At 55.6% G+C, this 212,574-nt stretch carries 181 protein-coding genes, 2 tRNA genes, 1 rRNA gene and 2 pseudogenes; 104 read left to right on the top strand and 82 right to left on the bottom strand.

The features are described 5' to 3' along the window. Positions 1 to 90 precede the first annotated feature (90 nt). The 7 genes from rrf to yjfF all read left to right on the top strand — a co-directional run bounded on the left by rrf (position 91) and on the right by yjfF (position 5,328). Positions 91 to 206 (top strand): 5S ribosomal RNA (rrf, locus tag OCH02_RS19125). Between the two features lie 95 nt (positions 207 to 301). Next, positions 302 to 378: transfer RNA gene (locus tag OCH02_RS19120), tRNA-Asp, on the top strand. 53 nt (positions 379 to 431) lie between these two features. Beyond that, positions 432 to 507, top strand: a tRNA-Trp gene (locus OCH02_RS19115). A 318-nt stretch (positions 508 to 825) separates the two neighbouring features. Further along, on the top strand, positions 826 to 1,782 hold the full coding sequence (gene ytfQ, locus OCH02_RS19110) for a galactofuranose ABC transporter, galactofuranose-binding protein YtfQ (RefSeq protein ID WP_012147442.1): 957 nt from the start codon (positions 826 to 828) through the stop codon (positions 1,780 to 1,782). Positions 1,783 to 1,805: 23 nt separating this feature from the next. Further along, complete coding sequence (ytfR, locus tag OCH02_RS19105; protein WP_261432543.1) at positions 1,806 to 3,320, top strand: galactofuranose ABC transporter, ATP-binding protein YtfR; 1,515 nt, start codon at positions 1,806 to 1,808, stop codon at positions 3,318 to 3,320. 17 nt (positions 3,321 to 3,337) lie between these two features. Continuing rightward, positions 3,338 to 4,339, top strand: a complete 1,002-nt coding sequence (gene ytfT, locus OCH02_RS19100; protein ID WP_261432542.1) for a galactofuranose ABC transporter, ATP-binding protein YtfT — start codon at positions 3,338 to 3,340, stop codon at positions 4,337 to 4,339. Beyond that, a complete protein-coding gene (gene yjfF / locus OCH02_RS19095; RefSeq protein WP_012147439.1) occupies positions 4,336 to 5,328 on the top strand; it encodes a galactofuranose ABC transporter, permease protein YjfF in 993 nt (330 codons plus the stop codon). Before ytfT ends, yjfF begins: the two co-directional genes overlap by 4 nt. 4 nt (positions 5,329 to 5,332) lie before the next feature. Here yjfF and hdfR read toward each other — a convergent pair whose 3' ends face one another. Then, a complete protein-coding gene (hdfR, locus tag OCH02_RS19090; RefSeq protein ID WP_026142584.1) occupies positions 5,333 to 6,160 on the bottom strand; it encodes an HTH-type transcriptional regulator HdfR in 828 nt (275 codons plus the stop codon). Between the two features lie 119 nt (positions 6,161 to 6,279). On the opposite strand from hdfR, the gene OCH02_RS19085 reads away from it, so the two are divergent. Beyond that, complete coding sequence (locus OCH02_RS19085) at positions 6,280 to 6,618, top strand: DUF413 domain-containing protein (protein WP_085119975.1); 339 nt, start codon at positions 6,280 to 6,282, stop codon at positions 6,616 to 6,618. Positions 6,619 to 6,645: 27 nt separating this feature from the next. Here OCH02_RS19085 and OCH02_RS19080 read toward each other — a convergent pair whose 3' ends face one another. Then, complete coding sequence (locus OCH02_RS19080) at positions 6,646 to 8,169, bottom strand: YifB family Mg chelatase-like AAA ATPase (RefSeq protein WP_261432549.1); 1,524 nt, start codon at positions 8,167 to 8,169, stop codon at positions 6,646 to 6,648. A 341-nt stretch (positions 8,170 to 8,510) separates the two neighbouring features. Between OCH02_RS19080 and OCH02_RS19075 the strand changes: the two genes are divergently transcribed. The 8 genes from OCH02_RS19075 (at position 8,511) to OCH02_RS19040 (ending at position 17,222) form a co-directional block, all read left to right on the top strand. Further along, on the top strand, positions 8,511 to 9,743 hold the full coding sequence (locus tag OCH02_RS19075; RefSeq protein WP_261432541.1) for an MFS transporter: 1,233 nt from the start codon (positions 8,511 to 8,513) through the stop codon (positions 9,741 to 9,743). Positions 9,744 to 9,876: 133 nt separating this feature from the next. Next, on the top strand, positions 9,877 to 9,975 hold the full coding sequence (ilvL, locus tag OCH02_RS19070; RefSeq protein ID WP_015962288.1) for an ilv operon leader peptide: 99 nt from the start codon (positions 9,877 to 9,879) through the stop codon (positions 9,973 to 9,975). A gap of 142 nt (positions 9,976 to 10,117) precedes the next feature. After that, positions 10,118 to 11,764 (top strand): acetolactate synthase 2 catalytic subunit, encoded by a 1,647-nt coding sequence (ilvG, locus tag OCH02_RS19065; RefSeq protein ID WP_261432540.1) that lies wholly within the window; start codon positions 10,118 to 10,120, stop codon positions 11,762 to 11,764. Then, entirely contained in the window at positions 11,761 to 12,018 is a 258-nt protein-coding gene (gene ilvM / locus OCH02_RS19060; RefSeq protein ID WP_135318471.1) for an acetolactate synthase 2 small subunit, read from the top strand. Before ilvG ends, ilvM begins: the two co-directional genes overlap by 4 nt. Before the next feature lie 22 nt (positions 12,019 to 12,040). Then, positions 12,041 to 12,967, top strand: coding sequence for a branched-chain amino acid transaminase (locus OCH02_RS19055; protein ID WP_261432539.1), 927 nt, complete (start codon positions 12,041 to 12,043; stop codon positions 12,965 to 12,967). Positions 12,968 to 13,098: 131 nt separating this feature from the next. Continuing rightward, positions 13,099 to 14,949 carry a dihydroxy-acid dehydratase gene (gene ilvD / locus OCH02_RS19050; protein WP_012147431.1) on the top strand — a complete coding sequence of 617 codons (1,851 nt, stop codon included), beginning with the start codon at positions 13,099 to 13,101 and terminating at the stop codon, positions 14,947 to 14,949. A 5-nt stretch (positions 14,950 to 14,954) separates the two neighbouring features. Continuing rightward, positions 14,955 to 16,499 (top strand): threonine ammonia-lyase, biosynthetic, encoded by a 1,545-nt coding sequence (gene ilvA / locus OCH02_RS19045; RefSeq protein WP_017894394.1) that lies wholly within the window; start codon positions 14,955 to 14,957, stop codon positions 16,497 to 16,499. A 21-nt stretch (positions 16,500 to 16,520) separates the two neighbouring features. Then, entirely contained in the window at positions 16,521 to 17,222 is a 702-nt protein-coding gene (locus OCH02_RS19040) for a DUF2461 domain-containing protein (protein WP_261432538.1), read from the top strand. Positions 17,223 to 17,389: 167 nt separating this feature from the next. Here OCH02_RS19040 and ilvY read toward each other — a convergent pair whose 3' ends face one another. After that, positions 17,390 to 18,271 (bottom strand): HTH-type transcriptional activator IlvY, encoded by an 882-nt coding sequence (gene ilvY / locus OCH02_RS19035; RefSeq protein ID WP_261432537.1) that lies wholly within the window; start codon positions 18,269 to 18,271, stop codon positions 17,390 to 17,392. A gap of 237 nt (positions 18,272 to 18,508) precedes the next feature. Between ilvY and ilvC the strand changes: the two genes are divergently transcribed. Further along, the gene (gene ilvC, locus OCH02_RS19030; RefSeq protein ID WP_017894390.1) at positions 18,509 to 19,984 is read left to right on the top strand and encodes a ketol-acid reductoisomerase; all 1,476 of its coding nucleotides are present in this window, start codon (positions 18,509 to 18,511) and stop codon (positions 19,982 to 19,984) included. Between the two features lie 197 nt (positions 19,985 to 20,181). Here the strand turns inward: ilvC and OCH02_RS19025 are convergent, their stop codons facing one another. After that, the gene (locus OCH02_RS19025; protein ID WP_261432536.1) at positions 20,182 to 21,114 is read right to left on the bottom strand and encodes a sugar kinase; all 933 of its coding nucleotides are present in this window, start codon (positions 21,112 to 21,114) and stop codon (positions 20,182 to 20,184) included. 165 nt (positions 21,115 to 21,279) lie between these two features. Further along, entirely contained in the window at positions 21,280 to 21,483 is a 204-nt protein-coding gene (locus OCH02_RS19020) for a 2-hydroxymuconate tautomerase family protein (RefSeq protein WP_012147423.1), read from the bottom strand. A 269-nt stretch (positions 21,484 to 21,752) separates the two neighbouring features. Here OCH02_RS19020 and pdeH point away from each other — a divergent pair, with 269 nt between their 5' ends. Both pdeH and OCH02_RS19010 read left to right on the top strand, forming a co-directional pair. Continuing rightward, the gene (gene pdeH / locus OCH02_RS19015; protein WP_261432535.1) at positions 21,753 to 22,538 is read left to right on the top strand and encodes a cyclic-guanylate-specific phosphodiesterase; all 786 of its coding nucleotides are present in this window, start codon (positions 21,753 to 21,755) and stop codon (positions 22,536 to 22,538) included. A 103-nt stretch (positions 22,539 to 22,641) separates the two neighbouring features. Next, positions 22,642 to 24,678, top strand: a complete 2,037-nt coding sequence (locus tag OCH02_RS19010; protein WP_261432534.1) for an AsmA family protein — start codon at positions 22,642 to 22,644, stop codon at positions 24,676 to 24,678. Between the two features lie 33 nt (positions 24,679 to 24,711). Here OCH02_RS19010 and OCH02_RS19005 read toward each other — a convergent pair whose 3' ends face one another. From OCH02_RS19005 to yhjD, 3 genes are all read right to left on the bottom strand, one after another. Further along, the gene (locus tag OCH02_RS19005; RefSeq protein WP_410001267.1) at positions 24,712 to 25,509 is read right to left on the bottom strand and encodes a CDP-diacylglycerol diphosphatase; all 798 of its coding nucleotides are present in this window, start codon (positions 25,507 to 25,509) and stop codon (positions 24,712 to 24,714) included. A gap of 75 nt (positions 25,510 to 25,584) precedes the next feature. Further along, positions 25,585 to 26,907 carry an MFS transporter gene (locus tag OCH02_RS19000; RefSeq protein ID WP_135318459.1) on the bottom strand — a complete coding sequence of 441 codons (1,323 nt, stop codon included), beginning with the start codon at positions 26,905 to 26,907 and terminating at the stop codon, positions 25,585 to 25,587. A 328-nt stretch (positions 26,908 to 27,235) separates the two neighbouring features. Continuing rightward, positions 27,236 to 28,255: an inner membrane protein YhjD gene (gene yhjD / locus OCH02_RS18995; protein WP_174355048.1), complete on the bottom strand. Its 1,020-nt coding sequence runs from the start codon at positions 28,253 to 28,255 to the stop codon at positions 27,236 to 27,238. Positions 28,256 to 28,720: 465 nt separating this feature from the next. On the opposite strand from yhjD, the gene OCH02_RS18990 reads away from it, so the two are divergent. Beyond that, complete coding sequence (locus OCH02_RS18990; RefSeq protein WP_261432532.1) at positions 28,721 to 29,587, top strand: crotonase/enoyl-CoA hydratase family protein; 867 nt, start codon at positions 28,721 to 28,723, stop codon at positions 29,585 to 29,587. 16 nt (positions 29,588 to 29,603) lie between these two features. On the opposite strand, the gene pdeR is transcribed toward OCH02_RS18990, so the two are convergent. Further along, on the bottom strand, positions 29,604 to 31,598 hold the full coding sequence (gene pdeR, locus OCH02_RS18985; RefSeq protein WP_261432531.1) for a cyclic di-GMP phosphodiesterase: 1,995 nt from the start codon (positions 31,596 to 31,598) through the stop codon (positions 29,604 to 29,606). A gap of 560 nt (positions 31,599 to 32,158) precedes the next feature. Here pdeR and spy point away from each other — a divergent pair. Next, entirely contained in the window at positions 32,159 to 32,659 is a 501-nt protein-coding gene (gene spy, locus OCH02_RS18980; RefSeq protein WP_261432530.1) for an ATP-independent periplasmic protein-refolding chaperone Spy, read from the top strand. A 126-nt stretch (positions 32,660 to 32,785) separates the two neighbouring features. Here spy and OCH02_RS18975 read toward each other — a convergent pair whose 3' ends face one another. Continuing rightward, the gene (locus tag OCH02_RS18975; RefSeq protein WP_261432529.1) at positions 32,786 to 33,619 is read right to left on the bottom strand and encodes a phosphoenolpyruvate hydrolase family protein; all 834 of its coding nucleotides are present in this window, start codon (positions 33,617 to 33,619) and stop codon (positions 32,786 to 32,788) included. Between the two features lie 12 nt (positions 33,620 to 33,631). Beyond that, a complete protein-coding gene (locus OCH02_RS18970) occupies positions 33,632 to 34,849 on the bottom strand; it encodes a Tm-1-like ATP-binding domain-containing protein (RefSeq protein WP_261432528.1) in 1,218 nt (405 codons plus the stop codon). A gap of 326 nt (positions 34,850 to 35,175) precedes the next feature. On the opposite strand from OCH02_RS18970, the gene OCH02_RS18965 reads away from it, so the two are divergent. The 4 genes from OCH02_RS18965 to OCH02_RS18950 all read left to right on the top strand — a co-directional run bounded on the left by OCH02_RS18965 (position 35,176) and on the right by OCH02_RS18950 (position 43,806). Further along, positions 35,176 to 35,811, top strand: a complete 636-nt coding sequence (locus tag OCH02_RS18965) for a TetR/AcrR family transcriptional regulator (protein ID WP_261432527.1) — start codon at positions 35,176 to 35,178, stop codon at positions 35,809 to 35,811. Positions 35,812 to 36,218: 407 nt separating this feature from the next. Then, positions 36,219 to 39,320 carry an autotransporter outer membrane beta-barrel domain-containing protein gene (locus tag OCH02_RS18960; protein WP_261432526.1) on the top strand — a complete coding sequence of 1,034 codons (3,102 nt, stop codon included), beginning with the start codon at positions 36,219 to 36,221 and terminating at the stop codon, positions 39,318 to 39,320. A gap of 68 nt (positions 39,321 to 39,388) precedes the next feature. Then, entirely contained in the window at positions 39,389 to 42,490 is a 3,102-nt protein-coding gene (locus OCH02_RS18955; protein WP_261432525.1) for an autotransporter outer membrane beta-barrel domain-containing protein, read from the top strand. Positions 42,491 to 42,954: 464 nt separating this feature from the next. After that, positions 42,955 to 43,806: a helix-turn-helix domain-containing protein gene (locus OCH02_RS18950; RefSeq protein ID WP_261432524.1), complete on the top strand. Its 852-nt coding sequence runs from the start codon at positions 42,955 to 42,957 to the stop codon at positions 43,804 to 43,806. Here the strand turns inward: OCH02_RS18950 and OCH02_RS18945 are convergent. The 4 genes from OCH02_RS18945 to OCH02_RS18930 form a co-directional block, all read right to left on the bottom strand. Further along, positions 43,796 to 45,580, bottom strand: a complete 1,785-nt coding sequence (locus OCH02_RS18945; protein WP_261432522.1) for a hybrid sensor histidine kinase/response regulator — start codon at positions 45,578 to 45,580, stop codon at positions 43,796 to 43,798. The genes OCH02_RS18950 and OCH02_RS18945 overlap by 11 nt on opposite strands. Next, complete coding sequence (locus OCH02_RS18940) at positions 45,577 to 46,071, bottom strand: molybdopterin-dependent oxidoreductase (protein ID WP_261432521.1); 495 nt, start codon at positions 46,069 to 46,071, stop codon at positions 45,577 to 45,579. Before OCH02_RS18940 ends, OCH02_RS18945 begins: the two co-directional genes overlap by 4 nt. Before the next feature lie 158 nt (positions 46,072 to 46,229). Then, positions 46,230 to 47,582, bottom strand: coding sequence for a glutathione-disulfide reductase (gorA, locus tag OCH02_RS18935; RefSeq protein ID WP_261432520.1), 1,353 nt, complete (start codon positions 47,580 to 47,582; stop codon positions 46,230 to 46,232). A 254-nt stretch (positions 47,583 to 47,836) separates the two neighbouring features. Beyond that, positions 47,837 to 48,679 carry a 23S rRNA (adenine(2030)-N(6))-methyltransferase RlmJ gene (locus tag OCH02_RS18930; RefSeq protein ID WP_261432519.1) on the bottom strand — a complete coding sequence of 281 codons (843 nt, stop codon included), beginning with the start codon at positions 48,677 to 48,679 and terminating at the stop codon, positions 47,837 to 47,839. A 260-nt stretch (positions 48,680 to 48,939) separates the two neighbouring features. Between OCH02_RS18930 and OCH02_RS18925 the strand changes: the two genes are divergently transcribed. Continuing rightward, positions 48,940 to 49,344, top strand: a complete 405-nt coding sequence (locus OCH02_RS18925) for an ASCH domain-containing protein (RefSeq protein WP_261432518.1) — start codon at positions 48,940 to 48,942, stop codon at positions 49,342 to 49,344. Here OCH02_RS18925 and OCH02_RS18920 read toward each other — a convergent pair whose 3' ends face one another. Then, positions 49,345 to 50,256, bottom strand: a complete 912-nt coding sequence (locus tag OCH02_RS18920; protein WP_261432548.1) for a LysR family transcriptional regulator — start codon at positions 50,254 to 50,256, stop codon at positions 49,345 to 49,347. 108 nt (positions 50,257 to 50,364) lie between these two features. On the opposite strand from OCH02_RS18920, the gene OCH02_RS18915 reads away from it, so the two are divergent. The 3 genes from OCH02_RS18915 to OCH02_RS18905 all read left to right on the top strand — a co-directional run bounded on the left by OCH02_RS18915 (position 50,365) and on the right by OCH02_RS18905 (position 52,716). Further along, positions 50,365 to 51,801, top strand: coding sequence for an amidase (locus OCH02_RS18915; RefSeq protein ID WP_261432517.1), 1,437 nt, complete (start codon positions 50,365 to 50,367; stop codon positions 51,799 to 51,801). A 91-nt stretch (positions 51,802 to 51,892) separates the two neighbouring features. Next, positions 51,893 to 52,372, top strand: coding sequence for an HIT family protein (locus OCH02_RS18910; RefSeq protein ID WP_261432516.1), 480 nt, complete (start codon positions 51,893 to 51,895; stop codon positions 52,370 to 52,372). Then, on the top strand, positions 52,366 to 52,716 hold the full coding sequence (locus OCH02_RS18905; protein ID WP_261432515.1) for a TonB family protein: 351 nt from the start codon (positions 52,366 to 52,368) through the stop codon (positions 52,714 to 52,716). The genes OCH02_RS18910 and OCH02_RS18905 overlap by 7 nt, the downstream gene beginning before the upstream one ends. Before the next feature lie 183 nt (positions 52,717 to 52,899). Here OCH02_RS18905 and OCH02_RS18900 read toward each other — a convergent pair whose 3' ends face one another. Then, complete coding sequence (locus OCH02_RS18900) at positions 52,900 to 53,328, bottom strand: hypothetical protein (protein WP_261432514.1); 429 nt, start codon at positions 53,326 to 53,328, stop codon at positions 52,900 to 52,902. Beyond that, positions 53,325 to 53,690, bottom strand: a complete 366-nt coding sequence (locus OCH02_RS18895) for a DUF2778 domain-containing protein (RefSeq protein WP_261432513.1) — start codon at positions 53,688 to 53,690, stop codon at positions 53,325 to 53,327. Before OCH02_RS18895 ends, OCH02_RS18900 begins: the two co-directional genes overlap by 4 nt. Positions 53,691 to 54,066: 376 nt before the next feature. Between OCH02_RS18895 and prlC the strand changes: the two genes are divergently transcribed. From prlC to OCH02_RS18880, 3 genes are all read left to right on the top strand, one after another. Further along, entirely contained in the window at positions 54,067 to 56,109 is a 2,043-nt protein-coding gene (gene prlC, locus OCH02_RS18890) for an oligopeptidase A (protein WP_261432512.1), read from the top strand. A gap of 8 nt (positions 56,110 to 56,117) precedes the next feature. Further along, positions 56,118 to 56,876 carry a 16S rRNA (guanine(1516)-N(2))-methyltransferase RsmJ gene (rsmJ, locus tag OCH02_RS18885; protein WP_261432510.1) on the top strand — a complete coding sequence of 253 codons (759 nt, stop codon included), beginning with the start codon at positions 56,118 to 56,120 and terminating at the stop codon, positions 56,874 to 56,876. Between the two features lie 316 nt (positions 56,877 to 57,192). Next, entirely contained in the window at positions 57,193 to 59,091 is a 1,899-nt protein-coding gene (locus OCH02_RS18880) for a bifunctional metallophosphatase/5'-nucleotidase (protein WP_261432509.1), read from the top strand. Between the two features lie 54 nt (positions 59,092 to 59,145). Here OCH02_RS18880 and OCH02_RS18875 read toward each other — a convergent pair whose 3' ends face one another. From OCH02_RS18875 to uspA, 8 genes are all read right to left on the bottom strand, one after another. After that, positions 59,146 to 59,745: an SIS domain-containing protein gene (locus OCH02_RS18875; RefSeq protein WP_261432508.1), complete on the bottom strand. Its 600-nt coding sequence runs from the start codon at positions 59,743 to 59,745 to the stop codon at positions 59,146 to 59,148. Then, the gene (locus tag OCH02_RS18870; RefSeq protein WP_012147371.1) at positions 59,745 to 61,382 is read right to left on the bottom strand and encodes an FGGY-family carbohydrate kinase; all 1,638 of its coding nucleotides are present in this window, start codon (positions 61,380 to 61,382) and stop codon (positions 59,745 to 59,747) included. Before OCH02_RS18870 ends, OCH02_RS18875 begins: the two co-directional genes overlap by 1 nt. A gap of 10 nt (positions 61,383 to 61,392) precedes the next feature. After that, a complete protein-coding gene (locus OCH02_RS18865) occupies positions 61,393 to 62,346 on the bottom strand; it encodes an ABC transporter permease (protein WP_261432506.1) in 954 nt (317 codons plus the stop codon). 1 nt (position 62,347) lies between these two features. Next, a complete protein-coding gene (locus OCH02_RS18860) occupies positions 62,348 to 63,337 on the bottom strand; it encodes an ABC transporter permease (protein ID WP_261432505.1) in 990 nt (329 codons plus the stop codon). Then, entirely contained in the window at positions 63,330 to 64,829 is a 1,500-nt protein-coding gene (locus OCH02_RS18855; RefSeq protein WP_261432503.1) for a sugar ABC transporter ATP-binding protein, read from the bottom strand. Before OCH02_RS18855 ends, OCH02_RS18860 begins: the two co-directional genes overlap by 8 nt. Positions 64,830 to 65,072: 243 nt before the next feature. Beyond that, positions 65,073 to 66,059, bottom strand: a complete 987-nt coding sequence (locus tag OCH02_RS18850) for an autoinducer 2 ABC transporter substrate-binding protein (protein ID WP_261112551.1) — start codon at positions 66,057 to 66,059, stop codon at positions 65,073 to 65,075. A 339-nt stretch (positions 66,060 to 66,398) separates the two neighbouring features. Then, positions 66,399 to 67,733 carry an NADP-specific glutamate dehydrogenase gene (gdhA, locus tag OCH02_RS18845; RefSeq protein ID WP_261432502.1) on the bottom strand — a complete coding sequence of 445 codons (1,335 nt, stop codon included), beginning with the start codon at positions 67,731 to 67,733 and terminating at the stop codon, positions 66,399 to 66,401. 196 nt (positions 67,734 to 67,929) lie between these two features. Further along, the gene (gene uspA, locus OCH02_RS18840; protein WP_012147365.1) at positions 67,930 to 68,376 is read right to left on the bottom strand and encodes a universal stress protein UspA; all 447 of its coding nucleotides are present in this window, start codon (positions 68,374 to 68,376) and stop codon (positions 67,930 to 67,932) included. Between the two features lie 611 nt (positions 68,377 to 68,987). On the opposite strand from uspA, the gene uspB reads away from it, so the two are divergent. Continuing rightward, a complete protein-coding gene (gene uspB, locus OCH02_RS18835) occupies positions 68,988 to 69,323 on the top strand; it encodes a universal stress protein UspB (RefSeq protein WP_026142575.1) in 336 nt (111 codons plus the stop codon). Positions 69,324 to 69,397: 74 nt separating this feature from the next. Here the strand turns inward: uspB and pitA are convergent, their stop codons facing one another. Next, complete coding sequence (pitA, locus tag OCH02_RS18830; RefSeq protein ID WP_261432501.1) at positions 69,398 to 70,900, bottom strand: inorganic phosphate transporter PitA; 1,503 nt, start codon at positions 70,898 to 70,900, stop codon at positions 69,398 to 69,400. Between the two features lie 299 nt (positions 70,901 to 71,199). Between pitA and OCH02_RS18825 the strand changes: the two are divergent. From OCH02_RS18825 to OCH02_RS18815, 3 genes and pseudogenes are all read left to right on the top strand, one after another. Next, positions 71,200 to 72,396, top strand: a pseudogene (locus OCH02_RS18825) (NAD(P)/FAD-dependent oxidoreductase). 518 nt (positions 72,397 to 72,914) lie between these two features. Next, positions 72,915 to 73,262 (top strand): hypothetical protein, encoded by a 348-nt coding sequence (locus OCH02_RS18820; RefSeq protein ID WP_261432500.1) that lies wholly within the window; start codon positions 72,915 to 72,917, stop codon positions 73,260 to 73,262. Between the two features lie 326 nt (positions 73,263 to 73,588). Next, a complete protein-coding gene (locus OCH02_RS18815) occupies positions 73,589 to 73,798 on the top strand; it encodes a hypothetical protein (RefSeq protein ID WP_261432499.1) in 210 nt (69 codons plus the stop codon). A 90-nt stretch (positions 73,799 to 73,888) separates the two neighbouring features. On the opposite strand, the gene OCH02_RS18810 is transcribed toward OCH02_RS18815, so the two are convergent. Next, positions 73,889 to 74,311: an Lrp/AsnC family transcriptional regulator gene (locus OCH02_RS18810; RefSeq protein WP_153858414.1), complete on the bottom strand. Its 423-nt coding sequence runs from the start codon at positions 74,309 to 74,311 to the stop codon at positions 73,889 to 73,891. Positions 74,312 to 74,454: 143 nt separating this feature from the next. Here OCH02_RS18810 and ctlX point away from each other — a divergent pair, with 143 nt between their 5' ends. Continuing rightward, entirely contained in the window at positions 74,455 to 75,381 is a 927-nt protein-coding gene (gene ctlX / locus OCH02_RS18805) for a citrulline utilization hydrolase CtlX (RefSeq protein WP_261432497.1), read from the top strand. Here the strand turns inward: ctlX and OCH02_RS18800 are convergent. From OCH02_RS18800 to OCH02_RS18760, 9 genes are all read right to left on the bottom strand, one after another. After that, the gene (locus OCH02_RS18800) at positions 75,373 to 75,984 is read right to left on the bottom strand and encodes a response regulator transcription factor (protein WP_261432496.1); all 612 of its coding nucleotides are present in this window, start codon (positions 75,982 to 75,984) and stop codon (positions 75,373 to 75,375) included. The two genes, ctlX and OCH02_RS18800, sit on opposite strands and share 9 nt — an antisense overlap. 2 nt (positions 75,985 to 75,986) lie before the next feature. Next, positions 75,987 to 77,621 carry a PglL family O-oligosaccharyltransferase gene (locus OCH02_RS18795; RefSeq protein WP_261432495.1) on the bottom strand — a complete coding sequence of 545 codons (1,635 nt, stop codon included), beginning with the start codon at positions 77,619 to 77,621 and terminating at the stop codon, positions 75,987 to 75,989. Positions 77,622 to 77,645: 24 nt separating this feature from the next. After that, positions 77,646 to 78,173 (bottom strand): fimbrial protein, encoded by a 528-nt coding sequence (locus OCH02_RS18790; protein ID WP_261432493.1) that lies wholly within the window; start codon positions 78,171 to 78,173, stop codon positions 77,646 to 77,648. Between the two features lie 11 nt (positions 78,174 to 78,184). Continuing rightward, a complete protein-coding gene (locus OCH02_RS18785; protein WP_261432492.1) occupies positions 78,185 to 79,129 on the bottom strand; it encodes a fimbrial protein in 945 nt (314 codons plus the stop codon). Beyond that, a complete protein-coding gene (locus OCH02_RS18780) occupies positions 79,107 to 79,721 on the bottom strand; it encodes a fimbrial protein (protein ID WP_261432490.1) in 615 nt (204 codons plus the stop codon). Before OCH02_RS18780 ends, OCH02_RS18785 begins: the two co-directional genes overlap by 23 nt. Positions 79,722 to 79,732: 11 nt before the next feature. Further along, positions 79,733 to 80,458: a molecular chaperone gene (locus OCH02_RS18775; RefSeq protein WP_261432547.1), complete on the bottom strand. Its 726-nt coding sequence runs from the start codon at positions 80,456 to 80,458 to the stop codon at positions 79,733 to 79,735. Between the two features lie 49 nt (positions 80,459 to 80,507). Beyond that, complete coding sequence (locus OCH02_RS18770) at positions 80,508 to 83,009, bottom strand: fimbria/pilus outer membrane usher protein (RefSeq protein ID WP_261432489.1); 2,502 nt, start codon at positions 83,007 to 83,009, stop codon at positions 80,508 to 80,510. A 98-nt stretch (positions 83,010 to 83,107) separates the two neighbouring features. Then, complete coding sequence (locus tag OCH02_RS18765; protein WP_261432487.1) at positions 83,108 to 83,659, bottom strand: fimbrial protein; 552 nt, start codon at positions 83,657 to 83,659, stop codon at positions 83,108 to 83,110. Between the two features lie 87 nt (positions 83,660 to 83,746). After that, positions 83,747 to 84,277: a fimbrial protein gene (locus OCH02_RS18760; RefSeq protein ID WP_261432486.1), complete on the bottom strand. Its 531-nt coding sequence runs from the start codon at positions 84,275 to 84,277 to the stop codon at positions 83,747 to 83,749. Between the two features lie 1,167 nt (positions 84,278 to 85,444). On the opposite strand from OCH02_RS18760, the gene OCH02_RS18755 reads away from it, so the two are divergent. From OCH02_RS18755 to fetB, 3 genes are all read left to right on the top strand, one after another. Next, on the top strand, positions 85,445 to 85,726 hold the full coding sequence (locus OCH02_RS18755) for a FaeA/PapI family transcriptional regulator (RefSeq protein ID WP_261432484.1): 282 nt from the start codon (positions 85,445 to 85,447) through the stop codon (positions 85,724 to 85,726). A gap of 176 nt (positions 85,727 to 85,902) precedes the next feature. After that, entirely contained in the window at positions 85,903 to 86,580 is a 678-nt protein-coding gene (fetA, locus tag OCH02_RS18750; RefSeq protein WP_261432483.1) for an iron efflux ABC transporter ATP-binding subunit FetA, read from the top strand. Next, positions 86,567 to 87,340, top strand: coding sequence for an iron efflux ABC transporter permease subunit FetB (gene fetB / locus OCH02_RS18745; protein ID WP_153858400.1), 774 nt, complete (start codon positions 86,567 to 86,569; stop codon positions 87,338 to 87,340). The genes fetA and fetB overlap by 14 nt, the downstream gene beginning before the upstream one ends. An 84-nt stretch (positions 87,341 to 87,424) precedes the next feature. Here fetB and OCH02_RS18740 read toward each other — a convergent pair whose 3' ends face one another. Next, complete coding sequence (locus OCH02_RS18740) at positions 87,425 to 88,261, bottom strand: TIM barrel protein (protein ID WP_261432482.1); 837 nt, start codon at positions 88,259 to 88,261, stop codon at positions 87,425 to 87,427. Positions 88,262 to 88,307: 46 nt separating this feature from the next. Next, positions 88,308 to 89,735 (bottom strand): sugar porter family MFS transporter, encoded by a 1,428-nt coding sequence (locus OCH02_RS18735; protein WP_261432481.1) that lies wholly within the window; start codon positions 89,733 to 89,735, stop codon positions 88,308 to 88,310. Positions 89,736 to 90,299: 564 nt separating this feature from the next. On the opposite strand from OCH02_RS18735, the gene OCH02_RS18730 reads away from it, so the two are divergent. Together OCH02_RS18730 and iolB are read left to right on the top strand one after the other, a co-directional pair. Further along, positions 90,300 to 91,805, top strand: a complete 1,506-nt coding sequence (locus OCH02_RS18730) for a CoA-acylating methylmalonate-semialdehyde dehydrogenase (RefSeq protein WP_112364234.1) — start codon at positions 90,300 to 90,302, stop codon at positions 91,803 to 91,805. Between the two features lie 179 nt (positions 91,806 to 91,984). Then, positions 91,985 to 92,806: a 5-deoxy-glucuronate isomerase gene (gene iolB, locus OCH02_RS18725; protein ID WP_261432480.1), complete on the top strand. Its 822-nt coding sequence runs from the start codon at positions 91,985 to 91,987 to the stop codon at positions 92,804 to 92,806. A 117-nt stretch (positions 92,807 to 92,923) separates the two neighbouring features. Here iolB and OCH02_RS18720 read toward each other — a convergent pair whose 3' ends face one another. Together OCH02_RS18720 and iolC are read right to left on the bottom strand one after the other, a co-directional pair. Next, positions 92,924 to 93,760: a MurR/RpiR family transcriptional regulator gene (locus tag OCH02_RS18720; RefSeq protein ID WP_261432479.1), complete on the bottom strand. Its 837-nt coding sequence runs from the start codon at positions 93,758 to 93,760 to the stop codon at positions 92,924 to 92,926. A gap of 197 nt (positions 93,761 to 93,957) precedes the next feature. Then, positions 93,958 to 95,886: a bifunctional 5-dehydro-2-deoxygluconokinase/5-dehydro-2-deoxyphosphogluconate aldolase gene (iolC, locus tag OCH02_RS18715; RefSeq protein WP_261432478.1), complete on the bottom strand. Its 1,929-nt coding sequence runs from the start codon at positions 95,884 to 95,886 to the stop codon at positions 93,958 to 93,960. A 535-nt stretch (positions 95,887 to 96,421) separates the two neighbouring features. Here iolC and iolD point away from each other — a divergent pair. The 4 genes from iolD to iolE all read left to right on the top strand — a co-directional run bounded on the left by iolD (position 96,422) and on the right by iolE (position 101,320). Beyond that, complete coding sequence (iolD, locus tag OCH02_RS18710) at positions 96,422 to 98,362, top strand: 3D-(3,5/4)-trihydroxycyclohexane-1,2-dione acylhydrolase (decyclizing) (RefSeq protein WP_261432477.1); 1,941 nt, start codon at positions 96,422 to 96,424, stop codon at positions 98,360 to 98,362. Positions 98,363 to 98,426: 64 nt separating this feature from the next. After that, a complete protein-coding gene (locus OCH02_RS18705; protein ID WP_115183591.1) occupies positions 98,427 to 99,440 on the top strand; it encodes a Gfo/Idh/MocA family protein in 1,014 nt (337 codons plus the stop codon). Positions 99,441 to 99,479: 39 nt separating this feature from the next. Then, positions 99,480 to 100,364, top strand: a complete 885-nt coding sequence (locus OCH02_RS18700) for a sugar phosphate isomerase/epimerase family protein (RefSeq protein ID WP_012147332.1) — start codon at positions 99,480 to 99,482, stop codon at positions 100,362 to 100,364. A gap of 59 nt (positions 100,365 to 100,423) precedes the next feature. Next, positions 100,424 to 101,320 (top strand): myo-inosose-2 dehydratase, encoded by an 897-nt coding sequence (gene iolE / locus OCH02_RS18695; protein ID WP_261432476.1) that lies wholly within the window; start codon positions 100,424 to 100,426, stop codon positions 101,318 to 101,320. A 60-nt stretch (positions 101,321 to 101,380) separates the two neighbouring features. On the opposite strand, the gene OCH02_RS18690 is transcribed toward iolE, so the two are convergent. Both OCH02_RS18690 and OCH02_RS18685 read right to left on the bottom strand, forming a co-directional pair. After that, positions 101,381 to 102,559, bottom strand: a complete 1,179-nt coding sequence (locus OCH02_RS18690; RefSeq protein ID WP_261432475.1) for a P1 family peptidase — start codon at positions 102,557 to 102,559, stop codon at positions 101,381 to 101,383. Further along, positions 102,556 to 103,074: a GNAT family N-acetyltransferase gene (locus OCH02_RS18685; protein WP_261432474.1), complete on the bottom strand. Its 519-nt coding sequence runs from the start codon at positions 103,072 to 103,074 to the stop codon at positions 102,556 to 102,558. The genes OCH02_RS18690 and OCH02_RS18685 overlap by 4 nt, the downstream gene beginning before the upstream one ends. A gap of 387 nt (positions 103,075 to 103,461) precedes the next feature. Here OCH02_RS18685 and OCH02_RS18680 point away from each other — a divergent pair, with 387 nt between their 5' ends. The 4 genes from OCH02_RS18680 (at position 103,462) to gntK (ending at position 107,702) form a co-directional block, all read left to right on the top strand. Further along, positions 103,462 to 104,157, top strand: coding sequence for a pirin family protein (locus OCH02_RS18680; RefSeq protein WP_261432473.1), 696 nt, complete (start codon positions 103,462 to 103,464; stop codon positions 104,155 to 104,157). Positions 104,158 to 104,414: 257 nt separating this feature from the next. Then, the gene (gene gntR, locus OCH02_RS18675; RefSeq protein ID WP_261432472.1) at positions 104,415 to 105,410 is read left to right on the top strand and encodes a gluconate operon transcriptional repressor GntR; all 996 of its coding nucleotides are present in this window, start codon (positions 104,415 to 104,417) and stop codon (positions 105,408 to 105,410) included. Between the two features lie 343 nt (positions 105,411 to 105,753). Beyond that, a complete protein-coding gene (gntT, locus tag OCH02_RS18670) occupies positions 105,754 to 107,070 on the top strand; it encodes a gluconate transporter (RefSeq protein WP_261432471.1) in 1,317 nt (438 codons plus the stop codon). 104 nt (positions 107,071 to 107,174) lie between these two features. Beyond that, positions 107,175 to 107,702, top strand: a complete 528-nt coding sequence (gene gntK / locus OCH02_RS18665; RefSeq protein WP_012147325.1) for a gluconokinase — start codon at positions 107,175 to 107,177, stop codon at positions 107,700 to 107,702. A 48-nt stretch (positions 107,703 to 107,750) separates the two neighbouring features. Here the strand turns inward: gntK and OCH02_RS18660 are convergent, their stop codons facing one another. Beyond that, a complete protein-coding gene (locus OCH02_RS18660) occupies positions 107,751 to 108,344 on the bottom strand; it encodes a YhgN family NAAT transporter (RefSeq protein WP_153858385.1) in 594 nt (197 codons plus the stop codon). Positions 108,345 to 108,583: 239 nt separating this feature from the next. Here OCH02_RS18660 and asd point away from each other — a divergent pair, with 239 nt between their 5' ends. The 6 genes from asd to glgP all read left to right on the top strand — a co-directional run bounded on the left by asd (position 108,584) and on the right by glgP (position 120,009). Then, positions 108,584 to 109,687 carry an aspartate-semialdehyde dehydrogenase gene (gene asd, locus OCH02_RS18655; protein WP_261432469.1) on the top strand — a complete coding sequence of 368 codons (1,104 nt, stop codon included), beginning with the start codon at positions 108,584 to 108,586 and terminating at the stop codon, positions 109,685 to 109,687. Positions 109,688 to 110,184: 497 nt separating this feature from the next. Then, positions 110,185 to 112,371 carry a 1,4-alpha-glucan branching enzyme gene (glgB, locus tag OCH02_RS18650; RefSeq protein ID WP_261432468.1) on the top strand — a complete coding sequence of 729 codons (2,187 nt, stop codon included), beginning with the start codon at positions 110,185 to 110,187 and terminating at the stop codon, positions 112,369 to 112,371. After that, positions 112,368 to 114,353, top strand: a complete 1,986-nt coding sequence (gene glgX, locus OCH02_RS18645; protein WP_261432466.1) for a glycogen debranching protein GlgX — start codon at positions 112,368 to 112,370, stop codon at positions 114,351 to 114,353. The genes glgB and glgX overlap by 4 nt, the downstream gene beginning before the upstream one ends. Positions 114,354 to 114,365: 12 nt before the next feature. Next, positions 114,366 to 115,643, top strand: coding sequence for a glucose-1-phosphate adenylyltransferase (glgC, locus tag OCH02_RS18640; RefSeq protein ID WP_135318386.1), 1,278 nt, complete (start codon positions 114,366 to 114,368; stop codon positions 115,641 to 115,643). A gap of 140 nt (positions 115,644 to 115,783) precedes the next feature. Next, the gene (gene glgA / locus OCH02_RS18635; protein WP_261432465.1) at positions 115,784 to 117,217 is read left to right on the top strand and encodes a glycogen synthase GlgA; all 1,434 of its coding nucleotides are present in this window, start codon (positions 115,784 to 115,786) and stop codon (positions 117,215 to 117,217) included. A gap of 344 nt (positions 117,218 to 117,561) precedes the next feature. Next, complete coding sequence (gene glgP, locus OCH02_RS18630) at positions 117,562 to 120,009, top strand: glycogen phosphorylase (RefSeq protein WP_261112619.1); 2,448 nt, start codon at positions 117,562 to 117,564, stop codon at positions 120,007 to 120,009. A 43-nt stretch (positions 120,010 to 120,052) separates the two neighbouring features. Here glgP and glpD read toward each other — a convergent pair whose 3' ends face one another. From glpD to malT, 5 genes are all read right to left on the bottom strand, one after another. Next, entirely contained in the window at positions 120,053 to 121,561 is a 1,509-nt protein-coding gene (gene glpD, locus OCH02_RS18625; RefSeq protein ID WP_261432464.1) for a glycerol-3-phosphate dehydrogenase, read from the bottom strand. Between the two features lie 267 nt (positions 121,562 to 121,828). Then, complete coding sequence (locus OCH02_RS18620) at positions 121,829 to 122,587, bottom strand: DeoR/GlpR family transcriptional regulator (RefSeq protein WP_020837378.1); 759 nt, start codon at positions 122,585 to 122,587, stop codon at positions 121,829 to 121,831. A gap of 36 nt (positions 122,588 to 122,623) precedes the next feature. Then, positions 122,624 to 123,460, bottom strand: a complete 837-nt coding sequence (gene glpG / locus OCH02_RS18615) for a rhomboid family intramembrane serine protease GlpG (protein WP_261432463.1) — start codon at positions 123,458 to 123,460, stop codon at positions 122,624 to 122,626. A 166-nt stretch (positions 123,461 to 123,626) separates the two neighbouring features. Continuing rightward, entirely contained in the window at positions 123,627 to 123,953 is a 327-nt protein-coding gene (gene glpE, locus OCH02_RS18610) for a thiosulfate sulfurtransferase GlpE (protein WP_261432462.1), read from the bottom strand. Between the two features lie 83 nt (positions 123,954 to 124,036). Beyond that, on the bottom strand, positions 124,037 to 126,751 hold the full coding sequence (gene malT / locus OCH02_RS18605; RefSeq protein WP_261432461.1) for an HTH-type transcriptional regulator MalT: 2,715 nt from the start codon (positions 126,749 to 126,751) through the stop codon (positions 124,037 to 124,039). A 545-nt stretch (positions 126,752 to 127,296) separates the two neighbouring features. Between malT and malP the strand changes: the two genes are divergently transcribed. Then, entirely contained in the window at positions 127,297 to 129,702 is a 2,406-nt protein-coding gene (gene malP / locus OCH02_RS18600) for a maltodextrin phosphorylase (protein WP_261432460.1), read from the top strand. A gap of 9 nt (positions 129,703 to 129,711) precedes the next feature. After that, entirely contained in the window at positions 129,712 to 131,802 is a 2,091-nt protein-coding gene (malQ, locus tag OCH02_RS18595) for a 4-alpha-glucanotransferase (protein WP_261432459.1), read from the top strand. Positions 131,803 to 131,991: 189 nt separating this feature from the next. Here malQ and nfuA read toward each other — a convergent pair whose 3' ends face one another. Next, complete coding sequence (gene nfuA, locus OCH02_RS18590; protein WP_261432458.1) at positions 131,992 to 132,567, bottom strand: Fe-S biogenesis protein NfuA; 576 nt, start codon at positions 132,565 to 132,567, stop codon at positions 131,992 to 131,994. A 67-nt stretch (positions 132,568 to 132,634) separates the two neighbouring features. Then, on the bottom strand, positions 132,635 to 133,318 hold the full coding sequence (gntX, locus tag OCH02_RS18585) for a DNA utilization protein GntX (protein ID WP_261432457.1): 684 nt from the start codon (positions 133,316 to 133,318) through the stop codon (positions 132,635 to 132,637). 42 nt (positions 133,319 to 133,360) lie between these two features. On the opposite strand from gntX, the gene bioH reads away from it, so the two are divergent. Beyond that, positions 133,361 to 134,155, top strand: coding sequence for a pimeloyl-ACP methyl ester esterase BioH (bioH, locus tag OCH02_RS18580; protein WP_261432456.1), 795 nt, complete (start codon positions 133,361 to 133,363; stop codon positions 134,153 to 134,155). Positions 134,156 to 134,401: 246 nt separating this feature from the next. Next, positions 134,402 to 134,686, top strand: a complete 285-nt coding sequence (locus OCH02_RS18575) for a YdgH/BhsA/McbA-like domain containing protein (protein WP_261432455.1) — start codon at positions 134,402 to 134,404, stop codon at positions 134,684 to 134,686. A gap of 47 nt (positions 134,687 to 134,733) precedes the next feature. Here OCH02_RS18575 and OCH02_RS18570 read toward each other — a convergent pair whose 3' ends face one another. The 5 genes from OCH02_RS18570 to greB all read right to left on the bottom strand — a co-directional run bounded on the left by OCH02_RS18570 (position 134,734) and on the right by greB (position 141,190). After that, a complete protein-coding gene (locus OCH02_RS18570; protein WP_261432454.1) occupies positions 134,734 to 134,973 on the bottom strand; it encodes a FeoC-like transcriptional regulator in 240 nt (79 codons plus the stop codon). Further along, a complete protein-coding gene (gene feoB, locus OCH02_RS18565) occupies positions 134,973 to 137,288 on the bottom strand; it encodes a Fe(2+) transporter permease subunit FeoB (protein ID WP_261432453.1) in 2,316 nt (771 codons plus the stop codon). Before feoB ends, OCH02_RS18570 begins: the two co-directional genes overlap by 1 nt. Before the next feature lie 71 nt (positions 137,289 to 137,359). Beyond that, the gene (gene feoA, locus OCH02_RS18560) at positions 137,360 to 137,584 is read right to left on the bottom strand and encodes a ferrous iron transporter A (protein ID WP_261432452.1); all 225 of its coding nucleotides are present in this window, start codon (positions 137,582 to 137,584) and stop codon (positions 137,360 to 137,362) included. Between the two features lie 641 nt (positions 137,585 to 138,225). Next, positions 138,226 to 140,559, bottom strand: coding sequence for a Tex family protein (locus OCH02_RS18555; RefSeq protein ID WP_261432451.1), 2,334 nt, complete (start codon positions 140,557 to 140,559; stop codon positions 138,226 to 138,228). A gap of 157 nt (positions 140,560 to 140,716) precedes the next feature. Continuing rightward, complete coding sequence (greB, locus tag OCH02_RS18550; RefSeq protein ID WP_135318372.1) at positions 140,717 to 141,190, bottom strand: transcription elongation factor GreB; 474 nt, start codon at positions 141,188 to 141,190, stop codon at positions 140,717 to 140,719. 523 nt (positions 141,191 to 141,713) lie between these two features. On the opposite strand from greB, the gene ompR reads away from it, so the two are divergent. Beyond that, positions 141,714 to 142,433 carry a two-component system response regulator OmpR gene (gene ompR, locus OCH02_RS18545; protein WP_004709363.1) on the top strand — a complete coding sequence of 240 codons (720 nt, stop codon included), beginning with the start codon at positions 141,714 to 141,716 and terminating at the stop codon, positions 142,431 to 142,433. After that, entirely contained in the window at positions 142,430 to 143,809 is a 1,380-nt protein-coding gene (gene envZ / locus OCH02_RS18540) for a two-component system sensor histidine kinase EnvZ (RefSeq protein WP_012147296.1), read from the top strand. Before ompR ends, envZ begins: the two co-directional genes overlap by 4 nt. Before the next feature lie 16 nt (positions 143,810 to 143,825). On the opposite strand, the gene OCH02_RS18535 is transcribed toward envZ, so the two are convergent. From OCH02_RS18535 to OCH02_RS18505, 7 genes are all read right to left on the bottom strand, one after another. After that, complete coding sequence (locus tag OCH02_RS18535) at positions 143,826 to 144,305, bottom strand: type II toxin-antitoxin system VapC family toxin (protein WP_261432450.1); 480 nt, start codon at positions 144,303 to 144,305, stop codon at positions 143,826 to 143,828. Next, complete coding sequence (locus OCH02_RS18530) at positions 144,302 to 144,565, bottom strand: FitA-like ribbon-helix-helix domain-containing protein (RefSeq protein ID WP_261432449.1); 264 nt, start codon at positions 144,563 to 144,565, stop codon at positions 144,302 to 144,304. The genes OCH02_RS18535 and OCH02_RS18530 overlap by 4 nt, the downstream gene beginning before the upstream one ends. Positions 144,566 to 144,690: 125 nt before the next feature. Then, the gene (pckA, locus tag OCH02_RS18525) at positions 144,691 to 146,310 is read right to left on the bottom strand and encodes a phosphoenolpyruvate carboxykinase (ATP) (RefSeq protein ID WP_012147293.1); all 1,620 of its coding nucleotides are present in this window, start codon (positions 146,308 to 146,310) and stop codon (positions 144,691 to 144,693) included. Between the two features lie 196 nt (positions 146,311 to 146,506). Next, entirely contained in the window at positions 146,507 to 147,385 is an 879-nt protein-coding gene (gene hslO, locus OCH02_RS18520) for an Hsp33 family molecular chaperone HslO (protein WP_261432448.1), read from the bottom strand. 25 nt (positions 147,386 to 147,410) lie between these two features. Then, positions 147,411 to 147,818: a ribosome-associated heat shock protein Hsp15 gene (gene hslR, locus OCH02_RS18515; protein WP_261432446.1), complete on the bottom strand. Its 408-nt coding sequence runs from the start codon at positions 147,816 to 147,818 to the stop codon at positions 147,411 to 147,413. Continuing rightward, positions 147,818 to 148,495, bottom strand: a complete 678-nt coding sequence (gene yrfG / locus OCH02_RS18510) for a GMP/IMP nucleotidase (protein ID WP_012147290.1) — start codon at positions 148,493 to 148,495, stop codon at positions 147,818 to 147,820. The genes hslR and yrfG overlap by 1 nt, the downstream gene beginning before the upstream one ends. A gap of 96 nt (positions 148,496 to 148,591) precedes the next feature. Beyond that, positions 148,592 to 150,724, bottom strand: a complete 2,133-nt coding sequence (locus tag OCH02_RS18505) for an intracellular growth attenuator family protein (RefSeq protein ID WP_261432445.1) — start codon at positions 150,722 to 150,724, stop codon at positions 148,592 to 148,594. Positions 150,725 to 151,189: 465 nt separating this feature from the next. Between OCH02_RS18505 and nudE the strand changes: the two genes are divergently transcribed. Further along, positions 151,190 to 151,744, top strand: a complete 555-nt coding sequence (gene nudE / locus OCH02_RS18500; RefSeq protein WP_012147288.1) for an ADP compounds hydrolase NudE — start codon at positions 151,190 to 151,192, stop codon at positions 151,742 to 151,744. 51 nt (positions 151,745 to 151,795) lie between these two features. Here the strand turns inward: nudE and mrcA are convergent, their stop codons facing one another. After that, positions 151,796 to 154,354 carry a peptidoglycan glycosyltransferase/peptidoglycan DD-transpeptidase MrcA gene (gene mrcA, locus OCH02_RS18495; protein WP_261432444.1) on the bottom strand — a complete coding sequence of 853 codons (2,559 nt, stop codon included), beginning with the start codon at positions 154,352 to 154,354 and terminating at the stop codon, positions 151,796 to 151,798. A gap of 122 nt (positions 154,355 to 154,476) precedes the next feature. On the opposite strand from mrcA, the gene pilM reads away from it, so the two are divergent. The 12 genes from pilM to trpS all read left to right on the top strand — a co-directional run bounded on the left by pilM (position 154,477) and on the right by trpS (position 164,964). Then, on the top strand, positions 154,477 to 155,319 hold the full coding sequence (pilM, locus tag OCH02_RS18490) for a type IV pilus biogenesis protein PilM (RefSeq protein WP_261432443.1): 843 nt from the start codon (positions 154,477 to 154,479) through the stop codon (positions 155,317 to 155,319). Then, complete coding sequence (locus tag OCH02_RS18485; RefSeq protein WP_261432442.1) at positions 155,319 to 155,855, top strand: PilN domain-containing protein; 537 nt, start codon at positions 155,319 to 155,321, stop codon at positions 155,853 to 155,855. Before pilM ends, OCH02_RS18485 begins: the two co-directional genes overlap by 1 nt. Then, positions 155,848 to 156,360, top strand: a complete 513-nt coding sequence (locus OCH02_RS18480) for a hypothetical protein (RefSeq protein WP_261432441.1) — start codon at positions 155,848 to 155,850, stop codon at positions 156,358 to 156,360. The genes OCH02_RS18485 and OCH02_RS18480 overlap by 8 nt, the downstream gene beginning before the upstream one ends. Next, complete coding sequence (locus tag OCH02_RS18475; RefSeq protein ID WP_261432440.1) at positions 156,357 to 156,719, top strand: hypothetical protein; 363 nt, start codon at positions 156,357 to 156,359, stop codon at positions 156,717 to 156,719. The genes OCH02_RS18480 and OCH02_RS18475 overlap by 4 nt, the downstream gene beginning before the upstream one ends. After that, on the top strand, positions 156,716 to 157,957 hold the full coding sequence (gene hofQ / locus OCH02_RS18470; protein WP_261432439.1) for a DNA uptake porin HofQ: 1,242 nt from the start codon (positions 156,716 to 156,718) through the stop codon (positions 157,955 to 157,957). Before OCH02_RS18475 ends, hofQ begins: the two co-directional genes overlap by 4 nt. 350 nt (positions 157,958 to 158,307) lie before the next feature. Continuing rightward, positions 158,308 to 158,829 (top strand): shikimate kinase AroK, encoded by a 522-nt coding sequence (gene aroK, locus OCH02_RS18465; protein WP_004391482.1) that lies wholly within the window; start codon positions 158,308 to 158,310, stop codon positions 158,827 to 158,829. Positions 158,830 to 158,920: 91 nt separating this feature from the next. Next, the gene (aroB, locus tag OCH02_RS18460) at positions 158,921 to 160,021 is read left to right on the top strand and encodes a 3-dehydroquinate synthase (RefSeq protein WP_261432438.1); all 1,101 of its coding nucleotides are present in this window, start codon (positions 158,921 to 158,923) and stop codon (positions 160,019 to 160,021) included. A gap of 155 nt (positions 160,022 to 160,176) precedes the next feature. Next, a complete protein-coding gene (locus OCH02_RS18455) occupies positions 160,177 to 161,199 on the top strand; it encodes an SPOR domain-containing protein (protein WP_261432437.1) in 1,023 nt (340 codons plus the stop codon). Between the two features lie 255 nt (positions 161,200 to 161,454). Further along, positions 161,455 to 162,267, top strand: a complete 813-nt coding sequence (gene dam, locus OCH02_RS18450) for an adenine-specific DNA-methyltransferase (protein WP_261432436.1) — start codon at positions 161,455 to 161,457, stop codon at positions 162,265 to 162,267. Between the two features lie 321 nt (positions 162,268 to 162,588). Then, positions 162,589 to 163,266 carry a ribulose-phosphate 3-epimerase gene (gene rpe / locus OCH02_RS18445; RefSeq protein WP_135318349.1) on the top strand — a complete coding sequence of 226 codons (678 nt, stop codon included), beginning with the start codon at positions 162,589 to 162,591 and terminating at the stop codon, positions 163,264 to 163,266. Then, the gene (locus tag OCH02_RS18440) at positions 163,259 to 163,957 is read left to right on the top strand and encodes a phosphoglycolate phosphatase (protein ID WP_261432435.1); all 699 of its coding nucleotides are present in this window, start codon (positions 163,259 to 163,261) and stop codon (positions 163,955 to 163,957) included. The genes rpe and OCH02_RS18440 overlap by 8 nt, the downstream gene beginning before the upstream one ends. Before the next feature lie 2 nt (positions 163,958 to 163,959). After that, positions 163,960 to 164,964, top strand: coding sequence for a tryptophan--tRNA ligase (gene trpS / locus OCH02_RS18435; protein WP_261432434.1), 1,005 nt, complete (start codon positions 163,960 to 163,962; stop codon positions 164,962 to 164,964). A gap of 51 nt (positions 164,965 to 165,015) precedes the next feature. On the opposite strand, the gene cysG is transcribed toward trpS, so the two are convergent. The 4 genes from cysG to nirB are packed head-to-tail and all read right to left on the bottom strand — an operon-like array spanning position 165,016 to position 170,171. Then, positions 165,016 to 166,419 (bottom strand): siroheme synthase CysG, encoded by a 1,404-nt coding sequence (gene cysG, locus OCH02_RS18430; protein ID WP_261432433.1) that lies wholly within the window; start codon positions 166,417 to 166,419, stop codon positions 165,016 to 165,018. Between the two features lie 49 nt (positions 166,420 to 166,468). After that, complete coding sequence (gene nirC, locus OCH02_RS18425) at positions 166,469 to 167,269, bottom strand: nitrite transporter NirC (protein WP_261432432.1); 801 nt, start codon at positions 167,267 to 167,269, stop codon at positions 166,469 to 166,471. A gap of 29 nt (positions 167,270 to 167,298) precedes the next feature. Then, positions 167,299 to 167,625, bottom strand: coding sequence for a nitrite reductase small subunit NirD (gene nirD, locus OCH02_RS18420; protein WP_261432430.1), 327 nt, complete (start codon positions 167,623 to 167,625; stop codon positions 167,299 to 167,301). Then, the gene (gene nirB / locus OCH02_RS18415) at positions 167,622 to 170,171 is read right to left on the bottom strand and encodes a nitrite reductase large subunit NirB (protein ID WP_261432428.1); all 2,550 of its coding nucleotides are present in this window, start codon (positions 170,169 to 170,171) and stop codon (positions 167,622 to 167,624) included. Before nirB ends, nirD begins: the two co-directional genes overlap by 4 nt. Before the next feature lie 304 nt (positions 170,172 to 170,475). On the opposite strand from nirB, the gene OCH02_RS18410 reads away from it, so the two are divergent. Next, the gene (locus OCH02_RS18410) at positions 170,476 to 171,744 is read left to right on the top strand and encodes a cytosine deaminase (protein WP_315899231.1); all 1,269 of its coding nucleotides are present in this window, start codon (positions 170,476 to 170,478) and stop codon (positions 171,742 to 171,744) included. Positions 171,745 to 171,811: 67 nt separating this feature from the next. On the opposite strand, the gene tsgA is transcribed toward OCH02_RS18410, so the two are convergent. From tsgA to OCH02_RS18390, 4 genes are all read right to left on the bottom strand, one after another. Further along, entirely contained in the window at positions 171,812 to 172,996 is a 1,185-nt protein-coding gene (gene tsgA / locus OCH02_RS18405; RefSeq protein WP_261432426.1) for an MFS transporter TsgA, read from the bottom strand. A 190-nt stretch (positions 172,997 to 173,186) separates the two neighbouring features. Next, the gene (locus OCH02_RS18400; protein WP_261432546.1) at positions 173,187 to 174,167 is read right to left on the bottom strand and encodes a LacI family DNA-binding transcriptional regulator; all 981 of its coding nucleotides are present in this window, start codon (positions 174,165 to 174,167) and stop codon (positions 173,187 to 173,189) included. 95 nt (positions 174,168 to 174,262) lie between these two features. Further along, a complete protein-coding gene (locus OCH02_RS18395; RefSeq protein ID WP_012147268.1) occupies positions 174,263 to 175,570 on the bottom strand; it encodes a 6-phospho-beta-glucosidase in 1,308 nt (435 codons plus the stop codon). After that, a complete protein-coding gene (locus OCH02_RS18390) occupies positions 175,567 to 175,911 on the bottom strand; it encodes a PTS lactose/cellobiose transporter subunit IIA (protein WP_261432545.1) in 345 nt (114 codons plus the stop codon). The genes OCH02_RS18395 and OCH02_RS18390 overlap by 4 nt, the downstream gene beginning before the upstream one ends. A 355-nt stretch (positions 175,912 to 176,266) precedes the next feature. Between OCH02_RS18390 and ppiA the strand changes: the two genes are divergently transcribed. From ppiA to OCH02_RS18370, 4 genes are all read left to right on the top strand, one after another. Beyond that, positions 176,267 to 176,836 (top strand): peptidylprolyl isomerase A, encoded by a 570-nt coding sequence (gene ppiA / locus OCH02_RS18385; protein ID WP_012147266.1) that lies wholly within the window; start codon positions 176,267 to 176,269, stop codon positions 176,834 to 176,836. A gap of 161 nt (positions 176,837 to 176,997) precedes the next feature. Further along, complete coding sequence (locus tag OCH02_RS18380) at positions 176,998 to 178,683, top strand: sensor histidine kinase (protein ID WP_261432425.1); 1,686 nt, start codon at positions 176,998 to 177,000, stop codon at positions 178,681 to 178,683. Continuing rightward, positions 178,683 to 179,408, top strand: coding sequence for a two-component system response regulator BtsR (gene btsR, locus OCH02_RS18375; protein WP_012147264.1), 726 nt, complete (start codon positions 178,683 to 178,685; stop codon positions 179,406 to 179,408). The genes OCH02_RS18380 and btsR overlap by 1 nt, the downstream gene beginning before the upstream one ends. Before the next feature lie 140 nt (positions 179,409 to 179,548). Further along, on the top strand, positions 179,549 to 181,078 hold the full coding sequence (locus OCH02_RS18370) for a helicase HerA-like C-terminal domain-containing protein (RefSeq protein ID WP_261432424.1): 1,530 nt from the start codon (positions 179,549 to 179,551) through the stop codon (positions 181,076 to 181,078). A gap of 137 nt (positions 181,079 to 181,215) precedes the next feature. On the opposite strand, the gene OCH02_RS18365 is transcribed toward OCH02_RS18370, so the two are convergent. The 3 genes from OCH02_RS18365 to OCH02_RS18355 form a co-directional block, all read right to left on the bottom strand. Continuing rightward, complete coding sequence (locus OCH02_RS18365; RefSeq protein ID WP_261432423.1) at positions 181,216 to 182,511, bottom strand: MFS transporter; 1,296 nt, start codon at positions 182,509 to 182,511, stop codon at positions 181,216 to 181,218. 190 nt (positions 182,512 to 182,701) lie between these two features. Further along, positions 182,702 to 183,421 carry an HpcH/HpaI aldolase/citrate lyase family protein gene (locus tag OCH02_RS18360; protein WP_261432422.1) on the bottom strand — a complete coding sequence of 240 codons (720 nt, stop codon included), beginning with the start codon at positions 183,419 to 183,421 and terminating at the stop codon, positions 182,702 to 182,704. Between the two features lie 63 nt (positions 183,422 to 183,484). Beyond that, positions 183,485 to 184,381 (bottom strand): LysR family transcriptional regulator, encoded by an 897-nt coding sequence (locus OCH02_RS18355; protein WP_261432421.1) that lies wholly within the window; start codon positions 184,379 to 184,381, stop codon positions 183,485 to 183,487. A gap of 578 nt (positions 184,382 to 184,959) precedes the next feature. Between OCH02_RS18355 and OCH02_RS18350 the strand changes: the two genes are divergently transcribed. Together OCH02_RS18350 and OCH02_RS18345 are read left to right on the top strand one after the other, a co-directional pair. Then, positions 184,960 to 185,535: an aminodeoxychorismate synthase component II gene (locus tag OCH02_RS18350; protein WP_261432420.1), complete on the top strand. Its 576-nt coding sequence runs from the start codon at positions 184,960 to 184,962 to the stop codon at positions 185,533 to 185,535. 238 nt (positions 185,536 to 185,773) lie between these two features. Beyond that, the gene (locus OCH02_RS18345; RefSeq protein ID WP_261432419.1) at positions 185,774 to 186,991 is read left to right on the top strand and encodes an aspartate aminotransferase family protein; all 1,218 of its coding nucleotides are present in this window, start codon (positions 185,774 to 185,776) and stop codon (positions 186,989 to 186,991) included. Positions 186,992 to 187,028: 37 nt separating this feature from the next. Here the strand turns inward: OCH02_RS18345 and OCH02_RS18340 are convergent, their stop codons facing one another. Then, the gene (locus OCH02_RS18340) at positions 187,029 to 189,104 is read right to left on the bottom strand and encodes a YccS/YhfK family putative transporter (RefSeq protein WP_261432418.1); all 2,076 of its coding nucleotides are present in this window, start codon (positions 189,102 to 189,104) and stop codon (positions 187,029 to 187,031) included. 54 nt (positions 189,105 to 189,158) lie between these two features. Beyond that, positions 189,159 to 189,791: a cAMP-activated global transcriptional regulator CRP gene (crp, locus tag OCH02_RS18335; protein WP_004718520.1), complete on the bottom strand. Its 633-nt coding sequence runs from the start codon at positions 189,789 to 189,791 to the stop codon at positions 189,159 to 189,161. A gap of 379 nt (positions 189,792 to 190,170) precedes the next feature. On the opposite strand from crp, the gene OCH02_RS18330 reads away from it, so the two are divergent. Beyond that, entirely contained in the window at positions 190,171 to 190,578 is a 408-nt protein-coding gene (locus tag OCH02_RS18330; RefSeq protein WP_012147257.1) for an OsmC family protein, read from the top strand. Between the two features lie 39 nt (positions 190,579 to 190,617). On the opposite strand, the gene OCH02_RS18325 is transcribed toward OCH02_RS18330, so the two are convergent. The 3 genes from OCH02_RS18325 to OCH02_RS18315 all read right to left on the bottom strand — a co-directional run bounded on the left by OCH02_RS18325 (position 190,618) and on the right by OCH02_RS18315 (position 193,049). Continuing rightward, positions 190,618 to 191,487, bottom strand: coding sequence for a phosphoribulokinase (locus OCH02_RS18325; RefSeq protein ID WP_012147256.1), 870 nt, complete (start codon positions 191,485 to 191,487; stop codon positions 190,618 to 190,620). A gap of 351 nt (positions 191,488 to 191,838) precedes the next feature. Continuing rightward, complete coding sequence (locus tag OCH02_RS18320; protein WP_012147255.1) at positions 191,839 to 192,072, bottom strand: YheU family protein; 234 nt, start codon at positions 192,070 to 192,072, stop codon at positions 191,839 to 191,841. After that, positions 192,069 to 193,049 carry a hydrolase gene (locus OCH02_RS18315; RefSeq protein WP_261432417.1) on the bottom strand — a complete coding sequence of 327 codons (981 nt, stop codon included), beginning with the start codon at positions 193,047 to 193,049 and terminating at the stop codon, positions 192,069 to 192,071. Before OCH02_RS18315 ends, OCH02_RS18320 begins: the two co-directional genes overlap by 4 nt. Before the next feature lie 118 nt (positions 193,050 to 193,167). Here OCH02_RS18315 and OCH02_RS18310 point away from each other — a divergent pair, with 118 nt between their 5' ends. From OCH02_RS18310 to tauD, 6 genes are all read left to right on the top strand, one after another. Then, positions 193,168 to 193,770: a LysE family translocator gene (locus OCH02_RS18310; protein ID WP_012147253.1), complete on the top strand. Its 603-nt coding sequence runs from the start codon at positions 193,168 to 193,170 to the stop codon at positions 193,768 to 193,770. 10 nt (positions 193,771 to 193,780) lie between these two features. Continuing rightward, positions 193,781 to 194,563, top strand: a complete 783-nt coding sequence (locus tag OCH02_RS18305; RefSeq protein WP_261432416.1) for a PhzF family phenazine biosynthesis protein — start codon at positions 193,781 to 193,783, stop codon at positions 194,561 to 194,563. Positions 194,564 to 194,676: 113 nt separating this feature from the next. After that, a complete protein-coding gene (tauA, locus tag OCH02_RS18300) occupies positions 194,677 to 195,672 on the top strand; it encodes a taurine ABC transporter substrate-binding protein (RefSeq protein ID WP_261112720.1) in 996 nt (331 codons plus the stop codon). A 9-nt stretch (positions 195,673 to 195,681) separates the two neighbouring features. Then, entirely contained in the window at positions 195,682 to 196,449 is a 768-nt protein-coding gene (gene tauB, locus OCH02_RS18295; RefSeq protein ID WP_261432415.1) for a taurine ABC transporter ATP-binding subunit, read from the top strand. Then, the gene (tauC, locus tag OCH02_RS18290) at positions 196,446 to 197,285 is read left to right on the top strand and encodes a taurine ABC transporter permease TauC (protein WP_261153342.1); all 840 of its coding nucleotides are present in this window, start codon (positions 196,446 to 196,448) and stop codon (positions 197,283 to 197,285) included. Before tauB ends, tauC begins: the two co-directional genes overlap by 4 nt. Next, positions 197,282 to 198,130 carry a taurine dioxygenase gene (tauD, locus tag OCH02_RS18285; RefSeq protein WP_261432414.1) on the top strand — a complete coding sequence of 283 codons (849 nt, stop codon included), beginning with the start codon at positions 197,282 to 197,284 and terminating at the stop codon, positions 198,128 to 198,130. Before tauC ends, tauD begins: the two co-directional genes overlap by 4 nt. 11 nt (positions 198,131 to 198,141) lie before the next feature. On the opposite strand, the gene OCH02_RS18280 is transcribed toward tauD, so the two are convergent. Further along, on the bottom strand, positions 198,142 to 200,055 hold the full coding sequence (locus OCH02_RS18280) for an ABC transporter ATP-binding protein (protein WP_017894257.1): 1,914 nt from the start codon (positions 200,053 to 200,055) through the stop codon (positions 198,142 to 198,144). 133 nt (positions 200,056 to 200,188) lie between these two features. On the opposite strand from OCH02_RS18280, the gene kefG reads away from it, so the two are divergent. The 4 genes from kefG (at position 200,189) to slyD (ending at position 203,494) form a co-directional block, all read left to right on the top strand. Beyond that, positions 200,189 to 200,740 carry a glutathione-regulated potassium-efflux system ancillary protein KefG gene (kefG, locus tag OCH02_RS18275; RefSeq protein ID WP_012147239.1) on the top strand — a complete coding sequence of 184 codons (552 nt, stop codon included), beginning with the start codon at positions 200,189 to 200,191 and terminating at the stop codon, positions 200,738 to 200,740. 2 nt (positions 200,741 to 200,742) lie between these two features. Beyond that, complete coding sequence (kefB, locus tag OCH02_RS18270) at positions 200,743 to 202,551, top strand: glutathione-regulated potassium-efflux system protein KefB (protein WP_261432413.1); 1,809 nt, start codon at positions 200,743 to 200,745, stop codon at positions 202,549 to 202,551. Between the two features lie 14 nt (positions 202,552 to 202,565). After that, positions 202,566 to 202,769, top strand: a complete 204-nt coding sequence (locus OCH02_RS18265) for a YheV family putative zinc ribbon protein (protein ID WP_012147237.1) — start codon at positions 202,566 to 202,568, stop codon at positions 202,767 to 202,769. Between the two features lie 122 nt (positions 202,770 to 202,891). Continuing rightward, on the top strand, positions 202,892 to 203,494 hold the full coding sequence (gene slyD, locus OCH02_RS18260; protein ID WP_012147236.1) for a peptidylprolyl isomerase: 603 nt from the start codon (positions 202,892 to 202,894) through the stop codon (positions 203,492 to 203,494). Between the two features lie 59 nt (positions 203,495 to 203,553). On the opposite strand, the gene OCH02_RS18255 is transcribed toward slyD, so the two are convergent. Further along, the gene (locus tag OCH02_RS18255; protein WP_012147235.1) at positions 203,554 to 203,781 is read right to left on the bottom strand and encodes a SlyX family protein; all 228 of its coding nucleotides are present in this window, start codon (positions 203,779 to 203,781) and stop codon (positions 203,554 to 203,556) included. A gap of 369 nt (positions 203,782 to 204,150) precedes the next feature. Here OCH02_RS18255 and fkpA point away from each other — a divergent pair, with 369 nt between their 5' ends. From fkpA to bfr, 11 genes and pseudogenes are all read left to right on the top strand, one after another. Then, positions 204,151 to 204,984 (top strand): FKBP-type peptidyl-prolyl cis-trans isomerase, encoded by an 834-nt coding sequence (gene fkpA / locus OCH02_RS18250; protein ID WP_012147234.1) that lies wholly within the window; start codon positions 204,151 to 204,153, stop codon positions 204,982 to 204,984. Positions 204,985 to 205,384: 400 nt separating this feature from the next. Continuing rightward, entirely contained in the window at positions 205,385 to 206,107 is a 723-nt protein-coding gene (locus tag OCH02_RS18245; RefSeq protein ID WP_261432412.1) for a transcriptional regulator, read from the top strand. Then, entirely contained in the window at positions 206,107 to 206,496 is a 390-nt protein-coding gene (gene tusD / locus OCH02_RS18240; RefSeq protein ID WP_261432411.1) for a sulfurtransferase complex subunit TusD, read from the top strand. Before OCH02_RS18245 ends, tusD begins: the two co-directional genes overlap by 1 nt. 8 nt (positions 206,497 to 206,504) lie before the next feature. After that, positions 206,505 to 206,864, top strand: coding sequence for a sulfurtransferase complex subunit TusC (tusC, locus tag OCH02_RS18235; protein WP_261432410.1), 360 nt, complete (start codon positions 206,505 to 206,507; stop codon positions 206,862 to 206,864). Positions 206,865 to 206,873: 9 nt separating this feature from the next. Beyond that, complete coding sequence (tusB, locus tag OCH02_RS18230) at positions 206,874 to 207,161, top strand: sulfurtransferase complex subunit TusB (protein ID WP_261432409.1); 288 nt, start codon at positions 206,874 to 206,876, stop codon at positions 207,159 to 207,161. A gap of 142 nt (positions 207,162 to 207,303) precedes the next feature. Further along, positions 207,304 to 207,678: a 30S ribosomal protein S12 gene (gene rpsL / locus OCH02_RS18225; protein ID WP_004930426.1), complete on the top strand. Its 375-nt coding sequence runs from the start codon at positions 207,304 to 207,306 to the stop codon at positions 207,676 to 207,678. A gap of 96 nt (positions 207,679 to 207,774) precedes the next feature. Next, a complete protein-coding gene (gene rpsG, locus OCH02_RS18220; protein ID WP_012147229.1) occupies positions 207,775 to 208,245 on the top strand; it encodes a 30S ribosomal protein S7 in 471 nt (156 codons plus the stop codon). 97 nt (positions 208,246 to 208,342) lie between these two features. Further along, on the top strand, positions 208,343 to 210,457 hold the full coding sequence (fusA, locus tag OCH02_RS18215) for an elongation factor G (RefSeq protein WP_261432408.1): 2,115 nt from the start codon (positions 208,343 to 208,345) through the stop codon (positions 210,455 to 210,457). Between the two features lie 70 nt (positions 210,458 to 210,527). Then, on the top strand, positions 210,528 to 211,712 hold the full coding sequence (gene tuf / locus OCH02_RS18210) for an elongation factor Tu (RefSeq protein WP_012147227.1): 1,185 nt from the start codon (positions 210,528 to 210,530) through the stop codon (positions 211,710 to 211,712). A gap of 132 nt (positions 211,713 to 211,844) precedes the next feature. Then, positions 211,845 to 212,039: a bacterioferritin-associated ferredoxin gene (bfd, locus tag OCH02_RS18205; protein WP_017894251.1), complete on the top strand. Its 195-nt coding sequence runs from the start codon at positions 211,845 to 211,847 to the stop codon at positions 212,037 to 212,039. A gap of 74 nt (positions 212,040 to 212,113) precedes the next feature. Then, positions 212,114 to 212,479: pseudogene (gene bfr, locus OCH02_RS18200) on the top strand (bacterioferritin); the annotation flags it as partial. Positions 212,480 to 212,574: the final 95 nt, after the last annotated feature.

Here is a 212,574-nt window from a genome sequence, read left to right as displayed (position 1 = left end):
AAAGTGTTTTGATTTGAGAGATTTTCAGCGAAGTTCCGAGATTGGTTCTGGTGGTCATGAGAATGACGGCCGAGAATGAAACAGAATTTGCCTGGCGGCAATAGCGCGGTGGTCCCACCTGACCCCATGCCGAACTCAGAAGTGAAACGCCGTAGCGCCGATGGTAGTGTGGGGTCTCCCCATGCGAGAGTAGGACACTGCCAGGCATCAATTAAACGTTATCGGCCTTGACACCCGATAATGAGCAGGATCGCCAAGTGCGGTTTTGCAACATCGAAAGATGTAACGTGAAAGAACCGGTGGAGCGGTAGTTCAGTTGGTTAGAATACCTGCCTGTCACGCAGGGGGTCGCGGGTTCGAGCCCCGTCCGTTCCGCCACTTATTTAAATTATGCCTGCTAACTTTAGCAGGCATAATGTTAAGCATGATTTAGGGGCGTAGCTCAGTTGGTAGAGCACCGGTCTCCAAAACCGGGTGTCGCGAGTTCGAGTCTCTCCGCCCCTGCCATATTAGAAACCCTTTGCGAAAGCGAAGGGTTTTTTTGCTTTCAACTTTCCCTAATCTTCGCTATTCCTCTGATAAATTGCCTAAAAACCCTGCCGAAACTGTTCCAAATTTAGACATTTTTAGCTGGATCCATGTACAAAATGGTTGTTCTCCCGTGATGTGATGCCGCTCATTATTCCTGCCTGATTTTCGACTACACCTAATGGGTGTCCGAGTCTTTGGATACCCACTTCACCAGAAAAATATGCAGCATACACAACAACAGTTACCACTGCCTGAGGCCGCCTGATGCCTGGGCAGTGCGGGGAGAACACAAACATGATTAAACGTCTGCTGTTAGCGGCCGCCATCACTGGCGCATTGATAAGTACGGTACAGGCGGCACCGCTGGTCGTCGGTTTTTCTCAGATTGGTTCGGAATCGGGCTGGCGTTCTGCCGAAACCAAGGTGTCGAAACAGGAAGCGGAAAAACGCGGTATTACGTTAAAAATAGCCGATGCGCAGCAAAAACAGGAAAACCAGATCAAAGCGGTCAGATCCTTCATCGCCCAGGGTGTTGATGCCATTTTCATTGCACCGGTAGTCGCAACCGGGTGGACCCCGGTACTGCAAGAGGCCAAAGAGGCCAAGATCCCGGTATTCCTGCTCGACCGGATGATCGAAGTGAACGATCCCTCGTTGTATACCGCAGCCGTGGCGTCCGACAGCGTGCATGAAGGTAAAGTCGCAGGAGAGTGGCTGGTGAAAGAGGTCGCTGGCAAGCCCTGTAACGTGGTGGAACTGCAGGGGACCGTGGGCTCCAGCGTCGCCATTAACCGCAAGAAAGGCTTTGCCGACGGCATAGCCACCGCTGCCAACGTTAAAATCATCCGCTCGCAATCCGGCGACTTTACCCGCAGCAAGGGCAAAGAAGTGATGGAAAGCTTTATCAAGGCCGAGCAAAACGGCAAAAATATTTGTGCGGTGTATGCGCATAACGACGATATGGCGATTGGTGCTATTCAGGCAATCAAAGAGGCGGGTTTAAAACCGGGCTCACAGATCAAAATTGTCTCTATCGACGGTGTTCCTGACATATTCAAAGCGATGATGAATGGTGAAGCTAATGCCACAGTTGAACTGACGCCGAATATGGCTGGCCCGGCGTTCGATGCGTTGTTGGCGATGAAGAAAGATGGCACTCAGCCGCCGAAGTTTATCCAGACTGAATCGAAACTGCTGCAGCCAGATACCGCGAAACAGGAATTCGAGCTGAAGAAAAGTATGGGTTATTAATCCACTTACCGGCGGGACAGAAGATGGACACATCTCAGACCACGTTATTGGCGATTAAGGGATTATCCGTTGAGTTTCCTGGCGTTAAAGCGCTGGAGCAGGTTGATATCACGTTGCAGCGCGGAGAGATCATGGCGTTGCTGGGTGAAAATGGCGCGGGAAAATCCACGTTAATCAAAGCGTTAACCGGGGTCTATCAGCGTTCCGCCGGTGAGATACTGCTGGAGGGGCGTGCGATAGCCCCACAGAGCACCGCACAGGCGCAAGTGCTGGGAATTGGTACGGTTTATCAGGAGGTTAACCTGCTGCCGAACATCTCGGTGGCAGCCAATCTGTTCATTGGTCGAGAGCCAACGCGCTTTGGCCTGGTTGATCAAAAAAAGCTGCTGCGCCAGGCCCAAGAACTTTTATTGGGGTATGGATTACAGTTGGATGTCAGCCAGCCGTTGGGGAATTACTCCATTGCGATCCAGCAGATTATCGCTATCGCGCGGGCGGTCGACCTGTCAGCCAAAGTCCTGATCCTGGATGAGCCAACTGCCAGTCTGGATGCTAAAGAAGTCAGCATGCTGCTGGGGATTCTCAGCCAGCTCCGCACCCGGGGTATGGGGATGATCTTTGTCACCCACTTCCTTGATCAGGTTTACCGCATTTGCGATCGCATCACCGTACTGCGCAACGGTAAGTTAGTGGGCACCAAGGTTACCGCTGATTTACCGCGCCTGGAGTTAGTACAGATGATGCTTGGCCATGCCTTTGACGAATCACTACTCAAACGCGGCGAACACGGGCTAACTGAAGCGCCCTCGCTGGTCGAATTCAGTGGTTACGGGCGGCGTGGCATGGTTGAACCCTTTGATCTGCAAATACGTCCGGGCGAGATAGTTGGCCTGGCCGGCCTGCTGGGATCGGGGCGCACGGAAACGGCTCAGCTGATATTCGGCATCAAACCTTGTGATAGCGGTAATGCCAAAGTCGAGGGCCGTACGGTGAATATCCGCACGCCACGCAAAGCTGCCAGTCTCGGTTTCGGCTATTGCCCTGAAGACCGTAAAACCGACGGGATTGTCGGCGCTGCAACGGTGCGGGAAAACATTATTCTGGCTCTGCAGGCGCAACGCGGCTGGTTAAAACCGTTATCGCTGCGGGAACAAACCCGCATTGCCGAGAGTTATATCCAGCTGATGGGCATCCGCACTCCGGGGCCGGAACAGCAGATCCAATATCTGTCCGGTGGCAATCAGCAGAAAGTGTTGCTGTCCCGCTGGTTGGCGACCAAACCGCGTTTTTTGATCCTGGATGAACCAACACGCGGAATAGACGTTGGCGCACATGCTGAAATCATTCGTTTAATTGAAAAACTCTGTGATGAAGGGCTGGCGCTGCTGGTGATTTCTTCCGAACTGGAAGAGCTGGCGGGTTATGCCGATCGTATCTTGGTGCTACGCGACAGGAAGCACGTGGCGCAGCTTGAACATGACGCCATTACGGTGCCTGCAATCATGCAGGCGATTGCCGCGCAACAGGGGGTTGAATGAACCTCAGGAGTTTTTCCATGTCCGGTGGGCCACGCAAGGTCAGATGGGTGTTCCCCGCTGGGGCAACGCAACTGGGGGCGCTGGCGGTGATTTTGCTGATCGACAGCCTGGTCGCCCCGAATTTCTTTTCCATCCACATTCAGGACGGCCGACTGTTTGGTAGCGTGATCGACATCGTTAACCGTGGCGCGCCGGTAGCGTTATTGGCATTGGGTATGACGTTAGTGATCGCCACCGGGGGTATCGACCTTTCCGTGGGGGCGGTGATGGCGATAGCCGGTGCCACGGCTGCAACCTTGACCAGTGCCGGTTATCCGCTGGGGTACGTGCTGGCCGCTGCTTTGACGGCCGGAGCGCTGTGTGGCCTGTGGAACGGCTTTCTGGTGGCGGTACTGCAGATACAACCGATTGTCGCCACGCTGATGCTGATGGTGGCCGGTCGTGGCATTGCACAACTGATCACCGAAGGACAAATCGTCACCTTTGAACGAGAAGGGCTGGCGTGGCTCGGTAGCGGCGCACTGATGTATTTGCCGCTGCCGGCGATCATTGCCGCAGTGATGCTGCTGTTGATCTGGCTGCTGACGCGTAAAACGGCGCTGGGGCTGTTTATCGAAGCTGTGGGCATCAATCTGCGCTCGGCCCGCAATGCGGGGGTCAGTACGCGCTGGGTGGTGATGGCGGCATATGTGATCTGCGGGCTCTGTGCAGCGGTGGCCGGGATCATAGTCACGGCGGATATCCGGGGTGCAGACGCCAACAATGCCGGGCTATGGCTGGAGTTGGATGCGATCCTGGCGGTGGTGATTGGCGGTGGTTCATTGCTGGGGGGGCGTTTTAACCTGCTGCTGTCGGTGGTGGGGGCATTGATTATTCAGGGGATGAATACCGGTATTCTGCTCTCCGGCTATCGGCCGGAGTTTAATCTGGTACTGAAAGCGATCGTGGTGCTGGCGGTGCTGATGGTGCAATCACCCAGCGTTTCGTTGCGTCAACTGCTTAGGAGAAAAAGGCCATGATCAAGCGTAATCTGCCACTGTTGATGACCGTCCTGGTGTTCCTCTTGGGCTATGGTTTTTGTCTTACTCAGTTCCCCAGCTTTGCCTCAACGCGGGTGTGGTGTGACTTGCTGACCGACAACGCCTTTCTTGGCATCGTCGCGGTAGGCATGACGTTTGTGATCCTTTCCGGCGGTATTGATCTGTCGGTCGGCTCGGTGATCGCCTTTACCGGGGTGCTATTGGCCAAATTGATTGGAACCTACGGTATTGCCCCTGGTTATGCGTTTGTTATTGCGCTGCTGATGGGGGCGTCATTTGGCGCACTGATGGGCTGGATCATCGATGTGTTGAAGCTACCGGCGTTTATCATCACGTTGGCCGGCATGTTCTTCGTGCGTGGCATGAGTTTTATCGTCTCGGAAGAGTCGATCCCCATCGATCACCCTTTGTACGCGACGCTGGCGAACTACGCCTGGAAACTGCCGGGCGGCGGCCGTTTCACGCTGTTGGCGTTGGTAATGTTAATGGTGGTGGCGGTCGGCATAGTGTTGGCGCACCGCACCCGATTTGGTCACAACGTCTACGCCATCGGCGGTAATCGGGTGTCTGCGGCGCTGATGGGGGTACCCGTGCAACGGACCACGGTGCTGATTTATATGCTCTCAGGCACGCTGGCTGCGTTGTCCGGGATTATTTTCTCGTTATATACCTCAGCGGGCTACGCGCTGGCGGCCAGCGGGGTCGAGCTGGATGCCATTGCTGCGGTAGTGATTGGTGGCACCTTGTTGACCGGTGGAGTCGGCACCGTATTAGGCACGCTGTTTGGCGTGCTGATCCAGGGGCTGATTCAGAGTTACATCACTTTCGACGGCACACTCAGCTCCTGGTGGACCAAAATTGTCATCGGCATTCTGTTGTTCGGCTTTATCGGCCTTCAGAAGGCGATGAGCGCGTTTTGGCTCGGTAGACGAACCAAACCCCGGCATCCTCGCTTAACGCCGTTATAATGCCTCATGCCGTAGTATTTAAAGGTATTTTCAACAGTTGCCGGATCAGCGGCTGTTGATCGCTATTTTGCAGCCAAACGGCGTACAGCGGGCGGATTATCGGCGGGATGTCGGCAATGGCGGCCAACTGCGGGTAGTCCTTCTCCCATTGGCTGGGCAGGAAGGCGCAACCGCCCGTGGTTTCCAGCAGTTGTCGGGTCAGGTGGGCGGAGGTTGTGGTGAGTACCGGCAAGTTATCCCCCTCCAGCATACGGCTCTCCTGCTGATGAAAATCCGCCCCCCATTCCAGCTTGATATACGGCATTGGCGCATGTTTATCACGCAGGGTGGAGGAGAACAGCCGCAGCGAGAAATTGCCCAATAGCTGGCTGGCCAATTCATCCATCTTTGGCGGTTCGGTGGTGATGAGCAAATCGAGCTGTCTTTCATGCAGCTGTTTTACCAAAGAGTGCCGTAACGCCACCCTGGCTTCCAGCTGTAACGCTTCGCGTTGTTGATACAACGATTGCAGCCACGGGGTCAGATAAGCTTCCCACAATGACGCGGTGGCACCGATGGACAATTCAGTGTGTTGCAGCGAACGCACCACCTCTTTTTTCGCCAATTGCCAGGTCGTCATCAGGCTCTCAGCATAGGGCAGAAGCCGCTCCCCTGCTGGTGTCAGACGGATATTGTTACGATGTCGGGTGAATAAATTCGCGCCCAATTGGGTTTCTAACTGGCGGATACGGAAACTAACGGCAGACTGCGTTAAGTACAAGGATTCTGCGGCTCGGCCAAAGTGACGCGTTCTACTGACCTCCAAAAAGGTTTTCAGTAATTCGGTATCCACACCCATCTCCAGAAATTTTTATCGTTAAGATTTAAATGTTTTGTTTTACACAATGTCAAGCCTATCTAATACTCCGCGCCATAAACAGCACGGCCATGAGAGAATTAGGAGCGTGTCAGATGGCGGATAGCTTCACCACGACCAATCGTTTTTTTGATAATAAACATTATCCTCGCGGGTTCTCCCGTCACGGCGATTTCACCATTAAAGAAGCGCAATTGCTAGAGCGTTTCGGGTATGCGTTCAATGAGCTGGACGCGGGCAAACGTCAGCCGGTCACTGAAGAAGAACAGTTGTTCGTCGCAGTGTGCCATGGTGAGCGTGAGCCGGTTACCGAGCAGGAAAAAGTATGGGCTAAATATCTGGTGCGCACACGTCGCCCGAAAAAATTCCATACCCTGTCCGGCGGCAAGCCGCAGGCTGACGCGGTGGAAGATTACACCGACAGCGACGATTGATAACGATGGGGCCTTTGGGCCCCATTTTTATTCCAGACTGCGGTGCAGTTGCAGCAACAGGCGATCCATACTGCGATAGCCAAGCGCTTCGCTCAAATGGCGTTTATCAATATCCCGATCTCCCGCCAAATCCGCCAGTGTGCGAGCCACTTTTAAAATCCGTTGCCAGGCGCGAACCGATAACCCCAATCGATTTAACGTGGTCTCAAGAAAATCTGCGTCCGCCTCGCTCAATGCGCAATCTCGCTCTACCTCGTGATTATTCAGCAGGGCGTTGATCTTCCCTGAACGGTTAAGCTGCCTTTCGCGTGCCAGCAGCACCCGCTTGCGTACCTGGGTACTACTTTCACTGGCGATGCGTCGTTTGCTCAGCACGCCCGGCGGCAGCAGGGGCACCTCAATCGATAAATCGAAGCGATCGAGAAACGGCCCTGAAAGCCGGCCGAGATAGCGCAGGATTTGTTGTGGGGACGCGCGGTTATGCATGCCCTGATAATGCCCGGTGGGGCTGGGGTTCATGGCGGCGATCAGCTGCACTCTGGCCGGAAAGCAGACCTTGGCCATAGCGCGTGAAATGACTATTTCGCCGGACTCCAGGGGTTCACGCAGGGCATCCAGCACTCGCCTTTCGAATTCGGGCAACTCATCAAGAAACAGCACGCCGTTGTGCGCCATGGAAATTTCACCCGGCCGCGGCAGCGAGCCGCCGCCAACCAGCGCGGCCATCGAGGCGCTGTGATGCGGTGCGCGAAACGGCCGCTGTCGCCATGGCAGCGCTTGCGCAGGGTGATGCAGCAGGCTGGCGACGCTGATGCTTTCCAGTGCCTCTTTGTCGGTCAGCGGGGGCAGCAGGCTATTTAAACGGCTGGCCAGCATGGTTTTCCCGGTTCCCGGTGGGCCGACCAGCAGCAGGTTGTGGCCCCCGGCCGCGGCGATCTCCAGCGCCCGTTTAGCCTGCTCCTGGCCCAGGATATCTTGCAGGTCGGCAGGTTCCTGCGTGATATCCGTTGCCGGCGGCGCGCTGGCTATCGGTAAGTCCCCTTTACCCAGCAGAAAGGCGCACACCTCCAGCAGGTGTTCTGCCACCAGGGTTTCGCTCTGGGTAATCAACCCCACCTCCCGGCCATTGGTGGCAGCCAGAATCAACTGCCTGCCCGCTTCCATTGCGGCCAGCGCGGCGGGTATCGCGCTACTGACTCCCCGTAGTGCGCCGGATAGCGCCAACTCCCCAAGGAATTCATAACGAGCCAGTTTATCGGCCGGTAACTGTTCGGAGGCGGCGAGGATCGCCAAAGCGATCGGCAGGTCGTAACGCCCACCTTCCTTGGGCAAATCGGCCGGTGCCAGATTGACGGTGATACGCCGCGCGGGAAAGGTGAAGCCATTATTGATCAATGCGCTACGTACCCGATCGCGGGCTTCTTTCACCGTGGTTTCTGGCAGGCCGACCATGGTCAGACCGGGTAGCCCGTTGCTGATATGCACTTCCACCGTAACCGAAGGGGCCTGAACCCCCAGCGTGGCACGGGTATAGATAATCGCCAGTGACATATTGCTCTCCTTGCTGTAGGCAACATGATGCGACAAAGGCCCTGCCATGGCACGGTAACCTTGGAGAATTTGCGTGGGAAATCGTAATTAAAATAATGAATTTCATAGGGATAACGAATTTTTGTGCAGCACTGCGCAAGTGGCGGCAATACCCCTTAACAATTACGTGAATGCTGCAACAAATTAGCAAGCTAACCAAGTTGCAGTGAGAGGGTTAATGGGTGTATTTAACAATTGAGCAAAATAAAAATCACTTTGTTAACAAACTCCGACCGCCGTCGCCTTCCGCTGCGGCAGCCGCTAAACCTCATCACCTCGTATTCCAGAGTAGGGATAACACTATGTTTGGTTGGACTCCGCTGCAACGCAATGCAGCCATCGCCAGCTTTTCAAGCTGGACGCTTGATGCTTTCGATTTCTTCGTGCTGGTCTTTCTGCTCAGCGATATTGCGCAATCTTTCCATGTCGGCATGGAGGAGGTCACGCTGGCTATCTTGCTGACGCTGGCGGTGCGACCTATTGGCGCACTGATCTTCGGCCGGGCGGCGGAAAAGTATGGCCGCAAACCGATTTTGATGCTGAATATCGTGTTTTTCTCGATCTTTGAACTGTTGTCCGCAGCGGCGCCGTCGTTGACGGTATTCCTGTTACTGCGGGTGCTGTACGGCGTGGCGATGGGGGGGATCTGGGGCGTAGCCTCGTCGCTGGCGCTGGAGACCATTCCGGATCGCTCGCGTGGCCTTATGTCGGGGATTTTCCAGGCCGGTTATCCCTTTGGTTATCTGTTGGCGGCGGTGGTGTACGGCCTGCTGTTTGAGGTGGTTGGCTGGCGAGGTATGTTCGTGATCGGTGCGGCGCCGATTTTGCTGCTGCCGTTTATTTACTACTGCGTGCAGGAATCGCCGGTATGGCTGGCGGCACGTGAACGCAAGGAAAGCAGTGCCCTGCTGCCGGTATTGAAAAGTCACTGGAAGCTGTGCGGCTATCTGGTGTTACTGATGGCGGCATTCAATTTTTTCTCGCACGGCACCCAGGATATGTACCCGGTATTTTTAAAAGTTCAGCACGGTTTCGATCCTAAAACCGTCAGTATCATCGCCATTAGCTACAACATCGCTTCAATCATTGGCGGCGTTTTCTTTGGTTCGCTGTCGGAAAAAATCGGCCGCCGTAAGGCCATTATCATTGCCGCGTTATTGGCATTGCCGGTGATCCCACTGTGGGCATTTTCCAGCGGCTCACTGATGTTGGGGATTGGCGCCTTCCTGATGCAGTTCATGGTGCAGGGGGCCTGGGGCGTGATACCGACTTATCTCACCGAACTGGTGCCGGCCAATACCCGTGCGGTGCTGCCAGGGTTTGTTTACCAGTTGGGCAACCTGATTGCTTCGGTCAACGCCACGCTGCAGGCGACCATTGCCGAACATCATGGCCATAATTATGGCCTGGCGATGGCGATTATCGCCGGCACGGTGGCGATCGTCATTGCGCTACTGGTGTTCCTGGGCAAGGACACACACGGCAAGGCGATTTCGGGTGAAGCTAAATCTCCGGGCGTGCAGGCTAACGTTTGAAATCCGGGCATTTTGCACGAGGTATGACCAGGTTGCGCCGAATAATAACGCAAAAAAAGTGTTGTCATGCCGCGCGGGACTATGGTACCTCTGTAGGCATTAGTTCGAAACGAGCACAGTGAACAAACCTATTATGAAAGCCTTTGCCCAAGTGATTAGCCTAGTCGTGATTAGCGTGGTGGTGATTATTATCCCACCGTGCGGGGCTGCACTTGGACGAAGAATGGCTTAGAAAACAAGCCGGAATCGCAAGAGAACCCCCGCACCGAAAGGTCCGGGGGTTTTTTATTGGCAAGAGAAAAGTGAATCGAGGATAACAATATGAATAACAGAACAAAATCCTGCAGCTGTCGAAGTAAGGCGGGGAAATAACTATGAACGGGGCTCAGTGGGTAGTACAAGCGTTGCGTGCACAGGGAGTTGATACGGTATTCGGCTACCCGGGTGGCGCAATCATGCCGGTCTACGATGCATTGTATGACGGTGGTGTGGAACACCTGCTGTGCCGCCACGAGCAAGGCGCCGCGATGGCGGCCATTGGCTATGCCCGTTCAACCGGCAAGGTGGGCGTTTGTATCGCCACTTCCGGCCCCGGCGCTACCAACCTGATCACCGGCCTGGCCGATGCGCTGCTGGATTCTGTTCCGCTGGTGGCGATCACCGGCCAGGTAGGTTCAGCACTGATTGGTACCGATGCCTTTCAGGAGATCGATGTCCTCGGCCTGTCTCTGGCCTGCACCAAACACAGCTTCCTGGTGGAATCACTGGATGCGTTGCCGGGCATCATGGCGGAAGCCTTCGCCATCGCCAGCAGCGGTCGTCCTGGCCCGGTGCTGATCGATATCCCGAAAGACATCCAACTGGCGCACGGTGAATTACACCCGCACCTGATGCCGGTAGTGGAAGAACTGCATTACCCGGCAGCGGAGCTGGCGCAGGCCGTCGAATTGCTGGCGCAGGCGCACAAACCGATGCTGTACGTCGGCGGCGGTGTTGGCATGGCGCAGGCGGTACCGGCGTTGCGTGAGTTTATCGCGGTGACCCAAATGCCTAACGTTGCCACGCTAAAAGGGCTGGGCGCACCGGACGCTGAGCAGCCGTACTACCTCGGAATGCTGGGGATGCACGGCACCAAAGCCGCCAACCTGGCGGTGCAGGAGTGCGATTTGTTGATTGCCGTTGGCGCGCGTTTTGACGATCGCGTAACCGGTAAACTGAATGCTTTCGCCCCGCATGCCAAGGTGATCCACATGGATATCGACCCGGCGGAAATGAGCAAGCTGCGCCAGGCGCACGTAGCGCTGCAGGGCGATTTGAAAGCCTTGTTACCGGCGTTGCAGCAGCCGTTGAATATCGCTGGCTGGCAGCAGCGAGTGGTTGAACTGAAAGAAACCCATAGCTGGCGTTATGACCATCCGGGCCAGCCGATCTACGCACCGCTGCTGTTGAAGCAGCTGTCTGAGCGCAAGCCGGCCAACAGCGTGATCACTACCGACGTGGGCCAGCACCAGATGTGGACCGCACAGCACATGACCTTTGAACGTCCGGAGAATTTCATCACCTCCAGCGGTTTGGGCACCATGGGTTTTGGCGTTCCGGCCGCGGTTGGCGCCCAGATGGCCCGCCCGGAGGATACGGTGGTCTGCGTATCGGGTGACGGTTCGTTCATGATGAACGTGCAGGAACTGGGCACCATCAAACGCAAACAGTTACCGCTGAAAATCGTTTTGCTGGATAACCAGCGTTTGGGAATGGTTCGCCAGTGGCAGCAACTGTTTTTTGACGGGCGTTACAGCGAAACCAATCTCTCCGATAACCCCGATTTCCTGATGTTGGCCAATGCCTTTGGCATCCCCGGCCAGCGTATCACCCGCAAAGACCAGGTAGCAGAAGCGCTCGACGCCTTATTCAATAGCGAAGGGCCTTATATGTTGCACGTGTCGATTGATGAACTTGAAAACGTCTGGCCGCTGGTGCCGCCGGGTGCCGGAAACGAAACCATGTTGGAGAAAATATCATGATGCAGCATCAACTCTCGATCCAGGCCCGCTTTCGCCCTGAAATGTTAGAGCGCGTATTGCGCGTTGTGCGTCATCGTGGCTTTCAGGTTTGTGCTATGAATATGGCTTCGGCGGTAAATACCGACAAGATTAATATTGAATTGACCGTTGCCAGCCAGCGCCCGGTGGATCTACTGTCATCTCAGTTGAGCAAACTGATGGATGTCTCCTGCGTTGAGATCCAGCAACAAACATCACAACAAATACGCGCCTGACGCGCGAGAAGGATAAATAACAATGACGAAGAAAGCCGATTACATTTGGTTCAATGGTGAGATGGTTCCTTGGGCTGACGCCAAAGTGCACGTGATGTCGCATGCGTTGCATTACGGCACTTCGGTGTTTGAAGGGGTCCGTTGCTACGACTCCCATAAAGGTCCGGTGGTGTTCCGTCACCGTGAGCATATGCAACGCCTGCATGACTCGGCAAAAATCTACCGTATGCCGGTATCGCAAAGCGTTGATGAGCTGATGGAAGCCTGTCGCGCCACGCTGCGTAAAAATAATCTGGGCAGCGCTTATATTCGTCCGTTGGTGTTTGTTGGTGACGTCGGCATGGGGGTTAACCCGCCGGACGGTTACAAAACAGACGTGATTATCGCGGCGTTTCCTTGGGGCGCGTACCTGGGTGAAGAGGCGCTGGATCAAGGCATCGATGCGATGGTTTCGTCCTGGCACCGTGTAGCACCAAACACCATCCCAACCGCGGCCAAGGCCGGCGGTAACTATCTTTCCTCCCTGCTGGTGGGCAGTGAAGCACGCCGTCACGGTTATCAGGAAGGGATCGCGCTGGATGTGCACGGCTATATTTCCGAAGGCGCAGGTGAAAACCTGTTTGAAGTGAAAGACGGTGTGCTGTTCACCCCGCCGTTTACCTCTTCCGCGCTGCCGGGTATCACCCGCGATGCCATCATCAAGCTGGCAAAAGACATGGGCTTCGAAGTGCGTGAACAAGTGCTGTCGCGCGAGTCGCTGTATCTGGCCGATGAAGTGTTCATGTCCGGTACCGCCGCAGAAATTACCCCGGTACGCAGCGTTGACGGCATCAAGGTCGGCATTGGTAAATGCGGCCCGGTGACCAAACAGATCCAACAGGCGTTCTTTGGCCTGTTTACCGGCAAGACCGAAGACAAGTACGGTTGGCTGGATCCGGTAAATCCATAATTTACCCGTCGCCTTTCAACCTGCAGCGTTGCTAGCTGCAGATTGAAATGCAGAGGGTAAATCGACAGACAGATAAGAATATCCAGGCGGTTCGTTCGCCGCCTGCAATGAATACATTTGGAGTGAAGAGCATGCCTAAGTACCGTTCCGCCACCACCACCCACGGCCGTAACATGGCGGGTGCCCGCGCATTATGGCGCGCGACCGGAATGACCGACGACGATTTTGGCAAACCCATTATTGCGGTGGTCAACTCATTTACCCAGTTCGTTCCGGGCCATGTGCATCTGCGTGATTTGGGCAAACTGGTTGCAGAACAGATCGAAGCCTCAGGCGGCGTCGCCAAAGAGTTCAACACCATTGCGGTGGATGACGGTATCGCCATGGGCCACGGCGGCATGCTCTATTCCCTGCCGTCGCGCGAATTGATCGCCGACTCGGTTGAATACATGGTGAATGCCCACTGCGCGGATGCGATGGTGTGTATCTCCAACTGCGACAAAATCACCCCGGGGATGCTGATGGCGTCACTGCGCCTGAATATTCCGGTGATTTTCGTTTCCGGCGGCCCGATGGAAGCCGGCAAGACCAAGCTTTCCGACAAAATAATCAAGCTGGACCTGATCGACGCCATGATCCAGGGTGCCAACCCGAACGTCAGCGATGCCGACAGCGCACAGATCGAACGTTCCGCCTGTCCGACCTGCGGCTCCTGTTCCGGTATGTTCACCGCCAACTCGATGAACTGCCTGACCGAAGCCCTGGGCCTGTCCCAGCCGGGTAACGGCTCGCTGCTGGCAACCCACGCTGACCGTAAGGATCTGTTCCTCAACGCCGGTAAACGCATCGTTGCGCTGACCAAGCGCTACTACGAGCAGGACGACGAAAGCGCACTGCCACGCAGCATTGCCAACAAGGCTGCGTTCGAAAACGCCATGACGCTGGACATCGCCATGGGCGGCTCGACCAACACCGTATTGCACCTGTTGGCAGCGGCTCAGGAAGGTGAAATTGATTTCACCATGGAAGATATCGATCGTCTGTCGCGCAAGGTTCCGCACCTGTGCAAAGTGGCGCCAAGCACCCAGAAATACCATATGGAAGACGTGCACCGTGCCGGTGGCGTACTGGCTATCCTGGGCGAGTTGGATCGTGCGGGTCTGATGAATCGCGACGTCGATAACATCCTGGGCCTGAAGCTGACGGAAACGTTGAATCAGTACGACATCATGCTGACCCAGGACGAAGCGGTGAAGAAAATGTTCCGCGCCGGCCCGGCGGGTATCCGTACCACCCAGGCGTTCTCGCAGGATTGCCGTTGGGACACGCTGGACGATGATCGCGCAGAAGGCTGTATCCGTTCGCTGGAAAATGCCTTCAGCCTGGAAGGTGGCTTGGCCGTGTTGTACGGCAACATGGCACTGGACGGCAGCATTGTGAAAACCGCCGGTGTCGACAAAGACAACCTGACCTTCCGCGGCCCGGCCAAAGTGTATGAAAGCCAGGACACCGCGGTGGAAGCGATCCTCGGCGGTAAAGTGGTTGCCGGCGACGTGGTAGTGATCCGCTATGAAGGGCCGAAGGGCGGGCCGGGCATGCAGGAAATGCTCTATCCGACCACCTATCTGAAATCCATGGGCCTGGGTAAAGCCTGCGCGCTGATCACCGACGGTCGTTTCTCTGGCGGCACCTCGGGCCTGTCAATCGGCCACGTTTCTCCGGAAGCGGGCAGCGGTGGCCTGATTGCGCTGATCGAAGACGGCGACATGATCGACATTGATATTCCAAAACGCAGCATGGTACTGGATGTCAGCGACAGCGAACTGGCGGCACGCCGCGAAGTTGAACTGGCGCGTGGCGATCGGGCCTGGACACCGAAAAACCGTGAGCGCCAGGTTTCCTTCGCTCTGCGCGCCTACGCCACACTGGCGACCAGCGCGGACAAAGGCGCAGTACGTGACAAGAGCAAGCTGGGAGGCTAAGCACCATGGCGGTATCGCAACCCCTACCCGACGCCCCCTGTGGCGCGGAGTATTTGCGAGCGGTACTTCGCTCGCCGGTTTACGAGGTGGCTCAGGTCACCCCGTTGCAGACAATGAGCAAAATCTCTTCGCGCCTCGGCAATACTATTTTGGTGAAGCGCGAAGATCGTCAGCCAGTGCACAGCTTCAAGCTGCGTGGGGCCTACGCGATGATCGCCAGTCTGAACGAAGAGCAAAAGGCGCGCGGCGTGGTGACGGCTTCGGCCGGCAACCATGCGCAGGGCGTGGCCTATTCCGGCAAACGGCTGGGGATCAAAACGCTGATCGTGATGCCGGTGACCACCGCAGACATCAAAGTGGATGCGGTACGCGGTTTTGGTGGCGAAGTGCTGTTGCACGGTGCCAACTTTGATGAAGCCAAGGCCAGAGCGATAGAGCTTTCACTCAAGCAGGGCATGACCTTTGTGCCGCCGTTCGACCACCCAACGGTGATCGCCGGGCAGGGCACGTTGGCGATGGAACTGCTGCAGCAGGACGCGCATCTCGACCGGGTGTTTGTGCCGGTGGGCGGTGGCGGTCTGGCGGCGGGCGTGGCGGTATTGATCAAGCAACTGATGCCGCAGATTAAGGTGATCGGCGTGGAGGCGGAAGACTCCGCCTGCCTGCGCGCGGCGCTGGATGCCGGGCAACCGGTGGATCTGGCCCGCGTTGGGTTGTTTGCCGAAGGCGTGGCGGTAAAGCGCATCGGTGACGAAACCTTCCGCCTGTGTCGGGAATACCTGGACGACGTGATCACCGTCGACAGCGACGCCATCTGTGCCGCGGTCAAGGATCTGTTTGAAGACGTGCGCGCCATTGCCGAGCCGTCCGGTGCGTTGGCGCTGGCCGGGCTGAAAAAGTATGTGCAGCAGCACAACATCCAGGGTGAGCGTCTGGCGCACGTGTTGTCCGGCGCCAACCTGAATTTCCACGGTTTGCGTTATGTGTCGGAACGCTGCGAACTGGGTGAACAACGCGAAGCCCTGTTGGCGGTCACCATTCCGGAACAGAAAGGCAGCTTCCTGAAGTTTTGCCAACTGCTGGGCGGGCGCTCGGTCACCGAGTTCAACTACCGTTACGCCGATGCCGATAACGCCTGTATTTTCGTCGGTGTCCGCCTGACGCGCGGCCATGCCGAACGCCTGGAAATCATCGATGAACTGCAGGCCGATGGTTATCAGGTGGTGGACTTGTCCGACGATGAAATGGCCAAGCTGCACGTGCGTTATATGGTGGGGGGGCGTCCTTCGAAGCCGTTGCGCGAGCGTCTGTACAGCTTTGAATTCCCGGAGTCGCCGGGCGCGCTGCTGAAGTTCTTGCAGACGTTGGGCACCCATTGGAATATTTCACTGTTTCACTACCGCAGCCACGGCACCGATTTTGGCCGCGTGCTGGCAGGTTTTGAGCTGTCGCAGACCGAACCCGAGTTTGAGCAGCACCTGCAGGCGCTGGGTTATGACTGCCACGATGAAACCGACAACCCGGCGTTCCGCTTTTTTTTGCAGGGCTAAGAAAACCGACAAGGACGGCGCATGACAGATAAATTTAACGGTTTTAGCCAGCAGGGCCTGAATTTTCTTCAGCAGGTGCGCATTGAGAACGACAAGGAATGGTTTGAGGCCAACCGTGACGTTTACGATCGCGAACTGCTGACGCCATTCCGTACGTTGGTGGCGGAGTTGAGCCCGGCGATGTTGGCGATCGATCCCCTGTTCGAGACCCGGCCGGCGATCGGTAAAACGCTGTCACGCATCCATCGCGACACGCGTTTTTCCCATGACAAATCGCGCTACCGCAGTCGCATGTGGCTGACGTTCAAACGGCCAAGCAAAGACTGGAAGGACGCGCCGGTCTACTTCTTCGAACTGGGGCCGGACATGTTGCGCTATGGGCTGGGTTATTACAGCGCCAACAAACCGACCATGGATCTGTTTCGCCATACGCTGCAACGCCGACCGCAGCCCTTTTTGGAGGTCGCGGCCTGCTGCCGGCCACCGTTCGAGCTGGTGGGTGAAAGCTACAAGCGGCCGTTGGTGAAAGAGCAGGTGCCAGAAATCGCCACCTGGTACAACCGCAAATCCTTTGCGGTGATGGCGACCGACAGTCAGGTGGAAACGCTGTTCAATGCCGGGTTGGTACAGACACTGGCGCAAGGGTTCCTGCAGCTGGAACCGCTTTACCACTGGCTGATGCAGGTGGAGGCGATGAAGCAGGTCGATCCCTCGGATCTATGAATAACCCGTCGTCTTTCAAGCCACAGCGTTGTTACCTGCACTCGCTCACCCCAGTCACTTACTTAAGTAAGCTCCTGGGGATGAACGAGCTTGGCGCCTAGCTGTAACTTGAAATCCATAGGGTATTTTTATCTTTATTTATCGAATGATAGCGAATCAACGGTCGTTTAAAGTAAACGCCAGAAAGCGTCGATCAGCGGATCGCTGAGGCGTTTTTTCTGCACGCAAACCCCCAGCTCGAACGGCTCGACCATGGAAATATTCTCCAGTTGCGAGATGCGATTACGCACCGGCTCCGGGCTGTTTTCCACCACCACTCCGGGGATCAGCGCAATTCCGCAGCCCAGCGCCACCATAGAAACAATGGCCTCGTGGCCGCCAACGGTAGCGTAAATCAGCGGATTGGCGATGCGCTGGCGACGGAACCACAGTTCGATGCGTTTTCGCGATGGGCCGTGCTCCGGCAGGATAAACGGAATATTGGCCCAGTCGGGCTGTTCGGCAAACGCCTGGCTGCGTACCGCGCAAGGCAGGGCCGGAGCAATCAGCACCAGCGGGATTTCACCGATTTTAGTGAACGCCACGCTGGTGGGCAGGGTTTCGGGCCGACCGGCAATGCCGAGATCGGCTTCGTTGGACTGCACTTTATCGACCGCATCGGCGGCGTCACCGGTGGTCAGTTTTATTTCTACCAGTGGATGCTGCGCGCGGAACCTGTCGAGGATCGGCGGCAGGTGGCTGTAAGCGGCGGTAACCGAGCAAAACAGCCGTAATTCGCCGCTCAGCGAAGGACCATGTTGACCCAGCGCATGTTTCAGTTGCTGGTATTGCAGCAGCGTCTGCTGGGCAAAATCTTTTAACTGTTCACCGGCATCGGTGAGCTGCACCGTGCGGTTATCGCGCAAAAACAGCGGCTGGCCGAGGATCTCTTCCAGCCGTTGGATCTGGCGGGACAGCGTCGAAGGACTGACGTGCATCGCCTTGGCGGTGCGGCCAAAGTGATGGCTTTCAGCCAGATGGAGGAATAGCTTTAAATCACGCAAATCCATATCAGTACGCTCGCAGCAAGAGTGTTGCATAAATTGCAATATCACATTCGTAATATATCAATTTAAGCAACGCGTTTCCTGTTATACATTGAGTTTAACGAATCTCCGCACAGACAGGGCGGGGAATGAAAATAACATGCATCCCATGTATTTCAATTTGCAGCTAGTGCAGATAACAACGCTGCAATTTGAAAGACGACGGATAAGCAAGACACAACATCTCACTGGAGTACCACCATGGCTAACTATTTCAACACCTTGAACCTGCGTCAGCAGTTGGCGCAATTGGGCAAGTGTCGCTTTATGGCACGAGAAGAATTTGCTGATGAAGCCGGCTACCTGAAAGGCAAAAAAGTGGTGATTGTCGGCTGTGGCGCGCAGGGGCTGAACCAGGGTCTGAACATGCGTGACTCCGGTCTGGACGTAGCCTATGCCTTGCGTAAGGAAGCCATCGACGAAAAACGTCCTTCATGGCGTAAAGCGACCGAGAACGGCTTCAAGGTAGGGACTTACGAAGATTTGATCCCACAGGCAGACCTGGTGGTTAACCTGACGCCGGACAAGCAGCATACCTCGGTCGTTCGTGCCGTACAGCCGCTGATGAAAGACGGCGCGGCGCTGGGCTACTCCCACGGTTTCAACATCGTAGAAGTGGGCGAGCAGGTCCGTAAAGACATCACCGTAGTGATGGTTGCGCCAAAATGTCCTGGCACTGAAGTGCGTGAAGAATACAAACGTGGTTTCGGCGTGCCGACGCTGATTGCGGTTCACCCGGAAAACGATCCGAAAGGCGAAGGCATGGCGATTGCCAAGGCCTGGGCAGCGGCGACCGGTGGCCACCGTGCGGGCGTACTGGAATCTTCCTTCGTTGCCGAAGTGAAATCTGACCTGATGGGTGAGCAGACCATTCTGTGCGGCATGCTGCAGGCGGGTTCGCTGCTGTGCTTCGACAAACTGGTTGCCGAAGGCACTGACCCGGCCTATGCAGAAAAACTGATCCAGTTCGGTTGGGAAACCATTACCGAAGCGCTGAAGCAGGGCGGCATCACCCTGATGATGGATCGCCTGTCCAACCCGGCCAAACTGCGTGCCTATGCGCTGTCTGAGCAGTTGAAAGAGATCATGGCACCGCTGTTCCAGAAACACATGGACGACATCATCTCCGGCGCTTTCTCTGGCGGCATGATGGCTGACTGGGCAGAAGACGACGTGAAACTGCTGAACTGGCGTGAAGAGACCGGCAAATCGGCGTTCGAGAATGCGCCACAGTTCGAAGGTAAAATCAGCGAGCAGGAATACTTTGACCATGGCGTGTTGATGGTTGCGATGGTGAAAGCCGGTGTTGAACTGGCATTCGAAACCATGGTTGATGCGGGCATCATCGAAGAATCCGCTTACTACGAATCACTGCATGAGCTGCCGCTGATCGCCAACACCATCGCGCGTAAGCGTCTGTACGAAATGAACGTGGTTATCTCTGATACCGCAGAATACGGCAACTATCTGTTTGCCAACGCGGCAGTGCCGCTGCTGAAAGAGTTCATGACCACCCTGCAGGCGGGTGACCTGGGCAAATCTGTAGCCGGTACTTCGGTAGACAACGCGCAACTGCGTGACGTGAACGAAGCGGTACGTAATCACCCGATCGAATCCGTTGGCCGCAAGCTGCGCGGGTATATGACCGATATGAAACGCATCGCGGTAGCAGGCTAAATACCCGGAGTCTTTCAAGCGGTAGCGTTGTTACCTGCACTATCACACCCCAGTCACTTACTAAAGTAAGCTCCTGGGGATGAGATAGCTTGGCGCCTAGCTACAACTTGAAATCCATAGGGTATTAAGATTGGTTTTCGAGTCCAATAAACAGGCCAGCATTGTTGCTGGCCTTTCGCATTTCTACAGGGCCGGAATTATTGCGGCATCGCTGCCGGTGGAATAATGGCTCCGCGGTGTTGGATTACCGTGCTGGCGGTCAGATGACCGCGCTGCGCCGCCTGTACGGCATCACCGCCGGTTAAACGCACCGACAGATAACCGGCACTGAAGGAATCGCCTGCCGCGGTAGTATCCACCACCTTTTCTTTAGGCAGACGCACTGCCGGGATCTCAAATTCGCTGCCTTCGGCGCTGAACACCAGGCAGCTATCTGCGCCGCGTTTAATCACTATCTCCTTCACGCCGAGCTGCTGGGTGCGCTGCACCACCTGTTCCAGCGGCAGTTTGCCCCATAGCAGGTCTTCGTCATCCAGGGTCAGGAAGGCAATGTCGGTGCAGGCCAGCACTTCGCGGTAAACCTGCTGCGTCTCTTCCCGGCTTTGCCACAGGCGCGGCCGATAGTTGTTATCGAAAATCACCTTGCCGCCGTTGGCGCGACACTGCCTTAGCAATGCCAGCAGCTTGCTGCGGCTGGCCGTATCGAGGATCGCCACGCTGATGCCGCTGAGGTACAGATAATCGAATTGGGCCAGTTGCTCGCACAGGCTTTCCGCCTGCGGGCCAGCCAGCCAGTAGCGAGCGGCAGCGTCGTTGCGCCAGTAATAGAAGGTGCGTTCGCCGGTGGCATCGGTTTCAATCACGTACAGCCCAGGCAGCTTGTTCTCCAGCCGTTGTATCAGGCTGGTGTTGACCTTTTCCTGTTGCCACGCCTGCAGCATTTCCTGGCTGAAACTGTCGGTGCCGAGTGCGGTCACGTAATGCACCTGCAGCGCGCTTTCCGCCACCTGGCGGGCAATGTAGACGGCGGTGTTTAACGTATCTCCGCCAAAGCCGCGGCTCAAGTCCGCGCCTTTCTGCGACAGTTCAATCATGCATTCGCCGATCACGGCAAGATTTTGGGTGGTCATAGTCAACGAGCCCTGGCTGAAAGAAGAAGATGAATTGATGTGAAATAAAGCCAGTCTCAATGCAAGGGGCGAGGGAGTCAATAAAAATAAAACAACGTTTTAATTTATTTATGACAGCGATCGGGAAACTAAAAAGTTTCCCGATGCGTAGCCAACCTCCGGCCGTTATTTAGCCGCGGCGCGCAGGTCGGTGACGCTTTGGCCACCGATACCCCAGTTGTCGGTTTCTACTTCGTCAATGACCACCACGGTGGTAGCCGGATTCTTACCCAGCGTATCCACCAGCAGTTGGGTCACCCCGGCGATCAGCTGTTTCTTTTGCTCCGGCGTCGCGCCTTCGCGGGTAATTTTGATATTTACGTAGGGCATGTTTTTTCCTTGGATTTTGATACCGCTTTACCCGTCATCTTTCAAGCTGCAGTGTTGTTACCTGCACTCGCGCACCCCAGTTACTTACTAAAGTAAGCGCCTGGGGATAAGCGAACTGGTCGCCTAGCTGCAACTTGAAAGCTATAGGGTATATTCAATGTAGAAGGCTTTAGCCACCGCTTAAAGTTTTATTGTCTGTTGCCGATAAACCCAGGGAGCCAATAGCGCAGCCAGAGCGTTTTCATTCCCCTTCAATGGCGACAGTACCAATGATAACCAAGATGAGCACGGGCCTGCTGGCGCCACTCCTCGCCGTATGCACGCAGATCAAAGCACAGCATTATTGGCGGCAATGCCGACGGCAATACACCTTCCAGCCGATCTATCGCATCTGTGGCACTTTAATGGCGCTCGAGCTGCTGACGGCGATATATCACCCAGCCACCCCGGAAAAACCTCTGTCGCCGGAGCATTATTTCGCTGCTCTCGACGTCCGCAAACGTCTACAGATCATTCAGGAACAGCTTGAACTGCTGCAGTACTGGCAGCCGCTGCTGACCCGCCACGGATTGATGGTGTCGGTCAATATCGACGGTATTGCCTTGCAGGCATTGCAGCAGCACGGCGCGTTGCAACGTCAGATTGCCGGCATGCCCTATCTGCGCTTTAAGCTGGTGGAGCACGCCGGGATGGCTTTAAACAGTCCGTTGCAGCAGATTGCCGGTGCCGAGCGGCTGTGGCTGGATGACTTCGGTAGCGGCCTGGCGAATTTCTCTGCCGTCAGTACCTGGCGTTATCAATATATCAAGGTTGCGCGTGAGTTATTCACCTTGCTCAAGCAAACGGAAGATGGCGTCCAGTTGCTTGTCACCCTGATCAAAATGATGAACCAGCATAGCGAAGGGGTGATCGTCGAAGGGGTGGAAACCGAGCAGGAATGGTTACTGGTACAGCGCTCTGGCGCACTGGCTGCCCAGGGTTACTTTCTTTCTCGCCCGGCCCATTTCGACACCTTGCAAACCCTGCCTACGCGATTTTCCATGCCTGCGGCCTGAGCCCCATCGTCCTCGAAAGCGTGAACTCTTGCCTATTCTCGGCTAGGCTTGGTAAAGCCACTTATTCAATTTACGGGTAAGTTATTGCGTTCAGGGAGCAGTTATGACAAGAACAGGAAAAGCGTTCACTTGGGTTGGCGGCATTGTGCTGCTGATCATCGCCGCGTTGGTGGTCTTTGTGCTGACCTTCGACTGGAACCGCCTCAAACCGACCATCAATGACAAGGTGTCGGCCGAGTTGCATCGTCCGTTCGCCATCCGTGGCGATTTAGGGGTGGACTGGTCACGCGATGATAAAGATATAGGTGGCTGGCGCGCCTGGGTACCCTGGCCGCGAATTCATGCTGAAGATGTGGTACTGGGAAACCCGAAAAATATCCCTGGCGACAGCATGGTGCAGTTGCAGCGCGTCGAAGCCAGCATCTCGCCGCTGGCACTGTTGGGCAAGCAACTGTTGATCCCGCGTATCTGGCTGAAACAGCCGAACGCCAGCTTGCAGCGGCTGGCCAACGGCGAGAATAACTGGACGTTCAACCTGGCCGGTGACCCAAACCAGCCGCCGTCTGCCTGGTCGGTGAACATTCATGACATCGTCTTCGATCGCGGCCAGATTGCTTTCAAGGACGCCACGCTGAAGGCCGATTTCCGCGCAGAGATTGATCCACTCGGCAAGCCTTTGCCATTCAGTGAAGTCACCGGCAAAAAAGACGCTGCCACAGCGATCCCGCAAGACTATATCTTCGGTTGGAAGGTGAAAGGCAAATACAACGGCGAGCCGTTATCGGGCAGTGGCAAGATTGGCGGCATGCTGTCGTTGCAGAATGCCGAGGTGCCATTCCCGCTGCAGGCTGACGTACGCTCCGGTTCTACTCGGGTGGTGGTGGTGGGGACGTTGTCCGACCCGATGAACCTTGGCGGGTTGGATCTGCGGCTTAAATTCTCCGGCGAAAGCCTGGGTAACCTGTATGCCCTCACCGGCGTGCTGTTGCCCAATACCCCGCCATACTCCACCGATGGTCACCTGACTGCCCGGTTGCACGAGAAAGGCGGGGCGGTGTTCCAGTACCAGAAATTCGACGGCAAAATTGGCGACAGCGATATCCACGGCGATTTGAAATATGTCGCCGGCAAACCCCGGCCTACGCTGAGCGGCGAAGTGTTGTCGAAACAGCTGCGTTTTGCCGATCTGGCGCCGCTGATTGGTGCCGACTCCAATACGGAAAAAGCCGGTCGCGGTGAGAAGAGTCGCCAGCCTGCGGGCAAAGTGCTGCCGGTAGAGAAATTTGATACCAAAAGCTGGAAGGTGATGAATGCGGACGTCAAATTCACCGCCAAACGCATTGAACACGGCAGTTCGTTACCGTTGAGCGACCTCTATACCCACCTGCAATTGGATAACGGCGTCATTGTGATGGATCCGCTGCGGTTCGGCGTGGCGGGCGGTAACCTCAATTCGACCGTCCGTCTCGATGGCAGCAAAAATCCGATGCAGGGTCGGGCGGATTTGCATGCGCGTAAATTCCAGCTCAAGCAGTTGCTGCCGGATGTAGGATCGATGAAACGCAGCCTGGGGCAATTGAACGGCGATGCCAAACTGACCGGCAGCGGCAATTCGGTCGCCGATTTGCTGGCGACCAGCAGCGGCGATCTGCGCATGGTGATTAACAACGGGGTGATCAGCCGCAGCCTGATGGAAATTCTCGGGTTGAACGTCGGCAACTATTTGGTGGCGCAGCTATTTGGTGATGACGTCGTGGGGATCAACTGCGCGGCGGCGGATGTCGGTATCCGTGACGGCGTGGCGACACCACGGCTGTTTGTGTTCGACACCGAGAATGCGATTATCAATATCAGCGGTAATACCAACTTCGCTACCGAGCGGCTGGACCTGTCCATCGATCCGGAAAGCAAAGGCATGCGGGTGCTGACATTGCGTTCACCGCTGTACGTGAAAGGCACTTTTGCGCACCCGGATGCCGGTGTGAAGGCCGGCCCGCTGATTGCACGCGGTGCGGCGGCGGTGGCACTTGGCGTGGTGCTAACGCCGGCGGCGGCCCTGCTGGCACTGGTTTCTCCCAGCGAAGGCGGTGAAGAAAACCAGTGCGGGAAAATCCTTCAGCAGATGAAGCAGAAGAAATGATCGTGAAGGCCCGCGGATATCCCGCGGGCCGTTTTACTTCAATACCTGGCAGTCGTGATCCTGGATCTCTTCTGACGAAGCCAGTGTAAACGGCAGCAGGCTGCGCTCGGTGGCCAGCAACAGAAAATCGCCGCCCGGCAATGCCGTCATCGCCAGGCCAAAGCTCCCCATACGGCCCTTTGAGCGTGCAACCTCATCTGCCAGCAGGCGGAAAGCACCCTGTTTTTGCAACTCTTCAGGCGTCACCCGGCGCACCAGATAGTCATGGCCCAGCAGGCCGCCAGGCATCGGCTCCCACCGCTCGCTGTAATCCGCCGCGTACTGCGCCAACTGCGTTTTTACCGACGGCAGCAGGCAAGAGATATGAATGTGCAACTGATTTTGGGTCCGGCCATAGGCTGAATTGATCGCCAGCGAAATATCGGCGTCGTCGATCGCCTTACCATACTTATCGGCCATAAAGTGCCGTGCCTGCCAGGCTTGCTCAAAGAAGTTCGGGGTGGAGGCAGCCAGTAGCGCGGGGCTTTCAATGCCGGTGATTTTAGCGCTTGGCATCAGCAGATATTGCAACGGCCCGTTACGGTCTTTGAACACCACAAAACCGGCCTGTGGGTCCACCTGCGCGCAGGGGGCCGGATTGCTATGCGCCTGCTGGTTGGGCAAACACTGTTGGCTGACGATACGCCACAGCGCGCTCGATTGGGGTGGCTTCACCCATATCCAGAGCGCGCCGGCAATGACAATGACGGCCATTACCAACGGCGCAACGTACAAAAACAGTCTGCGGCGCAAAGACATGATTGATTTCCATTTCCGTAAAAGGCGAAGCATTCAGCATAGTCTGATTTTATGACAGGAGACAGCGCGGGAAGTGCGGCCCCGCAGGCAGGGGCCGCATAAGCAGGGTTACAGCGACTGGTCGCGGGTTTCTTTCATCAGCAGCAGGGCGATCAGCGTGAGACAGGCCATGGATGCCAGATACAGCCCGACGTAGAACAGGCCGTAATGGGTTGCCAGCCAGGTAGCGATATAAGGTGCCACTGCCGCCCCGAGGATTGACGCCACGTTGTACGAGAACGAGGCCCCGGTATAACGCACTTCGGTCGGGAACAGCTCTGGCAGCAGCGCGCCCATCGGGCCGAAGGTCAGGCCCATGATGCTCAGACCACACAGCAGGAAGCCCATCACCAGCGCCTGGTTACCGGAGCCCAGCATGCTTGGGAACAGGAAGGCGAAGGCGATCATCAGCAGAGTGATAACGATCATGGTCTTGCGGCGACCAAAGGCATCGGCCAGCAGGCCGGCAATTGGCACCATCACACCAAAGCCAATCACCGCCACCATCAGCATCCACAGGAAGCTGTTGCGTGAGTAGCCCAGCCCCAGCGGCTGCGCCGTAGTGCCGTAGGTCATTGAGTAAACCGTCATCAGGTAGAACAGAGTATAGGTCGCCAGCATGATAAAGGTGCCGAGGATGGTCGCCTTCAGATGCTTGCTCAGCAGCGTGCCGAGCGGGATTTTTACCTGTTTCCCGGCTTTGGCCACCTTGGCGAATACCGGAGTTTCATGCAGCGATACGCGCACGTACAGGCCGATCAGCACCAGGGCGGCGGACAGGATAAACGGCACGCGCCAGCCCCATTCCATAAACTGTTGGTCAGTCAGCAGCCAGGAGAGCAGCAGGAAGGTCCCGTTAGCGAAGAAGAAACCGATAGGCGCGCCCAGCTGTGGGAACGAGCCGTACAGTGCCCGCTTTTTGGCCGGGGCGTTCTCGGTCGCCAGCAAGGCGGCTCCGCCCCATTCACCCCCCAGCCCCAGGCCTTGACCGAATCGCGCCAGCGCCAGCAGGATTGGGGCGAAGATGCCGATGGTTTCGTAGCTCGGCAGCAAGCCGATCAACACGGTGGAAATCCCCATGGTGAGCAGCGAGGCGACCAGCGTCACCTTGCGCCCCACGCGATCGCCAAAGTGGCCGAACAGCGCCGAGCCAATCGGACGCGCCACAAAGGCGACGGCAAAGGTGGCCAGCGACTGTAGCGTCGCGGTGGTGGGATCGCCCTGCGGGAAGAAGATATGCGGGAATACGATCACCGCCGCGGTGGCATAAATATAGAAATCGAAAAACTCGATGGCGGTCCCGACCAGCGAGGCGACAATCACTTTTCCGCGTGAGTTGACGGGTGTTGGCGCGTCGTCGGCGTCCAGAGTTGGTGCGATGGAGGCTTGCATAATTTTTCTTATATTTTGGATTGGTAAAAATCCATCTTAGTCATAGCAAAATGCCTTTTCAATGGTGAAACTTTGTACAATGCGGGAATTAACCGGTTAAAAAGCTTAATGTTTCATTGGTGTGTTTCTGCGTGGTTTTTAACGTTGCCAAATGAATGATTTGCAGACTTAACATCTGTAAAAGCCGCAAAGAAAAGTTATCAGGTAGTTTGTTATGCTGGGTTTTGCCGGTGTGATAGGTCTTGTTTGGTTTTATATGCTGGGTAGTTGGCTAAATGTCGGAATAAAAAACCAGCCACCAGAGGGTGGCCGGTATGATTGCATTGCTTCAGGGGGCAGATTGCTCGGAGGCTGGCAGGGTTTTGTCTTCTTTATACTGCGCAGTGGCGATCCAGGCAGCGCAGAAAAGCGTCAATCGGGCAAAGAAATAGAAAAACGCCATCAGCCCGATGACCGAACCAAAGGCGGCACCGGAAGGCGATTTAGCCACCTGGGGCAGCGTCATGGTCATCACAAACTTAATCACTTCGAAACCGATGGCGGCAAGCAGCGTGCCGCGCAGCAGCGCCTTTTTCTTCGGCTTATGCCGCGGCAGCATCCAGAAGATCCACAGGAACAGCAGATAGTTGGCGAAGATGGAGATCGACAGCGCAATCAGCGTCATCGCCGGCCGCAGCCACTCGATACCTTCCAGGCCCAGCGCACGGACAATCGCCGCCTGTGCCGAGCCGGCGATGGAGGTCAGCGTCAGGGTGATAATCAGCGCCACCACCAAACCGCTCAGCGAAATAAAGTCGCGGGTGTATTTGAAGTAGATTTTTTCCTGATCCTGCGGATTACGTTCCCATACGTCACGCGACTGCGCGCGGATCGCCTCACGCAGGTTACCCATCCAACTGATGCCTGAATACAGCGCCAGCGCCAGACCGGTCAGCCCCACGGTGGTGCGCTGCTGAATTGCCGTATTGACGGTATTTTTCAGCGTGCTGGCCAGCGTAGGGTCACTGATGCTGCCAACAATCTTATTAATTATCCCAGTCAACAGGTCAGGGTTGGATGCCAGCACAAAGCCGACGGCGGCAAACGACACCATCAAAATCGGGATCAGCGAAAGAAACGAGAAATAGGTGATAGCGGCGCCGAACTGGCTGCCCAGACGATCGTTAAAGCGCTCGGTGGCGCGGAGCAGGTGAGCGATGCTTGGCCAGGCCTTGATGCGTTCGACCAGGCGTGAAAAACCGGAGATGCGCCGGTCAATAGTCTGGTGGCCGGTTTTGATGGCGATCAGTGGCTTTTGCGGCGCTTCACTGTTGGGCTGACGGGGGTCTTTATCTGATCCTGTAGGCATTACGTCACGATTTCCTTAACGATGAATATACCCGTCATACTTCAACTTGCATGCGCGTTGGCTGCCCTCACTTACCCAAATCACTTACTCAAGTAAGCTCATCGGGATTCGCTCAGTTGCCGCCTTCCTGCAACTCGAAGTCTTTAGGGTAGAGGCTCTCTCAACCTTGATTATAGCCAAAAGGTACGTTGATTTGGCCGCCGGGTGGGGCAACCGGCTAATTTGTGAGCTTAACGCGTTCGTTCACCGGGTGAAATGTTACTGCCTGCCAATAGGTAAAATTCTTATATCAGCCCCGTGCCAGCGGGGTTTTTTTCGTTCATCGACCTCCAATTTTTATCTGTTTCATCACCAAGAAAGCGTTTACTCATGATGTGGCGCTGCGGTTTACCAACCGCCGCGTGACTGCAGCCGTAGGGGCTGGAACGGTTTCACCTGTTATCACTGGATAAAATGGAAGGTCATATGAAATTACTTAATCACCCCACCTGTCGTCCGTTTACCGAAGCGGGCAATTTGACACAGATTTCCGCCTACTATGAGGAAGAGCGGCACATCATGTGGATGCTGCTGCGCGCGGAACCGCGCCCTTGCTTCAATCAGGCGTTAATTGAAGACATCATGACGTTGGCGCAGGCAGCTAAAGAGTCATCATTGCAGTTTGACTTTTGGGTCACTGGCTCGCTGGTGCCCAATATGTTCAACGTGGGTGGCGATTTGCAGTTCTTCGCCGAGGCGATTAAAAATCGCAAACGTGAGGCGATGATGGCCTACGCACGGGCCTGCATTGATTGCGTGCATGCGGCGGCTCGCGGATTTGATACCGGAGCGGTTAGCATCGCGATGGTCGAGGGCAGTGCGCTGGGCGGTGGCTTTGAGGCGGCGCTGGCGCACCATTTCGTTCTGGCACAGAACAATGCGCGCATGGGGTTCCCGGAAATTGCGTTTAACCTGTTCCCCGGCATGGGCGGCTATTCGCTGGTAGCGCGTAAAGGAAACATGCGCCTGGCGGAAGAGCTGATTTGGGGCGGCGAGTCGCATACCGCGGAGTGGTTTGAAAGCCGCGGCCTGGTCGATCAGTTATTCCAGCCCGGCGACGCCTATGTGGCTACCCGTACCTTTATCGATACCATTCGGCCCAAACTGAACGGTATGCGTGCCATGCTGCGTGCCCGTCAGCGGGTGTTGCAGTTGACGCGTTCGGAACTAATGGACATTACCGAAGACTGGGTGCATTCGGCCTTCACCATCGAGGAGAAAGATCGCGCCTATATCGAACGTCTGGTGATGCTGCAGGACCGTCATACGGTGAACCTGCGTCGTGCCGGCTAATGTTACCCTGCCCGCCTCACGCTGAGGAGGATGGCGGGCGATAGGACTGCAGCCAATGCTCCAGCTGCTCCGGGAGCATTGGCTGCGCAAACAGGAACCCCTGTTTTTCATCCACGCCGATTTCATCGAGGAACCGATTTTCGCTTTCTGTCTCTACGCCTTCGGCGATCACCCGGAATTTAAGCGCTTCGGCCGCCGCGACGATGGCACGCACCAGCGATTGTGAAACCGGGTTATCATTCACCCCACGCACAAAGCTTTTATCCAGTTTAATGGCATCCAGCGGAATACGTGCCAGCTGCGCCAGCGAAGAGTAACCGGTGCCAAAATCATCAAGATGGACCTGTGCACCCAGTTGGCGTAACCGGGCGATCACTTCGCGAGCGCGTTTCTCATCCTCAATCAGGCTACTTTCCGTGAGTTCGAAATCCAGCAGGCAGGGAGTCAACTGATTGTGCTGCAACACCTGCGCCAGATCTTCAACGATAGAGTCATCCACCAACTGGCGGGCGGAAAGATTGACCGCGACCCGCAGTGGTAACCCTTGTCGTTGCCACTGAGCGGCCTGTTTGGCGGCGGTCTGCAGCACCCAACGGCCAAGCGGGCCGATCAGACCTGACTCTTCCGCGTAGGAGATAAACTGCAGCGGTGGGATCAGGCCGCGCTCGGGGGAATCCCAGCGCACCAGCGCTTCCACGCTACATACTCTGCCGCTGAGTGTCTCTATTTTTGGCTGGTAATACACCACCAGTTGATTTTGTTCCAATCCCTTACGCAGGTTGGTGTCCAGCCACATGTATTCCGCGACGCGTTTATTCATTTCCGGCGAGAATACGGTATAGGTGCGTTTGCCGTGCTCTTTGGCGACATACATGGCGGTATCGGCACTGCGGATCAGGCTGTCGATGTCGTTGCCGTGTTCGGGACACAGTGCTATACCAATAGAACAGCCGGTATAAACTTCGATAAGCCCTATACGGAACGGCGTTTTCAACCGGTCGATAATACGCTGGGCCAGGCGTTGCAGCATTTCGCGGTCGGCCTGTTGGGCCAGCACCAGGAATTCATCGCCACCCAGGCGGGCCAGGGTTTGGTCGTTATCCAGACAGCCGAGCACCGCCAGCGACACCTCTACCAATAAACGGTCGCCGAACATATGGCCGTAGGCGTCGTTAACCTTTTTAAAGTTGTCGAGATCGAGATACACCAGCCCAACACTGTGGCCATCGCGAGTGGCAATCGACTGGGTAATTTTGTCCTGAATGGCATTGCGATTGGGCAGGCCGGTAATGATGTCGGTATTGGCCAGTACCCGCAGACGTTCCTGCGCGCGGCGTTCTTCGGTGATATCGGTACCGGAGCAAATCAGAAAAACTTCATTCTTACCGCTGCCGCTGTGGACGAACTTGTTGCGGAACAAAAACAGCCGCTCGCCTTTCACCGTCTTGATCCAGCGTTCTACCTCATAGGATGAACCATTACGGAAAAAGCCGGCGATGTTGCGCCGTGATGCCGAGGCTTCCTCCGGGCTCATAAATAATTGAAAGACGTTTTTACCAATAACATCATGCTCGTGCAGGCCGGTGTACTCTTCGCTCAGGCGGTTGAAGCGCTGAATGCGACCGTGCTGATCGACAATCACAATCACGGAGTTGGCTTCGGACACCACCTGTTCGGCAAAGGAAAGGCCGTGTACCAAATCACGGGCGACCGATTGGGTATCGCTGAAGGCGGAGGCGGTGCCTGCCCATTCCAGATTGTTGACTCGCCGCCCAACCAGATGCAGATGTATCGGTTCGCCGCCGAGCGTGATGGTGATATCAAGGCTGGCGGTAATGCCGCTCAGGCGACGGATTTTAGCCGCCTGCATAGCGCTGAGCGCCACGGCCATATGGGTTTTGCCTTTGACGGCCGACAACGCCAACGCATTGCTGTCAAACGCCAACCGCCAATAAGGGCTGTTGGTGCCGAAGTGGGCGTTAAGAAGCATAGGGCCTTGGTCTGCGAACATGATGATTCCTCAAAAGGGCACGACAGCCAGGTCTGTGCGATGAGCGCAGCCGCAGGTTTCTGGCCCGGGCGTGGCCGTAGTGCACGTATCTCCATCATATAACACGTTTTTCACCGGCGAGGGATGAAACTATTATATAAGCAATAATTAGTTTTGCCCTGTAATCGTCAGATAGCCGCACGTTTTAAAGTGTAAGTGAGAACCTGAAATTTCGAGAGGTTGGGGCGATTTTAGCGCATCGGCACGCGATCATTTTGTTGCAGGGCGGTTGTAGCAGAGGGGTCTACATTATAATAAAGTGGGCCGCTGGCAGGAATAATCCTATAGAAACAGACGTCATGTTGTGGTGAGTTTTATGCGGTGGGAAACCAAACTTTCCAAATAATACGCATCATCTTCATAATTCATTCATTATTGATGAATAAAAGTGTTTCGGGCTTTAATAAATTTACACTCCATCGCATTACTATATATTTATCGGCCTATTATTATCTCCGACGAAAGATGAGCCTGTTCACGTACAGCGCTCCTGATGAAGAATAATTTTTAAGGAAATGATTATGCGTAAACTGACCGCTTTATTTGTCGCCTCTACTCTGGCACTGGGTTCTGCTTCCATGGCTTTTGCTGCAGATACCACGGCGGCACCGACCACGACTGAAGCCGCCCCGATGAACATGAAAATGATGCATCACAAAGGTGAAGGTAAAGGTGGGCCGTTTGCCGGCCTGAACCTGACCGAGCAACAGCGCCAGCAAATGCGCGATATTATGAAAGAATCGCACCAGAAACGCGGCGAAGGTACCAAAGAGGAACGCCAGGCACTGCATAGCATGGTCGCTTCCGACAGCTTCGATGAAGCCAAAGCGAAAACCCAAATTGATGCCATCAGCAAAGCACAGTCCGAACATATGCTGGAGCGCGCCAAAGCTGAAAATAAAATGTATAACCTGCTGACCCCTGAGCAGAAAAAACAATACAATGAGAATTATCAGAAACGCGAACAGAAAATGATGGAACACATGAATAACATGAAGTCGAAAATGACGACCGCACAGTAATAGTTTCATGTGGTAAATAAAAAGGGCCAGAGTAATCTCTGGCCCTTTTGCTTATCTCACTGCGACTTCACTTCCCGTTAAACAACGGGTTTCCCTGATGTTGTGCGCGAGTAAGCTATTTCCCCATCAATCTCTGTTAATATTTTTAAATTGGCGCGTGGTTTCAGTTAACGCCAGTTCTGTAGGTAAGCGCTCCATCGAGCTGGCGCCGTAGAAACCATCGACTAACGGACAGTGCTGCATGATATACGCAGCATCTTCAGGCGTGGCTATGGGGCCGCCGTGACACAGGACGATCACGTCTTCGCGAACCTGTTTGGCGGCCTGAGCCCATTCGTTAATCAGAGGGACGCAATCAGCCAGTGTCAACGAAGTTTCTGCGCCAATGCTGCCGCCGGTTGTCAGCCCCATGTGTGGGACGATGATATCTGCCCCTGCTTCGGTCATCGCGATCGCATCTTGCGCATTAAAAACGTAGGGGGTGGTCAACAGGTCTTTCTCATGCGCCAGCCGAATCATATCTACCTCTAACGCATAGCCCATCCCGGTTTCTTCCAGGTTGGCGCGGAAATTGCCGTCAATCAGGCCGACGGTTGGGAAGTTTTGTACGCCGGCGAAACCCGTGTTTTTAATCTCATCGAGAAACTTATCAAAGTGGCAAAAAGGATCCGTGCCGTTGACCCCAGCCAGAACCGGGGTCTGCTTGACCACCGGCAGGACTTCTTTGGCCATGTCCATCACGATTTCATTGGCGTTGCCATACGCCAGCAGACCAGCCAGGGAACCTCGGCCCGCCATGCGATAGCGACCCGAGTTGTAAATGACGATCAGATCGATACCGCCGGCCTCTTCACACTTGGCCGAGAGCCCGGTGCCGGCACCGCCACCGATGATTGGTTCGCGGCGAGCAATCATTCCCCTGAATTTGGTCAGTAATGCCTGTCGAGTGTGTTTGGCCATGTGTAACTCCAATCAATAAGAATGAGAGATCTCCCGGAACTGTTGCACGGCGGCGTCGGCAAAGCGGGGATCGTTGATGTTGTAAGGGGTCTTGATCAGACGCTGTTTATCCGTGGGTTGCCACGTCGCTTCCAGCGAGCTGATGAACGCAGCCAGTGCCTCAGGATCCCAAAATGCTTGCCCTGGGGCATCGAGCGCTGAAACACCGCCCTCAGGGATCAGGAAGCGAACTTCTCCCGAACATGCGTTCAACTTTTCGCCGATCCAGCGGCCCATTTGGGCATTTTCTTCTGGTGTAGTCCGCATCAGCGTCACTTGGGCATTATGGTTGTAAAACTGGCGTTCGGCGTAGCGAGCAGGGATGGTACCGGGATGACCAAAGTTGATCATATCTAGCGCACCGCAGGACATGACGCAGGGAATGCCGGTACGGGCTATCGCGTCGAAGCGATCTTCAGTACAGGCCAGCACGCCGCCAAACAGATGGTCACAGACTTCGGTGGTGGTTAAATCGAATACCCCGTTCAGCAGATGGCTGTCGACCAGTTTTTCCATTGCCTGGCCACCGCTGCCTGTCGCATGAAATACCAGGCAATCCCACTCATTTTCAATTGCCGCAGTTACTGCCTGAATGCAGGGAGTCGTGACACCGAACATGGTAAGCCCAACGGCAGGTTTACTGTCTGTATCAATCGGTGTGGCAAAGCGAACGGCGCCGGCAATTTGATGTGCGGCATTGCCCAGCACGAGGCGGGAAATACGATTCAGCCCGGCGACGTCGGTAACCGAGTACAACATGCCAATATCGCTGGCACCGACATAGCCGGAAGTGTCACCGGAAGCCATGGTCGATACCATCAGCTTTGGCAGGCCAATGGGTAATTGTTGCATGGCAGGTGTAATCAATGCGGTGCCGCCGGAACCGCCCAGGCCAAGCAGGGCTGCAACATCCTGGCGTGAGAGCATGAATCGCTCGAAAGCAATGGCCATGGCGGCAATGGCTTTACCTCGGTCGTCACAAAATACGGCATTCTCGCCTTCAGGATGATAGCTGGCGACGGTGGCGGCGGAAACATCGGCAGGGTAGCTGGCCGGGATATGATGAGTAGATAAATCGACGGTTAGCGTGGGTAATCCGGTATCGGCGATCAGGCTGCGAACATAAGCCAGTTCTCGTCCTTTAGTATCCGCCGTTGTCGCAATATAGATGATTGCCTGATTATTGTTCATTAGCCTGTTCCTGAATTGTAGGTTCGGATGGCCGCCACGCTTTCTGATAATTTTATTATAATTTAATTAGTTAACTAAATTGAATCCCTGGTGCTGACTAAGGTTGCTGAGCGTAGTCGGTGAATTCATCATCATAATGAGACTGTAGTATCATTTATGCAAGTGGGTTTGATGGAAAAATGAGATTAATGTCTCATTAGATAAATGAAAGGACAGAATTGCGTCGTCTCCTGGATAGCACAGAGTCAGGCAAGTTTGTTACAGTGGGCTATATTTGCCTGAGCTCTTGTTCTGGCCTGCGTTAGATTGGTGAGAAAGGGGTCGTCGTGCCATTAAATCTACCCGAAAATTTGACTCATACACGAGCCAGAACCCGCAAGCTGTTGCTCGCCAGCGCGATGGTATTGTTCGATGGTGGGGCCTTTCCCTCCATTACTGAATTGGCCCAGCACGCGCAGGTTTCCCGCGCGACGGCCTATCGTTATTTTCCTACTCAGAGCGCATTGATTACGGCGGTGGTTGCAGAGAGTTTGGGACCTATTCTTGAATGGCGGCCGATAGACAATGATGCTGGGGCGCGGATCCAACAATTACTGAGTTTTGCTTATCCGCAAATGGAGCAACATGAGGGCGCTTTGCGCGCGGCATTGCTATTGTCCCTCCAGCAATGGGCCGAGGCACAATCGAGCAGCATTAAACCTGTTGAAAAGTTCGTCCGCGGCAACCGCAAGCGCCTGCTCAACCTGGCGGTAGAGCCGTTGCAGGATAAACTACCGCCCGAGGCGTTACAGCGGGTGATTCATTCTTTCTCGCTGATCTATGGTTCGGAAGTTTTCCTGGTACTGAAAGATATTTGGGGACTGGATCTCGGTGGCATCCAGGATGTGACGCAATGGATGGCGAAAGCCATTATTCGCCAGGCTGAAGAAGATGCGATGAACAACAGAAAACCGCTAGCATGATAGTCCAATTTTTACTGCCCTTCTCGGCGAAAATCAGCACATTTCACTGAGTGAGTATTGGCAATAGTTATAATTAAAATTGATAAAAAGAGCATCTTAAGCATTGTTGAACAGGCCGCGAGGGAGAGACCCATACGGCCTGTTTTGTTTATATTATACTTATTTATCATCTAATTACATTTCATCCTCAGCAAGAAGAATTCACTCTTTCCGCTGGCTCCTGGCCATCGAAGATCCTTATGTTTCCCCCCCGGTTTACTCGATCCTTAGTCTTGCCGTTTAGGCCATTTCGCGCATTGACCCATTAGGCGCGCTTGAGATTGTTGTGCTTTATTTATTTGGTGTTACGAAACTGTTACACAAAAAATCAATAAGACATTTGCAAACAACAATGGACGGTATCTGTGATGGAAAATAAACGTAAAGGAGTCAAGCCTGTTCAGGCGGCCTTCGGCTGGCCTGAAATTGGCGTTAATCGCGCACAGTGGAGTGCTGTGCTTTTTTGCCTGGCGGCGATCGGTGGAGCGCAGGCTGCACCTTATGTAGAGAGCGGCAAGTCGGGCGATCCTGCGAGTTGGCGCAGTAACGAATTCAACGCCGAATGGGGGCTGGGAGCGATCCACGCCGATCAGGCCTACGCCGCCGGTTATAGCGGGAAAGGCGTAAAGCTCGGTATTTTCGATCAGCCGGTGTATGCCAAACACCCGGAGTTTGCCAGCCAGGGCAAAGTGATCAATCTGGTGACGACCGGCATCCGCGAATACACCGATCCCTACATTCCGGTAAAAAAAGGCGACGTATTCCGCTATGACGGCACGCCCAGCGTGGATTCCGACGGCACCCTGGGTTCACACGGTACCCACGTGGGCGGCATAGCTGCCGGTAATCGCGATGGCGGCGAGATGCACGGCGTGGCGTTCAACGCACAAATCATCAGCGCGGAAAACGGCGACCCCGGCCCGGAAGACGGCATCATTCTCGGTAACGATGGGGCGGTGTACCAGGCCGGCTGGGATGCGTTGATCGCCAGCGGCGCACGCATTATCAACAACAGCTGGGGTATTGGCATCACTGAGAAGTTTGATCAGGGTGGCGAGGATCCGGCCTATCCCCACTTCACGCTCGCCGACGCGCAAAAACAATTCGATCAAATCAAACAGATCCTTGGCACAAAAGCCGGGGGCGCTTATCAGGGCGCAATTGACGCGGCACGCAGCGGTATTGTCACCATTTTTGCCGCCGGTAACGATTACAACCTCAATAACCCGGACGCCATGGCCGGGCTGGCCTATTTCGTGCCGGAGATAGCCCCCAACTGGCTGTCGGTCGCCAGTCTGCAGGATCCGAAAAACACCGGTGATTACAGCATCAGCACCTTCTCCTCGCGCTGCGGTTATACCGCCAGCTTCTGCGTTGCCGCACCGGGGACCAAGGTGTACAGCTCAATCATCGAAGGCAACAGCGTAGATAACCTGACCACCGGTTACGCCAAATACAGCGGGACCTCAATGGCGGCGCCGCACGTGGCCGGCAGCATTGCGGTGCTGATGGAGCGCTTCCCGTACATGACCGGCGCACAGGTTGCCTCGGTGCTGAAGACCACTACCGTTGATATGGGCGCTCCGGGTATCGATGCGCTTTACGGCTGGGGGATGATCGATCTGGGCAAGGCAATCCACGGCCCGGGCATGTTTGTTACCGAGCAGGATATTCCTGAAGAGTTTCGGATTAGCGGCGCTTACGGCCCGGAGCAGTTCGTGGTGAATCTGCCGGGGGTCGGCGCGGTACTGGACAAGGGCAAACCGACCGAACGCGTGTGTGACGATACGCATTGCGGGTTGGATGTCTGGAGCAACAACATTTCCGGTCACGGTGGCCTGACCAAACAGGGTATTGGCACCCTGGTGCTGACCGGCAACAACAGCTACGCGGGGCCGACGCTGATCAATCAGGGCCTGCTGGCAATCAACGGCTCGGTGACTTCAGACGTCACGGTGCAAAACGCCGGCGTGCTGGGGGGCTCCGGGACGGTCGGGTCACTGACGGCGCGCAGCGGCGGTACCGTGGCACCGGGTAACTCGATCGGTACGCTGAATGTAACGCGTAACCTCAGCTTCGAACCGGGTTCCCGCTATGCGGTGGAAGTGGCGCCAAACGGCCATAGCGATCGGATCCAAAGCGGAGGATCGGCAACGATCGGCGGCGGTGAAGTCGTGGTGTTGCAGGAACAAAACGCCAACCTGCTGTCGCAAGGTAGCGTGAGCAGCCTGCTCGGCCAGCAATACAACATACTTACCGCCCAGCAGGGTATCAGCGGGCGGTTTGCTTCTACTTCAACGTTCTCTCCCTTCCTGAGCGCCGGGCTGACCTATCAACCCAATCAGGTCACGCTGAACGTGGGCCGTAACGATACTTCCTTTGCCAGTGTGGCTGCCACCCGGAACGAACGTGCGGTAGCAGCCGCGGCGGATGCCCTGGCGGTAGGTAACCCGGTGTACGAGAGCATTCTCAACGCCGGTTCGGCAGGGGAAGCGCGTCAGGCGTTCCGTCAGCTGTCCGGGCAGATCCATGCGGATATCGCCTCGGCACAGGTCAACGACAGCCGTTACCTGCGTGATGCGTTGAACGGCCGTCTGCGGCAGGCGGAAGGGTTGGCGACCTCGCCGGACATCAAGGCGGACGACGACGGCGGTGCCTGGGCGCAGTTGCTGGGGGCCTGGGACCATGCGTCGGGCGACGCCAATGCGACGGGCTATCAGGCCTCGACCTACGGCGTGCTGGTGGGGCTGGACTCGGCGCTGGCGGATGACTGGCGCTTGGGGGTGGCGACCGGTTACACCCGCACCTCGCTGGACGGTGGCTACGGCTCCAATGCCGACAGCGACAACTACCACCTGGCGGTGTATGGCGGCAAACAGTTCGGTGAACTGGCGCTGCGTGCCGGCGGTGGCTACACCTGGCACCGTTTCGATACCTCGCGCTCGGTCAATTACGGCATGCAGTCAGATCGGGAAACCGCGAAGTACAGCGCGCGCACCGAGCAGGTGTTTGCCGAAGCGGGTTACAGCGTGAAGGCCGACTGGGTGAACCTGGAGCCGTTCGCCAACCTGGCGTACATCAACTTCCAGAACAACGGTATTTCGGAGGATGGCGGGGCTGCGGCGCTGCACGGCGACAAACAGCACACCCATGCCACGGTATCGACGCTGGGTCTGCGTGCGGATACCGAGTGGCAGGCGAGCAAAACCACCAGCGTGGCGCTGCGCAGTGAACTGGGCTGGCAGCATCAGTATGGCGATTTGGATCGCGGTACCGGGCTGCGCTTCAACGGCGGTAATTCCCCGTTCGTGGTGAACAGCGTGTCGGCCTCACGTGACGGTGCGGTGCTGAAAGCCAGTGCGGAAGTGGCGGTGAACAAGAACGCCACGCTGTCATTGGGTTACGGCGGGTTGCTGTCGCAAAACTACCAGGACAACAGCGTCAATGCTGGCTTCACCTGGAAATTCTGATCTTAAAAAACTGAGGGACAAACCGCCTCGTCGGGGGGCGGTTTGACTAAAACAAAAAGGATAAGGGAATGAAGCAAGCTACAGGAAAGAATAAACCGGTATTGACGCCGACATGGAAACTGAACGCCTTGCTGTGCGCGCTGTTGGCGGCCGGTGGCGTACAGGCTACGCCCTACATGGAAGGCGGCAAGATAGGCGATCCGGCAAGCTGGCGCAGTAATGAGTTCAATGCCAACTGGGGACTGGGGGCCATTCACGCTGACGAGGCCTATGCCGCGGGTTATACCGGCAAAGGGCAAAAGGTGGGCATCTTCGATACCCCGGTGAACAAGCATCCTGAATTCGCCGGTGACGGCAAGCTGGTGAACGTGGTGACCCAGGGTAACCGCGCCTATACCGACCCGCATCGGAAGGGAATTAAGGCCGGCGATCGTTTTTACTTCGACGGCACCTTCCATTTCTATAACGGCGATGGGGTGACGCTGGTTAACCACGGCGTACACGTGGCCGGCATCAGCGGGGCCAATCGCGACGGTACCGGCATGCATGGCGTCGCCTTTGACTCACAGATAATCAGCGTTGATAACGACAATGATGGCCCGGCCTATGGCGAATTCCTCGGGCTGGATGGCAGCGTAACCAACGCCGGTTGGCAGGCGATGATCAACAATGGCGTGCGGGTTATCAATAACAGTTGGGGCGTCAGTATTCCCGATTTCTTATCGGATAATGGCAAAAAGCCCGACGCGCTGCATTTCGAACTGAAAGACGCACAGGAACAGTTTGATCAGGTGAAACCGCTGCTGGGCAGCCTGGCGGGAGCGGGTTATCAGGGCGCGATCGACGCGGCACGTAAAAATATTCTGGTGCTGTTCGCCGCCGGTAACGACGGCAACTACAACCAACCGGACGTGATCAGCGGCCTGGCCTATTTTGTGCCGGATATTGCGCCTAACTGGCTGTCGGTTGCCAGCGTCGCACAGGATGCCGCCTCTACCAACAGCGTGCCTTATACCATCAGCAGCTTCTCTTCACGCTGCGGTTATACCGCCAGTTTCTGCGTTTCGTCACCGGGCAGTAAAATCTACAGCACCGTGGCCAACGGTTCCGATCCGAATCAACTGGTCTCGGACTATGGCAATAAAAATGGGACCTCAATGGCGACGCCGCACGTGACCGGCGCGGTTGCCGTGTTGCTGCAGCGTTTCCCGTACATGACGTCGGCGCAAATTGCCGACGTGTTGAAGACCACCGCCACCGATATGGGTGCACCGGGCATCGATGCACTTTACGGCTGGGGGATGATCAATCTGGGCAAGGCGATTAACGGTCCGGGCATGTTCTATACCGTCGAAGATATTCCTGAAGAGTTTCGCATTCCGGATCCGACAGGCGTGGCTTACGGCTCGTCACAGTTTGTTGCCAACATTCCCGGCTTCGGGGCGCAAATCGATCAAGGCACGCTGCAGGCTCGTCTTTGTGATGACTACCACTGTACGGTGGAGGTCTATTCCAATGATATCTACGGCCATGGCGGCCTGACCAAGGAAGGCCAGGGTGCGCTGGTACTGACCGGCACCAATACCTATTCCGGCCCGACTTGGGTAAATACCGGCCTGCTGGCGGTTAACGGTTCGGTCACCTCGGATGTCACCGTGCAAAACGCCGGCGTGCTGGGGGGCTCCGGGACGGTCGGGTCACTGACGGCCCGCAGCGGCGGTACCGTGGCACCGGGTAACTCGATCGGTACGCTGAACGTAACGCGTAACCTCAGCTTCGAGCCGGGTTCCCGCTATGCGGTGGAAGTGGCGCCAAACGGCCAGAGCGATCGGATCCAAAGCGGAGGATCGGCAACGATCGGCGGCGGTGAAGTGGCTGTTTTGCTGGAGAACAGCGCCAATCTGCTGTCGCAAAGCGAAGTTCGCAGCCTGCTCGGCCAGCAATACAACATTCTGACCGCCCAGCAGGGCATCAGCGGGCGGTTTGATTCGGTGGCACCGAACTACCTGTTCCTGGGCACCGGGCTGACCTACCAACCCAATCAGGTCACGCTGAACGTGGGCCGTAACGATACTTCCTTTGCCAGTGTGGCTGCCACCCGGAACGAACGTGCGGTAGCAGCCGCGGCGGATGCCCTGGCGGCGGGCAACCCGGTGTACGAGAGCATCCTCAACGCCGGTTCGGCAGGGGAAGCGCGTCAGGCGTTCCGTCAGCTGTCCGGGCAGATCCATGCGGATATCGCCTCGGCACAGGTCAACGACAGCCGTTACCTGCGTGATGCGTTGAACGGCCGCCTGCGACAGGCGGAAGGGCTGGCGACCTCGCCGGACATCAAGGCGGACGACGACGGCGGTGCCTGGGCGCAGTTGCTGGGGGCCTGGGACCATGCGTCGGGTGATGCCAATGCCACCGGCTATCAGGCCTCGACCTACGGCGTGCTGGTGGGGCTGGACTCGGCGCTGGCGGACGACTGGCGGTTGGGGGTGGCGACCGGTTACACCCGCACTTCGCTGGACGGCGGCTACGGCTCCAATGCTGACAGCGACAACTACCACCTGGCGGTGTACGGCGGCAAACAGTTCGGTGAACTGGCGCTGCGTGCCGGCGGTGGCTACACCTGGCACCGTTTCGATACCTCGCGCTCGGTCAATTACGGCATGCAGTCAGATCGGGAAACCGCGAAGTACAGCGCGCGCACCGAGCAGGTGTTTGCCGAAGCGGGTTACAGCGTGAAGGCCGACTGGGTGAATCTGGAGCCGTTCGCCAACCTGGCGTACATCAACTTCCAGAACAACGGTATCTCGGAGGACGGTGGGGCGGCGGCGCTGCACGGCGACAAACAGCACACTGACGCCACGGTCTCGACGCTGGGGCTGCGTGCGGATACCGAGTGGCAGGCGAGCAAAACCACCAGCGTGGCGCTGCGCAGCGAACTGGGCTGGCAGCATCAGTACGGCGACCTGGATCGCGGCACCGGGCTGCGCTTCAACGGGGGTAATTCCCCGTTCGTGGTGAACAGCGTGTCGGCGTCGCGTGACGGTGCGGTGCTGAAAGCCAGTGCGGAAGTGGCGGTGAACAAGAACGCCACGCTGTCATTGGGCTACGGCGGGTTGCTGTCGCAAAACTACCAGGACAACAGCGTCAACGCCGGTTTCACCTGGAAGTTCTGATCCACCCATCTTAATCCTATTACCGAAACACTGGGGCCAGCTTGCTGGCCCTATTTTTTTGCATTTTTAACGGCAGGGATCACCTATGATGCAGCACGCGGTGGGGGTTAAAGCGGCAATAAAAAAACCGGGACCCTTGCGGATCCCGGTTCAAAGTGGGGTAAAACATATTAGCGCTACGGCCCAAATTACGACGAGGATCTATTGCATACATTCTCTCACGTCGTAACTGAAACGAGCTTTCCCTGGTGTCATTATGATTATTGGTGATGCGATCTTACTATTGTTATATTTTTATTGTGGTGTTGCTGTGTGTCTCTTCTGATACCATGTTTGACTATATAATGTGGTATGTCAAGCAATGTTTAGGTTATACATTGTACCATATACCAGTTTTGGATCGCTTTTTTGCACGGCACGTATGAAAACGACTGAAAAAACAGCAAAAAAAATCGAAGGAAAAAATGGATAACAATCACCAGAAATTCGATTCACAGTCGATAGCAAACCGGGTCAGGGAACTGTTTGTACATTATGGGATTGGTAAGCGTCAGCATGCCAAAGAGCTCAGCCGCATTCTGGATCTGAGTTTTTCGCATGCGCATCGTAAGCTGAAGGGGCAAAGCCCCTGGACTCTGGAGCAAATTAACAACGTCGCTGCGGCATTAGGGGAAACGCCTGCCGCGATCGTGGACACCGGCACTGAAAATGACATCTCTGCGCAAACTATGGTGCGAGATGCCATCTTTTATGTGGGTGGCGTGGAGCTGGCCTGTGTGGCTTATATCGGTCATGAGCTGGTTGGCGGGCGTTCGTCGGAATATGTCGCGTTGCAACAGGCGGGGCAATGGTGCCTTTATCGTGCGGATGATGCGCCGCTGGGGCAACGTTTTTGCGTGGAGCTGATAGAGCTACGCTCAGCCGCCGTCGAAGATGAGCGCCTGAGCATTGCGGTACTCGATGATTCACACCAGGCGGCCGATGAGCTGACCAAATACCTGAACAGCCGCGGTTTTCATGCGGTGGCATTTTATGATGTCAGCAGTTTTAACCTGGCGTTGCAGCAGAGCCTGTTCGATGGTTATGTGGTCGACTGGTTGATTGGTCAGGAAACGGCAGACCAATGTATTGCCGCCATCCGCGGCTCGGATAACCCGGATGCGCCGGTTCTGGTACTCACCGGCCAGTTAGGGACCGATCAGCGCGAATCTGAAATCGCCAGAGCGATGCGCGACTATGACGTACTGGGTCCTTATGAAAAACCAGTACGGCTCCATGTGATTGAAGCCGCACTGTTGCGCTGTTTTAATCTCTAGCGGCCAGCAGTGAAGCCAGTGCGGAAGACAATGCATCCAGCCTGACCGGTTTCATCAAGTAATTGTCGAACAGCGCCCGCTGTTCGGCAGACAGCTGTTCCGGGGTATAAGCGCTGATCCCCACGATAGGAATTCCGCGGTTGGGGCCACGTTGGCTGCGTAATTGTTTAGCCAGCGCGGCACCGTCAATGCCGGGCATTTGCAGATCCAGCAGTAATGCGTCATAAGGGCGGCGGAGCAGCTTTTGCAGCGCTCGTTCCGATGAATTGCACAGTTCATGTTGATAGCCGAGCTTGTCCAGCAGCGCCGCGAAGGCGTCACTCACCGATTTGTTGTCATCAACCACCAAAATATGCTGCTGTTTTTGCAGCAGGCCCTGGTGGTGGTGAGGTATTTCGTCCAGCTGTTCTTCGTTGCTGACTTCAACCGGAATACTGACGATAAAGGTGCTGCCTTTTTTGAGCTCACTGTAGACGGTAATGCTGCCGTCGAGCAGCGTGACCAGTCCGTGCACAATCGCCAGTCCCATGCCGACGCCGCCATACTGCCGGGTATGCGACTGATCAAGCTGGGTGAAGGGCTGGAATATCTGGTCGAGCATCTCCTTTTCGATACCGATACCGGTATCAGTGACCTCAATAATCAATGAATTACCGCTAGGCTGACGCCGCAGGCTGCTATACAGCGTGATGGTGCCGCTTTCGGTATATTTGAACGCGTTGGTCAGCAGGTTGACGATAATCTGCCTGATGCGCAGTGGGTCGGAATGTATCTGCAGATGGCCGCACTCTACTTCACACAACAGCGTCACCTGTTCTTTGTGACTCAGCGTATTGATTTCATTCGCCGTTTCCTCGACCAGTCGCTGGACGTCGAAGGGCGCGATGCGCAGCTCCATCATTCCGCTGTCCAGATGAGCGAAATCGGTCAGATCTTTCATCTGGCTTTCAATTTGCTGCGCGGCGATTTCCAGTCGTTGGAAGGTGTCCGCATGTTCGGCCGACACCTTGGTATTCACCAGCACATCAATGGCAGACATGATGCTCTGCAGCGAGGTGCGCAGTTCGTGACCAATGGCCCCCAGGAAAGCATTTTTGGTGCGGGTGGCTTTTTCTGCCTCAATCGCTTTGGCCTGCTGCAGAATGGTCAGGCGTTGCTGGCGCAGTACAATCAGGGTGATGGCGATCAGCGCGATCACCGAGAACATCACGATCACCAGACCATAAAAAATGATGTGTCGTTTTTCGATATAGTCTTCGTAGGCGGCGGTGCGCTGCTTCACTTCGGCGTGATCGGTCAGGTTGGCCATCTCAATCGCATAGGGCTTGATTTGCCTCATGGCCTGCGAAATAAGCGAGAAATCAATCTTTGGGCTGCTGAGCAAATGATCGATCTGATCCATTTTCTCACGCATATGCGTGACCACCTCGGGATAACCCGGTTCGGCATACAGTGGCTGGGTGGATTCGGACACCGTTTCCAGCACGTAAAAGCGAGAATAAAGGATTTCAAATTTAAGCCGCAGATCCTCGGCGTCCACCTGTGGCGCATTTTTCAGCTGTTCGACCAGCGTCTCAAACTCAGCCAGCTTGATGGAGAACTTGGCGATCGACCAGGAGTAATTTTCCTGGGTGCCGGCGATAGCGTACAACCCCTTTTTTGACAGGGTTGCGCTGTAGTAATACAGCGTCACCGTAGAGGCAACCAAAAACAGTGCGGCAAAAATAGCCGGGATCGCCAGCCTGCTGTTGCTTTTAAACCCTGTGAGCTTCATTTGATCACTATCCTGTCCACTTGCCAGATAAAGCGTGAGTTGTAGAGCGGGGAATTCAACTCAGGCCCTGCGGCATCCCTGGGATAAACCAAAAACAGCGGGCCGAAGTTTCGGATCTTCAGCATTTCGCCGTCCATCTTGTAGGCCAAAATCATATTGTATTTCTCGACGTCGGACAGCGGCACGTCGATGTAATAATCGTTCAGCGCATAAAACGTCAGCGTGCTGCCCTTGGCCCCGACACGCGCCAAAATGTCCGCCACGGCAATCCCTTCGAACTTTCTTTGCGGCGTCCAGGAGGTTGAGGTGGTGATGCTGCTCACCGGCATCGCTAACAGTTGTTTATCGGTAAACAGATAGCTTTTCTTTACCGGGTCGGTGGTGTTTTGGATGTTGCCCGAGACTTCCAGAGTAAAACTCAGCGCGCTGGATTGGACGACCATCAACGCAAAAAATGCCAAGGTGATGTTTTTAAATAGCTTGAACAGCATCGGGGTTCTCCAGTGTCGCGGATGCTTACATGAGCTCCGCCCATTGATCAGGCAAAATAATGGCAGAAAATAAAAGTTTGTGTTGAAGGGAATGGTAAAGAGCACGAAAAGAAAAGGCCAGGGGTTACCCTGGCCTTGGTTTGTTCTGATTTTTGCGCTTAGCGCATGGTGACAAACTCTTCAGCAGCGGTCGGGTGGATCGCGACGGTGTTGTCGAAGTCTTTTTTGGTGGCGCCCATTTTAATCGCCACGGCGAAGCCCTGCAGGATTTCGTCCATGCCGAAGCCAATGCCGTGCAGGCCAACAATCTTCTCTTCTTTACCCACGCACACCAGCTTCATGCGGCACGGCTGGCGGTGCTGCGTCACGGCGCTGTACATGGCGGTGAAGGAAGATTTATACACTTTCACGCTGTCCACACCGAATTTCTCGATTGCTTCCGGCTCGGTCAGGCCGATAGTGCCGATTGGCGGGTGGCTGAATACCACGGTGGCGATGTTGCTGTAATCCAGGTGTTCTTCCGGTTTGTTGTTAAACAAACGCTCGGACAGACGGCGGCCTGCGGCCACGGCAACCGGGGTCAGTTCAACGGCACCGGTGTTGTCGCCCACCGCGTAAATGCCTTTTACGTTGGTGTTCTGGTATTTATCGACGTCGATATAGCCTTTTTCGTTGGTTTTCACCCCGGTAACGGCCAGGTTCAGGTTATCGGTCGCCGGTTCACGGCCGATCGCCCACACCAGGCTGTCGACGGTGAATTCCTTGCCGTTTTCCAACTGCAGCGTCAGGCTGCCGTCGGCGTTTTTAACGATGGCCTTCGGCACCGATTCGGTGTGCAGGCTTGGCCCTTCGGTGTTCATCACTTCTACCAGGGTTTCGACAATCATCGGATCGAAGCTGCGCAGCGGCGCGTGTTTACGCACGAACAGGTGCGTCTCGGCACCCAGTGCGTTCATCACGCCGGCGATTTCCACCGCGATGTAGCCCGCGCCCACTACCGCAACGCGTTTTGGCATGGCGTCCAGTTCGAAGAAGCCGTCGGAGTCGATGCCGTATTCTGCGCCCGGAATGTCTGGGTGGCTTGGGCGTCCGCCGGTAGCGATCAGAATATGATCGGCGGTGATTTTCTCACCGTTCACTTCCACCGTGTTAGCGTCGATAAAGCGCGCAAAGCCTTTGATCACGTCGACTTTGTTTTTACCCAGCACGTTGTCGTAGGAATTATGGATGCGGTCGATATAAGCGGTGCGGTTCGCCACCAGCTTTTTCCAGTCAAACGCGTTGACGGTGGTATCGAAACCGTAATCCGGGCCGTACTGGTGAATGGCCTCGGCGATTTGCGCCGCGTGCCACATAACTTTTTTCGGTACACAACCCACGTTGACGCAGGTGCCGCCCAGTTCTTTAGCTTCAATCAGCGCGCATTTCTGGCCATACATGGCTGCCCGGTTGATTGATGCGATGCCGCCGCTGCCGCCGCCAATTGCTAGATAATCGTAATGTCTGGTCATCTGGGATTTCCATGAATTGTGTGAATCGAAGAGCGTAAGAGTTTAACGCCTGATGCAGGTTTGTCGCAAAGGTTGCGTCGATGGTTGCGATAGGTGGGGTATACCTGTCATCTTTCAAGTTGCAGCGTTGTTATCTGCACTCGCTCACCTCAGTTACTTACTTAAGTAAGCGCCTGGGGATGAGCGAGTTGGCCGCCTAGCTGCAACTTGAAAGCTATAGGGTATAAAGGCGCGGCAGGCCGCGCCCCGGATGCTTATTCCGGCACCACCCAGTTCACCAAGTGGTGACCATGGCCCGACGGCACCAATATTTTGTGCAGCCATGGCAGCACGTTTTTCATCTGTTGTTCCAGCTTCCACGGCGGATTAATCACGATCATGCCCGAGGCGGTCATGCCGCGTTGGTCGCTGTCGGGTTTTACCGCCAGTTCGATCTGCAGAATATTGCGGATGCCGGTGGCTTCCAGTTCTTTCAGCATACGTTTGATCTGCTGGCGCATCACCACCGGATACCATAGCGCGTAAGTGCCGGTGGCAAAGCGCTTGTGGCCTTCCTGCAGGCCTTTGATCACGTCCTGGTAATCGGTTTTCATCTCGTACGGCGGGTCCATCAGGATCAGCCCACGGCGTGACAGTGGCGGCAGCTGGGATTTCAACTGTTGGTAGCCATCGGCGCGTTGCACCTTGGCGCGTTCGTCCTTCTGGAACTCGCCGCGCAGCAGTGGGAAGTCGCTCGGGTGCAGTTCGGTCAGGTGGATTTTATCCTGTGGGCGCAGTAATTGGCGGGCAATCAGCGGTGAGCCAGGGTAGTAGCGCAGCTTTTCGGTACGGTTAAAGTGGTGCACTACACTCATGTAGGCCGCCAGTTCTTCCGGCAGATCGTCACGTTGCCACAGCAGACCTATGCCTTCCAGGTATTCCCCGGTGCGTTCGGCGTGCTCACCGCTCAGCTGATAGCGCCCTGCGCCGGAGTGGGTATCCAGGTACAGGAAAGGTTTGTCTTTTTCTTTCAGCGATTCAATGATCAGGCTCTGAACGGTGTGCTTGAGCACGTCGGCGTGGTTGCCGGCGTGGAAACTGTGGCGGTAACTTAACATGGCTTGTGGTAATTCCTTGTGCTCCCGACGGAGCGTGCTGAACAGAATATCCCCGTCATTCTTCAAGTGGCAGGTGTGTTGGCCGCCTTTACTCACCCGAATCACTTACCTGAGTAAGCTCATCGGGACTCGCTCAGTTGCCGCCTTCCTGCAACTCGAATTATTTAGGGTATAAAGGCTTATATTCTGCACAGTATAAACTGTCTGGGCGGGAAAAACCGGAATGCGTTACCGCAGACCCTCTATCAAGGAGCAGGACAATGACCGAGTCGGCTATTCTGGCTAAGTATCCCGGCGCATCGCGCTGGCAATTCGGCGACAGCCCGGCGCTGGCGGACGAGCTGCTGCAACGGGTGCTCGACGGCGACAAAACCGCAACCTGTGGTTCTTATGTCGCCTATCAACAAGAGAAATCACCGATGGTTGGGGATTATAACGTGATCCTTAATGGCCGGGGTGAACCCGCCTGTGTCATCAGAACGCTTTCACTGAAGCTGACTCGTTACTGTGACGTTACCACCGAAATGGCCGCGCGGGAAGGTGAGGGGGATAAGAGCCTGGCCTTCTGGCGTGAGGGACATCAGGCGTTTTTTACCCGAGAAGGCACTTTTTCGCCGCAAATGTGGCTGGTATTTGAAGAGTTTGAGCTGGTCGATGTCCTCTAGTTACGCCGCTGGTGACTCCAGGGCGGCAACCACCTGCTCGCGCAACCAGCTCTGGGCCGGATCGAGGTGCGATCGTTCATGCCAGACCATCACCATGTCATAGCCTGGCAGTGCCAGCGGCACCGGGCAGGTACGCAGACTGCCCAATAGTTCCCCCAGCATGCGCGAAGGCAGCATGGCCACCAGATCGGATTTTGCCAGCAGCGCGGGGATGAACAGGAAGTGCGGCAGCGACATCACTACCCGCCGTGCCAACCCCTGCGCCTCCAGCAGCGTGTCGGTCAGGGTACGAAAACCGCCACCGTCCTGTGAGACCATGACAAATTCAAGCTGGCAGAACTGCTCCAGCGAGGGCGGGGTCTGCAATAACGGATGGTCATGACGACCCACCAGCAGGTAATTCTCGTGGAACAACTGGCGGTGACGTAGCCCGGCAGGCGCTTCTTCACGGGCCAGAAAACCCAGGTCGATCACGCCATCGGCCAGATCGCGACTCATGGTTGTGGGCGACGCTTCGCGGATCGCCAGACGGGAATGGGGTGCCGCCAGCCGCAGTTTGGGCAGCATCGGCAGCAGAATGGCATATTCAGCCGCGTCGGCGGCGGCCAACTGCCAGGTCATTTCGGCCTGGAGCGGATCAAAGGGGTGTTCCGGCGCTACCAAACGGCCGAGATCGGCCAGTGTCTGGCGCAGTGGCGTCAACAGGCCGAGTGCACGCGCCGTGGGCAGCATGCCGCGTGGGCCGGGCAGCAGCAGGGGATCGTGGTAAATCTCGCGCAGTTTGGCGAGCTGGATACTGACCGAAGGTTGGCTCAGGTTAAGGCGTGCCGCCGCCCGCGTGACGTTACGTTCGCTGAGCAGCGCTTCCAGCGTAACCAGCAAATTGAGATCGATCCGCTTTAAATTGTTGATAACTATTCCTCGTATTGAATCTATCAATTTCAACTATAGCGTTAATCCTCCTACCGTGGAACGGACGTCGGAAAAGCCGACGATACCCTAACGGATAAGGACGAAACGATGAAACTGAGCGAATACGTTGGCTACGATGCACTGGGGTTGGCCGAACTGCTACAGGGCGGCGAAGTCAGTGCGCAGGAGCTGCAACAGACGGCGCAGGCCGCAGTTGAGGCGGTGAACCCGGCGATTAATGCGGTGGTGGAACATTGGACTCAGCCGCTACCGCAGGGTGAGGGCCCGCTGTCAGGCGTACCTTTCCTGATTAAGGATATCGCCATCAGCATGGCAGGTAAGCGTCTGGAACTGGGGAGTCGATTGGCGCAGGGCAATATTGCGACGGCAGACAGTTATCTGATGAGCAATATTCGTCGCGCCGGGTTGGTCACCTTTGGTCGCACCACCACGCCGGAAATGGCGTTCAGCACCACCACCGAAGCGGTGCTTTACGGCCCGACACGCAATCCCTGGAACCCGGATTTCAGCGCAGGCGGTTCCAGTGGCGGAGCCGGTGCGGCGGTGGCTGCCGGGATCGTGCCTATCGCTCATGCCACTGATGCCGCCGGATCTATCCGCGTACCTGCCGCGTCGAATGGGCTGTTCGGCCTCAAACCGACGCGTGGCCGGGTATCACATGGCCCGGCGATGGACGAAGTGTTTAACGGTTTTGGCGTCCAACTGGGGCTAAGCCGTTCGGTACGCGACAGCGCGGCCTTGCTGGATGCCCTGCAGCACCCACATCCCGGCGAACCCTATTACACCGTCCCCCCGGCCCAGACATGGCTGTCACAGGTCACGTCAGAACCCGGCCGTCTGCGTATCGGCATGATGACTCAGGCGTGGAACGGCGGGAAAACCGATCCGCAGATTGCCCAGGCCACGGCCGAAACTGCCGTGCTGCTAAGTGAGTTGGGCCATCAGGTGAGCGAAGCTGACATGGCGATCGGCGTTAGTTGGCAGGAGCTGGTGTTCGCCAATGCGCAAATCTGGTGCGCTAATCTGGTCGGTTGGGTAGATGGTTTGAGTCAGGCGACCGGGCGGCCGGTATCAGCCGAAACGCTGGAGCCGGAAACGCTGGCCTGTTACCGCTACGGTTTGGCTGCCAGGGCGGTGGATATGGTCACGGCCCTTGAGGTGCGTAACCGGGTGACTCGCGCCGTCGCGACCTATTTTCAGCAGTACGACCTGCTGCTGACCCCGACCCTGCCCGACTTGCCCTGGCGGCTTGGCCGTTACGGCACCGGGACTGCGGGTATGAGCGGCCTGGAATGGACGGCGCATTTATTCGATCACTCGCCGTTTACGCCGGTATTTAACGTGGCGGGCGTGCCGGCGATGTCGGTGCCGTTGGCGCAGGATCCGCAGCAAAACCTGCCGATAGGCATGCAATTTGTTGCCGGTTTTGGCCGTGAAGATTTGCTGCTGCAACTGGCTGGCCAACTGGAGCGAGCTGCGCCCTGGCACCAGCGACGTCCTGCGATTTGGGCAGGAAATGCATAGCTATAGCAGTCAAAGGGCAAAATATCCGCTATGTTGCTGAAAGGCTTTTTGCGGCGGGCCGGGGGGCTCGTCGCTGCATTCAGGAGGCGTGATGAGCTGCATATTTTGTGAAATGGTGGCAGGCCGGGTGCCGTGCCATAAAATTTGGGAAGACGACAGCCACATGGCGTTCCTGTCCATCTATCCAAATACCGAAGGGTTCAGCGTGGTGATCCCCAAGGCGCACCATCCCAGCTATGCGTTTGCCGTAGCGGACGAGGTGCTGAGCGCGCTGATGCTGGCGACCAAGCGGGTGGCGCAGTTGCTTGACCGGGCGTTTGACGACGTGGGGCGCTGCGGCATGGTGTTCGAGGGTTTTGGTGTCGATCACCTGCATGCCAAGCTGATCCCGATGCACGGTACCGCCGCGCTGGAGCAGTGGCAGCCGATTGAGTCGAAATCGACGAAGTTCTTCGAACGCTACGAAGGTTACCTGTCTTCCCACGATGCTGCGCGTGCCGACGATGGGCATCTGGCGAAATTGGCCGACCAGATCCGTCATTATCAGGTACAGGAGAAAAAGACGTGCTAATCAAGCTGGCGATAAAGGGATGGTGTGGGGTGCTGTTTGGCTTGTTGGCTCTTCAGGTGCAGGCTGCAACGCCGACAGGGTGCGAAATTGACAGCCATGGCCAGACGCCACGTCATTTGTCCGCATCTGCTGGGGGAAATGTTGCCGATGGGGGATACATAGTGCTGTGTTACGACATAGATAGGGGCGGTAAGGTGCAAAATCTAAGGGTCATTGAGGAGCATCCTGAGGCGGCGTTTGATCGGGAGATTCTTGCCGCCGTCAGTCAATGGCGCTTTGCGTCCAGCAAACCGATAAAAGACCAGCGCATGACGGTCAGGTTTAAGCCTGCAGCTAATCCATAAGGCCTTTTGGTTTTTGCCGAGTGGGTAGCCATGGTTGGCCTGAAAGAATAAGCGTGGCGAGGGTGATCGCCAGGCCAAGGTGATAGGCGAAGCTTTAAAGAAAGAGTGCGTTAAACCGATGTCAGATGCGCATGTCCAGAGTAAAAATAAGTTCCGTGATAGTCGATGTAACTGAATGGTTTTTTAAAACTCACGTTCAACGACAATATACCCGTTAAAACCAACGGAACACTCATTGTTATTGACTATGGCAGAACCAATAAAAACATTATGCTTTCCGTCTGTATTTTCGTATGTATATTTTATGATAAGGTTCCTTGGGTTATCATTCTGGTAAATGGAAATAAGGTCTTTATACTTAACGAAAGAGAGTTTTTTCTCGTCACTTTTAGCCATTTGCATAGCCAATAGTTTATTTACAGGTTTGTTTTCGAGCAGTTCCAACTTGGTTTTTTTTGCCACTATTGATTCTCTCTTAACTCCCATTTCATTAATCATTGCATTGAATATCGGAACGTCTACTGATGAGCCAACAATAACACAAGGGTTACTCTCAATGGCAATAACTGAAGAGGAGCATAAAAAGGTTGAGATGGCGAAAAATTTTCTCATTTTACAATTAACTCCCTATCACCACTCTTCCATATTTTTTCTCTGTATTTCGGGTTGGTGATTATGCATCCTTTTGATGCCCTTCCTGGGTTTTTGAGGCTATCACCATGGATTTTAAATGTATCGCGATTACACATGTTAGCGGTACTTGTTGGGGTAAGGGGAAGGGTATATTTACCCGTATTGACGGAAGTGTAAGGTGCTCCAATTTTGTCCCTTCCCCTTGGCAATGGACCTTTGTCTTTCAAATATTCAAATTTGGTATTGTTTTGGTAGCCTACAGCGCCAGCGTACAGCGCATAGAATTTTAACTCTCCATTCAAAGAAAACTTTCTCGTCATAACTTCATAAGTCCATGTCATATTAAATCCTTTTCATTCATCGAGTGTATGTAATAATTATCTAAAATAATGACTGTCAATTTATTTTCTTAATAAAATATAAGAGGCTATATATAGAGGTCTTTTTTGTTTTGTAAAACAGGATTTTGTCAGGTTTATTGTATTACGTCACATTTTTGCTTTTTCCTGCGGGGGATCCTGGCAGGGATATTTGCCTGGCCGTATGGACGCAAAGGAAAGGACATATCCGCCCATCCGGTCCCCCCGTCGGTTAAGAATGAGTGAAATAACATTCCCGGCCATTGATTTTCCTGCTGCTTGGCTCCATGTTAGATATTCATACGCATTTTAAGGCCTGCCCGCTGCGGCGGGCCCCAACGCTAATCAGGACTGCCCTATGACAAATCCGTTGCTGACCCCGTTTTCCCTGCCACCGTTTTCCGCCATTCGCCCTGAAGATATCGTGCCTGCGGTGCAATCCGCGTTGGCCGATTGCCGCGCTGCGGTAGAGCGCGTTGTCGCGCAGCCGGGGCCGTTCACCTGGGATAACCTGTGTCAGCCGCTGGCGGAGTCGGACGATCGCCTGTCGCGCATCTGGTCGCCGGTGGGGCATTTAAACTCGGTAAAAAACAGCCCGGAACTGCGCGCTGCCTATGAGCAGGCGCTGCCGTTGCTGTCTGAATACGGCACCTGGGTAGGGCAACACGAAGGCTTGTACCAGGCTTACCGCAGCCTGAAAGAAGGGGCCGGGTTCGAAAAGCTGACCGCGCCACAGCGCAAGTCGGTAGAAAATGCGCTGCGTGATTTTGAATTGTCGGGCATCGGCCTGTCGCCGGAAAAACAGCGTCGCTACGGCGAAATCGTCGCGCGTCTGTCCGAACTGGGCTCTACCTACAGCAACAACGTGCTCGATGCCACCATGGGCTGGAGCAAGCTGATCACCAATGAAGCCGAGCTGAGCGGCCTGCCGGAAAGCGCGCTGGCTCAGGCTCAGGCGATGGCACAGGCTAAAGAGCAGGACGGCTGGCTGCTGACGCTGGATATGCCGAGCTATTTGCCGGTACTGACCTACGGCGACAACCGCGCACTGCGTGAAGAAATGTATCGCGCCTTCGCTACCCGCGCCTCCGACCAGGGGCCAAATGCCGGTAAGTGGGACAACAGCGAAGTGATGGCAGAAACGCTGGCGTTGCGCCACGAATTGGCCCAACTGCTGGGCTTTGACAGCTATGCCGACAAATCGCTGGCGACCAAAATGGCGGAAAACCCGGAGCAGGTGCTCGGTTTCCTCAGCGATCTGGCCAAGCGTGCCCGTCCGCAGGCCGAGCAGGAGCTGGCACAGCTGCGCGCCTTCGCCAAACAGCATTACGGTGTGGATGAGCTGGAAGCCTGGGACATTACCTATTACGGCGAAAAACAGAAACAACACCTGTTCTCGATCAGCGACGAGCAACTGCGCCCGTACTTCCCGGAACAGCGGGTAGTGGAAGGTCTGTTCGAAGTGGTCAAACGCATTTACGGCATCACGGCCAAAGAGCGCAAGGATGTCGATACCTGGCATCCAGAGGTGCGCTTCTTTGATCTGTTCGACGCCAACGGCGAACTGCGCGGCAGCTTCTACCTTGACCTGTATGCGCGTGAAAACAAGCGCGGCGGGGCGTGGATGGACGACTGCGTCGGCAGCCTGCGCAAGGCTAACGGCGAGCTGCAAAAGCCGGTCGCCTACCTGACCTGTAACTTCAACCGCCCGCTGGGCGACAAGCCGGCGCTGTTCACCCATAACGAAGTGACCACGCTGTTCCACGAGTTCGGTCACGGTCTGCACCATATGCTGACCCAGATCGACACCGCCGGCGTTGCCGGCATCAGCGGTGTGCCATGGGATGCGGTCGAACTGCCAAGCCAGTTTATGGAAAACTGGTGTTGGGAGCCGGAAGCACTGGCGTTTATTTCCGGCCACTATCAAAGTGGCGAGCCGTTGCCAAAAGAGATGCTCGATAAGCTGCTGGCAGCCAAAAACTACCAGGCGGCGCTGTTTATTCTGCGTCAGTTGGAGTTCGGCCTGTTCGACTTCCGCATGCACGCCGAATACAGCCCGGACAAAGGCGCACAGATCCTGCCAACCTTGGCGGAAGTGAAAAAAATGGTGGCGGTGGTCCCTTCACCAAGCTGGGGCCGTTTCCCGCATGCTTTCAGCCATATCTTCGCTGGTGGTTACGCGGCGGGTTACTACAGCTACCTGTGGGCGGAAGTGCTGTCGGCCGATGCCTATTCGCGCTTTGAGGAAGAGGGGATTTTCAACGCCGAAACCGGTAAATCCTTCCTCGACAACATCCTGTCGCGCGGCGGTTCGGAAGAGCCGATGGAACTGTTCAAACGCTTCCGTGGCCGTGAGCCGCAGCTGGATGCTATGCTGCGCCATTACGGTATTAAAGGATAACCCCACCGGTGAGCGTGTGTTTATTGTGTGAAGAAGGCGCCGATCCCGGCGCCTTGTCTATTCTGGCGCAGCGCTGGCAGTTAACGTCGGACGACGAGGCGCTGATGGCGCTGGTCTTGACGCCCGAACGGCTGGAGCTGCGCAAGCGTGACGAACCCAAACTCGGGGCGATCTACGTCGATTTCGTCTCCGGTACTATGGCCCATCGGCGCAAATTTGGCGGCGGGCGCGGTGAAGCGGTGGCGAAGGCGGTCGGCATCAAGGGCAGTTACCGGCCTGACGTGGTGGATGCTACTGCCGGTCTGGGGCGCGATGCCTTTGTACTGGCCTCTCTGGGCTGCCGGGTGCGGATGTTGGAGCGTAATCCGGTGGTGGCGGCATTGCTGGATGACGGCCTGCAACGCGGCTATCAGGACGCGGAGATCGGCCCATGGTTGCGCGAACGCATGACGCTGTTGCATGCCTCCAGCCTGACGGCGTTGGGGGATATTGAACCCCGGCCGGAGGTGGTGTATCTCGATCCGATGTACCCGCACAAGCAGAAAAGTGCGTTGGTGAAAAAGGAGATGCGGGTGTTCCAGTCGCTGGTGGGCAGCGACGATGACGCTGATGGCCTGCTGGAACCGGCACGTCGCCTGGCAACCAAGCGCGTGGTGGTGAAACGCCCGGATTATGCGCCGCCGTTGGCTAACGTACAGGCGCATGCGGCCTCGACGACAAAAAGTCACCGTTTCGATATCTACATGCCCTATCCCCTTCATACTTGACGCTGTATCTGTGTTGGCTGCATTACTCGGCCCGTCCATGGGCCTCGCCCCTTAACGGGGCCAACGCAAACGTTGTTCAAATCTGTTCCCGACAGATTTGTTGTGCGCCCCAGTCACTTACTTGAGTAAGCTCCTGGGGACTTACAAACTTGCCGCCTTGATACAACGCCAATTATTTAGGGCATAGAGAGTTAAATAGGGAGGTATTCATTGATCCACCTCCCAATTTTATTTTTTACCTTGCAAAGATACTGGCAAGCTTGTGTTCCAGATCGCATGATTCCTTTTCGTTTCCCTTCCTATAATTAAATAAATAATGAAAAAGACACTCCTTGCCGTTTTGCTTTGCCTGGGTACCTCTGCGATGGCCTCTGAACCTGTCAATATCACCATTCTTGGCACTTCCGATCTGCACGGCACCTTTGTGCCCTGGGATTATTCTACCGACACCGCCAATCTGGCCGGCAGCCTGAGCCAAATTGCCACTCAGGTGCATCAGGTGCGCGCCCAGCAGCCGAACGTGATCCTGGTCGATGCCGGTGACACCATTCAGGGCAACTTTGTCGAGACCTTTAAGAACGACAAAACCAGCCCGATGATCCTCGGTTTTAACGCGCTGGACTATGACGTCTGGGTGATGGGCAATCACGAATTCGATTTCGGCCTCAAACCGCTTTCCACTTCACTCAATCAATTCAAAGGCACGGCACTGGCCGGTAATATTCTGTGGGACAGCGGCAAGCCCTACCTGCCGGCGTATAAAATCATCGAGCGCCAGGGGGTGAAAATCGGCATTATCGGCATGGATACGCCGATGACCGCGGAATTTGCCAAAGGTACCGATCGGGTGAAAGGGCTGAACTTTACCGATCCGGTCCAGGCGGTGAAGCAGGCTGTCCAGCAGATCCAGGGGCAAGTGGACGCCATCGTGCTGGTGGCACACATGGGGATCGACAACGAGAACCAGCGGCCGGGCACCGGCGTGGGTGATATTGCCAGGGCTAACCCGGAACTGGCGGCGATCGTCGCCGGGCATATGCACGTAAAAGTCGATAAAGAAGTGATTAACGGCGTGATTGTCACCGAACCGGACAAATATGGCCGCGCGCTGTCACGCATCGATCTGCAGTTTGAGCAGCACAACGGCAAGTACGTGCTGATCAACAAAGACAGTTACACCTACCCAATCAAAGGCATCGCCTCGGATAAAAAACTCGAAGAGATTTATCAGCCGTACCACAAGATCCTGCGGGCCAATGCCAATCGGCCGATTGCCCAGCTCAGCGGCCAGGATCTGGTGCCGCCGGATGCGGTGAAGGGCATTCCGCAGGTACACGTACAGGATACCGGCATCAGCAAGCTGTATCAGGAAGCCGGGCATTACTATGCGCCGCAGGCGCAGGTGATCGCGTTGCAGATTGATAACGACCGGCCGAAACTGAACGTCGGTACCATCACCGCCAAGGACATTGCCTTCAACTACCAATATGCCGGTGGTGAAATCACCGTTTATCAGCTCAGTGGCAAAGAACTGAAGAAGTACATGGAATGGTCGGCGGGCTACTTCAATCAGCTGCATGACGGCGACGTGACCTACAGCTTTAACCCGCAGCGCCGCGCATCGAAATACTCGACCAATGATTTCTTCGATGGCGTGACCTACAAAATCGACCTGCGCCAACCGGCCGGGCAGCGCATCCGTGACCTGCAGATGGCCGACGGCACGCCGGTGACCGACAGCACGCCAATTCGTCTGGGGATGAACAGCTACCGTATGGGGCACCTGACGCAAAAAGGCGGTGCGCTGGAAGGCATGCAGTTCCCGGTGCTGTCTGACAGTAAGGTGGAATACGGTGAAGAGGCCGGTACCATCCGCAATCTGACCATTCGTTACCTGACCGAGGTGAAAAAAGGCCAGTATCAGGGGCAGGCGGTGCAGCGTTGGCAGTTGGTCGGGCTGGAAGGTTATGATCGTGAGCGCAAAATCGTCGAAAAACTGCTGAACGACGGCAAAATCAGCGTGCCCACCAGCGAAGATGGGCGTTACGGCAACGTGGCGTCATTCAACGTGAAAGGGTTGCTGTTCAGCGAGCCGAAGGCACGTCAGCAGCAACAGGCCGCGCTGCAGGCGCAGTTAACTGCCGCCAGCGATCCGCTGGTGAAAAAGCGTTTGAGTGACCAGTTGGTGATTATTGAGGCGATTAACAAGGCCTGAGAATGATTACGGGCTCGGCATGTGTATGCTGAGCCCTTACTACACCGACTAACGTTAATGCCCCTGCAGTAAACGCTTACCGACATCACCGCCCGGGTGTACCGCCAGCAGCGTTTCCTTGTTGTAGCCACTGCGCTCCATCAGGCAGGCACAGGCCGCGTCGAAAATCGCCAACACCAGCACGATAGAGGTAGTTGCCAGCATATTCAGCGGATCTATCTCATTTTCTACCCCGGTGCGGATCACCAGCTGTGCTGCCTGGGCTATCGCCGAGTCCGGATTCTCCGTCACGCCAATCAACGGCACACCCTTGGCCTGCAGCGTCGGCAGCAGCCGGGTCAACTCGTCGGAATTGCCGCCGCGCGAAATCAAAATCATCAGATCATCGCCGCGCAGAAAGCCCAAATCGCCGTGCGCCGCGTCGGTGGCATTCAGGTAAATAGCCGGTCGCTCCACACAGGCCAGCATATGGGCAATTTTGCGTGCGGCGATGCCGGAAGTACCAACGCCGGTGACCACAATTTTACCCCGGCACTCCGCCAGCAGGGTCAGCAGCCGTTGCCAGGTCTGTGGGTCGATGCGTTGCCCCAATTGGGCCAGCTCTCGGCTGTAGATTGCCCAGGCCTGCGTTGCCCGTTGCCATTCCTGCTGCATCAGGCGTCCTCCTGCATCAGTTGGCGGTATTTCATATGGTCGTTATACAGCTCATGGAACACCCGGTATTTACGATCGTAATAGCGTTTGATCTTGTTGGTCTGCGGCGTCACGGTTTTACCGATACGGCTCATGGCACTCATCGCTTCCGGCAGGCTGTCGAATACCCCGGCTGCCACGGTGCCCATCATCGCGCCGCCCAACAGCATCGCCTCGCTCTCTTCCGGCAACAGCATGGCACAGCCGGTGGCATTGGCATGTTCCTGCACGAAAATCGGGTTCTTGGTGCCGCCGCCGCTGGCCATGATGGTATCGATGCTGTAACCGCTTTGGTTCATGGTTTCGATAATATGGCGGGTACCGAGCGCGATGGCCTGGATGGTGGCCAGATAGTGCAGCGCCATGTCTTCCGGGGTGCGTGACAGCTTCAGTCCGGTCAGGGTGCCGGTTAGCGTCGGATTGGCACGCGGCGAGCGGTTGCCGTGAAAATACGGCAGCATATGAATGTCTTTGGTCAGGTAGGCAATATCTTCCGGCTCGCCCGCCATCCGGCGCAGCAGGGCGTTCAGCACCTCATAAATGGTCTGCCCCTGGGTTTTTGCCTGCGCCAACAGCTCCTGATAGCAAGGATGTGACTGGATGATGTGATCAATCAGCGCGCCGGTGGCGGACTGGCCGCCTTCATTCAGCCAGTATTCCGGCAGAATGGCCGAGTAATAGGGTCCCCACACGCCGGGGATAAAGCGTGCGGTACGCGACATCGCCATATGACCGGTCGAGGTGCCGCCGATCAGTGCGACGCGGCGATTAAAGTCTGCCACTTCACCGGAAGCCCCGGTAGCACCCAGCGTGCCGAGAGTACCGGCGTGGGCATCAATGATCGAGACGCTGACCGCGGTGCCGGCAATCAACCCCATCTCACTGGCGGCGCGCTGGGTCAGGCCGTGGCCCAGCGGTTCACCCATCATTTTGACATCGCTGCCAATTTTGGCGGCATCGTGTTCCAGCACGTCTTCCAGCCCAATCTGTTTGAAATAGCTTTTGTCCCAGCGCTGTTCATGGCCGAGATAAGTCCATTTGCACACCGTCGAACACAGCGAACGGGTGGCGTCCTGCGTGGCGCGCCAGGTGAGGAAGTCCGGCAGATCAAACAGGTAACCGGCGTTGGCCCAGGTGGTCGGCATATGCTGCTTCAGCCACAGCATTTTGGGGGTCTGCATTTCCGGCGAGATGATGCCGCCGACGAAATCCAGCACCCGGTGTTTGGTGGCGTTAATCCGCTCGGCCTGGGTGATTGCCCGGTGATCCATCCATACGATAATGTTCTGTTCGGTACGGCCGGAAGGGCTGATGGTCAGCGGCTTCCCCTCTTTGTCCAGCACCACCAGCGAGCAGGTGGCGTCGAAACCCAGCCCCTTGACCTGAATCGGGTTGATATCGGCCTGATTGACCGCATCGCGCACCGCGTTGCACACCGCCTGCCAGATATTGTCCGAGGACTGTTCAACAAAGTCAGCCTTTGGCCGATACAGGTCGATAGCGCGGCTGGCCTGCCCGACCATATGGCCGTTGAGATCGAATACCCCAGCGCGCGCACTTCCGGTGCCTACATCTACGCCAATAAAATAGCTCGCCATTATTTTTCTCCTAGGCTTTTCGATTCTGTAACGCGATAAACAAGATCAACACCGCACCCCACAGGGCCATGGTCAGATAGCTGCTGACGCCCAACAGGTTGAGACCGCTTTCCAGCATTTGCAGCACAATCAGTGCCAGCACCAGGCCAAGTACCCGGCCAAACCCGCCGTCCGGGTTAATCCCACCCAGCACGGAGGCCAGAATGGTCACCAGCAAATAGGATTCGCCGTAGCCGGCCTTGGCCGAGTTGAACTTGGCCATCATCAGCAACGCCGCACCCCAGCCGAGCAGCGCGGACAGCACATACACCGCGATTTGCACCCGGGCGGTGTTCACCCCGCTGAAACGGGTAGCCTGCTCGTTGGAGCCGATTAAATACAGGCTGCGCCCCAGCGTGGTGTGCTCCAGCAACAGCCACAGGCCCACCGCGACCAGCAGGAACAGCAGCAGCGCTACCGGAATGCCAAGCAGGTTGCCGTTGCCGAGATACTGAATCGCCGCCGGGAAGCCGGAGATCACCGCGCCGTTGGACAACAGAATGTTCAGGCCGGTGATCAGCGTCATGGTGCCGAGTGAGGCGAGGATCGGCGAAACGCCGACCCAGGCGACCAGCACGCCGTTAAGCGCGCCAATGGCGACGGCGACCAGCAACCCGGCCAGCAGCGCCAGCGCCAGAAACAGCGGTTGATCCGGGTGACTGACGATAATTGCCGCCATCACCAGCGAGCAGGCGTTGGCCCCGGCGATAATCGACAGGTTGATGCCGCCGGTAAGCATGGTAATGCCCATGCCGAGTGCCAGCATGCCGAGGATCGGTAACTGTGAGGCGATCGACTGGAAATTACCCAGGCTGAAGAAGCGCGATCCAAGCAGCCCGGCGAACAGCAGCGCCACGACGATAATGATCGCGCTCTGCAGGCGGATGATCCGATCGTTTGGGATCAGACGGGTTAACTGGGTCATGTCATAGCTCCTTGGCCAGCTTGCGTTTTTCATTCCAGGCGGTGCTGCTGATGCTGATCAAAATGATCGCGCCGCTGAACACCTGGTGCCAATAGGCCGATACGCTAAGCAGCGTAAGACCGTTTTGCAGGAAGGCCAGCAGCACCACGCCCAGCAGCGTCCCGGTCAGCGAGCCGCGGCCGCCGGTCATGCTGGTGCCACCCAGTACTACCGCCGCCAGCACCGTCAGTTCGAAGCCGAGCAGGGAGTTGGGCGCTACCGACTGGGTGATCTGGGCCTGCACCACGGCGGCAATGCCCGCCAGAATGCCCATGTAGCCGTAAACGTAGAAGTGCAGTCGCAGCAGGTTCAACCCCAGGCGCGATGCCGCATCGCGGTTGCCGCCCATGGCGAAAATCTGGCGGCCAAGACGGGTGAAGTTCATCAGTACGCCGGTGACGATAATCACCGCCAGCAGGCACAATAGCGGCAGTGTCAGGCCGTAGTCATAGCCGTCGGCACCCTGGAACGAGAACCAGCTGATGCCGTCCATAAACCAATCGGGAAAACCGTACAGCCAGGTGCCGTTGGTGGCGTACACCAGCAGGCCGTAGAACAGGTTCAGCGTGGCGATGGTGATGATGATGGCCGGTACCTTCAGCCAGTAGACCAGAAAACCGTTCACCAGCCCGAGCAGCAGGCCGACGCCTATCGCCAGAACAAACGCCAGCGGGAAACCGCCGCCGTGCTGGATCACCCAGCTGGCCATCACGTACTGGGCGATAGCGGTGATCGCCGGGAACGAAATGTCGATGCCACCGGCAATCAGCACTACGAACAGGCCGCAGGCGAGAATGCCGAGAATGGCATAGCTGGTGGCCACATCGGTCAGGTTGCCCAGCGTCAGAAACTCGCTGGTGCCAACGCTCAGGCCGATGGCCAGCAGCAACACCAGCAGGCCAAGGTAAAATTCGTGCCGCCCGGCCAGGCGGGCCAGTAATGACTTATCCATTCACCACCTCGGCGATCTGTTGTTCGGTACTCTGGTGCGGTGAAAACTCGGCGGTCAGTTCGCCCTTGCGCATCACCAATACCCGATGGCTGTTGTAATAGGCTTCCGGGATCTCGTCGCAGATCATCAACACCGCCATGCCGAGCGCCGCCAGATCTTTGGCGATCTGGTAGATCCCCTCTTTGTTGGCGATATCTACCCCGACGGTCGGCGAGTCGAGGATCAGGATCTTCGGCTGCGTGGCCACCCACTTGGCGATAGCGATGCGCTGGGCGTTGCCGCCGGACAGGGTTTTGACCGGTAGCGCGCTGTCGGAAACCTTAATGTTCAGATCGCGGATCAATCGGTTCACCAGCTCGCCGGCTTTAGCATGATCCAATAGCCCGAGCGGGGTATGCAGTTGATCAAACACCGTGACGATGGTGTTGTCGTAGATCGACTGCTCCATGATCAGCCCCTGCGTCAGACGATCTTCCGACACATAGCCGATGCCCTGGCGCACCGCTTCACGGTTGTTATGCAGCCGCACCGGCCGGCCGTCGATCCTGATTTCACCGCTGTCTGGGCGGGTCATGCCGAACAGGCTGAGGCACAGCTCGGTGCGGCCTGCGCCCAGCAAGCCGACGATCGAGACGATCTCGCCGCCGTGCAGCGACAGATTGATATTCTGATATTTCCCGCGTCGGTTGAGATTACGCACTTCGAGCAGTGGCGCACTCTCAGCTGCGGGTCGTGGGGGTAACTGGCTGTAGTGGAAGCGTTGGCCGGTCATCAGGAACGCCAGCTCATGGCTATCGAGTTCACTGGCCGGGTAAGTACCGACCAGTTTGCCGTCGCGCATCACGCTGATACGGTCGGCGACTTCCATCACTTCGTCCAGCCGGTGGCTGACAAACACCACGCAGATGCCGGCTGCTTTCAGTTCGTTAACTACCCGCAGCAGGCCGTCGACCTCCTGACGCGTCAGCGAGGCGGTAGGTTCATCCATAATCACCAGCCGTGCTTCGGCAGCGATGGCGCGGCAAATCGCCACCAGTTGGCGATCGGCAATCGACAGCTTTTCAACTTTCTTGTCGGGATCGATATGCACGCCGACGCGCGCCATGGCATCCAGCGCCGTCTGGCGCATCACCCGTTTGCGTACCCAGAAATGACCGCCGGGCAGGTAGCGGTGAATGGCAATATTTTCCGCCACCGTCAGATTGGGGAATAACGACAGATCCTGATAAATCACCTGAATGCCGTAATAACCGGATAGCTGCGGCGTCAGTGAATGAAAGAGTTTGCCTTCCAGCGAAATATTGGCGCCTTTTTCCGGCTGATAAACGCCGGAAATAATTTTAATTATGGTGCTTTTGCCACAGCCATTTTGTCCGGCCAGGCAGTGCACTTCGCCAATATTCAGCGTCAGGTTGATCTGGTCCAGTGCCAGCACGCCCGGAAACTTTTTACTGATGTTTTCCAGGCTGATAAATGCGGTGGATGTGGTCATGGCATTAACCTATGCAGGTTGAGGTTGATGACAAAGTGGTCTTTGAGCCCGAGATACCCGGGCCTAGCGCACCGAGGGGCGCTCCGGCGGGCAAGCCGCTACGACCCCTTCGGCACGCTCTCCCGAATAATGGACTTTGTCAGTCGTCTGAACCTATGCAGGTTCTTATTATCGTCGGGCGCGGTAGGCTGCGCGCCGACGTTATTTAATGATTTTCCCGGTGTGGTGCAATATTACTGAAGGCTAGAAGCCCAGTGATTTGGCATTATCTTTGGTCACTTCAAGAATTTTATTAAACCGAATCACTTTCTTATCCATATCGACGTCGGCTTTACCCAAACCTTCAATCGACAAGTCTTTGGTCACTTCCTTACCCTGCAACAGTTGATCGGCCACCGTCACCAGCGCGTAGCCGGCGTCTTTCGGATCCCACAGCAGCGCCTTCTTGATGTCGCCGCGCATCAGGTAAGGGGCGGCCTGCGCCGGCATGGCGATACCCACCACGGCAATTTTGTCTTTGGCGCGTTTCTTGGCGACCGCCTGACCGGCACCAATCGGGCCGAGGGAGCCAAAACCGATAATGCCTTTCATCTGCGGGTAGGTTTTCATCAAATCCAGCGTGGTGGCGTAGGATTTATCGATGCTTTCCGCCACCGGCAGGCGCGAAGTCACTTCGAACATGTCCGGATATTTGGCTTTCTGATACTTGATGGCGGAATCCGCCCAGGCGTTGTGCAACGGCACGGTCAGCGAGCCGACGTAAATGGCGTAGCCGCCTTTGCCGCCCATGTCTTTTGCCAGTTCATCGACGTTGGCCTGCGCATACTTCTCGCTGTCGATGGTTTCGATATCCCACTGGCCAATCTGCTGGTCCGGCGATTCATGGGTCAGCACCACAATGCCTTTCTCACGTGCCTTCTTCAGCACTGGCTCCAACACCTTGGCGTCGTTCGGCACCACGATGATGGCGTTAACGTTCTTGGCGATCAGGTCTTCAATCACTTTGACCTGTGCTGCCGGGTCTGGGGTTGCAGGCCCGGTCTGATAGGCATTAACGTCGAGCTTTTTCGCCGCGTCGTTGACGCCGACTTCCATACGGTTGAACCAGGGAATGCCGGTCACTTTAGCGACCACGGCAATCTCGTACTTTTCAGCAGCCAAGGCAGGTGTTGTCGATAACATGCACGCAGAAACCACACATGCATTTAATAATGCGAGGTTAAATTTCATTTCGCTGTACCTTTTTTATCTGTAGGGGTGGTTGTTTTTCCACCTGAGCAGATTACAAAGGAAAGGAAGAGGGGACGTAACCCGAATAGGAAAACTGTGAGATATGCACGTTAAGGTAAAATTATGACGGTTTTAATGTTAATTAAATGTTTAATAATTTATTGGTGGTAATTTTACCACCTAAAAACACCAGTTAATTAACAATATTAATCATATTATTTTACATAAATTAAACATATTTGATTGGGGGTACACGGATCCTTGAGGGAAAAATGCCGGCTTGAGCGCCGGCATGGAAGTATTTGATCGATGTGTGAACAAAATCACCTTATGTGGAGGTTACAGCACGCCCTGTGCCAGCATGGCGTCGGCAACCTTGACGAATCCAGCGATATTGGCACCCTGTACGTAGTGAGTTTGCTTGCCTTCACCGCCGTATTCCACGCAGGCTTGATGAATATCCGCCATGATATGTTGTAAACGTACATCCACTTTTTCTGCTCGCCAGCCGATGCGCGCGGCATTCTGCGCCATCTCCAGCCCGGAGGTGGCCACCCCACCGGCGTTGGCGGCTTTGCCCGGCGCGAACAGCACGCTGGCATCCAGGAACGCATCGGTCGCCTGAATGGTGGTTGGCATATTGGCGCCCTCGGCCACGGCTTTGACTCCGTTGCGGATCAGCGTGTGTGCAGCTTCCAGATCCAACTCGTTTTGGGTGGCGCACGGCAGAGCGATATCTACCGGGACGTTCCAGGGCTGCTGGCCAGCCAGATAGGTCAGGCCGCGTTCACGAGCATAGTCTTCTACCCGGCCATAACGCTGGTTCTTGATCTCTGCCAAATGGGCCAGTTTCTCGGTAGTGAAACCGGCCTCATCGACCAGCGTACCGCCGGAGTCAGAGACGGTGATCACCCGCGCATCGAGTTCCAGCGCCTTCTCAATGGTGTACTGCGCCACGTTGCCGGACCCGGAAACCGCCACCCGCATGCCTTCAAAACCCAACCCGTGACGTTGCAGCATGGCATCGGTGAAGTACACCAGGCCATAGCCGGTGGCTTCGGGGCGGATCAGACTGCCGCCGAATGACAGGCCCTTGCCGGTAAACACGCAGGCGGTGTTGTTGGACAGCTTCTTCATCATGCCGCTCATAAAGCCGACCTCACGGCCGCCGACGCCGATATCCCCGGCGGGCACGTCGGTGTCTGGCCCCAGATGGCGGTACAGCTCGGTCATCAGCGACTGGCAGAAACGCATGATCTCCGCCTGGCTTTTACCTTTTGGATCAAAGTCCGAACCGCCTTTGCCGCCGCCCATCGGCAGCGTAGTCAGCGCATTCTTGAAGGTCTGCTCGAAGCCGAGGAATTTAAGAATCGACAAATTGACCGACGGATGAAAACGCATGCCGCCTTTATAAGGCCCAATCGCGGAGTTGAATTGCACGCGCCAGGCGCGGTTGACCTGCACCTGGCCGCGATCGTCCACCCAACTGACGCGGAATTGGATGGTACGCTCAGGTTCCACCAGGCGTTCCAGCAGGGCGTATTCACGGTAGCGCGGGTTACGCTCGATAAACGGCCACAGCGAGGAGAAAACTTCTCTTACCGCCTGCAAGAATTCAGGTTGATGAGGATTATGCTGCTGTAGTGAGGACAAAAATGATTCTACCGACTCCATGGATAACTCCTTGTAGCATTGAATTTCCCCCACCATTTTTATAGCTATAGGTTTAGGTAAAGCGCGGGGAATGATGTTGTGTCTTTAGCGACTATATCACCGGAGGGCGGTTGATTATCAAGCGATTAATAATGGCGGCAGAATGAAAAACGCCCGCAGCAGCGGGCGTTGGGGTATTTGGTTGGTAGGTACTTACTTAGTCTTCAGCTTTTTCGTCTTCATCGCGCAGTGGCACGATCAGCATGTCGATGTGCACGGTGTTGATCAGTTGACGCGCGGAGGACATCAACTTGCTCCAGAAATCCTGATGGTGGCCACACAGAACCAGGTCCATGTCGTATTTCTTGATCGCGTCAACCAGCACCTGCGCCAAATCGCCGCTGCCACTCAGGGTTTCGGTAATCGGATAGCCGGCATTTTGTGACAGCTCGGTCAGGGCATGGTGGGTTTCTTCCGAGATACGTTTTTGCATATCGCCGAGATTAACGTCGATCAGGCCGGTATACAGGTCGGAATAGTTAACATCTACGTGGATCAGGGAAACTTTGGCGTTGTACGGACGCGCCATAGATACGGCTTTCTCCACCAGGATTTTACTTTCCGGGGACAGGTCTACCGCGATCAGAATGTGTTTGTAAGCCATGAGAATACTCCTTCCATATAATGCCGATTAAAAGGTTAGCAGGCATTCAGCGTACCAGCCTGGCGCTTCAGGTTTCATTTTATCATTCAGTTAACGCAATGATATGTTGAGGCGATCACACTGCATCGCATCAAAAAATCTCTTTATTTCAACCCGGTCAGTTTTACACCCGCCAGCCGGAAAATCCTATCGCTCGTGGTGCTATTGGCGTGTTGACCGCTTGAAATATAAGCATTCTTAAACAGAGTATAGCCCCAAATACCCCATCGGACAGGAGAAAAGGCCAGGCGGGTTACTCTGCGCGGTAATCAGATATAACTAATGGGTAGCTGACAAATCGGTGGGTTGCGGTAAATTTTATCTACTGCTCAGGCCAGTTTGCGTTTCATTAACCTACAATAATGAATATGGGCCTTATCATTACTCCACTGAGTGAAACCCTGCGTTGAGTCTCTGCGTGGCGAGGGTTTGCTTTCAGTGGCGGTGGGTTATGCGCGGCCTGTGCGGTGCCAAGGGGATCGGAGCGGTAGGCTCCAGCAGTAATGGGTATAGAGGTAGGGCAGTTGGACCCGGCGGAGCGCCGTGGATTACAACGCCTTGAGGAGGCAATCATGATCAGTACCGTCGCGCTGTTTTGGGCTCTGTGTGTGGTGTGTGTGTTAAACATGGTGCGGTATTACTCTTCTCTGCGCGCGCTGTTGGTGGTTTTGCGCGGCTGTGACCCGCTGCTGTACCAGTATGTTGACGGAGGTGGCTTCTTTACCGCCCACGGCCAACCGAGCAAGCAGATACGGCTGGTACGCTATATCTTCTCGCAGCGCTATATCGAGCATCACGATCCGGAGTTTATCCGCCGCTGCGAACGGGTGCGCGGGCAGTTTATGCTGACTTCCGCCCTGTGCGGCCTGGTGGTTATCAGCCTGCTCGCATTGATGATTTGGTATTAAGCCCGGCCTGTTTGCCCTGCAACAGATAAAGAAAAGGCGGCCACCAGGGCCGCCTTTCATATGGAGCAAACTGCTTAGATCACCTTAAGCGCCAACCAGTACAGCGAACCGGAAAGCAGAATCGAAATCGGCAGGGTTAACAACCAGGCCAACAGGATATTCTTCACGGTTTTGCTTTGTACGCCGCCGCCGTCCACGATCATGGTCCCGGCTACTGCCGAAGAAAGCACGTGGGTGGTGGAAACCGGCATGCCGGTATAGCTGGCGACACCAATCGACAAGGCTGCGGTCATCTGAGCCGACACGCCCTGAGCGTAGGTCATGCCCTTCTTACCGATTTTTTCGCCAATGGTGGTGGCTACACGCTGCCAGCCGACCATGGTACCGAGTGACAACGCCAGAGCAACCGCGACGATAATCCAGATCGGTGCATACTCAACGGTTTGCAGCAGATCCTGACGCAGGTTTTTCAGGAAACGTTGGTCCTGGCTCGAGGTTTCCGGCAGCTTGGCAATCTTGTCTGCAGTATCTGTTACGCACATCAGCAGGCGGCGCAGGTGGCTGCGCTGATCTACCGACAGTTGATCGTAACTTTGCAGATTGTTCAGCAACCCGGAGGCAAGCTGAATTGCCGGCATGGCGCGGGCACTGTCACAGTGGAACTCGACGGGTTTATCCGACGATACGTCTTCATCCGGGCTTGGCACCAACGGAGTGAGTGCGACCACGTGCGACAGGGCATCGCTGTGCTGCTCATAATATTGCTGCAGGTGGGCCACGGCATCACGCGTACGGGTGATGTCATAACCGGTTGCATTCATATTGAGCACGAAGCCGGCCGGCGCAACGCCGATCAGCACCAGCATAATCAAGCCGATACCTTTCTGGCCGTCGTTGGCACCGTGCGAGAAGCTAACGCCAATAGCAGACAGGATCAGAGCGATACGGGTCCAGAACGGCGGCTTGCGTTTGCCGTCGACCTTTTCACGTTCCGCAGGGGTCATGTGGATACGCTGGCGTTTCTTGGTGCCACTCCAATAGCGGCGCAAGGCAAACACCATCAACCCGGCGACCATCATGCCAACCAGCGGCGAGATGAGCAATGACAGGAAAATACCAATCATTTTCGGGACGTTAAGCGCATCCACCACCGAAGTGTGGGTCATCAGTGCGTTGGTTAAACCCACACCAATAATTGCGCCAATCAGCGTATGAGAACTGGAGGCCGGCAGACCGAAATACCAGGTGCCGAGGTTCCAGATGATAGCCGCCAGCAGCATGGAAAAGACCATGGCTAATCCGTGTGCTGAACTGACGTTCAACAACAGATCTGTTGGCAACAGGTGAACAATGGCGTAAGCAACACTCAAACCACCGAGCATCACGCCAAGAAAGTTGAACAAACCAGCCATCACGACCGCAAGTTGCGAGCGCATGGCACGGGTATAAATTACTGTAGCAACCGCATTGGCCGTATCATGAAAACCATTAATGGCTTCATAAAACAACACGAACAACAATGCGAGAATTAACATCAGGCCGGTATGGAAATCCAGGCCAGCGAACAAATGCAGCATAAGCGTTACGCCAGTTTGTGGACATGAACGCCGCGCATTATCAGTGACAACCGGGGCCGGGGAAAAGGAAAATATGACGTTTTTTTGATTTGGATATGACGAAATGATGGCGTTGCTATGACAAAGATATGAAATATCAGCGCGTTATGCTGCCTGGCCCGCTGTAATATTTTCTTACTATGGCGTTGTCGGCGCCATGGCTTTACAATCTGCCGCCGTAAAGTTGCCGGTTACCGGCGGCGATTCGGCGTAATATGGCGGCCTTTTGTCGCGATTGTGGTTTTTATAGAGAGGCGCAGGTGGAACAGTTTGATGTCGTGGTGATAGGTGCGGGCGCAGCGGGCATGTTTTGCGCGGCGCAGGCAGGGCAACTCGGTCGCCGGGTACTGCTGCTCGACAACGGCAAAAAACCGGGCCGAAAAATCCTGATGTCCGGCGGCGGACGCTGTAACTTTACCAATATGTACACCGAACCGGCTGCCTACCTGTCGAATAACCCGCATTTTTGTAAATCTGCACTGGCGCGCTACACCCAGTGGGATTTTATCGATCTGATTAACCGCCACGGCATTGCCTACCACGAGAAAACGCTTGGGCAGCTGTTCTGCGACGACTCGGCGCAGCAGGTGGTCGAACTGTTGGTTAAAGAGTGTGAACTGGGCCAGGTGACGACGCGCCTGCGCAGCGAAGTGCTGGCGGTGGAAAAAACGGAAGAAGGGTTTGAACTGGCGCTGAATGGTGAGAAAGTAAGTACTCGCTCACTTGTGGTGGCCAGCGGCGGTCTGTCGATGCCGGGACTGGGTGCGACGCCGTTTGGCTATAAGCTGGCGGAGCAGTTTGGCCTGAAAGTGCTGCCGACACGCGCCGCGCTGGTGCCGTTCACGTTGCATAAACCGCTGCTGGAACATCTGCAAACCCTGTCTGGCGTCTCTGTGCCGGCGGTGATCACTGCCGAAAACGGCGTCAGCTTCCGCGAGAGCCTGCTTTTCACCCACCGTGGTCTGTCGGGGCCGGCGGTGCTACAGCTTTCCAGCTACTGGCAACCCGGTGAGTTTGTAAGCGTTAACTTACTTCCTGCGCTTGATCTGGCGGGCTTCCTCAATGAGCAACGCCAGGCACACCCGAATCAAAGCCTGAAAAACACCTTGGCGCTGCACTTGCCGAAGCGCCTGGTGGAGTGCCTGTAGACGTTAGGGCAATTACCGGAAGTCACGCTGAAACAGCTGAACCCGACGCAGCAGGCTGCGCTGGTCGAAACCTTGCAGAATTGGCGCGTGCAGCCCAACGGCACCGAAGGTTACCGCACGGCGGAAGTGACGCTCGGCGGTGTGGATACCAAAGAACTCTCTTCTAAGACCATGGAAGCTGCCAAGGTGCCAGGCCTGTACTTTATCGGTGAAGTGGTGGATGTGACAGGGTGGCTGGGGGGCTATAACTTCCAGTGGGCCTGGAGCTCTGCCTGGGCCTGCGCTCAGGCGCTGGCAGCAGAATACTAAGCCTGCCACGGGGCAATGGCGTTCAGCGTGAGCATCGTTTGGGTCACTTGCTGCCTGGCCCGTTCCTGGCGCCGCGATAAGAGGTATTGCCAGGGCGGTAAACCAAAGTGTTGCCATCGGCTGAGTGGTAACCGTCATCGACGATTAACGTGTGTGCCTGACGAACCAGACGCGCCTGATGAGGCCACTGACTCGCACGCGATCGACCCGGCCATAGCCCCGGCAGTGGCCCGTGCGTTATTTCTCAGTTATAAGAATTAAATGAATCGGTAAGTGAAAAAGTATTTTTACGTGTGATCAAACTGAAAAAACTCCAACCATTATCCCCCTCTCAGCATTGATGACTCATTGTTTAATTATTAAAGAATTATATGGATTTAGATGTAGCGTTGAAAATATGTGATCTCCGTAGTTTTATTTTATGGGGATTGACTTGCTTTTGAGGGTTATACGGATTAACAATAAATAGAATTATAAAGTGTAGGTCAATTAAACGATACCAATAAAAGGAACCGTTAATGAAAACTATTGGTTGCGATTTATTAGACCAGATAGCCGGTGGCCGGGGAAATAATGGCGGAGACCGCACCGATAATGGTGGCAGAAACAAGCAGCGTGGTAATGGTGGCGGTGCACCTAAAACTCAAGTAAATGATGCTGCTGTCATAGGTTTACTTGGTGCAGGAGCTGGAGTCGCATCCAGATTCGGGCCATATGGATTAGTTGCTGCGGGAATTATGGCAGGAATCGCAGGAGCAATAGGATACCCCAGCAACAGTCCATATAATGATAATGGCGACAGAGGTCGGGGCGCTTTTGGGGGCGATGCCAATCCAAACAGTGTAAATGGCCAGTGCCATTGGTAGTGGTAAATAATGTTCGGGTAGTATTTACCCGAACATCTAATAAAAATCCGCAAAGAGGGGATAACATGGCAAGTAGGAAACCCTGGATGCCGTCCGCTGTAGGTTCTTGTATATTTAATCTATGGATTGTCAATCAGTCATCATTGCATATTGCCCAGTTTTGTGGGGATGTCTTTGATATCATTGTCGCGGTTCTTTCTTTTGTCGGGTTTTATACCTTGTCGATGAATATATTTGCTTTGTACTTTTGGCATAAGGGGGAAGAGTTTAAGTAACCGCTATCAATTACTGTTTCGTTTTAATATAACACGCAAATGGAGAGTGTTATGGCAAGCAGAAAATCCTGTAGGCCGCTGGCTGCGGCTGCCAGTTTTTTTAATCTATGGTTTATCAATCAATCAACATTGCAGATTGTCCAGCCTTGTGGGCAGTTGATTGACGTTATCGTCGCAGTTCTTTCTTTTGTCGGGTTTTATACCCTGTGGATGAGTATCTTCGCTTTATACTATTGGTGTAATGATAAAGAGTTTAAATAACGGCCATCACTTGGCGCCTTGTTTTCGTCATAACTTCGTCTGCGATATTGCCTGTGCAAAATTTGGGGGAGTCAAACCTCCCGTGAGCCGTTAAGCCTTGTGTGTCGACAGCAGAATGCTGGTCTCGGTGCTGGCAATGCCGGCAATACGCCGGATGCGGCCCAAAATTTTATCGAAGCTCTCCAGGCTGTCGGTGCGGATCTCCACCAGAATGTCCCACTTGCCGTTGGTGGTGTGCAGGGTGAAGACCGAAGGCTCGCCGCGCAGTTGCTGCAACACGCTGGGTGCCTTGGTGCCCTCTACCGCCACACACATCCAGGCACGGATGCGGTTATGCTCCACGCCCGGTTTGATGCGGATGGTATAGCCGGTGATGATCCCCTGTGCTTCCAGCGCCTCAATTCTTTTTTGTACCGTAGCGCGCGAAACCCGCACCTTGTTGGCGATCTCGGTGATGGAGGCTCGGGCGTTTTCGCGCAGCAGCGCGAGGATCTGGCGATCGGTATCATTCATGTTGGCAATGTGTCACTGATGTATGGCGATTTGTAAAAATATAGAGCAATTTAATCATTTTTCACACTGACTGGTTTCAAATTGATTATCCATAATGGTGTCGCGCCAGCCCCTGGCTAATCCTGAACCCGGTGAAAAATAACATGCAAACCACCCAATCCGTTTTTATGATCAGGCCGTCTGGCTTTACCGCTAATCCGGAAACCCGGCACAGCAATTTTTTCCAGAAAATCACCGAGAAACATGAGGATCACAAGGCTGGGGCAGTCATTGCCTTTAACGGCTACGTCGATGCATTACGGCAAGCCGGTGTCGACGTCAGGGTGATTGATGAGATTGACGGGCAGGAAACGCCGGACGCGTTATTTCCCAATAACTGGATTGCCCTGTTGGCGGACGGCTCCTTGTTCACCTTTCCGATGGAAGCCGTGAACCGACGACGGGAACGTCGCCAGGACATTATCGCGCAGCTCGCCAACGACTTTGTGGTTGAACGACGTGTCGATCTTTCAGCCCACGAACTGGCCGGGCGCTTTCTGGAAGGCACCGGCTCGCTGATCCTGGATCGTCAACACCGGCTGGCTTACTGCTGCCAGTCGTCCCGCAGCTCGCCGGTGGTCGGCCACGAATTTGAGCGCCACTCGGGGTATCAGATTGTCTGGTTTGACGCCGTGGATGCTAATAATCAGCCGATCTATCACACCAATGTGATGATGAGCGTCGGTGCGCAATACGCCATTATTTGCCTTGAAAGCATCCGCAACGAGGCGCAAAAAAGCGTGCTGATCGCTACGCTGGAACGCAGCGGGAAAACCATTATTGACGTCAGTTTTGTTCAGATGCAGGCATTTGCCTGCAACGTATTGGAACTGCGTGCCGGGGATGGCAGCCCGGTCTATGCCATGTCGACCCGCGCCTGGGCCAGTTTCACTCCGCAGCAGCAGGCGCTGATTGGCGGCTATGCCCGGTTGGCTCTGGGGCCAATTGACATTATTGAAGATCTTGGCGGAGGTGGCGCACGCTGCATGCTGGCGGAGATCTTCCTGCAAAAGAAACCACGGTCAGTTTAATCCCATCTGATTTAACAGCATTTTGTTCAGCTCGGTGTTTTTGTGCACGTTCAGTTTGCGCATCGCCGAGCGCTTATGGGCGCTGATGGTCTTTTGGCTGCGGTGCAGCATACCGGCGATAGTGCAGGCGGACATGCCGGTACTCATGAGTTTCAGCACCTTCTTTTCGCAACTGCTCAGGGCGGCGATGCGACACTGCCGACATTTCCAGATACCGCTGGCATGCAGTGCCACCCAGGGCTGTTGGCAAAAATGTTCCAACGCCATCTGCAATTTGTAGCGGATCGTCGCGGTGGCGTCACGGCGGTTGATGCTGAACAGCGCCGGATGGGCGTGCGAATAGCGGGTGTCGCGATCGTCGAGGATCAATACGGTCATTTGTCGGTGACGCGGTGTCTGGTGCGGGCTTTGATAGCAACGCGCGCAGCCGCAAGCATCTTCCAGAGTACGAAACACGATTTCGATCGGCTCCAGGTTTTGCAGGTAGGCCGGATACCTACGGCTGCTGGTGTTCAGATCATACAGATATTCTTCCAGCAGTCGCCGTAAGCCGAATTGATAAAAGTTATCGCTGCCCAGTAGGGTGAACTGAATATTAAGCATGATTACTCCTCAAAACGCATATCTTGCGGGAACAGTCGACGAGCCTGATGTTGCAGCGCGGCGGCCCGCTGGGGTTGTTGCAGTAAGCTGCTGACCGCCACCAGATTGATGTAGATATTGGCGTCCGGCCGCACGCGGATTTCGTTTTCTGCCCATTGCCGGTAATTGAGCAGCGTGGCGACATCGCGGGTTTGCGGATATTGCAGCAGCCGCTGTAATTGAACGTCGTAGTCATAACGTACCTGCCACGGCGTCGGCGTCATCACCCGGCTCATGGGGCCAAACTGCCGCAGGCCGCTTTTCTCTACCGCAGTAACGATCAGCGCGCTGTGCAGACCGTTGAGCAGATAGGGCAGGATCAGTAAGGCTGCAGCACCGATGAGCAGACGCAGTGTCTGCTGTGGCCTGAGAGCTAATCGCCAACGGCGGCGTACGTCACCCGCGCGCAAGATTGCCAGCAGCAGTACGGCGTGGGCGGCGGAAAGATAAAGCGGGTACTCCACCATCATATGCAACAGGATCGGCAGCGCCGCCATCCAGGGGGCAGGGCGCAGCGGCAGGACGCGAATGCGTTGCAGTAAACGCCATAATCCCCAACCGATCATGGCAATGCCGCTCAGGCTCAGCAGACCGCCTTCGATGCCCCACAGCAAAATTTCGTTGTGTGGGTGGCTGATGGCGACGCTTTCCATGCCGCTGCTATGGGTGGTGTAGAAATGGTGCAGGAAATCGTGCTGAAAATGGCCGTAACCCCAGCCAAGCCACGGGCGTTCGGCGATCATGCGCAGCGCTTCTTGCCAATAAGCCAGGCGGTAGAATATGGGGTCTGCCACTGTGACCGCCCGCGTCGCACCATTGATCAGTACCAACAGTAATCCGGCGGCTACCCCGGTCAGCAGCAGCAACAGGGAAAGGGTGGCGCGGCGGCGATTAAGACGGTACAGCATCCACAGTTGCAGCGGTGACAGCAGCAGGGCGGCCAGCAGCCCGACGCGCGAGGCAATAACCACCAGCAACAGCGGTGCCAGCACCAATATGGCGGTGCTCAGCCATTGCAGAATGCGCGACAAAGGACGACGGTTACTGAGCAAATACAGCGCCAGCGCCAGACCGGTCGCCATAAAGCTCGCCATCAGGTTCCACTGTTGGAAGATGCCGTAAGGGCGGTTTTTCAGGCTGTTATAGCCGATCCAGTTACCCGGTTGCAGCAGGCTGTATTGCACCAGGCCAAACAGGGCCTCGATCACCGTTGCCGCCAGTAACAGAGTCAGCAGCCTGCGCCGCCCTTGGCGGCTGAGCGGGATCTGCAGCAGTGCGAAGTAGCCCATAATGCCCAGTGCCAACCCCATCAGGCGCGGTAGGGCTTCGCTTAGCCAGGGCTGTTGCGTCCACAGCAATGGCAAAAATAAAATCAGGCCACCCAGCGCCAGCCGGTTAAAAAAGCCGGAGACCGCCAGCGGCGGTCGGCAAAACACCAGGGTGCCGAGGATAGTCAGGGCGATAAATATCCCACCAACCAGATTCCACGGCAGATAAAAACCGCTGCCACCGCGATTGGGCCAGTAAATATGCATGGCAATCAGGCAATAAAACGCCGCCAGCCCGAATAACCAGGCTGTTTTGGATTTGGATATCATCACTTCTTCCTGCAGATGCCGGGCTTATTGATAGGCCAGCACGAAATTGGCCACCGAGCTGAACTCGCCCTCGGTAATGGTTTTATTCTGGATTGCGCTGGGATGACCCTGCACATGGGCGGTGAAATTCAAAATATTGTCACCCTCCTGCAATGCCACCGCGCTGGAGGTCTGGTTCAAATCAATATCCGCCCCCTTGCTGTCAAACAGGGCGATAGCGGCGCCGTTGGTGCCGTTATTGATCGCCAGCTTGCCCGGCAGCTCGCTGTCTTCGGTACCGCTGAAGGTAACGGTGACGGTTTTGAACACCGCCGTTTTGCAGTCGGTCAGCTTGATGTTGAACGGCACCGGGTTGCTATGCCCATAGCGATACAGGGTTTTGACGATCACCGTGTCCATTTCCACCACCTGATCGGCCGACTGCGGCTCAATATTGCAGGGGCGGCTTACCACAGTGCCGAAAAAATCGATTTCTTTATTTTCTGCCGCCGCTGTGCAGGAAAATAAATAACTGATGCTGCACAAGGTGGTAATAACAGCGTATTTTTTCATTTCAGCCGCCATTAAATGTAGTTAATCAGCAAAATAAGGGTTTTATGAAAGTCGCCCTCCTTTCCTTCGGCGGTTGCCTGCAACGACGCGGTATATGATTTCTGTACCTGATCGCGATTAGTCATATCGGCAAAACTGTCGAACTGGTTGTATTTTATCCACTTGGGGTTGGTGTTGTCGTAAATGCGCAACGCCGAGCCGTTATCCATATCCAGGCCGGTGGCATCGACTAACGAACCACTTTTCACCATAAAGTTAGCGTTCAGTGAGAACTTGTCACTGCAGCCATTTTTACGGATCAGTACGGTAAAATCTTTACTCGCTACCGTGCCGGCATTGGGTTTCCAGCTCGGGACATCACCAAAGTTGACACCTTCGGGTGTGGTGAGCTCTACCGATGCGGAACACTGGATCACCTGGATCTTGTCAAGACCGGTCAGGGTAAACCGGTAATTTTTCCCCGGCTTATTATTGAGGCCCTTGACCCCATCCAGTTGAAAGATCGAAATCTGGCTGGATCCCCCCTGCGTGATGTCTCCGGTTTTTTGCAGATAGACTTGATAGTTGACGTGGCCCAGTTCCTTTTGATTGGGTTTGCGGAACATATCTGTTTGAGTCGCGGTGGTGATCAGACCCAGGTCAGTGCCGTTATAAATGACGCCCATGGAAATGCCCGGGGCGAACAGTTTTTTATCCGGGTTCGGATAGAAATAAACCCATTCCCCTTTTGGCACGTTGGGGTAGCCCCAGCAGACTACGTTGCGGCTCATCGGCTGCGAGGTCCAAAGCCGTTCGCCGATCGGTAGGGTCGCCGGGATCTTTAACTGACCGATATCTTCGGTTTCTTCTGTAATGCCATTGGCGCTATCCAGATGACATTCCAGAGCTTGTACGCTGAACGGCATCGTCAGACTGCCCAACAGCAGCAGGCGTTTATAAATAGACCAATTGAACATGCACCACTCCGTTGAATTGATTTGCCAGAGGATATTTCTGTGTGGATTCGATTTGAGCGCTGAACCACAGCGTATTGCTGCCGGGCTGCAGAATGTAAGGCCGACTCTGTTGGTTGAGCGATAGCGCACGGCCTTGCTGATCCTTGAGCCGCAGGCCGATGCCCTGTACGCCGCCGTTAAGTTTCAGCAGCTCCGGGTTGTTGACATCGCTGTCGCCGAGAAACACCAGCGTGGCAGTCTGCTCACCCTGTAAATAAAGCCGCCCGGCATCGCCGTTGCGCTGCCCTGCCGGGTTATCCGCCAGCGCTTTGGCCCCCAGCAGGCAGTTGCGGAAAGAGAGGCGAAAGCGCACCGGCGTGCTTTGGTCGCCGGCATTCTGGAAGTCACGCGCGTTAACCTCGCCCAAATCAATGGCCTGATCCTGGCTGTCCGGCGTCAGGCTGCAGGGGGAACTGAGCAGGCCGCCATGAAAGCTGACGGTGCCGGTGGTGCCTTGGATCACGCCCAGTGGCGTCGCCGCTGCGGCGCTGCCGGTGAACAGCAACGCGCCGAGCAGCAGGGGCCGCAGGCGGCCGCCGGTGAATTCAGCCATGCGCTATCTCCTTATTTTTTGCTATCGGGCACGGCGTTGCAGACGCTACCGTTGCAGGCGAAGCGCAGCTCCGGGTGGCCGCCGTAGTCATTGATATAGCTGACGACAAAGCTGTTGAGCCCGTTGTCACGCAGCTTGACGGATTCGCTGGACTTCGGTTTCAGCATCACCGCTTTAAAGTCACCGAGTGCGCCACCGCCTTGTTTCTCGGTCTGGTGGGTCATGCCGGTCAGGGTGATGTAAAACGGCGTAGGGTTCTCAATGGTGAAGCCGCCGTCGGTTTTGCGGAACACCAGTTTCTCCTGCCACACTTCGCCTTTTGGCGCGACGATGGCCTTCGGTCGGTAAAACAGTTTGATCTGGGTTTGTAACGCCAACTGCATCACATTGGTTTTGCTGCTTTTCGGCGGGATCTCACGCAGGTTGAAATAGAACACTGTTTCGCGATCCTGTGGCAGTCGGTCGGCCTCCGGCGTCTTGGTGATGCGCACCACGCTGCGTTCATTGGCTTCAACCCTTTGCAATGGCGGCAATACCACCAACGGCGAGGTGATTTTCTGGTGCTGCTCGTTTTCCAGCCAGGACTGCGCCAGGAAAGGCAGTTCCTTGTTTTCGTTGATGATATTCAGACTGATCGATTTCGCGTCGCTGAGGTAGACGGCACGGGTGCGATCCAGCGATATCGCCGCATTGGCAACAGGGGCTGCAGTGGTCAATACCAGGCCCAGCGCGGCCATTTTTACTAACGGGAAGTTGTTCATCATCATTCATTCTCTGTGTTACGGATTACAGTTTGGCGCAGGGTAGCAATAGCTGGTCCAGCGGCTTGGCGGCAGTCGGTATGACAATGCGACACTGGCGCTGGCCTTCCCAGGCGACGTCCAGCTGCTCTTGCGGCTGCACGCCGGTCAGGTAGACCGAGCCACCGTCGTTCACTACGGCCACTTCACGGCCGCGTTCGCTCATCACCGTGGCACCAAACGGCGGTTCACTGCCGTCAGCCAGTTTGATGGTGGCCAGCAACTTGCTGCCTTTCACCACCTCAAAGTGGCGGTAGCCAATGGCACCTTCAGTCAGCGTGCCCTGCACCACGGCCCGGGTGGCCTCCACGTCGTCCGCCAAGGTATTGACGTCGATGCGGGTGTCGGTGTTGTAGTAGCTGGTGATGTCGGAGATCACTGCCAGACCGAAGCGGTTGCTGTAGGCGCGACCGTTGTTGATCGGCACCCCGGCGATGCCGTCGGTATCCAGCATCATCCGGCTGCCGCCGTTGCTGGAATTTTGGTGCGCGGCTACGCCATGTCGGGTAGCGGTAATGCCGCTGCGGAAAGTACCGCCGATCGACGAATAGCTGTCCTGTTGGTAAGAAGCACTGGCATTGAGTGTGCCAAACGAGGCGTTATGGCTGTAGTAGCCGCTGGTCAGTGATTTGCCGGACTGATTAAAGCCGCCGCTGAGCTGCCAGGTGTTGTTCGGATCGCTGTAGTCGTTATAAGACGCGGTCTGCGTCACGTCACTGTTGCTGGTTTGCAGCGAATAGCCCAGTTGCCGACGATCGCCAATCGGTACGCTGAAATTCACCATAGTGCTGTCATCGGTACGGCCGTGATAGGTGGTGCGATAGGCCGACAGCGAGGCGGTGATGTTGCTGACATTGCCGACGCTGAACAATTTACTGGCGGACACCCCGTAACGATCCTGCGCCCTGGCATCCCAGTAGGTTTGGTGCGCATAGGTCAGGTAAGCGGTGATCGCCTTGGCGTTGTCTTCTGCCATAAAGGTTTTGCTGGCGGTGATGGTGTACAGCTCTTTCTGGCGGCCGTCGTAGCGTTCGTCGTAGTCGCTGTAGCGTTCTTGCAGGTACTGCGACATGTTCATGAACTTGCGCTGTGAGAAACGGTAGCCGGCAAAGGTGATCTGGCTGTTCATCTCATCAAAGCGTTTGGCGTAGTTGACCTTGAACGACAGCCCACTGGCGGTCGGCTCATTGGGCAAGCGGGCGATAGACTGCGTCACGTCCGCCGACATGGCGCCAAACACGTTCAGGTCACGGCCCAGGCCGAGCGCCCAGGCGTTGTAATCGCCGCTGAGCAACGCGCCGCCGTACAGCGACCAGGCGCTGGTTAACCCCCAGGAGAAATCGCCGGTGGAGAACAGCGGCCCTTGTGTGCGGTGATCGTAAGCCGAGGGCTTGCCCACGGCGACGTTGTAGCGAACATAGCCGGGGCGAGTCAGGTAAGGAATGGTGGCGGTATCTACCTGGAAGGTTGAAACGCTGCCGTCTTGTTCTTCCACCTTCACATCCAGCCGGCCGCGTACCGAACTGTTGAGATCCTGAATGGCAAAGGGCCCGGCGGGCACGGTGGTTTCATACAGCGTACGGCCTTCTTGCGACACGGTTACCTTGGCGTTGCTTTTGGCGATGCCGCGGACTTCCGGCGCATAACCCTGCAGGTTTGGTGGCAGCATACGCTCGTCACTGGCCAGGTTAAGACCGGTGAAGCGGTAGGAGTCGAATATCCCCGAGTCAAGATAGATTTCGCCGAGGGTCAGCTTGGCGGCCTGCATCGGCAGCGCGCGATAGGCGTAAATCCGGTTCCAGTCGAAATTACTGTCACGCTCACCGGCCTGCTGGTTGTAGTTAGCCTGATAATCGGCACGCAGGCGCCAGGCGCTGAGGTTAGCGCCCATGGTTCCGTAGCTGCTGAGGTTTTCTGCGGTGTTATTATTGTGGCTCTGTTTGCCGATCTGGCCGCTGATGCTGTAGTCCAGCAACAAGCCGGGAATGCCGTCATCCCACTGTTCCGGTGGCGTCCAGTCCGGATCGGAATATTTCATCCAGGCCTGTGGAATAGTGATCGCCAGCACGCCACCGCCGATGCGGTCGGAAATGGTCGCCCCTTTAATGCCGCTGATATCGGCACAGCTGTTGTCGTGCCACAGGGTTATTTTTTTGACGACTTCTTCTTTCAAAGCCATTTTTTCAACCAGATCCGGCGGCAGACAGACGCGGGAACGATCCTTTTGGTCCGGCGACGGATAATACTGGATGCTGCGCTGCGGCAGGGTCTTTTGGTTGATCTTGATATCCAGCAGATAGGTACCGGGCATGACGTAATCAGCATCGGAAAAACGCGATAAATCCACTTTGCTGCGATCGGCAATATCTAATACGTCGGTATTAAATTCCGTGGCGGAAAAAGCCGGATGCACCCAGAGGAAAGATAGAATGACGGTGAGGGGTATTTTTTTCCGTGTCAGTAATGACGTCATAGCATAATCACTCATGGCAAATCCGCGCCCAATAGCAGGTCATCCTGTACGACCTGAAAACGTAATACGTGATGTCATTCAGTACCTGATGGCGGTACCCGCCTAACGAGGCGTTACAGATAAGACAGGGTGAATTTCGCCAGAGAGCTGAATCCGCCGGCTCGGGCCCTGTCAGGGTGGATACGTAGCTGAGCGCTAAAGCGCAGCGTATTGTCACCGGCGACTATCTGGTAATCCGCCGTAGTGCTGCCCAGTGGTATCGGGGTGCCGGCGGCGGTCAGTAGCTCAATAGCCACGCCTTGCGCTTCGCCATAAACCGCCAATAACGCGGGATCCCGGCTATCAGCCGTACCGTCGAAGGTGACGGTGGCTGCGCGGTAGATAAAGTCGGGTTTGACCTGGCTTGCCAGCTCGCAATTCACCAGCTTGATCTCAACGTTGCGGCGGCTGCCAATCAGTACCGGCTGTGCGCCCAACGCGGCATCGGTCATGGATATCAGCCCGAAATCAACAGTTTGATCCAGGCTTTCACTGGCAATCCCGCAGGGGGTTTCGACGATCTCGCCACCCAGGTTGAGCGTGCCGTGGCCCTGATTTTTTGCCGTCGCTTCTGCGCTGCAAACGCTGAGCGCAATAAGCAATACACCCCAAATCTGGTTCGTCATGCCGGCTCTCCCTGTTGCCGTTGGTCCCGTAACCCAATGTCCGTGCAGGCAAAGCGGGGATACCGCAGGGGTATCCCCAGCCAGGGATTACAGGTAAGCCAGGGTGAAGTTTGCAACGCTGGTGAACTCGCCTGGAACCACGGCGCCAGAAGCGCTGCTGCCTTGCAGATAGGCGGAAAATTTCAGAGAGTTATTGCCTTCGGTCAGGCCCTGACCATCGGTCGCGGTGCCCAGTTCAACGTCTTTGGAGTGCAGGTTGTCGTAGATCATGATGCCAGCGCCGGTGGCGGTGCCGTTCAGAGCCAGCAATTTGTTGTTATCTGAGTCCGGTGTACCGGTGAAGGTCACTTTGACGTTATTCATGGTCGATACAGAACAATCTTTCAGTTCAATGCTGAATGGCTCAGAGCTGGATTTACCCTCTTTGGCCAACAGACGGCTGCTGATTTGACCCATTGGCACGGTTTGCTCAACAGAACCCGGTGCTACGCTGCATGGCGCATCAATAATTTCACCGGTAAAAGTGACTTTACCGCTGCCCTGGTTAGATGCGGCGTGAGCAACAGATGCAGAAGCGAAAGCAATCACGGTTGCCAGCATTAATTTATTCAGTTTCATTTCTCAATTTCCTGTAGAGAGTATTTAAATAAAAAGAACAGCACATCTAAATCCCCCACAACGGCGGCAACCTCATGTCACCGACGTGGTAGTTGGAGCCAGATCCTTTTGCTCTGGGCAATACGCCACCGTCCGTTATTTATGGGTAAATAACGAAAGGTTTGGGAAGTCGTATAGGCAAAATCCGTAAAATAAAAACAGGTAAATCGCCGTGGCGTTTTGCTGGGATTATTCTTGCAAATAATAGGCTCGCTTGGAAATACATTTTATTAATTTAAGTCAAATACAGAATATAAATCCAAAAGGAAAAAGAAATATATATGATTGAAAATCAATAGATCGTATACAAATATTATGCAGAATAAATGACTACATAAATAGCAATATGCGAGATATTAGATCGGCAGAGTTGCTCATCACACTACAATTAACAATATTGTTTTGATAATATCGCCATCAGACAGCAGATGATGAATTCTTCCTGTTAATCATAAGTTAAAAGTTAACTCGTTGTTTTTAAAGGTCACAATGCCGATTTTTTGGCTTGGAATAGGGCTTTTATTCATTATAACGGCTGAGGGTTTCTTTTTGATATTAACAAATCTATAACAATATCTATGGGGCGTGATTATTACCAAAATCCGCCGTTCTAGCGATTTTTTGTTATTTATCCGGTTGGGATTAATCTTGGTCTGGCAGATCAAAAAAGGCCCACAAAACATAATAATGACCTAAGCGATAATTAAAGGATGATAAACGGAATGATTACCAGAATTAATGATTAAACTCGTCGTTCTGCAGTCGCTAAGGTCGCGTTGATAATGTTCTGCTTACCGTTGTTCAACAGCGCTGGAAAAATAGCACGGGTAACGTAGCTGTGAAAAAAGTTTCACAGAATAATCCTAATGAAAAGGCTGAGAGTAACGCATCGCGTTTTGTCAGCAACGCATTAAATCGCTTAAGAATATTAATCAACCAGGCTACCAGAGTCGGTGGGTCTTATTTTAACGGGATGCTGTCCAACGCCCCCCGGATATGCCGACATTCGCAGTAATGTCGATGAAAGCCCCGGCCATGCCACCTGGGGCCACCATGATTTATACCCTGCGCGTGGCCGACGCCTTGCCGCAGGACAGGAGCAGGCAAAAGTAACTCAAGGAGAACGCGATGGCCAAGGTGCCGATAACATATGAAATCAGGAAGTCGCATATGCTAAACGTGTTACGAAAACTGTGTATGGAACGTGCGGCCGGGGAAGGTGGACAGCATCCACCCGCGCCGGAACACTGGCCCAAAACCAGGGAGTTGGCGGATCAATGCGGTGAGAATATTTACACTACGCGTACCTTGCTATTGGCATTGGAAAAAGAGGGTAAAGTGAGTTGTACCCATCGCAGCATCAATAATTCGTTGCGCTGGTATATTTGCACATCAGCTAAAAAAGCGTAATTCCTTTCCCGTTTTGACTACTTTTCACAGCAGATATTTATAGGGCTGATGGGGCGAAATGCCCCTCAGCCCGACGCCTTTGTTACGGTTAATGACCAACCATTGTCAGTGCATTTTCTTAAGCTCTATACTGGTGGCCTGAGCGCCAATATTTTTATGAGGAATGCGGTTTTATAATGAAGGAAAGCAAAGAAATACTGTTGTTGGATGATATTCATTATCAAATAGGTGAGCAGGTTATTTTGGATTCGGTGTCTTTCAACCTGGATCCGGGAGAATTTAAACTGATTACCGGGCCATCTGGCTGCGGAAAAAGTACCTTGCTTAAAATCGTTTCTTCGCTGATCGACCCGACCCGTGGAAAAATTATCTTTGCCGGCAAAGCCATCACCGAAATACCACCGGAAGAATATCGCCAACAGGTATCTTACTGTTTTCAAACCCCTTCGCTGTTTGGCGACAGCGTGTATGACAATATTGCGCTGCCCTACCAGATCCGGAAGCAAAAACCGGACGAGAAAAAAATGCAGGCCGATCTGGTGCGCTTTGGGCTGCCGGAAAATATGCTGAAAAAAAGCGTGAACGAATTATCCGGTGGGGAGAAACAGCGCATTTCCTTGATCCGTAACCTGCAATTTATGCCCAGGGTGCTGTTATTGGATGAGATTACCAGTGCGTTGGATGAAGATAATAAGCGCAACGTAAACGAAATTATTCATCAATTGGTAGAGCAGCATGGCGTGGCGGTGCTGTGGGTCACGCATGATAAAGACGAAATAAAACATGCGGATGATGTGATTACCCTGAGTGCGCACGGTGCAAGCGCACAGGAGACAGACGATGAACCAGCATAATATCAGCAATGAGTCCCTGGTGCTGTCGATGGTATTGGTGATGATCGCCATTTTCATCAGCCATAAAGAAAAGTTGGCGTTGGAAAAAGACATTATCTGGAGTATTTGCCGGGCGGTGGTGCAGCTGATTATCGTCGGCTATGTACTGAAGTACATTTTTGATGTGAACAACGCCATTCTGACGGTACTGATGGTGCTGTTTATCTGCTTTAACGCCGCTTACAACGCGCAAAAGCGCAGTAAATATATCAGTCATGCGTTCATGACATCGTTTATCGCCATTACTACTGGTGCGGTACTGACGCTGGTGGTGCTGGTGCTGACCGGCTCGATAGAATTTACCCCGATGCAGGTGATTCCGATTTCCGGCATGGTGGCCGGTAATGCGATGGTGGCGGTGGGGCTGTGCTACAACAATCTGGGGCAGCGTTTCAAAAGCGATCAGCAGAAGATTCAGGAGATGTTAAGCCTGGGGGCATCGCCGAAGTTTGCCTCGGCTGCGCTGATCCGCGACAGCATCCGTGCTTCGTTGATCCCGACGGTAGACTCGGCCAAAACCGTCGGCCTGGTCAGCCTGCCGGGCATGATGTCCGGTCTGATCTTCGCCGGTATTGATCCGGTGAAAGCCATTAAGTACCAGATTATGGTGACCTTTATGCTGCTTTCCACCGCCAGCCTGTCGACCATTATCGCCTGCTACCTGGCCTACCGTAAGTTTTACAACGCCCGCCACCAACTGGTGGTGAGCACGCTGAAATAGCGTCATAAAAAATAAGAGTAGGGGCGCTGCATGCTGCGCCCGGTTAAATCGGGGCGAGCATGCTCGCCCCCTACGCTGCGGCTATTACCCTTGCAGCAAAGCGATACTCTGGCGGATTTCACGTTCGATATCCGCCTCTGTCCAGCTATCCAACTGCGAAGAGAACGGCTCGAAGGCATAAATCCCGGTGTAGCCCAGGTGCTCCAGATTCTGCACCTGCTTTTTGCTCTCCAGCCGATCCTGATGACTCAACATAATGCGTTCTTCGTCGCTAAGCGCACTTTTGCTCCGTGCATCTTCCACACCGGACAGGTGTACCAGACCGATACCCTCAATTTGAATCTGCTCATCAAACTCAGATTGCGCCACATCACTTAAATAGTGGTGGAAGGTATCCAGCACGATCTTGTACGGCGCGCCGGAGTCGCGAATCAGGGATTGCGTCAGCAGCGATGAGCGCAGTGAACTGATACCGAACCCCAACGGCTCGACGTAGCCCTGCACGCCGTATTGTTTAAACAGCGGTGCCAACAGCTTCAGCGCTGCCAGCGTATCGGTTTTTTTCTGCTCCTCACTGCGCCGATCGTCCGCGCTGCAATGTGGACACAGCACCAGCGCCTGGCTATGGATCGCCTGAGCCTGCACCAACAGCGCCTCGGCGTTTTCCAGCAAACCGGCCTGATCGCCTGGCAGGTTAAACTTGCCGAGGGCGTTAATGGTGACGATTTCGATGCCGTATTTGGCCGCCAGGGCATTTAATTGATCGTTGCTTAGGTTATCTGTCACCTTGCCGCTCGGCATATCGTTGCGCAGCTCAACTTTGCTGAGTCCGCACTTTTTTACCAGGCTGAAAAACGGCTCCAAATCGAGATTGGGTGCGATCTTGCGGTTGATACAAAAACGGTCTGGCGCAATGGTCATGATGCATTACTCCTGAATAGTTTGATAAAACCTGAGAGTTGCCGACTTACAGCGGCGTTCGTTGTGTTTCGGGTGGCGCTTGGCGATAGCGTTTGGCCATCACGACGTCTTCCATTTTTTCCAGCGAGACGCCTTTGGTTTCCGGAATATAACGGCCGATGAACCAGTAGCTAAACAGGCAGCAGGCGGCAAAGACCCACATCGGGAAGGCACCATGGAAGCTGGAGAATAAATAAGGGTTGTCGTTGATCATCGGGAAACTCTGCGAAACGACAAAGTTGGCCAACCACATGCAGCCGACGGCGATGCTCATGCCCTGCGATCGCATGCGATTTGGAAAGATTTCTGACACCAGAACCCAGGCACCCACTCCCCAGGACAGGGCGTAAAACACCATAAAGAACAGCATGCCGAACAGGGCAAGGTAGCCGGTGGCCTGGGTGTAGAGCGCATAAGAGGTGATCAGCAACCCGGCGATGGCGCCAAGGGTGCCGTAACGCATCAGCGGAATGCGGCCCATGCGATCCATCAGCATGGCACCGATTACCGAGCCGACCAACTGCAGCACGCCGATCCAAATGGTCTGGAACAGTGCCTCCTGGGCATTTTCGGTAACGGTTTTCAGCACCATTGGCGCGTAGTACATCATTACGTTGACGCCGGTGACCTGTTGCAGCATGGCGATCATACAGCCGACAAACAGAATGAAGCGCACCCGTACGTCGCCGAAGCTCAGCTTCTGCTGGCTTTTCTGTTGGTCCTGCTGCAATGAGTCTTTGATTTCCTGCAGTACGCTTTGCGCATGGGCAGCGTTGGAGACTTTGGTCAACATCGCCAGAGCCTGGCTGTCACGGCCGACCATGACGCTCCAGCGTGGCGATTCCGGAATGATAAACACCAGCATCAGGAACAGCATGCACGGGATCACTTCCGAGCCTATCATCCAGCGCCAGCCCATTTCCACCAGCCAGGCTTCGCTGGCGATGCTGGCGATTTTGAAGTTAACGTAGAAAATCACAATTTGGCCGAACACAATGGCGAACTGCTGCATGCTGAGCGCTCGACCACGCATGTCTTTAGGTGAGACTTCCGACATATACATCGGTGAGACGGTGGCGGCAATACCCACGGCCAAACCACCAATAATGCGGTAAATCACAAACCAGGTGAAGGTGGTGGCCAGCGCGGCGCCCACAGCTGAAATAGTGAACAGCACCGCCGCCAGCATCAGGGCCTTTTTACGGCCGTAACGCGCAGCCAACGGCCCGGCACCAAAGGCACCGACCACACAGCCGATCACCACGTTAGAGACAGCCCAGCCGGTTTCAACCGGACTGAGGTCAAAATAGGTTTTTAGGGCATCGATCGCGCCGGAGATCACGGCGGTGTCATAACCGAACAGAATGCCGCCGAGTGCTGCAATACCGCAAATTCGCAATATGTACCCGGTGTTGTGCTTACGCTGATGTGACATGTGTTGCTCCGATTTTTTTCCTGGCTTCCACCCGCGCAGTAGGTTGTTGGGAAGAGGGAGGCGGAAGGGTGTGAACCGTGCCTGTCATCAAGGCGGTGATACTTGAATGAATCTTCTCTAAACAAGAACATTTATTTCATAATTAGTGAATAATGAAATATTGATTTTTAGATCCAGTTCAAAAAAAACCGCAAACGGCCACCCAGCGTTGCCGGGCGATCCTATGGCGTCAGGTTTCGCTATATTGTCCGGTGGGTCGCCTATTTCTGTATAAAAGTCAGGGTTAATTCCCGCTGCCCGACGGATAAGTGGTATGGCGAGTTTTTTCCGGCATGTAATGGCCTTGCACAAGGGCATGGCAAAATTGCGACCTTCCGCACTAAAAACAAATTTTCTAAAATAATTTATTTGAAACTTTTTTTTCAATGAAATAGAGTTTGCTTCATCCGGTCAGGATTTAGCCTGCTTGTGGGCCGTTTCCGGCAGGCGGTGTGATGAAAACGCCACCGCTTGCGGCAGTGCCGCAGGCAGTCAGGCGACAGCGGACTTAAAAGAGGGTGAGACATGAAAACCGTGGGTAACTTTATTGGCGGGCAGGTGTGCCTGAGCAGCAGCAATCAAACCGTCGACGTACATAACCCGGCTACCGGGCAGGTTGAACGCCGCGTTACGCAGAGCACTGCCGCCGAGGTGAAGCAGGCCATTGATGTGGCTCACCAGGCCTTTGCCGACTGGTCGCGTACCACGCCGCTGCGCCGGGCGCGCATCATGTTCAATTTTAAGGCGCTGCTGGAACAGCATCGCGACGAGCTGGCGGCGCTGATTGTCAGTGAGCACGGCAAGGTTTACTCCGATGCGCTGGGTGAATTGACCCGCGGCATTGAAGTGGTCGAGTTTGCCTGCGGTATTCCGCATTTGATCAAGGGCGAGTATTCGGCGGACGTCGGCAGCGGCGTTGACAGCTTCTCGCTGATGCAACCGCTGGGCGTGGTTGCAGGCATCACCCCGTTCAACTTCCCGGCGATGGTGCCGATGTGGATGTTCCCTATCGCGTTGGCCTGCGGTAATACCTTCGTGCTTAAGCCACCGGCGCTGGTGCCTTCGGCTTCGGTGCGGATGGCGGAATTACTGAAAGAAGCCGGCCTGCCGGATGGCGTATTCAACGTGGTGCACTGCGCTAACGAAGATGCCGCGCAGCTGTGCACCGACCCGCATATCCAGGCGGTGAGTTTTGTCGGCTCGTCCGCCGTGGCGGAACACATCTATACCACTGCCAGCGCCCACGGCAAGCGGGTGCAGGCCTTCGGCGCGGCGAAAAATCAGGCGATTATCATGCCGGATGCCGATCTGGACGCGACGGTAAACGCCCTGATGGGCGGTGCTTTCGGCTCTGCCGGCGAACGCTGTATGGCGCTGCCGGTGGCGGTGGTGGTCGGTGACGACACGGCCGATAAACTGATCGCCAGACTGAAACCGCTGATCGCTCAACTGCGTGTTGGCCCAGGCATTCAGCAGGGCGGCGAAGAGAACGAAATGGGGCCGTTGGTCTCCTCGGCACACCAGAAAAAAGTATTGGGTTATATCGATCTTGGCGTGGAAGAAGGCGCAACCCTGGTGGCCGATGGCCGCAATTATCAGGTGGCGGGTTATCCGGACGGCTACTATGTCGGCGGCACCCTGTTTGACCACGTCAAACCAAATATGCGTATCTATCGAGAAGAGATTTTCGGGCCGGTGTTGGGTATTGTCCGCGTGCCGGACTACCAGACCGCCATCGACACGGTGAACAGCCATGAGTTTGGCAACGGCAGCGCCATCTTTACCAGCAACGGCCACTACGCGCGTCAGTTTGTGCAGGAAGTGCAGGCCGGTATGGTGGGGGTTAACGTGCCGGTGCCGGTTCCTATGGCATTTCACAGCTTCGGCGGCTGGAAACGTTCGGTGTTCGGTGCGCTGAACGTGCATGGCACCGATGGGGTACGTTTCTATACCCGCATGAAAACCGCCACCGCCCGCTGGCCAACCGGGCAGCAAACGGTGTCTGAATACAGTATGCCGACGCTGGGCTAAGGCCCCTATACCCTTCATACTTGAAGCTGCATCTGTGTTGGCTGCGTGCATTCGGCCCAGTCATCCTGTAGGGGGCGAATAAATTCGCCCCGATTATCGCGGGCGCAGCATGCAGCGCCCCTACGATGATGCAACGCCAATTATTTTGGGTATTTTGATACTGAAATGGGAGAATAATCATGTCTGCATTGCTCGCCAAATGTCAGCAGCCGGATGCCCAGGGCCGCATCCAGCATGTCACCCCAGAGAACGCCGGCTGGCGCTTTGTCGGGTTTGATGTTTATCGCCTTGAGGCCGGTCAATCGTTGCGGTTGGAAAGCGGCGACAAAGAGCTGTGCCTGGTGCTGGTTGCCGGTATTGCTTCCGTTGCCACCCTGCGTGCGGAATACCCGAGCATCGGCAAACGCATGAGCCCGTTTGAGCGCACACCGCCTTATGCGGTATACGTGCCGCATCACGACAAGATTGAAGTGCGGGCGGAAAGCGCTTTGGAGTTGGCGGTCTGCAGTGCCCCAGGTCATGGGCACCTGCCGTCGCGCCTGATCACCCCGGCAGAGGTGGGCGTCGAACGTCGTGGCAAAGGGCGTAACCAGCGTCTGGTGCATAATATTTTGCCGGACAGCGAACCTGCCGACAGCCTGCTGGTGGTAGAGGTGTATACGGATGAGGGCAATACCAGTTCGTATCCCAGCCACAAACACGACCAGGAAGACTCGCCGGATGAAACCTATCTGGAAGAGACTTATTATCACCGGATCCAGCCGGAGCAGGGTTTTTGCATGCAGCGGGTGTATACCGACGATCGCTCACTGGACGAGTGCATGCCGGTGTATAACCGTGACGTGGTCAAGGTGCCGCGTGGCTACCATCCGGTGGCGACGATGGCCGGTTACGACAACTACTATCTCAACGTGATGGCCGGGCCGGTACGGCTCTGGAAATTTACCTGGGAAAAAGACCACGCCTGGATTAACACCGACGGCTATCCTGCAGCTAAATAATTGCCTATTTACGACGTTGCCAAGATGAGCGTCACCCTCTCCAGGGGGAGAGGGCCGGGGTGAGGGGATTTCACGCCACTATGCCTACCCTTTCCCAAGGGAAAGGGTAATTCTTCGTTACCCTTCTTTGGCGTTATTCAGCGCCAGCGATACCGCCAGGGTTTGCGCCAGACACATTGAAGCGACCTGGGAACGGAAACCATCCACCTGCGCTTCACGCACCACAAAGCACACGTCGCTGAAGGCCGCCAGCGGGCTGACCTGGCTGTCGGTAATGGCGATCTGCTGCGCGCCACGCTTGGCACCCAATTCAACCAGCTCCAGTGCTTCCTGCGCATACGGCGAATAGCTGATGGCAATCACCACGTCATTCGGTTTCACCATGCTCAGCTGTTCGGTAAACATGCCACCCAGTCCGTCGATCAGGAACGCCCGGCGTTCCAGATGGCGCAACGCATAGGTGAGGTAGGACGCGACGCTGAAAGAGCGGCGCAGACCAATCACGTAGATATTCTCGGCGTTATTCAGCAGCTCAACCGCCCGGTCCAACTGCTCGGAGCTGGTTTGCATCGCCAATTGTTGCAGTGCCTGGGAGTTGACCATGGTGAAAACGTTGAGGATTTCCGCCGGCTTTTCCGGTGCCACGTTACCGTCGGTCGAGGTCTGCCGGAACAGGCGCGCCCGCTCGGTGTAGTTGACCGTTTCTTCCATCAGGTGCTGACGAAAAACCTGTTTCATTTCGTTGAAACCGCTAAAGCCAAAGGCGTTGGCGAAGCGGATCAGGGTAGAGGGGGGGACGCTGGCCTGTGCGGCGATGGAGGCGACGGTATCGAAAGCAATGCTGTTACTGTTATCCAAAATGTAACGCGCCACCTGTTTTAAACGCTTGCTCAGCGTTTCATAGCGGTGGCGTATCTCGTCCTGTAACAGCGAAAGTTGAGTTGGGTTGTTCATCCATTCGGCTCGCAGTGGGGGCTAAGGCGTATCGGCCTGACGCCTGAGTTATTGACAGGTTATTCTAACAGATGGATTGGAAATTTCATTTCAACAAAAAGCGATTTATTCGATTGCAAGTTGCGTTACTTCACAGAAAAAAGGCAAAAAAATCCCCTTAAAGCGGCGAAAATCCGTTTAAGGGGAGGGGTCAGCAATTAATGCTGGTGAGGGGTTGGGCGATATTGACGCCAGAAACCAATCAGCGTCAGGTATTTTTGTTTCACCTGTTCGATTAACGTGGCGTCATCCAGCTCACCCTGCAGCCAGCGGCGTGAAGGTTGGCCAAAGATGGTGCGACCGACGGCGAAACCTTTTACCCAGCGTGCATCCGCCGCCGCGGCAAAACCCGCCTTCAGCGTTTCTTCCGGCGAATCCAGCCCCAGAATCAGCACCCCGCGACACTGTGGATCGTTAGCGTCAATCAACGCACCGACCTGCTGCCAGTTTTCAGCACTCAACGGCGGCAATTTCCACCAGTCCGGTTTAATACCCAATTGATAAAAGTGCTTCAGCATCTCCAGATAGTGGCTTTCATCCTTGTCGGCGTTGCTTTCCGGCAGGATCACTTCCAGCAACAGTTCATGGCCGGATTTGCAGCAGCCGCGATACACATCGCCAATCAGTTCATCCTGTTCGCGGCGCAGTTCGACGGCGTCATGTGGATGGTAAAACACCAGACATTTCACGACGTGTTCCTGCGGCCAGTCGATCAGCTGCGATCCAATATTGCCGTGCTCCAACCGCAGCGGACGCGAGCCGGGCAGTTCGACCGGTCGGCCTATCCACCAACCCTGCCCGGTGATCTGGTTCAGCGCCGCCTGGCCATAGGTGGTATCGGCCAGAATGCCGCTGTTACCCTGCAGCCCGGCGACCTCGGCGGCCTGTTGTGCCGCCGTCAGCAGCAGCGTTTTCAGTTTGGGAATGCGTTCTTCACTAACCTTGGCTTCTCGCGCCATATCCGCCAGCTGTTTGCGGTGATCGAAGGCAAACACGCAGAGTTCCGGCCATTGCTGTTTGCGGGTGGTGACCCGGTGCAGATGGTTAAGCCGTTCATCGCGGTCAGGACGTTTCACTTCCTGTTCGCGTTGCAGATAGTCATCCAGCTCCTGCTTGCTGGGCATCGCCGGGGCGCAACCATGGCGCGAAACCACCAATGCGCCGCAGGCATTGGCATAGCGGCAGGCCTGATCCCAACCTTCATCGTTCAGATAGCCACGCAGCAGGCCGGACATAAAGGCATCACCTGCGCCCAGCACGTTCAGCACTTCAACCCGTACGCCGGAATGCAGTTTTACCTGCTGCCAGTCGGCGGCGATCTCGCCTTCGAATACCGAACAGCCCTGTGCGCCGCGCTTACAGACCAGCGTAGCCTGGGTCGCTTTACGGACGTTTTTCAGCGCGGTCAGGGTGTCGGTGCTGCCACCGGCAATATGAAACTCTTCTTCGGTGCCGACGATCAGATCAAAGTGATGCAGCACTTCCTGCAGTTCGCGGGTCACTTTCTCTGACTCGACAAAGCGGGTCTCACCGTCGCCCAGCGACGTCAGGCCCCACAGCACCGGTCGGTAGTCGATATCCAGCGCGGTGCGCAGGCCGTGGCGGCGGGCGTATTCCAGCGCTTTTAATACCGCGGCGCGGGTGTTGGGGTGTGACAGGTGAGTACCGGTTATAGCCAGCGCGCGCGATGACGCGATGTAGGACTCATCGATATCGTCCGGCGTCAGCGCCATATCGGCACAGTTCTCACGGTAGAAAATCAGCGGGAAGGTTTCCTGATCCTTGATACCGAGTATCACCAGACCGGTCAGCCGCTGAGGGTCGGTGATCAGGCTCTGGGTGTCGGCACCGACGCGTTGCAGTTCTTCACGCAGGAAACGGCCCATATGCTCGTCGCCGACGCGGGCCAGCATGCCGGACTTCAGGCCCTGAATGGCGGTGCCATAAGCCACGTTGCCGGAAGAGCCACCGAGATATTTGGAGAATGTGCTGGCATCTTCCAGGCGTGCGCCGATCTGTTGTGCATAGAAATCGACGGCAATACGCCCGAGACAAATGACATCAAGCTGTTTTTCTTGTGTAGCCATACCCGTTTCCTTCTGTATTAAGCCAAACCCCGACTACGAAGCATTTTTGGAGTATGAGGAATAAAAATTTCAATTTCAAGATTGAATGAAATTTACACCCCAAAAATGTGATGCATTTAAAACGGCGCGAATGCGCCAGATGAAAGCACTAAAAACCGCGTCCTGCCTGACGCGAAAACACCGGTCAACGGCAAGGGTATAGCGTGCGTCGCAAGCCGATGCTGCCAAGGGTTAGGGTACCGCCAACGGCTGGTGGACTGAGAGGTCGGTGGGAACAGGAGGCGCTAAGTCAGTGAATTCTAAAGGCATGGATGAAACGCTGTTTTCATCAATATGCGATCTTTATCGCAAAATGAAATGTTTCTTCTGTAATGTGATTTTATGGAAAATATATTTGTTTATAATCGCTTCACGTTTCAGGTTGTCGGCTTAAGTAGCGCAGTGCGCTTGAAGGCGACGGGGACCACAGAGATTCCAGGCTCGGCATGCCGGTTTTTTGCCGGAGCGGGCGCGACTAATCTAAAAGGGTGAGCAAATGGGCAAGATCCGGTTAACCATGGCACAAGCACTCGTCAGGTTCCTTGATAACCAGTATCTGGTAGTCGACGGCGTGGAAACCAAATTCGTCAAAGGCATCTTTGCGATTTTCGGCCACGGCAATGTTCTTGGTCTTGGGCAGGCGCTGGAACAGGATAGCGGTGATCTGATCGTGCATCAGGGGCGTAATGAGCAGGGCATGGCCCACGCAGCGACCGGTTTTGCCAAGCAGAAGCTGCGTCAACAGATTTACGCCTGCACCTCTTCTGTCGGTCCCGGCGCCGCCAATATGATCACCGCCGCCGCGACGGCCACCGCCAACCGCATTCCTTTATTACTGCTGCCGGGCGATGTTTATGCTTCTCGTCAGCCAGATCCGGTATTGCAGCAGATTGAGCAAACCTACGACCTCAGCATCAGCACCAACGACGCTTTCCGCGCGGTGAGCAAATACTGGGATCGCATTGTGCGGCCGGAACAGTTAATGAGCGCCTGTATCAACGCGATGCGTGTGCTGACCGACCCGGCGGAAACCGGCGCGGTGACGCTGAGTCTGCCGCAGGACGTGCAGGGTGAAGCCTATGACTACCCTGACTACTTCTTCCAAAAACGTGTGCACCGGCTGGATCGCCGCCCGGCGACTGAAGGCATGTTGGCCGATGCGCTGGCGCTGCTGACCACCAAGCGTCAACCGCTGCTGGTGTGCGGCGGCGGGGTGAAATATTCACAGGCCGGTCAGGCGCTGCGCGAGTTTGCCGAACGCTTCCAGATCCCGTTTGTGGAAACCCAGGCAGGCAAGGGCACAGTCCCATCCAACCACCCGTTTAACCTGGGCGGCATTGGTGAAACCGGCTGTCTGGCGGCCAATACCCTGGCCCGACAGGCCGATCTGGTTATAGGCGTCGGCACCCGTTATACCGACTTCACTACTTCGTCCAAATGGCTGTTCCAGAATCCCGATGTCGATTTTCTCAACGTCAACGTCAGCGCCTTCGATGCCGGTAAGCTCGACGGCCTGCAGGTGCTGGCCGATGCCCGCGAGGCACTGTCTGCCCTGGGAGCATTATTGGCTCAGGCCGACTACCGCGCCGGTTGGGGCAACGCCATTGCCGAAGCGCGTAGCGCGCAACAGCAGGAAACCGCTCGAGTTTATGCGGTGGAATACACCGGCGAAGGTTTTGTACCGGAAATTGACGACCACCTCGATCGCGACAGCGTGTTTGCCGAATTTATCGAAAAGACCGATTCACTGCTCACCCAAAGCCGGGTGCTGGGGGTGCTAAACCAGCATCTGCCGCAGGACAGCGTGATCGTCGCCGCCGCCGGTAGCCTGCCAGGGGATTTACAGCGCGTGTGGCAGAACCATGGCGAGCACGGCTACCACGTGGAATACGGTTATTCCTGCATGGGTTACGAGGTCAACGCCGCGCTGGGGGTCAAGCTGGCCGAGCCGCAGCGTGAAGTGTACGCGATGGTCGGCGACGGTGCCTTTATGATGCTGCACTCCGAGCTGGTCACCTCAATTCAGGAAGGCTGCAAAATCAACGTGGTGCTGTTCGACAACATGACCAACGGCTGCATTAACAACCTGCAGATGGAACACGGCATGGACAGCTACACCACCGAATTCCGCTTCCGCAACCCGCAGGGCGGCAAACTCGACGGCAAACTGGTTCCGGTCAACTTCGCCATGCTGGCGGCGGCTTACGGCTGCAAAACCTATAGCGTGACCACCGAACAACAGCTGATCGAGGCGCTGGCCGATGCTCGCCTGCAAAGCGTTTCTACCCTGCTGGACATCAAAGTGCTGCCAAAAACCATGGTGCACAAATATCTCAGCTGGTGGCGCGTGGGCGGTGCCCAGGTGGCCGACAGCGAAAAAATTGTCGCCGTGGCCCGCAAGCTGCAAGAGAACATCGACAAGGCCCGCGACTACTGATTAACACATTGCTTGATGACCCAGACCTTGCGTCTGCCGCAACTATTTGAAGAGGATAACGAAAATGACATTGAACATTGGGGTTATTGGCACCGGCGCAATTGGTCGGGATCACATTCGTCGCTGCAGCAAAGTGTTGCAGGGCAGCCGCATCGTGGCGGTCAACGATATCAACCGTGATAACGCCGCCAAGGTGGTGAGCGACCTGAAGCTGGACGCCAAGGTGTATGACAACGGCCACGATCTGGTCAAGGCCGCGGACGTTCAGGCGGTGCTGGTGACCTCCTGGGGCCCGAGCCATGAAGAGTTCGTGTTGGCAGCGATTGCCGCTGGCAAGCCGGTATTCTGCGAGAAGCCGTTGGCGGTCACTGCGCAGGGCTGTAAAAACATCGTTGAGGCAGAAGCCAAACACGGCAAACGCCTGGTGCAGGTAGGCTTTATGCGCCCTTACGATCAGGGCTACCGTGCACTCAAGCAGGTGCTGACCAGCGGGCAAATCGGCGAACCGCTGATGCTGCACTGCGCGCACCGCAACCCCACCGTGGGTGAGGCTTACACCACGGATATGGCGATCACCGACACCCTGATCCACGAGATCGACGTGCTGCGCTGGCTGCTGGATGACGACTATGTGTCGGTTCAGGTGGTGTTCCCGCGCAAAAGTACCAAAGCATTCCCGCACCTGAAAGATCCGCAGATTGTGCTGTTTGAAACCGCTAAAGGTACGCGCATCGACGTCGAAATCTTCGTTAACTGCCAGTACGGCTATGACATTCAGTGTGAAGTGGTGGGTGAAACCGGCATTGCCAAACTGCCGGAGCCGTCCTCAGTGCAGATGCGCAGCGGAGCCAAACTTTCTACCGAAATTCTGACCGACTGGAAAGACCGCTTTATCGATGCTTACGACGTTGAGCTGCAAGGTTTTATCAACGACGTGCTGGCCGGCAAGTTGACCGGGCCTTCCGCCTGGGATGGCTATGCTGCAGCCGTGACGGCCGATGCCTGCGTGGCTGCGCAGCTCAGCGGCGAGATCGTACCTGTGACTCTGCCGCCGCGCCCGGCGTTCTACAACAAGTAGTGTGCTGAATGCGGTACTCACGTTTAAAGAGGAATCACCATGAAGATCGCTTTTGATGTTGATGTCATCAGGGACCTGGGCATCACAAAAATGGTTCAGCAGGTGGCTGACTGGGGCTATCAATATATTGAGCAGTCGCCGCATCCGCAGATCAATCCGTTCTACAAGCACCCGAAAGCCGGGCGTGAAGTGATGGCGGAATACAAAAACGCGCTGAAGGCCACCGGCGTAGAGATTTCCTCATTTATCGTGGTGTATCGCTGGTCCGGCCCGGGGGAAGATCGTCGCCAGGCGGCGGTAAAAAACTGGCGTCGGATGATAGAAATCGCGGTGGAAATGGGCGTGCAGGTGATTAACACCGAACTGGCAGGCAATCCTAATGAGCCGGAGATCTGTGAAGAGCTGTGGTATCGCTCCATGGAAGAGCTGTTGCCGATTATCGAGCGCGAAGGTATTCGCATGGAGATCCAGTCTCACCCTTGGGACTTCTGCGAGTTGAGCAATGAAACCGCCGATATCGTTAAATCGCTACGCAGCGATCACGTTAAGTACCTCTACAGCGTGCCGCACACCTTCTACTACGACAAAGGCCAGGGTGACGTGGCCGGCATGCTGAAATATGCCGGTGACGATCTTTCGCATGTGTTGATCGCCGACACCATGAACCATACCAAACACTGCCGCTATATCGTCAATCCACCGGGTGTCGATGCCGCTGTACACCAGCATATGGGCATCGGCGAAGGGGAAGTGGACTTCGATACCCTGTTCCAGACTCTGCGTGATATGGAGTTTGCCAACCGCAGCTTTAAGGTCGGCGGTGAGTCGATTATCTGCACCTCGCTGTTTGGTTATCCGGAAAGAATGAAAACCCAGGCGGTAGCGACCCGCGAGCGCATCGAAAAAGAGCTGTTGGGTAAATAAATTTCTCGGCTACGCGGGTGAAAATGACCGCCAGGCCGATTTGACTGTTGAGGCTGACAATGAATAAAGACAACGTAAAACTGGCCATCGCCCCAATTGGCTGGACCAATGACGACATGCCCGACTTGGGCAAAGAGAACACTTTCCAACAGTGCGTCAGTGAAATGGCGCTGGCCGGGTTCACCGGCAGCGAAGTGGGCAGCAAGTACCCGCGCGATCCGGCTGTGCTGAAGCCGATGCTGGATATCCGCGGCATTCAGATCTGCAACGCCTGGTTTAGCACCTTCTTCGCCGATGGCCTGAAAGAAAAAACCATCGATGAGTTTATTAACCATATGAATTTCCTGCATGCGATGGGGGCCAAAGTCATTGGCTGCTCAGAGCAGAGCAAGAGTATTCAGGGCACCACCAAAGGGGTGTTCGAAGAGAAGCCGTATTTCACTGATGAAGAGTGGCAGCGGGTGGCCGAAGGTTACAATGAGCTGGCTAAAATGGCTGCGGGTAAGGGGATGCAGGTCTGTCTGCACCACCATATGGGCACCGGTATTCAGACTACCGCCGAGATCGACCGCTACATGAGTATGGTGAACGACGACGTCTACCTGCTGTTTGATACCGGCCACGCTTACTACTCCGAAGGCAGCCAACAGGCGATGATGGCGATCCTGGAAAAATACCTGCCGCGCATTAACCATGTACATTTGAAAGACGTGCGCGACGAGGTGGTAGCCGAGGTGAAGGCCAACAAACTGAGCTTCCTCGACGGTGTGAAGAAAGGCACCTTCACCGTACCGGGTGACGGGGTAATCGACTTCCTGCCGGTATTTAAACTACTGGACGAGCGCGGTTATAAAGGCTGGATGGTGGTGGAGGCCGAACAGGATCCGGCGTTGGCCAATCCGTTTGAGTATGCGGTGAAGGCACGGCGTTATATCAAAGAGACTGCCGGTATTTAAGCTGGCAGAAATCTGCAAGGGGCGCTTGAGCAATCAATGCGCCCCTTTTTATTGGCGGTGTCAGGCGAGGGTTTTCCAGGTTGTGACCTGCCCGCCGGGCCATGGGGTTGCCGCGTAAACGCCACGGGCGATCGCTCGCGCCAGGGTGTCCGCTGCCAGCGCACCAATCTGCAGCACCGCCAACTCTCGGCTGCCTTCGACTTCACGCTGGCCGGTGGACAGGGCAAACACCACGTCGCCGTCGAACGGGCTATGCAGTGGGCGAATGGCGCGCGCCATGCCGTCCTGTGCCATGATCGCCACGCGTTTCAGCTCTACCCGGGTCAACGCCAAATCGGTGGCGATACAGGCCAGGGTGGTATTTTTCCTGCCGCCCGTCGGCTCTTCGGGCATCCAGTCTTCGCCCTGGCCGTGCAGTTGTGCCAGTGCCGCGGCTCCGCCGTTACCAAACTCACCGTTGATTTCATAGGGCGTGGCCCAGAAGGCGCGAGTGCCAGGTGCAACTACAGAACCCAGACTGTTGACCGCCACCAGAGCGCCGACGGTGGCACCATTAGCCGCCATGATTGAAGCCGAACCGAGGCCGCCTTTCAGCTTGCCCATGCCGGTCATTGCGCCATAGCCTGCACCCACGGTGCCGAGCGGGAAGTCGTGACCTGCTTTGCTCGCGGCCTCTATCCCGAGTTGACGATAAGGAGGATCACGCTGCCAGTTTTTATCACCCGCGTTACTCAGATCGTACAGACAGGCGGTGGGGACTATCGGGGAAACCGGCACGCCCGGTGCCGGATGCAGGGCATAGCCCTTACCCTGTTGCCCCAGCCAGGCGGCCACGCCGTCGGCTGCGGCCAGGCCATATACCGAGCCACCGCTCAGCACCAGCGCATCAAGGGTTTGCACCAGGTTATCTTCCCCCAGCGCGTCGGTTTCCCGGGTTGCCGGTCCGCCGCCGCGAACATCGACTGCGGCTGTCGCTGGGCGATCCGGCAGGATCACCGTGGTGCCGGTCCGTACCCGGCTGTCCTGCGCGATGCCGACCCGCAGACCGGGAACATCGGTAATCAGGTTACGGGCACCGGTACGTATGGCAGGAGAAGTTGGCATCGCGGCCCCCAGGAAGGTGGTGGGAGAAAGGATGCCGATGGCACCCGTTACGCAGGCCAGCGTTTGTACAAAGGCGCGGCGGCTGACGGTGAAGGGGCGGTTTGCCGCCCCTGATCCCTTTTTTATCTCACTCATGAGGCTGATTTTTTCTGCTGTTCACTGCGAAAACGCGCCATATGGTAAGAATCTACCAGCACGCCGTCGCGCATGGCATAGGCGCGGCTGGTACCTTCAATGTCAAAGCCGAACTTGCGGTAAAGCGCAATGGCGGCCTGATTATCGGTAAACACCGTCAGTTCGATGCGCTCGATGTCCGCCCAGTTGTCGCAAAGGTCGATCATCGCCTTCATCAGGCTGCTGCCGACGCCTTTGCCCTGATGGCGGTCATCGACGCCAATGCCAAAGCTCGCCACATGGCGGCGGCGCACGCGCTGGTTCAGCATAAGGCCCAGTTGGCCGACGACTTGCCCATCAATGCAAGCCACCAGGTTGTGGGTGCCCGGCTCCAGATTGGCGAGACGCTGGTGCCAGAGTTCGATTGTCGGTAGCGGAAGATGTAGCGTGTCACGGTAAGCCTGCGGTTGAGAGTAAAGCTGATGCAGGGCCTGTGCATCTGTTTTTTCTACGTGACGAACTACGATTTCACTCATTACGCTGCTCCTTTGGCTTACCGGTTGAATAACCTCTGAATTTATCCGTTTAATGTGTCGAGTCAACATTATTACGTATTGGTTAAAAAAACGCTTTACAGGTGCGAATGATAATGATTATTATTGCGATGCGTTCTCGGGGGAGTATCAACCTTTGGTACACTCGCTGCGAAGGCACGACATTGCTCACATTGCTTCCAAGTATTACTTAGCCAGCTCGGGTGCTGGCTTTTTTTTTGCCTATTTCCAGCCCAACATGCCTTCAACAAATCCACTGCCATTTACTTCTATACTCCATCTAATTTTTTGAACAGAGGGAAGAGTTTTTTGCGCTTTCTTATTCTGCTGTCAGGACTAGACTGTAAAAAACATTGAGGAGAGTTGAATATGATTTATTTACGTAAGGCAGAAGATCGCGGTCATGCCAATCATGGTTGGCTGGATAGCTGGCACACCTTCTCATTTGCCAACTATCACGATCCTGATTTTATGGGCTTCTCGGCGCTGCGAGTGATCAATGAAGATATGATTGACGCAGGGCAGGGGTTCGGCACCCATCCGCATAAAGATATGGAAATCCTGACCTACGTGCTGAGCGGCACGGTAGAACATCAGGACAGCATGGGCAACAAAGAGCAAATCCAGGCCGGTGAGTTCCAGATCATGAGTGCGGGCACCGGGGTACGTCACTCCGAGTACAACGGCAATAACGATCGTCCGTTGCACCTGTATCAGATTTGGATCATTCCCGATCGGGTTGGGCTGGAGCCGCGTTATGAGCAACGCATGTTCGATGCGCCACAGGGCCGTCAACTGGTGCTGTCGCCGGATGCACGTGAGGGTTCACTGAAGGTGTTCCAGGACATGACGCTGTCCCGTTGGGCGTTAGGTAAAGACGAGCTGGCGGAGTACCCGATTGAAGCCGGGCGTCGCGTGTGGATCCAGGTGGTACGCGGTAAGGTGGTGGTCAACGGTCAACAGGCCGGCACCAGCGATGCTTTCGCGGTGTGGGATGAAACGGCACTGTCGATGAAGGCCGATGAAGACAGCGAAATATTGCTGTTTGATCTGCCGCCGGTCTGATTAAGCGGTATACCCTTCATACTTCAAGCTGCATCTTTGTTGACTTCCTGCGCTTACCCCGGTCACGTACTGTTTGTACGCTCCCGGGGATGTGCTCAGTTGTCGCCGCGATGCAACTCGAATTATTTTGGGTATAAATATTGAGGGCTCACGCGGTGAGCCTTTTTTGCGTTTGCTCTTCCAACAACCAACAATATCGGCCCCGGTTTTTTTTTGCTAAAATGAGCGCCCATTCACGGTTAGCCAGTTCATTGATAATGAAGAAAAAACGGCCGGTACTCCAAGATGTTGCAGACAAGGTTGGCGTGACCAAGATGACGGTGAGCCGTTATCTGCGTAATCCCGATCAGGTTTCTGCCGTCTTGCAGCAAAAAATTGCCGTCGCGCTTGATGAGCTGGGCTACATTCCCAACCGTGCGCCGGATATCCTTTCCAACTCCACCAGCCGCGCCATTGGCGTCTTGCTGCCGTCGCTGACCAACCAGGTATTTGCCGAAGTGTTGCGCGGCATCGAGAGCGTCACCGATGCGCACAATTACCAGACTATGCTGGCGCACTACGGTTATTTGCCGGAGCGTGAAGAACAGCGCCTGACCTCGCTGCTGTCTTACAATATTGATGGGTTGATCCTGTCTGAACGCCACCATACGCCACGCACCATGAAAATGATCGAGGTTGCGGGTATCCCGGTCGTCGAGCTGATGGACTGCGTTTCGCCCTGTATCGATCTGGCGGTAGGTTTCAATAACTTTGAGGCCGCACGCCAGATGACCCAGCAAATCATCGCGCACGGCCATCGCCACGTGGTGTATTTCGGCGCGCGTCAGGATGAACGTACCATTATCAAACAGCAGGGCTATGAACAGGCGATGCGTGAATCTGGCCTGCAGCCGTACAGCGTGATGACGGCGCGTTCGTCGTCTTATTCCGCCGGTGGTGAACTGCTGCGCCAGGCGCAACGCGATTACCCGCAGATTGACAGTATTTTCTGCACCAACGATGACCTGGCGATTGGCGCAACCTTTGAGTGCCAGCGGCAGGGGCTGTTGATTCCGAAAGATATGGCGATTGCCGGTTTCCACGGCCACGATATCGGCCAGGTGATGGTGCCGAAGCTGGCCAGCGTGTTGACGCCACGTGAGCGCATGGGCCAAATCGGTGCCGAACGCCTGTTGGCCCGACTGCGGGGTGAAACGGTCAGCCCGCGCATGGTAGACGTCGGTTTCACCGTGATCCCCGGTGGCAGTATCTGACCGGTTTTAAGCCGTTGCTTGAACCATTTTAATTCTGGGGCCGCGCCGCCCGGCGCGTTTTCATTTCCCTCTGTAAGCTTGCCCCCTGTTACCCCCATAAGTTTGATCTCTATCCCATAACGCGAATTTTGGCCGGTTACCCGGTTCCGGCAGCCGGGTTGTTACCGGTATCATGATACCGGTAACAATGAGCGTGCGGTTATCTTGAATGAGATAGAACCTTTGCCTCAGCACCACCTACAGCTCGTCTTCTAACACCGGGAAGAGCCTAAAAATACAACAAACGCGCGCTTTACGATCTATCGTAAAGAGGGTCTAGCGATAAAAAGGTTGGAGAAAAATTATGCCATTAGTGATTGTTGCGGGCGGCGTAGCGCTGCTGCTGCTGCTGATGATTCGTTTTAAGCTGAACGGCTTTATCTCTTTGATTCTGGTTGCTCTGGCGGTCGGGATCACCCAGGGGATGCCGGTCGATAAAGTGATCGGTTCCATCAAGGCCGGCGTTGGCGGCACGCTGGGCAGTTTGGCGCTGATCATGGGCTTCGGTGCCATGCTCGGCAAGCTGCTGGCGGACTGCGGCGGTGCCCAGCGCATCGCCACTACGTTGATCGACAAGTTCGGCAAGAAACACATTCAGTGGGCCGTGGTGTTGACGGGCTTTACCGTCGGCTTCGCGCTGTTCTATGAGGTGGGTTTCGTGCTGTTGCTGCCGCTGGTATTCAGTATCGCCGCTTCTGCACGCGTTCCTCTGCTGTATGTTGGTGTGCCAATGGCGGCTGCGCTGTCGGTAACCCACGGTTTCCTGCCGCCGCATCCTGGCCCAACGGCGATCGCCACCATCTTCCATGCCGATATGGGCAAAACCCTGCTGTACGGTACGCTGCTGGCTATCCCGACGGTGATCCTGGCCGGCCCGGTTTATGCCCGCTTCCTGAAAGGTATCGACAAGCCGGTACCTGAAGGTCTGTATAACCCAAAAATCTTCACTGAAGCGGAAATGCCAAGCTTTGGTATCAGCGTTGCGACCTCTCTGGTGCCGGTGATCCTGATGGCGCTGCGCGCGGTAGCCGAAATGGTGCTGCCGAAGGGCCATACTCTGTTGCGCTTTGCCGAGTTCTTCGGCGATCCGGTAATGGCGACGCTGATTGCGGTGCTGATTGCTATCTTCACCTTTGGCCTGAACCGTGGCCGCACCATGGATGAAGTGATGGGCACCATCACGGACTCCATCAAGATTATCGCCATGATGTTGTTAATCATCGGCGGTGGCGGCGCGTTCAAACAGGTGCTGGTCGACAGTGGCGTAGAGAAATATATTGCCGCCCTGATGGAAGGCAGTAACGTATCGCCGATTCTGTTGGCCTGGTCTATTGCCGCCGCGCTGCGTTTGGCACTGGGTTCGGCGACCGTGGCGGCCATCACCGCCGGGGGTATCGTTGCTCCGCTGATCGCTACTACCGGCGCCAGTCCGGAACTGATGGTGATCGCGGTCGGTTCAGGCAGCGTGATTTTCTCTCACGTTAATGACCCGGGTTTCTGGCTGTTCAAGGAGTACTTCAACCTGAGCATCATGGAAACCATTAAATCCTGGTCGGTGCTGGAAACCATCATTTCAGTCTGTGGTTTGGTAGGTTGCCTACTGCTGGCGACGGTCGTCTAAAATACTGAGGTTTCCGGTGCCCCGGCGGTGCCGGAAACTATTTTGAGTTTGGGGCGCATTTGATGACGCTGCCAGCGTTATTTGACTCCATAAGGGCATGACATATGAGCAATCCACAGCACCACGTATTTATTTTGATGGGCGTTTCCGGCAGCGGTAAATCCGCCGTGGCCAACGCCGTAGCCCATGAGGCCAATGCTGCCATGCTGGACGGCGACTACCTGCATCCGCGTGCCAACATCAATAAAATGGCCGCCGGGCATGCGTTGGACGATAACGATCGTGCTCCGTGGCTGGCGGCGTTGAATGACGCGATTTTTGCCATGGAGCGCACCAACGATGTCTCGCTGCTGGTGTGTTCGGCGTTGAAAAAAAGCTATCGTGACCGTCTGCGCGAAGGTAACCGCAATCTGCATTTCATCTATCTGAAGGGTGATAAGGCGGTGATTGAGGAGCGTTTGAAACAGCGCAAGGGCCACTTCTTCAAGCCGCAGATGTTGGTTTCCCAATTCGCCACTTTGGAAGAGCCGAACGAGCAAGAACAAGACGTGCAGGCGATCGAGATTGACCAGCCGCTGGACGGCGTGGTGGCCGATACCCTGGCCTATATTCGTCGTGTTGCAGCCCAGTAACCCGGGCTGCCGTCACTTCTCGGCGCCGCACTGGCGCCAGTATCTTCACTACAACTTCATGTAGGCTCTCACGCCGTCCAGGAACATCTGGGTCGACAGCATCACCAGAATCAGCCCCATCAGCCTTTCCAGCGCGCTCACCCCTTTACTCCCCAGCAGGCGCAGGAACAGGTTCGACATCAGCAAAATGGCGGCGGAAATGCCCCAGGCAATCAGCAGCGCCACCACCAGATACGAAATATGGTTCGGATACTGGTGCGACAGCAGCATCAGCGAAGCCAGAATCGAAGGGCCGGCTACAAGTGGGATTGCCAACGGCACCAGGAAGGGTTCTTCACCGGCGGAAAGCCCGCTGCTGTCACCCTCCTGCGAGGGGAAGATCATCTTGATGGCGATCAGGAACAGAATAATCCCGCCGGAAATGGAGACGGTTTCGGTGCGCAGGTTAAGGAACGCCAGAATTTTTTCACCGGCAAACAGGAAAATCAGCATCAACAGCAGGGCGATCAGCAGTTCACGGATCAGCACCACCCGACGACGACGCGGCTCCAGGTGCTTGAGTACCGACATAAAAATCGGCAAATTTCCCAGCGGATCCATGATTAAAAACAGCAACACCGTGACTGAAATCATCTCTGTCATCACTACCTCTGAATCTGAAAAGTGCGTCGGTCATCCCGGCCGCTTAATAACCTATACCCTATGACTTTCAAGTTACGGCCAGGCGACCAGCCGGCTCATCTCCCAGGTATATAAGAAGGATTGCTGAGAATCGCTCACCCATCGAATAAATTCACTTTGCGCCTGCGTCGACATTTTGTAAGGTGGAGAGATATTGCACACAACTTATAGCAGTCATCCTCCAAGGCAGGACAGTCATTATGAAAAACGTTGGTTTCATCGGTTGGCGCGGAATGGTCGGCTCCGTACTCATGCAACGCATGACGGAAGAGCGCGATTTTGACGCCATTCGCCCGGTCTTTTTCTCCACCTCGCAACACGGCCAGGCGGCACCCACCTTCGGCGGCCAACAGGGCACGCTGCAGGATGCTTACGATGTTGATGCACTGAGTGCGCTCGACATTATTATTACCTGCCAGGGCGGCGATTATACCAACGAAATTTACCCAAAGCTGCGTGAAATCGGCTGGCAAGGGTACTGGATCGACGCAGCTTCTTCTCTGCGCATGCAGGATGACGCGATTATCATCCTTGATCCGGTCAACCGTACGCTGATCCAGCAGGGGCTGGATAAAGGCATCAAGACCTTTGTTGGCGGTAACTGCACCGTCAGCCTGATGCTGATGTCGCTCGGTGGCCTGTTCGCCAACGATCTGGTGGAGTGGGCGTCCGTTGCGACATATCAGGCGGCCTCCGGTGGTGGTGCACGTCACATGCGTGAACTGCTGACCCAAATGGGCATGCTGCACGCCGACGTGGCGAAAGAGCTGCAGGACCCGGCTTCGGCGATCCTGGAGATCGAACGTAAGGTCACTGCGGCCACCCGCAGCGGCAAACTGCCGACCGATAACTTTGGTGTGCCGCTGGCCGGCAGCCTGATCCCCTGGATTGACAAGCAGCTCGATAACGGCCAGAGCCGTGAAGAGTGGAAAGGCCAGGCGGAGACCAACAAAATCCTTAACAGCGGCCTGGTGATCCCGGTCGATGGTCTGTGCGTGCGCGTTGGTGCGCTGCGCTGCCATAGCCAGGCGTTTACCCTGAAGCTGAAAAAGGACGTTTCGCTGCCGGAAATCGAACACATGTTGGCGACCCATAATGACTGGGTACGAGTGATCCCGAACGACCGTGAACTGACCATGCGTGAACTGACGCCGGCAGCGGTCACCGGGACACTGAACACCCCTGTTGGTCGTCTGCGCAAGCTGAATATGGGGCCGGAATACCTGTCTGCGTTCACCGTGGGTGACCAGTTGCTGTGGGGTGCGGCCGAGCCGCTGCGCCGCATGCTGCGCATCCTGCTGTAAACCTGAACTGTACTTCCCGGGGGCTGACCTCTTTCAGCCCCCAAAAGCCTTATTTTCTTCCTTTTTCTTCGTTTCTGCGCGCTATGGACCAAATCGCTGCAAAGGGGGAAAAGCACACAAGTCATCGGCACTTCTCCACGCGGGCAGCAGCGCAAAGACGCTGTCAGGCTGGCAGTTTTCTTAATGAAGCGTTTTCCTTGCTAATGGGCAATGTTTTTAACCGGCATTGGCTATGCTTAAAGGGCTGGCGGATATATTTTCACCAGCGCTAAAAATAAGCATAAAGAGCGGAATTTGGGCCGGGAAGGTGAGAATTGATCAATAACCGACCGCAATCACGCTTTAGATACCGAATGAATTGCATGATAACCAAAACGGCTATGGATTAAGCGTTACGCCCTGTGGATCTCAAGGTGCAGCCATTTCGCTGCAACCTGAAAGACGATGAGCTTACGCGGCCCCTTATAAATCATGCTCTTAATCTTAGGAAGAAGACTATGCCTGTACTTCCCGATCGTGACGTGATTGATCAGCTTTTCTCCGGCAATTCTGCCGACCCCTTTTCTCTGCTGGGTATGCATGCGGCCGATACCGGCCTGCAGGTGCGTGCGCTGTTGCCTGACGCCAGCGAAGTCTGGCTGCTGGAGCAGCAAACCGGCCGGCGTCTGGTGCAGTTGAACTGCGATGATGCGCGCGGTTTTTTCAGCGCCACGGTACCGCGTCGCAAAACCCCGTTCCGCTATCAATTCGAAGTCCGCTGGCAGGATAATCAGCAGATCGTCGACGATCCCTACCGTTTCGGCACCCTGCTGCAGGATATCGACAGTTGGTTGCTGGCAGAAGGCACCCATTTGCGCCCTTATGAGCGTCTGGGGGCCCATCTCACTACGCTCGATGACGTTGAAGGCGTCAGCTTTGCCGTCTGGGCACCGAATGCCCAGCGCGTTTCGGTGGTTGGCGAGTTTAACTTCTGGGACGGCCGCCGCCACCCGATGCGCCTGCGTCGTGAAAACGGGATATGGGAGCTGTTCCTGCCAGGGGTGAAAGCCGGGCAATTGTACAAATACGAAATTATCGACTGCTACGGCAATACCCAGTTGAAGGCCGATCCTTACGCCTTTGAGGCGCAAATGCGGCCGGACACGGCATCGCTGGTGACGCCGCTGCCGGAGGTGGTGGAAAACACCCCGGAGCGTCGGCGAGCCAATGATTTTGACCGACCGATTTCAATTTACGAGGTGCATCTTGGCTCGTGGCGACGTCACACCGATGATAATTTCTGGCTCAGCTATGGCGAACTGGCGGAACAGTTAATTGGCTACGTTAAAGACATGGGGTTCACCCATATCGAACTGCTGCCGATTAACGAGCACCCGTTTGACGGCAGTTGGGGTTATCAACCTCTAGGGTTGTACGCCCCGACCCGGCGCTTCGGTACCCCGGCCGACTTTAAAGATTTTGTCGCGGCGGCGCACCGGGCGGGTATCAACGTGATCCTGGACTGGGTGCCGGGGCATTTCCCCAGCGATGCCTATGGCCTGGCAAATTTCGACGGCACCGCGCTGTATGAATATGCCGATCCGCGCGAAGGCTTCCACCAGGACTGGAATACCCTGATCTATAACTATGGTCGCCATGAGGTGCGCAACTATCTGGCGGGTAACGCCCTTTACTGGTTGGAACGCTATGGCATCGACGCATTGCGTGTCGATGCGGTGGCCTCGATGATCTACCGTGACTACAGCCGTGCCGAAGGCGAATGGGTGCCGAACTATTACGGTGGTAACGAAAATCTGGAGGCCATTGCCTTCCTGCGTTACACCAATCAGAGCGTCGGCAAGGAGCGGCCCGGTGCGGTGACGCTGGCGGAAGAGTCCACCGATTACCCAGGGGTGACGTTGCCGCCGGAATCTAACGGGCTGGGGTTCCACTACAAATGGAACCTGGGTTGGATGCACGACACGCTTAACTACATGCAATGCGACCCGGTACACCGCAAGTATCATCACAATCAGATGACCTTCGGCATGTTGTACGCCTACACCGAAAACTTCGTGCTGCCGATTTCCCATGACGAAGTGGTGCACGGCAAGAAATCGATTCTAGACCGCATGCCCGGCGACGCCTGGCAGAAGTTCGCCAACCTGCGTGCCTACTATGGCTTTATGTGGGCGCACCCGGGCAAGAAGCTGCTGTTTATGGGCTGTGAGTTCGCCCAGGGGCGCGAATGGAATTTCGACAGCAGCCTCGACTGGCATCTGCTTGAAGGGCTGGATAACTGGCATCACGGCGTACAGCGGTTGGTGCGCGATCTTAACCATTGCTATCAACAGCAGGCGCCGTTGTATGAGCGTGACTACCGGCCGGACGGTTTTGAGTGGCTGGTGGTGGACGACCATGACAACTCGGTGTTTGCCTTCGCCCGCTATGATGCGCATGGCAATGAGCTGATCGCTGTCAGCAACTTTACCCCGGTGCCGCGCCACCACTACCGCATCGGTATTTCCCGCCCCGGTGAGTACCGGGAAATCCTCAATACCGACTCGCACCATTATCACGGCAGCAATACCGGCAACCAGGGGCGCGTGGTGTCCGAGCAGATCGGTAACCACGGCCGTGAGCATTCGATTAGCGTGACCGTGCCGCCGTTGGCAACCATCTACCTGCTGCGGGAGGCGCAATGACTGAGCTGACGCCCGGCATCGCCGCGCCTCTCGGGGCGCACTATGACGGTAACGGCATCAACTTTAGCCTGTACTCCGCCCATGCGACGGGGGTGGAGCTGTGCCTGTTTGACGAACAACAGCGCGAAGTACGCCTGCCGCTGGCAACGCGCAGCGGTGATATTTGGCACGGTTATCTGCCGGGCGGTAAACCGGGCCAGCGTTATGGCTACCGGGTGCACGGCCCGTTTGATCCGGCGCAGGGGTTGCGTTTTAACCCCAACAAGCTGCTGTTGGATCCCGCTGCCCGTGCGGTCGAGGGGCCGGTAGCCGATGACCCTGATTTACACGGTGGCTATGGCCATCCGGACCCGCAAGACAGCGCGGAGCTGATGCCAAAGTGCGTGGTGATCGACGAAGCTTACGACTGGCAGGATGATTGCCCACCGGCAACGCCGTGGGGCAAAACGGTGATTTACGAAGCGCATGTGCGCGGTCTGACCCTGCAACACCCGGATATCCCGCAGGTGCTGCGTGGCAGTTTTGCCGCGCTCGGGCATCCGGTGATGATCGCCTACTTCAAGCGTCTTGGCATTACCGCGCTGGAACTGCTGCCGGTGCAGCAACACAGCTCCGAGCCGCGCCTGCAGCGCCTCGGGTTGATTAACTACTGGGGCTATAACGTGTTGGCGCCCTATGCGCCGGATAACCGCTACTCCAGCCTGCGTACCGACATGACGCCGCTGCGGGAATTCCGCGACGCGGTGAAAGCACTGCATAAGGCCGGGATTGAAGTGATCCTCGACGTGGTATTCAACCACAGCGCCGAGCTGGATATGGACGGGCCAATGCTGTCGCTGCGCGGCATCGATAACTCGAATTATTACTGGCTCACTCCCGATGGCGGTTATGTGAACGATACCGGCTGCGGCAACACGCTGCGGCTTGATCAGCCGCTTGGCGTAGCCTGGGTGATGGATTGCCTGCGTTTCTGGGTGGGGGAGTGTCACGTAGACGGTTTTCGCTTTGATCTGGGTAGCGTGCTCGGCCGCACGCCGGCGTTCGACCGTGATGCCCCGCTGTTCCAGGCGATACTGGCGGATGATCTGCTGTCGCGCTGCAAGCTGATCGCCGAACCCTGGGATATTGGCCCAGGCGGTTATCAGGTGGGTGAGTTTCCCGGGCGCTTTGCCGAGTGGAACGACCACTACCGGGACGATATGCGTCGCTTCTGGCTGCAGGGAGATATTTCGCTCGGCCAGTTCGCCCAGCGTTTTGCCGCTTCCAGCGACCTGTTTAATCGACGCGGGCGTGCGCCGTACGCCAGCATCAACATGCTGACCGCCCATGACGGTTTTACCCTGCAGGATTTGGTCAGCTTTAACCGTAAACATAACCAACTGAACGGTGAAGGTAACCGCGACGGCAGCGACCGTAACTTTAGCAACAATCACGGCGTTGAAGGCCCGATTGCCGACGACGCCATTGTGCAACGCCGTAGGGCCAGCCGGCAGGCACTGCTTGCCACGTTATTGCTGTCCCAGGGAACGCCGATGCTGCTGGCCGGCGACGAACATGGACACAGCCAGCAGGGTAACAACAATGCCTATTGTCAGGACAACGCTATCACCTGGCTCGACTGGGCCACGGCGGATGACTCACTCACCGCTTACACCGCCGCACTGATCCAACTGCGCCAACAAATTCCCGCCCTGCAGCATGACCGCTGGTGGCAGGAGGGCGACGGTAACGTGCAGTGGCTGAACGCGCAGGGGCAATCGCTCAGCGCGCAACAGTGGGAGCAGGGAGCACTGCAGTTGCAGATCTGTCTGTCACAACGCTGGCTGGTGGTGGTGAACGCCACGCAGCAGGCGGTGGAGATGACGTTGCCCACCGGCGATTGGCAGCTTGTCGCCCCCTTTACTCAGGAAGATTCGCGGGCGGTCTTACCCGCCTGGAACCAGGCTGCGCACTCGATTTGCGTGCTGGTCAAGAAAAAATAAAAGGAGTCAGCTATGGTTAGGTTTGAAAATAAAGACCCCCTGATGTTGGCACGCCAACTGCCGATTAAGTCCGTCGCCCTGATTTTGGCCGGTGGCCGCGGTTCGCGTTTGAAAGATTTAACCTCAACCCGTGCCAAGCCGGCCGTCCACTTTGGCGGTAAATTCCGCATCATTGATTTTGCCCTGTCGAACTGCCTGAACTCGGGGATCCGTCGTATTGGTGTGATCACCCAATACCAGTCTCATACCCTGGTACAGCATATTCAGCGCGGCTGGTCGTTCCTCAACGAAGAGATGAATGAGTTTGTCGATCTGCTGCCGGCCCAGCAACGCCTCAGTACCGAACACTGGTACAAGGGCACGGCGGATGCGGTGTATCAAAACCTGGACATTATTCGCCGCTACGAGGCTGAATATGTGGTGATCCTGGCGGGCGATCATATCTACAAGATGGATTACTCGCGCATGCTGATCGACCACGTGGAAAAGGGGGCGCAGTGTACCGTTGCCTGCCTGCCGGTGCCGCGCGATGAGGCCAGCGAGTTCGGCGTGATGGAAGTGGACGAGAACGATCTGATCCTCGAGTTCCTGGAGAAACCCAGCAATCCACCGCCGATGCCAGGTAACCCTGATATGTCGCTGGCCAGCATGGGGATCTACATCTTTAACGCCGACTACCTGTTCCAACTGCTGGAGGAGGACATGTCGACACCAGGTTCAACGCATGACTTCGGCAAGGATCTGATCCCGAAAATCACCGCCCAGAAGGCGGCGTGGGCGCACCCGTTCACGCTGTCGTGCGTAACCTCCAACCCCGAGCTGCCGCCGTATTGGCGCGACGTGGGGACGCTGGAAGCTTACTGGCGTGCCAACCTTGATTTGGCCTCGGTGACGCCGGAGCTGGATATGTATGACCGCGCCTGGCCGATCCGTACCCATATGGAGCCACTGCCGCCGGCCAAGTTCGTTCAGGACCGTTCCGGTAGCCACGGTATGACCATGAACTCGTTGGTGTCCGGCGGCTGTATTGTCTCCGGTTCGGTGGTGGTGCATTCGGTGCTGTTCCCGCGGGTGCGCGTGAACTCGTTCTGCACCATCGACTCTACTGTATTGCTGCCGGACGTTAACGTCGGCCGTTCCTGCCGTCTGCGACGCTGCATCATTGACCGCGCCTGCCATATCCCCGAGGGCATGGTGATTGGCGAAAACGCCGATGAGGACAGCAAACGCTTTTATCGCTCGGAAGGCGGCATTGTGTTGGTCACGCGCGAAATGTTGTCAAAATTGTGAGTTAAGGTATCCGGCAGAACGATAGCCTGCCGCCATGTAAACGGATTGACTGATGGCTTGCAAAACGCGGATTAACAACAGCGGCAAGCCTGCTTTATTTCTTATCCAGAGGCATTTTTTGCCGACTCTCAGGAGTGATAATGCAGGTTTTACACGTATGTTCTGAAATGTTCCCCCTGTTGAAAACCGGGGGGCTCGCAGACGTGGTTGGCGCATTACCGGCGGCTCAAATCGCCGAGGGCGGCGATGTTCGGGTGTTATTGCCCGCTTTCCCTGACGTTCGTAACGGTATACCGGACTCCGTGCTGGTGGCGGAAATCGATTCGTTCGCCGGCCGGGTCGGCCTGCGTTACGGTACCTATCACGGTGTGGGCATCTACCTGATCGACGCACCCTGGTTGTACGAACGCCCTGGCAGCCCTTATCACGACCAATCCATGAATGCCTATTCCGACAACCACCGGCGCTTTGCCCTGTTGGGGTGGATGGCCTGCGAACTGGCCAAGGGGCTGGACCGCTACTGGCGGCCACAGGTCGTGCATGCCCATGACTGGCACGCCGGGCTGGCTTGCGCCTATCTGGCGGCTAACGGCCACCCGGCACGTTCTGTTTTCACCGTGCACAACCTGGCCTACCAGGGGTTGTTCTCCGCCCATCACGTACCGGAGCTGTGGTTGCCGCCTTCGTTCTTCAACATTTATGGCCTGGAGTTTTACGGCCAGATGTCATTCCTGAAAGCCGGTCTGTTCTACGCCGACCATATCACCGCCGTCAGCCCGACCTATGCGCGTGAGATCACCCGGCCGGAGTTCGGCTACGGCATGGAAGGGCTGTTGCAGGAACGCCAGCGGCAGGGGCGTCTTAGCGGCATTCTTAACGGCGTGGATGACAAGATTTGGGATCCGTCCCACGACCCGCGCCTGACTGCGCGCTATGACGCTGACAATCTGAAAAACAAGGCCAAGAATAAACTGCACCTGCAAAAAGCCATGGGACTGAAAGTGGATGAGTCGCTGCCGGTGTTTGCGGTCGTCAGCCGTCTGACCAGCCAGAAAGGTCTGGATTTAGTCCTGGAAGCTCTGCCGGCGCTGCTGGAGCAGGGCGGCCAACTGGCGCTGTTAGGGGCCGGTGATGCGGTATTGCAGCAGGCATTTCTGGCCGCTGCCGCCGACTATCCTGAACAGGTTGGCGTGCAGATTGGTTACCACGAGGCCTTCTCGCACCGGATCATCGGCGGGGCCGATGTGATTATGGTGCCGAGCCGTTTCGAGCCCTGCGGGCTGACCCAACTCTATGGCCTGAAATACGGCACGCTGCCGCTGGTGCGCCGCACCGGTGGGTTGGCGGATACGGTAGTGGACTGCGCGCTGGAGAACCTGGCCGACGGCAGCGCCAGCGGATTTGTCTTTGATGATTGTGACGCCGCCGCACTGGCTAACGCCATCCGGCGTGCCATGGTGCTGTGGAGCCGACCCAAGCATTGGCGTCACGTCCAGCGCCACGCCATGGGCGTGGATTTTGGCTGGCAAGTTGCGGCACAGGAATACCTGTCGCTTTATTCCCGTCATATTTGACGCTGCCTCTGTGTTGGCTGCACTCACTTACCCGAATCACTTACCAGTGTAAGCTCATCGGGATAAGTTCCTTTGCCGCCTTGATGCAGCGCCAATTATTTTGGGTATATCAACACCTATTGTAATGCCCTATGAATTTCAAGTTGCAGCTAGGCGGCCAGCTTACTCATCCCAGGCGCTTACTTTAGTAAGTAACTGGGGTGACAAATCTGTCGGGAACAGATTTGAACGCTGCTTGCAGCGGCCCCGAAAGGGGCAAGACCCACGGATGGGTCTTGTAAAGCAGGTAACAACGCTGCGGCTTGAAAGGCGACGGGCAGCCACGAAATTGGGATCGAAAAGCTATGACTTCACCGATTAGTTACACCTCACCCACGGTCAGTGTTGAAGCGCTGAAACACTCCATCGCCTATAAATTGATGTTTATTGTCGGCAAGGACCCGGCAATTGCCAACCAGCATGACTGGCTGAATGCCGTGTTGTTTGCGGTTCGCGACCGTATGGTGGAACGCTGGCTGCGTTCTAACCGTGCGCAACTTTCACAGGATGTGCGTCAGGTGTATTACCTGTCGATGGAGTTCCTGATTGGCCGCACCTTGTCCAACGCCCTGCTGTCGATGGGCATTTATCAGGATATTGACGACGCATTGAATGAGATGGGGATGAGCCTGGGCGAACTGCTGGAGGAAGAGAACGATCCGGGCCTCGGCAACGGTGGCCTGGGGCGGTTGGCTGCCTGTTTCCTGGATTCGCTGGCGACGCTGGCGCTGCCGGGACGTGGCTACGGTATTCGTTATGAATACGGCATGTTCAAACAAAATATCGTCAACGGTCAGCAGATGGAATCGCCGGACTACTGGCTGGAATATGGCAACCCGTGGGAATTCCCACGCCACAACACGCGCTATAAGGTGCGTTTTGGCGGCCGTATCCAACAGGAAGGTGCCAAGGCGCGTTGGGTAGAAACCGAAGAGATTATTGCCACCGCTTACGATCAGGTGATCCCCGGTTTTGATACCGATGCGACTAACACCCTACGGTTGTGGAGCGCCCAGGCCAGTAATGAAATCAACCTGGGTAAATTCAACCAGGGTGATTACTTCGCGGCCGTTGAGGATAAAAACCACTCGGAGAACGTATCACGCGTGCTGTACCCGGATGATTCCACCTATTCCGGGCGCGAACTTCGCCTGCGGCAGGAGTATTTCCTGGTGTCGGCCACGGTGCAGGATATCCTCAACCGCCACTGGACGATGCATAAAAGCTTCGACAACCTGGCAGACAAGATTGCCATCCACCTGAATGACACTCACCCGGTACTGTCGATCCCGGAACTGATGCACCGGCTAATCGACGAGCATAAATTCAGTTGGCTGGATGCCTGGGCTGTGGTGGAAAAGGTGTTCTCCTATACCAACCACACGCTGATGAGCGAAGCGCTGGAAACCTGGCCGCTGGATATGATCGGCCGGATCCTGCCGCGTCACCTGCAGCTGATTTTCGAGATTAACGATCACTTCCTCAAACACGTGCAGGAAGTCGCGCCGGGTGACAATGACCTGCTGGCGCGGGTGTCGATCATTGATGAAACCAATGGGCGTCGGGTGCGTATGGCGTGGTTGGCGGTGGTGGCCAGCCACAAGGTTAACGGCGTTTCCGCACTGCATTCCGAGCTGATGGTGCAATCGCTGTTTGCCGATTTTGCCCATATCTTCCCCGATCGCTTCTGCAATAAAACCAACGGTGTTACGCCACGCCGCTGGTTGGGGCTGGCGAATCGCCCGTTATCCGCCGTACTCGATGACAGTATCGGCCAGACCTGGCGCACCGATCTCAGCCAACTGAGCGAGATCAAGGCCAACGTCGACTACCCGAGCTTCCTGCAGGCAGTTCAGGCCGCCAAACGACAGAACAAGGAACGACTGGCCACTTACATCGCCAAGACACTGAATGTGGTGGTCAACCCGGATGCGTTGTTCGACGTACAGATCAAGCGTATTCACGAATACAAACGGCAGTTGCTCAACGTGCTGCACGTGATCACATTGTATAACCGGCTGCTGCAGGATCCGGAAACCGAGCGGGTGCCGCGAGTGGTTATCTTTGCCGGTAAGGCGGCTTCGGCCTATTACGCTGCCAAGCAGATCATTCGCTTGATCAACGATGTTGCCAAGGTGATCAACAACGATCCGCGCGTGCATACGCAGTTGAAAGTGGTGTTTATCCCGAACTACGGCGTCAGTCTGGCGCAGATGATCATTCCGGCGGCGGATCTTTCCGAGCAAATTTCACTGGCGGGCACCGAGGCGTCCGGCACCAGTAATATGAAGTTTGCGCTTAACGGTGCGCTGACTATCGGTACGCTGGACGGTGCCAACGTAGAGATGCTGGAACACGTGGGGGAGGAGAACATCTTTATCTTCGGCAATACTGCCGAACAGGTAGAGGAGCTGCGACGCAACGGTTACAACCCGCATCTTTACTATGAGCAGGATCCCGAGCTGCATCAGGCGCTGACCCAGATCGCCACCGGTGCTTTCAGCCCTGAGGAGCCAAAGCGCTACAGCAACCTGTTTGATTCACTGGTTAACCTGGGCGATCACTATCAACTGCTGGCCGATTACCGCAGCTATGTGGATACGCAGGACAAGGTGGATGAGGTGTATCGCAATCAGGATGACTGGACGCGGCGGGCAATATTGAATATCGCTAACATGGGCTACTTCTCTTCCGACCGCACCATTCAGGAGTATGCGGACGAGATCTGGCACATCAAGCCTATCAAGCTGTAAATACAAAAGGGCCGGAAATCCGGCCCTTTTTACCTTTGGCGAGTTACGATGCCAGAGACAGGGTTTTCGCTTTCGCGTGTTCTGCCAGCCAGGCTTTTACCCGTGCCTGCTGCGCTTCGTCCAACCACATACCCAGCTTGGTACGGCGCCAGATAGCGTCATCGAGTTCCACAACCCATTCTTTGTCGATCAGGTAGCGCAATTCGGCTTCATGCAGGCCATGACCGAAATCTTCGCCCAGGTCGCTGAGGCTATTGGCATTGGCCAGGATCAGCTCGCTGTGGCTGCCGTAGGTGCGTGCAAAGCGGCGTGCCAGGGATTCCGGCAACCAATTGTGTTCACGGCGCAGTTTTGCGGCGTAGCTGTCGCGATCGCCACCGATATCACCACCTGGCAGCGAACCGTTTTTGGTCCACGCCGGGCCGCAGCCAGGGTAGTAGTGTGCCAGTTTTTCCATCGCATGCTCAGCCAGCTTGCGGTAGGTCGTCAGTTTACCGCCGAATACCGACAGCAACGGTGCTTTACCCTGCTCGTCATGCACGTCCAGCGTGTAATCACGGGTCACCGCCTGCGGTGAGTCGGACTCGTCGTCGCACAGCGGACGCACGCCAGAGTATGTCCAGACGATATCGTCGCGGCCCAACTGCTTCTTGAAGTGGTCGTTATACACTTTCAGCAGGTAGTTGATTTCGTTATCGTCGATCTTCACGTCTTTTGGATCGCCGTGATACTCCACGTCGGTGGTGCCGATGATCGAGAATTCGTCATTCCATGGGATCACGAAAACGATACGGTGGTCTTCGTTTTGCAGAATATAGGACTGTGGCTGATCGTGTACGCGCGGCACCACGATGTGGCTGCCTTTGATCAGACGGATGCCGTAAGGGGATTTCAGCTTCAGACCATCGTCGAAGAAGTGCTTCACCCATGGACCGGTGGCGTTGACCAGGCCCTTGGCGCGCCAGGTAAAGGTTTTGCCACTGTCGACGTCGACCGCTTCCACCATCCACAGGCCGTTTTCACGCCATGCACGGGTCACTTTGGTGCGGGTGCGCACTTCGCCACCGCGCTTTTCCACTTCTTGGGCATTGAGTACCACCAGGCGAGCATCGTCGACCCAGCAGTCAGAATATTCGAAACCGCGCTTCAATTCAGGCTTCAGCACCGATTCTGGTCCAAAGCGCAAACCCTTGCTGCCTGGCAGACTGGTGCGTTTACCCAGGTGATCGTACAGGAACAGGCCAATACGGATCATCCAGGCTGGGCGCAGGTGCGGCTGATGCGGCAGGCGAAAACGCATTGGGAAGGCGATATGCGGTGCCAGTCGCAGCAATACTTCACGTTCGGCCAGTGCTTCGCTCACCAAACGGAATTCGTAGTGTTCCAGGTAGCGCAGGCCGCCGTGGATCAGTTTGGAACTGGCGGAAGACGTAGCACAGGCCAAGTCTTGCGCTTCCAGTAGCAGAACGGACAGCCCGCGCCCGGCAGCATCGGCCGCGATGCCGGCACCGTTGATGCCGCCACCGATAACGATCAAGTCTTTGGTTTCCACGTCAACTTCCTCCAGATGTTCGAAATAGCTCTTTCATGTTCGTTTTCGCTCATGATTGTAATCAAAAACCAACAAACAAGCCAAGACTTAACCAAACAAAAACATTTAGGCGTGATAGAGGTAACAGTTTGATGATAGTAGTTATACAAAAAGGAGGGGTATTTCAGTCAGGAATTACAGGGTCCAGTAGACTGAACCCTGTATAAAACGGTAGGCATGACGGGCGCGACAGGCAGCACCGCTGGGATTAAGTGTGGTGAAAAAGACTTAGCAAAGCTCGAGTTGTACGTCGTACTGCTCGATGATTTTCATCACGCTTGGCGGCGGTAGTTGATCGGTAAACAGGTAGTCGATCAGGTTCATATTACCGAGGTTAACCATCGCGTTGCGGCCGAATTTGGAATGGTCGGTGACCAACATCACGCAGCGAGAGTTTTCGATAATTGCGCGTTTGGTGCGCACTTCGTGATAGTCGAATTCGAGCAGCGAGCCGTCCATATCGATGCCGCTGATACCAAGAATGCCGTAATCGAGACGGAACTGGGAGATAAAGTCCAGCGTGGCCTCACCCATGATACCGCCGTCGCGGGTACGCACCTCGCCACCGGCCAGGATCAGACGAAAATCTTCCTTGGCGGTCAGCAAAGTCGCGACGTTCAGGTTATTGGTCACCACGCGCAGGTTCTTGTGATTCATCAGCGCATGGGCGACCGCTTCCGGCGTGGTGCCGATGTCGATAAACAGCGTGGCGCCGTCCGGGATCTGGCTGGCGACGCGTTGGGCGATACGCGCTTTTTGTTCCGACCACATCACTTTGCGATCGTTGTAGGCGGCATTGACCGAACTGGAAGGCAAGGCTGCCCCACCGTGGTGGCGTTGGATTTTGTTCTGATCGGCCAGGTCATTCAAATCACGGCGAATCGTTTGCGGGCTAACGTCAAAATGTTCGACCAGCTCTTCGGTACTGACATAACCCTGCAGGCGCACCAGCTCGATAATAGCGTCATGACGCTGTGTTTGCTTCACGGTAATCCCCTAAAACGCCTGGCTTGTACCTGGCTGTTATTGTTCGTTGTGCGCGCGATGACGCGTGTCCCAAAATGCCATCAATAACCCTAACACTAAACCGGCCACGTGTGCCGCGTTAGCGATCGACATTCCTAAAATATCGAAATATCCGGCCACCAGCCACAGGACGGAAAACACCATCAGGCCGCGCGGCAGCATCAGACCGCGTTCCGGTGCTCGCTCGCCGCTGAGCCAGCAGTAACCCATCAGCGCGTAGACCACGCCGGACAGGCCGCCGAACAGGGCACCGCTAAACAGTGACTGCGCCCAGCCGCTGAAGAAGGCCGAGACCACTGCCAGCACGAACAGTTTGCCGCTGCCGAGACGTTTTTCCAACGGGCCGCCGAGATACCACCACCACAGCAGGTTAAAGGTGATGTGCAGCACTGAAAAATGGAGGAAAGCGTGGCTGACCCAGCGCCACAGCTGCAGGTACTGGCTGCTGTCTTGCGGCCAGGAGAGCCAATACATCACCGTATTATCGCCCAGCGCCTGCATCAGGATATATACTGCAATGCACAATACCATCACGCCGAGCGTCAGCGGCCCGGCCTTGCTGCGCAGGGTTTGCAGATAGGAAAAGCCCTGATAGTGCAGGTCGGCATCGGTATTGCCGGCCTGCCAACTGGCGGCGCGATAGCGACTGTTAAGCGGGTCGATCAGGAACTGCTGCAGTTCGTGCTGTACCTGCTCCAGATGGCTGTCGTCTGCCAGCCAGATTTCCGCCGCCTCGCCGGTATTGTGCACCCTAAGCTCAATGCCCTGTGTCGTCATGTAGTCGACAAAGGCCTGCGCCAGGCGGGGGTTGGATACGGCGATTACTCTAACCATTGCTCTTCCGTCTAAGTGAATGATTTTAGCCGCCGGTGACCCGATGGCGTTGACGGCCGATTATAGCGTCGAAATCCTGAGCGCAGGCAAAGGATCTGCGAAATACCAGTAAAAACACTCACTAACGGCGCGAGAAAAGAACCCGCCGCAGCGGGCGGGAAGAGGATTATGCGGAGGTTTCAACGTCCTGCGGATACTGACGCGCCCAGGCTTCAAAACCGCCGTCGATGCTGTATACCGCGTCAAACCCCTGATGCAGTAGGTATTGCGCCGCGCTGCGGCTGCTGTTGCCGTGGTAGCACATCACCATCACCGGTCGTTCAAAATCATTCTGCTGCATAAAAGTCTGCAGGTTGGCGTTGGTGAGATGAAAAGCGCCCGGCGTGTGCCCGGCTTCAAAACTCTGCGGATCGCGGATATCAACCAAGGCGGCACTGCCGTCTTTCCAACGGCGGTATGCCTGCTCAACGTTGATCGCTTCAAACTGTTCCATGACTTCCGACTGCCTCATAATTAGATAATGTCGCTATTGTAGCCAACTCCGAGGCAATTAAGACCAGAGCGACGTTGTGGGCTTTAAGCACCATATCCCATCATCTTCAGCAGCTGTTGTGCCTGCTGCACTGCTTCCTGGCGGTGGGCCACGCCCAGCTTCTGGTACAGATTACGAATATGGGTTTTGATGGTGGTGGCGGCCACTGCCAATTCGCCGGCGATCTGGTCGTTGCTGTAACCGGAATAAATCAGCCCCAGCACCTGCCATTCGCGCTGCGTCAGCGGACTGGTGCGGATCAGTTCCGGCACCTGTGGGTGGGTAAGTAGCCTATCGACGAAGTTCTCGTCAAAGTGCGCAAACTTATGCCGATGATGCTGGTTGATGTCGCGCAGAATACGTTGGGCGCGGTGGTTTTCCAGCTCCGGCAGCGTATTGAGCTGGATCAGTTGGCGTAGCTGCTGCGCCATCGCTTCACCTTCAATGACGAAGTGGCTGATAAATCCGGTGCGGCTGGCCAGTGACAGCGCCTCCATCAGCACCTTTTGCGCGTCGCTTTTGCGTTCCATCTGCCAGTAAAGTTGGTTACTGAGCAACAGGTTACGGTTCAGATCGCTGACCAGCCGCAGACGTCGGGCGTTTTCGTTGAGTTCATCCAACACCACTTCGGCTTCTTCATACTGGCCCAGCATGATTTGTACCCGGGCAATGTTGCGCCACTGGCCCTGCATAAAGTGGTTATCCGCCATGCCCGGCTTTTCAGTCTGGCGCAGCCATTGGGCTGCGGCGGTAGTATCGCCGGTCATCTGCCAGTGGATCACCCGCGGTTTGTCGGCGTTGGTCAGCCAGTCGCGATGGTACTGGGTACCGTGCAGCAGCACTTCGCAACGTTGCATGTGCGCATTGGCGTTATCCAGATCGCCACGAGCCAGAGAACACTTGGCCAGCATGGCGATGCATTGCAACTGTTGCTGAGGCTGGTAGTTGGCCAGAATTTTCAGACCTTCGCGGGCCGCATCTTCCGCTTCGTCCAGCCGTGACCATGACCACAGGATTTGTGAACGGATGCGCAGCAGGAACTCATGCATCGGCAATTGTTCCAGGTGTTGTTCACGTACCAGTTCAAACGCCTTGTCCTGTGTCTCAAAGGCGGCCTGCAGGAAACCCTGAGCGATCAGAATTTCGCTCTGCTGCAACAGTGCCCACAGCGCATAGTGGTAAGCCTGATGGCGCCGCGCCATCTGCTCGGTTTGCTGCATCATCGGCAGTGCACGGGCCAGTTCGCCCTTGCAGTGATGGACTTCGCCGGTTACCGAGGTGGCGACAATGCGGCTGTAATAACTGGAAAGTGGCAGGAACTTCAGCGCCTCGGTCGCCAGGCGTTCGGCTTCTTCGGGTTTACCGGCGTTGATCGCTACCTGGGCGCGCAGGGCGTCAAATTCGGCCTCTAAGGTGCGATCGACCTCAATTTTTTGCTCGCGCATCGCCTGTTCGGCGCGTTCCAGCAGGGTGTTTACTTCGCTGTAGCGGTGTTGGCTTTGTGCCAACCAGGCTTGCAGCAGCGCCAGCTTGGGGTTTTGGATCAGCCGTTCATACGGCAGCGCATTCAAACACTCTTCCAGCAAGGCCAATTCGCTGTGATGAAACAGCGACCAGGCGTGCTGTAGCAGGATGTCGCGCAGCATGCTGACGTCGCTGGCGGCCAGCGCGTGGTGAATGGCCTCTGCCGGGTAACCCAGCGCCAGCCAGCCTTCGGCGGCGGCACGGTGCAAGCCGGGCAGCTCCAGCGCCAGTTCCCATTGGCAGCGTTGACGCAGGAAGGTGGCGAACAGCGGATGGAAGCAGAACCATTCACCGCTGTCGTCCATGCGGTGGATAAATAACCCCTGACGCTCCAGTTCTTCCAGCCGTTGCTGGCCGTTGTCTTCGCCGGTCAGACGCACGATCAGCGCATCATTCATGGAGCGCAGCACCGAGCAGCGCAACAGGAAGGCGCGCGCATCGGCGTCGACGTGATCCAGCACTTCGTCCACCAAATAATCCGACAGGTGGCTGGCATTCAGCCCGGCCAGGCGCTTGGCGGACTGTTGGGCGGAGGAGGTCGACTGTCTGGCGGACAGCGCGATCAGCTGCAGCGCGGTGGCCCAACCTTCGACCTCATCGCACAGGCGGCTGCTGTCTTGCGATTCCATTGGTGCCACCAGACGGCAGTCGAAGAACTGTTTGGCTTCCTGATGGGTAAATGCCAGCTGTTGCGTACCCATTTCCAACAGTTGGTCGCGCACGCGCAAATTGGCAATGCCGAGCGGCGGCAGGGTGCGGGACAGCAGGATCAGCGTCAAATTTTCCGGCTGATGGCGCAGGAAAAAGCGCATGGCTTCATGAATGACATCGTTGGTGATCAGGTGGTAGTCATCAATCACCAGGTACAACGGCTGGTGCCAGTCGGAAAGTTCGATAAACAGCTGGGCAAACAGCGCCGACAGGCTGGCGTACTGATGCTTTTGGCTCAGTGCTTCGCTCTTCACGCAGTGGCCGCCGCTGGCGAGTTGCAGGGCGGCGATCAGATAGCTGGCGAAACGCTCGGGCTGGTTGTCGCTTTCATCCAGCGAGTACCAGCCCAAATCTGATTTGCCGGCCGCCCATTGTGCGACCAGCGTCGTTTTTCCGTATCCCGCTGGGCAATTGACCAATGTCAGACGATAGTTGGCCGTGCTGGCAAGTTTGGCCAACAGGCGATCGCGGATCACGGTATTTTGCAGCCGTACCGGACGGCTCAGTTTTGATGGGATCAGCATAGTATTCCAGAGTGAAAAGCGCGGTTCCCGCCGCCGTAGGCCTGCCCGATGGCGTTTTTTTTCATCGTGACGCCTGCCGGGATCGGAGTGAGGTTAATTATTTTATGGCTCGTAATTAATCCCCCTCCTAAGTTCTGACAACGTTAAACGTATTGCAACAAGGTTCGGCATTGACTTGGAGTTAAATTGCTATTGATCACACTTTTTTACGTTTGCAGGCAAATCCCTGCGCAATAGCGGCGCGGTGGCACGCTTTGGTGACACAGATGCAGAAAAGCATTTCCGGCTGTGTGCAACACTATAGCCGCTGCAATAACTATGCTAACGTCATTGAACAAGTTTTCACCTTATTCTCGGTGCTCGCTGCCTTCGTCGGTGGGCTTTTTTGCATGATGCAAGGGAGTCAAAAAGTGCCTGAGATCACACTTTTAGCTACGCCCCAATCCTCCTCCCCAGCTAATCCCCAGGCGGGATGATGCCTTCACTGTTTCTCCCCGGCACGATAACGGTAATTTGACCCACTTACTGGATAGAGAGTTTTCCTTATGTCACAGCCTATGCTCAAAAAGGATGCTTTTCTGGCGGCACTGACCCGTCAGTGGCAACAGTTTGGCCTCAGTTCTGCACAACAGATGACCCAGCACCAATGGTGGGAAGCGGTCAGCCGCGCACTGGCCGAGCAGCTTGCTGCACAACCGGCTCCGCGTAAAAGCAATAAGTCGCTGCGCCATGTGAACTACATTTCGATGGAGTTTCTGATTGGCCGTCTGACGGCTAACAACCTGATTAACCTGGGCTGGTACGACACCGTCGAACAGGCATTGGCGGAACAGGATATCAAGTTGGCGGATCTGCTGGAGCAGGAAACCGATCCGGCGTTGGGCAATGGCGGACTGGGGCGCCTGGCGGCCTGTTTCCTGGATTCGATGGCGACGGTGGAGCAGCCAGCCACCGGTTACGGGCTGAATTACCAGTATGGGCTGTTCCGTCAGTCATTTAGCGGCGGCCAGCAGCAAGAAGCCCCGGACAACTGGCAGCGCGAAAGCTACCCGTGGTTCCGCCACAATGCGGCGCTGTCGGTGGATGTTGGGATCGGCGGGAAACTGGAGAAACTGGCCGATGGCCGCGAACTGTGGCGCCCTGAGTTTACCCTGCGCGGTGAAGCCTGGGATCTGCCGGTGTTGGGCTTTCGTAATGGTGTGACTCAGCCGCTGCGCCTGTGGCAGGCCACCCATCAACATCCGTTTGATCTGAGCGATTTCAACGACGGTAAATTCCTGCAGGCGGAGAAGCAGGGCGTGGAAGCCGCCAAACTGACCAAGGTACTGTATCCGAATGACAACCACCAGGCGGGCAAGCGCCTGCGCCTGATGCAGCAATACTTCCAGTGTGCCTGTTCGGTGGCCGATATTCTGCGTAAACACCATTTGGCGGGCCGCAAGATTGAGGACCTGCCGAAGTACGAAGTTATCCAGCTCAATGATACCCACCCGACCATCGCTATTCCGGAAATGCTGCGCATTCTGCTTGATGAGCATCAGTTAGATTGGGATGCCGCCTGGGCGATTACCAGCAAAACCTTCGCCTACACCAACCATACCCTGATGCCGGAAGCGCTGGAGTGCTGGGATGAGAAGCTGGTGCGCAGCCTGCTGCCGCGTCATTTCTCCATCATCAAGCAGATCAACGCCAACTTCAAAAAGCTGGTGGATAAACACTGGCCGGGTGACGATGCAGTGTGGGCCAAGCTGGCGGTTCACCATGATAAACAGGTGCGCATGGCTAACCTGTGCGTGGTCAGTGGCTTTGCAGTTAACGGCGTGGCCCAGCTGCACTCCGATCTGGTGGTGAAAGACCTGTTCCCGGAATATCACCAGCTGTGGCCAAACAAATTCCATAACGTCACCAACGGCATTACGCCACGCCGCTGGCTGAAGCAGTGTAATCCGGCGCTATCAGGGCTGATTGATGAAACGCTGAAGGTGGAGTGGGCGAACGACCTTGATGCCCTGAAAGGGCTGGAGAAATACGCCGATGATGCGGCGTTCCGCCAGCGTTATCAGCAGATCAAACGCGATAACAAGGTCGTATTGGCCAACTATGTACACGACGTGATGGGGCTGACGCTTAATCCGGACGCGATTTTCGACGTACAAATCAAACGCCTGCACGAATACAAACGCCAGCATTTGAACCTGCTGCACATTCTGTCGCTGTATCGCCAACTGCGTGATAACCCGCAACTCGATATCGTGCCGCGGGTATTCCTGTTTGGTGCCAAAGCGGCACCGGGCTACTACCTGGCGAAAAACATCATTTACGCGATCAATCAGGCGGCGGAAAAGATTAATAACGATCCGCTGGTGAAGGATCGACTGAAAGTGGCGTTTATTCCTGATTACCGCGTGTCTGTGGCTGAACTGATGATCCCGGCGGCGGATATTTCCGAGCAGATCTCCACCGCCGGTAAAGAAGCCTCCGGTACCGGCAATATGAAGCTGGCGTTGAACGGCGCGCTGACCGTCGGCACCCTGGATGGTGCCAACGTGGAAATTGCCGAACAGGTGGGTGAGGACAATATCTTTATCTTCGGTAACACCGTGGATCAGGTGAAGGCGCTGCTGGCGAAAGGCTATGATCCGCTCAGCTATCGCAAGAAAGACAAGCACCTGAAGGCTATCCTGGACGAACTGGCGAGCGGTGTCTTCAGCCACGGCGACAAGCATGCTTTCGACATGATGTTGCACAGCCTGCTGGAAGGCGGCGACCCTTATTTGGTGTTGGCGGACTTTGCTTCTTACTGCAAAGCTCAACAGCAGGTAGATGAACTCTACCGTGACCGTGATGAGTGGACGCGCCGTACTATTCTTAACACCGCGCGTGTCGGTATGTTCAGTTCGGATCGTTCGATCCGTGACTACCAGCAGCGTATCTGGCAAGCCAAGCGTTAAGGAGAACGAATGGATCACAAGGTCATCGATCAGGCGGCCGCTCAGGCGGGTATCGCTGCCGATTATATTAATGCCCACGGTCAACAGCAGGCGATCGCTGAGGACACCAAGCGCCGACTGCTGGACGCCATGGGGCGCAGTACGACCCCGCTGGAGGCCGCAGTGCTGCCGCTACCGGCGGTGAAGGTCTTCTATCAGGGGGCGCCGGTGGCATTGCCGCTGGCAGGCAGCGGCGAGTATCTGTGGACGCTGCAACGCGAAGACGGTGGCCAGCTACAGGGACGTGCCAGCGCGCGTAGAACCTTTACCCTGCCGAGCGAGTTACCGCCGGGTTATCACCAACTGACGCTGAAGCAGGGCGAGCAACAATGGCAATGTCGGCTGATCGTGGCACCGAAACGCTGCTTTGAACCGGATGCCTTGCTGACCGGAAAGAAGCTGTGGGGCGCTTGCGTCCAGCTGTATACCTTGCGATCCGATCGCAACTGGGGCATCGGTGACTTTGGCGATCTGCGCCAGATGGTAGAGCAGGTCGGTGAACGAGGTGGTGCTTTTGTTGGCCTGAACCCGATCCACGCGCTGTATCCGGCCAACCCGGAAAGCGCCAGCCCGTACAGCCCGTCATCGCGCCGCTGGCTGAACGTGATTTATATCGATGTGAACGCGGTGGAAGATTTCCAGCGTAACGATGCCGCGCAGCAATGGTGGTTGAAACCGACCACGCAGAAAAAATTGGCCGCAGCGCGTAGCACTGAACAGGTGGATTACAGCACGGTGACGCAGCTTAAGCTGGCGGCGCTGAAGCTGGCGTTCCCGCAGTTCCAGGCGCGCAAAGCAGGTGACGAGCAGCGCCAGGCATTTGAGCAGTTTGTTCTCGACGGCGGTGACAGCCTGTATCAGCAGGCGGCCTTTGATGCGCTGCATGCCCATTTGGCAGCCATTGACAGCAGCCTGTGGGGCTGGCCGGCCTGGCCGGAGCAATATCAACAGGGCGACAGCGCTGCGGTGCAGCAATTTTGTCAGCAACAGCAGGATCAGGTGCAGTTTTACCTGTGGCTGCAGTGGCTGGCCGCCAGCCAGTTCGCCGATTGTTTCCGCCTGAGCCAGCAACAGCAGATGCCAATTGGCCTGTATCGCGATTTGGCGGTCGGCGTGGCGGAAGGGGGTTCGGAAACCTGGTGCGAGCCGGATCTTTATTGTCTGAAAGCCTCGGTGGGCGCACCGCCGGACATTCTGGGGCCGCTCGGGCAAAACTGGGGCCTGCCGCCGATGGACCCGCATGTGATGGCGGCGCGTGGCTACCAGCCGTTTATCGATCTGCTGCGCGCTAACATGACCAGCTGCGGTGCATTGCGCATTGATCATGTGATGGCGTTGCTGCGCCTGTGGTGGATCCCCTACGGTGAAACGGCGGTTCACGGTGCCTATGTGAAATACCCGGTGGATGACCTGTTGGCGGTGCTGGCGCTGGAAAGCCAACGCCACCGCTGTATGGTGATTGGCGAAGACCTCGGTACCGTTCCGGTTGAGATTGTCGCGAAGTTGCGCGACAGCGGGGTCTATTCCTATAAGGTGCTGTATTTCGAACGTGACGGTGAGAACCACTTCCGCGCACCGCAGGCCTATCCGGTGCAGGCCATGGCGACCATTACCACGCACGATCTGCCGACGCTGCGCGGCTATTGGCAAAGTGGTGACCTGCAGTTGGGCAACCAACTGGGGTTGTATCCGGATGCGGAGATCCTCAAAGGGCTGTTTGCCGACCGCGAACGTGCCAAGCAGGGATTGCTGGACGGGCTGCACCACTATGGTTGTGTGCCGCAAAAGGTAGGAAAAAAGGCGGCGTTGTTGAAGATGAGCCCGTTGCTTAACCGGGGCTTGCAGCGTTACGTTGCCGACAGCGCCAGCGCGTTGCTGGGTCTGCAGCCGGAAGACTGGCTGGACATGGCGGATCCGGTCAATATTCCCGGTACCAGCAGTCAGTACCCGAACTGGCGGCGTAAATTGACCCAAACGCTGGAGGAGATGTTTGCCGACCAACACGTCAATCGCTTACTGAAGGATTTAGACAAGCGGCGGCGTAAGGTGTCGGTAGGGTAATTATGGATGCAAGATTTCATTAAAGATGAAATCTGAGAACCAAGATTCTCATCCTTAATGGGCGGATACCCAAATTAATTGGCGTTGCAGCTAGGCGGCAAGTGCGTAAATCCCCAGGAGCTTACTTTCGTAAGTGACTGGGGTGAGCGCACGCAGCCAACAACGCTGCAACTTCAAGTAAGAAGGGGATCAATAATAGGAGTGCTCGCCGCGCTGGTGCTCGGTCAAATCGCGCACGCCTTTCAGTTCAGGGAACTTCTGCAGCAGCTCTTTCTCGATGCCTTCCTTCAGGGTCACATCGACCATGGAACAACCGTTACAGCCGCCACCGAACTGCAGGATCGCCAGGCTGTCATCAGTGATTTCCATCAGCGTCACACGGCCACCGTGGCCTGCCAGCTGTGGGTTGATCTGTGACTGCAGTACGTATTCAACGCGCTCCATCAGCGGGGCATTGTCGTCCACTTTGCGCATTTTGGCGTTTGGCGCTTTCAGCGTCAGCTGCGAGCCCAGTTGGTCGGTGACGAAGTCAATTTCGGCATCAATCAGATAAGGCTTGCTCAGTTCGTCGATATAGGCGGACAGCTTTTCGAACTTCAGCTCGGTGTCTGTCGCTTCAACCGCGTCCGGCGGGCAATAAGAGACACCGCATTCGGCCGTAGGCGTACCCGGGTTGATCACGAATACGCGGATTTGGGTGCCTTCCTCTTGATTTGCCAGCAGTTTGGCAAAGTGTTCCTGTGCAGTATCTGTTATACGAATCATGGCATTAGCTCGTTAGTTCAAATAGTTGACTTTAATACTAGGTTATAATACGCCCATTGCCGTGGCACTACAACGTGCGGCAAACGCACCAGATCTGTATTGATGCCACGCCCTGCCGCTGCAACAACCTGGCAATTTCCGCCACCGTGCTGCCCGTCGTCACCACATCGTCCAGCAGGGCGATATGTCGGCCTTCGAGGGATTCATGGCAACGAAATGCTCCGCGCAGATTACGCCGCCGCATGCGGGCCGGCAACCCTTGCTGTGGGGCGGTTTTGCGTACCCGACTCAGGGCGGCGGGGCGGTAGTCGCAGCCCAACCAGTAAGCCAGCGGCCGTGCCAGCAGGCTGCTCTGGTTATAGCCGCGTCGCCAGCAACGTTTTGCCTGCAAGGGTACCGCTAAAATCACATCGGGTCTGTTCAAATACTGCTCTCGATGCGCTTGTTGCCAGTTTAGCAAAATGAGCCGTGCCAGCAGCGGCGCCAGTTCTGGCGTTTGCTGAAACTTGAATTTCTTGATTAGCTGACGCAACGGGGCCTGATAGTCGCTGACGAACACCAATGCCTGCCAGGGGGGCGGTTGCTGCAGGCAGCGGCCACAGGGTAATGCGGCATCGCCGGCGGGCAGGCCGCAGCGGGGGCAGCATAGGGGCTTGGCCGGCAGGTGGCGCAAACAATAGCTGCAGATGCCATGATGGCTGAGGCGTAATGGCTGTCGGCATAGCCAACAGCGGCTGTAGATTGTTAGCATAGCCGTCCTCCCTGACGGATGAGAATGAAAGGACAATAACCGATGACAGCGTTGTACTGGCAAACAATAGGTGAAGGCGACCGCGATCTTGTGCTGCTGCACGGCTGGGGGCTGAACGCGGAAGTGTGGAGTTGCATGCTTGAGCGGCTGACGCCGCATTTTCGCCTGCATCTGGTCGATCTGCCGGGCTATGGCCGCAGCCAGGGGTTTGCTGCCATGTCGCTTGAGCAAATGGCGGAAATTGTGTTGGATGCCGCGCCGGCGCAGGCCTGGTGGTTGGGTTGGTCGCTCGGTGGGCTGGTGGCAAGCCAGATTGCGTTGACGCAGCCGCAACGGGTGCATGGGGTGATCACCGTAGCTTCTTCGCCATGTTTTGCTGCACAGGATGATTGGCCGGGGATCCGCCCGGAGGTGCTAAGCGGTTTTCAGCATCAGCTGAGCCAGGATTTCCAGCGCACCGTAGAGCGTTTTCTGGCATTACAAACGTTGGGCACGGAAAGTGCGCGGCAGGACGCCCGCTTGCTGAAATCGGTGGTGCTTAACCAGCCGACCCCGAGCGTTGAAGTTCTGAACGGCGGCCTTGAAATACTGCGGACTGCCGACCTCCGTCAGTCGTTGGCGCAGCTGTCACTACCCCTGTTGCGGGTTTACGGTTATCTGGACGGATTAGTGCCGCGCAAGGTCGCTGAATTGCTCGACGTCAGTTGGCCACACTCGCCGTCAATCATCATTGCGAAAGCGGCCCACGCGCCATTTATTTCTCAGCCTGAGGAATTCGCTGAAATTATCTGCACCTTTGTGGCCGAAAGTGGGATCCGCCGCGAAAACGCACAATAAAGCGTTAAAAAAATAGCCGCTTAGTGGATAAAAAATAAACCTGTCCGATACTTAGTGGGGTAACTGCGTTGGCTGGGAAATGAAAAAACCGTTCATGGTTTTTTTACTTTGGCGTTTCGTCTCTGGGAAAACGGCTCTCGTCAGGGAAAGCAGCGAGGTCAGAAGATGTCACGGCAGCCGGTGTTATGACGCATTTACCCTGGACAGTTTTCATAATAAATAAATTATCCATTGAGAGGTATTGTAATGAAATCTTTGAAAATGATTATTGCCGCGTTAGTTGTAGGTTCAGTGTCTTTCAGCTCCATGGCCGCGACCCTGCTGACCAAGGAAGATCTGGACAAGAATCCGGGTAAATACGAGAAAGTGGGTTCAGTGACCACTACCGCACAGACCACGTCGCCAATGGACGCAAAAGAAGAACTGTCCAAACTGGCTGATGAAAAAGGCGGCCAATACTACGTTATTCTGGCAGGCCGTGAACACGGCAAGTTCAGCGCGATTGCTGACGTGTATAAAGACAAGAAATAACGACTGATTAAACAGGGGGCGCGCCTGTGCCGCGCCCCGATCCTTCTTTACGACTTCAAACGATAGACCACCGTACTGCACTTCTGGCCCTCAGGGCAGCTTTTGCAACTGCCGCTCAGGCAGGCGCTATTATCCTGCTCGATTCGCTCCACTTTCCCCATCGCGATTAAACGCTCCAGCATTGCCTGCACTAACGGCAGCGGAGCCGCCAACTGACGGCTGAGTTGAAGCGCCTGCACGCTGCCGTGCAGCGCCAATGCATCGCGGATCTGCAACAGGCCGGCCATCAGTGACAGTTGCCCTTGGCACCCTGACAGCAGGCTGCGGGTGTGACGTTGCCCAGACGTACCGTTACCCGACTGCGCGCCCGGCGCAGGCCGAACAGGATCAACACATTGAACAGCACCACGATGGTTATCGCCGTCAGGCTGTACTGTGGGTGCTGGCTGAAGGTGGCGACCTGATAAAACAGCGTGGCCAACGAGTAAGCGACATTCAGCCCCCAGAGAATGGAGAAGGTCATCCAGCCGCGGCTGGATTCACGGGCGATAGCCCCCATGACAGAGACGCAGGGGACATACAGCAACACGAAAATCAGGTAGCTGTAGGCGGAGACTCCTGAACCGAATTTACTGCTCATCACGCCCATCGAACCGACGTCCATTTCCCCGTCACCCTTGCTGGCCTCAATCGGGTTGGACAGCACGCTCAGGCTGAAGGTGTCTTTCAAACCCTGCCAGGTGGTATCCAGGGCACCGCCCAGTTCGTCCAGCAGGTTAAAGTTGGCGGCGTCAAACTCGGTGTTATTGATGTGTTCGGCGGTGTACAGCGTGTTCAGCGTGCCGACCACCACTTCTTTCGCCATGGCCCCGGTGACCAGGCCGACGGTGGCTTGCCAGTTATCATTGTGTACGCCCATTGGCTGCAGCAGCGGTGTCAGCACCTTGGACACTGATGCCAGAGCGGAGTCATTGATGTTATCCACCGGCTTGCCACTGAACGAAAAGCTGTTCAGGCCGCCAATGAAGATGCTGGCAATCACGATCACTTTACCGGCACGCAGGACGAAGCCTTTCAGTCGCTGCCAGGTTTGCAGCAGCAGGCTTTTCAGGTGCGGCACGTGGTAGACCGGCAGCTCCATAACGAAGGGGGAGGCTTCGCCGCGCATGATGGTGTACTTCAACACCAGCCCAGTGAGGATCGCCACCACAATGCCGAGCATATACAGGGAGAACACCACGCCCGCTCCGTCCTGGCCGAAGAAGGCCGCGGCAAAGACGGCGAAGATTGCCAACCGGGCACCACAGGACATGAAGGGGGCCATCATGATGGTAATCAGGCGTTCGCGCTGAGCATCCAGCGTGCGTGCGCCCATGATGGAGGGCACGTTACAGCCGAAGCCGACAATCAACGGCACGAAAGATTTACCCGGCAGTCCGAGTGCCTGCATCAGGCGATCCATCACGAAGGCCGCTCGCGCCATGTAGCCGGAGTCTTCAAGGAATGACAGGAACAGATACATCATGCCGATTTGTGGCACCAGCGGCAGCACGGTATTGATACCGCCACCGACCCCTTGCGCCAGGAAAATGGTCAGCCATTCCGGGAAGTGCAGGTTATAGCCCACCCATTGAATGCCCTGGATAAAGATGGCCGCTGAGCCAATATCGAAAATCGGCTGTAGCGCGCCGCCGATGTTGATCGCCAGCAGGAACATCAGATACATCACCAGCAGGAAAATAGGTACCCCCAGCCAGCGATTGAGGATCACTTTATCCAATGCCTCGGTCAGGCGGTTTGGCATCGCCTGCTGAGAATTGCTGACGGCGTCACACAGGGTGGCGATTGACTGATAGCGCGCATCGGCGATCACCAGTGCCGGGTCTTCCTGTTGCTGCTGTCGCAGCGCCTCTTTGGCTGCCGGTAGCAGGGCCGCCGCCGGGCCGGCCAAGGTATGGCTGTAGATATCGCCTTCCAGCATTTGCAGTGCCAACCAGCGACGCTGTTCGCTCGGCAGGTTTTGCGGCATCGCGTCGCTCAGCGTGGTCATTTCTTTCAGCAGCACCGGTGGGTAGAGCACCAGCGCCTTCAATTCGTTGAACTGATGATTGTCGATCATTTGCTTTAGTACGCCAATACCGTCGGCCTTGGTGGAGACCAGCGGTACCACCGGGCAGCCGAGGCGTGCGGACAGTGCGGCAATATCAATATCAATTTTCTGGCTTCTGGCGATATCCAGCATGTTCAGCGCAACGATGCAGGGAATGCCCAGTTCCAACAGTTGCAGCGTCAGGTATAGATTGCGCTCCAGATTGGAAGCGTCGACCACGTTGATCAGCAGATCGGCGTCGCCGCTCAGGATGTAGTGGCAGGCGATCTGTTCATCGAGGGAGGTTTGCTCCGAGATGGTGGTCAGGGAGTAGGTGCCGGGCAGATCGACCAGTTTGACCTGGGATTGCGGCGTGGTGAACAGGCCTTCTTTACGCTCTACCGTCACCCCCGCCCAGTTACCAACCCGCTGGCGCGCCCCGGTAAGCTGATTAAACAGCGTGGTCTTGCCGGAATTAGGATTTCCTATTAAGCCAATAGTGAGTTTTTTCATAATATTGCGTGATATCAGTCAAGGGAAATTGGGCCAGGCAATATGCGTGGCCAAGGCAAGGCGGCTCAGCGTCAGGATTGGCCGTCGAGCAGGATCAGGGCCAGATCTTTCCTGCGCAGCACCAGGCTGACACGGCGGGTTTTAATTTCTATTGGGTCACCCAGCGGCGCTACGCGCACTACTTCAAACGATGAACCCGGCAGCATGCCGAGCGATAACAGTTTCTGACGGTAGGCTGGGCCAATGTCATTGGCGAAGCCGGTGATCTTATACGATCGTTTAGGCTGAAGATGCATGTAACCTTCCCTGAGCCCAGCTTATTGGGCTGATGATGATAAAGAACGTTCCAAAGGAAGCGCGGAAGTAAACATGACGCTCCACCGACGTTTCAATCCATGAAGTAATGCAGTGAATACGCAAAATAATAATAGTGAGAATCATTATCGCATTCAATACAAAAAATAGGGGTATTGGTAACCAAAGGTTGTGGCGATCACATTTAACGCTCGAGATTGCCTGACGAGGCTACTTTTATCACCCGGCCTGGCCAGGTGCAAATGAGAAGGGTGGGTTAAATCAGTTACGTGATTGTAGTAATTTTTTCCAGATTGAAAAAATTAGCGACACATTCAATAGCCATGATCCGGCAGCGTTACTATGGGTATTTATTTGGCAACATTTCATCGGCTAAATACGAGCGGTAACTATTTGTGTTTCTCTGAGAAATACCAAAATGAGAACATGATGTTAATAACGGTGTTAATCGATGGCTATGCAGCGCTATTTTCAGGCCTGAAACATCGGGTCATTATGGCTGTTGGCAAGATTGGAGAAATATGCAGGTTTATTGAGGCGGGTCAAAAAATTGCGAGGATAGTTCGGCAGGAAAGGGCGGAGTAAACCCCGCCCTGCATCCCATAGGCCTGGTTAGGCCTGATTAAGATTTTTTGCCGAATGCCGCTGCCAGCGCATCACCCATGGCGCTGTTACCCGCCGAGGTGTTGTTGCCGCCGCGCGGTTTGGCCTTATTGGCCGGTGCCCGGTTGGCGTTGTCCCTTGCCGGGGCGGCGTTACCGCCGCGGCGTGGTGAACCTTCCCCCGGTTGCTCGTCCAGACGCATGCTCAGCGCGATGCGTTTGCGCTGCAGGTCAACTTCCATCACCTTCACTTTGACGATGTCGCCGGCTTTCACCACGGTGTGCGGATCTTCGACAAACTTGTCCGCCAACGAGGAGATATGCACCAGGCCGTCCTGATGCACGCCGATATCGACAAAGGCCCCGAAGTTGGTGACGTTGGTCACCGAACCTTCCAGGATCATCCCCGGCTGCAGGTCGTTCAGGGTTTCAACGCCTTCGGCAAAGGTAGCGGTTTTGAATTCCGGACGCGGATCGCGGCCCGGTTTTTCCAGCTCTTTCAGGATGTCGGTCACCGTTGGCACGCCGAATTTGTCGTCGGTGAAATCGCCGGCCTTCAGGCTGCGCACGGCTGCCGGGTTACCCATCAGATCCTGCAATGCCTGGCGGGTGGCGGCCAGAATACGTTCGACCACCGGGTAGGTTTCCGGGTGAACGGTCGAGGCGTCCAGCGGGTTATCGCCGTGGTTGATACGCAGGAAGCCGGCGCATTGCTCAAAGGCTTTTGGCCCCAGGCGGCTGACTTTCAACAGCTGCTCGCGGTTGCTGAAACGACCGTTCTCATCGCGCCAGGTAACGATGTTCTGTGCCATCATGCGCGTCAGGCCAGCCACGCGGGTCAGCAGCGGCACCGAGGCGGTGTTCAGATCGACCCCAACGGCGTTTACGCAGTCTTCAACCACCGAATCCAGCTTTTTCGCCAGTTGGCTTTGGCTGACATCGTGCTGGTACTGACCAACACCGATGGATTTCGGATCGATTTTTACCAGTTCGGCCAGCGGGTCCTGCAGGCGGCGGGCGATGGAGACGGCACCACGCAGCGAGACATCGAGGTTAGGGAACTCCAGCGCCGCCAGTTCTGAGGCGGAATATACCGAGGCACCGGCTTCGCTGACGATCACTTTTTGCGCTTTGACTTCACCGAATTGCTGTTGCAAATCGAGGTAAAAACGTTCGGTCTCACGCGACGCGGTACCGTTGCCGATGGCGACCAGTTCCACTTTATGTTTGATGCACAGTGCCGCGACGATGGCCGCGGCTTTGGCGGCCTGGCCGGTGTGCGGATAGACGGTGTCGGTGGCGACCAGCTTGCCGGTGGCATCCACCACCGCCACTTTGACCCCGGTACGCAAGCCCGGATCCAGCCCCATGGTTGCACGCATGCCGGCCGGCGCGGCCATCAGCAGGTCGTGCATGTTACGGGCGAAGACGTTGATTGCTTCGTCTTCCGCACGTTCGCGCAGGGTACTCATCAGTTCGGTTTCCAGGTGCAGCAGCACCTTGATACGCCAGGTCCAGTTGACCACCGCTTTACGCCAGGCATCTGCCGGAGCGTTATTCAGGCGCAGATCGAGATGGCTGATGATGATCTGTTCCGCCTGGCTTTCGCGCGGAGCTTCTTCACACTGCGGGTCGGCGTTCAGCGCCAGTTGCAGCACGCCTTCGTTGCGGCCACGGAACATGGCCAGAGCTCGGTGTGAAGGCACCTGGGCAATAGGCTCATGGTGATCGAAGTAGTCACGGAATTTCGCGCCGGCTTCTTCTTTGCCTTCCACCACTTTGGATACCAGATGCGCGTGCTTCCACAGGTAATTACGAACCTTGGCCAGCAGCGCGGCGTCTTCGGCGAAGCGCTCCATCAGGATGTAACGCGCGCCGTCGAGAGCGGCCTTAACGTCTGCCACGCCCTTGTCAGCGTTAACGTAGCCTTCGGCCAGCTGTTCAGGTTGTTGCTGAGGATCCTGCCACAGGGTGTCTGCCAGGGGCTCCAGACCGGCTTCAATCGCGATCTGTCCACGGGTGCGGCGCTTGGGTTTGTACGGCAGGTAGAGGTCTTCGAGTTCGGTTTTGCTTTGCGTGGCGGTGATCGCCCCCGCCAGCTGTTCGGTCAGTTTGCCCTGCTCGTCGATCGATTTAAGGATGGTCTGACGGCGGTCTTCCAGTTCACGCAGATAACCCAGGCGGGTTTCCAGCTGGCGCAGTTGGGTATCGTCCAAACCCCCGGTGACTTCCTTACGATAGCGTGCAATAAAGGGCACGGTATTACCTTCATCCAGCAGACGGATGGCGGAGTCAACTTGCTCCGGCCGGGCCTGCAGTTCTGTTGCAATAATGCGGCTCAGTGGGTCATTCATAGGTCTGGTATCTGTTGAGAATGGTTAGTAAACAGGGGGACAGTTATACGGATTGCGCGCGGAAAATGCCAGTGAAGCGGGCCGCCTCTCGGCAGCAATGACGCGCAAAGCGGCCTGTACCGCGGCGGCGGGCGACCGCTCGGAAAAAACTGAAATCTTATTTAACGTACTCGATCTCATTCACATACCACAGCGCATCGCCTGCCGGGGTGTTGACGGTGGCGGCATCACCCACTTCTTTTTTCAGCAGGGCGCGGGCCATCGGTGAGTCGATGGAGATATAGTCCCGGCGGCCAAAAATCTCGTCATAGCCGACGATGCGAAAGCGTTTGATCTCGCCATCTTCGTTTTCCACCACCACCCAGGCGCCGAAGAAGACTTTACCTTCCTGCTGCGGCGAGTGATCGACGACCTTCAACTGTTCGAGGCATTTGGTCAGGTAACGTACCCGGCGATCGATTTCCCGCAGCCGTTTTTTGTTGTACTGATAGTCGGCATTTTCGCTTCTGTCACCGAGGCTGGCCGCCCAGGTCACTTTTTTGGTGACCTCTGGCCGATCTTCACGCCAGAGGTAGTCCAACTCTTGTTTCAGTTTTTCGTACCCTTCACGGGTGATAAGCGGTGTTCTCATGCAACCTTGTGACCGTGGCAATAGTGGAATCTGTAGCGCAAAGTGTACGACAGATATGAAGCCAGCGGCATCGAAAATAGGCATCTCATTGCTTGCCACTGAGCATCATGCCGAAGTGCAGTTGCTGTAACCTGCGGGTAAGGTGCATATTATCCTCGGTACTTTCCCAAGACTGCCGATGAATGACATTAGGCGCATTGTCACTACCGGCTTAGACTGTTTTGGGTGGTCGCTGATATAGGGTAAACCCGATCATAAATACGCTGTTAATTTGAGCGTTAATCACCAGCGGCATAGTGAATGTGGCGTAATGTTGCCGAGCGGTTGTGGCCTCTTTTCCCGGCGAAACGAGGCAATATTGAGTGGATTAATTGACTTGTTGAATGAAAGATATTGATAACTCGGTAAAAGAATAAGCTTTGTAACAATTTAGTCTAGAATATATACCAATAATCGCTGTCCGAATTGGCATGGTTTTTTAACAATATTCACGTCAGGCAATACAGCCTTTGGGAGTAATACAATGCAAGAGAATCATAAGATTCTGGTCGTCGATGATGACATGCGCTTGCGCGCGCTTTTAGAGCGTTATTTAACCGAACAGGGTTTTCAGGTTCGCAGCGTAGCCAACGCTGAGCAAATGGATCGCTTGCTGACACGTGAATCCTTCCACCTGATGGTGCTGGACCTGATGTTGCCGGGTGAAGACGGGCTTTCTATCTGCCGCCGTCTGCGCAGCCAAAGCAACCCTATGCCGATCATTATGGTGACCGCCAAAGGTGAAGAAGTCGACCGTATCGTTGGCCTGGAAATCGGCGCTGACGATTACATCCCAAAACCGTTCAACCCGCGTGAACTGCTGGCCCGTATCCGTGCGGTATTGCGCCGTCAGGCCAATGAACTGCCGGGCGCGCCTTCGCAAGAAGAAGCGGTGATTGCCTTTGGCAAATTCAAACTGAACCTGGGTACCCGTGAAATGTTCCGTGAAGACGAGCCTATGCCGTTGACCAGCGGCGAGTTTGCGGTACTGAAGGCGTTAGTGAGCCACCCGCGTGAACCGCTGTCGCGTGACAAGTTGATGAACCTGGCCCGCGGCCGTGAATACAGCGCCATGGAACGCTCCATCGACGTGCAGATCTCTCGTCTGCGCCGTATGGTTGAGGAAGATCCTGCGCATCCTCGTTATATCCAGACCGTTTGGGGTCTTGGCTACGTCTTCGTCCCGGACGGCAGCAAGGCATGAGACGATTACGCTTTTCACCGCGTAGCTCGTTTGCCCGAACCCTGCTATTGATCGTCACCTTGCTGTTCGTCAGCCTGGTGACGACCTATCTGGTGGTGCTGAACTTCGCCATCCTGCCCAGTTTGCAGCAGTTCAACAAGGTATTGGCCTACGAAGTTCGTATGCTGATGACCGATAAGCTGCAGCTGGAGGATGGAACCTTGCTGGAGGTGCCGCCGGCGTTCCGTCGTGAAATCTATCGCGAACTGGGGATTTCTCTCTACACCAACTCGGCGGCGGAGGAGAGCGGTCTGCGCTGGGCGCAGCACTATCAATTCCTCAGCCAGCAAATGGCTCAGCAGCTCGGCGGGCCAACCGACGTCCGGGTTGAAGTGAACAAAAACTCACCGGTGGTGTGGCTGAAGACCTGGCTGCAGCCGGATATCTGGGTGCGCGTTCCGCTGACTGAAATTCACCAGGGCGATTTCTCGCCGCTGTTCCGTTATACCCTGGCAATTATGCTGTTGGCGATAGGCGGTGCCTGGCTGTTTATTCGTATCCAAAACCGCCCGCTGGTGGAGCTGGAGCATGCCGCTCTGCAGGTCGGCAAGGGCATTATTCCGCCGCCGTTGCGTGAGTACGGCGCATCTGAGGTACGTTCGGTAACGCGGGCCTTTAATCAGATGGCATCGGGCGTTAAGCAACTGGCGGATGACCGCACGCTGCTGATGGCCGGCGTCAGCCACGACCTGCGTACACCGCTGACGCGCATCCGTCTGGCAACCGAGATGATGAGTGCCGAAGACGGCTATTTGGCGGAGTCGATCAATAAAGATATTGAAGAGTGCAACGCCATCATTGAGCAGTTTATTGATTATCTGCGCACCGGCCAGGAGATGCAGACCGAGTTAAGCGATCTGAATGGCATTCTGGGTGAAGTGGTCGCGGCCGAGAGTGGCTATGAGCGGGTTATCGAAACCGCCATGGCGCCGGGTGAACTGATGATGAATGTGCATCCCCTGTCGATCAAGCGAGCGGCGGCGAACATGGTGGTGAATGCGGCGCGTTACGGTAACGGCTGGATCAAAGTCAGTAGTGGCCGTGAGCTGCAGCGCGGCTGGTTCCAGGTGGAGGACGACGGCCCGGGCATTAAACCGGAAGAGTTGAAACATCTGCTGCAGCCGTTTGTCCGTGGTGACAGCGCACGTAGCACCAGCGGAACCGGGCTTGGCCTGGCTATCGTACAACGTATTATTGATGGTCATCACGGCGCTTTGGATATTGGTACCAGCGAACGCGGTGGGTTGTTGATCAGGGCTTATATTCCGTTACCGATGGAAAAGAAAGAGTCGGCCAACGGGCATCAGGCAGTGAAAGACAGCGCCAAACTCCCCTGACAGTGAGGCTGCCCTGTCAGGGTTTTCTGCTCATGACGTAATATTCCGCCGCTTCTTCATGCAGACGCCGACCGGTGCCGGCTTGCCAGGGGTCGATTAATTCAATTCCGCAATGGATAAAGTCTTGGGTATTACGCGTGGCCAGGGCGGCACCGTAATGCAGGCAGGTGGCGGCGATCTGGGTGTCTGCCATGCTCATCAGCCGACCCTGACGCTGATTCTTCCCCATAAGTTCCGCGTATTGCATTGCGCAGAGCGTATCAAAGGGCAGAATTTGCTCATCAAATCTTATCTGCACCGCCTCTGCCAACTTAAACCTGAATTCGCGTTTTCGCTTTCCATCAGGCATACAGGCCACCCCGCTGAACAGCTCGGCGAGAACTACCGCACTCAGATAAAGCTCATCGTTGTCTTTTTCATTCAGCCATGTGAGGACGTTGTAGTGCGGATTGGGGCGCAACGTTTCCGAAATCACATTGGTATCGAGAATAATCATACCTGGTCATCGTCGTCGTCAAAGGTGACAATGCGCGCGGGTGTTTTATCACGCGGCGGGATCTCCAGTTCAACGCCACCCAACTCGGCAAAATGCTGATGCATCCAGGTGCCCAACCCATAGCGCGGGTGTTTTTTCACTAATGCCTGTTTCAAAATCATACGAGCTTCCTCCTCCATGGAATGGCCATTTTTCGCTGCAGAAACGCGCAGCAACTCTTTTACTTCGTCGTCCAGATTCCTGACGGTTATGGTAGCCATTGAAATCTCCTTTGCTATCAATGATTGCAGTGCTTATTATCCCTTTGCGTTGATTAAATAACAACCGATAAAAATAAAAAAAGGCGTGGGATCCACGCCTTAGCTGAAGCTGTAAAAAGAAGGTATTACAGTTTTGGACCGGCGCTGACCAATGCGGCACCTGCCGGGGTATCGGTGTATTTGTCAAAGTTGGTGACAAAACGCTCGGCCAGATCCTGTGCCTTCTCTTGCCATTGCTCAAGGCTGGCGTAAGTGGCGCGTGGATCCAGGATATCCGGGTTAACGCCCGGCAGTGAGGTTGGCATCGCCAGGTCGAAGATAGGCAGAGTAATGGTTTCTGCCTTATCGATTTCACCGCTGAGGATCGCGTCGATAATGCCGCGGGTATCCTTGATCGAGATACGTTTGCCGGTGCCGTTCCAGCCGGTGTTCACCAGATAGGCCTGCGCGCCGGCAGCCTGCATGCGTTTCACCAGCACTTCAGCGTACTGCGTTGGGTGCAGCGACAGGAAGGCTGCGCCGAAGCAGGCGGAGAAGGTTGGGGTCGGCTCGGTCACGCCGCGTTCGGTACCGGCCAGTTTGGCGGTAAAGCCAGACAGGAAGTGGTACTGGGTCTGGTTAGCGGTCAGGCGAGATACCGGCGGCAGTACGCCGAAGGCGTCTGCGGTCAGGAAGATCACCTTGGTGGCGTGACCCGCTTTGGAAACCGGCTTCACGATATTCTGGATGTGATAGATCGGGTAGGAAACGCGGGTGTTCTCGGTTTTTGAACCATCATTGAAATCTATGGTGCCGTCAGCCAGAACGACGACGTTTTCCAGCAGTGCATCGCGTTTGATGGCGTGATAAATATCCGGCTCTGCTTCTTCAGACAGCTTGATGGTTTTGGCGTAGCAACCGCCTTCGAAGTTAAACACACCGTCGTCATCCCAGCCGTGCTCGTCATCGCCAATCAGCTGGCGTTTCGGATCGGTGGACAGGGTGGTTTTGCCGGTGCCGGACAGGCCGAAGAATACCGCCACGTCGCCTTTCTCGCCTACGTTGGCCGAGCAGTGCATTGAGGCGATGCCTTTCAGCGGCAACAGGTAGTTCATGATGGAGAACATACCCTTTTTCATTTCGCCGCCGTACCAGGTGCCGCCAATCAGTTGCATGCGCTCAGTCAGGTTGAAGGCGACAAAGTTTTCCGAGTTCAGGCCCTGTTGCTGCCAGTTCGGGTTAGTGCATTTGGCGCCGTTCATCACCACGAAGTCTGGCTCGAAATCCTGTAGCTCTTCATCAGTCGGGCGGATGAACATGTTTTTAACGAAGTGCGCCTGCCAGGCTACCTCGGTAATAAAGCGGACTTTCAGACGGGAGTCGGCGTTGGCGCCGCAGAAGGTATCCATCACAAACAGACGTTTGCCGGAGAGTTGTGTGGTGACCAGCTGTTTCAGGTCTGCCCAGGTTTCCGGGCTAAGGGGTTTGTTGTCGTTTTTACCTTTACCCTGATCGGCCCACCAGACGGTGTCGCGGGTGATGTCGTCACGGACGATGTACTTATCTTTCGGGGAACGGCCGGTAAAAATACCGGTGTCGACGGATACGGCACCCAGCTTGGTTACGACCCCACGCTCAAAACCTTCCAGAGATGGGTCTGTTTCTTCCTTGAACAGCAAGTCATAACTCGGGTTGTGAACGATTTCGCCGACGTTATGAATCCCATAAGCGGCCAGATCCTGAGGGGTTATACCTTTAACACGCATGTCACTACTCCTTGGTCACAGAATTTCTGGCGCCAATTGTAGGGATTCAGCAGCGAGTAACCGCGATAGGTATCAAATATTTAACGTTTTAGTCGGTTTTTCGTTACGTTATGAGAGATAGCACACGGAAAAAAGCAAACGTGCAAACGAAGTAAGCAGGCAGGCGCTGGGAGCGCCCGCCGATAAAAGGTGCTACTTAGTGCAACTGCTCGCTTTCGTCGGTGTTACCGGTGTATAAAGCGGCGACGTCCATAGCGTCAAAGACATAGTGATTACCGCAATAATCGCAGTGCATATCAATGTTGCCATCTTGCTCCAGCATTTGAGCCACTTCTTCCGCCGGCAGCGTGATCAGCGCATCGGCGCAACGCTGGCGTGAACAGGTGCAACGGAAGACAACGTCCTGCGGTTCATACAGGGTGACTTCTTCCTGATGGTACAGGCGATACAGCACTTCGTTGGCCGGCAGGCCGAACAGCTCTTCGCTTTTCACCGTGTTGGTCAGTTGCACCAGGTGATCGAAGTCATCGGCATTACCATCCTGCGCCGGCAGGACCTGCAGCAGCATGCCGCCCGCGGCCGGTTGGCCTTCAGACTCACCGGTACGGATGAACAGGCGGGTCGGTAACTGCTCTGACTGACGGAAGTAAGCCTCGAGGCACTCGGCCAGCGTTTCACCTTCCAGTGCGACCACGCCCTGATAGCGTTCGCCTTCGGACGGGGCGATGGTGATCACCATGACGCCATTGCCGAGCATCTGATGCAGCGTGCTGTCATCAGCAATTTCGCTCTGTACGCGCGCTACGCCACGCATTTCCTGGCGGTTGTTACCGTTAATCACCGCCAGCTTCAGCGGGCCGTCGCCTTGTAACTGTACGGTGATGTCGCCGTCGAACTTCAACGTTGCGGTCAGCAGGCTGGTGGCAACCAGCAGTTCACCCAGCAGTTTCTTTACCGGTGCCGGATAGTCGTGGTTGTTCAGAACCTGCTGATAGGTTTCGCTGACGGTAACCAGCTCACCGCGCACCGCGTAGTTTTCAAACAGGTAACGGTGCAATTGGTCATGGTTAGACATAGTTTTCTCTCATTGCGGTGAGGGGTTATTCCTGCTCACCAAATTTAAATTTAATCAGGTCGCGCCGCTCTTTCTTGTCCGGACGGCGGTCCGGATGCGGCATGGTCAGCGCATTCATTTTGCGAGCGAGCGCTACTTTCTCTCGGTTGACGATGCTGGCCTCGGTTTCCTGATACATTTGCTGCGCCTCATCGGCGCCGCGCCGTTGGCTGGTCAAAGCCAGCACGATCACCGTGCGTTCTTCGTTTCCCTGACGCAGTTTGATCTCGGCGTTAAGCTCGACAATCTTGCTCGGCTTGCCGCGCTGTCCGTTGTAGTGCACCTTGCCGCCGTCGATCATCTCCCGTGCCAGTGCGCGGGTCTTATAGAAACGTGCCGCCCATAGCCACTTGTCCAGCCGGACGGCCTCGTCGCCTGTTGTTTTTCCTTTCATCAATTCCCCCTGGCCAACGCCGGTATCAACAGGCGGTAATCGCGCATCGATGGGTAATGCTGGAAGGTTTTCTCCGCCATGCTGGAATCCGGGTTTTGCACGCCCAGACAGTAGCGAATACCGAAGGTACGGGCGGCATCCAGAATCGGTTCTCCGTCGTCGACAAACAGCGTACGCTGCGGATCAAAACCGGTGTGTTGCTGCACTGCCTGCCACAAACGCTGATCTTCTTTCGGATAACCAAATGTGTGGGTGGAAAGTAATAAATCAAGGTGCCTGTCCAAACCGGTATGCTCAATTTTTACCGCCAGGCTGTGCGGGTGGGCGTTGGTCAACAAAATAGTCTGGTGGCCTGCCGCACGTAATGCCTGTAAAAACGGCTCGGTATCTTCGCGCAGCCGAGCACGGTTGCCTACCTCGCTGGTCATCCGGTAAATATCCATATCCAGCCGTTCGCTCCAGTAATCGAAGCAGTACCAGTTCATGGTGTGCTGTACGGCCAGATACTCCTGATGAATAATTTTGCGCGCTTCATCGAAGGGAATAGCCCGCTGTTCGCTCAGGGCCTGTGGCACCAGGCTGAGCCAAAAGTGGCTGTCGAACTCCAAATCGAGCAGGGTACCGTCCATATCCAGCAGCACGGTATCGATCTCGCTCCAGTCAAACTCGGGAACCATGAAAACTCCATAGGCGAACCGTCGGCGGTCCGCAGGATAAGGGTAATAGCGTTAGCGTAGCATAAGCTGATGACAGGGCGCAGGCCGGCTAGTGACTCAGGGCATCGGCCGCAATGACATCGGGGCAAGCTGCGGGTTAAAGCAGCTTTCGTAGTAGCGCTGGATATCGGCGATGCGGTGCTGATTGATGCGACGGCGCTGCACCAGCTTCCAGCTGTTGTAGCCCAGAACGACGGCGACGGTCAGCAGCAGCAGGCTGGTGCCGAGATAGCGCCACAGGGTGATGATATCCGGCTCGCTGTGCAGTGCAATATGACGGGTACCGTTGGCATCGACGCTGATATTGGTGATCACGCCCTGCGCCATGAACGGCGTATGCAACAGCATACCGGCAAGCCGTTGCAGCTCGTTCCATTGGTCAAGTGCGTTGTATTCGTTTAGCGGCACTGTCGGCTGCGGGTGATTCACCAGCTGTTTGCCTTCATCACTGGTGATCAGGAAACCTCCCGGTGGTGGGCTGTTGAGTGCTGCGGCGGCCTGCCTGGTTTCGCTGTAGACGAAGGAGGATGCGGCCACTTTGGTCAGGCTTTCCAGTGATTCGGCGCTCACCGGGCGTAGCAACACGTTCACCCCTTGCAGCGAGCCTGATTTGGCACGTTTCACCAGGGTGCCCCAGTTTTTGACGTTGCCCAGATTGACCAGTGCGTTCTTCAGCCGGACGCAGTCATTATCCGCTTGGCACAGATCCTGCGTTTTCAGCACGATATCGGAAAAATCATCCAACAGGATCATGCCGGATTTCTCGATTGCGCTGGCCAACTGTGGGTTGAGCTTTTGATCGGTGCCGTCAGGGTGCAATTGGGTGTTGACCGTCGCCAGCAGGGCTGAGGCCTTGTCGATCACTTCCGATTCCGGCTGCGGCAGCGGTGCCGCGTTGTTCCAGTAAATTCCGGAACAGTCGAACGGCATAAAGCTGGTGGAGCGCGCGCCACTGGTTAACGGCGGTACGTAGCACATGCCCGTGCCCTGGGCCCTCAGGGTATCCCCGATGCGTAACGTTGCGCCTTCCAGTGCTTGTACGTTGGTTACTTCAATTTTTTGTGCGCCTTGCAGCCAGGCCATGCTCAGCTTGAGCGGCAGGCTTAGTGGGATATAGGTCAGCAACAGCAGCAGCACTAAAAGTGAGCTGGCCATGAGAACCGCGTTCCTGCCCCATTGCTGCAGCGGGAAGTTTTTCACCTCATCATGCAGTGAAAGGTAGCGACCCTGGCGCAGCACCTGACGGTTAAGATAGATATCCACGTCGGTGGTTTTACCCAGATCCTGGGCGATGTATGGCTGCCAGTGTGGTGGATAAATCAGGTCAATGATGCCGAGTGAAATATTGCTGATTTGCCCCTGATTGGATTCGCCAAACAGCCCCCAGCGCTTGGGGGTACCCCGTAAGCAGTGCACTTCTTTTAGCTCGCGTGTCGCAGGGCGGCGGAACAGGTTCCAGCAGCCCCAGGCGATCGTCAACACGGCGACGACAATCATCCAGGGGATTACCACGACCGGGCTTATCAGACTGAAGAACAGCAACAGCAGGGCCGCCGAGATAATGGCGGCTTCCTTGATACCGTTCGGGCGATTGAGTGCGTGTTCTTCCGGGGTTTCCTTGCGGATGCTCAGCAGTTCGACATGCTCGCTCTCTTCCTTGCGGATAGAGGCGTTTTGGCTCGGAGTCGCCTGCACCACCGGCGGCAGCGGCCGATCGTGAATATGGTCTTTCAGCGAATGCCCGTTGAGAGAGATCACCAGTGGCAGCGTCTGGGTTCTAATCACTTCCACATGGTTATCGGCGCTGATGTACTGCTCCCAGAACGGCGGCAGATGCACCTCTTCGGCGTCCAGATAATAGCGCCATTTATTGGGTTCATCACTGGCCAGCCCGTAGCGGGTAATGGCGTGGGTGACCGGATAGACGTTGTCGCTTTGCGGCGTCAGCGCCAGTTTGGCAGAAGGCAATGAATTGCTGCCGGGCAACAGTTTGTTGCTCAGCTTGTTTTGTTGGCCGAGATAGTGCTCAACGGCGGCGCGTTCTTCGCCGGTCAGCTTGCGGTGTGTGGGTTTGATAAAGGGCAGCGTACGCGTCAGCAGTGGCTGATTGCGGGCTTTGAACCAAATATACAGGCCGGCGGCAATCAGGCAGGCAAGCACTAAGGCCAATATCAACACTATTGTGCTCATGCTATCCCCATCCTGTACCCGTGAACCTCACCAACCTGATGAATCCTAGACTATTATACGCAGCCAAATCACCAAGAGACACCCTGATCCGTAACGAGAGAACAGATTCTCCGTCGGGATCTCACTTATTGATAAAAATATCAGTCTTATTTCCCTGTCTTGCCTGCGTGATGATAGCAACCAGGTTGCACTGTCGATATCGGCATTATCTTATTTTAATGCGCTCTTTTTGCTGAATGAGAACAGAAAAGCGGCGGGTACTGGCTACGCTTGTTAAAAAAAAGTAAATTACTGCTTGTGCTCGTTGCGGCAAAGGTTCTCATTAACGCACAATGTGATCAAGATCGGATTTGGTCAGCGTTTGAACGCATGCGGACTGCGCGTCGCGCCAATCATTATTCTGGTTACCCGCGTTATCACGCCCGATGCTGCGGCCTGCTAGCGGATAACTCATTTGAGGCAATCATGGATAAACACCTGCAAAAACCAAAAATTCTGAAAGTGGAAACGGTCGCGCGTTCGCGTTTATTTAACGTTGAGTCGGTCGATTTGGAGTTCAGTAACGGTGTACGGCGGGTGTATGAGCGGATGCGGCCCTCAGATCGCGAGGCCGTGATGATTGTGCCGGTGATTGGCGACGATTTGCTGCTGATCCGTGAATATGCCGTGGGCACCGAATCTTATGAGCTTGGCTTTCCCAAAGGCTTGATTGATCCGGGCGAAGGCGTGCTGGAAGCGGCTAACCGTGAGCTGATGGAAGAGGTAGGTTTTGGCGCCAGACGCTTTGATTTCCTCAGCAAGCTGACGATGGCTCCCTCGTATTTTTCCAGCAAAATGAATATTGTACTGGCGCACGATCTCTATCCGCAGAGTCTGGAGGGGGATGAGCCGGAGCCCTTGCCGCAGGTGCGTTGGCCAATAGCCGACATGATGGCGCTGCTGGCAGAGCCTGATTTCCGCGAGGCGCGCAACGTTAGTGCGTTGTTCCTCACCGAGGCATTTTTACGCGGTTCCCGCTAAGCGCGACGGTTAAATGAAAAAGGGCCCAGATTCATCTGGGCCCTTTTTTTGTTAGAACAACTCGTGGCTTTCGCCGCCGGGATCCGTCAGCGTAGTGCCGGTATCTCGTGAAGGATAGTCCGTCGGCTGAGTCCCTTCGATAAAGTACTCGGAACGGCTACCGCCGCCACCGCCGGAAAGCTTACCGCTGCTCTTGTCGATGGTAACGCTGATAATGCCCGGTGGTGGGGTCACCTTCTGCTCTGGAATGCCTTCCAGTGCGGCCTTCATAAAGTCATCCCATGCCGGTTGCGCACTCTTGGCACCGCCTTCACCGCCGGAAGCCTGATCCGGGATCGCGCCGGATACCGTTGTACGGCCAAGGTCACGGCGGTGGTCATCGAAACCAATCCATACCGACGTCACGGTATCCGGGCCATAGCCGGAGAACCAGGCGTCTTTTGAACTGTTGGTGGTACCGGTTTTGCCACCGATATCACGACGTTTCAGATCACGGCCTGCACGCCAGGCGGTACCCATCCAACCCGGTTCGCCATAGATATTGCTGTTCAGCGCATCGTGCATCAGGAATGCCAGCGGGGTGCTGATAACGTGTGGCGCATACTGTTGATCGCCATCTTGCTGAACCTGAGCAGGTGTCACCTGCTCCAACTGCGGCATTGGCACGTTGCCATTTTTGCCTTCCTGCGACGTCGCGACATTTTCAATGTTGTCTTCGGAAAGCACGGCCGAACGGTGAGTGTCACCATAAATCACCGGCAGATTACAGCTGTTGCAGACAATTTTCGGCTTGGTTTCGAACACGGTGTTGCCGTTATCGTCTTCAATCTTGGTGATGAAGTACGGATCCACCAGATAACCGCCGTTGGCCAGCACCGCGTAACCGCGTACCAGTTGCATTGGGGTAAACGAAGCCGAGCCCAATGCCAGTGATTCGGTATGCACGATGTTTTGCCCCGGGAAGCCGAAACGCTGCAGATATTCCGCTGCGTAGTCAACGCCCATGGCACGCATGGCACGCACCATCACCACGTTCTTCGACTGTCCCAGCCCCTGACGCAGGCGAATCGGGCCATCGTAGGTTGGCGGTGAGTTCTTCGGCCGCCAGTCGGTACCTGCACCTGGATCCCAACGGGTGATCGGCAGGTCATTCAGGATAGTGGCCAGGGTCAGACCCTTGTCCATCGCGGCGGTATACAGGAAGGGCTTGATATTGGAACCGACCTGACGCAGCGCCTGAGTCACGCGGTTGAACTTGCTTTGGTTGAAGTCAAACCCGCCGACCAGAGCTTTCACCGCGCCGTCATTCGGGTTGATCGATACCAGGGCTGAGTTGACGTCCGGCACCTGTGACAGCCACCAGTTTTCGCCCACCTTGCGAACCCACACTTGTTGACCGGCCTGCACGACATCGGTGACGCGTTTCGGCGTTGGGCCTTGCTGAGTGTCGGATCTGTAAGGCCGCGCCCAGCGCATGGTGGACATCGGCAGTGCGACATGGCTGCCGTCTGCCATCATGGCCGTTGCCTCTTCGGCGCTGGTTGCGACAATCACCGCCGGTGACAATGGGCCGTAGTTCGGCAGATTCTTCAATGAATCGACAATCTGTTTTTGGTCCCAGGCCGCTTCACCCACTTTCCACAGCACGTTAGACGGGCCGCGGTAGCCGTGGCGCATATCGTACGCCAGCACGTTGTTACGCACCGACTCCTGCGCCGCCAACTGCAGTTTCTTGGTGACGGTGGTGTAGACCTTGTAGCCGTCGGTATAAGCATTGTCACCGTAACGCTTGATCATCTCCTGACGCACCATTTCGGAGAGATAGGGTGCGGAGAAGCTGATTTCTGGCGCATGGTAATTGGCCACCAGCTCTTCACTGCGCGCCTGATCGAACTGCGCCTGAGTGATGTAATGCTCATCCAGCATCCGCGACAGCACCACGTTGCGGCGAGCTACGGCGCGATCGTGGGAGTAGAGCGGATTGAACGTAGAGGGGGCTTTCGGCAAGCCGGCGATGGTCGCCATTTCGCTTAAGCTGAGCTGACTGACGTCTTTACCGAAGTAAACCTGCGCCGCAGCACCCACGCCATAGGCGCGATACCCCAGATAGATTTTGTTCAGATACAGCTCGAGGATTTCGTCTTTGGTCAGCATCTGTTCGATGCGTATTGCCAAGAAAGCTTCCTTGATCTTGCGCATCAGGGTGCGTTCCGGGCTTAAGAAGAAGTTTCTCGCCAGCTGCTGGGTAATGGTACTTGCCCCCTGTGACGCATGGCCAGACACCAGCGCAATTGAGGCAGCACGGAAGATACCGATTGGGTCGACGCCATGATGCTCATAGAAGCGGCTGTCTTCGGTGGCGATAAACGCATGCACCATAACCGGCGGAATTTGGTTCAGTTTTAGCGGAATACGGCGTTTTTCACCGTATTGGGCGATCAGCTCGCCGTCGGCGCTGTAAACCTGCATCGGTATTTGCAGCCGCACATCTTTCAGCGTTGCGACGTCAGGCAGCTGTGGCTCGACATATTTGTACAAGCCAAAGATCGAGGCTGCCCCCAACACGATGCAACACACTGCAAGGATTAGTAAATACTTTACGAACTTCACCTGAGATTTCCCATTTTCATGTCATTTGGGCAGTTTATAAACAACCGCGCGGTAGTATAAAGGCAAGCCTGCAACATGGATATGTTCTTTTGTTATCTGACGATATGGAGGTTGGGCAAAATATGATCACTCAAGCATGGCAGGTGGGGCTGGATATACAAAGTCACTGCGTTCGTGCCCTGGCGGCACAGCGCCGTCGCAATGGCTGGCAACTGCGTCACTGGTGGCAACAAAGGTTGCCGCAACCGGTGCTGCGTGAGGGCTGCCTAGAGCAGAGCGATGCGCTGATCCAGGCGTTGCGCCAATGGCGGGTTCAGTTACCAAGACATATTTCCTTACGCATTGCTCTGCCCGCGCAGCGGGTTTTACAGCATCGATTGCCACTGCCGGACGCCAGGCTGAAAGAGCCGGCGCGAAGTGACTACATCACCAGTCAGGGGCTGAAAAAGTTTCCTCTGGATAGCCAAACATTGGCGCTGGACTACCGCCAGTCACTGCCCGAACACGCAACTCTGCTGCTGACCGCCGCCCGTCAGCAAGAGCTGCAACAGTGGCTGAACTGCCTGCGTCAGGCAAATTTACAGCCGCAGGTGGTTGATATTGCCCCATGCGCACTGCGTGTGATGGCGGCAGCGGCAGGCGTGTCGGGCGAAGCCGGTTTGCTGCACCGCCTCGATGAAGAATGGTTATGGGTGACCGCACACCGAGCGGAGTTTGCCTATGGCATCGTACCGCTTCGGGAAGCGGACGGGGCAAATCAGGCGCTGGCCGCAATGCATGCCGCCTGTCCATCACTCAGCGAACATCAGATTTACTATAGCAGCGTGATTGATGAGCCGCCTCCGTCAGGAAGCTTGCCGTGGTCGCCTCTCAGCGCTTTCAGCCAGCTGCGTCCCCCGTTACCCACATTGCCGGCGGCGTTTGTCCTGGCCGGCGGTCTGGCGCTGCGCGCTGAGGACAACTGATGTATCAGGTTAATCTTTTGCCCTGGCGCATACGGGGACAGCGTCGCCGCTATGCCTTTTGGTTACGCATATTCATTTTGCAGCTGGTGCTGGTGTTGGCGCTACTGATGGTGGTTTTTGGCCTGTTGAGTCAACACCAGGCACAGCGGAATGAGGCGCTATTGACGCTGATCGGTCAGCAGGCAGAACTGACCGAGCGTTATCAACAATTGCAACAGTCGGTGGCGCGTCTGGCGCGTTTAACTGCGTTGGCGCAACAGTATGACAACAACCTTGCGCATAACCGACGTTATCTACAGCTGTTGCAGCACCTATCCACTTCACTGCCTGACCCGCTGTGGCTGATCGCGCTGGAAAGCCACTCGCAGAATATCACTTTACGGGGGCTTAGCCGGCGTTATGAGGCGGTGCTTCAGTTTGAACAGCAACTGACGGCGTTACCCCTGTTACAGAACTACCGTCTGGCAGAGGTGGTACAGCGTCAGGATGGTTTGTTCTCATTTACGTTGATGGCGCAATGGGGGCAGGGTGGATAAGTCATTGCCGCTGTGGTTAGCGAGAGGGTTGGGTTTGCCGGTGTGGAAACTGTTGGCCATCCAGTGGTTGGTGTTGGGCAGCCTGATCCTGCTGTTCGGCCTGCTGCTGCAAGGAAAATGGCAGCAACTGACACAGACCGAGGCGCAGCAGCAGCGTCTGATGCAACAGATGACCCCCTTGTGGGAGCAATTGGCTCGTATGCCGACGCTGGATCAGGTGAATCAAAGCCTGCAGCAGGTCACCCGCCCGCCTGCCGTCGATAGCGATTTGGCGAGCACGTTGCAACGAGCGGGGGCCGGGCTGCAGCGTTGGCAGCAGCAGGGTGATTCGCCACGGCAAACCCTGATGCTGCATCTCAATTACGGCAGTTTATTAAGGCTGTTGGAGAGTTTGCCGGCCCAGTTGCGTATTGATCAAATGACCGTTGAGGCGCAGGTGGGCGAACTGACAGCACATTTCATTCTCCAGGCGGCTGCGACAGAGGCAGAGGCGGTAAACCAATGAATAAATGCTGTGGGTTCTGGTTACTGTGGCTGCCTCTGGCGCTGATGGCCCAGCCTCAGCCACGCGATCCTTTTAAGCCATTGCCCTTGCCCGATTGCCCGAGCGCGGGGGAGTCGCCGGTGAACTGGCAATTGAAGGGCACCATTGGGCAGGCGGCGTTACACCATGCCTGGGTGGTTACGTCCACCGGGCAGTGGCTGCGCTTAAAACCCCAACAAACCCTGTTAGACGGGCGTTGGCGGGTAGAGCAGGTCGTTAAGGGGCAAGTAACGCTGAAAGCGAATCAGGGCGATCCGGTATGTCCGGCCGTTGAGAATGCAGTGGTGTTGAGTCTGGGAAACCTTAAGGAAGAAAAATGAAAGGATGCCGTTGGTTGGCGGTGCTGTTCTGGGGGGTAGCTCTCGCCGGTGCAGCACAGGAGCAAGACCCCGTTTCACTGGAGTTTCAGGAGGCTCCTGTTACCCAGGTGCTGCAGGCGTTGGCGGATTATCAACAGTTGAATATGGTCACCGCGGCAGGTGTGGGGGGCAATCTGACGTTGAGGTTGGATAATGTGCCCTGGCATCAGGCTCTGGCGGTGATTTTGCGCATGGGGAAGTTGTCAATGACGCTGGAGGGGAATGTCATGCTGGTTTCTCCTGAACCCAATGAGCAAGAAAAGCAGCGCCAACAGCAGGCGCTGGTACAAAAACAGCCGCTAAAAAGCGTGACCCTGCCGTTGAGCCATGCCGATGCGGAAGAGGTTGCTGAAAACCTGAACGCGCAGGGTGGAATATTGCTGAGCGAGCGTGGCAGCGTGGTGGCAGATAAACGCATCAATGCGGTATTGATCCGCGATACCGCGTCGATTGTGGCGTTATTAACGCAAAGGATCGCCGAAATGGATGTGCCTTTGGCACAGGTGCAATTGGCGGCGCATATCGTCACCATCAACAGTGAGAGTTTACGTGAGCTGGGTGTGCGCTGGGGGTTGGCTTCGGACGACCGTCCGGCCAAGTCATGGCAGATGGGCGGCTTTAATGTGGGATTACCGCTGGAGCGCAGTGCTGTCAGCGCGGGTTTCCATCTGGCACGAATCGGCGGGCGATTATTGGATCTGGAGTTGATGGCGTTGGAGCAGGAAAACCGGGTAGAAATCATCGCCAGTCCGCGCCTGCTGACCGCGAACCTGCAAACCGCCAGCATAAAGCAGGGGACTGAAATTCCCTATGAAGTGAACAACGGCTCCAGCGGGGCGACGTCGATGGAGTTCAAGGAAGCGGTACTGGGCATGGAGGTGACGCCGAAAGTTTTGCCCAATGGCCGCATTACCCTGACGTTGCAAATCAGCCAGAACATGCCCGGGCGTTCAATCAGCCGTGCGGCAGGCGAGACGTTGGCGATAGATAAGCAGGAAATCAAAACTCAGGTGACGGTAAAAGATGGCGAAACCGTTGTTTTGGGGGGCGTATTTCAGCGCCATAGCGCCGAGGGGGCAGACAAGGTGCCCGGGATTGGCGACGTACCCTTGCTGGGTTCCCTGTTCAAACAGAGCAGCAAACAGCATAAACGGCGCGAACTGGTGATATTCATTACTCCGACATTGATTAAGGCCTGAGCAACCGGGTGTGCGGTTCGTGGGAAATCGCCTAAAGTTGATGAGCAGATGCACTTTTTTATCACCTTCGGGGCATCTGCGTTTGACGCTGCGACCGATTTAGCTTACAAGGGTTACCGAATTGAGCACCGAGGTTTTTTTGTTAGCGCCAAGACGCCGTTAAAAACGTATGGTTTCCCTCCTGCGGCGTGGATTGCGATTTATTCGGTTGCCAAACTACCAAGAGTGTTGAGATAATTTTCCGTCTGATCTCGCACTATCGTTCATGAGGTTTCAGTTTAGGTCCCGCCGCTGATTTGATTGGCGGGGCGGGTTAACATTAACGAATTGTCTTAGTAATACCGAAAAACATGGCAGAGAAACGCAATATCTTTCTGGTTGGGCCTATGGGTGCCGGCAAAAGCACTATTGGCCGTCAGTTAGCTCAGCAACTCAATATGGAGTTTTTCGACTCCGATCAAGAAATTGAGCGACGTACCGGAGCTGACGTGGGCTGGGTATTCGACGTGGAAGGTGAAGAAGGTTTCCGCGATCGTGAAGAAAAAGTCATTAATGAACTGACGGAAAAGCAAGGCATCGTGCTGGCTACCGGCGGTGGTTCGGTTAAATCGCGTGAAACGCGTAACCGTCTGTCGGCGCGTGGCGTAGTGGTGTACCTGGAAACCACTATCGAGAAGCAATTGGCCCGTACCCAGCGCGACAAAAAGCGTCCGCTGCTGCAGGTTGATTCTCCTCCGCGTGAAGTGCTTGAAGCGCTGGCGAAAGAGCGCAATCCGTTATACGAAGAAATTGCAGATGTCACCATCCGCACCGACGATCAAAGCGCCAAAGTGGTTGCCAACCAGATAATCAACATGCTGGAAAGCAACTGATAGCGGTTTCCGTGTTCGCCACGGCAAATGCGGAAGACTGATTGTGTTCCCCGCGTTGCGGGGATAAACCACATTGAGAACTGAGCGCGACATGGAGAGAATTACCGTAACGCTTGGGGAGCGCAGCTACCCGATAACCATAGCCGCCGGATTGTTTAACGATCCGGCTTCTTTTATGCCGCTGAAGGCGGGTGAACAGGTCATGCTGGTCACCAACCAAACCCTGGCGCCACTTTATCTGGAGCATGTCCGGAAGGTGTTGGAGCAGGCAGGCGTCATGGTGGATCAGGTGATTTTACCTGATGGCGAACAGTATAAATCTCTGGCCGTACTCGAGCAGGTGTTCTCGGCACTGTTGGAAAAGCCGCACGGTCGTGATACCACGCTGATTGCCCTTGGGGGCGGCGTGATTGGCGATCTTACCGGCTTTGCCGCCGCTTGTTATCAGCGCGGTGTCCGCTTTATTCAGGTCCCTACCACGCTGCTGTCGCAGGTGGACTCTTCCGTTGGCGGTAAAACCGCCGTCAATCATCCGCTCGGCAAGAACATGATCGGCGCCTTCTATCAACCCGTTTCTGTGGTGGTTGATCTCGATTGCCTGAAAACCTTGCCGGCGCGTGAGCTCTCCTCTGGTTTGGCTGAAGTGATCAAGTACGGGATTATTCTCGACCACGATTTCTTCGTCTGGCTGGAAAACAATATCGATGCCCTGGTGGCGCTGGATATGCAGGCTCTGGCCTACTGTATCCGCCGCTGCTGTGAGCTGAAGGCCGAAGTGGTTGCCGCTGATGAACGCGAAAGCGGGCTGCGCGCGCTGCTGAATCTGGGCCATACTTACGGCCATGCGATCGAAGCCGAAATGGGCTATGGTGTATGGTTGCACGGTGAAGCCATTGCCGCCGGTATGGTGATGGCGGCAGAAACCGCGCACCGACTCGGCCAGTTCTCCCGCGAAGATATTGAACGTATTAAAGCACTGTTGCTGCGCGCTGGTTTACCGGTGTGTGGCCCGCAGGAAATGGCTCCGGGAACTTATCTGCCGCATATGATGCGCGATAAGAAAGTCCTGGCCGGTGAACTGCGCTTGGTACTGCCGACGGCCATTGGCCAGGCGGAAGTCCGTGGCGGAGTGGGGCATGATAGGGTGCTCGCTTCGATCGCAGCTTGCCTTCCTGACGGAATGTCTAAGTAAATCGGGCGAAGTAACAGTGGCTTAGCCGCCGTTTACATCTATATTAATTAATGTGCGAAGCATGACTGACGTCGCTTTGCCATCATCGGGTTAATCTGCCCGTGCCACGGTAGGTATACAGTGGTGGGCTTTTGCCTCTAGTTGGAGGGTTTCAGATGGATGAGTTTAAACCGGAAGACGATCTCAGACCTGATAGCAGCGATCGTCGTCCTGCACGTTCGCGTAAACCGGCTCCGGGACCGCGTTTTGCCGTTTCACGTCAGCACTTAATGATTGGTATCGGTATTTTGGTGTTGTTGCTGCTGATTATCGGTATTGGTTCGGCGTTGAAGGCGCCAACCAAGCATGAGGCGGCACAGGAAAGCGCCCAGAATGGCGCAGCCAAAGACATTAATCTGTCAGGTTCTTCGTCACTGACTGCCGGTCATACCGGTGTTCCGGGCGGAACCACGGATACCAATGACAACAACGGCGTGAGCAGCAGCTCGCAGCCGCAAACCGTCAGCGTTCCTCCGATCTCCAGCACCCCGACGGAAGCGCAACCGCAGCCACCGCAGGGCGGCGCGCAGCAGCGTGTCGATCTGCCGGGCAATATGTCGGATGCATTGTCAGCGCAGCAAGGTCAGGTTGATGCCGCTACCCAGGGCATGACAGGGCCAGCTTCGACGCTGCCAACGGCCCCGGCCACCCTGATGAACGGCGCTGCGGCGAAAGAAAGCGTCCGCCCGGTTCAGGGCACGGCGCCACAGCAACATAAAACACCGGCGAAAACCGTCAGCAAGCCGACGGCCACGGCCACCCAGCATAAATCGCCAACCACGGTGTATACGCCGGCACCCGCCTCTTCTGCCAAAGCGGGAACAGCAAGTGCCAAGGCGGGGGCCGTTAGCGGCAGCGGCGGTTCGCTGCAGTCTGCACCGGCAAGCCATTACACTCTGCAACTGAGCAGCGCTTCGCGTTCCGATACGCTGAACGCCTACGCCAAGCAGCAGAAATTACAGCATTATCTGGTGTACTCGACTAAACGTGACGGCAAACCCTGGTACGTGCTGGTGAGTGGCAACTATGCCTCTTCAGCGGAAGCCAAGCGTGCCATCGCGACGCTGCCGGCGGATGTTCAGGCGAAAAAACCCTGGGTCCGGCCTGTAAGTCAGGTTCAACAGGATCTGAAAAAGTAACCCGATAGATTTCAAGCTGCATTCAGGCATTGAAGGGGCGCACAAACTGCGCCCCTGTTACTCAGGGCGGACAGAGTCGCCCATGACCGATGGCTGGAGTTGCCTGCGGACAGGCCGAATAACTGTGCGTGGCCAAGGGTGCTGCGGCTTGAAGGATGAAGGGTATCAATCACTTAAATTTGTGCGCTGATGTGCTGTCTGAAACAGAGTACAATCCGCCGCTCTGAATTGTATAATAAGTAGCTAATTGACGGCATGAAGAAAAACCGCGCTTTTTTAAAATGGGCTGGTGGAAAATACCCGCTGGTGGACGAGATCCGTCGTCACCTGCCAGCAGGCGACTGCTTAATCGAGCCCTTCGTGGGTGCGGGTTCAGTCTTCCTGAACACGGAATACGACGCCTATATTCTCGCCGACATCAACAGCGATCTTATTAATCTGTATAACATCGTTAAACTGCGTACGGATGACTTCGTGCGTGATGCCCGCCTGCTTTTCACCGATGAATTCAATAAGTCAGAACAGTTTTACCTGCTGCGCGAAGAGTTCAATATGAGTGCCGACGCTTACCGTCGTGCGCTGCTGTTTCTTTACCTGAACCGCCACTGCTATAACGGCCTGTGCCGCTATAACCTGCGCGGGGAGTTCAACGTGCCGTTTGGACGTTACAAGAAACCGTACTTCCCGGAGGACGAGCTGTACTGGTTCGCTGAAAAATCCCGCAACGCCACTTTTGTCTGCGAGCATTACCGCGATACCATGGCAAAAGCCGAGCGTGGTACCGTGGTGTATTGCGATCCGCCGTATGCGCCATTATCGGCGACGGCGAATTTTACCGCCTACCACACCAACAGCTTTAGCATGGCCGACCAGCAGAGCCTGGCGCTGATGGCGCACCAGCTTGCGGTAGAAAATCAGGTGCCGGTATTGATTTCCAACCATGATACCGAGCTGACGCGTGACTGGTACCAGCACGCCTCGCTGTACGTGGTGAAAGCGCGCCGTACCATCAGCCGCAATATTCTTGGTCGCAGCAAAGTGAACGAGCTTTTAGCGCTGTATCGATAGGCTGTGACCCGCCATTGTGCGTGAGCACCGCTGGCGGTCATTTGGACGCGCAGCAAGGCGCGAGTCGTGAGGTTTGGTGGGCCAAATAAGCGGCTCGTAACACAGGTGCGCGTTCAAATGGCCCCAGCCCTTCGGGTCGCGCCCCAAAAGCCCGTACTCAGCGTTGTCGGGCTTGAACATAGGCCCGCTATGCCCGGCCCCCTCCGCCTTGATTACGGGCTTTTGGGTCTGCGACGGCGCCACGAGCAATGGCGGGTCATAGCCTGCACCGGGTTACGCCCCGGCGTATAACAATTCGAACCCTACGTTTGGAGATAGCGGATGAAAAAATTTTTGATTGCCCCGTCCATTTTGTCAGCAGACTTTGCCCGCCTGGGTGAGGACACTGCCAACGTGTTGGCCGCAGGCGGCGACGTAGTGCATTTTGACGTAATGGATAACCACTACGTTCCCAATCTGACCATCGGGCCGATGGTTTGTCAGGCGCTGCGTAATTACGGTATCACTGCGCCGATTGACGTTCACCTGATGGTGAAACCGGTCGACCGCATTGTGCCGGATTTCGCTGCTGCGGGCGCCAGTTACATCTCTTTCCATCCTGAAGCCTCCGAACACGTCGATCGCACCATTCAATTGATTAAAGAGCACGGCTGTAAAGCCGGCCTGGTATTCAATCCGGCAACGCCGCTGAGCTACCTCGATTACGTGATGGATAAAATCGACGTGATCCTGTTGATGTCGGTCAACCCTGGTTTTGGCGGTCAGTCGTTTATCCACGGCACTTTGGATAAGCTGCGTCAGGTGCGCAAAATGATCGACGAAAGCGGTCGCGATATCCGACTGGAAGTGGATGGTGGCGTGAAGGTCGACAATATCGCTGAGATCGCAGCCGCCGGTGCGGATATGTTTGTCGCGGGTTCCGCCATCTTCGGCAAGCCGGATTATCGCCGGGTGATCGACGAAATGCGCAGCGAGTTGGCGAAGGTGACGCATGGCTGATTTCGGAGCGATCCGCGCTCTGGCTTTTGACCTCGATGGCACACTGGTAGACAGCGCGCCGGGGTTGGCAGCCGCTATCGATTTGGCATTGGCGGAAATGGGCCTGCCGCAGGCCGGTGAGGCCCGGGTGGGCACCTGGATTGGCAACGGCGCCGACGTACTGGTACAGCGTGCGCTGCGCTGGGCAGAAGTGGAAACCACGCCGGAACACTGTGGGCAGCTTCGCGAGCGTTTCGATCATTTCTATGCGCAAACCGTCGACAGCGGCAGCCGCCTGTTCCCACAGGTGAAAGAAACCCTGGCTCAACTGGCTGCGCAAAATTACCCGATGGCGCTGGTGACCAACAAGCCAACGCCGTTTGTTGCGCCGTTGCTGGCCGCATTGGGCATTATTGATTACTTCTCGCTGATTATCGGCGGTGACGACGTGGTGGAGAAGAAACCCCACCCGGCGCCCCTGTATCTGGTCCTCGGCAAGCTTGGCCTGCGCGCCAACGAGTTGCTGTTTGTCGGCGACTCCCGCAATGATATTCAGGCGGCACAGGGGGCAGGTTGCCCAAGCGCCGCACTGACCTACGGTTATAACTACGGCGAGGCGATTGCCCTGAGCCATCCCGACCGCGTGTTGGAGCGCTTTGCCGATTTGTTGCCCGCTCTTGGGCTGTCATCTTTAGAGAATCAGGAAATTTAAACATGAGTAAGCCCATCGTATTTAGCGGCGCGCAACCGTCCGGTGAACTGACCATTGGCAACTACATGGGTGCACTGCGTCAGTGGGAGAAAATGCAGGATGATTACGACTGCATCTACTGCATCGTCGACCTGCATGCGATCACCGTCCGTCAGGACGCAGAAAAATTGCGTAAAGCCACGCTGGATACGCTGGCGCTGTACCTGGCCTGTGGTATCGATCCGCAAAAAAGCACCATCTTCGTGCAGTCGCATGTACCTGAACACACGCAGCTGAGCTGGGTGTTGAATTGCTACACCTATTTCGGCGAACTGAGCCGCATGACCCAGTTCAAGGACAAATCCACTCGTTATGCGGAGAACATCAACGCCGGCCTGTTCAGCTACCCGGTATTGATGGCGGCCGATATTCTGTTGTATCAGACTAACCAGGTGCCGGTCGGCGAAGACCAGAAACAACATCTGGAGTTGAGCCGTGACATCGGTCAGCGTTTCAACGCGCTGTACGGTGACGTGTTCAAAGTGCCTGAGCCGTTTATTCCCAAGTCCGGCGCTCGCGTGATGTCGCTGCAAGAGCCGACCAAGAAGATGTCCAAGTCGGACGATAACCGTAATAACGTGATCGGCCTGCTGGAAGATCCGAAAGCGGTGGCCAAAAAGATCAAACGCGCGATGACCGACTCGCAAGAGCCGCCAGTGGTGCGTTATGACGTGGTGAACAAGGCGGGGGTGTCTAACCTGTTGGATATTCTCTCCGGCGTGACCGGCAAGAGCATCCCTCAGTTGGAAGCCGAGTTTGAAGGGCAGATGTACGGCCACCTGAAAGGCGCCGTCGCTGAAGCGGTATCCGGCATGCTGGGCGAGCTGCAGGAGCGTTATCATCGTTTCCGCAATGACGAGGCCCTGCTGCAGCAAGTGATGCGTGATGGCGCTGCCAAGGCCCGTGCACGCGCTCAGGAAACGCTGGCGAAGGTTTACCAGGCTGTGGGCTTTGTTTCCCCGCAGTGAGGATCAGAGCAAAAAGAAAAGCGGCCATTGGCCGCTTTTTTTACGTCTGTTTCAGGCCATTTGCGCCAGTGGTTGCGGTGGCTCCTGGCTTGAGAACCAGTTCAGCTTGCTGCGCAGGCTGACTACGCTGCCGACGATGATTAAACTTGGGCTGGCAGCCTGTAAGGCCAGCGTCCCCAGTTGGCTCAATTCACCTTCGATTACCCGCTGGTGGCAGGAAGTGCCGTTTTCTACCAACGCCACCGGCGTAGCGGCAGGCATGCCGTGCGCGATCAGTTGGCGTTGGATCTCTGCCGCCTGCGTCAGGCCCATGTAAAACACCAGAGTTTGTTGCCCGGCGGCCAGCGTTGACCAGTCCAATCCGCCGTCACTCTTGGCGTGGCCGGTCACCAGGCGCACGCTCTGGGCGTGGTCGCGATGGGTGAGGGGAATGCCGCTGTAGGCCGAACAACCGGAGGCGGCGGTAATGCCCGGCACCACCGAGAACGGAATATTGGCGTCGGCCAGGGTTTCCAGCTCTTCACCGCCGCGGCCGAAGATAAAGGGATCACCGCCTTTCAGCCGCACCACGCGTTTACCGAGCTGCGCCTGCTGCAGCAAAATTTGATTGATCTGCTCCTGCGGCACGCAATGTTGGCCCGCACGTTTGCCGACAAAAATGCGTTCGGCATCGCGGCGCACCAGCGTCATGACTTCATCAGACACCAGCCGGTCGTAAACCACCACGTCGGCCTGCTGGATTTGCTGCAGGCCTTTCAGCGTCAGCAAACCGGCATCGCCCGGCCCGGCCCCCACCAATACCACTTCGCCGCTTTCTTGTGGTTGATGGCTAAACAGTTGCTCAATTTGCCGCTCCGCCAGCGCTACGTCATTATTGGCCAGTGACTGTGCCAGCCGATCGTGGGCAAACAGCCTTTCCCAAAAACGGCGGCGTGAGCCGATGTCGCCGAAGTGCTTTTTCACCCGTTGACGCAGTGAACCCCCTAACTGTGCCAACTTGCCAAGATGTTGGGGCAGCACGGCTTCGAGCTTTTCACGCAGCAGTCGTGCCAGCACCGGGGCTTTACCGCCGGAGGACACCGCGACCATGATCGGCGAGCGGTCGATGATCGACGGCATGATAAAGCTGGCGCGTTTCGGATCGTCGACCACGTTGCAAAATACCCGCTGCTGGTTGGCACATTGGTACACCAGCGCATTGACCTCAACCCGGTCGGTGGCGGCGATCACCAGCCACTTTTCTGCCAGTAACTCTGCACTGAATTCACCTGCCGCCAGCGTGAGGCGGCCAAGAGCTGCCCATTCGTGGAACTGTGGGGTGAAAGTACAGGCATTGACGGTCAACATCGCACCGGCGTCCAGCAGCAGGCGAGCCTTGCGCTCGGCAATCTCACCGCCACCGACCAGCAGGCAGGCTTTGTGTTGCAGTTGGCAGAAAATCGGCAGGTAATCCATCGGCACTCCTCGGGGCAATCAGCAGTGGGGCGCAAGGCGCCCCGGAATATTATGCAGTCTGGCGTGCTACGGCTTTCTCAGCCTGTGGCCGTTCGGCGCGCGGCGTGGCGTACCAATAACCCAGGCCCATCAACACGGCCCCGGACAGGATATTGCCCAGCGTCACCCACAGCAGATTATGGCCGATCCCGCTAAGGGTATAGGCCTCACTGTGATGACCGAACCAGGACAGGGCGAACAGCGTCATGTTGGCGACCGAGTGTTCGTAGCCGGAAGCGATAAAGGCCAGCAGACACCACCAGATCGCAATGAATTTGGCGGCACCCTCAACGCGGATGGCCATCCAAATTGCCAGGCAGACCAGCCAGTTACACAGCACGCCCTTGAAGAACAGCACTTCTGCCGGAGCAGTGGTTTTCGCCAGTGCCACGGTGTGTACCAGGCTGGTGTCCACCGGCAACAGGCTGCCGCCGCCGTAATAGTACATCAGCGCTACCAGCACCGATCCCAACAGGTTACCCAGCCAGGTTTGCGGCAATACGGCCCACATTTGGCCCTGCGTAATGGTGCCGGCTTTGACGCCCAGCGTCAGGAACATGGTATGACCGGTGAACAACTCCGACCCGGCAATGATCACCAGCGTCAGCGCGATGCCGAAGGTGGCGCCCATGACCAGCGGACGAAGAGACGGATCGACCAGATTGCCGAGGGTGAAGATTAAAATGATGCCGAGGCCGACGTAGGCCCCGGCCATCGCCGAGCTGATCCAAAAGCCCAGCGGGCTGTGCTTTGCCAGCCTGACGATGCGCGCCGCGTTGGCGGCACATTTGTTGATGGTATCGGTGAACATGCTGCTTCCCCTGAGGTTAAATAAAAAAATCAGGCCGCGACCTGCACCATGCCGTCTACAACCCGGCTGGTGAAATGCGCGACGCAGCGGCTGTCATCTTCCAGACAGTAACCGTCGTGCAGGCGGAAATGCTGTTTTTTCAGCGGGCTGGCGACCCACAGCTCACCCTGATGTTCGGCAATCAGCCCACGTGATAACACGCTGGCCTGGGCGAAGGGATCAATATTGCTGATGGCAAACACCTGCTCGTCGGCAAAGGGGCGGAAAACCGCCACCTGTTGGTCACCGATCAGGGCACACACGCCGGTGCCGGGCAGGATATCGGTGATGGCGCAAAGGGTTGTCCACTGGCTCATACGTTGTTCTCCTCGGCTTCAAGCAGGGTGACGGGAATGCGTTCATCCGGACGTGCCGGCCGGTGCTGTTCGCGCTCGGCGACCACCTGGACGTTAGGATCGCGCAGGCTGCTGTTGATAAAGTGGGCAAAGCGCACCTGGGCTTCAGGATGCTCAAGGGTTTCTTTCCACTCGCAGGCAACCGCGTCGCGCAGGCGGGCGATCTCGGCTTCCAGTTGATCGTTGATCCCCAGTTTGTCGTCAATGATCACCTTACGCAGGTAATCGATGCCGCCTTCCAGGCTTTCCAGCCATACCGAGGTGCGCTGCAGCTTATCGGCGGTGCGGATATAGAACATCATAAAGCGATCGAGGTAGTGCTCCAGCGTCTCGCGGTCGAGATCGGCTGCCAGCAGGTCGGCATGGCGTGGTTTCATCCCGCCGTTACCGCATACGTACAGGTTCCAGCCGTTTTCGGTTGCGATAATACCGACGTCTTTGCCCTGGGCTTCGGAGCATTCACGGGTACAGCCGGAAACGCCAAACTTCATTTTGTGCGGGGTACGAATGCCTTTGTAGCGGTGTTCCAGTTTGACGCCAAAACCGACGCTGTCACCGACACCAAAGCGGCACCAGGTGCTACCGACGCAGGTTTTGGACATGCGCAGCGCCTTGGCGTAGGCGTGGCCGGTTTCAAAACCGGCGGCAATAAGTTTGCTCCAGATAGCCGGCAGGTCGTCTTTCTGTGCACCGAACATGCCGATACGCTGGGAGCCGGTCAGCTTGGTGTAAAGGTTATATTCCTTGGCGATCTGGCCAACCACCATCAACCCTTCCGGAGTAATTTCGCCGCCGGGGGAGCGTGGGATCACCGAGTAGGTGCCGTCTTTCTGAATATTGCCGAGGAAGTTGTCGTTGGTGTCCTGCAGCGCGGTGTGCTGCGGCTTGAGAATGTACTCATTCCAGCAGGAGGCCAGCAGCGAGCCGACGGTCGGTTTACAGACTTCGCAACCGTAGCCCTTGCCGTATTTGGTCAGCAGTTCGTCGAAGGATTTGATGCCTTCGACGCGGATCAGGTGGTACAGCTCCTGGCGTGAATAAGCGAAGTGCTCGCACAGGTGGTGGTTCACCTCTATGCCCTGTTTGCTCAACTCGGCGTTCAGCACCTGGGTGATCAGCGGAATACAGCCGCCGCAGCCGGTACCGGCCTTGGTTTCTGACTTGAGCGCGGCCACGGTATGGCAGCCCATGCTGACCGCTTTGATGATATCGCCTTTGCTGACGTCGAAGCAGGAACAGATTTGTGCGCTTTCCGGCAGTGAATCGACGCCGATGGCCGGTTTGCTGCCCGCATGCGCCGGCAGGATCAGGCCGTCCGGATTTTCCGGCAGTTCAATGGCGTTCAGTGCCAGCTGCAGCAGGTTGCCGTAGTCGCTGGTGTCGCCAACCAATACTGCACCCAGCAGGGTTTTGTTGTCGGCACTGACCACGATGCGCTTGTAAATTTCTTTGCTTTCGTCCAGATAAACGTAGCTGCGTGCGCCTTCGGTGCGGCCGTGGGCATCACCGATACCGCCGACGTCGACGCCCAGCAGTTTCAGCTTGGCGCTCATGTCGGCACCCAGGAAGGTATTTTCACGGCCCAGCAGATGGTCGGCGGTGACCTGCGCCATTTTATAACCCGGCGCTACCAGACCGAAGGTGCGCTCACGCCATGAGGCACATTCACCGATGGCGTAAACGTCCGGATCGGAGGTCTGGCAGCTGTCGTTAATTACGATGCCGCCGCGGCGGGCAGTGGCCAGACCGCACTGATGGGCCAGCTTGTCCTGGGCACGGATGCCGGTGGAGAAGACGATAAAGTCCACTTCCAGCGCAGTGCCGTCGGCAAACTGCATGGTTTTGCGTGCCTGTTCACCGCCGTTGACGATTTCCTGGGTATTTTTACCGGTATGAACTTTGACGCCCATGCGTTCGATCTTGCGACGCAGTTGATCGCCGCCCATCGGATCAAGCTGTTCGGCCATCAGTACCGGCGCGAACTCGATGACGTGAGTTTCAACACCGAGGCTTTTCAGCGCACCGGCGGCTTCCAACCCCAGCAGGCCACCGCCGACCACCGCACCGCGTTTGCTACGGCGGGCGCAGGCTTCGATGGCGTTCAGATCTTCAATGGTGCGGTAGACGAAACAGTCCTGGCTTTCGGAGCCTTTAATTGGCGGGATCCAGGGGTAAGAACCGGTAGCCATGATCAGCTTGTCGTAGTAGACAGTGCGGCCGGTATTGGAGTGAATGACTTTCTCGCTGCGGTTAATGGTGATGGCGCGTTCACCGACCAAAACCTTCACGCCCTGCTTCTCGTAAAAGCCTTCACGTACCAGTGAAAGTTCTTCGGCGGTGTGGTGGGAGAAATAAGAAGAAAGGTGTACGCGATCGTAGGCGATGCGCGGCTCTTCGCAAAATACGGTGATGTCGAATTGGTCTTTGTCTGCTTTTTCCAACAGATCTTCGATAAACCGGTGGCCGACCATGCCATTGCCGATGACAGCGAGTTTGACTCTGCTCATTATTGCCTCAAAATTCTGGTTTCCTAGCGTTACCTTATTCCTCCCTGTGGGCGATTTATTGATGTAAATCAAGCGCCCCTCCATATACCTCTAATGTGGTATATGGATGATTTTTATCGTTATTTGATAAGTTGCGGTTTTTATTCACCTTTAGCTGAAACGAGCCAGTTAATGCGAATTCTACCCATTCGGGAGTAATGGGCGGGGGTAATAAATTATTGGCGTCTTTGTCAGTAGGATGAGCTGCCAGTATGATGAATGAAACAGGCTGGAACAGCAGAGGTGAAGGGTGGCCAAGAGTCCATTGAAGTTTATCGATAACTTGCGTCTGAGCGGGCATGAAGGGCTGTGGCAATTGGCCATTGAGCAGGGGCGCATCGCCCATATCGTGCCGCAGCCGGAAGGGCAGGAATGGCGCAGCGACGTGCTGGATGCGCAGGGCGGGCTGGCGCTGCCGGCGTTTGTCGAACCGCATATCCATCTGGATACCACCCAGACCGCCGGGCAACCGGCCTGGAACCAGTCGGGCACTCTGTTTGAAGGGATTGAGCGCTGGGCAGAGCGCAAGGCGCTGCTGACCCATGAGGACGTCAAAAAGCGCGCCTGGCAGACGCTGAAATGGCAGATCGCCAACGGCGTGCAGTACGTGCGTACCCACGTTGACGTTTCCGACCCGACCTTGACCGCGCTACGCGCGATGCTGGAGGTGAAACAGGAAGTCGCACCCTGGGTCACGCTGCAAATCGTCGCTTTTCCGCAGGAAGGCATTATGTCTTACCCCAACGGCGAGGCGCTGTTGGAAGAGGCGCTGCGGCTGGGGGCCGATGTGGTCGGGGCCATTCCGCACTTTGAGTTTACGCGCGAGTACGGTGTGGAATCCCTGCACAAGGCGTTCGCTCTGGCGCAAAAATACGATCGGCTGGTGGATGTTCACTGTGATGAGATAGACGACGAACAGTCGCGCTTTGTCGAAACCGTGGCGGCGTTGGCGCTTAAGCTGGATATGGGCGCCAGAGTCACCGCCTGCCATACTACGGCGATGCATTCCTACAATGGGGCTTACACTTCACGGTTGTTCCGCCTGCTGAAAATGTCCGGCATCAACTTCGTCGCCAACCCCTTGGTCAATATTCACCTGCAGGGGCGCTTCGACAGCTATCCGAAACGGCGTGGCATCACCCGGGTGAAGGAGATGCTGGAGGCGGAAATTAACGTCTGCTTCGGCCATGATGATGTGTTTGATCCCTGGTATCCGCTGGGCACGGCCAACATGCTGCAGGTGCTGCATATGGGATTGCACGTGTGCCAACTGATGGGATACGGCCAGATCGACGACGGGCTGAAACTGATCACCAGCCACAGCGCGCGCACTCTGCATCTGACCGACTACGGTCTGACGGCGGGTAACAGTGCCAACCTGGTGATACTACCGGCCGATAGCGGCTTTGATGCGGTGCGCCGACAGACGCCGGTGCGTTACTCGATACGTCAGGGCACGGTGATTGCCGAAACCCAGCCGGCAGAAACCACGCTGTATCTGGCGCAGGACGAAAAGGTGGATTTCCGGCGTTGAGCTGGAGGTTATCAGCATAAAAAAGGGCGCCGAGGCGCCCTTTTCATATCACGTCATTGACGACAGATCAGTGGGTCACGTGACCGTGGCTACGGTGCTTGGTCACGAAACCGAGCAGCAGACACATCACGAATACCGCCAGGTACAAACCATTAGCGGTAGTCAGCGCCGCGTGTGCGCCGCCTTTGGCTACGATCGGGCCGGTAACCACGAAGGTCAGCATGGTACCGATGGTGCCGCAGGTCAGGATGAAGTTAACCAGTTTCGGTGAGGAAACCTTGGTCTGCAGCGAGCCCAGCGTGATCAGCGTGGTGTAGATCGCGCTGGAAACGAAGCCCAGAGCCATAATGTAGTAGCCCAGATGTTCCGGATTGTCGGTGCTGACAAACAGGTACATCGCACCGGTCGCCAAAGCGGCCAGAATAGTGACGATGCGCTGCAAATCGAAGAAGCGCAGGATAAAGCTGAACACCCACATGCCAATCATGTACGAGGTCCAGAAATCGCTCACCAGCTTACCGGCCTGGCTGATATCCATCCCGAACGACTTGGTGGCGTATTCCGGCACCCACTGAATGAAACCAAGCTGGCCGAGGATGTAGCACAATGCGGCGATCGACAGGAACAGCACGCCGATACCCCATTTTTCTTTCACCACCGGCTGGCCGGCGTCGGCGCCTTTGTTGCCCAAAACCGGGAACTCGGAGAACAGGGCCAGCACAAAGATACCTACGTACAGCAGGCCGATGCAGGCGTACACCCAGTACCAGCCGATCTGACGTGCCAGCAGCATCGCGGCGACAATCGGGAAGATCATCCCGGCCATGCTGAAGAAGGAGTCAGTGAACAGCAGGCGCGACCCGCGTTGGCGGCCGGCATACATATGGGTGATCAGGAAGGTGCCTATCGACATGGTGATACCGCTGACCACGCCAAGGATAAACATGCACAACGAGAACATGGTCAGGCTTTTGCCGAGCATCAGTCCGGCAATAGCCAGTACCATCAGCACAAAGCCAAACATCAGTTGACGTTTCAGCGGGATAATTTCCATCAGCCAGGCATTGAGGAAGATCGAAATCAAAATACCGGCGTTAAGGAAGGTGAAAGTATTGCTCATGCTGGAAACCGGCAGATTAAAGTACTCTGCAATGTTCCCCATCACCATCCCTGTGACGATAACTAAAGCACCGGTCAGCGCGTAAGAAAAGTAGCTGATCCAGGTAAGCCGTAGACGGTTGCTGTCATTCATTATTTAGGCCTGATTAAGTCTATAAAGAGTTTAAAACTGGCATAAGGCCGCTGGCTTTTCCTGGCAAAAGCAGAAAAAAGTCCCGATCAGGCCACCAGGGAGCGGATCCTAGCACAGACAACGGGAGTTTTTGTGATGCCTATCTACTTTTTGATGCAATCAATGAGAAGCACTAAAATATTTTTGTGATCTATTTGCTCGCCGTCACGATCGAGTCGCGGCTGATGACTATCGGCGCAAAGCTAATCGGTGGCGTAGCCGGGTCAATCAGCAGGCGTGCGGCATATTGCGCCATTTCGGTAATCGGGAAATGTACGCTGGTCAGCGCCGGGCGGACAAAGGGGGCGCGCTCACCGCTGTCGTAACAGATAAGCGAGATATCTTGCGGCACCCGCAGGCGGTGTTCGTTGACGGCCAACAGTGCGCCGATAGCCATTTCTTCATTGCAGCAATAGATGGCGGTGGGCAGGGTTTTCATTTTCAGCAGTTGATCGGCGCAGCGATAACCGCTCTCCAGATCGTAAAGCCCTTCGGTACAGGCGACCGGCTTGATATGCGCCGCCTGCATGGCCTGTTCAAAACCCTGCAGCCGCAAGAGACTGGAAGGGCGGTCGCGTGGGCCGCTGATACAGGCGATGTGCCGGTGGCCGGCATCAATCAATTGTTGTGTTGCCATGCGGCTGGCGTATTGGTGATCGAAAGTGACGCAGTACGCTTCCAGACCGGGTACCAGACGATCGAGCAGCACAAAGCGGCGTTGCTCCGCCGCCAGTTGGCGCAACTGGTCATCGCTGAGGAAACGGACGTGCAGGATCACGCCGTCGCAGCGCAGATTGAACAGCCGCTGGATCGCCTGCCATTCGTTTTCCGCACTGTTACGCCCCTGGGTCACCAGCAATTGCTTGCCGTGGGATTCGGCTTCGGTTTGCACAAAATCCATCAGTGCGCCGAAGAAACCGCCGCGATAGGAGGTAGTGACCAACCCCAGGGTATTGCTGTGGCTGGAGGCCAGCGCCCGGGCGGCCGGGTTGGGCGTGTAGCCAAGTTGGGCCACCGCCTTTTCAACCTTCTCGCGGGTTTGCCCCTTAACGTTGGTATCGCCATTCACTACGCGTGACACGGTGGCGCGGGACACGCCCGCCAGGGCTGCGACATCTTCCAGTGTCACCATCATCCGACTCCTGATTACGACAAAAATGGGGCCGACGCAGCGACCCCTGTATATTAGGTATAGCAATGTATCAGCAACCGCGGTTGGCCCGACGGTTATTTGAACTGAGGCAGATAAGGCGCATTCACCGCCAGCACTTCATCCAACAGCGGCTGCGCCACATTGGCATTGCCGACCAACGGGTTGGTGACCAACGCCAGCAGACCACTGCGACGATCGCCATGCACCGCGGCTTCAATGGTCAGGCGCTCATAGGCTTTCACCTGTTGGGTCAGCGCGTGCATGGAGTCCGGCAGCGTGCCGAAGGTCAACGGATGGGCTCCCTGAGCATCGACGATACAGTTGGTTTCTATCACCGCGTCGTCCGGTAAACCGCGAATAGCGCCACGGTTTGCGGTATTAACGACTAATTGCGTTCCGAGATTATTATGGATCGCACGAATTAGCTCCAGCGCCACTTCCGAATAATATGATCCACCGCGGAAACTTAACTGCTCCGGCTTGCTGTCGAGATGTGGATCGGCGTACAGCTCAAACAGCTCTTTCTCCACCTTCATCACCTGCTCGGCGCGGGTACCGCGTTCGGCTGCCGCGGCAATTTCCTCGGCCAGCATCTCTTTGGTTTGGTAGAAATAGCGGTGATAGGGGCAAGGGATCGCGCCTACGGCACGCAGGAAGTCCGGTTGCCAAGGTTCTTCCTTGATGTTGTTCATGGTCAGCGCCGCGCCGTCGCACAGCATGTCGATCACCTTGCCGGTGACGTCATGCCCGTTTTGCAGTACCTGATGTACCCACACCATGTGGTTCAGCCCGGCGAACTGCAGCTGCACCTCTTGCGAAGGGACTTTCAGCATGTTGGCAATCATGTGATGCATGCTGATCGGCACGTTGCACAGGCCGATGATTTTCGCTTTGGTGTAGCGGGAAACCGCTTCGGTGACGATACCGGCCGGGTTGGTGAAGTTGATGATCCAGGCGTCAGGTGCCAGTTTTTCCACTCGGCGTGCAATATCCAGCATCACCGGAATAGTGCGCAATGCCTTGGCGAAGCCGCCAACGCCGGTGGTTTCCTGGCCGATTAAATCGTATTTCAGCCCCAGGCGCTCGTCGGCGGCGCGTGCCGGCAACTGACCCACGCGGAACTGGGTCAGTACGAAATTGGCGTCGCGAATGGCCTCATCCAGTTCGAAATGCACGCTGACCTTCACCTGTTCCAGACCGTGGCGCGCCAGCATGCGTTCGGTCAGGGCGGCAATAATCTCGACCTTTTCACGGCCAGGCTCAACGTCCACCAGCGCCAGTTCGGTGACCGGCAGTTCTTCGATGCGCTGGATCAAGCCATCGACCAATTCTGGCGTGTAGCTGCTGCCGCCGCCGATGACGGCGATTTTTAACGATTTCATGCACGAATCTCCATTTGGGCCTGACGTCGGTAAAGCTCAATCATGTCATCCGCCAGATCCTGGATCACCATGGCGTTCATCAGATGGTCCTGGGCATGAACGGTAATCAGGTTGATGGTCAGTTTGCCGCAGCCTTCGTCCAGGCCGATCAGTTGGGTCTGGATCGAATGGGCCTTTTTTACCGACTGTTTGGATTCGGCCATGTGCCTGGCTGAAGCTTCAAAGTCGCCGGCACGCGCTTGTTGCAGCGCCATCAGCGCACTGCTGCGGGCACCACCGGAGAACACCAGCAGCTCCATGATGGTGCTTTCAAAATCGGGGCTGATTTCAGTTTCAGTCATCAATTCACTCACATTATTTCTCCTGTATTGCGCGGCGGTGGTGCCGGCGGACATTCATTATTCTTATCGTTGCGCCAAAATGAGAGCGCTCTCATTTGTCTAGAGTATCGGGAATGGGAAATGAAACCGGGAGTTGTGTCGCAAAAAACGACCAAGGTGTAAAAAGGGCAAAAAATGCGTGATGCAGTTGGCAAAAAGGTCTAAGGCCATCATACTTTTGGCAGTAAAATCCGGGGCTGACTGAGATAAGTCCCACTATTAAGTAAATATAGGTAAATGGCTGGCACTCGCAGGTACAGCTCTTTAGAATCAATGCGCTTTTCCGTTGTTTGTCTCTTAGAGAAAGGACCCGTTAATGTTCAAACGTACTTTAGTGACCTTCGTTGCGCTGTGTTCCCTGACAGCAATGGCACCTGCCGCGCTCGCCGCCGGTGAAACTCATGTCATGCTGACTACCTCGGCAGGGAATATCGAATTGGCGCTCGACAGTCAGAAGGCTCCGGTTTCCACCAAGAACTTCGTCGATTACGTGAACAGCGGCTATTACAACAACACCATTTTCCACCGTGTGATCCCGGGCTTTATGGTTCAGGGCGGTGGCTTTACTGCTGACATGCAGCAAAAATCCACCCAGGCACCGATCAAGAACGAAGCGGATAACGGCCTGCGCAACCTGCGCGGTACCATTTCGATGGCGCGTACTGCCGACAAAGACAGTGCCACCAGCCAGTTCTTCCTCAACGTGGCGGATAACGCCTTCCTGGATCACGGCCAGCGCGATTTCGGCTATGCGGTATTCGGCAAAGTGGTTAAAGGTATGGACGTGGTAGATAAAATCTCCCAGGCACCGACCGGCAACGTCGGCCCGTACCAGAATGTTCCGAGTAAACCTATCGTCATTTTGTCCGCAAAAGTGCTGCCATAATGATTTTGCGCCGGCCCCTGGTGGGCCGGCTGCGTTGCTTTCCCTGGAAGCCTTGCCTGCATCACTGTTTTTCCCCCCTTCACATGTTTTAATCGCCAGCTTATAACCAGACCGGAAACCCGGCGTTCTGCATCTGTTTTGTTAAGGGATGAGCTGCTGCCATGTTTGAATTTAGCCAGGTTCTGCTGCTGTTGCAGCAGATGTGCGTTTACCTTGTTATTGCTTATTTACTGAGCAAAACCCCGTTATTCATTCCGCTGACGCAGGTGACCATTCGCCTGCCGCACAAGCTATTGTGCTACGTCATTTTCTCGGTGTTCTGCATCATGGGCACCTATTTCGGTCTGCATGTCGAAGGTTCCATTGCCAACACCCGCGCTATCGGCGCCGTATTGGGCGGCCTGCTGGGTGGGCCTTCGGTAGGGCTGCTGGTGGGGCTGACCGGCGGCCTGCACCGTTATACTCTGGGGGGCATGACCGATATCGCCTGTGCGGTATCAACCGTGGCGGAAGGGCTGGTAGGGGGGCTGGTGCATAGCATTGCCATGCGTCACCGGCGTATCGATCTGCTGTTTAATCCGCTGTTTGTCGCCGGGGTCGCGCTGGTGACCGAGGTGCTGCAAATGGTGATTATCCTGGCGATTGCCCGCCCGTTCGATGAGGCACTGCGGCTGGTGGAACATATCGCTTTGCCGATGTTGATCGCCAATACGGTGGGTGCCGCGATGTTCATGCAAATCCTGCTGGACAGGCGAGCGATGTTCGAGAAATATACCGGTGCGTTTTCCGCCAAAGCACTGAAGATTGCCGAACGCACCGAAGGGATCTTGCGGCAGGGGTTTGATCAGGAAAACAGCATGAGGGTAGCGCGGGTGATCTATCAGGAGCTGGGTATCGGCGCCGTCGCGATAACCGACCGCGACAAATTGCTGGCGTTTATCGGCATCGGTGACGATCACCACCTGCCGGGCACGCCGATTTCATCAAAGCATTCGCACCGCGCAATCGACAACAACGAAGTGGTCTACGCCGACGGCAATGGGCACTCCTACAGCTGCTCGATTAATCCCGGTTGCAAACTGGGCTCGACACTGGTGATCCCGCTGCGCGGTGAGAATCAGCGGGTGATCGGCACCATCAAACTGTATGAGCCAAAGAGCCGGTTGTTCAGTACCATCAATCGTACGCTGGGAGAAGGTATCGCCAGCCTGTTATCCGCACAGATTATGGCCGGCCAGTATGAGCGTCATAAACAGCTGCTGGCACAGTCGGAAATCAAATTACTGCATGCTCAGGTCAATCCGCACTTCCTGTTTAACGCCCTGAATACGCTGGTGGCGGTGATCCGCCGTGACGGCGACCGGGCTTGTGAGTTGGTGCAGAACCTTTCGACCTTTTTCCGCAAGAACCTCAAGCGTTCCGGTGATGAGGTCAGCCTGGCGGACGAGCTGGAACACGTGAATGCCTACCTGCAAATCGAACTGGCGCGTTTTGCCGATCGGCTGGAAGTCGTGGTTTCGTTGCCACAAGAGCTATTGGCCGTACGGTTGCCGGCATTTTCACTGCAGCCAATCGTTGAGAATGCCATTAAACACGGTACTTCGCAGTTGTTGGGGGTGGGGCGGATTGATATCGGTGCGCGTCGCGAGGGAGAGTGCTTATTATTGCAGGTGACCGACAATGCCGGATTATTCCAATCGCAGCCGAACAACAGTGGGCTGGGGATGAACCTGGTGGATAAGCGTATCCGTGTACGCTACGGCGATGATTATGGTGTACAGGTAGCCTGTGAGCCGCAAACATTCACTCGCATTACGATCAATGTCCCTTTGGCGAGAGCTGCCTGATGTTAAATGTACTGATTGTCGATGATGAGCCTTCTGCGCGCGATAACCTGCGGCATTTGCTGGAGGCGGAAGAAGGCATCTCTATTGTTGGCGAATGCGCCAATGCGATAGAAGCCATCAGCGGGATCCATCGTCTGCAGCCGGACGTGGTGTTTTTGGATATCCAGATGCCGCGCATCACCGGGCTGGAGATGGTAGGCATGCTCGATCCCAACCGTATGCCGCACATCGTCTTTCTGACCGCCTATGACGAATATGCGGTGCAGGCCTTTGAAGAGCATGCGTTTGACTACCTGCTGAAGCCGGCGGAACCGAAGCGGCTGAGTAAAACGTTGCAGCGCCTGCAGCAGCAACGCGGGCAGCAGAATATCGCTGCGCTGGATGAAAGCGCCGGCTATCTGAAATACATTCCCTGCACCGGCCACAGCCGCATCTATTTGCTGCGCTTTGATGAGGTGGTGGCTATTCGTTCACGGCTGAGTGGGGTGTTCGTGGTCCGCAATGACGGCATGGAGTGCTTTACCGAGCTGACGCTGCGCACGCTGGAAATGCGAACGCCGCTGGTGCGCTGTCACCGCCAGTATCTGGTTAATCTGGAGCAGGTACGCGAGATTCGCTTTGATGACAACGGCGCGGCGGAAATGATCATGCCGGTCGGCGAGCCGGTACCGGTCAGCCGCCGCTACCTGAAAGCGCTGAAAGAAGAGCTGGGGCTGCGTGGTTAGGGCGATTCTGAAATTCCTGGCTTTGCGGGCGTCTTGATGACGCCCTTTTTGTTTGTCCTTGACGGGGTTACGCCGCGCTTATAGCTTTATTGACATCCACTGGCGCTTTTCGCGCCACGTCAGCGTCCAAGGAAAAGAAAATGAGTGAAGCACGGATTATTGCCAAAGCGATGAAAGACGGGAAACCCGAACAGGATCTGGTTATCTTGCCCGCGTTGGCCAACCGCCATGGTCTGATCACCGGTGCAACCGGGACCGGTAAAACCGTGACGCTGCAAAAAATGGCTGAGCAATTCTCGCGTATCGGCATTCCGGTATTTTTGTCCGACGTGAAGGGTGACCTGTCGGGGATAGGTGCCGAAGCCGTGCCCTCCGAGAAACTGCAGGCACGCTTGGCCGCCATTGGCGTCACTGACTGGCAGCCGCAGGCCTGTACCATTATTCCGTGGGACATTTACGGTGAGAAGGGCCACCCGATCCGCGCTACCCTGTCTGATTTGGGTCCGCTGCTGTTGGGCCGTTTGCTGGATCTAAACGAAGTACAAAGTGGCGTGCTGCAGTTGGTGTTCAAAATTGCCGACGATAATGCGCTGCTGCTGCTGGACATGAAAGATCTGCGTGCCATGGTGCAGTACGTGGGTGACAACGCCAAACAGTTCCAGACGCAATACGGCAATATTTCTTCGGCTTCGGTGGGGGCTATCCAGCGCGGGCTGTTAACGCTGGAAGAGCAGGGTGCCAACCAATTCTTCGGCGAACCGATGCTCGACATCAACGACCTGATGAAAACCGATGCCAATGGCCACGGGATGATTAACCTGCTGGCGGCGGACAAACTGATTAATCAGCCGAAGCTGTATTCGGTATTCCTGCTGTGGCTGCTGGCGGAACTGTTCGAACACCTGCCAGAGGTGGGCGACCCGGAACAGCCGAAGCTGGTGTTCTTCTTTGATGAAGCACACCTGCTGTTCAACGATGCGCCGGCGGCACTGCTGACTAAAATCGAGCAGGTGGTGCGCCTGATCCGCTCCAAAGGCGTCGGCATTTACTTTGTGACCCAGAACCCGCTGGATATCCCGGACAGCGTGCTGGGTCAGTTAGGCAACCGCGTACAGCATGCGTTGCGTGCTTTTACTCCGCGTGACCAGAAGGCGGTGAAGGCTGCGGCACAAACCATGCGTGCCAATCCGGCCTTCGATGCCGAAACGGCGATCACCGAATTGGGCGTAGGCGAGGCGCTAGTGTCGTTCCTGGATGAGAAAGGGCGGCCAAATGTGGTGGAGCGAGCGATGGTTATCGCACCGGAATCCAAAATGGGCATGCTGGGGGCGGAAGGGCTGAACAGTGCGATCAACAAGTCGCCGCTGTATGGCCGTTACGAAGATATGATCGATCGCGAATCGGCCTATGAAAAGCTATCGGCGCAGGGATTCTCTACCGTAGGTGCCCCGCAGTCGGGGCAGCAACCGCAGGCACCATCACCGGCGCAACAGCCGGCGGGCGGCGGCCTGATGGGCGGATTGAACGATATCCTGTTCGGCTCTACCGGCCCGCGCGGTGGCAAGCGTGACGGCATCGTCCAGACCGCCGCCAAGAGCATGGCTCGCGATCTCGGCCGCCAGATCCTGCGCGGTGTGCTCGGTTCGATTATGGGCGGTCGCAAGCGCTAAGATAACCGATGAAACCTTAGGTTTTTTGCAATGCCGTCATGGGCTGTGTGGCACCCATGACGGGTTAATCTGAGCGTTATGCATGGCACTGCCCATCACTTAGCTACAAGCCGTGGTGAGCGCTGCCACGGGAATAATCAGGTTTCAGCTCGGTTTCGACTTATAACACATTGCCACCAGGTGGCCGCCATTGCACAACAGGCTGCAAGGGTCATCCACAAGCCCGGGATCGATTTATTGCCGGTAAGGTGGATGAAGTAAGTGGAAATTGCGGGAGTAAAGCCGCCCAGAACCAAAGCCAGTCCATAAGCAAATGAAAACCCGCTGGTCCTGACCTGGGCTGGCATCTGCTCGATCAGAGTGATGATTAGCGTACCGTTATAGAGTGCATACAAGAACGATAGCCACAGTTCCACCATCAATAACCGGCCGAATGAAGGTTCACTCACCAACCAGTGCATGAAGGGGTAGGCGGTAAATAGGGTCAACGCAGTGGCACCAAACAGCACTCTGTGACGGCCGAACCTATCCGAAAGCGCGCCGCTTATCGGTTGCCAGATGAAGTTGTTGAGACCCACGCACGCGGTGACCAGTAACGCAGTGCCCGCACTCAGCCCCAATACCTCCTTGCCAAAGGTTGGTGTATAGGCGGTTATAGTATAAAACGACACTGTGGTCATGACCGACATCCCGATACTTGCGACAATCAATCGCCAATGAATGCCGATCGTCCTAAGCACCTGACGAAACGTCGGGTGTATCCGGTTCGCCAGAAATACATCGGTTTCCTGAAGTGAGCGACGTACGTGAAACAGAAAAGGCACTATTATGCACCCAAGGAAGAAGGGTATGCGCCAAGCCCAGTCGAGTATGTCTTCAATCGGGAATATGTAATTCATCCATAGCCCCACCAGTGCCGCGACAACAACGGCTACCTGGGTGCTTGCCGATTGCCAGGCACAATAAAAACCTTTGCGCCCGGGTGGTGCGATTTCGCTGAGATAGACAGAGACGCCACCTAGCTCCACCCCAGCGGAAAATCCTTGCAGCAGGCGTCCAGTCAGTACCAGCAAGGGCGCAGCAGCGCCGATAGTGGCATAACCGGGAACGAGGGCGATTAACAAGGTTCCAAGCGCCATCAGGGCCAGGGTCAATACCAAACCTTTTCGGCGGCCATGGCGATCGACGTATGCCCCCAATACAATACCGCCCAGTGGCCTTACCAAAAAGCCGGAACCAAATACCGCCAGTGACAGCATCAATGACGCGAATGCACTTTCAGCCGGGAAGAATGTTTTGGCAATGGCGCTGGCGTAATAGCCATAAATCATGAAATCGTACATTTCCAGAAAATTACCGCTAATAACGCGGCATACAGACTTTATTTTCGATTCTTTATTAGACGCAAGTGCAAGTGTTTCTGAGTTTGACATAGCATCACCCTATGACGACAAAGTATCGTGAACAAGATAGCAACAGAAAACCAGGTGGGCAGACTGTTGAGGGCCGCACATATTCATGCGACGGATTTAAATATCAAATACATGCTAAATAGACTGGTGCTTATAGGCTTTATATGGACGCAACGATTTTTGAATTAACGTTGAAAAGGTTATTATTAACTTAAGTGGTATATATAAGGTTGATGTATTCAACTTGGTCTGCAGTAAGGCACGTAGCGCTCCGGAACCCGAGCGTCTTGGAACTTTGCAACAGTTCTGTGAAGCCTTGGCCGCTGCCGAACGTCTTCACCGAACCATTGTGCCCCCAAGGTGAAATTCCGGCGGCAAATGCGCTAACAATCATGTTTTCCTTAATGTGGAACAACGTTGGACTGTCGCTGGGTATGTGCATTTCTTTGGCGATGTCTTCTGCACCTATATTCATGGCAATCATCCGCGGCGTTGAGCGCGCAATTTCCTTGATGTTGGCCACCGCGTCGGCTGTTTCTATCATCGCGATGAACTTGATTCGACCAGCGTCTAGCCCGCGCTGGCCTTCGAGCTCGGATACCCATTCATCCAGTAGTACAATATGCTCGGCATTCGCGGCCTTGGTAATCATGATTGCATCAACCTCTTTGCAAACGGCAACCTCGATGTCGGCCACCGCAAGGTCAAGACGGCGGTTAATTCTTACAATGGAGCCCTTGCCTGTTTCATGGGCTTGGCGCGCATTGAAGGCCAGCGCATTGCGTGCAGCGGATTTTTGCGCCGACGGCACAAAATCCTCGAGGTCGAAAATGACGGCATGAGCGTTCGATGCTAATGCTTTTAACACCGCCGGCTCATCATGGGCTGGTGCGTAAATCAGCGATATCCACTCTGGCTGTTGTTGTCTCATGAATGTTCCTTGTGGTAGTGGGTGTGCCGCATCTCGTTAATGGTTGGAAACGGGTTGGGTTGACTAAAAACGGTACGGAGGATGAAAATCCAGTTCATCAATGACCAGTTCCTTCAGTGATGCGATCAGCGCCCTGCTATCGCCATCCCTCCATTGGAAGTGATATTTGATTTGTGGCAGTTCTCGCTCGCACCTGAGCAAAACCAGGTAGCCGTTACGCACTAACGGTTCTACGTAATCGATTGGAAAACAACTGATCCCCACTCCGGCGATAGTCAATTCAATCAGCGCCGAAAGGCTATTGCAGGTCAGTGCCCGGTTGACCTTAAGCTGCTGCTCGGCCATCCATCGGTTGATCTCCCTCGTGAGTCGCGCTTCTGGAGCGAGCATGATCAACGAGTGCTCAGCGAAATGTTTCGCAGTAAGCAACGTATCTGCCGCCAACACATCAGGCGCGGCCATCCAGGCATAACTCAGCGTGGCAATCTCAAGGCTTATGAGTTGGTTCGCAACGGAAGGGCCGGGGATCACCGCAAAATCGAGATCGCTTTTTTCAAGACGACGCTCACACTGTTCGGTCAGATCGACATGAGGCTCAAGGATCAATTCTGGGTGCAGCGTTTGAACGCGCTTCACAAACCGGGGAAACCACGTCGAAGCCACCAGTTCACTGATCCCGAGCCGGCAGCGCCCCCGGAGCTGCGACTGTGACGTCAAATCCGTCTTGATTCTTGCTTCGATCAATAGAATTTGCCGCGCGTGCTCTATCAGACGTTCACCTGCAGATGTCAATATCGAACGCTGGGGCAAACGCTCGAAAAGGCGAGTGCCCAAATAAGCCTCTAGCTCCGATATACGCTTTGATAGCGTTGAAGGCGTCAGGTGTAACCGAGTGGCGGCGGCAGTAAAATTGCCAAGAGTGGCCGACCAGTAAAAAGCTTCTAATTGTTTTAAGGTCATATGCGGCCACCTGGAAGAAATATAGATTTATTATAGCCATTGCTTATGGCTATTTTCGTAAGTACCCGGGTATACGACTTTTTTATCTTATTGCTACAAGGCATTTAAGCTATTTTATTAAATTCATTTTATGAGGATATTTGGTTTTTTTGCGGAACCACACCGCTGTATGGAACTCCGGATGGCAATGTGCTTTCGCTTTTTTGAGTACGTTGACTCTACCTCATGCAATAATAAGAGGGTTAACAAATAATATTCAAAATCAGCAATGAATTTTTTTCACACGTTATTAAACGTATATTACGATTTTAGATGCATTGGCGGTCTGCCATTAGGAGGAAGCCAAGGCAGCTCCGCGGGGCGGAAACCTGTTTTTTATCCATAATGGGCAATTGAGGAACGACTGGGAATCGCACCCGCTGGGCGCTGGGTGTATATTGCTGTCACTTTGTCAGCGCTGCCGGGTACTTGCAGAGTTCACGCACGCAGGCATGTTCGGAAAATTCTACCGTATTTGTGCATATAGGCACCCTAAGTTGCATGCACTATAGCTTTAAAGTCAATAAATTGGAGAGTGTATGCTGCTGCTAATCGATAACTACGATTCTTTTACCTATAACCTTTACCAGTACTTCTGCCAATTAGGCGCCGAAGTGTTGGTGAAGCGTAACGACGAACTGCAACTGGCCGATATAGAAAGGCTGGCACCGCAGCATTTGGTGATCTCTCCTGGCCCTTGCACCCCGAACGAAGCCGGTATCTCGCTGGCGGCCATTAGGCATTTCGCCGGCAGGCTGCCGATCCTCGGTGTTTGCCTGGGGCACCAGGCACTGGGGCAGGCTTTTGGCGCCAAGGTCGTGCGTGCCCGCGAGGTAATGCATGGAAAAACCTCGGCGATCCGCCATCTCGACCGCGGTGTTTTTCACGGACTGAACAACCCGCTGACCGTGACCCGCTACCACTCGCTGGTGCTTGAAGCCGCTACTTTGCCGGACTGTTTTGAAGTGACGGCCTGGAGCGAGCGCGACGGCGTACGCGATGAGATTATGGGGATCCGCCACCGCTATCTGGCGCTGGAAGGGGTCCAGTTCCACCCGGAGAGCATCCTTAGCGAGCAGGGGCATCAGCTGTTGGATAATTTCCTTAAAAGTTAATTATATCCGTCATCTTTCAAGCCGCAGGGATGTTGGCTGCTCTTATGGACCCGAATCACTTACCTGAGTAAGCTCATCGGGATCCTCGCGTTTGCCGCCGACCTGCGTCTCGAAATCTATTGGGTATAACCCGTCGGTTTTTTCGCGTAACCGTAAATTTGCATTTGCTCTCGATTGATTTTTTATGCATATTTTATGATTATATTATCACTTTTTAGCCGTTCGCCTGGAGCCTGAAATGACCGAGAAATACGCAGTTAACCGTAGTACCTTTGATCAGGTTATCCTGCCTGTTTATGCACCCGCGCAGTTTGTTCCTGTCCGGGGCAAAGGTAGCCGCGTGTGGGACCAGCAGGGAAAGGAATATATCGATTTCTCTGGCGGCATTGCGGTGACGGCGTTAGGGCACTGTCACCCGGCTTTGGTCGAGGCGCTGAAACTGCAGGGTGAAACTCTGTGGCATACCAGCAACGTTTTTACTAACGAGCCGGCGCTGCGTCTGGCCACCAAGTTGATCAACGCCACCTTTGCCGACCGGGTGTTTTTCGCCAATTCAGGTGCAGAAGCCAACGAAGCGGCCTTCAAGCTGGCTCGTCATTACGCCATTACCCGCCACAGCCCGTACAAAACCAAAATCATCGCGTTTTATAACGCTTTCCACGGTCGCACGCTATTCACCGTCTCGGTGGGTGGGCAGGCCAAGTATTCTGATGGTTTTGGCCCAAAACCGGCCGACATCGTGCATGTACCCTTCAACGATCTGGCGGCGGTGAAAGCGGTGATGGACGACCACACCTGTGCGGTGGTGATGGAACCGATCCAGGGGGAAGGGGGGATTACTCCGGTTAATGCCGAATTCCTCAAGGGGATACGCGAACTGTGCGACAAGCACCAGGCGCTGCTGGTATTCGACGAAGTGCAAAGCGGCATGGGGCGCAGCGGCAAGCTGTTTGCCTATATGCACTATGGTGTGACGCCGGACATTCTCACCACGGCCAAAGCGCTTGGCGGCGGTTTCCCGGTCAGCGCCATGCTGACCACCGAGGAGATTGCCTCGGTGATGCAGGTCGGTACCCACGGCACCACGTATGGTGGTAATCCGCTGGCCTGTGCGGTGGCGGAAGCGGCACTGGACGTGATCAATACGCCGGAAGTGCTGAGTGGCATTGAGTTGCGTCATGGGTTATACGTGCAGGCGTTAAAGAAAATTGGCGATAAGTACGGTATTTTCAGCGATATTCGCGGCATGGGCCTGTTAATTGGTGCTGAATTAACGCCGCAATACCAGGGTAAGGCGCGCGATTTTCTGACCGCAGCCGCTGCCCGTGGGCTGATGATCCTCAATGCCGGGCCAAATGTGATCCGCTTTGCCCCTTCGCTGGTGGTAGCAACCGAGGATATTGACGAAGGAATGGCGCTGTTTGAGCTGGCGGTACAGGACGTGATTAACGCGTAGTGCGTTGCATTGATGACGAGGGCGCCAGAGGGCGCCCTTATTGATCGCGCAGTTTGCGTTTCAGCCAGATGCCGTGGTGTGGGCGTTGGCTCCAGGCCAATGACGAGATGGTATGCATGACGCTCAGGTGCGAAAGAATACGCCGCAGGTGGCGCTCCATTTCGGTCACCGGCATATCTGGGTGCAAATCCGGCGGCTGCATAATGCTGTTGCCACTGCTCGGGCCGTCGTATTCAAGCCGTTGCTGACAGCTTTGCAGCGCGATCTCGCAAGATTGCAGATATTCCTCCGCCAGTTTTGGCGTCAGCATATAGTGCTCGCGTGCCAGAATCGTCATCGCATTCAGATGCTCGACAATAAACTGGCTGTGCGTCACCCACAGGCGCATATCCGCCAGATAGTTCGACTCAAAGCCCGGCTCCTGCATGGCCTGATTCAGCGAGGTAAATAACGCATTGTGCGCCTGATTGACCTGCATGCGTGCGTAAGCCAGCGCACTGGGATCCGGTTCTTGCTCTTCCAGCAACAGACGTAATGCCTGCTGATCGTTCTCCAGCGCCTGATGGGCATTCTTGCGCAGCAGCCCGCTTTGCCACTGCGGCCAAAGCCAGATGGTACTGCCGAACACCAGCACGCAGCCAATCAGGGTGTCGATCAGACGCGGCACCAGGAAATGGGTGCCGTTGAGTGCCAACAGTTGCAGGGTGTATACCGCCGTCACCGTGAAACCAATGACCGCCAATCCGTAGTTTTTACGTGACACCAGATAGGCCAGCAGCGTAATCACCAGCATCACGCTCAGGGTTTCGGCCTCGGGCAGTTGTAATTGCAGCAGACCTGCGGCGATCACCAGCCCGGCCAGGGTTCCGAGCGCACGGTGCTGGATGCGTACCCGGGTGGCGTTGTAGCCGTTCTGGCTTACCAGCATGATGGTGAGCAGGATCCAGTAGGGTTTCGGCAGGTTGAATATCATCCCCAGGCTGCTGCCCGCCGCCAGCGTGACGCCTAATCGCGCCGCATTACGCAGGGCATTGGATTTGAACGACAGATAACTGACCAGCGCGGGCCAAAACGGCAGGCGGTTTTGATTGGCCATCAGGTCACGCCGGTAGAGTGGATGCTGAGTACGCAACAGACGGGCGATGCGGCTGAAGTGGTAGTAGCAGAACTGACCCACCGGATTATCCGGGTGCTGTGCCGCCACTTTTTCCAATGCCGCCAGTTCAGGGTCCATTTTGAAGCGCTGCGAATGCTGGTGGTAGAGAATATCATGCGCCACCGTGCGTAGCCGGCCGGCAATCACCTGTGCGTTGCGGCGGATAATCGCTTCGGCCTGGCTCTGTTCCACCAGTTTTTGCACCTCTTCCGGCAGGTGCAGGCTGACGGTGATGTGTTCCTGCAAATCCAGCGCGACCTGAAAGGTACGTTGCAGACGTTTTTGCTCGAGGTTGCTGGCGTGCGGCAGAAAGTTTAGCTGTTGATACAGCAGGGTGATCAGGTCCATCACCTTTTGCTGACGTACCAACAACGGCGGTAACGCGGTTTGTGGATCGGTATGCTGAGTCAGCAGTGAGTATTTGGCTTCGAAGTAGTCCGCCAACTCCAGATAGAGCTGATTGAGCGACTCACGCATCGGCTGCTCTTTCCACAGTTTGAACCAGAACCAGGTGAACAGCCCGTACCAGGCGGTGCCGACTACATATAGCAGCGGCGCATGCCAAAGCGGTACTGAACCGGCCATGCTGAGGGAGAAAATGGCGGCAACCAGCGCAGCAGGCAGCAGACGGGCGTGTAACGGGCTGATTTCACCGCTGACGCCAAGCAGCAGCGCCAGGCCGAGCATCAGTATCGGCAGCGGTAATTGCCATAACAGGGCTTGCTGCAGCAACAGGCTGCTGAATGCGAACAGTGAACCGCCGACGATCAGGCGTTTGAAAAAACGTTTGTGGGGCGTGTCCAGCCCGGCGATGTTACAGCAGGCGGGAACCAGAGAAAATAGCAGGCCGTATTGCAGTTGGCCGATCAGCAAGCCAAGCAGTACCGGCAGGCAAAGCACCAGCGTTTGCCGCAGTGCGTAATTAACTTCCGGGTGGTAGATCAGTCGGCGCCACATGATGACTCGGGGCATAAAAAAACGGCGCGAATCATCGCGCCGTTTTTTCAGTAATTAACGCGTGCCGTAAACGACAATAGTTTTGCCGTGGGCGGAGATCAGGTTTTGATCTTCCAGCATTTTTAGAATACGACCCACGGTTTCACGTGAGCAACCGACGATCTGGCCAATTTCCTGGCGGGTAATTTTAATCTGCATACCATCCGGGTGGGTCATGGCATCAGGCTGTTTCGCCAGGTTCAGCAGGGTTTGCGCGATGCGGCCTGTAACGTCCAGGAAAGCAAGGTTACCCACTTTCTCAGAGGTGATCTGCAGACGGTTCGCCATCTGAGCTGACAGGCGCATCAGGATGTCCGGGTTAACCTGAATCAACTGGCGGAATTTCTTATAGGAAATTTCAGCCACTTCACAGGCGGTTTTCGCCCTAACCCAGGCGCTACGCTCCTGACCTTCTTCAAATAATCCAAGCTCGCCGATGAAATCCCCCTGGTTAAGGTAGGACAGGATCATCTCTTTACCTTCTTCATCCTTAATCAGCACCGCGACGGAGCCTTTGACGATGTAGTAAAGCGTTTCGGCCTTTTCACCTTGGTGAATCAGCGTACTTTTGGATGGATATTTGTGGATATGGCAATGAGACAGGAACCATTCGAGAGTAGGGTCTGTTTGCGGTTTGCCGAGAACCATTCGCTGTTATCCTCTGTTGTTATCGCTGCCTTGTGTCACAGGGGTCAGAGTTCCCTGTAAAACGTGCTGTCGCCGTTCTTTTAATGGTGGCTGGCAGCAGGTTTTGAGGCGTGTCATAAATATACGCTGTCGCCCTAGCATATTAACTTGCCGGGAGAGCTGCAAGCTACATTCTGTTAACATACCGGTAAAGGAGCCTTTCCCTGGGAGTTTCCCTGAAATCAGTGTCCCGGAAAGATTTATTGCGGCTCTGTTTGTAGCACAGAGTGAGGCGGGTGTCTTGTGTTGTCTCGCTTCAGCATGATTAGCATCAGGTTCCGTTGCCAGTTTCTATGCGAAAGCGTAGTCTGATTTTAAGAAATTAACCGGAGTGACCAGTATGCAGGCAAGAGTTAAGTGGGTGGAAGGGTTGACGTTTCTGGGCGAATCCGCGTCTGGCCATCAGGTACTCATGGACGGCAACGCCGGGGATAAAGCCCCCAGCCCAATGGAAATGGTACTGATGTCGGTAGGGGGATGCAGCGCGATAGATGTGGTGTCTATCCTGCAAAAAGGACGTAACGATGTGCGCGACTGCGAGGTGAAATTGACCTCCGAGCGGCGTGAGGAAGCACCACGACTGTTTACCCATATCAACCTGCATTTCATCGTCACCGGTAAAGATTTAAGTGACAAAATTGTTGAACGCGCGGTGAATCTTTCCGCCGAGAAGTACTGTTCGGTGTCATTGATGCTGAGTAAGGCCGCCAGCGTGACCCACAGCTTTGAGATCCGCGCGGTGTCCTGACGGATAAAGGAGCGCGGCCAGTTGCCGCGCTCCGGTTAGTTATTCGATTTTTTTGCCTTCCAGCAGTTGCTGTACCAGCGGCGCCATAATCAACTCCATTGCCAGCCCCATTTTGCCGCCCGGCACCACCAGCGTATTGATATGCGAGATAAAAGATCCCTGCAGCATCGCCAGCAGATAAGGGAAATCGATCTGATCCAGGCCGCGGAAGTGGATCACCACAAAACTCTCGTCCAGTGAGGGGATCGCCTTGGCGGCGAACGGGTTGGAGGTATCTACCGTCGGCACGCGCTGGAAGTTGATATGGGTGCGCGAAAACTGCGGCGTGATGTAGTTGATGTAGTCTTCCATCGAACGCACCACAGAATCCATCACCGCTTCACGGGAGTGGCCGCGCTCGCCGGTATCGCGGATTAACTTTTGGATCCATTCCAGGTTAACGATAGGCACCACGCCGACCAGCAAATCGACATGTTTGGCCACGTCGTTGTGCTCGGTCACTACGCCGCCGTGCAGCCCTTCATAAAACAGCACGTCGGTCGGTGCCGGTAAGGCTTCCCACGGGGTAAAGGTCCCCGGTACCTGGTTATAGGGCACTGCTTCATCGTAGGTGTGCAGATACTTGCGCGAACGGCCGGTGCCGTTGGTGCCGTACTCGCTAAAGCTCTGTTGCAGCAGGCCAAAGTCGTTGGCCTCGGGGCCGAAATAGCTGATATGACGGCCAAGATCGCGCGCTTTGCGGATCGCCGCGTCCATTTCCGGTCGGGTATAGCGGTGGAAACTGTCGCCTTCCAGCTCCGCGGCGCGGATGTTCAACTGCTGAAAGATTTTACGGAACGCCACGCTGGTGGTGGTGGTGCCGGCGCCGCTGGAGCCGGTCACTGCGATAACGGGATGTTTGGCGGACATGGTGATGGATCACTCCGTGTTAAATGCGCAGGCGTCAGATAAAATTATACCCGTCATCTTTCAAGCTGCAGCGTTGTTACCTGCACTCAATTACGTGGCCCATCCGTGGGCCACGCCCCTGGGGGCCGCTGCAAGCAGCGTTCAAATCTGTTCCCGACAGATTTGTCACCCCGGTTACTTACTTGAGTAAGCGTCCGGGGATGAGCGAGTTGGGCGCCTAGCTGCAGCTTGAAAGCTATAGGCTATATTGGTTTGTTTGACGCCCTTTCGCCAAGGGCAAAATTCCGCGCGTTGGTTTGCAATCCCTCATTGTTACCTGATTTTTTCCGTCAGTCATAGAACCGACAGACACTAAATTTCTTCTTGCCCGGCGCGGAACTGCCCGCGCGGCATAATGTTGATGGTCTCATGCAGTTCTGACCACACCAACAGCACCTCGCCGTTTTTCAACTGGCGGCGCACGTCTTCCACTTTCTGTTCCAGCGAGCGCTCATGCTCGCCGTAGTCGGTACCTTCGCGCAGTACAAAGGACTCGATCAGGCTATTGAGGGTCTCGGTTTCCAGTTCTTTCCAGGGGATAATCACTTGGTTGTTTCCAGGTAAGGGGCAAGCCAGGATGGAATACGGTATTCCAGCCACATATGGGGTTTTTTCAATGTACCGCCGACAAAACCGACGTGGCCGCCAAACTCGGTCAATTGATATTCAATGTTGTGCGGCAGCGTGGCGGTTTCGGGGATCACTTCGTCGGTCATAAAAGGATCGTCCTTGGCATGGATGATCAACAGCGGCGTTTGGATCGACGGCAACAGCGGCAGGGCGCTGCAACGGCGGTAATAATCGGTGGCATCGCTAAAGCCATGGATGCGCGAGGTAATGGCATCGTCAAAGTCGCGGATCCGACGCAATGCCTTGAGCTGCGGTAGCTTGAGCGGCAGGGTATCAGGATAGTGCAGCAGTTTGCGGGTGGCGTTTTGTTTCAACTGGCCGAGCAGGTAGTGCTGATAAACCCGCGAGAAGCCTTGATCCATCCGCCATGAGCAGGGTTCCAGCATCAGTGGCGCAGAAACCACCACCGCCGCCTGCAGCAGACTGTCGGCACCCTGCTGTGCCAGATAACAGGCCAGCATATTGCCGCCGAGTGAGACGCCAACGGCAGCGGTGGGGGCTTCTCCGTAGGCAGTACGCAGCCACTGGAGGAAGAAGCGCGCGTCTTCCGTTTCACCGGAGTGGTAGATACGCTGCTTGCGGTTCGGCACGCCACTGCAACCGCGAAAATGCATCACCACACCGAGCCAGCCCTTTTCGCGCCAGGCGTTGAGCTGGCCATGGGCATAGGGGCTGTAGAAGCTGCCTTCCAGGCCGTGGAACAGCACCACGCGCGGCTTGCCGCCGGCCAGAGCCGGATCTTCGCTCCAGGCGAGATCGACAAAGTCGCCGTCGGGCAACTCCAACCGTTGCCAGTGGGGTTTCAACTGCACGCGGCGACGCACCAGCCGTGGTAGCAGCGTTTGCAGATGGGGATTACTGGCCCCGGTCAACGGGCGAAAGGATTCATGCATAGCTTGAATTAAATTCTTATTGGCAACTATTGTGGGATGATTAGTGCGCTGTTAGCTTCACTAGCCAGAGTTAACAATAATACTGCAAAAAATGACCAGGGTGAGGAGCGCCCGCCTGATGGATGCGAGTTTATTTCTTTCGATGTTAGGTTTTCTGTGGGTTGCCGCGATCACACCCGGCCCCAACAATATGTTACTGACCACTTCCGGCGCCAACTTTGGCTTTATGCGTTCACTGTTGCTGATGATTGGCATCATGCTCGGCATGCAAAGCATTTTGCTGTTGGTGGCGTTCGGCGTCGGCAGCCTGATCTTGGTTTATCCGGCGTTGCATCTGGTGCTGAAAATTCTCGGTAGCCTGTATCTGCTGTGGCTGGCATGGAAAGTGGCTACCGCCGCTTATGAAAAGCTGGAAACCGACGTGGCACCGCCCAAACCGATACGGCTGTACCAGGGTTGGCTGCTACAGTTCCTTAATCCCAAGGCCTGGCTGATGGCGCTGGGAGCGGTGGCCAGCTTCAGCCTGGCTGGTGCTCAATACAACGCCTCGATTCTGGCTATCTCACTGGGCATATTCGTGGTGAACATCATTGCCGGCGTGATTTGGCTGGGATTTGGCACGGTGATTGGTCGCCTGCTGCGCAGCAAAAAGGCCTGGATCATTTTTAACGTTTCTATGGGGTTGCTCACCGCAGCCTGCGTGTTACTCATCTGGCATTAAGGAATTGCGAATGGCAGAAAATTACTTCCATATTGCGGCCTTCACCGGTAAAGGGTTTCGGGGCAATCCGGCTGGCGTCTGCCTGTTGAAGCAGCCGTTGTCGGCTGCGCAGATGCAGGCCATCGCCAATGAGCTGAGCCTGCCGGAAACCAGCTTTGTCTGGGACGATGGCGATATGTCGGCCATCCGTTGGTTTACTCCCCAGCGAGAAGTCGATTTGTGCGGTCATGGCACGCTGGCGGCGGCACACGTGATGTTCAGCGTGGTGAACCCGGCGCTGCAGGATATTCGTTTCCGCTCGGCGAGCGGCGACTTGTACGTTAAACGCGACGCCGAAGATGGCGAACGCCTGGTCCTGGATTTCCCGTCCCGGCCCCCACAGAAGGTTGTGGAACCTGAAGGGTTGGCGGCGCTGCTGGGTGCTCATCCGCAGGAAGTGTGGCAGGCCAATGCGCTGTTGGTAGTGTTGGAAAACGAAGCACAGGTAAGGGCATTACAGCCGGATATCCCGGCACTGATTGCCCTGGTTGGCCGGGCAGTGATTGTCAGCGCTCCGGGGGCGACAGTGGATTTTGTCTCGCGCTATTTTACCCTCGACGGCGGCGAAGACCCGGTGACCGGCTCCGCGCACTGCACGCTGATGCCATACTGGAGCGCACGTCTTGGTCGCCATCAGCTGCACGCCCGGCAGATTTCGGCGCGCGGCGGCGAGTTGTTCTGTGAACTGAAGGGCGATCGCACCTTGATTGGCGGCTATGCACACACGTTTTTGCGTGGGGAAATAAAACTCTGAATAAATTTTTATTCCCATAAGTAATAACGCAGTTTTTTTTATTCTTTTATAGCTTGTCACCGCTCAGATAAAACTGTCAGCAACTGAACAGACTTTTATCAACGGAGCGGATCATGGCGAGCAAACTGTTTTCATTACGCAGCGCGGCACTTTTGGTGTTGTCACTCAGCGCAGCCAGCGCCTATGCGGTGGACGTGACCGTGGCATACCAGACGTCGGCGGAACCTGCCAAGGTGGCGCAGGCGGAAAACAGCTTCGCCAAACAATCCGGTGCCACCGTTGACTGGCGTAAATTCGACAGCGGCTCCAGCGTGCTACGCGCGTTGGCTTCCGGTGACGTGCAGATCGGTAATATCGGCTCTAGCCCACTGGCAGTGGCCGCCAGCCAAAAACTCCCTATCGAAGTCTTCCTGATCGCCTCCCAGCTCGGCAGCTCCGAAGCCCTGGTGGTGAAAAAAGAGATCAAAAGCCCGCAGGATTTGATCGGCAAGCGTATCGCCGTGCCCTTTATCTCAACCACCCACTACAGCCTGCTGGCCTCGCTCAAGCACTGGGGCATCAAGCCTGAGCAGGTCAAAATTCTCAATCTACAACCGCCGGCCATTGCCGCTGCCTGGCAGCGCGGTGACATCGACGGAGCCTACGTCTGGGCGCCGGTAGTCAATGAATTAGCCAAGCAGGGCAAGGTGCTGACCGATTCCGCCCAGGTTGGACAATGGGGCGCGCCAACGCTTGACGTTTGGGTCGTGCGCAAAGACTTTGCCGAAAAACACCCGGAAGTGGTGACTGCCTTTGCCGCCAGTGCGCTGAACGCGCAAAAAGCCTATCTGGCGCAGCCGGAGCAGTGGCTGAAGGACAAGGGCAATCTCAGCACGCTGGCCCGTTTGAGCGGCGTGCCGGAGGAACAAATACCGGTGCTGGTGAAGGGCAATACCTATTTGCCGGTGGCGGAACAAATCACCCAGTTGGGCCAACCGGTGGACAAGGCTATCCGCGATACTGCCGAGTTCCTTAAACAGCAGGGCAAAATTCCGCAGGTCGACGGCGATTACAGTGCCTACGTCACCGATCGGTTTGTAAAACAGGTGCAGGCTGCGCCGCAGTCGTAGGGGAGCAGAATGTTAAACGTTAATCACCTTTCAGCAGAGTATCAGGGCCGCCCCGCGCTGCGCGACGTCTCTTTCCAGATTGCCGCCGGGCAACTGGTGGTGGTGCTCGGGCCTTCGGGCTGTGGCAAAACCACGCTCCTGAATTTGATCGCCGGGTTTATTGAGCCTTCAGCTGGCAGCATCACGCTTGATGGAACGACCGTTAGCGGCCCCGGAGCCGAGCGGGGCGTGGTGTTCCAGCATGAGGGTTTACTGCCGTGGCGCAACGTGGTGGATAACGTGGAGTTTGGTTTGCAACTGGCCGGTGTCGGCAAACAGCAGCGACGTCAGGTGGCAAAAGAGATGTTGCAACGCGTCGGATTGGCCGGCTATGAACAGCACTTTATCTGGCAGCTCTCCGGCGGCATGCGTCAGCGGGTAGGGATTGCCCGTGCCCTGGCTGCCGATCCGCGCCTGTTGTTGCTGGATGAGCCGTTTGGCGCGCTGGATGCATTTACCCGCGAGCAAATGCAGGAACTGCTGTTGACCATTTGGCGTGATACCGGCAAACAGGTGCTGCTGATCACCCATGATATTGAAGAAGCGGTGTTTCTGGCCAGTGAACTGCTGTTGCTGTCGCCGGGACCGGGGCAGGTGGTGGAGCGCCTGACGCTTAACTTTGGCCAGCGCTATGCCGACGGGGAGCCCTGCCGTTCGATTAAGTCCGACCCTGAATTTATCGCGCAGCGCGAATATGTGCTGGGCAAGGTCTTTCAACAGCGCGAGGCCTTGTTATGAGTCTGCACTCCGCTCTCAAAGAGGTGGCTCAGCCGCAGGCTGCAGCACCGACGCGCCGTTTTAGCGTGCCGCGTAATGTTTGGCTAAGCAGCGCCACCCTGCTGGTGGTATTGGCCATCTGGTGGGGCGTGACCGCGCTGAACCTGATCAGCCCGTTATTCCTGCCGGCACCGCAGCAGGTGCTGCATCAACTGATTACCATCGCCAGCCCGCAAGGCTTTATGGACGCCACGCTATGGCAGCATTTGGCCGCCAGCCTGGGGCGTATTCTGGTGGCGCTGTTGGCAGCGGTGATTATCGGTGTACCGGTGGGTATCGCCATGGGGCTGAACGATACGGTGCGCGGCATTCTCGATCCGTTGATTGAGATTTACCGCCCGGTGCCGCCGCTGGCCTATTTACCGCTGATGGTGATTTGGTTCGGCATCGGCGAAACCTCGAAAATCTTGCTGATTTATCTGGCGATCTTCGCCCCGGTGACGCTGTCTGCCGTAGCCGGTGTGCGCAGTGTGGCGCAGGTTCGCGTGCGGGCCGCCCGTGCGCTTGGGGCAAACCGTTGGCAGTTGCTGCGTTTTGTGGTGCTGCCTAGCGCCTTGCCGGAGATTTTAACCGGCATCCGAATTGGGCTGGGGGTCGGCTGGTCGACGCTGGTGGCCGCAGAACTGATCGCCGCCACCCGTGGCCTGGGATTTATGGTGCAATCCGCCGGTGAGTTTCTGGCTACCGATGTGGTGCTGGCCGGGATCGGTGTGATTGCGATAATTGCATTTGGGCTGGAGCTGGGGTTACGCGCCTTGCAGCGCCGATTGACCCCGTGGCACGGAGTAAACCAATGAACGAACGTTTAAGTATCACCCCGTTGGGGCCTTATATCGGTGCGCTGGTGGAAAACGTTGACCTGGCACGTCCCTTGGGGGACGGCCAATTCGAACAGCTCTACCATGCGTTGCTGAAACATCAGGTGCTGTTTCTGCGTAATCAGCCGATCACGCCGTTGCAACAGCGGAATTTGGCCGGTCGCTTCGGCGACCTGCATATCCACCCGGTCTATCCGCAAGCCGCCGAGGTGAAAGAGATTATCGTGCTGGATACCCATGACCATAATCCGCCGGACAACGATAACTGGCATACCGACGTGACCTTTATCGAAAACCCGCCGTTGGGGGCGATTCTGGCGGCGAAAACCCTGCCTTCCACCGGTGGCGATACGCTGTGGGCCAGTGGTATTGCGGCCTATGAAGCGCTGTCTGAGCCGTTCAGGCAATTGCTGGCCGGGCTGAAGGCGGAGCATGACTTCACCAAGTCATTCCCGGAACACAAGCATCGCGGCAGTGAAGACGAACGCCAGCGCTGGCAGGCAGCGGTACAGAAAAACCCACCCTTGCTGCATCCGGTAGTGCGCACGCATCCGGTCAGCGGCCGGCAGGCCCTGTTCGTCAATGAAGGTTTTACGACGCGTATTGTTGATCTGGCACCGAAGGAAAGCGACGCGCTGCTGAATTTCCTGTTCGCCCACATCACCAAGCCGGAGTTTCAGGTGCGTTGGCGCTGGCAGGAAAATGACATTGCCATCTGGGATAACCGCGTGACGCAGCATTACGCCAACGCGGATTATCTGCCGCAGCGGCGCATTATGCACCGCGCGACCATTCTGGGGGATAAACCTTTCTACAAGGCGTAAGGGCAGAGGCCTTAAAGGTCAAACTCGTTGGTGAACTGTTCCAACTGCTCTTGCGCATCCAGCCAGGTCATTTCCGTTTCTTCCAACGCGGATTTGGCCTGGCTTTGCTGCTGCAGACAAAGCGTTAAATCGGCCTTGCGGCTGATGTCGTACAACGCGGAGTCCGCCAGCTTCTCTTCCACCGCCGCCAGTTCGGCACTCAGTTTTTCCATCTGCTGTTCCAGCTTGGCGATCTGCTTGCGCAGCGGCTGAGTCTGGCTACGGAACTCGGCTTCCCGACGTTTCTGATCTTTACGGGCTTGCGCGCTGTTGGCGTTGTTTTCCTTGTCCGGCGCGTCCTGCTGGTTTTCCTGGCGTTGCAGGTCAACCAGCCATTGCTGATAGTCGTCCAAATCGCCGTCGAACACTTCCACCTGGCCATCGTGCACCAGATAGAGATCGTCAGTAGTGGAGCGCAACAGGTGGCGGTCGTGCGAAACCACCACTAATGCGCCTTCAAAGTCGATCAGCGCTTCGGTCAGTGCCTGACGCATATCCAGATCCAGGTGGTTGGTCGGTTCATCAAGCAGCAGCAGGTTAGGGCGCTGCCAGACAATCAGCGCCAGCACTAACCGCGCCTTTTCGCCACCGGAGAAACGTTCGGTAATCTCGGTAACCTTATCGCCCTGGAAGCCAAAGCCGCCCAGGTAGTCGCGCAACTGCTGCTCCAGCACCCGCGGGGCGATGCGGCTCAGATGCTGCAGCGGGGATTCGTCGGCGCGCAAGAACTCCAGCTGATGCTGGGCGAAGTAGCCCAGCTTGATGCCTTTCGCCAGACCAATCTCACCGCTCAGCGGCTCCAGTGAACCGGCCAGCATTTTGATCAGGGTGGATTTACCGGCGCCATTACGGCCCAGCAGACCGATGCGTGAGCCGGGCACCAGGTTCAGTTTGATTGAGTTCAGGATCACCTTGTCGCCATAACCGGCGCTGACCTTTTCCATGCGCAGCAGCGGATTCGGCAGGCTTTCCGGCTGGCGGAAGCTGAAGCTGAATGGGTTATCGACGTGGGCCGGTGCAATCAGCTCCATGCGTTCAAGCATTTTAATACGGCTTTGCGCCTGCTTGGCCTTGGTGGCCTGCGCGCGGAAGCGGTCAATATAGCTTTGCAGATGCGCCACTTTCTCCTGTTGGTTCTGGTACAGCGCCTGCTGCTGTGCCAGCTTGGTCGAACGTTGACGTTCGAACGAGGAGTAGTTACCGGTATATTCGTTAATGGTTTCTTGTTCGATATGCAGAATCTTATCGACGATCGGATCAAGAAAATCGCGATCGTGCGAAATCAGCACCAGCGTGCCTGGGTAGCTTTTCAACCAGCGTTCCAGCCAGATCACCGCGTCCAAATCCAGGTGGTTGGTGGGTTCGTCGAGCAGCAGCAGGTCTGAACGACAGACCAGCGCTTGTGCCAGGTTCAGACGCATGCGCCAGCCGCCCGAGAAGGCGCGAACCGGATTAAGCAACTGTTCGTTGGAAAAGCCCAGGCCGTGCAGCAGGCTGGCGGCGCGTGAACGGATGGTCCAGGCATCAAGAGCATCCAGTTTGCCGTGCAGGGTGGCGATGGCGTGGCCGTCGTTTTTATCGTTTGCCACCTGCAATTCGGCTTCAAGCTGGCGGAATTCGCGGTCGCCGTCGATCACATACTCAAGCGCAGGTACGTCCAGCGCCGGTGTTTCCTGGTTAACCCAGGCCAGGGCCCAGTTGCTTGGAAAGGTGTAACTGCCGCCGTCCGCGGCCATCTCGCCCTTCAGCAATGACAGCAGCGTGGATTTGCCGCAGCCGTTTTTACCCACCAGGCCGACCTTCTGACCTGGATTAACCGTCGCCGTGGCGTTGTCCAACAGGACGCGGGTGCCGCGTCGGATTTGTAGCGAGGAAAATACAATCATAAAGTGCCGTATGTTCAGAGTATGTTAAATTGAGTGAGTTCTAAGTTAACAGGACGCAGACTGTCCTATTATTAGTCTTTGCGGAGCATGGTAACGGAAAACCGCTACCCTGACGACGCTTTGGAGGGGAATGATGTCGCAGCCGCCGAAGGTCTTGCTGCTGTATGCCCATCCGGAATCCCAGGACTCGGTCGCGAATCGGGTTTTGCTTCGACCGGCACAGCAGTTGGAACATGTCACCGTGCACGATTTATACGCGCACTATCCTGATTTTTTTATTGATATTCACCACGAACAACAACTGCTGCGTGAACATCAGGTCATTGTTTTTCAACATCCTCTTTATACCTACAGTTGCCCGGCCCTGCTGAAAGAATGGCTGGATCGCGTGCTGTCGCGTGGTTTTGCCAGCGGCATGGGGGGCAATGCGCTGGCGGGAAAGTACTGGCGTTCGGTGATCACCACCGGTGAACCGGAGGGAGCCTACCGTACCGGCGGTTATAACCGCTATCCGATAGAAGATATTTTGCGCCCGTTTGAGTTGACCGCCGCCATGTGCCATATGCACTGGCTGACGCCGATGCTGGTGTATTGGGCGCGTCGACAGAAGCCGGAGGTGCTGGAAAGCCATGCCACGGCGTATGGCGACTGGCTGCGCAACCCGCTGCCACACGGAGGGAGGTAAACATGGAAGGCTCAACCTTACTGACCGCAATTTTACTGTTTCTGTTCGCTGCGGTGGTCACGGTGCCGATTGCACGCCGCCTGGGTATTGGCGCGGTATTGGGCTACCTGATCGCCGGCATTGCCATCGGCCCCTGGGGGTTGGGCTTCATTCGCGACGTCGACGAGATCCTGCACTTCTCCGAACTGGGCGTGGTGTTCCTGATGTTTATCATCGGGCTGGAGCTGAACCCAAGCAAGCTGTGGGAATTGCGGCGTTCAATCTTTGGCGTCGGTGCCGGGCAGGTGCTGATTACCGCCACGGTGCTGGGGGCACTGCTTTACCTGACTCATTTTGCCTGGCAGGCCGCCGTGATAGGCGGTATCGGGCTGGCGATGTCGTCAACCGCCATGGCGTTGCAGCTGATGCGCGAGAAGGGCATGAACCGCAATGAGGGCGGCCAGCTGGGGTTTTCGGTGCTGCTGTTCCAGGATATGGCGGTGATCCCGGCGCTGGCGCTGATCCCCATCCTCGCCGGGGCCGGTGGCAGCAGTGACGACTGGGCACAAATTGCACTCAAGGTGGCGGCGTTCGGCGGCATGCTGATTGGTGGGCGGTTCCTGTTGCGGCCACTGTTCCGCTATATCGCCTCTTCCGGGGTACGTGAAATCTTCACCGCTGCCGCTCTGCTGGTGGTGTTGGGGGCGGCGCTGTTTATGGATGCGCTCGGCCTGTCGATGGCGCTCGGCACCTTTATCGCCGGCGTGTTGCTGGCGGAGAGTGAATATCGCCATGAGCTGGAGATTTCAATCGAGCCGTTCAAGGGGCTGCTGCTGGGGTTGTTCTTTATCTCGGTGGGCATGGCGCTGAATATCGGCGTACTCTATACCCATCTGGCCGAAGTGCTGCTGGGCGTGGTGCTGCTGGTGGCGATCAAGTCGGGGGTCCTGTATTCGCTGTCGCGTATTTTTGGCCTGCGCAGTTCGGTACGTTTGCAGTTTGCCGGCGTGCTTAGCCAGGGCGGAGAGTTTGCCTTCGTACTGTTTTCGGCGGCGGGCACGCAGAAGGTGCTGCAGTCCGATCAACTCGCGCTGTTGCTGGTGGTGGTGACCTTGTCGATGATGACTACGCCGCTGTTGATGCAAATTATTGACCGTATTCTGGTACGGCGATACAACGCCCGGGATGAAGACGAAGAGACACCGTATGTGGAGGACGATGACCCGCAGGTGATCATTGTCGGCTTCGGGCGTTTTGGTCAGGTGATCGGCCGGTTGCTGATGGCCAACAAGATGCGCATCACCGTATTGGAGCGCGATGTCAGCGCCGTTGGCGTGCTGCGCCGCTACGGTTACAAGGTCTATTACGGCGACGCCACCGAACTGGAGCTGCTGCGTGCGGCCGGTGCGGCGAAGGCCAGGTCGATCGTGATCACCTGTAACGAGCCGGAAGACACCATGGAGATTGTGCGTCTGTGCCAGCAGCATTTCCCCGATCTGAGCATTTTGGCGCGGGCACGCGGTCGTGTTGAAGCGCACGAATTGCTGCAGGCCGGGGTCAAGCAGTTCAGCCGCGAAACCTTCTCCAGCGCGCTGGAACTGGGGCGAAAGGCACTGATGGAGTTGGGTATGCATCCGCATCAGGCCTATCGTGCGCAACAGCACTTCCGCCGGCTCGACATGCGTATGCTGCGTGAATTGATGCCGCCGCATCACGGCGATGTGGCGCAAATTTCCCGCGTAAAAGAAGCGCGGCGTGAGTTGGAAGAACTTTTCCACCGAGAAATGCAAAAAGAGAGTCGCCAGTTCGACGGCTGGGATGAATACGAATAATTTGGAGTACTGAGATGTCTGCAACACGTAAAAGATTTATCGCCGGAGCGGTTTGCCCGAGCTGTAAGGCTATGGATACGCTGGCAGTTTGGCGTGAAGACCAGGTCGAAGTAGTGGAGTGCGTCAAGTGCGGCCATCACCAGCGACAGACCGAAGAACAGGTGGAAAAGCACGTCCGGCCGCAGGAGCAGGTGATCGGTATTTTCCATCCGGAGTAGCGTTATCGGGCGCGATTTTTTATGCTGAAGGGTACAGCGGGAAAGATTTCCGATACAATCTGTCCGGTTAAGGCGCGGCCCCCATGACGGTTGCGTCCAAGTATCCAACGGTAGGAGATATCATGAAAGTAGCAAAAGACTTGGTGGTCAGCCTGGCTTACCAAGTACGTACAGAAGACGGTGTTTTGGTTGATGAGTCTCCGGTGAGTGCGCCGCTGGACTATCTGCATGGGCATGGTTCACTGATTGCGGGTCTGGAAAAAGCACTCGAAGGCCACGAAGCAGGCGATCGTTTTGATGTGAATGTTGGCGCTAACGATGCGTACGGCAACTACGACGAAAACCTGGTGCAGCGCGTGCCGAAAGACGTCTTTATGGGCGTTGACGAGTTGGAAGTGGGTATGCGCTTCCTGGCTGATACCGATCAGGGCCCAGTGCCGGTCGAAATCACCGAAGTGGACGGCGACCACGTAGTGGTTGACGGTAACCACATGCTGGCGGGCCAGAACCTGAACTTCAACGTGGAAGTTGTCGCGATCCGTGAAGCTACCGCTGAAGAACTGGCGCACGGCCACGTACATGGCGAGCACGATCATCACCACGACCATGAACACGGTGAAGGCTGCTGTGGCGGTCATGGCCATGACCACGATCATGACCATGCACACGACCAGGCTCCAGCCAAGAAAGGCGGTTGCGGTAACGGCGGTTGCGGTTGCCACTAATCGCAATGCTGTAACGGCAAAAAAAGGGCGGCCCTGGGGCTGCCCTTTTTTATGGTTCATCAATAATGCGGCGGCGGTGTTTCTTCCGACTGCGAAGCGATCATCGACGTTTGGCTAGAGCGCAGTTTATCGGTCAGCACGCGCAGGTGCTCTTGTAATTTCAGCATTTCAAACTGGTGTTGCACCACGATCTGATTAAGCTCTTCGATGGTGACTTCCTGGAAGGCCTGGCGGCTCTCCAGCTCTTCCAGCCGCAGTAACAGGCTGTGGTTATCGGCGTTGTGCATGGTGCTACCTCTGACGCGGTTTAATCCTGAATCTGACGCTATGTTAACAGCTGCCGCCGGCTTTGCGCTGCGCTATTTCACCCCGTTTCGCGGGGGCGATAACCGAACGCGTCAGAGCACTGTGTAAAGTGCTGAAAAATAGAGCGCTTACCATGGGCGGATTTGTTACCGTTGGGCGTCGGATGATGGAAAAATCTGATTTATCATACGGGTAGCACATTAAAGGAAACTTCTGTTTAAAGCTGGAGTCACACTTTGACTCGATTGGTTACCTGTGTGACTGTTTTGTTTTGTTTCGGACAGCTATAGTAGCCCGGTTATCTTACTTAATGATTGTTTGGGGCATCGCTTCAGACACTGGAGAAATGGATGAAATCTTTGTTTAAAGTCACGCTTCTGGCAACCACTATGGCTTTTGCTTTGAATGCGACCCAGGTTATGGCTGCTGATGCAGCTAAACCAGCAGAAGCGGCTAAAGCGGCTGATGCGGCACCAAGCACTGGCAAGTTCAAGAACGATGACGAGCAAGCGGCTTACGCACTGGGTGCATCCCTGGGCCGTTACATGGACAACTCGCTGAAAGAGCAAGAAAAATTGGGCATTAAACTGGATAAAGACCAGTTGATCTCAGGCGTTCAGGACGCTTTTGCCAACAAGAGCAAGCTGAACGATGCAGATATCGAAAAAACCCTGCAAAGCTTTGAAGCACGCGTGAAGGCTTCCGCCCAGGCGAAGATGGAGCAGGACGCGAAAGATAACGAAGCGAAAGGCACCAAGTACCGTGATACCTTCGCTAAAGAAAAAGGCGTGAAGAAAACCGAGTCTGGCCTGCTGTATCAGGTAGAGAAGCCAGGTACCGGCGCGGCGCCTAAAGACAGCGATACCGTTGTGGTGAACTACAAGGGCACCCTGACCGACGGTACCGAGTTTGATAACTCATACACCCGTGGTGAGCCACTGTCGTTCCGTCTGGACGGTGTGATCCCAGGCTGGACTGAAGGCCTGAAACACATCAAGAAAGGCGGCAAAATCAAGCTGGTTATCCCACCGGCGCTGGCCTACGGTAAAACTGGCGTCCCGGGTATTCCGGCTAACTCCACTCTGGTGTTCGACGTTGAGCTGCTGGATGTGAAAGCCGCGCCGAAAGCGGATGCCAAGGCTGAAAAACCGGCTGACGCAGCGGCTGATGCCAAAGCGCAGTAAGTCTGCCTGAGTCCTTACACCGCCGCGAACATTCTTCGCGGCGGTGTTCATTTCAGCCTGCCAAATCAGGCGTAACTTTCACCTCCTCCCCCACTGATCGCTTGACGCCTGCCGGGCATCGGGCTTAACGTCAATACCACGCGCAAACGCAAGGACTTTACTCTGGCTGTTTTGCTAGACTATTTGTCCGGACTTATAAGTCATGCGCCTGCCCCTTAGGGCGTGTACCTAAAACTGTTCCTGGTCGTTAAGGCCGGCGGACGCACGTCGTGCTGTTTCAGACTGATATCAGCCAGCCCACCCTGCATAATCACAGGGGAGCCGCCTGTGGAAGGGAACCCGCACGAGCAGTTTTAGCTGCGCCCCCTGGCACAGGCGATCTTTGAGGGTGGTATTTTCGATGTCTAATTCGCTTTTATCCAGCGAAGCCAGCGAACTTGATTTGCTGAACGAACGTCCGTTTACCCAAACGGATCATGAAATTTTGAAGTCTTACGAAGCGGTAGTTGATGGCCTGGCGATGTTGATCGGCGGGCACTGTGAAATCGTGCTGCACGCATTGGAAGATTTGAAATGCTCGGCGGTACGTATTGCCAACGGTGAGCATACCGGGCGGCAAATCGGTTCGCCGATTACCGATCTGGCGCTGCGCATGTTGCATGACATGGCCGGCAATGACAGTAGCGTATCGCAGGCCTATTTTACTCGTGCCAAGAGCGGTGTGCTGATGAAGTCGGTGACTATCGCCATCCGCAATCGCGAGCAGCGAGTGATCGGCCTGCTGTGTATCAACATGAACCTCGACGTACCTTTCTCGCAGGTGATGCAGACATTTATGCCGCCGGAAACCCAGGAAGTGGCCCCTTCGGTCAACTTTGCGTCCTCCGTTGACGATCTGGTGGCACAAACGCTGGAGTTCACCATCGAAGAAGTTAATGCCGATCGCAATGTTTCCAACAATGCCAAAAATCGTCAGGTGGTGCTGAACCTCTATGAAAAGGGCATTTTTGATATCAAAGATGCGATTAATCAGGTGGCGGATCGTCTGAATATCTCCAAGCACACCGTTTATCTGTACATCCGCCAGTTCAAAAGCGGCGACCTGTTGGGAACTGACCGCTGATGCTGGATTACTGCCTTTTGGTCACCGGTCCGGCGTATGGCACCCAGCAGGCCAGTAGCGCTTATCAGTTTGCTCTGGCCCTGTTGGCGAAAGGACACCGCCTCTCCAGCGTGTTTTTTTACCGTGAAGGGGTGTTGAACGCCAACCAATTGACGGCGCCTGCCGGTGATGAGTTTGATTTGGTACGCGGCTGGACACAATTGGCGCAGTTGCATGGCATCGAGCTCAATGTCTGCGTTGCAGCTGCATTGCGACGTGGGGTAACAGATGAACAGGAGGCTGCGCAGCAGGGCCTGCCTGCGGCAAACCTACAGCCGGGTTTTATCCTCAGCGGGTTAGGCTCACTGGCCGAGGCTGCGCTGAGCAGTGACCGCCTGGTGCAGTTCTGAGATAATTTATGAAACGAGTTGCTTTTGTTTTTACCCAGGGGCCCCACGGCAACGCCGGCGGCAGGGAAGGGCTTGATGCGTTACTGGCCACCTCGGCGCTGAGCGAAGATCTGGGCGTGTTTTTTATCGGTGACGGCGTATTACAGCTATTGCCGGGGCAGCAACCGGAAAAAATTCTGGCTCGCAATTACATTGCCACCTTTGGCGTACTGCCGTTGTATGACGTTGAACGCTGTTATCTGTGCCAGGCATCCCTGCAGGAACGCGGTCTGAGTCAGGTGACTGACTGGGTGCTGGACGCAGAGGTATTGGCGCCGGACGCGCTGCGCCAGCAATTGGCCGGCTATGATGCGGTGATGACTTTTTAGGAAATCCTGATGCTGTATACCCTTAGCCGTTCCCCCACTCAATGCGATTTGCCTGCGTTGCTGCGCCTGACGGCAGCGGGCGACGACCTGCTGCTGTTACAGGACGGCGTGCTGGCTGGTCTGGTCGGCAGTGCGCATCTTGAATTACTGCTTAACGCCCCCATATCCCTTTATGCACTGCAAGATGACCTGGAGGCCAGAGGCCTGATTGGTCATTTTTCGCACAAAATCACTGTCATCGGCTATAATCACTTCGTTGAATTAACCGAAAAGCATCGCAGCCAAATGTCCTGGTGATGAGAGTAATGTTGTATATTTCTTGACACCTCTACTGCTCAGCCATAAAATTCTGCGTCCCGTACTTTGCCTGTAGTGCATACGGGGGGATTTATCACATGTTTACGAAGCAACAAACGAAGCAAAAACCAGGAGCTTTTTAATGGCAACAATTAATCAGCTGGTACGCAAACCACGCTCTGTGAAGGCTGCTAAAAGCAACGTTCCAGCGCTGGAAGCTTGCCCGCAGAAACGTGGCGTATGTACTCGCGTATATACCACCACTCCTAAGAAACCAAACTCCGCACTGCGTAAAGTATGCCGTGTGCGTTTGACTAACGGTTTTGAAGTCACCTCCTACATCGGCGGTGAAGGTCATAACCTGCAGGAACACTCCGTGATCCTGATCCGTGGCGGTCGTGTAAAAGACTTGCCAGGTGTGCGTTACCACACCGTCCGTGGTGCACTTGACTGCTCCGGTGTTAAAGACCGTAAGCAAGCTCGTTCCAAGTACGGCGTGAAGAAGCCAAAGGCTTAATGGTTCTCCGTTAAGTAAGGCCAAACATTTTCACTTTAATGTCAAAATAAACTCGTAGAGTTTTGGACAATCCTGAATTAACAACGGAGTATTTCCATGCCACGTCGTCGCGTAATCGGCCAACGTAAAATCCTTCCAGATCCTAAGTTCGGATCCGAACTGTTGGCCAAATTTGTAAACATCCTGATGGTAGATGGTAAAAAATCTACTGCAGAAGCAATCGTCTATACCGCGCTGGAAACCCTGGCTCAGCGTTCTGGTAAAGATCACCTGGAAGCTTTCGAAGTAGCTCTCGACAACGTTCGCCCGACTGTAGAAGTTAAGTCGCGCCGCGTTGGTGGTTCTACTTATCAGGTACCAGTTGAAGTCCGCCCGGTCCGTCGTAATGCTCTGGCAATGCGCTGGATCGTTGATGCTGCTCGTAAACGCGGTGATAAATCCATGGCTCTGCGCTTGGCGAACGAACTTTCTGATGCAGTTGAGAACAAAGGTTCTGCTGTTAAGAAACGTGAAGACGTTCACCGTATGGCAGAAGCCAACAAGGCGTTCGCCCACTACCGCTGGTAATTGCCACGCAGTAGTTATGCTAACCAAGCGGGCGCTTCAAGAAGCCAACCCGCTTGGGTTAACTGAACTTGAACGCCTAAGGCAATAGAGGAATCAAATGGCTCGTAAAACACCCATTGAGCGCTATCGTAACATCGGTATCAGCGCTCACATCGACGCCGGTAAAACGACCACTACCGAACGTGTTTTGTTCTACACCGGTGTAAACCACAAAATCGGTGAAGTGCACGACGGCGCTGCTACCATGGACTGGATGGAGCAGGAGCAGGAACGTGGTATTACCATCACGTCCGCTGCGACTACCTGTTTCTGGTCTGGTATGGCTAAGCAGTTCGACGCACACCACATCAACATCATCGACACCCCAGGACACGTTGACTTCACCATCGAAGTAGAACGTTCCATGCGTGTTCTTGATGGCGCGGTAATGGTTTACTGTGCAGTTGGTGGCGTTCAGCCACAGTCTGAAACCGTATGGCGTCAGGCTAACAAATATAAAGTTCCACGCATCGCGTTCGTTAACAAAATGGACCGCATGGGTGCTAACTTCCTGAAAGTTGTTGATCAGATTGAAAAACGTCTGGGCGCAACTCCGGTTCCTCTGCAGCTGGCTATCGGCGCAGAAGAGAAATTCACCGGTGTTGTTGACCTGGTGAAAATGAAAGCCATCAACTGGAACGAAGCCGATCAGGGCGTGACCTTCGAATACGAAGAGATCCCGGCTGATATGCAAGAACTGGCTGAAGAATGGCGTCAGAAGCTGGTTGAGTCCGCTGCTGAAGGTTCTGATGAGCTGATGGAGAAATTCTTTGGTGGCGAAGAGCTGACTGAAGAAGAGATCAAAACTTCTCTGCGTAAGCGCGTTCTGAACAACGAAATCATCCTGGTTACCTGTGGTTCTGCGTTTAAAAACAAAGGCGTACAGGCAATGCTGGATGCTGTTGTTGAGTATCTGCCAGCACCAACTGACGTTGCAGCAATCAACGGTATTTTGGATGACGGTAAAGACACTCCAGCAGTTCGTCGTTCTGACGATGCTGAGCCGTTCTCTGCTCTGGCGTTCAAAATCGCAACTGACCCATTCGTGGGTAACCTGACGTTCTTCCGTGTTTACTCCGGTCTTGTTAACTCAGGTGACACTGTATTTAACCCAGTGAAATCTCAGCGTGAACGTCTGGGCCGTATCGTTCAGATGCACGCTAACAAGCGTGAAGAGATCAAAGAAGTTCGCGCAGGCGACATCGCTGCAGCTATCGGTCTGAAAGACGTGACTACCGGTGACACTCTGTGTGATCCGAACAACGTGATCATTCTGGAGCGTATGGAGTTCCCTGAGCCGGTAATCTCCGTTGCAGTTGAACCAAAAACCAAAGCTGACCAGGAAAAAATGGGTCTGGCTCTGGGCCGTCTGGCGAAGGAAGATCCATCATTCCGCGTATGGACTGACGAAGAATCAGGTCAGACTATCATCGCAGGTATGGGTGAACTTCACCTGGACATCCTGGTTGACCGTATGCGTCGTGAATTCAACGTTGAAGCAAACGTGGGTAAACCTCAGGTTGCTTACCGTGAAGCGATTCGTTCGAAAGTTACCGATGTCGAAGGTAAACACGCCAAGCAGTCTGGTGGTCGTGGTCAGTATGGTCACGTTGTTATCGACATGTACCCACTGGAGCCGGGCTCAAATCCGAAAGGCTACGAGTTCATCAATGACATTAAAGGTGGTGTAATCCCAACGGAATACATCGGTGCCATTGATAAAGGCCTCCAGGAGCAGCTTAAGTCTGGTCCGCTGGCGGGTTACCCGGTAGTTGATCTCGGTGTGCGTCTGCATTTCGGTTCTTACCACGATGTTGACTCCTCCGAATTGGCGTTTAAACTGGCCGCTTCTATCGCCTTTAAAGATGGCTTTAAGAAAGCGAAACCTGTTTTGCTTGAGCCAATCATGAAGGTTGAAGTTGAAACGCCGGAAGAGAACACTGGTGACGTCATCGGTGACCTTAGCCGTCGTCGTGGTCAACTGAAAGGTCAGGAATCCAACGCTACTGGCGTTCAGATTCACGCTGAAGTTCCGTTGTCCGAGATGTTCGGTTACGCAACTCAACTGCGTTCTCTGACCAAAGGCCGTGCTTCTTACTCCATGGAGTTCCTGAAGTACGATGATGCGCCGAACAACGTCGCTCAGGCCGTTATTGAAGCCCGTGGTAAATAAGCTTTCGGGTTTAACACATTGATCAGTGCTCTCTCCATGAGGGGAGAGCATAAGAGTAAGGAATATAGCCGTGTCTAAAGAAAAATTTGAACGTTCCAAACCGCACGTTAACGTTGGTACTATCGGCCACGTTGACCACGGTAAAACTACCCTGACTGCAGCAATCACCACCGTTCTGGCTAAAACCTACGGCGGTTCTGCACGTGCTTTCGACCAGATCGATAACGCGCCAGAAGAAAAAGCTCGTGGTATCACCATCAACACTTCTCACGTTGAATATGACACCCCAAGCCGTCACTATGCGCACGTTGACTGCCCAGGGCACGCCGACTACGTTAAAAACATGATCACCGGTGCTGCTCAGATGGACGGCGCTATCCTGGTCGTTGCTGCGACTGACGGCCCTATGCCTCAGACCCGTGAGCACATCCTGCTGGGTCGTCAGGTTGGCGTTCCTTTCATCATCGTATTCATGAACAAATGCGACATGGTTGATGATGAAGAGCTGCTGGAACTGGTAGAAATGGAAGTTCGTGAACTTCTGTCTGCTTATGACTTCCCTGGTGATGACCTGCCGGTTGTTCGTGGTTCAGCGCTGAAAGCACTGGAAGGCGAAGCTGAGTGGGAAGCTAAAATCATCGAGCTGGCTGGCTACCTGGATTCTTACATCCCAGAACCAGAGCGTGCTATCGACAAGCCGTTCCTGCTGCCAATCGAAGACGTATTCTCCATCTCCGGTCGTGGTACCGTTGTTACCGGTCGTGTTGAGCGCGGTATCGTTAAAGTTGGCGAAGAAGTTGAAATCGTTGGTATCAAAGACACCGTTAAGTCTACCTGTACCGGCGTTGAAATGTTCCGCAAACTGCTGGACGAAGGCCGTGCTGGTGAGAACGTTGGTGTTCTGCTGCGCGGTATCAAGCGTGAAGACATCGAACGTGGTCAGGTATTGGCTAAACCAGGTTCTATCAAGCCACACACCAAATTCGACTCAGAAGTGTACATCCTGAGCAAAGAAGAAGGTGGTCGTCACACTCCATTCTTCAAAGGCTACCGTCCACAGTTCTACTTCCGTACAACTGACGTGACCGGTACCATCGAACTGCCAGAAGGCGTTGAGATGGTAATGCCTGGCGATAACGTGAACATGGTTGTTACCCTGATTCACCCAATCGCGATGGACGACGGTCTGCGTTTCGCAATCCGTGAAGGCGGCCGTACTGTAGGCGCTGGTGTTGTTGCTAAAGTTATCGCTTAATCGCGAATAATTTTTCGACACAAAAAGAGGGCACTCCGGTGCCCTTTTTTTATGCAATTTTTCCAAATCTTAATTGAAATAAAAAGTATTCCTATTTAGACTTACAGCATTGGTTAAGAAGTGAGTCTCTCTATGTATGTATGTCTGTGTAATGCCGTGACTGACAAAGCGATCCGCAAGGCCGTGCGTCAGCACAATCCGCATACCATGAAACAACTGCGTGAACTTGTACCTATTGGTACCGATTGTGGAAAGTGCATTCGCCAGGCGAGACAGATTATGGTGGAGGAAAGCGGAACCATTATCCATATGCACGAAGTTGCCTAACTAAAGGTAAGGTTATTTTTTGACTCTTGGCTTTCAGCTTCTACACTTTTAGAACTGGCCAGGAGGAGTTACCTATGAAAGGCGATAAAAAGATCATTGCTCACCTCAACAAACTGCTCGGCAACGAGCTGGTTGCCATCAATCAATATTTCCTGCATGCCCGAATGTTCAAGAACTGGGGTTTAACTCGCCTCAATGATAAGGAATACCACGAGTCGATCGACGAAATGAAGCATGCAGATCGTTACATCGAACGCATTTTATTTTTGGAAGGTATTCCGAACTTGCAGGACCTCGGCAAGTTGAATATTGGCGAAGATATTGAAGAAATGTTGCGTTCAGATCTGGCTTTGGAGTTGGACGGTGCCAAGGGGCTGCGTGAAGCTATAGCTTACGCCGATTCCATCCATGACTATGTCAGCCGTGATTTGATGATTGAATAGACCCGGGTTTTATAGACACTTTTTTGCCTCATAATAGAGGCTTAATGAAGGAGTGTTTATGTCAGCCAAAAATTTCACTGAAGAATTCAAAA

Origin of the sequence: Serratia quinivorans, from assembly GCF_946227985.1 — a bacterium.
GTDB lineage: Bacteria > Pseudomonadota > Gammaproteobacteria > Enterobacterales > Enterobacteriaceae > Serratia > Serratia quinivorans_A.
Note: the sequence above shows the minus strand (reverse complement) of the source record. Positions and strands in the feature narration are given on the sequence as shown.

Excerpts from the sequence above, each read along its gene's own strand:
- nirD (WP_261432430.1), bottom strand. The coding sequence starts at position 167,625 with ATGAGCCAGTGGACAACCCTTTGCGCCATCACCGATATCCTGCCCGGC.
- OCH02_RS18365 (WP_261432423.1), bottom strand. The coding sequence starts at position 182,511 with ATGTCAAACTCAGAAACACTTGCACTTGCGTCTAATAAAGAATCGAAA.
- OCH02_RS18690 (WP_261432475.1), bottom strand. The coding sequence starts at position 102,559 with ATGAGTGAGATAAAAAAGGGATCAGGGGCGGCAAACCGCCCCTTCACC.
- malP (WP_261432460.1), top strand. The coding sequence starts at position 127,297 with ATGTCACAGCCTATGCTCAAAAAGGATGCTTTTCTGGCGGCACTGACC.
- yhjD (WP_174355048.1), bottom strand. The coding sequence starts at position 28,255 with ATGCCTACAGGATCAGATAAAGACCCCCGTCAGCCCAACAGTGAAGCG.
- OCH02_RS18895 (WP_261432513.1), bottom strand. The coding sequence starts at position 53,690 with ATGACATGGACTTATGAAGTTATGACGAGAAAGTTTTCTTTGAATGGA.
- OCH02_RS19000 (WP_135318459.1), bottom strand. The coding sequence starts at position 26,907 with ATGCAAGCCTCCATCGCACCAACTCTGGACGCCGACGACGCGCCAACA.
- OCH02_RS18570 (WP_261432454.1), bottom strand. The coding sequence starts at position 134,973 with ATGGCCGGCCTGTTGCAGATCCGCGATGCATTGGCGCTGCACGGCAGC.
- feoB (WP_261432453.1), bottom strand. The coding sequence starts at position 137,288 with ATGAAAAAACTCACTATTGGCTTAATAGGAAATCCTAATTCCGGCAAG.
- OCH02_RS18850 (WP_261112551.1), bottom strand. The coding sequence starts at position 66,059 with ATGAAATTTAACCTCGCATTATTAAATGCATGTGTGGTTTCTGCGTGC.
- fetA (WP_261432483.1), top strand. The coding sequence starts at position 85,903 with ATGAAGGAAAGCAAAGAAATACTGTTGTTGGATGATATTCATTATCAA.
- nudE (WP_012147288.1), top strand. The coding sequence starts at position 151,190 with ATGGATAAACACCTGCAAAAACCAAAAATTCTGAAAGTGGAAACGGTC.
- fetB (WP_153858400.1), top strand. The coding sequence starts at position 86,567 with ATGAACCAGCATAATATCAGCAATGAGTCCCTGGTGCTGTCGATGGTA.
- OCH02_RS18880 (WP_261432509.1), top strand. The coding sequence starts at position 57,193 with ATGAAAAAGACACTCCTTGCCGTTTTGCTTTGCCTGGGTACCTCTGCG.
- greB (WP_135318372.1), bottom strand. The coding sequence starts at position 141,190 with ATGAGAACACCGCTTATCACCCGTGAAGGGTACGAAAAACTGAAACAA.
- OCH02_RS18870 (WP_012147371.1), bottom strand. The coding sequence starts at position 61,382 with ATGGCGAGCTATTTTATTGGCGTAGATGTAGGCACCGGAAGTGCGCGC.
- tsgA (WP_261432426.1), bottom strand. The coding sequence starts at position 172,996 with ATGAATGACAGCAACCGTCTACGGCTTACCTGGATCAGCTACTTTTCT.
- OCH02_RS18660 (WP_153858385.1), bottom strand. The coding sequence starts at position 108,344 with ATGACAGAGATGATTTCAGTCACGGTGTTGCTGTTTTTAATCATGGAT.
- pdeH (WP_261432535.1), top strand. The coding sequence starts at position 21,753 with ATGATAACCAAGATGAGCACGGGCCTGCTGGCGCCACTCCTCGCCGTA.
- yrfG (WP_012147290.1), bottom strand. The coding sequence starts at position 148,495 with ATGGTTCCCGAGTTTGACTGGAGCGAGATCGATACCGTGCTGCTGGAT.
- pdeR (WP_261432531.1), bottom strand. The coding sequence starts at position 31,598 with ATGTTCGCAGACCAAGGCCCTATGCTTCTTAACGCCCACTTCGGCACC.
- iolC (WP_261432478.1), bottom strand. The coding sequence starts at position 95,886 with ATGGCTACACAAGAAAAACAGCTTGATGTCATTTGTCTCGGGCGTATT.
- fkpA (WP_012147234.1), top strand. The coding sequence starts at position 204,151 with ATGAAATCTTTGTTTAAAGTCACGCTTCTGGCAACCACTATGGCTTTT.
- OCH02_RS18775 (WP_261432547.1), bottom strand. The coding sequence starts at position 80,458 with ATGGCCGCGCTGGGCCTGGTATTGACCACTGCAGCCCCTGTTGCCAAT.
- OCH02_RS18245 (WP_261432412.1), top strand. The coding sequence starts at position 205,385 with ATGTCTAATTCGCTTTTATCCAGCGAAGCCAGCGAACTTGATTTGCTG.
- cysG (WP_261432433.1), bottom strand. The coding sequence starts at position 166,419 with ATGGATTACCTGCCGATTTTCTGCCAACTGCAACACAAAGCCTGCCTG.
- nfuA (WP_261432458.1), bottom strand. The coding sequence starts at position 132,567 with ATGATTCGTATAACAGATACTGCACAGGAACACTTTGCCAAACTGCTG.
- glgA (WP_261432465.1), top strand. The coding sequence starts at position 115,784 with ATGCAGGTTTTACACGTATGTTCTGAAATGTTCCCCCTGTTGAAAACC.
- OCH02_RS19085 (WP_085119975.1), top strand. The coding sequence starts at position 6,280 with ATGGCGGATAGCTTCACCACGACCAATCGTTTTTTTGATAATAAACAT.
- iolB (WP_261432480.1), top strand. The coding sequence starts at position 91,985 with ATGTCTGCATTGCTCGCCAAATGTCAGCAGCCGGATGCCCAGGGCCGC.
- OCH02_RS19080 (WP_261432549.1), bottom strand. The coding sequence starts at position 8,169 with ATGTCACTGGCGATTATCTATACCCGTGCCACGCTGGGGGTTCAGGCC.
- OCH02_RS18315 (WP_261432417.1), bottom strand. The coding sequence starts at position 193,049 with ATGCATGAATCCTTTCGCCCGTTGACCGGGGCCAGTAATCCCCATCTG.
- ilvC (WP_017894390.1), top strand. The coding sequence starts at position 18,509 with ATGGCTAACTATTTCAACACCTTGAACCTGCGTCAGCAGTTGGCGCAA.
- hslO (WP_261432448.1), bottom strand. The coding sequence starts at position 147,385 with ATGTCTAACCATGACCAATTGCACCGTTACCTGTTTGAAAACTACGCG.
- OCH02_RS18855 (WP_261432503.1), bottom strand. The coding sequence starts at position 64,829 with ATGACCACATCCACCGCATTTATCAGCCTGGAAAACATCAGTAAAAAG.
- nirC (WP_261432432.1), bottom strand. The coding sequence starts at position 167,269 with ATGTTCACCGATACCATCAACAAATGTGCCGCCAACGCGGCGCGCATC.
- OCH02_RS18780 (WP_261432490.1), bottom strand. The coding sequence starts at position 79,721 with ATGGCTGAATTCACCGGCGGCCGCCTGCGGCCCCTGCTGCTCGGCGCG.
- crp (WP_004718520.1), bottom strand. The coding sequence starts at position 189,791 with ATGGTTCTCGGCAAACCGCAAACAGACCCTACTCTCGAATGGTTCCTG.
- glpG (WP_261432463.1), bottom strand. The coding sequence starts at position 123,460 with ATGGTTAGAGTAATCGCCGTATCCAACCCCCGCCTGGCGCAGGCCTTT.
- ilvD (WP_012147431.1), top strand. The coding sequence starts at position 13,099 with ATGCCTAAGTACCGTTCCGCCACCACCACCCACGGCCGTAACATGGCG.
- envZ (WP_012147296.1), top strand. The coding sequence starts at position 142,430 with ATGAGACGATTACGCTTTTCACCGCGTAGCTCGTTTGCCCGAACCCTG.
- gdhA (WP_261432502.1), bottom strand. The coding sequence starts at position 67,733 with ATGGAGTCGGTAGAATCATTTTTGTCCTCACTACAGCAGCATAATCCT.
- OCH02_RS18400 (WP_261432546.1), bottom strand. The coding sequence starts at position 174,167 with ATGGTGACACTGGAAGATGTCGCAGCCCTGGCGGGCGTGTCCCGCGCC.
- OCH02_RS18700 (WP_012147332.1), top strand. The coding sequence starts at position 99,480 with ATGAAGATCGCTTTTGATGTTGATGTCATCAGGGACCTGGGCATCACA.
- OCH02_RS18910 (WP_261432516.1), top strand. The coding sequence starts at position 51,893 with ATGAGCTGCATATTTTGTGAAATGGTGGCAGGCCGGGTGCCGTGCCAT.
- OCH02_RS18440 (WP_261432435.1), top strand. The coding sequence starts at position 163,259 with ATGGCTGATTTCGGAGCGATCCGCGCTCTGGCTTTTGACCTCGATGGC.
- ytfQ (WP_012147442.1), top strand. The coding sequence starts at position 826 with ATGATTAAACGTCTGCTGTTAGCGGCCGCCATCACTGGCGCATTGATA.
- OCH02_RS18770 (WP_261432489.1), bottom strand. The coding sequence starts at position 83,009 with ATGAGTGATTATGCTATGACGTCATTACTGACACGGAAAAAAATACCC.
- OCH02_RS18380 (WP_261432425.1), top strand. The coding sequence starts at position 176,998 with ATGTTTGAATTTAGCCAGGTTCTGCTGCTGTTGCAGCAGATGTGCGTT.
- kefG (WP_012147239.1), top strand. The coding sequence starts at position 200,189 with ATGTCGCAGCCGCCGAAGGTCTTGCTGCTGTATGCCCATCCGGAATCC.
- hofQ (WP_261432439.1), top strand. The coding sequence starts at position 156,716 with ATGAAAGGATGCCGTTGGTTGGCGGTGCTGTTCTGGGGGGTAGCTCTC.
- OCH02_RS18485 (WP_261432442.1), top strand. The coding sequence starts at position 155,319 with ATGTATCAGGTTAATCTTTTGCCCTGGCGCATACGGGGACAGCGTCGC.
- OCH02_RS18345 (WP_261432419.1), top strand. The coding sequence starts at position 185,774 with ATGACCGAGAAATACGCAGTTAACCGTAGTACCTTTGATCAGGTTATC.
- gntK (WP_012147325.1), top strand. The coding sequence starts at position 107,175 with ATGAGCAATCCACAGCACCACGTATTTATTTTGATGGGCGTTTCCGGC.
- OCH02_RS18705 (WP_115183591.1), top strand. The coding sequence starts at position 98,427 with ATGACATTGAACATTGGGGTTATTGGCACCGGCGCAATTGGTCGGGAT.
- OCH02_RS18785 (WP_261432492.1), bottom strand. The coding sequence starts at position 79,129 with ATGTTCAATTGGTCTATTTATAAACGCCTGCTGCTGTTGGGCAGTCTG.
- pilM (WP_261432443.1), top strand. The coding sequence starts at position 154,477 with ATGATCACTCAAGCATGGCAGGTGGGGCTGGATATACAAAGTCACTGC.
- aroK (WP_004391482.1), top strand. The coding sequence starts at position 158,308 with ATGGCAGAGAAACGCAATATCTTTCTGGTTGGGCCTATGGGTGCCGGC.
- iolE (WP_261432476.1), top strand. The coding sequence starts at position 100,424 with ATGAATAAAGACAACGTAAAACTGGCCATCGCCCCAATTGGCTGGACC.
- OCH02_RS18530 (WP_261432449.1), bottom strand. The coding sequence starts at position 144,565 with ATGGCTACCATAACCGTCAGGAATCTGGACGACGAAGTAAAAGAGTTG.
- gntR (WP_261432472.1), top strand. The coding sequence starts at position 104,415 with ATGAAGAAAAAACGGCCGGTACTCCAAGATGTTGCAGACAAGGTTGGC.
- malT (WP_261432461.1), bottom strand. The coding sequence starts at position 126,751 with ATGCTGATCCCATCAAAACTGAGCCGTCCGGTACGGCTGCAAAATACC.
- OCH02_RS18815 (WP_261432499.1), top strand. The coding sequence starts at position 73,589 with ATGGCAAGCAGAAAATCCTGTAGGCCGCTGGCTGCGGCTGCCAGTTTT.
- OCH02_RS18370 (WP_261432424.1), top strand. The coding sequence starts at position 179,549 with ATGAGTGAAGCACGGATTATTGCCAAAGCGATGAAAGACGGGAAACCC.
- OCH02_RS18390 (WP_261432545.1), bottom strand. The coding sequence starts at position 175,911 with ATGACTGAAACTGAAATCAGCCCCGATTTTGAAAGCACCATCATGGAG.
- OCH02_RS18505 (WP_261432445.1), bottom strand. The coding sequence starts at position 150,724 with ATGAGCACAATAGTGTTGATATTGGCCTTAGTGCTTGCCTGCCTGATT.
- OCH02_RS18330 (WP_012147257.1), top strand. The coding sequence starts at position 190,171 with ATGCAGGCAAGAGTTAAGTGGGTGGAAGGGTTGACGTTTCTGGGCGAA.
- OCH02_RS19025 (WP_261432536.1), bottom strand. The coding sequence starts at position 21,114 with ATGACCACCCAAAATCTTGCCGTGATCGGCGAATGCATGATTGAACTG.
- OCH02_RS18265 (WP_012147237.1), top strand. The coding sequence starts at position 202,566 with ATGTCTGCAACACGTAAAAGATTTATCGCCGGAGCGGTTTGCCCGAGC.
- OCH02_RS18950 (WP_261432524.1), top strand. The coding sequence starts at position 42,955 with ATGGATAACAATCACCAGAAATTCGATTCACAGTCGATAGCAAACCGG.
- ctlX (WP_261432497.1), top strand. The coding sequence starts at position 74,455 with ATGCAAACCACCCAATCCGTTTTTATGATCAGGCCGTCTGGCTTTACC.
- asd (WP_261432469.1), top strand. The coding sequence starts at position 108,584 with ATGAAAAACGTTGGTTTCATCGGTTGGCGCGGAATGGTCGGCTCCGTA.
- fusA (WP_261432408.1), top strand. The coding sequence starts at position 208,343 with ATGGCTCGTAAAACACCCATTGAGCGCTATCGTAACATCGGTATCAGC.
- pitA (WP_261432501.1), bottom strand. The coding sequence starts at position 70,900 with ATGCTGCATTTGTTCGCTGGCCTGGATTTCCATACCGGCCTGATGTTA.
- OCH02_RS18730 (WP_112364234.1), top strand. The coding sequence starts at position 90,300 with ATGAAAACCGTGGGTAACTTTATTGGCGGGCAGGTGTGCCTGAGCAGC.
- ilvM (WP_135318471.1), top strand. The coding sequence starts at position 11,761 with ATGATGCAGCATCAACTCTCGATCCAGGCCCGCTTTCGCCCTGAAATG.
- OCH02_RS18800 (WP_261432496.1), bottom strand. The coding sequence starts at position 75,984 with ATGCTTAATATTCAGTTCACCCTACTGGGCAGCGATAACTTTTATCAA.
- feoA (WP_261432452.1), bottom strand. The coding sequence starts at position 137,584 with ATGCATCTTCAGCCTAAACGATCGTATAAGATCACCGGCTTCGCCAAT.
- ytfT (WP_261432542.1), top strand. The coding sequence starts at position 3,338 with ATGTCCGGTGGGCCACGCAAGGTCAGATGGGTGTTCCCCGCTGGGGCA.
- slyD (WP_012147236.1), top strand. The coding sequence starts at position 202,892 with ATGAAAGTAGCAAAAGACTTGGTGGTCAGCCTGGCTTACCAAGTACGT.
- tauA (WP_261112720.1), top strand. The coding sequence starts at position 194,677 with ATGGCGAGCAAACTGTTTTCATTACGCAGCGCGGCACTTTTGGTGTTG.
- OCH02_RS18990 (WP_261432532.1), top strand. The coding sequence starts at position 28,721 with ATGAAATTACTTAATCACCCCACCTGTCGTCCGTTTACCGAAGCGGGC.
- malQ (WP_261432459.1), top strand. The coding sequence starts at position 129,712 with ATGGATCACAAGGTCATCGATCAGGCGGCCGCTCAGGCGGGTATCGCT.
- OCH02_RS18760 (WP_261432486.1), bottom strand. The coding sequence starts at position 84,277 with ATGAAACTGAATAAATTAATGCTGGCAACCGTGATTGCTTTCGCTTCT.
- OCH02_RS18755 (WP_261432484.1), top strand. The coding sequence starts at position 85,445 with ATGGCCAAGGTGCCGATAACATATGAAATCAGGAAGTCGCATATGCTA.
- OCH02_RS19005 (WP_410001267.1), bottom strand. The coding sequence starts at position 25,509 with ATGCTTCGCCTTTTACGGAAATGGAAATCAATCATGTCTTTGCGCCGC.
- OCH02_RS19010 (WP_261432534.1), top strand. The coding sequence starts at position 22,642 with ATGACAAGAACAGGAAAAGCGTTCACTTGGGTTGGCGGCATTGTGCTG.
- OCH02_RS18535 (WP_261432450.1), bottom strand. The coding sequence starts at position 144,305 with ATGATTATTCTCGATACCAATGTGATTTCGGAAACGTTGCGCCCCAAT.
- hslR (WP_261432446.1), bottom strand. The coding sequence starts at position 147,818 with ATGAAAGGAAAAACAACAGGCGACGAGGCCGTCCGGCTGGACAAGTGG.
- OCH02_RS18810 (WP_153858414.1), bottom strand. The coding sequence starts at position 74,311 with ATGAATGATACCGATCGCCAGATCCTCGCGCTGCTGCGCGAAAACGCC.
- OCH02_RS18340 (WP_261432418.1), bottom strand. The coding sequence starts at position 189,104 with ATGTGGCGCCGACTGATCTACCACCCGGAAGTTAATTACGCACTGCGG.
- OCH02_RS18955 (WP_261432525.1), top strand. The coding sequence starts at position 39,389 with ATGAAGCAAGCTACAGGAAAGAATAAACCGGTATTGACGCCGACATGG.
- rpe (WP_135318349.1), top strand. The coding sequence starts at position 162,589 with ATGAAAAAATTTTTGATTGCCCCGTCCATTTTGTCAGCAGACTTTGCC.
- ompR (WP_004709363.1), top strand. The coding sequence starts at position 141,714 with ATGCAAGAGAATCATAAGATTCTGGTCGTCGATGATGACATGCGCTTG.
- gntX (WP_261432457.1), bottom strand. The coding sequence starts at position 133,318 with ATGCTAACAATCTACAGCCGCTGTTGGCTATGCCGACAGCCATTACGC.
- iolD (WP_261432477.1), top strand. The coding sequence starts at position 96,422 with ATGGGCAAGATCCGGTTAACCATGGCACAAGCACTCGTCAGGTTCCTT.
- OCH02_RS18310 (WP_012147253.1), top strand. The coding sequence starts at position 193,168 with ATGGATGCGAGTTTATTTCTTTCGATGTTAGGTTTTCTGTGGGTTGCC.
- ilvL (WP_015962288.1), top strand. The coding sequence starts at position 9,877 with ATGAAAGCCTTTGCCCAAGTGATTAGCCTAGTCGTGATTAGCGTGGTG.
- OCH02_RS18945 (WP_261432522.1), bottom strand. The coding sequence starts at position 45,580 with ATGAAGCTCACAGGGTTTAAAAGCAACAGCAGGCTGGCGATCCCGGCT.
- OCH02_RS18900 (WP_261432514.1), bottom strand. The coding sequence starts at position 53,328 with ATGAGAAAATTTTTCGCCATCTCAACCTTTTTATGCTCCTCTTCAGTT.
- prlC (WP_261432512.1), top strand. The coding sequence starts at position 54,067 with ATGACAAATCCGTTGCTGACCCCGTTTTCCCTGCCACCGTTTTCCGCC.
- OCH02_RS19040 (WP_261432538.1), top strand. The coding sequence starts at position 16,521 with ATGACAGATAAATTTAACGGTTTTAGCCAGCAGGGCCTGAATTTTCTT.
- dam (WP_261432436.1), top strand. The coding sequence starts at position 161,455 with ATGAAGAAAAACCGCGCTTTTTTAAAATGGGCTGGTGGAAAATACCCG.
- glgP (WP_261112619.1), top strand. The coding sequence starts at position 117,562 with ATGACTTCACCGATTAGTTACACCTCACCCACGGTCAGTGTTGAAGCG.
- rpsG (WP_012147229.1), top strand. The coding sequence starts at position 207,775 with ATGCCACGTCGTCGCGTAATCGGCCAACGTAAAATCCTTCCAGATCCT.
- pckA (WP_012147293.1), bottom strand. The coding sequence starts at position 146,310 with ATGCGTGTTAAAGGTATAACCCCTCAGGATCTGGCCGCTTATGGGATT.
- tauD (WP_261432414.1), top strand. The coding sequence starts at position 197,282 with ATGAACGAACGTTTAAGTATCACCCCGTTGGGGCCTTATATCGGTGCG.
- OCH02_RS18875 (WP_261432508.1), bottom strand. The coding sequence starts at position 59,745 with ATGCAGCAGGAATGGCAACGGGCAACGCAGGCCTGGGCAATCTACAGC.
- ppiA (WP_012147266.1), top strand. The coding sequence starts at position 176,267 with ATGTTCAAACGTACTTTAGTGACCTTCGTTGCGCTGTGTTCCCTGACA.
- ilvY (WP_261432537.1), bottom strand. The coding sequence starts at position 18,271 with ATGGATTTGCGTGATTTAAAGCTATTCCTCCATCTGGCTGAAAGCCAT.
- OCH02_RS18735 (WP_261432481.1), bottom strand. The coding sequence starts at position 89,735 with ATGTCACATCAGCGTAAGCACAACACCGGGTACATATTGCGAATTTGC.
- OCH02_RS18305 (WP_261432416.1), top strand. The coding sequence starts at position 193,781 with ATGGCAGAAAATTACTTCCATATTGCGGCCTTCACCGGTAAAGGGTTT.
- kefB (WP_261432413.1), top strand. The coding sequence starts at position 200,743 with ATGGAAGGCTCAACCTTACTGACCGCAATTTTACTGTTTCTGTTCGCT.
- uspB (WP_026142575.1), top strand. The coding sequence starts at position 68,988 with ATGATCAGTACCGTCGCGCTGTTTTGGGCTCTGTGTGTGGTGTGTGTG.
- OCH02_RS18795 (WP_261432495.1), bottom strand. The coding sequence starts at position 77,621 with ATGATATCCAAATCCAAAACAGCCTGGTTATTCGGGCTGGCGGCGTTT.
- OCH02_RS18360 (WP_261432422.1), bottom strand. The coding sequence starts at position 183,421 with ATGAGACAACAACAGCCAGAGTGGATATCGCTGATTTACGCACCAGCC.
- OCH02_RS18685 (WP_261432474.1), bottom strand. The coding sequence starts at position 103,074 with ATGAGTGAAATCGTAGTTCGTCACGTAGAAAAAACAGATGCACAGGCC.
- OCH02_RS18940 (WP_261432521.1), bottom strand. The coding sequence starts at position 46,071 with ATGCTGTTCAAGCTATTTAAAAACATCACCTTGGCATTTTTTGCGTTG.
- OCH02_RS18915 (WP_261432517.1), top strand. The coding sequence starts at position 50,365 with ATGAAACTGAGCGAATACGTTGGCTACGATGCACTGGGGTTGGCCGAA.
- yjfF (WP_012147439.1), top strand. The coding sequence starts at position 4,336 with ATGATCAAGCGTAATCTGCCACTGTTGATGACCGTCCTGGTGTTCCTC.
- tusC (WP_261432410.1), top strand. The coding sequence starts at position 206,505 with ATGAAACGAGTTGCTTTTGTTTTTACCCAGGGGCCCCACGGCAACGCC.
- rpsL (WP_004930426.1), top strand. The coding sequence starts at position 207,304 with ATGGCAACAATTAATCAGCTGGTACGCAAACCACGCTCTGTGAAGGCT.
- OCH02_RS18930 (WP_261432519.1), bottom strand. The coding sequence starts at position 48,679 with ATGTTAAGTTACCGCCACAGTTTCCACGCCGGCAACCACGCCGACGTG.
- gntT (WP_261432471.1), top strand. The coding sequence starts at position 105,754 with ATGCCATTAGTGATTGTTGCGGGCGGCGTAGCGCTGCTGCTGCTGCTG.
- OCH02_RS18575 (WP_261432455.1), top strand. The coding sequence starts at position 134,402 with ATGAAATCTTTGAAAATGATTATTGCCGCGTTAGTTGTAGGTTCAGTG.
- ytfR (WP_261432543.1), top strand. The coding sequence starts at position 1,806 with ATGGACACATCTCAGACCACGTTATTGGCGATTAAGGGATTATCCGTT.
- glgB (WP_261432468.1), top strand. The coding sequence starts at position 110,185 with ATGCCTGTACTTCCCGATCGTGACGTGATTGATCAGCTTTTCTCCGGC.
- tauC (WP_261153342.1), top strand. The coding sequence starts at position 196,446 with ATGAGTCTGCACTCCGCTCTCAAAGAGGTGGCTCAGCCGCAGGCTGCA.
- OCH02_RS18970 (WP_261432528.1), bottom strand. The coding sequence starts at position 34,849 with ATGAACAATAATCAGGCAATCATCTATATTGCGACAACGGCGGATACT.
- OCH02_RS19020 (WP_012147423.1), bottom strand. The coding sequence starts at position 21,483 with ATGCCCTACGTAAATATCAAAATTACCCGCGAAGGCGCGACGCCGGAG.
- ilvA (WP_017894394.1), top strand. The coding sequence starts at position 14,955 with ATGGCGGTATCGCAACCCCTACCCGACGCCCCCTGTGGCGCGGAGTAT.
- bfd (WP_017894251.1), top strand. The coding sequence starts at position 211,845 with ATGTATGTATGTCTGTGTAATGCCGTGACTGACAAAGCGATCCGCAAG.
- OCH02_RS18860 (WP_261432505.1), bottom strand. The coding sequence starts at position 63,337 with ATGGATAAGTCATTACTGGCCCGCCTGGCCGGGCGGCACGAATTTTAC.
- OCH02_RS18355 (WP_261432421.1), bottom strand. The coding sequence starts at position 184,381 with ATGACCTTAAAACAATTAGAAGCTTTTTACTGGTCGGCCACTCTTGGC.
- trpS (WP_261432434.1), top strand. The coding sequence starts at position 163,960 with ATGAGTAAGCCCATCGTATTTAGCGGCGCGCAACCGTCCGGTGAACTG.
- OCH02_RS18960 (WP_261432526.1), top strand. The coding sequence starts at position 36,219 with ATGGAAAATAAACGTAAAGGAGTCAAGCCTGTTCAGGCGGCCTTCGGC.
- glpE (WP_261432462.1), bottom strand. The coding sequence starts at position 123,953 with ATGGAACAGTTTGAAGCGATCAACGTTGAGCAGGCATACCGCCGTTGG.
- OCH02_RS19075 (WP_261432541.1), top strand. The coding sequence starts at position 8,511 with ATGTTTGGTTGGACTCCGCTGCAACGCAATGCAGCCATCGCCAGCTTT.
- OCH02_RS18790 (WP_261432493.1), bottom strand. The coding sequence starts at position 78,173 with ATGAAAAAATACGCTGTTATTACCACCTTGTGCAGCATCAGTTATTTA.
- nirB (WP_261432428.1), bottom strand. The coding sequence starts at position 170,171 with ATGAGCAGAGTCAAACTCGCTGTCATCGGCAATGGCATGGTCGGCCAC.
- OCH02_RS18455 (WP_261432437.1), top strand. The coding sequence starts at position 160,177 with ATGGATGAGTTTAAACCGGAAGACGATCTCAGACCTGATAGCAGCGAT.
- uspA (WP_012147365.1), bottom strand. The coding sequence starts at position 68,376 with ATGGCTTACAAACACATTCTGATCGCGGTAGACCTGTCCCCGGAAAGT.
- OCH02_RS18925 (WP_261432518.1), top strand. The coding sequence starts at position 48,940 with ATGACCGAGTCGGCTATTCTGGCTAAGTATCCCGGCGCATCGCGCTGG.
- OCH02_RS18395 (WP_012147268.1), bottom strand. The coding sequence starts at position 175,570 with ATGAAATCGTTAAAAATCGCCGTCATCGGCGGCGGCAGCAGCTACACG.
- OCH02_RS18255 (WP_012147235.1), bottom strand. The coding sequence starts at position 203,781 with ATGCACAACGCCGATAACCACAGCCTGTTACTGCGGCTGGAAGAGCTG.
- tusD (WP_261432411.1), top strand. The coding sequence starts at position 206,107 with ATGCTGGATTACTGCCTTTTGGTCACCGGTCCGGCGTATGGCACCCAG.
- OCH02_RS18865 (WP_261432506.1), bottom strand. The coding sequence starts at position 62,346 with ATGACCCAGTTAACCCGTCTGATCCCAAACGATCGGATCATCCGCCTG.
- OCH02_RS18350 (WP_261432420.1), top strand. The coding sequence starts at position 184,960 with ATGCTGCTGCTAATCGATAACTACGATTCTTTTACCTATAACCTTTAC.
- OCH02_RS18820 (WP_261432500.1), top strand. The coding sequence starts at position 72,915 with ATGAAAACTATTGGTTGCGATTTATTAGACCAGATAGCCGGTGGCCGG.
- OCH02_RS18975 (WP_261432529.1), bottom strand. The coding sequence starts at position 33,619 with ATGGCCAAACACACTCGACAGGCATTACTGACCAAATTCAGGGGAATG.
- OCH02_RS18555 (WP_261432451.1), bottom strand. The coding sequence starts at position 140,559 with ATGAATGACCCACTGAGCCGCATTATTGCAACAGAACTGCAGGCCCGG.
- glgX (WP_261432466.1), top strand. The coding sequence starts at position 112,368 with ATGACTGAGCTGACGCCCGGCATCGCCGCGCCTCTCGGGGCGCACTAT.
- ilvG (WP_261432540.1), top strand. The coding sequence starts at position 10,118 with ATGAACGGGGCTCAGTGGGTAGTACAAGCGTTGCGTGCACAGGGAGTT.
- tusB (WP_261432409.1), top strand. The coding sequence starts at position 206,874 with ATGCTGTATACCCTTAGCCGTTCCCCCACTCAATGCGATTTGCCTGCG.
- OCH02_RS18325 (WP_012147256.1), bottom strand. The coding sequence starts at position 191,487 with ATGTCCGCCAAACATCCCGTTATCGCAGTGACCGGCTCCAGCGGCGCC.
- OCH02_RS18720 (WP_261432479.1), bottom strand. The coding sequence starts at position 93,760 with ATGAACAACCCAACTCAACTTTCGCTGTTACAGGACGAGATACGCCAC.
- bioH (WP_261432456.1), top strand. The coding sequence starts at position 133,361 with ATGACAGCGTTGTACTGGCAAACAATAGGTGAAGGCGACCGCGATCTT.
- OCH02_RS18475 (WP_261432440.1), top strand. The coding sequence starts at position 156,357 with ATGAATAAATGCTGTGGGTTCTGGTTACTGTGGCTGCCTCTGGCGCTG.
- OCH02_RS18680 (WP_261432473.1), top strand. The coding sequence starts at position 103,462 with ATGATTTATTTACGTAAGGCAGAAGATCGCGGTCATGCCAATCATGGT.
- aroB (WP_261432438.1), top strand. The coding sequence starts at position 158,921 with ATGGAGAGAATTACCGTAACGCTTGGGGAGCGCAGCTACCCGATAACC.
- OCH02_RS18765 (WP_261432487.1), bottom strand. The coding sequence starts at position 83,659 with ATGACGAACCAGATTTGGGGTGTATTGCTTATTGCGCTCAGCGTTTGC.
- btsR (WP_012147264.1), top strand. The coding sequence starts at position 178,683 with ATGTTAAATGTACTGATTGTCGATGATGAGCCTTCTGCGCGCGATAAC.
- gorA (WP_261432520.1), bottom strand. The coding sequence starts at position 47,582 with ATGACCAGACATTACGATTATCTAGCAATTGGCGGCGGCAGCGGCGGC.
- spy (WP_261432530.1), top strand. The coding sequence starts at position 32,159 with ATGCGTAAACTGACCGCTTTATTTGTCGCCTCTACTCTGGCACTGGGT.
- OCH02_RS18280 (WP_017894257.1), bottom strand. The coding sequence starts at position 200,055 with ATGATTGTATTTTCCTCGCTACAAATCCGACGCGGCACCCGCGTCCTG.
- glgC (WP_135318386.1), top strand. The coding sequence starts at position 114,366 with ATGGTTAGGTTTGAAAATAAAGACCCCCTGATGTTGGCACGCCAACTG.
- tauB (WP_261432415.1), top strand. The coding sequence starts at position 195,682 with ATGTTAAACGTTAATCACCTTTCAGCAGAGTATCAGGGCCGCCCCGCG.
- OCH02_RS18740 (WP_261432482.1), bottom strand. The coding sequence starts at position 88,261 with ATGACCATTGCGCCAGACCGTTTTTGTATCAACCGCAAGATCGCACCC.
- OCH02_RS19055 (WP_261432539.1), top strand. The coding sequence starts at position 12,041 with ATGACGAAGAAAGCCGATTACATTTGGTTCAATGGTGAGATGGTTCCT.